This window comes from Candidatus Moraniibacteriota bacterium (genome assembly GCA_035390125.1).
Taxonomy (GTDB): Bacteria; Patescibacteriota; Minisyncoccia; order Moranbacterales; family GWC2-37-73; genus DAOOTD01.
Genome location: DAOOTD010000001.1, coordinates 171,488 through 345,744, shown reverse-complemented (window position 1 = coordinate 345,744; position 174,257 = coordinate 171,488). Strand labels below are relative to the sequence as shown.

Sequence of the window (174,257 nt, the reverse complement as noted above, 5' to 3'; positions counted from 1 at the left end):
CTACAGCAAGACGAAAAGACCCCGTGGAGCTTTACTACAACTTGGTATTGGATTGGAATTTTGGTTGCCTAGAATAGGTGGGAGACTTTGATATCCTGATTTCGGTCAGGATGGAGTCGACAGTGTAATACCACTCTATCAAAGTTTTAATTCTAACCCTGCTCCGTTATGAGTTTCAAACCGCAATCTATAAATTTCAGCATTGCTTGTGTTTGAATCTCATATCCGGAGCGGGAACAGTGCCTGGTGGGTAGTTTGACTGGGGCGGTCGCCTCCTAAATGGCAACGGAGGCGTTTACAAAGGTTGGTTAGGTCCGGATGGAAATCGGACTGATAGCGCAAAAGTACAAACCAGCTTTACTGCAAGACACATAAGTCAATCAGTCACGAAAGTGGAATTTAGTGAACCGACTGTCGCATGTAGATGCGCAGAAGATCATCAGATAAAAGTTACCCCGGGGATAACAGGCTGATCCTTCCCAAGAGTCCATATCGACGGAAGGGTTTGGCACCTCGATGTCGGCTCATCGCATCCTGGGGCTGGAGAAGGTCCCAAGGGTTTGGCTGTTCGCCAATTAAAGCGGTACGCGAGCTGGGTTCAAACCGTCGTGAGACAGGTTGGTCCCTATCTGCTGTAGGCGTGAATATTTGAGGGAACTCTTTCCTAGTACGAGAGGACCGGAAAGAACAAACCTCTGGTGTATCGGCTGGACCGCCAGGTCCACTGCCGAGTAGCTATGTTTGGACGAGATAACCGCTGAAAGCATCTAAGCGGGAAGCTCATCCCAAGATTAGATATTACGTATAATTTATTATACGAGGATCTCCTAGAAGAAGACTAGGTTGATAGGCTTTAGGTGTAAGCTTCGTAAGGAGTTGAGCCAAGAAGTACTAATAGATTCATTAATCTTTCTTATTTTTATGGTTAGTGGTTAAGAGTTACTTATTGAAAATTTGGAAACCAAAATTCTCGGTGCTTCTAGCGAAGTGGTAACACCTCTTCCCATCCCGAACAGAGCAGTTAAGCACTTCAGCGCCGATGGTACCTCCATGAGGGAGAGTAGGTCAGTGCCGAGAATTTTGGTTTCCATTTGAGGTAAACTTCCCGCTTAAGCGGGATTTTTTGTTTGGTAAAAAATTATTTTAATTCTTAATTTTAAATAGCAGGTCTTGTTTTTTTATGGCAATAAAATATACTTATAATAATAACTAACCAAAAAAAATAATATGGAAAACTCAGAAATAATAAAAAAAAGGATTAAAATTATAGCGGGTTATTTGGTTGTTTTTGTTGTGATTGTCTTTATTTCTTATCTATTATTTTCTCCAGCAGCGACCTGTTCTGATAAAATACAAAATCAAGGAGAAAAAGGAATTGATTGTGGCGGACCATGTTCTCCATGCAAGGATGTTGCTCAAATAGAAGATTTGATTATTGATGAAGTTGCCTTCGCTTATGGAGGCAATGATGTCTATGATGTTGTTGCAAAAATATATAATCCAAATGAATCTATGGGAGCGAAATCATTCAGATACATCTTTACTTTAAAAGATAAATCTGGATTAACCATAAAAACTCAAGAAGGATACAGTTTTATCCTTCCGTCAGATACCAGATATTTAGCAGTGTTAAATTTAAAAACAGAGAATGATGAAATTCCTAAAGATGTGAGTGTTGAGATAAGTGACACCCAGTGGGAAAAGTTATCAAAAATTGGTAAGCCTCAAATTGGAGTATATAGTAAAAAATTTGGTGCTGCCCCAACCCCTAATAGCAGTCAAGTTGAGGGATTAATCAGAAACGAAAGTGGGTATGATTTTAAAAAAATAGACGCCACAATAGTTATTCGTGATGAAAATGGTAATATAATTGGCATAAATACAACTCAAAGAGATTCTGTACGTGCAAAGGAAGAGCAAAAATTTAGCGTAAGCTGGCCCTATTTATTGCAAGGAAATATACAAAATATAGAGGTTGATCCTCAAATAAATGTTTTTGATTCTGAGAATTTTTCTGTTTCCCGATAATTATATAAATGCTTTAAAATAAATAACCCATAATTATTTTTTTCTGTATTTTAAATGTAGAATATTGCCTATGATAAATAAATTGCTGAAAATAGATCCAATACTTATATTTTCAACATTCCTTTTGCTGGCGATAGGCTTAGTTGTACTTTATAGTATCTCTATGTTTATCCCCAGTGGAGGAAGTCTGAATATTTTTTGGCGGCAAATAATGTTTGTTTTTATAGGAATCACATGCATGTTTTTTTTCGCTTTTTTTGATTATCAAATTCTAAAATCAAAAAGCACGCTGATTTATTTTTTTACGCTAATTATATTAGTGGCAGTCTTAATTTTTGGAATTACAGTAAGGGGCACAGCAGGATGGATAGGCATAGGATCTTTTCATGTTCAGCCGGTAGAAATTGCAAAAATTTCACTTATTATTTTTCTAGCCAGTTTTATTTCGCAGAAGAAAATGGAACTAGGTGAAACAGGAAGGCTTATTGCATCATTAATTCTTTGCGGGATAATGTTTATCTTAGTAATAAAACAACCAGATTTCGGAAGCGCCATGGTTCTTGTTGCTATATGGATCAGCATGACTGCTGTTTCCGGTATAAGTGCAAGGAAAATCCTTATTATAATATTATTTGGAATAATATTATCAGTTTTAGGGTGGTTTCAATTGCAAACATATCAAAAAGATAGGATTTATGGTTTAGTAAAATCGGGCGTAGTAGATCCACGAGGAAGCGGATATAACGTTATTCAATCAATGATTTCAGTCGGATCTGGCGGTTTAATAGGCAAAGGAATAGGTCACGGATCACAATCGCAGTTAAATTTTTTACCTGAGAAGCATACTGATTTTATCTTTGCTTCTATTGCTGAAGAGCTGGGACTTTTGGGGTCATTTTTTATTTTAGGTTTGTATTTTATAATTTTTTCAAGAATGAGAACTATTGCACTAAATGCGCCTGATAATTTCAGTTTCCTGATAGTTGTTGGCATCATGTCTATGTTTTTTGTACAAATTTTTGAAAATATAGGCATGAATATAGGTATTATGCCGGTTACTGGCATCCCATTGCCCCTTTTGAGTTATGGCGGAAGCTCAATGATAACTCTTTTAATCAGTATTGGTATTTTAATTAATATAAATTCAAAAAAAGAAACATCTACTTATCCTAATATTTAAAAATATTCCTAATCTTGCTAATAGGAAAAATGTGTGTTATTATGGTTCAAGATTTGTAATAATTTATTATATAAAAAAATGTCTGTACCAAAACAAAGGCACACAAAACAGAGACGGGATGCCAAAAGAGATCGTTTTAAAACTAAAATAGTAAAAACAATAACTTGTCCAAAGTGTAATAAAGCAAAGCTTCCTCACAAGGCCTGCAGTTTCTGCGGATTTTATAAGGGTAAAGAAGTTGTCAATACTCTTAAAAAAGTTAATAAAAAGAAATAATTTTAAAATAAAAATGGCAAATCGGCACCTTCAACGTTCAATTGCGATGCAATCTCTTTTTGAGTGGGATTTTCAGGGAGGAAATAATGATAATATTGACGATATTATAGACCGTAATGTTAAAGAATTTGCTCCTGGTATAGATCAATACGATTTTGTCACTTCTCTGGTAAAGGGAACCATGCAAAATTTGTCTGATATAGATGCTATCATAGAAAAATGTGCTCCCGAATGGCCATTAGATCAAGTTGCTATAATAGATCGCAATGTTTTACGTTTGGGTATTTATGAACTTATGCATGGCAATTATGAAGAAGTGCCTCCTAAGGTTGCTATAAATGAGGCTATAGAACTTGCAAAAAATTTTGGTGGTGAAAATAGCGCACGATTTGTGAATGGTGTTTTAGGAACAATCTATCGAGAGATGGGAGAGCCTATGAAAGATGATACTTCTAAAAATCACAAAAAGAGTGACATTGAAAAAGAAGAAAAATAGATTTTTATTATAATAATTAATGATTAAAATCCGAAATTCTAAATTCGAAATGTTAAATATTAAGATTTATTATTTCGTGCGTTGAATTTCGAGTTTTACACTTTTTATGATAGAAAGTTTAGCTAAGAAAATCGCAATTAAATTCAATAATATTGAATTGCTTAAGCAGGCAACAACTCATCGTTCTTATTTGAATGAAAACAGGAATTACGAACTCGATCATAATGAACGGCTGGAGTTTTTGGGTGATGCTGTTTTAGAACTTATCATAACTGAGTATCTTTATAAAAATTACTCAAATCCGGAAGGCGAACTTACAAGCTGGAGAAGTGCTTTAGTCAATGGTGAAATGCTGGCGCAGATAGCTAAAGAACTTGAAGTAGAAAAATATTTATTAATGAGTCGGGGAGAAGCCAAGGATACTGGACGTGCTAGACAATATTTGCTAGCCAATGCACTGGAAGCAATTATTGGTGCTATCTATCTTGACCAGGGTTATGAAAGTGTTAGAAAGTTTGTTTTAAATAATGTCGCTAAAAAACTCCAAGGAATACTGGATAAAAAACTCTATCTTGATCCAAAAAGTTATTTTCAGGAAAAGGCACAGGAAAATAATAAAATAACGCCAATTTATAAGGTTATCAAGGATTGGGGTCCTGATCATGACAAGCATTTTGTTGTGGGAGTTTTTCTTGGTGATAAACTTATAGCAGAAGGCAGTGGTAATTCAAAGCAAGAAGCTCAGCGTGAAGCTGCCAGGGAAGGGCTAAAAATTAAAGGATGGTTATAGAATACACAGCAATAAATTCCTGCTTGGAGCGGGAATTTTTTTATTTTCAATAAGACATTGATTGTTTGCTAATTGGCTTTAAAAAATGTTATAATTAAAGCAAGTTTTGTAAAAAATACAATATAAAAAATAAAATTATGTACGATATAATAATAAAAAATGGAACTATTATAGATGGAAGCGGCAAGCCAATGTACCGAGCTGATATAGGCATACAAGAAGGCGTAATAACTTACATCGGCGATCTAAAAAATGAATGTACTGAGATAGAAATTGATGCTACTAAAAGATATGTTACGCCGGGTTTTATTGATATCAATAACCATTCTGATACTTATTGGAGAATTTTTTCTGATCCAGCACTAGAAAGTCTTATTTATCAAGGAATAACGACTATTGTTGGTGGGAATTGTGGATCATCTATAGCTCCGCTTGTTGATCACCATGTTATGAAATCTATCCAAAAATGGGCGGATATAAAAAAGATCAGTTTTAATTGGGTTAGCATGAAAGATTTTCTGGAGGAAGTAAGCAAAAAAAATATATCTTTAAATTTCGGTAGTTTAGTTGGCCATGAAACGCTTCGTAGAGGATTGGTAGGTGATGAAGTTCGCGACATTAACTCTGTTGAAATGGAAACTATGAAAAAAATGCTTGAGCAGGCGATGAAAGAAGGAGCTCTAGGCTTGTCTACTGGTCTGGTTTATACGCACGCAAAACTGGCGTCTTCGCTTGAAATTGAAGAATTAGCAGAAGTTGTAAAGAAATATGATGGAGTTTACGCTACACACATTAGGGGAGAGGGTCATGAACTTCTTAATTCAATAGAAGAAGCTATAGGTGTCGCTAGAGTTACAGGGGTACGTCTGCAAATTTCTCACTTAAAAGCTGTGGGCATGAGAAATTGGAATATTATGGGAAAAGCTCTGAATGTTATTGAAAAAGCCCGTAAAGAAGGAATAGATGTTAATTTTGATGTTTATCCTTATACTGTGACTGGCAATGTTCTTTATATATTGCTTCCTGACTGGGCAACAGAAGGCGGTCGCAATATGATGATTTCCAGGCTAAAAGACCCAAATAATAGGGAAAGTATTATAAAAGAAATGAAAGAAAGCGAATTTGATTATTCAAAAATAATAATTTCCGTTTCTAATATAGATAAAACGCTCAACCATAAAAAAATCTCAGAGATTGCAAAAGCTCAAGAAAAAAGCGTAGAGGAAGTTATTATCGATTTGCTTATTGCAAGTGAAGGGCGTGTAATAACAATGATTGAACTTCTAAGCGAAGAAAATATTGATAAATGCATCATGAATCCTTTTTCAATAATTTCATCCAATGGTTCTGGATATAAAATTGAACATAGTAAAACAGGTGAGCTTGTGCACCCTAGAAGTTTTGGTACTTTTCCAAGGATATTTGCAAACTACGTAAGAAAAAAAGAAATTATTAGCTGGGAAGAAGCTGTTTATAAAATGAGTGGTCTGCCTGCCGAAAAGTTTAAAATAAAAAAACGAGGCATAATTAAAGAAAAAAATTATGCTGATATAGTCGTTTTTGATCCAAACTTAATCCGCGATATGGCAACAATTGAAAATCCTTATAAATATTCACAAGGCATAGACTGGGTTATTATTAATGGAAAACCTATTATTAAAAATGGAATTATGACTAGCATGAGGTCAGGCGAAGTTATTAAAAGAAAATCATCTTTTTTTGAATTCTAAAAATACAGACTATGGATGCTTCTTTTTTCAAAGATAAAAAAATTACTGTCATGGGAATCGGATTGCATGGCGGAAGTGTTGGTATGATAAAATTTTTGTCAGATCATGGAGCAAAAGTAATTGCGACTGATATAAAAACCAAGGAGCATCTGGAATCTTCACTGGAAAAATTAAAAGGCGTGAAAAATGTTCACTTTATTCTTGGGCATCACAGAAATGAAGATTTTACAAAAGTTGATATGGTGATTAAAAATCCTGCTGTTCCTTGGAATGAAAAACATATCAAAATAGCTCTTGAAAACAATATTCCTGTTGAAATGGATTCAGGTCTGTTTTTTAAGTTATGCAAAAATAAGATAATTGGAGTGACAGGAAGCAAAGGCAAAACAACAACTTCAAAAATTATATACGACATTCTTAAGTCGGCTGGAAAGAATCCTATAAAAGTGGGGATTGGTCAGATTTCTGTTATGGACAGGCTTGAAAAGTTAGAAAAAGATTCTATCCCTGTTTTTGAACTTTCAAGCTGGAGACTTTCTGCTCTTGGCAGAGAAAAAGTAAGTCCGCATATTGCAGTAATCACAAACATTTTTATCGATCATCTCAATTATTACAAAACAATGGAAAAGTATATTGAAGATAAGCAATATATTTTTTCCAATCAAAATACAAAAGACTGGCTGATTATAAATGGCGATGACCAGCAGATTCATGAAATGGTCAAAGAAAATAAAAGTCAAATTATAAGTTTCTCATATTCACCAATAAAATATAGCCCCTCTGTTTTTATTGAAGATAATATTATTTTTTTGAACGATGGAGTAGATATAAAAAGAATTATTTCTACAGAAAAAATCAATATTTTAGGCAAGCATAATCTTAGTAATGTAATGGCGGCCATAGGAGCTGTTTATGCATACGGAATTTCTGTGCCAGAAATCAAAAAAGCATTGCCTAAACTTAAAGGAACCGAACATCGTTTAGAATTTGTTTTAGAGTCAAACGGAATAAAATATTACAATGATACTGCGGCTACTATTCCTGATGCTGCAATATTGGCGTTGGAATCTTTTAGTCAGCCAGTCATTCTTATCGCAGGAGGAACAGACAAAAATCTTGATTTTAAAAAATTTGCAAAGAAAATTATTGAAAAAACAAAATATCTGGTTTTACTAAAAGGAAACGCAACAGAAAAAATTATAAATGAAATCAATGATATTTCAGAAAAGGGTCTAGTTGATTTATTTGAAGTTGTTAATTCAATGGAAGAAGCAGTTTCAATTGCTCGAAAAAAAGCACAAAAAAACGATATTGTTCTTCTTTCTCCTGGTGCTGCAAGTTTTGGTCTTTTTGCCAATGAATTTGATCGTGGCGATAAGTTTAAAGAAGCTGTAAAAAAATAACGAATTAATAAAAGAATGCTGCATATAACAGAAAAAAGTAAAAATACCCTTAGTAAGGCACTTGTTGCAGAGATTTTTATAAGTCTTGCAATGTTTGTAGTTTTTTTTGCGCCCTTAGTTAAAGCAAGTGATATTACAGCAGATATTATTATAAAGCTTGTAAATAATGCAAGAAAATCTAGCAATGTAGCTGTTTTAAAAAAGAATGATATTTTGCAAAAAGCTGCAGAGCAAAAAGCTCAGGATATGATTGAAAACAATTATTTTGCACACATATCGCCACAAGGAAAGTCGCCATGGGACTGGATAAATGAAAATAAATATGGATATAGATATGCTGGAGAAAATTTAGCTATAAATTTTACAAGTGCTGAAGATCAGCAGAAAGCTTGGATGAATAGTCCAACGCATCGAAAAAATATATTAAATGAAAATTATGATGAAACGGGGATTGCTGTTAAACAGGGCATAATTGATGGACAAAGGGCGGTTGTTGTTGTGCAAATGTTTGGAAAACAGATGCAACAAAACATATCTAGTGGCAATATGCCAATAAGCACAGTATCTGATATAAATACCCAAGAAAAAAAGCCAAGCAAGGTGGCAGGAATTTCTGATAAAACAAGTTTAGATGTTCTTTTTAAAAATAATCAATCAGCAATCATAGGTTGGTCTTTGGCTTTCGGATTTGCAATCTTCCTTATTTTAATTGATATTGCTGCAGTCATACACAAAAAACATGATCCTCTGTTTATTCTGCAGAAAAACAAGAATACAAAATTCTATGATGTTTATTGAAAAGTATTTTTTAATTATTTTATAAGACATATTTTTTAACGCTTGGTAAATTATCAAGGTCATTATTAGAAAAAAGTAAGCATAAAATAGGCTTACTTTTTTGTTATTTAAAGTACTTTGCTTGTATAAATAAAAATAACCCTTCTGAGGTTGAAAAAAAATATTACTCATGTATACTAAATCTATGGACTATTTTGAAATAAAAGGTGGAAAAAGGCTTTCTGGAAGCATAGATGTAAGGGGTTCGAAAAACGCGACTACGCCTATTTTAGCTGCTACATTGCTTACAAATGAGCCTTGTACTATTTCCAACGTTCCTCTAATTGAGGATGTTTTTCGCATGGTTGAGATATTAAAAGGAATAGGAGCCTCTATTGATTGGGTAGAGGAAAGAACTCTTAAAATTTGTTCCAAAGATATTGATCCAGCCCATTTAGACGATTCTCTGGTAAAAAAACTCCGGTCTTCAATTTTGCTGCTGGGTTCATTAAGTGCCAGATTTGATTTTTTTTCATTCCATCATCCAGGAGGATGTGTGATAGGCAAGCGTCCAGTCGGGACTCACTTTGATGTCTTAGAAAAAATGGGCGTACATATAACAAATATTAATGAAAAAACATACAAAATAGATGCTAGGAACAGAAAAAGTGCCAACATTGTACTGAAAGAATTTTCAGTAACAGCGACAGAAAATGCCATGATGCTGGCAGCATCTCTACCTGGGAAAACAATTATAAAAATTGCTGCTCAGGAGCCGCATGTCGAAGATCTTGGGAAATTCTTGGTTTCTATGGGTGCTGAAATTAAAGGATTAGGAACGCATACATTAGAAATTATAGGCAGTAAAAAACTTCATGGCGCTGATCATAAAATTATTCCAGATGCAAATGAAGCGGCGACATTCATTATTATGGGTGTAGCAACAAAAAGTCCTATAAAAGTAAAAAATGCTAAGGAAGAGAACTTGGATTTGGTTTTGGAAAAACTCAGGGAATTCGGAGCAGATTTTAAAATAGAAAATAATTCAATAGAAGTTATACCATCAGATAAATTGAAAGCAATTGAAAAAATAGATGCTCGCATATATCCTGGTATACCAAGTGATATACAAGCTCCAATAGGTGTTTTGGCTTCACAAGCAGACGGAGAGACTATGATTTTTGATACTTTATTTGAAGGACGTTTTAATTATTTGACGGAATTGGAAAAAATGGGAGCACGGTCTAGAATACTTAATCCCCATCAAGCTGTTATTTATGGTCCAGCTCATTTGCGGGGAAGTGCTATAAAAAGTTTTGATTTGAGAGCCGGAGCTTCATTAATTATAGCCGCGCTCTGTGCTGAAGGTACAACTACAATAGAAGAAATATACCAAGTAGATAGAGGATATGAGAGGATTGAAGAAAGGTTACAAAAATTAGGTGCAGATATAAAAAGGGTGCGAAAATAAATTATATGAAGATAGGAATAATTGGTTCGATGCAATTTACTGATAAGATGTTGGAAGTAAAAGATGAGCTTAATATAATGGGGCATGATGCTTTTCTTACGGATCTGCATAAATCAATGATAGGCAAGAATAACTCCGAAATTGAAAAAATTAAATTGCATCAAAAATTCAACATGGACGCTATTCGCGAATTTTGGAGAGCAATGCAGGGAGCAGACGCAGTTTTAGTTCTGAATTTTGACAAAAATGGAATTGAAAATTATATCGGGGGAAATACTTTGATGGAAATAGGATTTGCTCACGTTCTTAATCAGAAAATATTTTTGTTCAATCCAATCCCGGAAATGCCATATTGCAAAACTGAAATAGAAGCGGTTAAGCCAATTATAATAAATGGAGATTTGAATCTAATAAAATAATTATGTTTATACGAAAAATTGGAATAGATTTAGGGACAGCTAATACTTTAGTTTTTATACCCGGAAAAGGAATCGTAGTTAATGAGCCTTCCGTGGTAGCGGTTTCTCCTACAGAGAATGTTGTTTTGGCCGTAGGTAATCAAGCTAAAGAAATGTTAGGACGCACGCCCGACAATATTGTTGCTAGCCGTCCCATGAAAGACGGAGTTATTGCAGATTACAGAGTAACTGAAGCAATGCTTAAGTATTTTATTAATAAAGTTACTGGAAGGATCCGTTTTTTCCGTCCAGAAATTATGATTTCTATTCCAGCGGGGGTAACTTCAACGGAAAGAAGGGCAGTTATTGATGCAGCTGTAAAAGCTGGGGCAAAGTCAGCTTATGTAGTTAAAGAGCCTTTACTAGCAGCTATTGGAGCCGGAATACCCATCCATAATGCCCAGGGCAATATGATTATTAATATAGGTGGTGGAACATCAGAAATAGCTGTAATCTCGCTAGGGGGGGTTGTAGCGGCTCACAGTGCGCGTGTAGGAGGCAACAAATTTGATCAGGCTATTTCTGACTATATCAAACGTAAATATGGTTTAGCAATAGGGGATAGAACAGCTGAAGACATAAAGAAAGAAATTGGAAGTGCAATTGCACAAGTTAAAGAAGAACATATAGAAATTCGAGGACGTGATCTTATGGGAGGCTTGCCAAAAACGATAAAAATTTCTTCAAATGAAATTACTGAAGCACTCCAGGATGAACTCCGTGAAGTGGTTAATGCGATTAAAAAAGTTTTTCAGGAAACCCCTCCGGAATTAGCAGCTGATATTATGGATAAAGGTATGGTTCTTTCCGGTGGTGGTGCGCTTCTAAGAAATTTAGATCAGCTTATAACCAAAATAATTGGAGTTCCGTGCTATGTGGCTGATGATCCTATTTTGTGTGTCATAAAGGGAATCGGAATCGCTTTAGATAATCTGGAAGTTTACAAACGTACGATAATGCTATCAAAATAAAAATGTTAATAGGCATAGATAGTTCTCGTGCTTTTTTAAAAGATAGGACGGGAATCGAAGAATATTCTTATCAAGTCATAAAAAATCTCGCTGATAAATTAAAAGAGCACGAGATTATTTTATATATCCGTAAAAATCAAAAGGTAGATTTTGAATTGCCGAAAAATTGGAAAATAAAAAAAATAAATTTTTATTATCTTTGGACTCAAGTCGGTTTATCCCTAGAGATGTTTTTTCATCCAGTGGATGTTTTATTTATTCCTGCGCATACTGTCCCCGTTATCCATCCTAAAAATACTATAGTTACTATCCATGGTCTGGAATATGAATTTTGTCCCAATGCTTATTCTTTTTGGGAAAAAATTTATATGCGATGCAGCATAAGAAAATCATGTCAGTGGGGGAAAAAAATAATTGCCGTATCAGAAAATACAAAAAAGGATTTGATAAATTTATATAAAATCAAGGAAGAAAAAATTTCTGTTATATATAATGGTTACGCTAATGAATTTTCCGTTTCAGGTTCTGAATACAAAATGCCAGATATTAAATACTTGTTATTCATTGGTCGTCTGGAAGAACGAAAAAACGTAATTGGTATTATAAAAACTTTCGAAGTTTTAAAAGAACAGTATAAAATTCCGCACAAATTGTTTCTGGCAGGCAAGCCGGGATTTGGCTATGGGAAAATAAAAAATGAAATAGCCAAGGTTAATTGCCGGAAAGATATTATCGAACTTGGATTTATAGATAAAAATAAAAAAGCAGAACTTCTCAAAAAATCCGATGTCTTTCTTTTTCCGAGTTTTTATGAGGGCTTTGGTTTGCCTATTCTTGAAGCGCAATCAGCTGGTGTGCCAGTAGTAACTTCTAATGTTTCTTCAATTCCAGAAGTGGCCAATGGCAGTGCAATTCTGGTTGATCCTAATAATTCTGAGGATATTGCGGATGCTGTCTATAAGCTTATTTCTGATGAAAATATTAGGCAGGAAATAATAAAAAAGGGACAGGAAAATGTCCAAAGATTCAGCTGGGAAAAATGCGCCGAAGAAATTGCTCAAATATTGATGAAATAAAAAAAGGATAGACCAAAATATTTATTGACCCATCCTATTTTTATAATTGCATTTTATTTTGGAGTATCCATTGATTTGATGGATCTTAAAGTTTTTGTGTTACCAACAACAGTAAAACTTATCAGTATGAAACCCAAATCTTTGCAATGTGGTTTATGCTGTCTCCAAAGGATTGTTTTAGTTTTTTTTCTAAATTACTTTTCACGATATTCCTTTGTATTCTCTCTAGTTCTATGAGGCTTATTTTGCTTATTCTCATTTTACGCAATCTTTCTTTACTTATGCTTAGCTTTTGAATTCTGAATTTCTTTCTTTCAGATTCTGAAATTTTTTCAATTGGACCTGAAATCATCAAAAACCTCCTTTTTTAAATAACTTATTTTTTTAATTATTTTCAGCATACTAGCAAAATAAATAATAAAAGTCAAGAATGTGTTAATGTATATAATGTCTTATCTTTCAAGATTTTTAAGGGTGTGTTAAACTTTATTTATGGAGAAAAAAGACTTAAAAATAGCCTTGGTTCATGATTTTCTGCTTTATCCGGGTGGGGCGGAAAAAGTTTTAAAAGTGCTTTCGGAAATGTACCCCAAAGCGCCGATTTATACTTTGCTTTATGATGGAGAAAAAATGTCAAAAGAGTGGGGAAGCAAAGATGTACGTCCATCATATCTGCAGAAATTTCCTAAATTTTTAAAAAAACATTACCAATGGTTATTGCCATTCTTCCCGGTTATTCCGGAAACCTTTGAGCTTAGAGAATATGATTTGGTAATTTCTTCATCTGGAGCCTGGTCAAAGGGAATTGTTACAAAACTCGATACTATTCATATTGCATATCTTCATTCGCCGATGCGTTTTGTCTGGGACTATAATGAAAAATATTTAAAAGAAAGAAACAATAAGCCCTCAATTTTTACCCGTTTATTTTTCAGTTATTTGCGTGTCTGGGATCGTATGGCAGCTGATCGTCCTGACTATTTGATTGTAAACTCAAAATATACTCAAAGTCGTGTAAAAAAATATTACAGACATGAAAGCGCTATTATTTACCCACCCGTATCGCTATGTGAGCAAGCTCACTTGCGAAACTTTAAGGACAGACCCGCCAATTTAAATGACAAAGGTTATTTCTTAATTATTTCCAGGCTTTCTCCATACAAAAAAGTTGATATTGCGGTCGAAGCTTTTAATAAACTTGGGTTGCCTTTGGTTGTAATAGGGCAGGGGAAGCAGGAAAATTATTTGCGTAAAATTGCCCAGTCTAATGTAAAAATTCTAGGCTGGCAAAGCAGAGAAGAAATTAAAAATTATTATAAAAATACCAGAGCCTTTATTTTTCCCTGCGAAGATGATTTTGGAATTGCGCCGGTTGAAGCTATGCAAGAGGGAATACCGGTGATAGCTTATCGCAAAGGCGGGGCATTGGAAACTGTCGTCGAAGGTAAATCTGGGGAATTTTTTGACGTGCAAACGCCGGAAGTTTTGGCTGATGGTGTCAGGCGCTTTATGATTAATGAAGATAAATACGATAAAGAATTTATAAAAAAACATGCTGAAAATTTTTCAGAAGAAAGATTTAAAAGAGAATTTAAGGAATACATAAATAAAATAATGCAAAGTTAAGTATGGATTTTATTGGAAATCGGAAATCATTTTCAATTCTTCAAAAATCGCTAAGAAGCAATTCATTGAGTCATGCTTATATTTTTTCCGGCCCGCAGCGGGTAGGAAAATTCACTCTAGCTAAATTATTCGCACTGCATGCGATTTCGGGAACAGAAATGAATTCAGACATAAATGATTTTAGTAAAGATGCTCTGCTCGATTTGATCATAGTTTTTCCTGAAATTTTAGAAAAAAAAGGTATCTCTAAACAGCGAGAAATATCCATTGAATCTATAAGAGAGGCTAAAAAAGCGCTAAGTCTATTCCCTTACCATGGAAAATATAAGGTTATGATCATTGATGATTCTCATAAACTCAATATCTCGGCTCAAAATGCATTACTTAAAATTCTTGAAGAGCCAAATCCGACTACTATAATAATTTTAGTTACACATGAAATAGACAGAATTCTGCCTACAATCCAATCACGTTTGCAGATAATAAAATTTTCTTTAATTAATGATGAAGAAATGAAAATTAATTTTCCGAAAGATATTGTTTATCTTTCAGCCGGAAGGCCGGGATTGGCAAAAATCATAAATGAAAATGAAGAAGAAAAATCTTTCCGTTCAGAAGCTATTAATGGGTTTAATAAAATTATTAAGGGCTCGATTAATGATAAACTTATGCTAGCTGAAGAACTTTCTAAAGATATAACAAAAACCATAGAAAAATTGGATATTTGGCTATGGGAAATGAGAAAAAAGGCTATGTTATCAAATGAAGCTGAATGTAAAAAAATCTATACTGATATGGAAAAAATTCGAAAAAATGAAGAAATATTGAAAAACACAAATGCAAATCCTAGGCTTGTTTTAGAAACATTGTTTATGGATATATAAAAAAATGGCGAAAATGTATATAAAAAATTGCACTGGAAATGAAAACGCGAAAAAAATGCCCGGCAGGTCGTCGATATTTTTGAACATGATATCAAGATTTATATTCTATATGCTGCTGATTAGTTTTTTCGGGGTGTCCTTCTATATGTTTTTTTTCTCGGGATATTTAAAGATGAGTAATATAAAAATAACTGGTAATAATGAGATTAACAGTTTCGATATTCAGAATTCTTTGAGTGGATATTTGCAGGTAAATTTTTTGAAAATTATTCCAAAAGATAATTTTCTTTTTATTTCAGAGAAAAAAGTTTCCGAATTGCTTAAAAATAATTTTAAAAAAATACGTGCCGTAACTGTTTCTAAAGAATTTCCTGATTCTATTTCAATAAATATTGACGAAAGAAAGGCAGTATTAGTTTGGTGTTCCGGAGAAAAATGTTTTTTGATTGATGAAAATGGCACTGCATATAGCGTTGCTGATTTTAATTCTTCGGAAATATCCCAAAATCACCTGATTAGAATAAATGATATGAGTGAAAGGGACATTGCGATAGGCCAAAAGATTACAGATTATGATTTTGAACAGTATGTTATCGGAATAAAAAACGCTTTAAAAGGAATAGATTTAAAGATTAATAGTGGTGATGACGCATATTCAACGCCTTCAAACGTAGCCAATGAAATAGATGTGAAAGTTGAAAGTGATGTGAAGATCTACTTTTCTACCCAATTTTCCCTAATGAGCGCTATCGATTCTCTTGATATAATTTTTAAAAAAGAAATTACTAGGGATAAATTAGAAAGCATAGAATATATTGATCTCCGCAGTGAGGGTAAAGTTTTCTATAAATTTAAAGAGAACAATACTGAAAATAACAAAGAACAAAGTCAATAAAATACAAAAACATCCCAGATATTTCGGGATGTTTTTTACTTTTTTTATTGGTTTACTGGAGGCTGTTCTATATGATAAATAAGAATTGATTTGCCAATCATGGTTACAGGTTTATAATCCAATGTCCACCGATAGCTGTCTCCGACAGTTTTTTTAGTATCATAAATACTTCCTTGCAGAAAGTTGGTTGAAATTGCGTACCAGCCCGTTTCAACTGGTCTTTTACTGTCCCACCACATTACATATTTATCACCGATATAGTATTTGATGTCTCCGCCACCGAAATAGTCAACTCTTAATTTATCTATTTCAGGGTGTTGTTTCACATATGTTCTCAAGCGCTTCAAATCCTGTCCCCAGTCCGTATTGGAATCCGTAACATAATTATATCCATTTTTTGAACCACCTATGCTTTCATTAAAATAAGAAGTATAGCTCGGATAATTAAAAATAGGTATGGAAAAAATCCAAATCAATATAAGCAAAAATATCTGAGAGAAAGATCTCCGTGATGTAACATGGCTGTCTTTTATAAATTCAGATATCTTTTTGGATATAAGAAGATAGGCAAAAGGCAGAATAGGGAAAAGATGTCTGAAACCTATGTTTAACCCTCCACTGATACTGACATACGCATATAAAATTATAAAAATTAAAAATGAAAATTCAACAACTGATTTACTGAGAAAATCAGTAATCCGTTTTTTAATTTCTGGAAAAGAAAAATTAAAGTATACCTGTTTGATAGTATAAAAAATAGAAAGAATGGCCAGAAAAAGAAAAGGCAAGGTTTCCTTAATAAAGAAAACCACTGGGAAATACCAAGTGAATCCATTGCCAACCTGCTCAAGAAAATAAGCGCCATTCCCGCCTGATACCCGCTTGAATGTCCAAGCTGGACCAAATAGATATGTCCCTAGGGGGCGGGTGATGTCGCTTTGGTTTAAGGCGTGGAGAGTTTTGTTTGTGATTGTTGCCTTAAGGTTAGCATCATCTGCAGAAAAGAAAAAATCAATGGTTTTTGCAAAAGTCTCTTTGGGCATGTTGAAAATGTTTATTTCATATATCGTCCAGATTACAATAATCGCAACTAAAATAGCTACTGATCCCTTGAAAACATATTCACCCAGATTTGAAATCTTCATTTTCCAGTTATGCTTGCCATCATTCTTTTTTATTAATGGATACAGGATCATAATGAGTCCAAAAACCGGGATTGCTAAAATTGATGAAAATTTAGTGACCAAAAGAAGGCCCAGAAAAAATCCTCCCAGCAGTACGTTTTTCCAGGAAGGATTTTTGATGAATTTAAGAAAATAATAAAAAGAGAAAGTCAGAAAAGCTGCTATGCCGATGTCAGTGGTGACAAAGTGGTTGTGTCCTAATATATTCGGGTCGCAGGCGTATAGAATCAGCGCAAAAAGTCCAGCCGATGTTCCTGCCAATTCTTTGCCCCACTTAAAGAGAAATAAGCCTAGAAGAATAGAGATTAATATTATAGGAATTCTTGACCAAAATATAATTTTATCGGGATTATTTCCTGCTTCATAAAGCAAGTGTCTTCCGGCGGCCCATTGTCCTTCATCCCACATGTTTTTCAAGTCTCCAGTCCAGAATTTTTGTGAAGTATCAAAATTAAGATGCATAAACAGAAGAGGAAGACCAGACAAATCTTTTATAAGCGGAGGATGCTCAGGGTTAAGCCTGGTGTCATGCTGGGTGACGTAAGTATAAGCGGCTGGTATGTGTGCGACTTCGTCATAAGTTGCCGAATCGTTTTTAGCGTTCAAAACCGAAACAACAGTGAAAAAAGACATGACTAAGACTATAATATGCTTGTAGTATTTTTTTATGAATTTTTCCATAGACATTATTTGTTATTATTTTAATACGTAAAATATGTCACCAAAATTGTTTCTATGTTCTTCAAATGAAGTATTGGGGAATTTGTCACGAATCAGATTTATAATATTTGGTTCATAACTTGTAAAGATTACAGAAAAATCAGTTTTGTTATTGTCAGGTATGACATTTGCTTCTCCAGGATAAAAATAATATGTATTTGGCAGAGTAGGGTTAAGATATTTGATTGTCAGTCTTTGCATGCTTCCTGTGACTATATATTTTTGGGAAGATTCGGGAAGTGTCCTTATGTAATTTGAAACTTCCTTAAGATTTGCTTCAAAAGCCTGATGTTGTTTTGGATTATTGGCGAAAAAGAAAAAATATTTTATCGAATCCGCAATGCCTATGAAAGCGAAAGAAAAAATAAGACTTGAAATTACAAAAATTCTAAAGGAATTCCCATAGGAATGATATTTATTTATTATCCACATAAAAGGGATGACGGCAATAATCATTACGACTGGCAATGTGCCGATTGCTCTCAGTGCATGCGGGTTTCCTTCAGCAGCCAGGAATTCAGGAATAAGCAAAGTGAAAAACCATATCAAAAGAAAAGTATATATCTCAAGTCTGCGGTCTCGAACCTTGTTTTTAAATCTTATATAAATTAAACGGAAAAATTGAATCAATATGTAAACTAATCCTACAAGAAATGAAACTCCCACTAGCGGATTAAGCAATGGATAGGGAGGATAGTTGTGCCGCATATTCAAATCTCCCATGGCAAAATATTTTTGGATGCTTAGTCCGATTGTTTTTGAAAGCATTGTGGAAAGATGCCCTTTGTTTACTTCTGGGTTCAAAATAGAGATGTGCGAGGTTCTGGACGCATAATGTTCGGGATGAGAAACAAAAAAATCAAAAAGCATCGGACCTGAAGCGACAAACATGGCGACAGCAAACACAAAAACATGCTTCCAATATGCAGCTAGAAATTTTTTGCGGGTGATTATCAGGGAAATCAGAAGCACAATAAGAACCAAAGGTGAAACTCGGAAGGCAATATATGTGTGAAGGCCAAGGCCGTAAATAAAACCGGCAATGATAAAATCGTGCAATTTTTTCGTCCGAAGTCCTCTGAAAATGAAATAAAAAGCGAATGACAGGATAAAAGGAACCATTATCGCCCGGAAGCCTATGCGGGAAAAATTTATTGCCCAGTAGGAAAAAGCAATCAAATAGGCGCCAATAAGTCCGGCTATATAATTTTGAAAAAGTTCATAGATTAAAAGAAAAACACCAAGCACAGTTAAAGTTCCGAAAATCATAGAAGGTAATTTTAGAGCGAAAACTGTGCTGCCTAGGTATTTTATTGAAAGAGCTTGGATATTTATGAAAAGTCCCTCGCGTCCTTGGTTGTTTTCGTAAAAAAGTTTATATTCTCTGGTTGCATTAGCTTCCTGTGCATCAATGCCATTTTGTGCTTCATCAGGATATATGCCAGAAGGTATATTTTCTATATTTATTGAACGCAAACCAAAAGCTGCAATAATTATTGCAAACAATAAACAGAAAACTATTTGTTTTTGTTTCATTTTTTTGTTTATATCCGCTATTATGCTTTTTATTATACCACTAATTTTATTTTTTGGAACAGTATCCATTTTTGCCTAAAAACAGGGATAATTTTAGCATGTGTTCCTGCTCTTGACTTTTTTGTTGTTTTATGATAGAATAATATGTTATGGGATAGTCCCATAATAAGGTTTTCTGAAACCTTTAAAATGTTATTTTAAAAAATGAATATAATAAAAATAAAATATAGGAGGGATGTATTATGGCAGCAGGAAATAAGGAGGGTCTTCAGTGGATAATGACTCTTATGAATACTTTGTACAGTGTTTTTGATACACTGGGCAAAGTTAGCGAGAAGGTCCCAGATCAATGGAAGCAAAGACTTCCTGGATTCATGGGTTGGTCTCTCGAAGACGAGAGAATATTTGACGGAATCCTCGGGCAGTTAAAAAACGAGGAGCAGGTAATAATCTCGAACTTTCTTTTCAATCAATGTAAGGAATTTGAGAGAAATAGGTTTATAAATGTTGTTGCGGGAATGGAAGTTGTTCCCGCAAAACCAGAGGAAAAGGAGACGCGCTGGAGCGAGAAAACCGGGGGTGTTGTTTTTGAGAAAACCAAAGCCGGGTCTCCCGGAGTTGATTGTCGGAAGATTTTTTTGGAAAAATTTGCTTCCCTGATCAAAAATGATTTTGGAGGAGACTTGCAGAAAGCTTATGACTTCTGCATCAGCGGTCGGATTATAATTCCCGATCCGATGCATCAGAAAGCCAAGAGGTCTTTCAATGATTTGACTCAAAAAGTCAAAAATGCGTCAACCGATTTTTCTAACGACTGCAGGTCGTTCAGGGAAAGAGCTCGTATTCACAGACAAAATAAAAGGAGGTAAAGAACATGCCTATCGCTATTGAGGTGTTAGTTCTATTAGTTGTAGCGGCAGTTTTCAGAAATGAAATTGCTGATTTGGTTGGTGGCGTATGTGATTATGCAATCGCCGATGTTTTTCCAATAATCATCAGAGCCTTGATCGTTATAGCTGTTGTTTGGTTTTTAATAACAGCTACAATAATCTTTACAGGTATATATGCCAATTCAAAAGGGTGTGCTGTTGTAATAAGCATACTGCTTCCGCTCTGGTTTGCTGCAACAGTTTTTTCATTCGCGGATAAGTATAAAGTATTTGGGCCGGTGGTGAAAATGTTAAGAAGCAAATTTATAGCTGGCACAATTATTGTTGCAACTGCAGGATTGTTGTTTGGCGTTTGGTCGCCGGATGCTAAAGCCAGTTTTAATAACTGGCAATCGGCCAAGCAGAAAACAATTACCATGGCGATGGAAAGGTCTGCCGAACTGGGTTCGATAGGGAAGCTGAATAGTATATCAGTTGCCTACAACAGCGGTGGCGTTATACTTGATCGTGAAGGCAAAGAACCTATGAGGTTCAAACCCGGAACACGAGTAAAGTTCCTAGAAAGGAAGGCCCCACAAGGAATGATTTGGGTACAGTTGGAAAACCAATTCGGGGACTTTGTAACCGGCAACAATGAGGTCATGTTCCCAATTGACAAAGTAGATTTATAAATTGATAACTTCTTATAAAAGGAGGTGATATAAAGCCTAGAGAAATTTTTCTCTAGGCTTTTAAAATTTCCAGAATTATCCACAGCTATGGGATTAAATTGTATTTTGTGGTATAATTTATTTAAACAAACATTAAAGTTTATATTAATGTGTTTGAATCGTATTTAATTATGATCCAAACATGCTGATTTTCTATGGAAAAACCAAATATCGATAATCACGATGAAGATGAGGAAATCCCGTTTGGATTCAATCCTAAAAACATGTATCCGGATTTAGTTGAGATGAATGAAGAAAAAGAGGGAGAAGATGAAGCAGAAAAAAAGGCGTGGGAAAATTATGAAAGATTTCCTGATCAAGAAGAAGCAGCTGAAAACAAAAAAGAAGAAGTCAAATCAACAGAAGCTGAACCGGAAAACAAAGATAAAAACATAGAAACAAGAGAACAAAAAATAGAAAGATTAAGAAAAGAAGTCGATGAAGCACGCAAGGAATATCTGGAAGTTGATTACAAAAAAAACACAGCGCTTACCCGTATCAGAAAATTTTTTATAAGTGTCAGAAAAGACAATGAAGGAAGGCAATTTGAAAAAGACACGGAAGTCGCTTTCTTAAGGGCACATTATGACAATAAACTTTTTGATTTGCAAAAAGAATTAAGTGCAGGAGCAAAGGAAAAAGGAGCTACGAATGAAGAATTAGAAAAGATATACATAGAGTTTATAACAGAACAGAGGATAACAATGGCTGATGAAACTTCCAATGTGAGAGCTGAACAGATGTTCAAATCTAAATGGGGACAGATAGGTGATAAATTAGCCAGTGTTATAAAAGATTATAGAAGCTTGCCTTTAAAAAGAAAATTGCAAATAAGCGCTGTTTTTATGGGTATGACTGCTTTGACAGTTGGAACAGGAGCAGCAGCTATTGTTGGCGGAGCAGTGGTTGCCAGAAGAGTTTTTATGGGCATGGTAGCTGGCTATGGTGCGAAAAAAGGGCTTGAAGCTTGGGGAAAAAAGAAGGAAAAGAAACAAGTTGAAAAAGAAAAGCAAGATTTTTCAGAATATCTGAAAAATCTGGAAAAAATGAGTGATGAAGAAAAAAGAAATGAATTGCTGAAGTATAGTAAATACAAAATAAAAGAAAATGCTTCCAAGGAAGAAAAGGAAAAGCAAGAAGAAAAGATTAACCATGCTATTCAAAAAGAAAACTTCAGATTTGCGATATTGGAAGCAAAAACGGAAGAAATAGCCATTAAAGACAAAGAAAATTATATTAATAAGATAAAAAATAGGGACATCAAACAAACTGCGACAGGAGTGGCAGTGGGATCCGTGATTGCTTTCGGTGGTCAGATATATAGATTTTTTAGTGATCATTTTGGGCCGGAACAGGCTGAGCAAATTAGTCATGGTTCTACTGATAAGCTTAATTATGATAAAATTAATAAAAGCAGTTTAATGGGAGGTAATCCTAACGTAGAAGAAACAATTAATGATAAAGGAGCTATCTCAGTTAAAGGCATTCATGAAGGATTGCCAGATTCTGCACATGTTGAAAATTTAACGATAAAAGAAGGTAGCAGTATTGAAAAAACGTTAATTGAATACATGAAAACTTCCCACCCTGAAATCAAAAATCCCGGAGCTGCCGCACATCGTATCTGGCTGGATTATATGCATGACAACAAAGAAAATATCATAAAATCTGTCGGTGCCGACGGATATGAAAGTATGCTGAAAGATGGAATGGTAAATGTAAAAGCCGGCACAGGTTTGAATGTAGTTTTTGATAAAAACGGATTAAGCCTGCACAATATAGCCGGAAACATAAGCCATATTGAACATGCCGATTTCAGTCCTGATGATTTTAAGTCTCCTTCGCTTGAAGATATCTCAGCTCCCGAAGAGCCTGCAGTTGAAGATAATATCACTCCGGAACCTGAAGAATTTTCTGATCAAGCTACAATAGATGAAATGAAAGAGTCTAGCGCTGATTTGCAGTCAGATATAGATAAATTAGAGAAATATGAAAAATATGTATCCCATCACGCAGGCCCACAGGCAGCTATGGAGCGTAATTTTGCCAATGCGGAACTGCACAAACTTTTGATGGAAAAGAGCATCTTAGATCTGCCAGACACCAGGGGCAGTGCCATTGAAATTAAAAATAATATTTTCGGTAAATCTGTAAAAATTTTTTCAGAACTTAAAAATCAAAATTTAGCTGAAATTATGAAATCAGAAGAGGCTAAAGCAGCTTTTCTGGAAAAAATTCCAAAGAAAGGAGCAATGTTTTTCAATAAACTTATAGAACAAGTGCCACCTAAACCGGGAGACACTACGATCAGATGGATTGCCAGGGTTGTAATTGAGGCTAAGAAATAAAAGATGGATAAAAAAAATAAAACTAAAATAAAAATATGGCAACAAAGATAGATGAAAATATAAATCCTCAGTCAGCAGCTCTGGCCGGGCTGATAAAAGATCTTGGAATCAACACCCTCTCTAAAAATAAACAGGATGAACTTTTGATTAAAATGACGGAAGTTTTGCTAAAACGCATTTTCTTGGAAACAATGGAAAAACTTGGTGAACAGGGCAGGGAAAGGTATGAAAAAATAATAGAAGGTGAGGTTACTCCGGAACAGATGGAAGAATTTTTTATGGATAATATAAAGGATTATGATAAAATGGTTGAGAGAGTTATTGAGGAATTTAAAAATGAAATGGTAACTGGTAATTAATAAGTATAAAAAATATGGATCCAGTAAAGTATAATTTAGAACCGATAGATGAAAGTGATTTGAATTTTAACAAGGAAGAGCCGATAAAAAAGGAAAACAATCCTGAAAATGCTCCTCTTTCAAAAGTTGAACGCGAATCTTACCAGGAAATAAGTGCTGTCGAGAAGGATGATGCTTATAGTAAAATTTTATCAAAAATAAAAACCCAGACCGATGACAATGCAAGCCAGAGTGACATTGTAAGTGATGCTAAAACAGGAATGCAGATAATGGATGCAGAAACACAAATCCAGCATCTTATAGACCTTGCCCAGCAGAAAGGTGTTATTCATGCGGTTAAAGTCGCTAGGCATATGGAGAATAACTACGTTTTAGACACTTTTCATGATAGAATGCTGGCTGATGAACTGCATGACGCATTAGTTAAAAGGGGAATGATAAAAGAAATATAGGTTATAAATTTAAGTTTTGGTATTGAAATATAAATAAAAATAAAAATGAATAATTTTGATTTGAATGTTATTTTTGTTCCATTGGCTATACTTCTTTCGGTAATCGCTTTTTTAAGCGGTTTTTTCTGGATTTTCCGTAGCTTTTTAAACTATCGCGCACAAATCAGCCGAAGCATGAATATGGATCTTGAAATAGTGCGTGTAACGAAAATCATAAAAGAAAAGAAAGAAACTTCAGCGGATAGTGAAGCTTGGAAAGAAGAAATTGGAGCCATGGAACAACTCCTAGCTTCTCTTTCCAACATTCGGGAGAAAAAATCTTTTTTAGCTCAGTTTTTATATGATGAACCTTATATAGCTCTTGAAATAGCTAATCCTTCTAACAGCGAGGAAATATTTTTTTATTTAGCAGTACCTAAAAAATTTCGTGAAAGTATAGAAAAACAAATTCATAGTTATTTTCCAAATTCTTCAATTGAAAAAGTTACAGATTATACTATTTTTTCTCCAAAGAGTTTTACCGCAGCAGCGATGTTGGGACTTAAAAAAAGTCATGCTTTGCCTGTCCTTACTTATGAAAGTATGAATGTCGATCCCTTGAATGAGATATCTAATGCACTCAGCAAGCTTAAATCAGAAGAAGAGGGAGCCGCTATCCAGATCATTTTGCGCAATGCAGGAAAAAAATGGCGTAATTTAGGACGCTCTATTGCACATAATATGCAACAGGGGAAACAGCTCAAAGATGCTCATCCAGGCTCGATAGCTATAGAGCTTGGGAAAGGCATGGTTCAAGTTGTCCAAAATAAGCCAGCAGAAAAAATTCTCAACAAAAATGCTGTTCAATTAACCCCCGAAGAGCAAGAGTTGGTCAAAAAAATTGAAACAAAATCAAATAAAGCTGGCTTTAAGGTAAATATACGTATGCTTGCTTCTGCCGACTCTCAGCAACGTGCCGATGAAATATTAGCCCAGATGGAAAATGCGTTCGGACAATTTGAAAACCATGAAGTCAATCACTATGTAATTAAAAAAAGAATAAAAGAGAAAAAAATATCATTTGATTATATCTTTAGAAATTTTGATGAAGATAATTCTATGATTTTGTCCACAGAAGAAATTGCCAGTATCTTTCATTTCCCAATTTCCACCACTGAAACTCCAAAAATAAAATGGCTCAAAGCTGGAGCTGCTCCGCCACCTACAAATATTCCAAAGGAAGGCATATTGTTAGGGTTTAATGATTATAGGGGACTAGAAACTCCAATTCGTATTACTGACAATGACAGAAGAAGGCATCTTTATGTTATAGGTCAAACCGGCGTTGGTAAATCGGTTTTTCTTCAAGAAATGGCTAAACAAGACGCGAGGAATGGAAAAGGTTTCTGTTTTATTGATCCGCATGGAGATGCTATTGAAGATATTTTAACTTCCATACCTAAGGAAAGAGCAGAAGATGTCATTATTTTTGATCCGTCTGATGTTGAACGCCCATTTGGTCTTAATATGCTTGAATATGACCCTTCACATCCAGAACAGAAAACTTTTATTATAAATGAAATGATAGGCATCTTTGATCAATTGTATGATCTTAAAGCAACTGGTGGTCCTATGTTTGAACAATATGTCAGAAATGCAATGCTTCTTATTATGGAAGATCCTGAGTCTGGCTCTACTCTTATGGAAATTTCCAAAGTTTTAGCGGATGAAAATTTTAGAAAAATGAAGCTTTCTAAATGTAAGAATCCGGTAGTTTCAGATTTTTGGCTGAAAGAAGCTGAGAAAGCCGGAGGTGAAGCGGCTTTAGCAAATATGGTTCCTTATATTACTTCAAAACTTACAACTTTCGTTTCTAATGATATGATGCGTCCAATTATTGCCCAGCAAAAAAGCACTCTCAATTTCAGGGAGACAATGGATAATGGCAAAATATTGCTTGTTAATTTATCAAAAGGAAAAATAGGAGAAATTAATGCCAGGCTCTTGGGTATGGTAATAGTAGGAAAGGTATTAATGGCAGCTCTTTCAAGGGTTGATACGCCGGAACAAGATAGAAAAGATTTCTACCTATATATGGATGAGTTTCAGAATGTAACTACCAATTCAATAGCACAGATCTTATCAGAAGCCAGAAAATATCGTTTGTGTTTAATTATAGCTCATCAGTTTATTGCCCAATTAAAAGAAGAAATCTCAAAAGCTGTTTTTGGTAATGTCGGATCACTAGCAGCTTTTCGTGTAGGAGCTGAAGATGCGGATTTCTTGGAAAAACAGTTTTTACCAATTTTTACCGCTAATGATTTGGTAAATGTAGACAATAGAAACTGTTTTACTAAAGTTTTAATCAATAATGAACTTTCAAAGCCTTTTAATATGAAAACATATTCTCCAACCAAGGGTGATCAGGTTACAGCGAATTATCTGAAAGAGCTTTCCAGATTGAAATATGGAAGAGATGGCAATATTGTAAATAGGGAAATTATGGAAAGAGCAAAATTCTCAGTATAAGAAACAAAGCAATTTTTAATTAAATAAAAATTCAATATTAAAACGGCTCAAATGCCGTTTTAAATTTTACTTATTGTATTGAAATTGAAATCAATTCCGAAGAAGTTGTTATGTAGGCAAGTTTATTGATTTCGTCGACTGAAAGTGAAGTCCCATTAGCTAAGGATTCATTAAAGTATTGTTTGATAATAGTGCCGTCGGTTTTATTATACTGAATTATCCTTGATTTTTTGGCATCTAAAGCGTAAAGCGATGAAGAATTTATGTTTGTAAAAATCTTATCAAAATTGACTGGCGTATTGGAATTTTCCAGGGAGAAATCTTGTTTTTTGCCTTTAAATAATTTCAAAACGGAATTATTCTGGACGCAATAAATATTTTCATCAATCGTCATATCTGAAATTCCGCTCAAAGAAAGGTCTTCTTTGAGCCAGCTTGTTTTGTTTCCAAATCCGCCGGTTACCCTTGGATAACGGTAAATTTGATTGGTTTGTGGGTCAAGCATATAAATGTAGGTCAGGTATGTACCTATAAAGTAGCTAGAAATATTCTCTGAAAGGTTTATGTTTTCTGAAATGAATTTTGAAGAAACTGGGCTGAATGAAACAATTTTATTCTTATCGGTAACAATAAATATTAGTGACAGATCTTTCATGAAAGTTGCTTTTGAAGATACGCCTGAATTTTCAGGCAGAGTGTATTCTTTTTGTTCTCCGTTGTTTATAATAATAACACTGTTTTTTGTAATGCCAGCTATACCATTATTTGTAACCATTGCGTTTATCAGATCGTTGCGAGACAAGATAATTTGCTTCTGTGTTGAAAGGTTAATATTTTTTTCGCTGGACAAAATTTCCGAAAGAGTTGGCTGAGCATTTTCCAGCTCGTTTATTGTGGGAATTTTTGTCCTATTCATCCACTTAACAATAAAAATAGGCCCAATGAATATAATTATAAGAGCCAAGAGAGTATATATTTTCTGGCTATAAGAAAAAGAAGAAAACAGTCTTTTTATTTTTGAAAAATGGGGGATAAATCCATATACCTTTTTGGCATCGCTAACATTTATTTGTTTTATTTTCTCATATGCTTTGATCGCTAAATTACGTACATATGCGGATATTTTACCTAGAACATTAATAATTTTATTTGCTATTTTCTTAAGAGCAGAAACAAAAATAGCTATCCTTGATTCTTTTTCTTCATTTTCTACTACATTTGTGGGCTTATTGTTTTCTTCAATAGTGATTTTTCGTTCTTGCTCTACTGCAATTTCAAGTTTTTCCTTAAAAGTTAGTTCTTGAGGTTTGCCTGATATTGTTATTTCTTCAATTTTAACAATTTCTTCGATTTTTGGGGCATTATCAGGGGTTGCTGCTTCTTTCTCGTTCCGAGAAATCATTTCTTCATTTTCTTTTACTTCAAGCTCGAGTCTTACATCATTCATGGCTTTTTCTGCTTGTTCTTTTTTTATTTTTTCTTTCAAAACTTGCAGTTTTTTCTCCTTCTCTATCCTTAGAAGTTGTCGTTTTTTTGCCAATTGTTTTTTATATAGTGAAAATCTCCTTTTTATATCATTTTTTGCAGAATACCATCCTTGAGCGATTTTTTCTTTAGTCATATCCCAATAAAGGTTTATTCTTTTATTTTCATCGGATTCGTCATCTTCTCCCTGAACATAAATATGCCCAGTTTTTTTGTCGGTGTATTCATCCTCAGCTTTTTCTTTATTGCTACCCTCATTAAATTGGCTCTCATTAATTTCTGATTGATTTTGTGATTTTATAAATGTCTTTTCGCTGAAAACGTTTCCTATAGGAGATATTTTTTTTCTGGAACTGAAATTTTTGATTTCATTGGTAAGATTCGTGTCTGATATCTGGACAACCAAGGTTGCGATCAGTTCCAGTTGATTTGACAGAGCAGTTTTTAAAAGTTGAACGAATTTTTCTCCCTTGAAACGCTGAAAATTCTTTCTAAGTTCCGTAACGGAAAGAATATGAAAGATATCTTCTGATGTTATAAGTATCTGATCAAATTTTTCAAGTCTTCCGCTTGAGACATTAATAAAAGTTTTAAGAGGATGAGGTTCTGGAAAGTCTGATGCAAGCCCTTCACTTAAATCAGTAAGCACAGTGTTTCTGTATAAGAAAATTTTTGCTTTACCTGAAACACTGAAGTGTGCATTATTCTTTTCCAAAACAAATATCGCAGCATCTAGTTTGCCTAGCCATTCAATGTTGCCTTTATTAGCTATTTCTGAAAGCGCTAAATTAACTTTGTGAAGTGCGCTATCTAAGCTTTCGGCGACCGAACGTTTTGGATTATTGTAGTATTCTTTTTTTAAGGTTAAAGTCAGAAAGTTTACAATATATGCCGAATCTTTACTGTAATCTTTAATTTCAAAAAAACCTATAAGCGATCCAAGCGGTTGTTGGTATATGTTTTCTGGATAATATTCAAAAACCTCAACATAAGGCTTGAGTGAGGGATTATTTATAACTAAAACAGGTGAAATTGTTTTTTCCAGCTCCTTAAACACTTCTTTTTTATTGTTATGATTTCTTGAGGACATAATAGCCTTGTTTATAATAGGATTATACAAACATAGCACCTCAAGTTTACCTCCACGCCAATTGGCGATTGCTTAGTTAAATTTTGCAAAACAAGCTAAAATTGCCCTTATATTCTCTCCGATTAGCGTGGAGGTATATCTGCATACATAATATAGTAATTTAATACTCTTTGCAACAAAAATATATAATACATAGGCATTTTACTTTTTATATAGATGATATATAATGTCCTTAATGATAATAATGGCCTAGCCAAGCTTTTTATGCGTTTGCAGGCTCATATTTAGGCCTTAATTTTAATTAATTTTAATCTACACAAGGAATATGTCTGAAATTTTAGAAAAACTTTTTGGTTCAAAAACCAGAACAAGGGTTTTGAGATTTTTTCTTCTTAATCCGGATAAGGAATTCAGAGCTACGGAGGTTTCCAAAAAAAATATGCTTTCTTCTGTGTCTGTAAGGAAAGAAATAAAAGAATTGAAAAAAATAAAATTTTTAGTTGAGCACAGAAAAAGAGGTGTAAAATTTTATGCTCTTGATAAAACTTTTTATCTTTATTTTGAATTAAAAAATTTATTTGCAAAATCTGCTTCTTCACCCCAATGCAAAAGCTTGGCTAAATTAAAAAATATAGGAGATGTAAAGTTGGCGCTTGCCAGTGGCATATTTCTGAATTATCCGAAAAGTAAGGTAGATATGATAATTGTGGCTAACAATGTCAGTCGTGGAAAATTAAAAAGCGTAATGAGCAGCCTAGAAGCTGAGGTTGGGAAAGAAGTAAGTTTTGTAATAATGAACAGTGATGAATTTAAGTATCGCATCGATATGCTTGATCGCTTTTTGATTGATTTTATTGAAGGCTCGCACATAGAATTGATAGACAAAATTCCAGGTTTTAAAAGATTTCTGCTTGGCCATAAAAAATATTGAAAAATAATAAATATTAAATATGCCTACACTTATAGTCGCAGTTTTGTCTGTTTTGCTTTTAGCCGCTTTATTGTGGCTTGTTTTTGATTTGAAAAAAAAGATAGAAAGTAAAAATAGTGACAGGGAAGCTGCTATTATCCAGGAAAAATTATCAATGCTTTTGGATGAAAATCGCAGGCTTAGGGATAAAATGGATGAAAAACTCTCTGAAACTCATAGAGCTACTCAAGAGCAAATAAACCATACTATGCAAACTGTACAGGGTATAACAGGACAATCTGCAAAACAGATTGCTGATATGGTTTCCAGTGTTACCAAGCTTGAAGAAACTAACAAGCAAGTTGTAAATTTTTCAGCTCAACTGCAAAATCTTCAGGATATATTAAGAAACACAAAGCAGCGGGGGATACTGGGAGAATATTTCTTGGAAACAACTTTAAAAAATGTTTTGCCTCCGGATAACTATAAAATGCAATATAAATTCAAAGACGGGGAAATAGTGGATGCGGTAGTTTTTGTGGGCAAAAGTATTGTACCCATAGACTCAAAGTTTTCTTTAGAAAATTATGAAAAGATAGTAAATGCTGTCAATGAAGTTGAAAGGGAAAAATATGAGAAACTTTTTAAACAAGACCTCAAAAACAGAATTGATGAAACATCTAAATATATACGTCCTGATGAAGGAACTATGGAATTTGCTTTTATGTTTATACCCAGTGAAACGATATACTATGATTTGCTTATGAGATCATCCCAGGTAAATTCTGCCGATCTTATAGAATATGCCTTTAATCAGAAGCATGTAATTATTGTTTCTCCAACAAACTTTTTAGCTTATTTGCAAACAGTTCTCCAGGGCTTAAGAGCTTTCCAAATTGAGGAAAATGCCAAGGAAATACGTACAAATGTTGAAAAATTAGGAAAGCACATCATAGCCTATGAAGAGTATTTCAAAAAAGTAGGTAATAATCTAGGAACAACGGTCAATAGTTACAACGCAGCATATAAAGAGTTGGGTAAAATCGACAAGGATGTTTCTAAAATAACTGAGAAAGAAAAAAAAATCGAACCTTTAGTATTGGAAAAACCTCATGAAATTATATAGCTTAATAATAAAAAAATTTTTTTTAAATGAATTTTTTACAAGCGGAATAGTACATTGGGTATTCATAGGTTCGCTTGTTGTTAATCTTGCAAATTGGGGCTTAATTATTTTTTTTATAAGGCCGGTTGATTTTTTATTAATACTGCACTATAATGTGTATTTTGGAGTAGACATTATTGGGCCATGGTGGCAATTATATTTTCTGCCTCTAATAGGAATAATAATTCTTAGCATAAATACAATTCTTAGCTATCTTTTTTATCAAAAAAAAGAAAGAATTATTGCCCATTTATTAATGCTGGCAGCTTTTATATCACAGGTAGGAATCACCATTGCTTCAGTAAGCATATTAATGATGAATTACTAAGATCATATGTCTATTTTTTATTTTCCTGACCCTAAAACAACTGATTTACGTGATCATCGCATACAAAGAATATTAGAGATTATTCCGGGTTCTTTAACATGGGCCACTCTTATCGGGATGTTTCTGCTTTCATTTATAAAGCCGGTTTGGATGGCTGTTTTTATAATAATGTTTGATATTTATTGGATACTAAGGACTATTTTTATAACTTATTATTCAATAGCTGCCTATAATAAATTTAAAAATGGTAAAAGCACTGATTGGTGGGAAAGATGCCAAAACATTGGTAATGCCGAAGAGTATCTTAAAAGTATTTCAGGAAAAATAAAATTATATAAAGACAGTTTGAGTGAAATTTATTCTTTCTTTGAACGACGCAAGGTTAAAAAAGAGATTGAAAGATTAAAAAAATACAAAAAAGAAGTTGAACTAATTAATAAATCCGGAAATGAAATAATAGATTGGAGAAAAATTATTCATGTAGTGCTTTTTCCCACTGCCAATGAAGGAGCAGAAATAATAGAACCAGCAATTCAGTCTGTTGCAGAAGGAAATTTTCCTAATCAGCAGATAATCATTTTACTTGCTACGGAGGAAAGGGAAAATGAAAAAGATAGGCTTAAAAAAGTAAATTACCTAAAAGATAAGTTCAAGGGAGTTTTTCGTGACTTTATAGTCACAACCCATGAAGTTGTCGAAGGTGAAATGAAATGTAAAGCATCTAATGCAACATATGCGGCCAAAAAATTAAAAATCTATCTAGATGAGCGGGGCATAGATTATAAGCGTGTTATTTTTTCTAATTTTGACTGTGATAGCGTTAGTCATCCGCAGTATTTTGCTGCTTTGACTTATGAATATATAACTAGTCCAGATCGACTCCAGATGGCTTATCAGCCTTTGCCCATGTATCATAATAATCTGTGGGATACCAATGCTTTTGTTAGAGTGATTGTTACTAGTTCTTCTTTTTGGCATATGTTCCAAAGCACACGTTCTGAAATGGTAACATTTGCTTCTCACAGCGAAGCTTTTGATACACTTGTAAAAGTAAACTTCTGGCCAGTAAACATCATAAATGAGGATTCAATTATTTTCTGGAAATGCTTCTCTTATTTTCATGGAAATTACAGAGTAAAGCCTATTTATTTACCTGTTTCTTTAGATGCTGTTTTAGCGGAAACTTATTGGAAGACAATAAAAAATCAGTATAAACAAAAAAGGCGATGGGCATATGGAATTGAACACTTTCCTACTTTGATGCGGGCAATTTGGCCTGACAAAAAAATAAAATTATCGAAAAAAATTAGAGCAGGATTTGAAATGATTGAAGGTCACTGGTCTTGGGCAACTTCAGCTTTTATTTTAGCAATCCTTGGATGGCTGCCAGTAATAATAGGAGGATCTGAATTTAATCAAAGTGTAATTGCTCATAACCTGCCTTTTATTACTAGGTATCTTATGACTCTCGCTGCCACTGGTCTGGTTATCTCAATGTTTTTAAGCTTTTCTCTTTTGCCGCCACGTCCTGCAAAATATTCAAAGAAAAGGTATGTGTATATGTTTTTACAGTGGTTTTTAGCTCCTATTATTGCACCGACTCTCGGGGCAGTTCCAGCCGTAGAATCTCAGACACGCATGATGATAAAAAAATATTTTGGTGAATTTTGGGTTACAGAAAAAATTAAAAAGTAAAAGTATCAGTACATTATGCAATTTTTTTTAATTCCATTCATCATTTCATTTATAATATCAGCATCTTTTTTGGTGTTATTCGTTTTATTAAATAAAAAGAAGAACTTTAATGATGTGCGAACATCCGATCGGCATATACATAACCACGACATTTCTCGTTTTGGGGGAGTCGCACTTATTATTTCCTTTATAGCAACTCTTATTTTAAATAATGCTCTAGTTATAACTACTCCATTGAAGGGGATACTTTTTGCTTCAGTATTTATATTAATTTTTGGAATTATAGACGACATGATAGAAATATCTTGGAAAATACAGCTTTTTTTCCAGGTAGCCATAATATTCTTTGTATATTTTATGGGTGTGCGCCTTCAATACATAACTAATCCCTTCGGGGGTATTTTTTTATTTGATGGACAGCTTAAATATTTTATTGGTTTTTTTATAATACTTGCCTGGATGTTGATTATAATAAATTCAATGAACTGGATTGATGGAATAGATGGAGCAAGCTCAGGAATAACATTGATAGGCGGAGCCGCGGTATTTATTTTGAGTCTTAGGCCTGAAGTAAACCAGCCTCCCATAGGCATAATTACAGCATCTTTAGTTGGAGGTGTATTAGCCCTGATGTTTTTTAATTTTTATCCTGCTAAAATTTTAGCCGGTACGAGCGGATCATTATTTATGGGTTTTATGCTGGCTGTTTTAGCTGTTTTTGCTGGCGCAAAAATAGCAACCACTCTACTGATTATGGCAGTTCCCGTAATAGATGCTTTTTGGGTAATAATCGAGCGTATTAGATCAAAAAGTTCCATATTTTCAGCCGATAAACGTCATTTACATTTCAGGCTCATAGAACTTGGATGGTCACAAAGAAAAATTTGTTTTTTTTATTATGCAATTACTGTTTTTATTGCAATTCTTGCTCTTAATACAAGAACAGTGGGAAAGACAGCAACGTTTATTTTATTCGTAATTGCTATGTTGAGTATGATAATATTAATCAAAAATAAAACTTCAAATAAAATATAAAAATTTTCTAAGTCAACATAAAACCCCGCAGTTGCGGGGTTTTATTATTGAAAGAGAAATTTGATTTCCTTTTCTGGAAAGAACGGCTGTGTTTTGCAATAGCACGCGTTATGCTAAATATCATGAGAGCGAAGATACGCGGGCGGAATATTTCTGTAGATTCTGAAGCTGTTTTTCGTTTAAGTTCTTAGACTGTGAGATAGCTTTTTGGATAAGATCTTTTGAGAACTCAACAGAAGTTCCCACCTTAACTCCTCCGCTATGTCCCACATTTTTCCTTAAATAATCTTCTATATAGATCTTATGCTCATTGGTTAAAGCTGAATCCGGATTTTTTTCAAGATAATTTGCGGCAGCCCTTCTGGCAAGAATAGTCAATCCGTCTCCTTTAACTGCAGTTTCAATAAAGGCATCCTCTGTTTCCTTGCTCATATTTTCAGGAGAAACTGTTGTTTTGGCCTCGGTCACCTTTGTTGTTTGTGACTGATCACCGCTTAAGGTAGCTGATGAATTTTGTTCAATATCAATGTTTTTTGTAGACTCATCGTTGTTTGCTATATTAGACACTTCTCTTTTTGAATAAGAATAAATTCCTCCAGCAATAAGCATAACAATAATAATACTTATAATAATGCGCAGGTTATCCTGAAACCATCTTTTAATGTCTTCAGATTGTAACTCTGATGGTTGTTCCGGCGTGTTTTCTTTCATAAAGTCACCTTCCTTTCTAGTTTATCCCCACGCCAATAATGCTTGTATCTTTTTTTATTAATATTTAATAAAAAAATAAAATTCATATACCTAGCCTAAGTATTTTTACAGGCACCATTGGTGTGGGGATTATTAGATAATTAATTGTCAAAGGACGCTTTCGTTGAAGCTTCATCCCGCCAAGGCGGGAAAAATCCTTCCCCTAGTCTTTTTATTGTATAGTAGCGTTATATCAGCGTCAACTGGACAAAAATAACTATTTAGGGGCTAATATAAAGGCAAAAATAGATAAAAATTATAAAAATTTTTTACATAAATTTATTTAAACTTAAGGAGATGATCTATAAAAAAATAAAAAATTTTATAATAATAAAAAGATGTCAAAACATTAAATTATTTTTTTAATTTTTTTTATTATTTAATAACCCGATTTGTAATTAATTATTTAAATGTGTATTTTAAGAATAAAAAAATTCAAAAAGTATAGATTTATTTTTTAATAATTTTTTTATTTCAAAATTTATTACCTGTGGATAACTTTTTTGCATTGCTTTTTAAAAAATATGCGTTATAATTATAGATAAGAAAAAAATATATTATATATTTTTTTGAAGTCGATAATAAAAATAAAATTTGTTTTATAAAAACAAAAATTGCTAGAAGGAGGTGACTTACTCATGGCTAAGAAAAAAGCAGCAAAAAAGAAAGTTGTTAAAAAAGCAAAAAAGAAAGTTGCTAAAAAGAAAGTTGCAAAAAAGAAGAAAAAATAACTCTTTAGATTAAGTTTTTATTCTTTAGCTTCATCGTAAGTTAAGGATATAAACGAACTAAAACCCCGATGTATCGGGGTTTTAGTTTTGCCTGATATTTACAGATAAATTTTGCATATTCTCCATCTTCCTGAAAAATCTTTTGTGAAAATTATTTTTGCTTCAGGAAAGGCATTTTTTGCTAATTTTTCAAGTTTTTCTTTCTGTTCTGGGCTGAATTCAAGCAGACAATTAAGGCTTATTGGTTTATGTTTCTCGCGAATTTCAATTATCTGTTTTATTATTTTTTTATAATGGCTTAATCCATTCTCGCGACTATACAATGCAGATTTAGGCTCATATTTTTTTATGTCATTGCTTACAGAGGAATATATTTTTTTTGAAAGATAGGGCAGATTGGCTATTATAATTAATTCCTTATTTTTAAATTTATTCAATAGCGGTTCTAATAAATTTCCTTGAAAGAATTTTATTTTTTTTTCTACCTTAATTCTCTTTGCATTAAGTCGGGCGATCACTAAAGCCTTTTTTGAAATATCTATTCCAATATAATTATTTTTGTTTTTTATTTTTTTTGCCAGAGTTATTATAATATTTCCGCTTCCAGTTCCTACATCAACTATAGTTTTATTTTTCGGATTATTTTTCATGATTTCCTCAACTAACAATTCAGTTTCTGGACGCGGTATTAAGGTATTTTTATTTACAATAAAATCCAAACCATAAAATTCCTTATGTTTCACTATGTATGCAATTGGTTCATGTGCAATCCTCCTTTTAATTAACTTCATAATTAATGAGTTCTTATTTTTTGTTATAAAAAATTCTGGATATGTTAAAACAAATTCCCTCGTTTTTTTGAGGGAATAGGAGAGGATCAATTCTATATCCAAAAAATCCAGTTGTTTTCTATATAATTTTATTATATCTTTAATAGTCATTTTAATTGAAAATCTTTAGATTTTTGCAGACATTTTAAGTTTCATATCTTCTTCCTGTAGGGCGCTTATTATGGGCTCTAAATCACCGCTTAAAATTCCTTCAATATTGCTCCATGACTGTTTAATACGATGGTCTGTTATACGATCCTGCGGATAATTGTAAGTCCTTATTTTTTCACTGCGGTCACCAGTTCCGATCTGATTTTTACGAGCTTCTCCAAGCTCTTTGGCCTGTTTTTCTTCCTCTGCCTGAAGCAAACGGGAACGCAGGACTTTCATGGCCTTATCCTTGTTTTTTAATTGCGATTTTTCGTCCTGGCAAGAAACAATCAATCCGGTCGGAATATGTGTAATGCGCACGGCACTTTTAGTTGTATTAACAGACTGTCCTCCGGGCCCGGAAGAACAAAAAGTATCAATTCGCAAATCTTTTTCTTCAATTTTTAATTCAACTTCTTCCGCTTCGGCCAAAACGGCAACAGTTGCGGTTGAAGTATGTATGCGTCCCATTTTTTCCGTTTCTGGCACGCGTTGAACGCGATGAACTCCAGATTCAAATTTCATTTTGCTATAGACTCCATTTCCATTTATTTCAAAAACTATTTCTTTAAATCCTCCTAGCTCAGTCTGATTAGAGTTAAGCACGGAAACTGACCAGGATTTTTTTTCAGCATATTTTGAATACATTCGGAAAAGGCTGGCGGCAAAAAGTGCTGATTCATCTCCGCCGGCGCCACCGCGGATTTCTACGATAACATTTTTTTCATCGTTTGGGTCTTTCGGAAGCAGTATCATTTCAAGTTCTTTTTCAATCTTGTCTTTTTGTTTAACTAATTCCATATTTTCTTCCATAGCCATTTGTTTCATTTCTGCATCTTCTTCCGTGTTCATAATTTCTGCATTATTTTTCATATCATTTTGAATTTTTTCAAACTGTTCTATGAGATTCATGATTCCATGAAGTTCTGACTGTCTTTTCCCGAGTTTAGCCATTTTTTGCGGATCAGAAAGAATCTCAGGAGAGCTGAGTTCGGCGGTAATAGCTTCATATTCATTTTTTATCGATTCTAATTGATTTTTCATAAATCTACGAAATTATAAATCTATTACGAATATACAAAAATACAAAAATGTTCATTTTTATTGTATTTATGGATATATTCAATATATAAGTTTAATTTAAATAAAGCAACAGTAATTTAAATAACTATTTATTTAAAAACAAGTAGCATTTTATGGCAATAGCAACAGGAATTGCAAGGGTTACCGCATGGAGAAATGATAAATACCCGTTTATAAATTGTCGGGGCATGGTTATTCCTCTGCCAAATTTCAGAAGGGAAATTTTAATAAAAAGAAGAGTTAAAAAATCTAAAAAATAGGTAAAATTTTGCTAAACAGCAAAAATAAAAAGGGATGCCCAAGGCCTCCCTTTTTTGCTATAAAATTTATTTTTTCTTTGCTTTCTTTGCCTCATCTTTCTTAGTTTTAGACTTCTTTGTTTTTGAAGCAGCTTTTTTGGTAGCTGATTTTTCGGCTAATTTCTTAAAGCGGTCAACGCGTCCGGTAGCATCTACCACCTTCTTTTTACCGGTATAAAAAGGATGACAAGCACTGCAGATTTCCACATGCATTTCTTTCTGGGTAGAACCGGTATGAAGTACTGCTCCGCATGAACAGATTATTTTGGCATTATCATGATATTCTGGATGAATATTTTTTTTCATATAATTTTAAAATGGCCCAAAAATTAAGAATTTTTATACCCTCCTAAATATTAGATAGGTAAAAGAGTACCTAAATACCTTAGCATATAAAGATGAAATTGACAAGGGTCGTGTTTCTGCTATACTGAATAGCGTGTTTATCCTCATGCCAATCAGGCTATGTTAAACTATAAACATATGCTTAAAATAAGCTAAATAGGTTACAATAAATATAATTCAGCTATCATGAGGATTAATTATTAATAAAAAACATACTTTTTCGGGGCAGGTCCTGCTTGTTTGCATTTTTGCGGACACGTTTTCTGTCTAATTTTAAAGAAAAAGTAGATGGTCGCGCAATATCAGCCATTCGGTTTGTATTATGTGCGATAAAAAGGAAAAAATATGGAAAATGACGAAAAACAAGCTGTGACTACAACAGCCAATGAAAATGTATTTGTAGAAAATTATTTTTCAAAACTAGATTTATCAAAAATCGAAGTCAGTCTCGAAGAAATGATGAAAAATGGTGTTCATTTTGGACATCAAAAAGCGCGAAGGAATCCAAAAATGGATGAATATATATTTACGACTAGAAAAGGTATAAACATAATAGATCTAGAGAAAACACAAGAAAAAATCAAACAAGCTTTAGAATTCATACAAAGCATTAAAAAAAGCGGAAAAAAAATTCTTTTTGTAGGGACAAAAATTCAATCTAAAAATTTAGTGCGTGAAGTTGCTGAAGCTTCGGGCATGCCTTTTGTTAGTGAGCGCTGGCTTGGAGGTACTTTTACAAATTTTAAAGTTATCCGCACAAGAGCAAGATATTTAGTTGACAATGAAGCTATGCTTGCCAAGGGAGAGTTCAAGAAATATACAAAATTCGAACAGATGAAAAAAATTGAAGAACTAGAAAAAATGGAAAAAAGAATGGGTGGAATAAAAAACATGTCTGAACTTCCCGGGGCTATATTTGCGGCAAGCGTTAAGGAAGATAGTTTAGCGATTGCTGAAGCTAAAAAGATGGGAATTCCTGTTATTGCTATTGCGGATACAAACGTAAACCCAGAAAACATAGATTATCCCATTCCTGCAAATGATGATGCTATATCATCACTGCGCCTGATTCTTGCTTATGCATATAAAGCAATATTGGAAGCTTAAAAATAAGAATTAAGAATTAGAAATGAAACAAAAATATGTTGGATCTTATCAAAAAAATCAGAGAGCGTACTGGAGCAGGCGTGGTTGCAATAAAAAAAGCTATTGATGAGGTTGGTATGGATGAGGAAAAGGTTATAGAACTGCTTCGCAAATCAGGAGAAAGTAAAGCTGCTAAAAAAGCTAGCAGGGAGGCTAAAGAAGGTGTTGTTGCGTCTTATGTTCATTCAAATAATCGTGTAGCTTCATTAGTAAAGCTTCTTTGTGAAACAGATTTTGTTGCCCGTAATGAAGAATTTAAACAGCTGGCCAAAGATATTGCAATGCATGTTACTGCTATGAATCCGAAATTTATTAAACCAGAAGATGTTTCTGATGAAATCATAAATAAGGAAAAAGAAATATGGAAAGCCCAATTAATAACGGAAGGCAAAAACCCTGAAATGATTGAAAAAATAATGGTAGGCAAGGAGAAAAAATTTCGTGAAGAATCAGCTCTTTTGACACAGTCTTTCGTCAAAAATCCCGATATTACGATAGGAGAATTGATTATTGAAAAAGTAGGGAAGATAGGAGAGAATATACAGGTTGGAGAAATAATCCGTTTTGAATTGTAATCTTTTTAATAAAGTTTCGAGGCCAATATAAGATTGAAAAGTTATGTATACATATTCAGTTCGTGTGTATAGTTGGGAACCTGCCCGCCAATGCAATAGCGATTTAGAGCTACAAGACGGAGATTTGGTAGTAGTTAAAGAGGAATCATGTAATGAAATCGGTCTCATTGAACCAGAAGAAGGTAATATTTTAGAAGAAAAAAGAACAACAATATTAAGAAAAGCAACAGAACGGGATCTTAGCACATACGCAAAAAATAAGGAAAAGAAAGATGAAATTGCAAATTTAAGCAAGAGTGAAATAAAACGTCTGGGTCTGAATATGAAGCTAGTAGACGTTCATATAAGTTTAGATGGAAGCAACGCAATTGTACTTTTTACAGCTGATGAAAGGATAGATTTTCGTGAATTGGTTAAAAATCTCTCTAAAATATTCCATCGCAGTGTACGCTTACATCAAGTTGGATCAAGGGATGAAGCTAGAAAATTAGGCGGATGCGGAGTTTGCGGACGTGATTTATGTTGCTTAAGATTTTCCGGTAATTTACCAAGCATATCAATAGATATGGCCAGAATTCAACAGGTAGCCCATCGTGGAAGTGAAAGAATATCGGGAGTTTGTGGAAGATTAATGTGCTGTCTTTCTTATGAAGCTGCTCAATACCAACAAATGCTTGAAGGTTTTCCTGAGATACATAGCAAAATATCAGTTAAAGAGGGCAAAGGTGAAGTTATGGAATTTAATGTACTAACAGGAGATATTAAGATAAAAATGGAAGATGGTGGAATTTCAGTTGTTAAAAAGGATGGATTAAAGTGAGAAATATTTTTGAATGAATAAATTGAATCTTAATTTTTAATTAATATGTTGAATTATATAATACCACCAATTGTAATTATTATAAGTCTTTCAGTGCTTGTAATATTTTTTTCCCGTAAAGCCCAACAGATTCCAGCTCAAGAAAATTCCAAAGAGGAAGGAGAAAAAAAACCAAAGAGAAAAATTTCTATGGTTATTTCTGCAGTTGGACAATTTATGCTGAAAATTTTAGAAAGACTTATGCATAAATTCAAGTTATTATCGTTAAAATTCCATAATATAAGTAACAGCTGGTTTCATTCCATACACGAGAAAAGGCAACGCAAAATTATTGAACAGCAGGAAACAGAAAAATCACAAGATATAAAAGAAAATGACAAAAGTAAGGAGAATATTATTCAAGAAAAACTTCCCAAAAATATTCAAGACGAGAAGCCTATTCGTCCCTTAATTCGTGAAGCTGTAACTAATCCGCAGATGGAAAATAAGGAGAAAAGCAAATTAGAAGAAGCTCTTATAAAAAGGATTGCAATAAATCCTCGTGATATTGAAGCATATGAAAGATTGGGTGATTATTATTTGGAAAGTAAGAATTTTCGCGATTCGCATGAATGTTTCAAACAAGTTCTGATGCTGAGCCCGTCTCATTATAAAGCAAAAATTAGAATCCGTAAGATTGAAAAAATGATAATAATGTAATAATTGCCGACTTAGCTCAATGGTAGAGCAACTGTTTTGTAAACAGTAGGTTATGGGTTCGAATCCCTTAGTCGGCTCATAAAGATAGAAAAATCTTTATATAAAAAGGGTAGTTGGCGGAGTGGTCAATCGCAGCTGACTGTAAATCAGCCGGTCTTGTACCTTCGGGGGTTCGAATCCCTCACTGCCCACCATCAAAATGAAAAATAAAAAGCCATGGACGCCCAGATAGTTCAGTGGCGGAACGCATCCATGGTAAGGATGATGTCGGGAGTTCGATTCTCCCTCTGGGCTCAGAAATTTATAATTTTTTAATTTTTTTTATATATATAAAAATTTTATGGCAACAAAAACTAAGGAAAATTTGGTAAAGATGAAATGCAGCGAATGCAAAAGAATTACATATTATACTTCACGCAACAAGAAGAAGATCAAAGAGAAGTTAGAAATGAATAAGTATTGTAAATTTTGTAAAAAACATACACTGCACAAGGAAATGAAATAACCTGTCATGTAAAAGTGACAATGCGGGATTCGTATAGTGGTAGTACGGCGGTCTCCAAAACCGTTGGCAGAGGTTCGATTCCTCTATCCCGTGCCAAAAAACGCTCAGTGAAGTGTTTTTTTATTTACGAAAAAATCATTTATAGCCAATTTATTATTTATATTGTATAATGAAAATGTATAATTTATTTAAAAATAAGCTTATGAAAAAGATATTATTAGCGGTCATTTTTTTTGCTGGTTTAGCGTCGTTTTCAATAGCGCATGCAGTTACTTTAAATCCACTAGGAATTTCTCAAAATTTAGGTAGTCAGATTTCGAACTCCACGCTTACACAGGCCAGATGTGATAAAATCACTAAAGCAATAGAAAATAGAATCAATACATTCGAAGAAAGAAGAAATTTTCATATACCTGCCTATGAAAACATAAAGTCGCGTTTAGATAAAATGATAACTAAATTAGAAGCTCTTGGATATGATTTAACTGATATTAAATCTGATGTTTCAACACTTAACAATAAAATCAGCAAGCTCAAAAGTGATTATACGGCTTTTTTGAATAAGTTGAATGAAATAAAAAATTATGCCTGTGATCATACTAATTCTGAAGTAAAAGTAAAATTAGTAGAGGCCAGGACGCTTTTAAAAAATATCAAAAGTGGCGATGACGAAATTCGCAATTATATAAAAAATGTCATCAAGCAGGATATACTGGAAATAAAGAATCAAAAGCAATCAAATTAATTAATTGAAAAATAAAATTTTATGGACATAAGACCAATAAATCAAAATTTTCCTAAAACATCAAAGCAAAAATGGCCATTTGTTGTTATCAGCATACTAGTCACTATAGTTGTGATTTTGATTGCAATAGTTTCTTATTTTATGGGAGAAAAAAATGCTAAAGTTCAGAATGTTGTGACAGAAGAGAAAATAACACAGTCCGAAAACAATACTTCAAAATCTTTGCCGGAGGCGCCAACAACAAACCAAAATGTGCAGGCAGAAACAGAAAAACCCGTTTCAATATCTCAGCTTCCTGTTGATTTTGACTATGAATTAGAGCAGTTAGATAATCAAATTGGTTCGATGAGTTCTACTGATTTCAGTGAAACAGAGATGTCTGACACGAAAGCCGGGCTTTAAAATTTTTGGAAAAAATATTATTATTTTAAAAAAGATAAGCATGCCTTGGTTTTTATAAGGTGTGCTTTTTTATTTTGCATTTTATATTTAATTGTGAGAAAATTCAGTTGAAAATTGTATAATTAATATATATAGATTTTTATGAAAAAATCAAAAATAAAAGCGGAAAAAAGGGATAAAAAGAAAAAACCAAAGATGAAAGTTTCAGGCAAAAGCGTGTTTATCATAAAGGACATAATTCTCAATAAATCCAAAGCATATAAATAAAAAATATGTCTGACGGGATGAAAAAAATATTTTTGTCATCTTTACTAGTGGTTGTTGTTTTTACAGCCGTTATTTTTTTCTTTGTGCGTGAAAATAAAATAAAAAAAGAAGCGGAAGAAGCGGCGGCTAGAATTGTTGCGGAAGAAAAAGCTGCTGAAGAAGAAACAGCCAGAAAATCTAAAATAATCGAAAATCCTATAGTTATCCATCGTCCAAAGCCCAAGCCGGTAGATATGGAACGTCTGAAAAAACAAGGATGTGTGGCGGATGGGCTTCTTTCGGAATATAATCCTGAGAACGAAAAATTTATTGAACTTATAAACCGTTCCAATTGTTATTATCTGCACAGAGCTATTGAAACCTGGCTGACGCCACCGGATTTTACTACTGTTGATTATGTTATGAGCCAGATTACAAAAAAGGATGTGGTTTACGGAATGTTTATTGCAGAAGCTATTGATTATCGTGATGAATATTTTAAAAATGAAATAGGCAGGGAATTTGATTTTAAAGCGATGTGCAGGGATGGTAGTGAAAATACCTGGGGTGAACATACCTGCAAGCCTAATTTTGCCAGTAAAGAATATCGTGATTATATTGAATATATAACACATAAAGCTATAGATCTGGGCGTGCAAAGCTTTACTTTCGGACAGATATATATGCAGGAAAGTGGAGACAAGGATTATGCCCCTAAAATAATAAAAGATATTCGTGATTATGCTAAGAAAAAGGGGGTTAATGTTGTTATCGGAGCACAAACTGGAAGCATAACTGATCCTAATTATCTTAAACTCTTCGATTATATCGAGGGTGGCGTAGGAATTGATTCTGACGGCAATATTGAAGACGGTCCATGTCTTTCTAGAAGAGGGAGTTGCTGGGCGCTTTTGTGGCATGAAAATTTTGCCAGTAAAGCTAAAAATGTTTTATTGCATCTTGATTGGTCTGGAATAATTTCGGATGATTTGGATATTTTTGCCAGAATGACCAAGGAAAAAAGAGCCGAAACTTTGCAAAATTTATATAATAAGTTTAATTCACAAAATATGGGTTTTTTAATGCCATTTTTTGGTGTGTTAGATAAAACTAATGGTGGTTGCTATGGACCAAAAAAAAGGTTTTATTCTCCGGATAATGCCTATAAGTGCAAAGATGAGGATGCCATTAATAAAATTTTATCTGCAAAGAAATAAATATGCGGAAAAAACTCTTTCTGATATTGCATGACATACGCAGTGCTTATAATGTAGGCGCTATTTTTCGTACTGCTGATGGGGCAGGGGTCAGCCAGATTTATTTGACTGGCTATACACCTTGTCCGCCGGATAAAAATAAATTGCATAAAACACAAGCGGATAAAATGATCGAAAAAACAGCTTTGGGTGCAGAAAAAACTATTGCTTGGAAAAAATATGAAAATCTGAAGAATCTCATGGAAGAATTGAAAAAGAAAAAAATAAAAATCGTTGCTTTGGAAAGAACTAAAAATAGTCAAGATATAAAAAAAATTAAACTGTTTTTCCCGGCGACACTTATTCTGGGCAACGAGGTGGAAGGTATACCAAAATCGGTTCTGAAAAAATGTGATGCTGTGGTTTCCATTCCTATGCGTGGGAAAAAAGAGTCTCTTAATGTTTCCGTGGCAGCCGGGATAGCTATGTATGAATTGTTAAAATAAGAAACATAATCTCAGCTTGTTTTTTATCAGAAAAAATAGTATAAATACATTATAAATAAAGCTAAGATAATATAAATATGTCGGATAATTCAATGGATAAAATAGTTTCACTTTGTAAAAGAAGGGGATTTGTATTTCCATCTTCTGAAATTTATGGTGGTTTTGCGGCAGTATATGATTATGGCCATTATGGAACACTTCTCAAAAATAATATTCGCGATGCTTGGTGGAAGCATATGGTTCAGCTTCAGGATGATGTCGTAGGATTGGATAGCGCCATATTTATGCACCCGATGACCTGGAAAGCTTCAGGGCATGTGGACAGTTTTGATGATCCACAAATCGACTGTAAGAAATGCAAAAACCGCATGCGTGCCGATCAGATTTTGGAAAGCTTCGGAATAAATGCTGACAAAGAATCTTTGGAATTTATTAATGCAGAACTTAATAAACTCAGAGAGCAGAAAAAATTAAAATGCCAAAATTGCAGCTCAACTGAAATTACTGAAGCTAAAAGGTTTTCATTGATGGTGAAATCAAATTTAGGCTCGCCGACGGAAGCTCTTAGTGAAGAAAATGTAGTTTATCTCAGACCGGAAACTTGTGGAGGAATATACTTGAATTATAAAAATATTTTGGATTCAACACGTGCTAAGATTCCTTTTGGAATAGCGCAAATTGGCAAAGCCTTCAGGAATGAAATTGTTGCTCGCCAGTTCATTTTCCGCACTCGTGAATTTGAGCAGATGGAAATGCAATATTTTCTGCACCCAAATGATATGAAAGAAAAATATGAAATGTGGAAAAAATTGCGTTGGGATTGGTATTTAGAATACGGAATGAAAAAGGAAGATATTAAATGGCATAAACATGAAAAATTAGCACACTATGCATCAGAAGCATATGACATTGAGTATAATTTCAAGTCACTTGGAGGTTTCAAGGAAGTTGAAGGAATTCATGCTCGTGGTAATTGGGATCTTTCTCAGCATTCAAAATTTTCAGGAGTTGATCTGAGTTATCTTGATGAAAAAACAAAAGAAAAATATATTCCTCACATTATGGAGACGTCAGCAGGGCTTAACAGAATTTTTTTGATGTTTGTAGATAAGGCTTACACGGAGGAAGAAGTTAATGGTGAGCAGAGAGTTGTTTTGAAATTAGACAAGAGGCTTGCTCCGATCAAAATTGCAATTTTCCCGCTAATGAAGAATAAACCTGAATTAGTTGAGAAAGCCAAAAATATTTATAATGAATTAAGAAAAGAATTCATGTGCGAATTTGATGATAATGGAAATGTGGGAAAGAGGTATAGAAGGCAGGATGAAATCGGAACTCCGTATTGTGTGACTGTTGATTTTGAATCACTGGAAGATGAGGCAGTGACAGTCCGCGATCGCGACACTATGAAACAGGAAAGGATTAAAATTTCAGAACTGCAGGATTATTTCCAAAAAAACTTATAATAAACAGCTGAAAAATTTATTTTTAGAAAAAGTGGATAACTCATCTGCTTTTTTATTTGCAAATCTGCATTTCTTGTTATAATTAACTAGTTTTAAAATAAAAAATTAAAAAATTGGGAGGTGACAAAGTGGTTCCTAAGAAAGTTTTTTTTACCAGAGGGGTGGGAGAGCATAAGCATGAGCTCTCTTCTTTTGAACTGGCGCTTAGAAAGGCTGGCATTGAGAAATGCAATTTAGTCCAAGTGTCGAGCATTTTACCTCCTTCTTGCAAAATCATAACAAAAAAAGAAGGTTTGAAATTGCTGAGGCCTGGACAAATAACCTATTGCGTTATGGCAAGAAATGCTACTAGTGAAACAAGCCGCTTAGTAGGTTCGGCTGTAGGGCTGGCTATTCCAGCAGATAAGAAAAAAATGTATGGATATTTGTCAGAGCATCATTGCTTCGGCAAAAATGAGAAAGAAATTTCTGATATTGCTGAAGACTTAGCTGCAACAATGCTCGCAAGTACCTTGGGGATAGAATTTGATCCAGAACAGGCTTGGAGCGAAAGAGAGGAGGTGTATAAGGCTTCTGGTAAGATTTTCAAGAGCCGGTCAATTGCGCAAACGGCGCAAGGAAATAAAAAAGAAGAATACACAACTGTAATTGCGGCAGCAGTTTTTATTCTTTAATACCCTTGCAAAAATACATAAAAAGAGGTTGAATTTAAATATAAATCCAATCTCTTTTAATAATATTTACTTTTAAGAGTGTTAAATTAGTTTAAAATATTTTATAAAAATTAAAAGAAAAAATCTATGAAAGACTGTGTTTTTTGCAAAATTATTAAAGACGAAATACCCAGTCATAAAATCTGGGAAGATGAAAGGCATATAGCTTTTCTTACAATTTTTCCGAACACGGAAGGTTTCACTGTTGTTATACCAAAAGAACATTATTCAAGTTATGCTTTTGATGCACCGGAAGATGTTTTAAAGGAATTAGTCATAGCTGCTAAAAAAGTTGGAAAAATTCTGGATGAAAAACTTGAAGATGTAGGCAGGACGGGAATGATTTTTGAAGGTTTCGGAGTTGACCATTTACATGCCAAACTTTTTCCCATGCATGGAACAAAGATTGAAAAATGGGAACCTGTCCATTCTAACGTGGATAAATATTTTGAAAAATATGAAGGTTACATTTCTTCACATGATTATAAACGTGCCGATGATAAACAATTAACTGAATTAGCGCAAAAAATAAGAGGTTAAAATAAAAGAAAAAAGGCATTAACTTGTATTATACTACGTATTTTATTATTAAGATTAATTGTATGATAGTATTCGCAGCTATAATGCCTCATCCGCCGGAGAGTGTGCCTGGTATAGGAAAAAAAGGAAATTCAAGGACTATAAAGAAAACTCTCCAGGCTTTTGATCAACTAAGGACAGGATTGGAAAAAGCGGATCCTGATGTTGTTGTTATAATTTCCCCGCATGCTCATCTGGAACAATATTTCTTTGTTATAAATTATGCCAGAAAATTAGCTGGCGATTTTGAGCAGTTTGGAATTAAAAAATCATTCACTTTTAACAATGACTTGCAAATTGCTGACGAGCTTTTCTCGGCTTGCTTTATAAGAGAGTTTCCTGCGGAACTTAGGAAAAATCCACTGGATTATGGCGCTTTGATTCCGCTTTACCATCTTTTGAAAAAAATAAAACCTAAAATCGTTCATTTATCCTTCTCTTTTATGGACTATGATTTTCATTATCGTTACGGGCAGATATTGCAGAAAATAATAGATGAGAATACTGAGAAGCGCGTTGCCATTATTGCCAGTGGCGATTTATCGCACAAACTTTCACCAAAATCTCCTGTTGGTTTTTCGCCAAAAGCCAAAGAATTTGATCGGTTAATGCTTCGTTATCTGAAAGAAAATAACATTAAAGGTATTATGGACTTAAAAAATCCGCTTGTGTCCGAAGTAGCTGAATGCGGAATAAGATCTTTTATGATACTTTTCGGAGCTTTGCACGGCAAAGAATATAAAATAAAGCTTTTGAGCTATGAAAGCCCCATGGGGATAGGATATCTGACCGCCAGATTGATATAAATTAAGTCTAGAAGCTAATTGCGAATTTATCCATAAAATGTTAACATTTAGGAAGGAATTTCTAATATGCGATTTTTATTATGGAACAGAAGATAGTAATGTATACCGACGGCGGATCAAGAAATAACCCCGGACCAGCGGCCATCGGCGTTTACATTGAAACCCTGCATAAGCAATACGGGCATTATATTGGGGAAAAAACCAACAATGAAGCCGAATATGAAGCGGTAATTTTTGGTTTGAAAAAAATCAAGCAACTGATCGGCAAGAATAAGGCCAAGGATTATTTAGTTGAATGCTATCTGGATAGTGAATTTGTTACTAAGCAGTTGAAACATGAATATAAAGTTAAAGAAAAAAATATTCAGGAATTGTTTCTGGAAGTTTGGAATCTAATATTAGATTTTAAAAGTGTGAATTTTAACCATATTTACAGGGAGAAAAACAAAATTGCCGATGCATTGGTAAATGAAGCACTAGACGCTCAAAGTAGGCAGAACACTTTATTATAAATATAAAAAACAAAAAATCTTATGGCTAAGGCACGTAAATGGGTAGTTTGGATTATTATTATAGCTGCAATTGTTGGCAGTGTTTTTTTGTATATCAAAAGCCGCCAGCCTAAAACAACCTATACCACAGCCGATGTTGAAAAAGGGACATTGTCACAGACAGTTTCTGTGACAGGCAAGGTAAATCCGAATGAACAAATTGACCTAACTTTCAAGACCACTGGTATTTTAAAAAGCATAAGTGTAGATGTTGGCGATACTGTTAAAAAAGGTCAGATTTTAGCAATTATTGATACAGGCAGTTTACTTTCGCAGCTTCGCCAGGCAGAAGCGCAAGTTAAATATCAGGAAGAAATTTTGGATGATATTAGAGATAAGGATGATGAAAATGATGATGCCTATTCTTCTGAGCAGAAGAGAGCCCAAAAGGCGCAAGTAACTCAAGCTCAGGAAGGCGTCAATGCTATCAGAGATCAGCTTAGGGATGTCAGAATGATTTCTCCAATTGACGGAATCGTAATCAGAAGAACAGCTGATCCGGGAGAAACTGTAGTTTTAAGTCTTAATAGTCCGGTTATAACTATAGCTCAAAAAGAAGACTTGCTAATACAGGCTAATGTCCCCGAATCTGATATAATCAAAATCCAAATTGGGCAGAAGGCCGAAGTCACATTTGACGCTTTCTCTTCAGAAGAAATTTTCAATGCTACAATTAGCCAAATTGATCCAGCTTCAACAGTTATTCAAGATGTTGTTTATTACAGGATAAAACTTAAATTGGATAATCTCGATTCGCGTCTTAAGGCTGGCATGAGCGCCAATATTGATGTGCATACAAACCAAAAAGATAACGTGCTTATGGTTCCACAGCGTGCTATCAAGACAGAAGGAAATAAAAAATATGTAGATGTTTTGCAAGAAATTGACAATACGACCAAAAAAGTTTTTGTCGAAACAGGTTTAGAAGGTGATGAAGGGATAGTGGAGATAACCTCAGGACTTAAAGGTGGAGAAAAAGTCGTGACATTTGTGACGACAAAATAAAAGCCCGCAATATTTTTAATATCGGGGCTTCATTGCTGTTAATTTGTAAGATTTATTATATCTTAAAAACTTCTTCATCTTCAGGAATCCTAGCAGGCGATCCGCTTCTTATAAATTTAGCTGTGAATGGTTGCTCTTTCCCTTTTGAAGATTTTTTTTCAGAGATATATAATTTTGTAAGAAATACATTTGAATCTTCTGATAAAATAAATTTATCTCCGGGTCTTAACTTTCCGAATAGCATAGCTTTCATAATTTCTATCCTCCTCTGGCTTCATTGAGCCGTTAAATTATTTTTTTAAAGTATTTATGCTAATGCTTAATTGTGCTACAAAATAATCAAAATGTCAACATCCCTAATCAAAGTTGAAAACCTTTGCAAAACATACGAAAACGAAGGCGTGAAAACCAAAGCTATGTGTGGGATGACTTTTAGCATTGAAAAAGGCGAATTCGTTTCCATTATGGGTCCTTCAGGATCAGGGAAATCTACATTGATGCAGATTCTCGGGATGCTTGATCGCGCAACTGACGGAACTTATCTTTTTGAAGGTAAAAATATCAATGATTATACAGACGATGAATTAGCGAAATTGCGCAATAAAAAAATCGGATTTGTATTTCAATCTTTTAATCTTTTGCCGAGGACGACAGTCTATGAAAATACTGAACTGCCGCTTCTTTATGATGAAGAGCATATTGAAACACATAACAGAGGAAAAGTAGAAAAAGCCCTTAAATCTGTGGGCATGGAACATAGGATAAAATATTTATCCAATCAACTTTCTGGTGGAGAAAAACAACGTGTTGCCATTGCCAGGGCTTTAGTTAATGATCCGGAAATTATTTTTGCCGATGAGCCGACTGGAAATTTGGATTCAAAATCAGGAATAGCGGTTATGAAAATTTTGCAGGATTTAAATAATTCCGGGCATACTATTATTTTAGTTACCCACGAAACTTATACTGCCAAACACGCCAAACGCATTATCTATGTAAAAGATGGCCAGATTATAGCTGATGATCCGGTAAAAGACAGATTAATTGCAGATGGAGAAGGAGCATTATTGAAATAATATGAAATTTTCTGCGCCTATAAAAATTTCATATAAAAACCTTATGGCGGCGAAATTCCGCTCGTTTTTAACAATTCTTGGAATAATTATCGGAATTGCATCGGTAATTATTGTCATGGCTATAGGTGCCAGTGCCCAACAGCTTATTGTTGATCAGGTTAATGGAATGGGGACAAATCTGGTCGGCATACTTCCCGGAGCTTCTGATGAAAAAGGTCCGCCGGCATCTGCGCTTGGCATAGTGACAACAACGCTCAAAACCTCAGATCTTGAAGCAATAATGCTCAAAAAAAATGTTCCTAATGTAATTGCAATTTCTGGATATGTTAGCGGAGTTGCAACAGCTGAATATAAAAGCAATTCTACTCAGAGCAATTTTCAAGGAGTTTCTGCCGGGTTTATTGATGTTGAGAATAATAAATTGCAAGCCGGAAGATTTTTTACTAATGAAGAGGATAATGGACTGGCTCGAGTGGCGGTTATCGGATCCAAAAAATCCGAAGATCTTTTTGAAAATGAAGATCCAATTGGAAAAGTTTTTTCTTTGAAGGGTACGAATTTTACCGTGATTGGAATTTTTGAGAAAAAAGGATCTTCCGGATTTTCCAATGTTGATGAAATGATTTATGTTCCCCTGCAGACAGCGCAGAAAATAATACTGGGAATAAATTATCTAAATTTTGCCCGCGTAAAAATAGATTCTTTTGAGAATATGGATCGGGCAGTTGCTGATGTGAAATATACAATCAGAATGAAGCATAATATCAAAAATCCTACGGATGACGATTTCTCTGTAAGGAACACAGCGCAAGCTCTGGAAATGATAAACAAAATTACTAATGTTTTGAAATATTTTCTGGCTGGTATTGCTGGAATTTCACTGCTGGTTGGGGGGATTGGGATTATGAATATTATGCTTATTTCAGTAAATCAAAGAATTCGCGAAGTCGGACTTCGAAAAGCAGTCGGTGCGAGAACCAGGCATATAATAACGCAATTTTTGTCTGAATCGGTTTTTATTACACTTGTTGGAGGAACAATAGGCATAATAATTGGAATTCTGATCTCATTTTTAGCTTCACTTGTAATTAATGCTCTGGGTTATTCTTGGCAATTCATAATATCGCTAAGCTCGATAATTGTAGGAACATTCATTTCGGTTTTGATCGGAATCATTTTTGGTATTTATCCTGCCCGCAAAGCTTCGCAAATTTCGCCTATGGAAGCATTAAGATACGAATAATATGTTTAAACGATTTATATTATCAATAAAACTTGCCTTGCGAAATCTCCGGAATAATAAGGGCCGAACTGTTTTAACGTTAATTGGAGTGGTGATCGGAATTATGTCGGTTATTGTGGTTAATTCCAGTGGTGAAGGCGTAAAAAAATACATAATGGGACAATTTGATAGCTATGGCAATGATATAATCCAGATTGAAACAAAAGTTCCATCAACATCAGCGACATCTTCTGAAAACGCTATGGGTCAGGCTATGGGAGTTCAAATTACGACACTAAAAACTTCAGATGGAGAAGAAATAAAAAAACTTCCCAACGTAGATAGTTATGCCGCTGGAACAATGGGACAAGAAATAGTTTCTTACAAAGGTGAAAATAAAAGATCAATGCTTTTTGGCAGTGGCGCAAACTATCCCTTAATTGATGCTGGAGCAAAGGTTTCCGAAGGCATGTTTTATACTGAAAGTGAAGACAATAGTTTGGCGCAGGTTATTGTGATAGGACAGGATATAAAAGAGGCGCTCTTTAAAAATGAAAGTCCTATTGGAAAAGATGTAAAAATAAAAGGCCTAAATTTTAAGGTGATTGGTGTTTTAGGAAAAAGAGGAACAGTAACATTCTTTAATTATGACGAATTAATCTATATTCCAGTACAGACTCTTGAAAAGAAAATTCTCGGAATTGATTATGTGAGATATATAACGGTGAAAGTAAAGGACGTCAGTAAAATCGATGTGACTGCTTCTGATATTACAGATCTTTTAAAAAGATTACATAGAACTCCAAAGCCGGAGCAGGAAGATTTTTCAGTCATGACGATGCAGGAAGCAAAGAAAATTATTGACGACGTTTTTAATGTTATTACGATTTTGCTTTTAGCGCTTACCTCAATCTCTCTTATAGTCGGCGGGGTTGGAATCATGAATATTATGTATGTTGCGGTAGTTGAAAGGACTTTTGAAATAGGGCTGCGCAAAGCAGTCGGCGCAAAATCGAAAGATATTCTTAGGCAATTTCTCTTTGAAGCTATTATCCTTACATCTCTTGGCGGTATTGTTGGAATAATTCTTGGTTTTTTGATAAATCTTGCTTTTTCATACATTTTTTCTCTACTTGGTTTTTCTTTGCAACTTTCATTGACGCTCAACTCTATTTTACTTGGAGTAGGCTTTTCAATGGCAACAGGCATAATCTTTGGTTATTACCCGGCTTGGAAGGCATCAAAGTTATCACCCATGGATGCTTTGCGTAAAGAATAAAATTATGCAATATTTAGAAAAACCCGCAAGTTGTGGGTTTTTTTTCTATATGTTAGTTTTAAATCAAATATTAATGCTAAAAAATAAATATGAAAAAGGAAATAGAAGATATTGAAGTGAATGAGTCTAAATCAGAATCATCCATAATTTACGAAGATTCAGGCAAAAAATTGAAACGCGGAGCTATTTTTGAGATGTTGCTTTTTTTCATCCTTGGAATTTTAATAGGAATTACTATAAAAACTGAAGCAGTAAAAAAGATAACGATAGGTTTTAGTGATTACAAAATTGCATCAGGTAAAAGTTCATATGATATAGAATCAATGAAAAGAAATTTAGAACAGCAACAGGCGGAAGCAATTCAGGCGGCCCAACAGACTCAGCAGGAACAAATTGATAATCAGGCAGAAAGTGAGCAATTGCAACAATAAATAATTAATAAATACACATAATTATGGAAGAAGAAAAAAAGGACTCAAAATCATTATCTGAAAAAGAAGAGCAAGAAAGGATAGAGTCATTAACTTTGGCAGAAAAGCCAGAAGAGGAAGATGATTTATTGCAGTCTAAAGAAAAGAAAATTAAAAATCTTATTTCAGCTTTGATATTGTTGGGCGGTTTGTTTGTTGGAAGTTTGTTTGTCGATGTAGTCCAGCTGTTACGTGGAGGCGGATTTTCTCAACGTGCACTGGACAATACTGATGTTTTTTCTTCAAACGGAAAGTCATGGGTTGCGTACAATGAGCCAGTTATAACAGTTCAGGTTCTCAATGATGATACCTGCGGTGATGCATGCAAGCCCGATGAAATTCTCGTGGCGCTTAAGCAAGTTATTCCAACTATACTTACTAAAAAAATTGATGTTGCTTCTGAGCAGGGGAAGAAACTCGTTAATCAATTCTCAATAAAAACAATTCCAGCTTTTATTTTTTCAAAAGAAATTGAACAAACAAGTTTATTTTCTCAGGCGCAGGCATTTTTCGATAAAAAAGAGGATTCATATGCAATCAAAAGCGCAGAAGCTGGATTTCCGATAGGAAAATATCTTATTGCTCCTGCAATCAATGAAAATGATATAAAAATTGGTCCAAATGATGCTAAAGTAAAAATTATTGAATTTTCTGATTTTGCAAATCCAATTGATGCTAAATTCTTTAAAGATGTTGTTTCTAAATTGATAAAAGATTATGGGGATAAAATTCAATTTTCTTTTAAGAATTATTTTATGCCAACATCTACACAATCACTGAGTGCTGCCTTAGCTGTTGAATGTGCTAATGAACAGGGAAAATTTATGGTTTATGCTGAAAAGCTTTATTCATCACAGGCGAGCTGGAGTAAACTTAAAGATGCGACTGTAATAATGAAATCATTTGCATCACAACTGGGTCTAAATACAAGTGATTTTAACCAATGTCTAAACGATAAAAAATATCAAGAAAAATTAGTCCAGTCATCCAATGATGGTCAAAGCTTTGGAATCAATGAAACCCCATCTATTTTCTTAGGAACTGATATTGAAACTTCGTTGGCAAGTTATGATGATATCAAGAAAATTGTTGATGAGCAGCTGAGTAAATAGATAGATTTAAAAATAAATTAAAAACAGGGGCTACCCCCTGTTTTTTTGTTTAAAAATATGATATTCTTATAAATATGAAATTCAATAAGGATACATTTGAAGTCATTTTTTTTGCACGTGGAGGGCAGGGAGCTAAAACAGCTTCTGAGCTTATTGCGCATTCGGCTATTTTGGAAGGAAAATATGTCAAAGCGTTCCCATTTTTTGGTCCGGAAAGATCAGGTGCCCCAACTAGAATGTTTTTAAGAATTTCAGAAAAAGAAATCAGGACCCAGGAGCCAGTTATTGATCCGGATGTTGTGGTTGTTTTAGATGAAACAGTCATAGATTGCCAGGATGTTGTGAAAAACTTGGATAAAGATGAAATATTGGTCGTTAACTCAAAAAAAAATCCTGAAGAAATCCGTAAAAAAGTTCCTAATTTTGAAGGTAAAATCCGCACTATAGATGCAACAGGAATTGCACTGAAAATTACTAGCAATCCAAATCCCAACATGGTGCTCATGGGTTATTTTATAAAAATTTCAGAAATTATAACCCTAGAAAATGCTATGCAGATTTTCAGGAAAGTTTTTACTCCTAAAATCGGAAAAGAACTTACAGAAAAAACAATACAAGCCATGCAAGTTGGTTATGATGAAATATAAACAAAATTATGGAAAAAGGAGCTATTATAAAGCATAGTATTAAAAATTCTTCCAAAACAGGAGATTGGCGTTATATGAAGCCAGAAATTGATATATCAAAATGTATTGGATGTGGCATTTGTGTTTCATATTGCCCGGAAGCAGCTATTGAATTGAAGAATAAAAAATCAAAAAATAAAAACAAGAAAGTTGCAGAAATCGATTATGATTATTGCAAAGGCTGTGGAGTCTGCGCATCAGTCTGCCCTGTAAAAGCTATTATTATGAAAAAATAAATGGATAAAAATAATAAAAAAATTGAAGCAATGACTGGTGGTGCAGCGATGGCTGAGGCTTTACGTCAAATTAATCCTGACGTAATGGCTGTTTATCCTATTACTCCACAGACTCCGATTATAGAAACATATGCCAAAATGAAAGCTGATGGAAAAGTCAAAACAGAAATAGTTCAGGTTGAATCAGAACATAGTGCCATGAGTGCCACAATTGGAGCCTCAGCAGCGAGTGCAAGAGCAATAACAGCAACCAGTTCGCAGGGACTTTTATATATGGCAGAAATGTTGCCGATTGCCAGTGGGCTAAGGCTTCCAATTTTAATGTGCGTTAGTTCTCGCGCTCTAAGTGCTCCGCTTAATATCCATGGTGAGCATGGTGATGTCATGGCTGTGCGCGAAGCTGGCTGGGTCCAAATTTTCTCCGAAAATGTGCAGGAGGCTTATGACAATACAATAATAGCTTTGAAGCTATCCGAATCAATTGATTTGCCTGTAATGTCGATTATGGACGGTTTCCATACTTCGCATACGACAGAAAGGCTCGAAATTTGTGACGATAAATCAATAAAAAATTTTTTGGGTGACAGAAAAGCTGAAAAATCATTGCTTGATTTTAATAGTCCCGTGACATTCGGAGCTTTGGCTCTGCAAAACTCATATTTTGATTTCAAGCTGGACCAGGAAGAAGCAATAGAAAAAGCAAAAACGGAATATAAGAAATTGTGTGCAGAGTATATGAATATATCCGGAAGAAAACATGGGATTTTTGAAACATATAAATTAGAGGATGCAGATTATGTAATAGTTATGATGGGTGCAACCGCAGGAACCGCTAAGGATGTTATAGATAGTTTACGCAAAAAAGAAAAAAAAGTCGGACTTTTGAATATTAAACTATACAGGCCTTTCCCATATAGGGAAATTGGACGCGAAATAGCGCATGTAAGAAAAATTGCTGTTTTAGACAGGGCTATTTCCATAGGAGCCTATCCGCCATTATATCAGGATATTGTAAATAGTTTGCATCACGCCGGCAGTCACAAAAATGAAATTGCCAGCTATATTTATGGTCTTGGTGGGCGTGACACATTACAAAAAGATATTGAAAAAGTTTTTAAGGATCTAGAAGAAGGGGAAATAAGCAATAAAATAAAATATCTGAAATAAAAAGCATGAATAAAGATTTAACTAAAAAATTAGCTCCGGGTCATGCGACTTGCGCAGGATGCGGGATACCGGCTATTGTACGGACAGTACTTGGTGCAACAAATGAGCCTGTGATTGTTTCCAATGCAACAGGATGTTTGGAAGTAACTACAACTATATATCCGAATACTTCCTGGAAAGTTCCCTATATCCATAGCGCTTTTGGCAATGCAGCGGCAACGGCATCTGGAATAGATGCTGCCCAAAAGGCATTAATGAAAAACAAGAAACTAAAAAAGCCTGCTAAAATTGTTGCCTTTGGTGGCGATGGGGGAACATATGATATCGGTCTCCAGGCTCTTTCTGGAGCGTTGGAACGTGGACACGATTTTCTGTATGTTTGTTATGACAATGAAGGATACATGAATACGGGCGGACAAAGATCTGGCGGAACACCTTTTGGTGCTAACACGGAAACGGAACCAGCTGGCAGTGATTCTTTCGGAAAATCAAAGCAAAGAAAAGATTTAATGGAAATTGTGAAAGCGCATAATATTTCTTATTTGGCACAGGCTAATGTTGCATATCTTTCTGATCTAAAAAAGAAAGCCAAAAAAGCCTTAAAAACTCCGGGACCATCATTTTTGTTAGTGCTTCAGCCATGCACGAATCTTTGGAAATTCCCAACGTCTCAGTATGTCAATATTGGAAAATTAGCCACTGAAACAAATTTCTGGCCACTTTATGAAATAGAAAATGGAAATTACGTAATTAATTACACACCTAAAAATCCAAAGCCAGTCGAAGAATTTTTAAAAACCCAAGGACGTTTTAAACATCTATTTGTTCCAAAAAATAAATCAGTAATTGCAGATATTCAAAAGACGGTTAATGAAAATTTTAAAACACTTGTAAAAAAGGCTCAGATAAGCTAAAATATGAGCTATGCCGATGTAGCTCAGCTGGTAGAGCAATGCACTCGTAACGCATAGGTCGCCGGTTCAATCCCGGCCATCGGCTCATAATAAATAAAGTGTCATCAGCCTGTCCCGTAGCGAAAAGAAGTTTCTGCTACTGGGGTTCGATTCTAATAGGTGGATTATCTTATAAAATAAATTTATTTATAATAAATGCAAGTCTGGATATATACCTTAATAAGCGTTTTGATTGTAAGCCTTATTTCCCTCATAGGTATTTTTGTTTTTTCTTGGAAATCAAAAAAATTTCATGAGATTTTAATTTTTTTAGTCAGCTTTGCTGCTGGCACGCTTTTGGGTGATGCTTTTTTGCATTTGATTCCTGAGGCTATGGAAAAAGAAGGCATACATGTATCTTTTTTGGTTTTAGTTGGTTTTATAATCTTTTTCATATTGGAAAAATTTTTGCATTGGCGGCACTGCCACGATGAACACTGTGAGAAACATGAAAAAGTATTGCCTTATGTAATTTTTTTCGGAGATGCTATCCACAATTTTATTGATGGAGTAATCATAGCCGTCAGTTATTTGGTTAGTATTCCAGTTGGTATTGCTACTACTTTGGCAGTAATTATGCACGAAATACCACAGGAAATAGGAGATTTTGGAGTTCTTTTATATGCCGGCTTTACAAAAAAAAAGGCACTGCTTTATAATTTTATATCGGCAATTTCTGCAATAGTTGGTGCAATAGTGACTTTATTAATAAGCTTAAATATAGAAATCATAGCAAATGCTTTAGTGCCAGTTGCTGCCGGAGGATTTATATATATAGCCAGTGCGGATATGATTCCGGAATTGCACAAGAATAATGGAGAGAAAATAAGTCATTCAATCTGGCAATTAGTGTTTATGGGTGTTGGCGTTGCTATGATGTCTACGCTTTTGCTACTTGAATAAAATTTATGAAAGAAATTTTAGAAAAACTTGAAAATATAAAATCTAAGCTCCCGCTTTTGCGGGACTATCTTTGACGTTGAACAAAAAAAACAAAAAATATTAGAATTGGAGGAAAAAATGTCTGCTAAGTATTTTTGGAGTGATACGCAAAAAGCTGCCCAGATTTCTAAAGAGCTTGAGCTTTTGAAAAATGAATTGGAAAATTTTGAAAATATAGAAAAAAAAGCAAAAGAGTTATTAGAACTTGTAAATCTGTTTGAATCCGGCACAGACGAAGAATTAAAAGAAATTAAAAAACAAGTCGATAAATTACAAAAAGATTTTGATGATCTGGAATTTAAATCATTACTTAGTGGAAAATACGATCAAAATGATGTCATTTTGGCTATCCGTAGTGGAGCTGGGGGGGTAGATGCTCAAGATTGGGCAGAAATGATTCTCAGGATGTATTTAAGATGGGCTGAAAAAAATGGGTTCAAAACCAAGATAGTAGAAGAATCGAAAGGAACAGAAGCTGGGATAAAAAGCGCAACAATTGAAATTTCAGGTGCTTATACTTATGGATATCTGCAAGGCGAAGCAGGTGTGCATCGTTTGGTAAGGCTTTCCCCATTCAATGCTGATAATTTGCGCCAAACATCATTTGCATTAGTAGAGGTTTTGCCGATTATTGAAGAAATTTCTGAAGTAGTGATTCAGCCACAAGACTTAATTATTGATACTTACAGATCTTCAGGGGCTGGCGGACAGCATGTGAACACTACAGACAGTGCTGTACGGATTACACATATCCCAACCGGAACAGTTTCAATGTGCCAAAGCGAACGATCTCAACTGCAGAATAAGGAACAAGCCATGCGTGTTTTAAAGGCCCGGATACATAAATTATATTTAGAAAAACAGCAGGAAGAAAAACAAAAACTCAGGGGTGAATATAAAAGTGCGGAATGGGGGAATCAGATCCGTTCTTATGTTCTGCATCCTTATAAAATGGTTAAAGACCATCGTACAAAATATGAAACCAGTGATGCGGAAAAAGTCTTGAGCGGTGATCTTCATGAATTAATAGAGGACTATCTACGCTTTGCGGCTCAGAAAAAATAGTATATAATTAAAACATAGCAAAATTATTAAAAAATATAAAAATGATCAGGTTCGATAATGTTTCTAAAATATACCCAGGTGATTTTGTAGCCCTAGAGAACGTTAATCTTTTTATAAAAAAAGGAGAATTCGTTTCTATTATTGGACATAGCGGATCAGGTAAATCAACTTTGCTTAAGTTGATATATGCAGAAGAACAGCCAACAGGAGGACGTGTATATTTTAATGATCGTCCTTTAGATGAAATAAACAAGAAACTTCTTCCATTTTATCGCCGTAATATAGGCACAGTCTTCCAAGATTCTAAACTGCTTCCTAAAAAAACAGTTTATGAAAATGTTGCTTATGCTCTTGAAGTTTCAGATAGCTCAGAAGAAGAAATTAAAGAACTTGTTCCTCAAATCTTAGATATTGTCGGTATGGGAGATAAAATGGAAAAATATCCAAATCAGATATCAGGTGGTGAAAAACAAAAAGTTTGTATAGCCAGGGCGCTTGTGTGCAAACCTTTGGTTATAATTGCAGATGAGCCTACAGGAAATCTTGACCCTACATCAACTTGGGAAATCGTACAATTACTTTTAAAAATAAACAGCATGGGAACTACTGTTTTATTAGCTTCACACAATAAGGGTATTGTAGATAAACTAAATCGTCGTGTGCTGGAATTAGAAAAGGGAAAACTAGTAAGAGATAATGAAAAAGGAAAATATGAGGATAACTCAAAAGAAAAAAATATTACCGAAGAAAAAAAGAAACAAGTTCTATGATTTTTGCTAGATTTATAAGATTTAAAAACAAAAAATTAAAAAGAAGACAGAATTATGAAATTAATAAAATTAAAACGCACATTTTTTGAAGGACTTGATAATTTTCGTCGTAACGGATGGCTAAGTTTTGCAACCGTTAGTGTTTTGGCAATATCCCTATATGTGATAAGTGTTACTTTTATTTTAGGCGTGACTACAAATATCATTTTAAAAAACATACAGGATGATTTAAGCGTCAGTGTGTATTTCAATTCAGATATTGAGGAAAATACAATATTGGATATAAAAAATAAGCTGGTTGTATATGATGAAATAAAATCAATAGATTATGTTACTAAGGAACAAGCATTAGAAAATTTCAAGAAAATCACAAACAATAGTGATTCCATTTCGCGTGCACTTGAGTTGATAGGAGACAATCCATTGCTATCTTCTTTAGTTATAAAAGCTAAAAACCCTGAACAGTACGGTATAATTACACAAGCAATCAGTAAGTCTAGTTTTGCAGATAGTATAAGTAATATCGACTTTGAAGAACATAAAGAAGCTGTTCAGCGGCTTAACTCAATTGTTAAACTTGTAGAAAAAATCGGCTTTACTCTCGGTTTAGTCTTTATTTTTATCGGTATAATGATAACATTTAATGCTATCAGACTTACTATGTATGCACACAAAAGTGAGTTTGAAGTTATGCGTCTTGTCGGAGCTTCAAATGTTTATATTCGTATGCCTTTTGTTTTTGAAGGTATTTTCTATGGAGTAGCATCTGCATTTTTAGTTATGATTTTTCTTGGTATAACTTCAAAATTTTTGGCGCCGATTACCCAGAACAGCATTTCTGGAGAGAACATTTTCTCGTTTTATTTAGATAATTTCTTTATTATCTTTATTTCACTTATCTTTTCAGGCATAGCTCTCGGAACCATCAGCGGACTTATTGCGATTAAAAGATATTTGAAAGTATAGAGATTTCAGAACGATATAATTAAAAAATCCCTTTACCATTATGGCTTGGGGATTTTATTTTTCGTTTATTAATAATATTTTTCTTATGTTTTTTCTTCTAATTCTCTGGCTTCTTCACACCATGGTTCTGGAGCGTTGACCGCTAAATAATGCAAATTAATCTCATCGTTTTCTATATTTCGTTTTTTTAATTCTCGCCATGCTTTCTCTTTATATTCATCTGTAAATTCTAGCCAAGAATATTTAGCTGCGATTAAGGTGCTTAGCGTAGTGCTACTTGCCATAGGCATGAGCTGTTCCCATGCTCTTTGACGTTGTTTCTCAGTTGAATTTAAGCCTCCTATTATGTCACAGAGGCTACGGATTTTAGCATATTTTTTTTCTTCATCATTCGTCATAGTCCTGCCTCCATAATTTAATTTTATAAAGTACTTTATTGCTTTTGTTCCGAGGTAGAGATTCGAACTCCAATAAACAGGACCAGAACCTGTTGTCCTACCATTAGACGACCTCGGAAAATATCTTGAAAAATGCATGTATCAAACAAAATAAAGTATATCAGAAATATTGAGAAAATCAAGATTTTCTTGTTAAATCATTTAAAATAGGATAAGCTTTATAAATGAATAATACAAAACAAATAAATAAAATAGACTATCCAATACGCATTAACCGCTATTTGGCACTCCATAATTATTGTAGTCGCAGGGAAGCGGATGGATTTATTACGAAAGGAATAGTTGAAATAAACGGCAAAAAAGCCAGGATAGGTGATAAAGTCTATGAAAATGACAAAGTCAAAGTAGATTTAAAAGTTTATAGAAAGGTTAAAGAATATGTTTATTTAGCTTATAATAAGCCTAAGGGAGAATTAACCAATCAAGACAATCAGACCGGTAAAAAGATAAAAGATGGTGGTAAATTTCCAGAGGACATTTTTCCCATCGGACGCCTAGATAAAATTTCTCATGGTCTTATTATCCTTTCTAATGATGGACGCATTACTGATAAACTTTTAAATCCAAACAGAAATCATGAAAAAGAATATGTAATTAAGGTAAATAAGCCTATTAAAAATATCTTTTTGAAAATTATGAGTGTCGGAGTTCAGCTGGAAGATTTTAAAACCAAGCCGTGCATTATCAATAAAAAAGATGATTTTACTTTCAATATAATTCTGACAGAAGGCAAGAAACATCAAATCAGGAGGATGTGCGATAATCTCGGGTGGGGAATAACTGATTTAAGAAGAATCAGAATAATGAATATCAAATTAGGCAATTTAGGTTTAGGACATTATAGAAAAATACAAGGAAAAGAGCTAGAAGAATTTTTAAAGAAATTAGAAATAAAATAAATTTATGAAGATTGCAATTCATGCGGCAGATTTGGATCATAACAGGATAGATGGCACCAGAGTTTATCTTTTTAATATGCTCAAAAATTTCGGTAATCTTGATAAAACCGATAAATTTTTTATTTATCACAGAGATTTTTTCAATCATCACCTAACTCCTCCAGATTTTAATAATTATTCAATAAGAAAAATTCCTTTTCCATTTTTATGGACGCAGACTCGTTTTGCTTTTGAAGTTTTTATAGATAGACCTGATATCCTTTGGATGCCAGTACATAATATACCTTTACTCCGAAATAAGAATACAAAGGTCATAGTTACTATTCACGATTTAGCCTTTAAAATATTTCCGAAATATTTCACTAATAAAGATCTTTTTAAGCTTAATAAATTAAGTAATATGGCTATTAAAAATGCTGATCATATTATCGCTGTTTCACATTCGACTAAAAATGATATTTTAAAATTTTATCCTGAAATTAAAAATGATAAAATTTCCGTTGTTTATCATGGATTTGACAGTGAATTATTCCAAAAGGATATTTCTCAAGAAAACTCAGAAATAATACTGAAAAAGTATTGTCTAAAAGCTAAATCTTATTTATTATACGTCGGCGCAATTCAGCCAAGAAAAAATCTTGGAGTTCTTATTGAGGCTTTTGAAAAAATAAAAGAAGGCAATATTGATTTAAAGCTAGTTATTGCTGGTTCTCCTGCTTGGAAAAGCGATAATATAATTAAAAGAATAAATAACAGCAGATTCAAAAAAGACATAATTATCACTGGAAATCTTGAATTCGAAAAATTATCCGCAATTTATCGGAATGCAAAATTATTTATTTTTCCGTCACTTTATGAAGGTTTCGGGATACCTATATTGGAATCTATGGCTTCTGGTGTTCCTGTAATTTGTGCTAAAAATTCAAGTTTAACTGAAGTCGGTGGAGATGCGGTGCTTTATTTTCAAACAGAAAATAGCAAGGATTTAGCTGATTGTATAGATAAAGTTATGCAAGAAAAATCACTTGAAGATAAATTGATACAAAAAGGGACTGAACATGTAAAAAGCTTTTCGTGGGGAAAATGTGCCAAAGAAACGCTCGATATTTTAATTTCAGCCTAATCTTTAGGCTCGAAAATTATTTGGTATAAAAGTAAAAACAAAAATAAAGTAGAAATTACAATAATTATATTTTCCCAAAAGGCAAATTTCAAAAGGGAATTTCCTAATAATAGAAAAGTTAGCAGAATTAGAACAGGCAATAACCTGTTTTTTTTGATTGCAGGAGAGGTATAAGTCAGGTCAAACTTTTTTCCTATGAGAATTATAAATATAAAAATTAATAATATAGGAAGAATGACGAGTATAAAGCTTATATGAGAAGAAACAACTCCAGGCAATGCCCCTTCAGCTATTAACATAAAAATAAAAAACATAAGCAAAAGGAATAAAGCATCATGTAGAAGTTTATATACTATAAGCACGTAATTCTTATTTAGTACTGGTAATTTTGGAATATACATTATGGCTATTTAGTATAATTAATTATTAGACTCGTTTTTGTTCCCGAGAGAAAAGCCATGAAATTATCAAAATTCTTTGCTGTAAAGAAGGTTATGCTGGCATTATTTATTTTTGCATTATTTGCAAATTTTAAATCAATCTGAAAATCAATACCAATAAAATTATTCATAGAATTAAGCATAGCATCACATTCGTATGTGTTTTTTGGAAAAAATACTTTTTTCAATTGGCATGAAACAATAGTTTCGCTTTCTTCGGAATCTACTATTACTGGTTTCTGTTTTGAATATGTTTTGGCAACAGCTAAACTTTCTATGGGACGCTTTTGTTTATCCTTAATGATGAAATATGTATTTGTCTTCCTATCCAAAAATAAAGTTCCATCCGGATGTGGCTGGTTATAAGTGAATTGTTTTTGTTTTTTATAAATACTGAGTTCCTCCGAATTAATCTGAATAACATCGTCCCAATTGAACCCCTTTTTGACAAAAGTTTCTGCATTTGATATAGGATAGCTTTTTTCTTCGCTCAGGAAAAAAACCGATGGAGCCAAAGATGCTAATGTGCCATCCGTGAATCCAAGGTATGTTTCTGATATCTTATATCGGTTTAAAAAATCATCATTTTTTATAATTGCTTGTCCGGATTCGAATTTTGACAAAAAGGCCCCGGCACTTACGAAAGGGAAAAGCTGGCGGTTTTTTAGTTGATAGTAAGTGTCGCCAATATTAAAAAAAGTGTCATCTGGGTAAATATTTGCATCAGTTATATCAGCTCCATTTTTGTTGTATTTTAAATCATCTAAAGAAACATTCAGAAAAGAGTCTTTTGAATAACCAAGCTGTTCGACTATATTATTATTTGAAAATTTTCTGAGAGCATCACCGGAAATTATATAATAAGAACCGTTTGCAAAAAGAAGAGTTCCATTTCTGAAACCAACCGGATCACCAGTTGGATAGAAAAAAGCTTCATAAGATCTGCGTATCTTTATGGAAGTTCCTTCGATATTTTCAGAATCCTTGCTTGTCTTTAATTTAATAGTGGAATAAGAGAAGTTTCCTAAGGGACTTGCAGTAAAGATCATATCCTCATTATTTTTGACAAAGCCTTTTTTTATTGCTTCAGCTTGGGACATTGTACTGGATAAGTCCAGCGTATTTTTAGGAGAGTTTATATTGTCAAAAGATAAAGAAAATGATATGAGAGGAAAAATAATTCGGTTCAATATAAAAAGTGTGCCTATCAGAAAAAACAAATATAAGAAAAACTTAGCAATCAAATATTTTTTGCGCAAATAATTTTCAAGTTTTATTTCTTCAGTTAAATCAAACATAATATTTAATTGTTTTTAATTTTAAATATTTTACCGCTTGCCGAAATCTCTTCTTTTTCTGGCCATTTGACGCCATCATTCTGATTTGCTTTTAATTTTAAAAAAGTAAAATTATATTCATTTTCTGGTACAAGCCTATTGGCTATTGAACTATTTAAATAATAAGGCACCTGTTTATTTGGAGCAACAAGATATGTGTTACTGAATTTTTTTAGGTCTAATTTTGCCAGATCATTTATATTGAAAAAATATACTGCATTTTTCCCATAAATTGAACTAAGGGGTCCGCTAATCATATTTAAACCATCAGTAGTTGTTTCACGGTCCATAAGGATGAGATCATGAGAGGAAAAATTTTTTGCGAATGTTGCTGTCTGCTTATCAAGTCCTTGATTCTCTGAAAAAGTTAGATATTTTAAAAATGGTGGAAAATTGTTGACAATAAGCAATATAGAAATAATGCCTGAAAAAATAAAGATTTTTTTACTTTTCATATTTTCCAAGCCTCGTCCCAAAATTAGTCCAGAATAGAAAATTCCGATAGGCAAAAGAGAGAACATAAATCGCCTGAGCATCCAAGGGTTATCATTAGTTATATGAGAATCAAAGAAATATATAAAAGTAGGCAGGGCTATAAAAAGAGGGATAAGCTTATAATACTCTTTTTTCCAAATGAAAAAAAATATGCCAATAGCTCCGACTATAAAAAAACCTATTAATCCGTATATTAAGAACAACTTTTCAATATAAAAAGCTGGCAAAACGATATCTTTAAGTACGTCGGCATATCTGTCTTGAGAGTAAATAAAAGGGGATAAAAATACTTTTGCAACCTCGTGATAAAAACTGAAATCCCTGAAAATATTTGCTATAAAAATTATGGTAAAAAATATTACTGGCAGAAAGAACCTCAGGAAAATTTTTTCTTTTATGAATTTTCTGACAGCACTATTGTATAGGATTATGATTGCAGAAACAATCATAATAGCGATTCCTTCAATGCGTGTGAAAAAAAGAAGTGTTGAAGACATAAGGAATACGTAAAAATAAAATCTTCTAAAGTTTTTCAGAAAAAGCATCAATGACAATATGGATAGCCATAAAAGAGACAATGCCATGTTTTCACTGAGCGTAAATTTTGAGAACCACATGAAAGAAAAAGAAGTTAAGGTAAAAGTTAGTGTTAATAAAGCATAGGGAAATCTTAAGAATAGCCTGGCAAGTAAATAAAAAGAAAGAATAAAAATAAAAAACAAAATAGCATTAGCCACTATGAATCCGATGGTTCCAAAAAGAGAATAAAAAAGTGCTAGCCAGACTATGTAAACCAAGGGGAATTGAGTTGTCAGGTTACCTTCATTGGAATAATAAAAACCAGGAAAATTGAGTGCTCGGCCTGGTCCATAAATTTTAAAAAATTCCGTGCTAGCAGGAGTTGAAAATTCAAAAGTATGATTCTGAACTAATCTTATAGCAGCTTCGCTAATAGATCCCTGATCCCTGCCTGAAAAAATAGTGGGAGTTGAAAAATAAGAAAATAAGATTACCGTAAGAATTGATATCATGCTTATTGCCAGCATTTCACGGGAAATAATTACAGAATATCCATTTTTTAATATAAAATAATAAAACAGAAAGATTCCTAGAATAACAATCAAAATCCATAAATAAGGCGCATAAAAAAAACCTCCTAATGCGGCTATGAAACCAATCCAGGCTGCGCCTAACCAAAACAGGGCCTTAAAAAGAAAAAATTGGTAATCTTTTGATGACAATTTTAAATCTTTCATTGTTTCGATTATACCCGTTATTTTCATATTTGCAAAGCGATTTTTTATGATGTAAAATTAAGTAAATCAAAACAAAAACTAGCAATGAAAAAGCCTAATTTTTTTTATTGGTATTACAGTCAAGGCGTTTGGGAGCTATTGGAAATTTGGAAAAACTTTCTGTTTTTTGTTTTTAGGAATTTCTCCATATTCCGACTTTTAAAAACGTTGGTTTATCCTTGGCATCGGGACGTTTCTATACAAAGCTGGCGCGGATTGCATCCCTTTAGGACACTTGAGATTATAATTGAGAATATAATTTCTCGCTTCATTGGCATAATAGTCCGCTTGGTAATAATTTGTTTTGGAATAGCATTATTTATTGCAGTTATATTTTTTGGAATAGTAATTAACTTTATCTGGATCAGCGCCCCGTTATTCTTCTTGTTTTTATTTGCATTCTCAATAAAGGGACTTATTAACCCGTTTTTTTCAGGCGGTTTTGTTTTAGGTTGGATAATTTTTTCAATTTATTGCTATCTTAATGACACAAAAATTGTAGCAACGGAAATGGGGCCTGATGAATTTTTAAAGCACAAATCATTTGAAAGGATATGCGGAAGGCTTGGCATAGTTGGCAAAAGATTTCCAAAAGAAATAATGAGTGATGAAAAATTATTGGATGATTTTCTTAGAGCCAGAGGGCTTACGCAAAAAGATTATCAATATTTAATAAGGCATGAGTTTTTAGATGAAGAGAAAAAAAACAATTCAGGAAGATTTTGGCGTTTAGAAAATTTAAAAAAAATAAGGCCAATTGGAATGCATTGGCATTATGGTTATACCGTTAACTTAGACAAATATTGTAAGGATTTATCAGAAAGCGATTGGACTGATTACGGCAAGACAGAACTTATTGGACGGAATGAAGAATATGAAATTCTTAAAATGATTATTCAGCGGCCGGATCAGAATTGCGTATTAATAGTCGGTAATTCTGGAGTTGGCAAGAAAACTCTCATTCATTCATTGGCACGAAATATACGAATAGATGAAGAAAAAGAAATAGAGGATATTAGGATACTTCTGCTGGATTTAGGCCGGGCTATTTCTGATGCTATAAACAAGGGAGAAGATGTAGAGAATTTTATGCGTTTGCTTTTTCATGAAGCTAGTTATGCAGGTAATGTTGTTTTGGTTATTGAAAATATGGAAAATTTTATAGGCAAGGAAGTTAATACTTTTCATCCAGACATTTCAGCGGTTATTAGTGAGTTTCTCGAGGTTCCAACTTTTCAAATAATTGCCACATCAACCACTAAAGAATACCATCACTTAATTGAGAAACATGATCAGATTATAAAATATTTTGAGGTTATTGAAATGCGTGAGCCATCTGAAGATGAAACAGCGGCAATTTTGCTTTTTCAAATGCAAAGATATGAAAATAAAAGGATAATATTTACCTATAAATCTATAAAGGAAATCATAACTAACAGTAGTAGATATAATTGGGAATTTCCATTGCCTGAACGTGCATTGGATTTGGCAATGAATGTTCTTATGTTTTGGGAAAAAAAGTCTGATGAACAATTTATTACTGAAAAAACAGTCAATGATTATCTGACGTTAAAAACCGGAGTGAAGCACGGACAGGTTGAGGGCGAAGAAAGAAAAAAACTATTAAACCTTGAAGATACGCTTCATCGACAGGTTATTGGCCAAGAAGAAGCTATAAACCATGTAGCTGAAGCTTTTCGAAGATCTCGTAGTGGAATAGGAAATTCAAAAAAACCTATAGGAAGCTTTCTTTTTCTCGGACCGACTGGAGTCGGTAAAACAGAAACTGCTAAAGCTCTGGCAAAAGCTTATTTCGGGGATGAATCAAGAATAGTTCGCTTAGATATGAGCGAATTTCAAATGCCCAATTCAATCGATCGTTTATTGGGATCGAATCAGCTTAATCAGCCGGGGAGGTTAGTTACGCAAATAAAAGACAATCCTTATTCTTTATTGCTTTTAGATGAAATAGAAAAAGCTTATCCTGAAATTTTAGACATATTTCTTCAAATTCTTGACGAAGGATTTGTTACAGATGCCTTCGGAGAAAAAATAAATTTTACTAATACCATGATTATTGCAACATCTAATGCGGGTGCATCATTGATTAAAAAAATGGTTGAAGAAAATATTCCAGCAGAGGAAATAAAAGAGGCAATCATAGATTACGTAATTGAGAATAACATATTTCGCACCGAATTTTTGAATCGCTTTGATGGCGTTATATTTTTCCGTCCACTCAATGGCCGGGAATTAGTAAGCGTTGTACGTCTTCAATTAGATAAATTTGCACGTCGTGTAGCTAAAGAAAAAAATATAGAAATAACTTTTAGTGAAAATGTTATTAATGACATAATCCAAAAAGGGTATAATCCAATTTTCGGAGCGCGTTCAGTAAACAGATATATTGAAGATACAGTTGAAGGAATTATTGCTAAAAAAATAATTTCCGGAGAAGCGGTTAATGGTGAAAAAGTAGAAATAAGCCTATAGCTTAAAATTTAAAATGGAAATATGAAAAAAATTGCAATATTTGATATAGATGGAACAATTTTCAGGTCTAGTCTTTTAATAGAAATAACTGAAGCATTGATTGAGGCTGGGCTGTTTAAATCATCTGCTAAAAAATATTATTCTAAACAGCACAAAAACTGGCTTAACAGGAAAGATTCATATGAAAAATATATAGATAGAGTGGTTAGGGCGTTTGAGCTTAACATAAAAGGAGTTAAATATAATGATTTTATAAAAATTTCTAAAAAAGTCATAGCTGCTAAAAGAAGCCAGACTTATCAATATACCAGAGATTTAATCCAAGAGCTTAAGAAAAAAGATTATTTTCTGTTGGCTATTTCTAATTCTCCTAAAATAATAGTGGATGAATTTTGTAAACGTATGGGTTTTAATAAAGCATATGGAAGGATGTATGAAGTGAACGAAAAAGGAATATTTACTGGCGCGATAATGCATAGAGAGATGATAAGCAATAAAGCTAAAGTTCTGCAAAGAGTTATAGAAAAAGAAAAATTAACTATCAAAAATTCCATAGCTGTTGGAGATACCGAGTCTGATATTCCGATGTTCAAAGTAGTCAGCAAGCCCATATGTTTTAATCCCAATAAAAAACTCTATCGTGTGGCTAAAAAGAACCAGTGGAAAGTTATTATTGAAAGAAAGGATGTGTTTTATGAAGTGATATGATAAAATAAATATTATTGTAGGAAATGCAGAAAAAATAAAATAATAAATTAAATAATTAAAAAATATGAATAAAAAGATTGAAGAAATTTTTGATTTTAAAAGCAAATCAGTGATTGTTACGGGTGGATCCTTGGGTATAGGCTATGGAATAGTGCGCCGGTTTGCTGAAGCAGGAGCAGATGTTGTTATAGCAGATATAAACGAGAAAGCTGGCAATCAAAAAGCCAGTCTTGTTTCCAAAGAATTTGGAGTTAAGGTTATTTTTGTTAAAACTGATGTTAGTCTTGAAGAAGATGTAAAAAACCTGATAAATGAAACTGAAAAAAACTTTGGAAAAATTGACATCATGATTAACAATGCCGGAATTTTCCCTTTTGCTAATGCTATGGATATGAGCGTGGAAGAATGGGATAAAGTTCAGATGGTTAATCTTCGCGGTGTTTTTATGTGCTCGAGAGAAGCTGCTAAAATAATGATAAAAAATGGTGGAGGAAATATAATTAATATAGCTTCAATAGATGCCTTGCATCCAAGTATGGTTGGTTTGGCAGCTTATGATGCTTCAAAGCATGGAGTATGGGGGTTTACTAAAAACTTAGCGCTGGAATTAGTTGATAAGGGAATAAGAGTTAATGCTATTGCTCCAGGCGGAGTGCAAACAGAAGGAACCAGCCAAGTTGATCCCAGTGATTTTGCCAAGTCTATACCGATGAAAAGAATGGGCGAACCTGATGAAATGGCAACAATAGCTTTATTTTTGGCAAGCGAAGCATCTTCATATATGACAGGATCGATTATAGTTGCTGATGGGGGAGTGCTCCTTAAATAATTTTAGGACACAAAAATAATATGGATATAATTTCCCACGGTCTTTACGGGGGCATAGCTTTTGGCAGAAAAAATGCCAAAGATTATATAAAAGCTTTTTTAATTGGAATAAGTCCTGATATTTTTTCTTTTGGAATTTTTATGGCTGCTAGGATACTGGGATTTGCTCAAGAAATAGATTTTTCCAAAGGGCATATGGATCAAAGCCTTATCCCAGGGTATGTGCATATTCTCTATGGCATTACCCATAGCCTGATTATTTTTTTTGCGACATTTTTTGCTGTTTGGCTTATACGCAAAAAACCATACTGGATTTTGGGCGCCTGGGGGCTTCACATTTTAATAGATATTCCCAGCCATTCTTTTGATTTTTTTCCGACCCCGTTTCTCTGGCCAATATCTGATTTTATGATTGATGGAATCGGCTGGGGCAATCCAATTATATTTTTTCCGAATGTAGCCATATTAGTCATTGTTTATGCTATTTTTTTATACAAGAGGCAGAAAAATAAAATTAGACAAACCCAGTAAGATAAGCTAAAATAGAATAAATTAAATATTAAATTATAAAAATATGGAACAAGAAAATGTATCCAATATCAATAATGAATCAGGCAAAGCGCCTAATTCAAAGAAAATTTTAATATTTATAATAATTATTTTATCTGCAGCAGTTATTATATTAGCCACTCTTTTTGTTAATAGCTTGATTAAAAATTCCCAAAAGGAAAATGAAACTGTTAAAAATAACACACCTGCAAATGAAGAAGTTGCAAAGGAAATTACTCCAAATGTAAATCCTCCGGCTAATGGAACAGCCACGGCAGTACCTGTAGAGGTTAAAAAGGCTGATCTCTACGTGAAAAATATGTTTTTAGTGAAGAACCAAAAATGGGATCTGAATTTGTTGTTATAGTGGAAATTGCCAATAAAGGGCAAGCTGCGTCAGGAGAATTTTATTGGGAATGGTGGGCAACTGCTTCTGAACAGATATGCAAGAAGAAAGTATCAGCCATTCAGGCTGGCGGCAGCAACACTGTCCAATGCAATTATACTTATTCAAGCTGGTCAGATTATGCGACAAAAGCTATTGTTGATTCCCAGAATGATGTAGATGAAAGCGATGAAAATAATAATGTTGCCAAAAAACAAGTTGTTCCTATTCATGGAAAAGCTGATTTGTCTGTCAGTGAATATGATTTTAATCATGACCCGGTAATGGGGGAAGAATTCAAAGTTAAAATTACCATTAAAAATAAGGGCCAAACAAACGCTGGTTCCTTTAAATGGGAATGGTGGTCAAATGCCTATTCGGCTTCTTGTGATGGCAAAATTGATGAATTGAAAGCTGGAGAAAGCAAGGATGTTTCTTGCGAGTATACTTATGGTGGATGGTCAACTTATGCGACCAAAGTTGTTGTTGATACTGATGATGATGTTAATGAAAGCAACGAGGGAAATAATGTTTCCACTAAAACCGTAATTCCTATTCATTAACTCAAGATAAAAAAGACTTGCTAATAAAAAGGATGGGATTTGCCATCCTTTTTGATTTTAAAAAATTTTTAAGGTAAAATTGAATCATTCCAAAAGTTTAAAGGTAGCCTTGAAATTGCAAGGCGATTCCTGTAATTTATAAAGGAATAAATCTTATGCTTAAAAGGTATTTAGGAAAAATAAGAGCCATTTTCGGGCAAGAAGGGTTTTTTTATGGGCTGAAAAAGATTATAAAGGTTTTCTTTTCAATGTTGCATCCTGCTGGATCAGGCGACGTATTGTTCATTTCCAGCGGAATAGTGGGGGATAGCTCACGTTATCGCGTGCTTAATGTAGCAGAGGAATTGAGTCTACATGGGCTTAAATGCTCTTCTGTTGTCCAGGAACATCCAATGCTGATGTCCTGTGCGGACAAGTTCAACATTTTTGTTTTTCACAAGGTTTCCTATATTCCGCAAATCCAAAAATTTATAAAGAAGCTTAAGAAAGAAAATAAGGAAATTATTTTTGAAACTGATGATCTGCTTTTTGATCCCGGATATATCAAACAGCAGGACTTTTTCAAAAATGCCAATGAATTTGAAAAGAAATTTTTTGAAAATGGAATAGGCGGAGAAATACTTAGAGATCCTTATGTTAAAGTTTGTACAACCTCAACTGTTTTTCTGGCGGAAAAAATAAAAGAATATGGCAAAAAAGTTTTTGTTGTTTCCAATAAGCTTTCTGAAAAAGATATTGAAATAGCTGCTGGAATCCTTGAAGCTAAAAAGCTAACTAAGCTAAAGGCTAACGAAGCTGTTAGGATAGGTTATTTCAGCGGAACATCCAGCCATAATAAAGATTTCGCAACTATCACTGGGCCATTGATACAGATCATGGAAAAATATGAAAATGTCGAATTATTTTTAGCAGGGCCGCTGGATATAGAGAATGGGCTTAATAAATTTTCCAGTAGGACAATAAGGCTGTCTTTTGTTCCTAGAGAAAAACATTTTGCCAATATTGCCAATGTGGATATTAATTTAGCGCCACTGGAAATCGGGAATCCGTTTTGCGAAGCTCGTTCAGAACTGAAATTTTTTGAAGCTGGAATAATGAAAATTCCAACTATAGCAGCAGCAACTCAGACTTTCAGAGAAGCAATTAAGGATGGAATTGATGGCTTTGTTGCGAGTGGAGAAAAAGAATGGTTTGAAAAAATAGAGAGGCTTGTTATTGATGAAAATTTAAGGAAAGAAATTGGCGAAAGAGCTTGTAAAAAAGCGATTGAAAAATATTCAATAAAAAACAGCAATAACGAAGAATATTATTCATATCTGAAAAATAAAAATAAATCGTACAAATAATTTTTTAAAAAATAATATTATGGCAGTCGAAAAAATAGGCGAAATATATCGCTGCGAAATTTGCGGAAATGAAGTTGAAGTTATCACTGTTGGTGGCGGTGTTTTGGTCTGCTGTGGTAAAGAAATGAAAGAAATAGAAGAATAGATTTTTTATAGAAAAAAACTGTGGATAACTTTTTAAAAATGGCTTATTAAAGCCATTTTTTTATTGTTAAAAAAGTGTTGACGTATGTAGATTGGTGGAGTAAAATTACATCATAATGTAGTAAAGTGGAATAAAGTGGTGAATACGATGTAATACATGTTGCGATTAAAAACTACAAATACGCAAACAAATATTGTATCTGTAGAAATCGCATCCCCATATTATTACAATAAAAAAATAATTGCTATAAAGGGGTAGTTATGATTTTGTGCTCCCAAAAATAAATCGGTATTTTGAATAACAATATGTTTATCGGAGAGTATCAACACAGCATAGATCCAAAAAAGCGCTTAGCGCTTCCTTCAAAATTCAGAAAAGAATTGGGAGGCAAGGTTGTAATCACTCGCGGTTTAGACAAATGCCTATTTGTGTATCCAGCTAAAGTATGGAAAGATTTAGCGGAAAAATTAGGGACATTGCCAATGGGCGAATCAACTACCAGAAGTTTTGTGCGTTTAATGCTGGCTGGCGCAATTGAAAGTGACATAGACAGCCAAGGCAGAGTATTACTGCCGGAATATCTTAAAGAATATGCAGGGCTTGGACGCTCAGTTACGATTGCGGGACTTTTCAATAGATTGGAAATTTGGGATGAAAAGAAGTGGAAGATATATAAAACAGGCGCCGAAAAAAATACCGATGAAATCGCAGAACAGCTTGGCAAACTGGGAATCTACTAAATATGCCTATTCATAAGACAGTTTTATTGAAAGAAGCAATAGAAGCCCTCAATTTAAAACCAGGAATGATTGTAGTTGACGCAACATTAGGAGGAGGAGGACATAGTTTTAAAATTATTGAGAAAATAGGAGATAGCGGAATATTGATTGCAATAGATCAGGATATCCAGGCGATAAAAAGGTTTGCCGAAATAAAAGAATCGAAAAATATATACCTGGTAAATGACAATTTTGCGAATTTAAAAAATATTTTAGCTAATTTAAAAATAGAAAAAGTCGATGCAATTCTGGCAGATTTGGGAATTTCATCTGATCAACTGGAAGATGCGAAGCGCGGAATAAGTTTCCGAAACGATTCAGCCCTCGATATGCGTATGGATATGACTAAGGGAATTACAGCAGCCGAAATTCTGAATACTTACACAGAAAAAGAACTGGAAAAAATACTCAAGTATTTAGCCGATGAAAAATATGCCCGTTCAATTGCCAGAAATATTGTTATTAGGCGCAGAGAAAAACCGCTAAACTGGACATCAGAACTTGTCGAAATAATAGGGCATTCGGTTCCTGATATATATAAACGGAAGAAAATACATTATGCAACAAAAACATTTCAAGCGCTAAGGATAGAAGTGAATCGTGAGTTGGAATCTCTTGATTCGTTTCTTTCCCAGGCAATAGAAGTGCTAAAGCCACAAGGAAGGCTTGCAATAATCACCTTTCACTCTGGTGAGGATTCATTGGTAAAATATGCTTTCAGGGAAAATGCTAGGGGATGCATTTGCCCGCCGGAATTTCCGGTATGCCAATGCCATATCAATCCAATTGCCAGGTTAGTCAATCATAGGCCTATTGCACCAAGCTATAGCGAGATTAAAATCAATAATCGCGCTCGCAGTGCAAAACTAAGAGTGATAGAAAAAATTTAATCCATTTATTTCTCTGGGGGGATCCATGAGAAATGATCAATAGAACTGTTGTCATAAGGAAAAAACCCTTAAATTGGCAACCAAAAATAAAAAGAAAAATACAAACAAATTGGCAGCCTATTGAGGCGCTAAAATCACACACAGCGGGATTTATAAACCCAGTGTTTATTGTTTTTGCATGTGCTGTATTTTCAGGATTATTCTATGTTTATTCTATAAATCAGACGGCTGTCAAAGGCATTGAAATACGCAAAGTGGAAAAAGAAATTGCTGAGCAGGAGAAAATTAAAGAATCTCTAAGAATAAAAGAGGCCGAATTGAAATCATTGTATCGTATCGAAGAAGAATCCAAGAGTGCTGGCATGATTAATGTCTCGAGTGTAAAATATCTCGAAGAAAATTCTTCAGTTGCCTATGGCAATGATTCAAAGGGCAGTAAAAATTGAGAAGCTTAGATTATTTTTGGACTCGATGGCTATGAATAAGACAAAAACAATAAAACAAAAAATGCCGTATGCTGATTGTGGAGAAAATAATTGGAGAATATATTGTTTAATTTTTTTTATCTTTTTTACAGCTTTTTGCATTTTAGCAAAATTGTTTGTTCTTCAGGTGAATAGGCATTCTACCTATTTAGAATTGGCTGAAAACCAGCATAAAAGTACTACTAAACTTTTAGCTAAGCGCGGAGAGGTTTTTTTACAAGATGAGAATCAGCTTTATCCAATAGCTGTAAATCAAGAGCTTCAAATGGCTTATGCAGTTCCTAAAGAAATTGAAAATGTGAATGAAGCAAGTGAAAAATTATCTGATATTTTAGGATTAGATAAAGATTTTATAAAAGATAAATTAAGCAGTGATCCTAATGATATGTTTGAAATACTCAAACATAAACTTTCTGATGATGAAGTTAGAAAAATACAAGAGGCGAAGATAGCCGGGGTATATTTTTTGGGAGAGAGCTTTAGATATTATCCGGCTAAAGAACTGGCTGCCCAAGTTATTGGGTTTGTCGGATCAGATGGTGAACAGCAACGCGGAATGTATGGGCTTGAAGCTTATTGGGAAAAGAAACTTTGCGGAGAGTCAGGCTCACTTTCGCAGGAAAGCGATTCACGTGGAAGGTGGATACCTATGAGTGAACGAAAACTGCAGGAGAAAAAAGATGGTCCTGATCTTATTTTAACCATAAATCATACCGTTCAATTTGAAGTGGAAAAAATATTAAAGGAAGCAGTTGAAGGTTTTAGGGCAGATAGCGGGACTATTATAGTTATGGATCCTAAAACTGGAAAGATATTGGCTATGGCAAACCAACCAAGTTTTAATCCCAATGAATTCTCAAAGACAGAAGATATTTCCAGATTCGTCAACTCTGCTGTCAGTCAACCATATGAATCAGGCTCAGTTTTCAAAGCCTTTACTGTAGCAACAGGAATAGATAGCGGAAAAATTAATCCAGATACTACTTATACAGATACAGGAGTTGTTAAAGAAGCAGGGTATAGTATACATAATTCTGACATGAAAGCTAATGGAGTGCAGACAATGACTCAAGTTTTAGAAAAATCACTGAATACAGGAGTAATATATATTGAAAAATTAGTTGGCAATAAGAAATTTGCTGATTATATACAAAGGTTTGGATTTGGGGAAAAAAGTGGCATAGAATTGCCTGGAGAAGTTCCTGGAAATATAAAAAATCTAAATAATCCAAAAATAACCATTAACTTTTTTACTGCATCTTTCGGGCAGGGTATTTCTGTAACTCCTTTGCAACTAATTTCCGGGTACGCCGTATTTGCCAATAAGGGTGTTCTAATGAAACCGCAGATTGTTGATAGGTTACGCTATAGCGACGGGCATGAAGAAGAAATTAAGCCTGAAGAGGTAAGGCAAGTTATTTCAGAAAGTACGGCTGAGCAGATATCAAAAATGCTCAGAAGCGTTGTGGTTGAAGGCCACGGAAAACGTGCCGATGTTCCAGGTTATCTTGTGGGAGGGAAGACGGGAACAGCCCAGATTGCAAAATCTGGTTCAAAAGGATATGAAGAAGGTATGAACATAGGTTCTTTTGCTGGATATGCACCTATAGATGATCCTAAATTTGTTGTTTTAGTAAAAATTGTAAATCCCAGAGATGTACAATGGGCAGAATCTTCAGCTGCACCAGCATTTGGACAGGTTATGAAGTTTTTGCTTAAATATTACAAAGTATCGCCTACAGAAAATCCAGAATCAAGTCCACTAGCAAAAATGGCGCCAATACAATGGCCACCAAATCAGGTAGTTTCACAGCCAGTAAACCAGGCAACTGAAAAAAATGACAAGAAAGAATCAAGAGAAAAAGTTATTACATCAAGCGATTAAATTTTATTATGAAGTCAAAGAAGCTAATATTTTTAGAAAAAATACTGCGTCTCATGGCTATTGCCGTTCTTAAGCGTCATAAGCCTAAAATTGTGGCTATTACTGGATCAGTTGGAAAAACTTCTTCTAGAGAAGCTATTTTTACGGTGCTTTCCTATAGATATAATGTACGTGAAAATCAGAAAAATTATAATAATGAAATTGGAATTCCATTAACAATTATTGGAGCCGAAAGCGGCAATAAAAATATTTTCAAATGGATATGGGTATTTTTTAAATGGATTTTCATATTGGTGTTTCCATTTTATCCGGAAATTTTAGTGTTTGAACTCGGAGTCGATCGCCCAGATGACATGAAATATTTCATGTCATTCATACATCCTATGGTAGGAGTTGTTACAAACGTTTCTTTGAGCCATATTGAGTTTTTTAATACAGTTGAAAACATTGCTAAAGAAAAAAGAATACTTATTGAATCATTAAACCCTGATGGATATGCAATTTTAAATACCGATGAAGAACTTGTTATGGAAATGGCCAATCGAACCAAGGCACATGTTCTAACGTATGGTTTAAATGAAAACGCCACTGTCAATGGATCTAATCTGATTTATAATTATGAAAACGAGAGTCCTGAAGGCATAAGCTTCAAGCTCAATTATGACGGTAAAAACATTCCTATCCGCCTTAAAAATCTTTTAGCATCACATTATGTATATCCGGCTTTAGCAGCAGTGAGTGTCGGAATAATATTTAAAATGAATTTAGTTGATATTGCACAGGCTATAGAATCTTTTCGTGCTCCTTTAGGTAGGCTCAATCTTCTTCCAGGCATAAAAGGCAGCTACATAATTGATGATACGTATAACGCTTCACCCATTTCTACAATTGCGGCGCTGGGAGTTCTTGGCCAGCTTAGAGCCAAAAGAAAAATAGCTGTTCTTGGGGATATGTTAGAACTTGGTGATCAAACAGAATCAGGCCATAAGGAAGTTGGCAAAAAAATATTTTCAGAAAACATAGATGCTTTTATAGCTGTTGGTAATAGAATGCAGCACACAGTCGGCCAATTGATTACGCTAGGATTTCCTGAGCAAAATATTTTGCGGTTTGATGATCCGGAAAAAGCTGCCGAAAAAATATCCCAGTTTATAAAAGAAGGAGACTTTGTCCTAGTTAAAGGTTCGCAAGGGATGAGGATGGAGAAAATAGTTGAAAAGATAATAGCTGATCCTACTCAAGCCAAAAAACTTCTTTGTAGACAGAACAAGGAATGGAAAAAGAAACCATTTGTAAGGCTGTAGAAATTTTTATAAATTATTTTACATTCTCAGAAGCCAGAGAATAGCTTGTTTCTGTTGCTTAATTTGAAAAGATTGGTATTATAAAATTCATGCAAATGCCACCATCGTCTAGCGGCTAGGACGCCAGGTTCTCATCCTGGTAACCGGGGTTCGATTCCCCGTGGTGGTACGCGATAAAAATAAGGCTTGCTTGAGCCTTATTTTTTTATACCTTAGGGGAGTAGTTGGAACCAATTTATATTTTTTATAATCTTGCGCGTTTGTTGTTAGGTGTTAGAATAAAGATATAAATATTAAATAATCAAAAAATATGTCTGAAATGTTTAAACCGAAGCAATTTGATTCTTTCGAAAAAGTTCCCGACGATCAAAAGAAGAATTTCAAAAAAGAAGAAGACGGCAGTTTTGTTTATAAAGAAGCGGCCAAATCATTCTCCGCCGCGAAAGCTGCAACCAAAATAATAAACATATTTGCTAAACAAAAAATTACTCCAGCGGAGGCTCTTCATGTGAGAGCAAATAAAATGAATGCAGAGAGGGAAAAAGACAAATCTTCCACAAGGCAAGGCTAACCCCTTGCCTTATTTATTTCTCTAGCCTTTAATAAATCTTCAATAATAAAAGGGTTGATACCTTTCTTAAGTTTATCCCATTTAACCAATTCTCTCATGATTTGGTTCCAACCAGTGAGTGCGAAGTGTACGCGATAAAAATAAGGCTTGCTTGAGCCTTATTTTTTATTGCAAAGAAAATGATAATAAAATACTTTCACCACTTGACAAAATTATATTTATCTGCTATACAAGAAGGTTGCAATAATTTTTGCAATAGCGTTGTTTTACAATTAAATTTTTACAAACAAAATACAACGAATAAAGAGAAAAAGAAAGGAGGGTTTTTTATGTTGATTTTTGTTGCAATTGCGTTGTCAGGATTATTACTTACCATTGGATCCCACATTTTCGGTGACCATGATATGGATCATGATCATGACGTAAGTCATGATGCCGGCGGAAGTGGCGAATCAACGGTCAGTATTTTTTCCATGAAGGTGATATCGACATTCATAATGACCTTTGGTGCCGCAGGTGCGGTAGCTCGTTACTATGATTTGTCGTATCCAAATGCATCTTTTGTCGGCGCAAGCTCAGGAGTTTTTTTTGCTATCGTAATGTGGCTTGTTTATAAAGCAATTTACAAACAGCAAGGCTCATCGGTAGTTAATACTTCTGACGCGGTAGGATTAACAGCTACGGTTGTTACGCCTATTGATCAAGGCGCCATCGGAGAAGTAGGAATGACCATGAATGGACGTTACTGTACGTTTATGGCCTGTTCCAATGACGGTAAACCGATAGATAAAGACAAAACAGTTATCGTTGAAAAGGTTGTTGGCGGAAAACTTACAGTGAAAACTGTATAATAAGTAGCATAAACCCAAATTATAAAATCAAACGAAAGAGAGGAAAGAATTCATGGAAATTTTATCAAGTATTGTAAGTAAGGCGTTTGTTCCGGGCATGATTTTGTTGGTTGTTGTGGGTATCATACTTGCTCTTAAGTACATCGCAAGCAGATACAAAAAAATTCCGCCAAATGCAGTCGGTGTTTTTTATGGAAGACAATATACATATACCGGTCCCGCTCCTGAAAACAAAAAATATTCACTCGGATTTAAGGTAGTATGTGGCGGCGGCAAGGTACAAATCCCATTCGTAGAAAATTACCAGGAAATGTCGACATCCGCCTTTCAGGTGGAAATAAACGAATCATCTATTCCCAATAAAGATAACGTAAAAGTTGAAGTCAGAGGTGTGGCAACCTGCAAGTTATCGACTGAGTTCGAAGACTTGGTCAATGCTGCACAAGCATTTCTGGGAAAATCTGAAGAAGAAATCAACAAATTTATCCAAAACATCCTGAAAGGTCATTTGCGGTCAATTATCGGTAAACTGGATATCCAGGAATTACTGAGACGGCGTGACGAATTCAATAAGAAAGTTCTGGAAGAATCCGGCGCCGAATTAAAGCTTCTTGGCGTGCGCATCATCACTTTGGTTATCCAGGATATCAATGACCAGTACGGATACATTGATTCGCTGGGCAAACAGACAGTGGCCGAAGCTAAACGTGATGCAGACATTAAAGTTGCTGAGGCGCAAAGAGAATCAACAATTAAAGTCTCTGATGCCGAACGTGATGCGTCGATAGTTACTGCTGAAAATGCAGCCAAGGTCGCGGAAGCAAATAAGAACCGCGATGTAAAAATTGCCGATATGAAAGTCATTACTGAAACTGCAAATGCCAAAGCAGAGATGGCAAAAAATATTGAATTGGCTGATCAGTCAAAAGTTCTCAAAGTCAAGGAAGCTGAACGTGATGCGGCAGAAAAAGAAGCCCAGACGCATGTGCAGGAAAAAGAAGTTATAAGGGTAGGGAAAGAACTCGAAGCCACCGTTGTTATGCCGGCCGAAGCAGCCAAGAAGAAAAAACTTATTGACGCTGATGCAAATAAGCAAGCCACAATTACGGAAGCGGAAGGCGAGTCCAAAAAAGTTCAAATCAAAGCTGAAGCTGATAAGGTTTCACAAACAATGGAAGGCGAAGGTGAAGCCAATAAGATCAGAGCTACTTTGATGGCATCGGCGGAAGGCGAAGCGGCCAAGGTGGAAAAGAAACTTACCGCTGAAGCTACTGGTACCAAGGCCATGGCTGAAGCATTGGCTCAAATGAATGATGCCTCGCGTCTGATTATTATCCTCGACCGCTTGCCGGCCCTGGTAGACAAAGGTGGAGAAGCACTGGCCAAAGTCGGAGAATCGATTTTCAAGAGCGTGGCCTTACCTTTTGGCAGCATCGACAACATCAAAATCGTTGATATGGGCGGAAAAGGTGAAGGTCTTCAGACCATGGGAAGCATAGTTCCTCAGACAGTAGCCAATGTTGTCAGAATTTTGAAAACCCAAGGTATTGACCTGGAAGATCTGTTCAAAAAAGCCGGCGTAAACATTGGTGAAGCATTATCAATGGTTGCCGACAAAAATGCAGGATCTGAAGAAAAAAAGTGAAAAATCATAACGCTCGATAGGGCGTGATGATGAAATTTGTGCACGGGGGCGAATCTGTTCCCGTGCACTTTACTATCAAGAAATAGGAGGGTTAAATGGATAAAAATCAAAAAGGGAAAAGTGGTATCTCATTAGAAAAAAAGCCAATACCTTTCCCCGATAGGAAAGAAAATAACCGGCAACAGGCAAACAATAAAGCATTAGAAAGCGGAATCAATGGTGATTCAAATTTGTCCGGTAAGGGTAGGAATGAAGAACAAATGCAGTCAGTGGTCAAGGAATATGACTTAAACATAAGTCATCCGGAAGCAATCGTAATTCATTGTAATGATCCGCGTTTCCAAAACGCCTTTGATCAATTTATCCACAATGAATTGGGATTGGCATCAGGACAATATATTCCGGTAGTCATACCTGGTGCGGCCGCTTCATTTTCCGAACGCGAAACTTTCCCCAAAGAGTTTAAGGTAGTAAGTGATATAATCAGTCTGTTTTTAAGTAAACATGACTCGATTAAGCTTATTGTCCTTATAAACCATGAGGATTGCAAAAAGTACGAGAGCATGAAAGATATTATAGGAAATCAATTCCTGCGCGTAGCCGGAAATATGGTAAATCGGCACAAGATTGATTTGGGTAAGGTGGCGAAAACCTTACTCAGTCTGACCAAAGGCACCGTGAATGTTCGTCTTTTTTATGCTAAATTCGCTAACGCTGAACACACCAAGGCAGTGTTTGAAGAAGTGTCGGCATAGGGAATTCAAGTAAACTAAAAATTATTAGGCAGGGTCTTGTAGAAAACTACAGGACCCTTTTTCTTTATTTAGATACGTTATATATGAACAATTTATGGACAATTGACAAATAAATAATAATTTGATACAGTAAATTGTTCAAAAGTTATTTTACAAGCTAAAAAATAAACCATTTAAAGGAGGCAGGATATAGATATGTTAAAAGCATTAATAAGATTATTGGAGCGGCTGGACAACTGGTGGGAGAATCTTTTTGTTGATGAACCAATCTCAAAAACGATTACAAAAAATCCGATTTCATCATCCAAATCAAATGAGCCAATATCAGAATATGGGTTCAAGGATATTCTGGCTAACATTCAGGATCTTGAAGAACTTAGTCGGCAAAACGATAAATGTCCCCAGCAATTTAAGTTTCTTATCGGTGTTCGCCTAAAAGAACTTCTTTCAGTTATCAATGATATTGAACAGGTGAAAGAGGCCAACAGCATGAATTTTGATAATTTTCAGGATATCATTATTGCTCGATATGAAGACCTTTTCCCCCGATTTCTACAAGAAGCCTCTCTGGAAGAGCTGGAAGACGAGTTTGGAAATGGTCTTAATCCAGGTAGATTTAATGAACTTATTAAAGAATTTTATGGACGACTTTTGAAAGAAGTTTCTTTGGAAGAACTGGAAGATAGATATGAAAATTGTCCTGAAGAATTTGACGAAGCCATTACTTCTAGGTATAAGGAACTTTTTCCGCAATTTCTGAAAGAAGCTTCTCTTGAAGAGCTGGAAGAGAAATACGGAAATTGTCTTGGCCAGGATCAATTCGATGAACTTATCAAGCAGCGCTACGGAGAACTTTTGGATGCTATCACTTCGTTTGAAGAACTTGAAGAACGACGTGGAAATTGTCCTGATGCTTTCAATGATCTTTTCCAGGGGCCGTATCAGAAATTATTATATACGGTTGAATCAATTGAAGATCTCGAAAGACATTTCAATGACTGTCCGGAAGAATTCGAAGATTTCTATTTTGATCCATACGACAAATTGTTGAGTAAAATCGAGTCCTTTGAACAGCTGGATAATCTTCATGAAGAATGTGAAGAACATTTTGTGCCATTGTATGCTCATTATGCTCTCCAGTTGATCAAAAAAGAAACATCACTGAAAAAACTTCAAGATTTATTTGACAATTGTGACGAAACATTCAATGGGCTTATCGGAAACCAATACAGTAATGTTTTAAAGACGATTATATCCATTGATGAGTTAAGTGATCGTTTTAATGATTGTCCGGAAGATTTCAAAGGCATGGTGCTGGCTCATTGCCGTGAAATAATGCCATCAATCATGAAAAATATTCCTCCTGAAATAATTAAAAAATTCCACAAAGATCTGAATAGCGAATTCAGAATGATAGCATTAGTCTGCTACAAAAATATAAATGTACAACAGTAATAAGCCGCAAATGTACAAAAGAAAACTTTCTGTAAATCAGAACATGAGCCCTATTGAGCAATCAATAGGGCTTTATCTTATTAAAATAATTTATTGCCAAATATGTATTATAATGTATATTTTAGGAGAATATAAAAATAATCATATCTATTACAATATATGCGAAATGGTATTTTCAGATATTCTTTGATTACTTCATGTGTTTTTGCAGGATTTTTAGTGTCTGATGTTTCATTCGCTGAGGAAAATTTTATTGAAGGCGTCAAAACAGTGACGACATTAAATCAGGCCGAGAAATATTTTCAGGAGGTTATTATTGGAGAAAAAACAGTAAAAAATGAAACAGTAAATATGTATTCTGTTCCTTATATAACATATGGCAATAATCCAAAGAAGTATAATATTATACATAAAAGTGATGATAAGATACTGTTTAATAAAAAACCGGATAGAATCATAGAATTAAGAGAGGCTATTGAAAAAGAAAATTCTGCAAGAAAATTATCCCAAAATGCCAATCATCAATCAATAAATTCTGCTCCCAAAAATAATAGGTCAGATTATATTAAAAAAGGTACCCATTGTCCCGCTGAAAAAGACAAGCCGGGATGGAGCTCAAGAAAAAATAAGAATCACATGGACGAAGACTGCTGTGCTGATTATGATGAATGGCCAAAACCAGGGTGTGCTTATACTTCAGCAGATTTTAAAATTATGCTTGATGGGCCGACTAAGGGACACATAAAAAATAAGCACTAAATTTTTTATTTGACTATATAAAGAAAATTATAATAATACTAGTCGGTGGTTGACTTTTTTTGTGTTTTATGTATAATCAGAAGATTGGGTTAAAAACCTAAATATACAAGATATAAAGGAGGTGTACTTTGAAAGGAGATAATAAAAAAGGAATAATAGCTAAGGCTTTAGAAGGAAATTTTCTCTTAGAAGTTTTTAAAATACTTAAAAGTGGAGATTTCGTAGATGTTAAATTTCATCCAGAAGAGGGGGATGTCCAGCTTGGAATATTAAGTGATTATGAAAAGGCTTTATTAACTTACATGACAAAAATTTCAGATGAAGCGGAGAAAATTTTAAAATCTCTTGAAAATTATCAAGGAGATTCATGGAGGTTAAAAGCAAGGATAAAAGAAATAGAAACAAAGATGGAGACGGTTATTTTGGTAAAGTCAATTCTCTGGAATTCATTCAGGACAAGAACCGGATTCTGGGAAAAAGGGACTAAAATTATTCTCAGAAGTGGTTTCAGAATTTTCAAGATGGCAGAAAATGGGGGCGCAGAATGCGATTGTGCTAAATGCCAGATAGAGAAAGCCTTGTCGGGTGGATCATTTGCAATTATTGAAATAGTTGGGTCGGAAGGAGAAAGGTCTGAGGAAATGGCTCACATTTCATCAGAAACGCCCAGTAAATACAAGCATTAAAAAATGCATTATACCATGAAAAAGAGCAGGGTTATCTGAATAGATTTAATTCCTGCTTTTTTATTTATTATTGACTTGCTTTTCGATAATTGGGATAATAGGAAAGTGAAAATAAAAAAGTTTTATGAACTTTAAAGAAACTTTAATAAAACTGAAAAAAGAAATAGACGATGAATTAAAACTTCAATTTAATGGTCTTATTAAAAATGTGCGGAAAGAGGATGTGCTTATCGCTGAAGCCCTAGAACAAATTAAAAAAATAACTTTAGCCGGAGGAAAGAGAATCCGCGGAGCGCTTTTGTGCCAGGCTTATTTTGGGGCAGGCGGTAAAAATAAGAAAAGAATAATAAAAACTGCTGCAGCTGCAGAATTATTGCACATGTTTTTTCTTGTCCATGACGATATCATGGATAAGGGACTATTGCGGCACGGAGAAAAAACTTTGCAAACTTTCTTTGCTGGCAAAAAGCAAAAAAATATGCCCGCAGAAGAAGCACAGCATTTTGGAAATTCAATCGCCATTATTGCCGGTGACATGCTTTATGCAATGGCCAACAAAATAATTTTAGAAGCTGGATTTGACATTAAGACAACATTACAATCTTTGATAAAAATGCAGAAAATAGTAGAAACTACAATAGTTGGGCAATCACAGGATGTTAAAATTGCACAGGGGAAAAAAGCTACCGAAAAAGAAGTTTTAGCTATGTATGCCAATAAAACAGCTCGCTATACTTTTGAAAATCCCTTATGTATGGGTGTAATATTAGCTGGCAAAAATAATAAGAAATTAATGCAGTGTTTGAGTCGATATGCCATTAATGTAGGAATTGCTTTTCAGATTCAGGATGACATTCTGGGAGTTTTTGGAAATAAGAAAAAAACAGGTAAATTATCCGTATCAGATATAGAAGAAGGAAAAAAATCTATCATGGTTATCAGGGCTTATAAGTGGTTAAATATCAGGCAAAAAAAGCAGTTGGACTTTATTTTAGGCAAAAAGGGTATAACCAGTAAAGAAGTTATGGTTTTTCAGGACATCTTGAAAAATACAGGGGCGCTTGAATATGCTCAAGAAATGTCAGCAGGCTATTTGGCAAAAGGAAAAAGGGAAATAAAAAAGATGGCTTTTTTTCCTGAAGCTAAAAATTTTCTGACAGGATTAGTGGAATATTTAGAAAATAGGGAAGCTTAATCAAATATTATAATCATGGTATAATTTAAAAGTTGATGAAACTTTTTTAATTTAACCAAAAAAGTAATTTTTTATAGTATCGCAATGCTAAATAATGGAAAAAATAGTTTACCAAATCATGTTGTTATTATTCCTGATGGAAACCGCCGTTGGGCGAAAGAACACGGCCTTAAACCTTGGAAAGGGCATGAAGCTGGAGCAGAAAATACTGAAAAACTTTTGCGCAAGGCCCTTGATCTTGGGATAAAATGTTTTTCTGTTTGGGGTTCATCTCTGGAAAACCTCAAAAAGCGTCCAATAGAAGAAAGCCGGGAATTATTGCGCATTTATGAAGAGCATTTTACTAAGTTGCTCAAAAGTGAAGATATTCATAAACATCAGGTAAAAATAAATTTTATTGGCCATTGGGAAGAACAGTTTCCGGATTCTTTGAAAAAAGTTTTATATGATTGCCTTGAAGCGACTAAAAACTATTCCCAGAATGTTCTTAATTTTTTTCTGGCTTACAGTGGTGATGATGAAATGGCTAGTGCTATAAAACAGATTATTAATAAGGAGATTCCAGCAGAAGCTATCTCTGCAGATACGATAAAGGAAAATCTTATGACCAAATCTTTGCCGGCTGTTGATTTTATGATTCGTACTGGCGGTGAGCCTCATTTAAGTGCCGGTTTTATGATGTGGGACACCGCTAATGCTCAGCTTTATTTTTCAGAAAAATATTATCCTGATTTTGGAATAGAAGAGTTCGAAATAGCTATCAATGATTTCCTGAGTCGCGGCAGAAGGTTGGGTAAATAAATAAAGATAATTTTTTATTAATGCTAATAATTGTTAGTTATTTATAAAAGGACATTAATATAATAATTAATAAAAATAAGCAGGGTGATCTTTTTCATGAAGGTTATCAAGGCTTATCATTTAAGTTATATGGCTATAGAATTTACTGATGAAAATTTTGAACAGGAGGTTATAAAAAACGACAAGGTGACTTTAGTTGACTTTTGGGCGTCCTGGTGCGGACCTTGTCAGATAATGGGACCAATTATAGATGAACTAGCCAAGGAGATGGAAGGAAAAATTAGAATAGGCAAATGTAATGTGGATGAAAACGGAGAAGCTGCTTCAAAGTTTGAAGTTATGTCTATTCCTTCTCTTAAAATATTCAAAAACGGAAAAATTATAAAAGAATTTTCGGGCGTGCAAAATAAAGAAATACTCAAGAAAGAGCTGGAAAGTTTAATGTAAAAGAGGAAAATTTTTAAAAATAGCCTTGGATTTTTCCGAGGCTTTTTAAAATTTTGTTTAAAAACATATTTATACTATAATTACTAAACAATGATAAATATTAAAAAAGGCAATATAAAATTATGTACGATCTTATTATTATCGGCGCAGGTCCAGCAGGGCTAGGAGCTTCTATCTATGCATCTCGTTATAAAATTAAACATCTTGTTATAGGAGCTGAAATCGGAGGACAGATTACAAAAGCTTGGCAGATAGAAAATTATCCTGGTTTTGAATCAATTTCAGGACAGGAATTAACAGAACGCTTTAAAAAACAAGCAACAGCTCTGGGAGGAGAAATAATATCTGCGACAGTGGAAAACATTGATAATGTTCCTGGCGGGTTTGCTGTTTTTATTGGCGAAGACAAAAAATATGAATGCAAATCCATTATATTTGCGCTTGGTATGAATCCAAGAAAGCTTGATATTGAAAATGAAGAAAAATTTATTGGCAGAGGTATTTCCTATTGTGCAATCTGTGATGCAATGTTTTTCAAAAATAAAGATGTGGCTGTCATAGGTGGAGGCGACAGCGCAGCCACGGCCTCGCTTCATCTGGCTGAATTTGCGAATTCCGTACATCTTTTATACAAAGAAGGGACAAAATGTTTTGAACCAGCTTGGGAAGAAAAAATAAAGAGTAACGAAAAAATAAAAGAAGAATCTTTCAGCGAGATTGAAAAGATATTGGGAGATGAAAAAGTTTCTGGACTATCATATACAACAAAAAATGGAGAAAAAAAAGAAATCGAGACGCAGGGTATTTTTATAGAAATAGGTTCTGCGCCTGGGGTTGTAGTTGCTAAGGAATTAGGGGTTAAAACTGATGAACATGATTATATAATTGTAAAATCTGATCAGAGCACAAATCTTGAACATGTTTATGCAGCAGGAGATGTCACAACAGGTTCAAATAAATTTCGCCAAATTGCTACAGCAGTAGCTGAAGGTGCAGTTGCAGCTGGAAGTGTTTATAAAAAAATGAAACTTACTGAAAATAAAAGTTAATCACATTTGTATAAAACAATAATTGTAGTAAAATAAAAATGAAATATACGACAAAAATAAGTAATTTTTTAAATTAATATAAAAAAATTTATGGAAAAAATATACAAACAAAAAATTGATCTGGAAAGCAAAAGCCAAGTAGAATTTTTTGATTTAACTGAACAAATTCAAAAAATTATCGATGATTCAAGAGTCCGAGAGGGATGTGCGATTGTTTTTGCTCCGCATACTACTATGGGCATTGTTATTAATCATAACGAACCTATGCTTATGCAGGATTTCATGAAGGTATTATATAAACTTGCTCCAGTTGATGACCAATATTCGCATGATTTATTTGAGTTGCGTAAGGCTTCGCATTCAGACGGCAGGAGTAATGGACACTCGCATTGCAAATCATTTTTAACAGGAGTTAGTCAGACAATTCCTATCGAAAGAGGCAAACTTACAATTGGTAAAAATCAAAGTATTTTTGCGGTTGAATTCGATGGTTCTAGAAAGCGCGATGTTATAGTGCAAGTAATAGGAATATAGTTAAATACATATTTTAAAATCTCATAATTTTAAAAAATTATTAGAAATTTCTATGAGTCGCCTTGTTAATGATTTAATAAAAAACGGATACTTGCGCAATGATGATATTATTGATGCCTTTTCTAATGTGCACAGGATTGAGTTTGTTCCAGAAGACCTTTCTTCTCAGTCGGATGCAAACATACCTTTGCCCATAGGATGCGGACAGACAATATCTCAGCCACTGACAGTTGCTTTCATGCTTGAACTTTTAGATCCGAAACGCGGACAAAACATATTGGATGTTGGAAGTGGTTCAGGCTGGACAACAGGACTTTTAGCCCATATTGTGGGAGAAAAAGGGAGGGTGACGGCAATGGAAAAAATAAAAGATTTATGCGAAATTGGGAAGAAGAATATTAATAAATTTGGTTTCATTAAAAAAGGAATAGCGGAGGTTTACTGTGAATCGGCAAAAAATGGATTTGAAAAAAATGCTCCTTATGACAGGATTCTGGTTAGTGCTTCAGTTGATGAAATTCCCCCAGTATTTGAAAAACAATTATCCATAGGAGGTAAGATGGTTATTCCAGTAAGGAATTCAGTTTGGTATGTTGAAAAGAGGGGGGAAGATGATATTTATATAGAAAAATATCCGGGTTTTTCTTTTGTACCATTTATTTATGACGAAAATAATTAATAAACAAACTAAATGAGATTAGGAAAAAAAATAATCATAATATTTATCATTGCTGTAGCCATTATAGGAACTTTTTTTTATATTTATAATCAAATATATTTTTCTCATGGAACAAGAAATTCAAATAAAATATTTAATATAGAAAAAGGGGAAGGTAATACTGCTATAGCAAAAAATCTTAAATCAGAAGGAATTATTTCCAATAAAATATATTTCTGGCTCTATCTTAAGTCGCATAATCTAATGAACAAAATTTATCCAGGAGCATATTTATTAAGTGGAAATCTTACAATTCCAGAAGTTGCTACTTTAATAACTAATCCGCAGAAGGCCTTCGTGAGCGTAACCTTTCCTGAGGGTTGGACAGCAAAACAAATGGCCAATCGCTTGGACGAAAAAGGTTTTAATGGAAAAGCTTTTTTAAACTTAGTAAATGATCCTCCTAAAGATATCATTTCCCAGTTTTCTATTTTTTCAGATAAACCTGAAAGCGCTTCGCTGGAAGGATATCTTTTTCCTGACACTTATAATTTTTCAAAAGATGCTACTCCAGAAGGTATTTTAAAAAAGATTTTAAATAATACCGAATTAAAAATGAATGATGATATAAAAAATGAAATCGCTATTCAAAAAAAATCTATCTTTCAAATATTGACCATGGCAAGTATAATAGAAAAAGAAGTCAGCACAATTGAAGATTTCAAAATAGTTTCAGGCATATTTTGGAAAAGAATTGCCGATGGTCGTAATCTTCAGTCTTGTGCCACTCTAGCCTATATTTTAGGTGTAAATAAGGCTCAATATACATATGAAGATACACAAGTTGAATCGCCATACAATACCTATAAATACAAGGGTTTGCCTCCAGGTCCTATATCTAATCCTGGCATAAATACTATACATGCAACTCTTAATCCCGAAAAGACAAATTATAATTATTTCTTAACTGATCCAAAAAATCCAAAAAATACAGTTTATTCAGCCACTTTTGAACAGCATGTTGCTAATAAACTTAAATTTGGTTTATAGCTTCATTTTTTGACATTAAGGTTAGCTTGCCTTATTATAAAATAAGGTAAAAACAAAAAACACAATAAGTTTAAAAGCAAATATTTCCTTTAGGAAAGCCTTTTTGTGTTATTTAAATAAATATATTATGGGGGAAAAAGTAAAAAACATATTTCAACGTATTTTTGGGAATTTTTTCAATAACATATCTCGTGATATAGGTATTGATTTAGGAACCGCCAACACACTTGTTTATCTTAAGGGCAAGGGAATTGTAATTAATGAACCATCAGTAGTTGCAATCAATAAGCGTACCGGGCAGGTTCTTGCAATTGGAAGAGAAGCTAAACGTATGGTTGGAAAAACGCCAGGTCATATTGTTGCAACAAGGCCACTTGTAGATGGAGTTGTTAGCGATTTTGAAGTAACAACACAGATGCTTAAATATTTTGTTGAAAAGATAAACAAAGATTCTTTTTCTTTTTCACCGCGCCCGCGAATATTAATTGGTATTCCTTCATGCATTACGGAAGTTGAAAAAAAAGCTGTAGTCGATGCTGCTTTAAATGCGGGAGCCCGTGAAGCATTTCTTATAGAAGAGCCAATGGCTGCTGCAATAGGAGCTCGTCTTCCAGTTACAGATGCAAGAGGAAATATGGTTGTTGATATTGGTGGTGGAACATCAGAAATTGCCGTAATTTCCCTAGGCGGAGTGGTAAGTGCTAGAAGCCTAAGAGTAGCAGGTGATGAAATGAATGAAGATATTATACGTTATTGCCGCGATGAATTTAATTTACTAATAGGTGAAAAAACAGCTGAAGATATAAAGATTGCCGTTGGAAGTGCCTATCCACCTAAAGAGTCTTTAAAAATTTCAGTGCGTGGACGTGATTTAGTCAGTGGATTGCCTAAAGAAGCTATTATTAATGATGAACAAATCAGAGAAGCAATTTCACGTTCAATAAGAATCATAATTAATAATATTAAAACAGTTATTGAAGAAACACCTCCAGAATTGCTTTCTGATATAATGCAGAGAGGAATTATTTTAGCTGGCGGTGGAAGCTTGATACGTGGCTTGGATAAATTGGTTGCAAATCAGACTGAAATGCCAGTAAGAATGATGGAGGATCCCCTAACTGCAGTTGTTCGTGGTGTCGGCATAGTTCTTGAAGATATAGAAACACTTAAAGATGTTCTGGTGGAGGATCAAAGAGAAAAATCGTTCAAATAAAAATTATAAAATAAATGCAGAAATTTATTCATACTAAATTTTTCAAAATTATTATAATTGCAGCATTATTTTTGCTGCTTATTTTTTTAAATCCTTCTGATATTTTTAAACCTGTTCGCTCTGGTTTTTTAGCCTCACTAAAACCTTTTCAAAAGTTTTTCTATTCATTTTCTGTTGGAATTAATAACATTAAGGAATTTATCATATCAATAGATCAACTTAAAAGCGAAAATGAACAACTTATCAGGGATAATCAAGTACTTTTATTTGAAAATGCATCAATTAGTGATATAAAAAATGAAAATACAACACTTCGCGAACAATTAAATCTGATTCCACGTGACAAATATGATTTATCCGCTGCTTTTATAGTTAGCTATGATCCAAGTGGCACCGGCAATTGGCTGGAGATTGATAAAGGAAGCGAAGATGGAATTTTTCCAGGGATGCCAGTAATTGTTTCTAAAGGAATTATAATAGGGCGTATATATGAAGTTAATAGAAAAAGTTCACAGGTAATGCTCCTGACTAATCCTAAAAGCACTGTAAATATAATAGACGTTGAAAGCGGTGCCAAAGGGGTTGCAAAAGGAGAATACGGACTTGGAATTATATTCGATATGGTGCTTCAAACAGATTCTATTAGTATAGGTGATAGTGTAATTACGTCTGGCATTGGCGGCGAAATTCCACGCGGACTTTATGTCGGGACTATTCAAGAAATACATCAATCCGAAGACCATCTTTTTCAACAAGCTGTGCTAACAGCTCCGCTTCAAATTTCAAATATACGCATGGTTTTTGTTATTAAAAACAATAAATAATAATGAAAAAAAAGCTTATTTATTTGTTAATTTTTTTTATAGCAATAGTAATTCAAACCAGTATATTGCCGGTTATTTTAGGGTCAAATTTTAATGGAGATATAGTATTAATGTTAGTGCTGGTGCTATCTGTAATTGATGGATTTTTTGCATTCCTAGGCTGGTCTATAATTCTCGGTATATTATATGATTTAGCTTCTTATTCAGTAATAGGAGAACACGCTTTAATATTCTCATTAGTTGTTTATTTTGTGAGTTTTTTTTCCAGACGCTTGTCCCTGGAGGTTAAAGGAATAGGGTGGGTATTGCTGTTCATGTTTGTTATCATTGCCACTCTTCTTTCTAAAAGTATAATAGCTTTAATAACAGTCTGGAATTTTCAAGATCTTCATTTATATTGGAAAATATTCGGCAGTCTGAAACATATAGCTTTTCAGATTATGTCTAATTCGATATTGTTTTTGTTTTTATTTTTTCTGATTAAAAAAATCAAAGAATTCTTTAAATTAGAAAAATAATTATGCCAAAACGTAAACGTAGTATTATAAAGTTTTTTTCCGGGATGGAGATTGAAGATTATGTGCTTACGGCTACAGAAAAAGAAGCTGCCAGAATGGAAAAACCTTTTGAGAAAAAATGGTTTACTGTTTTTTGGTGGATTATTTTAATTGCTTTCGGAGCTCTTTTTTGCAGGATATTTTTTTTGACAGTAATAAGAGGAGCTTATTACAAAGATGTTTCTAAAGGCAATAGCATTCGATCAGTTGTTATACAAGCATCAAGGGGAAGAATTTTTGACAGAAGTGGCAATGCTTTAGTTAGTAATATCCCAAGTATCGATGCTGTTATTATACCAGCCGACATTCCAAAAGATAAACAAAAAATAAAAGAAATAGCGAATATTGTTTCAGATGTTTTAAAAATGGACGAAAATGAAATTCGAACAAAATTAGAAAATAGTGTTTCAAATTCTCTCAATGCTGTTTTACTTAAAGAACACATTTCTCAAGATGAATCTCTTGTTTTGCTTGAAAAAAATAATTCTATTCCAGGTGTCAGTATTGAAAAAACAGCGATTCGTTCATATATGGATGGTTCAATATTTTCTCATATCTTGGGATATGAAGGAAAAATTGAAAAAAAAGAACTCGAAAAAGAACAAGGATATTCACTTACTGATTATATTGGTAAACATGGCATAGAGAAGTCGTACGAACAATTTTTAAGGGGTACTCGTGGCGCTAATCAAATGGAGGTTGATTCAATGGGAAATATAAAGCGGGAATTAGGAATAATAAATCCAAATCCTGGGAGTGATTTAGTATTAAGCATTGATGCTAATTTGCAAAAAAAAATATATGACAGTCTTAATGATATCTTGGAAAAAACAAAAACAAAAACTGCTGCAGCAGTTGCGATAAATCCACAAAATGGAGAAGTGTTAGCTATGATAAGTATACCAAGTTATGACAATAATTTATTTGCTCAAAAAATATCAGAAACCGATTATTCAAAATTAATAAATAATTCAAATAAGCCACTTTTTAATCGTGCAATATCCGGTGAATATCCTCCTGGTTCTACAATAAAACCTGTAATTGCTACAGCTGCTTTATCTGAAGGCATTATAACCCCCTCAACAATTATAAGTGGTTTAGGTGGAGTGCTCAAAATAGGCAATTATTCCTTTGGTGATTGGAAGGCGCATGCTCCAAGCGATGTACGCAAAGCTATTGCTGAAAGTAATGATATATTTTTTTATACTATCGGAGGTGGTTATGGTAAAATTGAAGGGCTTGGCATGAACAGAATGAAAAAATGGTATAACTTATATGGATTTGGCCAATTATCGGGCATAGATATAGGGGGAGAATCTAGTGGGCTTATTCCAGATGAACAATGGAAACAGAATAAAATTGGGGAAAAATGGTCTATTGGTAATAGCTATCATGCTGCTATAGGTCAGGGATATATAACAGCAACTCCTCTTCAGCTTGCTAATTATACATCAACCATAGCGAATGGTGGTACGCTTTTTAAACCTCATATAGTTTCTCAAATAAAAAAAGGTGATGAAATATTGACTTTAATACAGCCACAAGTTATTCGTTCGAATTTTGTTTCTCCTGATATAATAAATGTTATTAGAGAAGGTATGCGCCAGGTTGTGACAGAAGGAACAGCACAGTCGCTCAAGGATCTTCCAGTTGATATTGCGGGAAAAACTGGTACAGCACAATTTGGGTCAAATAATCAAACGCATGGTTGGTTTATATCATTTGCACCATATAATAATCCTCAGATTGCAATGGTAGTACTTGTTGAAGGGGGCGGAGAAGGACATTCTAGCGCTTTACCAGTTACTAAAGAGGTTTATGAATGGTATTTTAAGGAAAAATATTAATTAAAAATGAAAATATTGCTTTAAATAAGCCATAATATAGCATTAGAAGTGATCAATGAAACTTGACAAAATAGTATTTTTTATATAAAGTTGATTAGTCACATTATGCTATAATATATAGAGTTCTTTGAGATTATAATTTATCAAGGCATTGAGATAATCGCTCTAATTTTTTATTAGAGAGGAAAGTCCGGACATTCACCTGTCACTTATAAATGACAGGTAGCGGGGTAGCGGGTAACTCCCGTCGAAAGTAATTTTAGAGGTGCGAGCAGAGACGATTTAATTCGAAAGAATTAAATTATCCTATTGAAAAAATAGGGTAAGTTCTTATAGTAATATAAGAGGTGAAACGGCTAAAACCTTACCCGGATGCAAGACCGTATCTAGCACTCCCCTAGGAAGTACTGGAAGTGTCGCTTAATTTCCAATAGCAATATCGGAAATAGATAAATGATTATCCTTGACAGAATCCGGCTTATGAGATGCCTTGATAAATTTTAAACTTAAAGAATAAAAATGAAAAAACGCAGTGAATTGTTTTTCAGTGCAATACAGGTTCCAATGGATATAGCCATGATAATATTGGCAGCGCTTAGTGCTTTTGCCATTCGTGATATTCCCCAAATCATTGCGCTTCAGCCAAAACTTTATAATTTTCCATTTAGGAGCTACATTATTGTTGTGATTATGATAGTTCCTTTTTTTATTTTAATTTATGCTCTTGAGGGGTTATATGACTTGAAAGTGACTCGTAAATTTGGAAGAGAATCCTTAAAGGTTTTTTCTGCTACATCTATAGGTCTAGTCGCTATCATTGTGAGTATATTTTTAAAAAGAGAGTGGTTTTCTTCTCGTTTTATAATTTTAGCGGGATGGGTTTTGGCAACGGTATATGTGATAATTGGAAGGTCAATGTTGCGTGAAATACAAAAATTGTTCTTTAGATACAAAGGTATAGGTGTTCACAGACTTCTTCTTATAGGCAATAACGACAAGATTGAACTTATTAAAAAAGCCATAAGAAACAATCTATATTCAGGTTATAAAATTGTTTCCAATATAGATTCAGCCAGTATTCACAGAATTAAAGAGATAAGGAACAAGTTAGGAGTTGATGAAATAATAACGTGTGATGCATCTATAACTGATTCAGAACAGGAAAAGCTTATAGACTATTGTGCAATAAATAATATCGCCTATAAGTTTATGCCAACAACCCTACAAACGGCGAAATTTGAAGCCAGTATTTTTAATGGAGAACCAATTATAGAAGTTAAGCATACTCCGTTAGATGGCTGGGGCAAAATATTAAAACGCACTTTTGATATTATCGGATCGATTTTGCTTATTATTCTTTTTTCTCCAATTATGCTAGTTGTTGCTGCTGCTGTTTGGATGGAAACTGGACGGCCGATAATTTATAAAAATGAACGTGTCGGCAATGATGGCAGAAAATTTTTTGCCTATAAATTCCGTTATATGAAGTGGGAATATTGTGTCACTAAAGAAAATAAAAAAATCGAAGAGGCTTTAAGATATGAAAAGGAATTAATAGAAAAACATAGTTTACGTCATGGTCCTTTGTATAAAATAAAAAATGATCCTCGCAAAACCAGGGTGGGTAATTTTATAGAAAAATATTCAATAGATGAATTACCTCAATTCTTCAATGTTTTAAAAGGGGAAATGAGTATTGTTGGTCCAAGACCACACCAGAAAAGAGAAGTTGAAAAGTATAATGAATATCACAGGCGCTTACTTACTATAAAACCGGGAGTTACGGGTATGGCGCAGATATCAGGACGTAGCGATTTGCAATTTGAAGATGAGTATAAGTTAGATGTTTATTATATAGAAAATTGGTCACTATGGCTTGATATACAAATATGCTTAAAAACGGTAACAGTTTTATTTAAAAGAAGGAAAAATTAGTTCAAACTATCTTTACTTATTTGTTTTATTTTTAGCGTGATTGACAAAAACAAAAAATCAGATTATAATTTTAGCTAGAAAGATAGAATAGAAATGGTTTGGTCAACTATTTCATGAATCTTTCTTATTATTAATCAGTAATTAAAGAAAGCATAATTATGACAGACAAAAGAGCTACTGATCAGGAGTTTTTGGAGTTTGCTGTAAAAGCACTCGTTGATAATCCTGATGATGTAAAGGTTGAAAGAAAAATTGATGAAATGGGCGTCCTGATATCACTGGATGTAAATCCCGCTGATATGGGAATGGTAATTGGCCGCGAAGGCCAGACAGCCAAGGCTCTCCGCACAATTTTGAGAGTTATCGGAGCAAGGAACAATGCACGCGTAAATCTTAAGATTAATGAACCGGAAGGTTCAAATCGCGGTGAAAGACCAGCTAAAACATCAGATGAACCCAAGAAAAGCATCGATGATGTTTTAGGAAATATGTAATTTGTTCAAAAATTCTTTATATAATAAAAACCCCAGTTTTTTGCTGGGGTTTTTGCTATTTTTAATTTTATTGAATTTTAGTGTTTCTGAGCAGCTCCTGATATTAAACCATCCATCAAATATTTATCAGCTTCTTTGGGTTCCCGTTCAGATAATACTAGTTTAAAATTCATATTCCTTAAAGAGTTCATGTAAAAAGTATTATCTTCGAACTTTTTTTTCATATTTTTTAATTCCCCAAGTACAACATCAATGTTGTTTCTTGGTATCAAATGATATTTTTCTGTTATTCCTTTTAATTCCTCTGGACTGTAGTCTGGATCAAAGTTACTAAGAAGTCTAATAGCTTGTTCAATTTCTTCTAGTAATTGTGTTCTCATTGAATCACACACATGAAATTCTTTTGTTAAAGGTTCTTGTTCTTTTCCATTTTTATCACCATGAAGATTTAACGGTTCCTCTGGTAATCGAGACCCTTTTTCTAAGGATGAAAATATGTTTCCTGTCATATAATTTATTTTTTTAATAATTAATTATCTGAAATAAGGATAATATAAAAAAAAATATTTAGCAACTGTAACTGGGGTTTTTGTTTTCCCAAAAATATGATAAAATGGCCATAGTTAAGCTAAAAAGGAAATCATATGCAATTTGATATTATCACAATTTTCCCTAGGATTTTTGATTCGTATTTCAATGAGTCAATCCTCAAGCGTGCGCGGAAAAATGGCTTAATAGATATTAACATTCATAATTTACGTGACTATACGACTGACAAACGCAAAACTGTGGATGATACGCCTTATGGCGGAGGAGCCGGAATGGTGCTTAAGATTGAATCAATATATAAATGTGTTCAATCTTTAAAATCAAAAATCAGGAGTCGAAAGTTAAAAGTAAGGATTGTTTTATTTTCCGCTAAGGGTAAAAAATATACACAAAAAGATGCTAAAAGGCTTTCAAAATACGATCAACTTATTTTTATTTGTGGAAGATATGAAGGAGTTGATGAAAGGGTAGCTAAATATATTGCCGATGAAGAAATTTCTATAGGAGATTACGTTCTGACTGGCGGCGAAATCCCAGCTATGATTGTAGCAGATTCCGTTTCTAGGATAATTCCTGGGGTTCTAGGCAACAACGAAAGCACAAAAATAGAATCACATTCAAAAGAAGGCTATCTTGAATTTCCACAATATACAAAACCAGAAATTTTTAATAAGTGGAAAGTGCCAAAAATTTTATTATCCGGAAATCACAAGGAAATAGAAAAATGGAGAAAGAAAAATTCAAAACAAAAATTATGTATGAAAAGTCAGTAGATAAAACATTGCTTACCGTTGTGCTCATCCTGCTGGCTTTCGGGCTGGTTATGATTGCCAGTGCAGGAGTTATTTATTCCGAAACGCGTTTTGCTGACGAATATTATTTTTTTAAACACCAGTTATTTTTTGGTGTTATTCCTGGAATTATAGCCCTATATACTTTTTCTAAGATAGATTATCATTTTTGGAAAAAAGTTTCCGTGCCTTTATTTTTTATTTCATTAGTATTTCTTATTTTGGTTTTTGTTCCTGGGATTGGAACAAAAATATATGGTGCCAGTCGCTGGATTCAGCTTGGTTCATTTTCATTTCAACCTTCAGAAATGGCAAAACTTTCCATAATAATCTACTTAGCTGCCTGGCTTGAAAGCAGAGGAGTTCACAGAATAAAAGATTTTCTTGAAGGATTTCTGCCTTTTTTAGGAATTATGGCATTTATAGGATTTTTAATTATAAAGCAGCCAGATATAGGAACTTTAGGTGTAATTTTACTTACCTCTATTTCAATTTTTTTTATATCTGGAGCTAGCCTGAAGCATATTTTTTCAATGGGCATACTAGGATTTTTTTTGCTTTGGATACTTGTTAAAATTGAACCTTATCGTTTCAATCGTATAGCAACTTTTCTTGACAGAGGTTTTGATCCGCAAGGAATTGGATATCAAATCAATCAAGCTTTATTAGCTATAGGATCGGGAGGTCTTTTGGGAGTCGGCTTAGGCCATAGCCGGCAAAAATTTAACTATTTACCAGAACCAGTAGGTGATTCAATTTTTGCCATAATAGGAGAAGAATTAGGAATTATCGGAGCCGTAACCCTTGTTGTTTTGATAGTTTTGCTAGCTTTACGTGGCATAAAAATCGCAAAGAATTCGCCAGACATGTTTGGAAGATTATTGGCAACAGGCGTAATAATGTGGATAGCTTTTCAGGCTTTCATTAACATAAGTGCTAATATAGCGTTGGTTCCACTCACAGGCGTTCCTCTTCCATTTGTAAGTTATGGCGGAACATCACTTATTTTTTTAATGTCAGCCGTAGGAATTTTGCTTAACATTTCAAAACATTTGAATATTAACTGCAAGTAAACTAATTAAAGAAGTAGATTTTTTAGCATCATATTGCTATAATATAATTAATAACGATGCTTTTTATAAGCAAAGTCTAAAAATATAAAAAATAAATGATTTATAAAAATTTATGCGTGTATTATTAACAGGAGGTGGAACGGGTGGTCATCTTACGCCTCTAATTGCAGTAATAGATGAGCTTAGAAAAAAGATTGGTCCTGATCTTGAAATTTTATATGTAGGATCAGGTGCTCAAATGGAGAAGGAAATAATGTCGGAAAAAAATATTCCGGCAAAATTTGTTTTAAGCGGAAAAATGCGTCGCTATTTTTCATTAAAAAATATTTTAGACTTTTTTAAGCTGCCCATAGGATTTTTCCAGTCATTATGGATTTTACTGTGGTTTACTCCTGATGTTATTTTTTCCAAAGGAGGATATGTAGCAGTACCTATAGTGATAGCTGCTTGGATATACCGGATACCAATAATGATTCATGAATCAGACAGTATTCCTGGAATAGCAAATCAATTTCTGTCTAAGTTTGCTGATCGTATAGCAGTAGCTTATCCTTCTGCTGAAGAATATTTTCCAAAAGAAAAAACTGCATTAATTGGAAATCCAATACGTTTTGAAGTTACCGAAGGCGATCCTTTAATATTAAGAAAAAAACTTGGATTTACTGAGTCAAAAAAAACAATATTAGTATTAGGAGGAAGTCAGGGTTCTCAAACTATTAATAATTTTATAATAAAAATTCTTCCGAAAATTTTACCTTATTATCAGGTTATTCATCAAACTGGCCAAGAACATTTTAATGAGGTTATTGAAGAGGCTGCATACCTGGGAATAAAGTCTGGACGTGAAGGATATTATGCTGTTCCTTTCATGAATGCAAACCAGCTCAGAGATGCTTTTGCTGCAAGCGATTTGATTATAAGCAGAGCTGGGGCCACATCTATTACTGAAATTGCTGCAAATGCAAAACCTGCAATTCTTGTTCCAATTACTCATAGTGCCAACGATCATCAAAGAATGAATGCTTATGCATTAGCTGGTATAGGTGCTGCATTAGTACTTGAAGAGGCAAATCTTGGCGAGCATATATTAATTGAGAAAATAGACACTATTATGAATGATGAAAATCTCAAGAGAAAAATGATTGAAAGATTGAAAACATTTTATCATCCAAATGCTACAGAGGTTATCGCGAACAGTATAATAGAAGTAGCTAATTCTTAGATATTAAAAAATGGTACTTTCTAAAATATGGAGATAAAAGATATTTCAAAAGCATATCTCATAGGAATTAAGGGAGCTGGCATGGTAAGTGTGGCTCAGATTTTACAAAGCCGCAATATTGAAGTGTCAGGATCCGATACTGGAGAAATTTTTTATACCGATGCCATACTTAAGCGCTGTAAAATTCCGTTTTTTGAGCAATTTGCTCCAGAGCACATTCCGCAGGATGCAGATTTGGTGATTTATTCAACGGCATACAACAAGGAAAATAATGTGGAAATAGCTGAAGCAGAAAAAATGGGGATAACACTCATTAGTTACCCTGAATTTTTAGGTATGCTTTTAGGAGAAAAATTAGGTATTGCTGTTTCAGGAACCCACGGAAAAACAACCACGTCAGCTATGCTTGCGGAAGTTTTAAAATATGCGGAACTGAATCCAAGCGCAATTATTGGCAGCCAGGTTATTTCTTGGCAGGGCAGCGCGTTGGCAGGCAAAGGAGATTATTTTATAGCTGAAGCGGATGAATACCAAAATAAGTTGCAGTACTATAATCCATGGTCTGTTATTCTTACGAGCGTTGATTGGGATCATCCGGATTTTTTTCATAGCTTTTCAGAATACAAAAAAGTGTTTGAAGATTTTGTCCAAAAAATTCCAAAAACAGGATTTTTAATTGTGTGGGGAGACAGTTCTAGCGCATTAGAGGTTGCTGAAAAAGCTAATTGTAGCAAGGTAACTTATGGGTATTCAGAAGATTGCGATTATAAAATTGTAAAGCAGGATGGCTTACAAAAATTTGAAGTTTTTTATAAAGAAGAAAATTTGGGACTTTTTGAAATAGCTCTTATTGGAAAACATAATGTTCTTAATGCAACAGCGGTGATTGCATTGTGTCATCAAATGGGAGTTAATATGGAAAAAGTCAGAGAATCATTGAAAAATTTCAAGGGAACATCCCGTCGATTTGAAAAAATAGGAATGTTTGGAAAGATTATTCTGATTGACGATTATGCCCATCACCCAGATGAAATAAAAGCGACATTGGAGGGAGCGCGCGAATATTTTAAAGAAAAAACAATCTGGACGGTTTTTCATCCGCATACTTTTTCAAGAACTAAAGCTTTGCTTTCGGAATTTGCGCAAAGTTTTGATGACACTGAAAAGGTAATAATTATCGATATATATGGAAGCGCCCGCGAGAAACAGGGCGGAGTTTCTTCAAATGATTTGGTAAATCTTATCAATAAATATCAGCCTGGTAAAGCTGAATATGTTCCGCATGTTGATGAAGTAATCGAATATTTAAAGGAAAAATCAGGACAATATGATGTACTCATAACAATGGGCGCGGGAGATGTCTGGAAAATAGGGGAAAAATTAAAAAATTTATGAAAATAATAGCGAATATTTTCCAAAAAATTAAATTTTGTGCAATATTTTTTTGGGTGGCACTCCTTATTTTTCCGGGCGTTGCTTTTGCGCGGGAAAATGTCTATGACTGGTATATTAAAGATTTTAATTCTGAAATTATTGTTAACAAAGATTCGACATTAAATATTACCGAAACAATAGTTGCTGATTGTGGCAAAGCTACTGGCAAGCATGGAATATTCAGGATTTTGCCGACTAATATAAAAATAACTGACGGGGCAACTATAAAAACACCAGTGACTCTTTTAAGCATTACTGATGCAAATGGAAAGCCTTATAATTATCAGGAAACAAAAAATTCTTCCGACGATACCATTACTTGGAAAATAGGTGATGCAGATAAAACAGTTTCAGGAGTCAATGTTTATAAGATTCGCTATTTAGTCAAGAATGTTATACGTTTCAGCAATAGCCAATTTGATGAGCTATATTGGAATCTGAATGGAAACTTTTGGGATATTGAAACGGACAAATTTCATGCTAAATTTATTTTTCCCGAAGAAATAAACAGAGAAAACAGCGCCGTCGATTATTATACAGGAGCACTTGGTTCAAAAAGCAAAGGCTTAGCGAATTTTTATTGGAGTAGCCCGAATATTTTAGAATTTACCTCTGAGAGAACATTATTAGTTAGAGAGGGAATTACCGCTTCTATAACTTTTCCTAAAAATATTTTAACACCATATCAGTTCAGCTTCTGGGAATTGTATGGCAAATATATTTTTATAATTATTCCGATTATAACATTTATCATCTGTTTTTATTTATGGTGGAAATTTGGCAAGGATCCGAAAGTGGATAAAGCCATAATTCCAGAATATGATGCACCAGGAAATTTAAGCCCAATTGAACTCGGGATGCTGATGAAAAACGGGATGTTTAACAATAATTTAATCACGGCTGAAATAATTTATTTCGCAACGCGAGGAATCATAAATATCAAGGAAATTTCGGAAAAAATATTGTTTTTTGAAAGTAAGGATTATGAGTTGGAGAAAAAGGAAGGTGCAGAAGCTGAAAAAAATCTAAATATAGCTCAAAAAGAAATTCTAAATTTTATTTTCGAGGATAAAAAAAATAAAAAAATATCAGGTTTAAAGAACTCTTTCTATAAAAATATTGAGGAAATCAAGTTAGCAACCCAGCAAATTTTAGGAGATAAGAAGCTAATTGATCCCAAAGGCTTACGCATACAAAGATATCTGACTGGAATTATTGTTATCATTTTTGTATTTATAGGGGTTATCTTGGGGAATATTTTTAATCTCAGTTCTATATATTTTTATTGCTGTGCGTTATCTGTTTTGGAAATTTTCATTTTTGCTATTTTTATGCCCAAGCGGACCATAGCAGGAGCCAACCTTAACTGGGAAATAAAAGGATTTAAATTATTCATGGAGACAGTAGATAAGGATCGGGCAAAATTTTATGAAAAAGAAAACATTTTTGAAAAATTTCTGCCGTATGCGATTGTTTTCGGAATAACCGAAGAATGGATAAAAAGGATGGAAGAAATCTACGGAAAGGATTTTTACAACACTTATGCCCCAGCTTGGTATGCAGGAAGCCTTTCTTCTTTTAATACTGATAGTTTTGTTAGTGCTATGGATAATTTATCTTCAGATATTTCTTCTAACACCTCTGCGCCTTCAGGCTCGGGCGGTAGTGGCGGTTCTGGCGGCGGAGGCGGCGGAGGCGGCGGAGGCGGATGGTAAAGTTATTTACTATAGGATTTAATGGTTGTGTGAGCTGTATTACAAAAATCCAAGGATAGTAGGAGAATTTATTGAAGACGAGTTGGAAGAAATAAAAAAATCACGAAATAAATCCTGGAATATAATGCACTAAAAATAATTCATAAAAATGAAAAATATGGATCCACAATTTAAATTTGAGAATCCGAAAAGGAGGAATGATTTTGAGAGAAATCCAGAAGAAGGATTTGAAAAACTATTTTCAGCTTTAGCGGATAAAATTAATCATGAATATTGTGAGCCAGGCGAAAAAAATCTGGTTTTAAATGACGGACGTATTAATATGGAGGTTTTTGATAGTTATGATCAGGAAAAAGATGAAAAATTTATAAAAGATATAAAATATGAAAATTTTGGCATTAATAATGAATCTATAAAAAATTTTTATGTTTCAGAAATTAGGGAGAAAAGCAATTCATCAGAAGGTTTAGAGGTTTCAGATGAGCAGATTATTAAATATCGCGAAAGAGAACAAGAAAGTCAGTTAAGTTTTAGGTGGGAAAAAGCATCAACAGTTTTATTATCCAGAGTTTTGGGGAATGATTTTATCGTACTTAGATCATCAGAATTAGATGATTATACAAACAAAACAGACACTGTGATTGTCGACAAAGAAAGCGGTGCAGTTATTTGTGCCATTGATTTGGTTAATGACAGAGCTGGAGGAGATAGGTATGAAAAAAAGTTACAGCAACTTAAAAAAGATGCGCGAGGAGGTCAGGGAGGGGAATTACGTTTTGGCATAACAGTGGAAAAAGATAAAAAAACAGGAGAAAAAAAATTGGTAAAAAAAGAACTTAAAAATATTCCCAGATTTTTTTTGCCAGCAGAAGAAAATGATTTAAGAAGACTTTTAAAAGAAATGTCCAAAGACTTTAACGCACCGCTAATTGAAATAGAAAAGATAATATTTGGAAAGTTATTAAATTCACTTGAAGAACAAAAGGGAATCTATGCACAAAACATCAAGCAATCAAATATCTCAGAAATTTTCAGGTTAAATTTTAAAAAATTTGAATCTTCTTTGGAAAAAATGAAAGAAGCAAAAAACAAATTTTAAAAAATAGTTTATGTATATTGAAATAAGATAATTAATATTGAATTTTAAATATGAATGAGAGCAATATTTTTAATCCACAACCTACTGTAAAAAGCATAGAGAAAGTTGATCAGGAAGAAATTGAAAAAGTTACGGAAAAATTAGAAGCAGAAAAAAATAGAGAAAATATAATTGAGAAAGCCGGAAATCTTAATATTCCTATTTTGAATGAAGAAAATATAGATGAAATTTTAGGCGACGAGCCATATTTCAGTCACGCTATCATAAGTGATCCTGCAAAACTTGTAAAAATATTAGAAGCTGGCGAATTGCAAAGTTCTAAAAAATCAGGTATTTCTGCTATGACATATGAAATTGATAAATTAATTGGTATGGATGAAAATGTTTTTTTTGCCTTAGGAAAGGGTTATATGAGAAAAGACACCTGTGGGTTTGTTTTTAGTGCTGAAAAATTAGCTAAAATGTCAGACGCCAGTTTTGTAAAGGAAGACTTGATGAATATGGAAGGAGAAATAGTTGAAGAATTTCTTGAAAAACACAAGGAAGAAATGATGGAAGTCATAAATCAAAAAAGAGATTTATTGAAAAATATTTTTAAAAAAAGAGTTGCACATGCCTTTAAAGGGGGGTATGGCATATATGAAAAATATTTTGGTGATCATAGTCAGGACAGGATCCAGGATTTTTTTAATGCTATAAAAGCCAAAGGATTTAATGGAATTAGCGCGGCAAAAGAAGTTATCGATCAATTTACGATAGAAAGGGATGCAATATTAGGTGAGGAAATTATGCCAGTAGACCTGAGAATAAAACTGATAAAATTATTGAAAGAAAAAGTTGTTGAGCCGCACACTATTACAGGAAAAGAAAATATAAAAAAGGCTATTTCTCAATTTTGGGAAAAAGATAAGGATTTATATAGACAATTTTTGCCCGGGCATAAAAATGTCCCAGAGAAGGTAACAGAACTCAGAGTTGCCAATGAGGTAGATTTAAAAGAAGCTATTATTGGTGTTTATGTTCCAATGATTTAAAAATAAAAAAATAGTTCAAATTATTAAGCATATAAATTTAAAATGGAAAAACAAATATACAATTTAAATGCTGATGAAATCTTAGAAAAATTTTCTGCGACTAAAAAAGGACTGTCTTCACAGGAGGCTAATTTGAGGCTGAAAAAAAACGGGCCAAATATGGTTCGCAAAAAACAGGCTTGGAGTTGGTTTTCATTACTGTTTCGACAGTTTAATGATGCCTTGGTCTGGATTTTGCTGGTGGCTGCTTTTTTGGCTTTATTATTCGAAGAATATCGCGATACTACAATTATACTTTTGATTGTTTTTATTAATGCTATAATTGGTTTTTTTCAGGAATTCAGAGCAGAAAAAACATTGGAAAATATACGCAAACTCACAACCGACAAAGCTATAGTTATGCGCGATGGTAAAAAAATAGAAATTGATTCACGCTTTTTGGTTGCTGGAGATGTTATTTGTCTTTCTTCCGGCGATACTGTTCCAGCAGATGCCTATTTACTGGAAGGATATGATCTTTATGCAAATGAATTTATTTTTACTGGAGAATCAAAACCCAAGAAAAAACAAATTAGTTCAATTTCGGGAGAAAATTTAAGTGTTGCCGATATTTCCAACATGATTTTTATGGGCAGCACTTTAACGCGTGGCGAAGCTGTTGCAGTTGTTTCTCAAACAGGTATGGACACGGCACTTGGAAAAATAGCCCATTTGGTTAGTAATGTTAAAGAAGATGAAACTCCACTTCAAAAACAAATGAGAGTTCTTGGTCGTGATGTTACCATTTTAGCAGTAAGTGTAGGCATTCTTGTTTTAATTGCCGGGTATTATTATGAAAAATCATGGTATGATAATTTTCTTTTCGCTTTAGCCTTGGCTGTTTCAGTTGTACCCGAAGGATTGCCAGCAGCTGTATCTGTAACTCTTTCTTTAGGAATGAAAAAATTACTGAAGCATAATGTATTAGCAAAAAAACTCAATGCGGTTGAAACTTTAGCTTCAGTTAATATAATATGTACCGATAAAACGGGAACCATAACTCGTAATGAACTTATGGTTACTAATATTATTGCTGGTGGCGAAGATGAATTTATTGTTGATGGTCAGGGATATGAACCGAAAGGAAATTTTTATCAGTTTGGCAGAATTGTTGATCATAAAAAAATCCCTGTTCTAGAAAAAATCATGCGTATTGCTAGTCTTTGCAATAGTTCTGAACTTATAAAAGATGGTGAAAAATTTGAGATAACAGGAGATCCAACCGAAGGAGCCCTAATTGTAGCTGCCAGAAAATATAATGAAAATTTTCAAAAGATATTAAAAGACGAGAAAAAAATAAATGAGATTCCTTTTTCTTCAGAAAAAATGAGAATGAGTGTTGTTTATAAGAACGAAAAAAATGAAAGCATAAGTTCATATGTAAAAGGTTCTCCAGATGTGCTATTGGATCTCTGCAATCAAATACAAATTAATGGAAATGTGATTCCTCTTTCCGATGGAGAGAAACAAAAAGTCAGGGACAGCTATAATTTAATGTCCAAGCAAGCCTTGAGAGTTTTGGCTTTTGCAGAGAGAAATATGAATAATGTTGCAGAAAATAATTTTACAAATGAAGCAGATAAAAATTTGACTTGGATTGGCATGATGGGAATGATAGATCCTCCACGGTTGGATGTGCATAAGGCTATTGAAGATTGCATTAACTCAGGCATAAAAGTAATTATGATTACTGGAGATTATGAGCTTACAGCCGAAGCTATTGCCAGAAAAATAGGACTTTTAAAATCTAAAAATTCAGAAATTATAAATGGAAAAACACTGAATCAGATGACGGATGAAGAGTTATTTGAGAAAATTTCCCAAAAAGAAGTTGTTTTTGCCAGAATTGCGCCTGAGCAGAAATTGCGCATTGCTACGATTCTTAAAAATAATGATGCAGTCATTGCTATGACAGGAGACGGCGTTAATGATGCGCCAGCTCTTAAAAAAGCTGATATTGGTGTAGCTATGGGAGTAATAGGAACCGATGTTTCCAAGGAGGCATCTGATATGATTCTATTGGATGATAATTTTGCATCAATTGTAAGAGTTGTGAAAGAGGGTCGTACTATTTATCAGAATCTTAAGAAATTTGTCTATTATGTTTTTACTTCCAATGTGAGTGAATTTTTCACAGTGATTATCGGCGTTTTACTGCAAATCCCACCACCAATAGCTGCTGTGCAGATTTTAGCTGTAGACTTAGGCACCGATATTTTTCCTTCTTTTTCTTTAGGATTGGAACCTTCAGAGCCGGGAGTTATGAAGAGAAAACCCTTTAATATAAAGGAAAAAATAATAAATAAACAAGGAATATGGCGACTTATAAAGGTTGGTCTTATAATGGCAATTGGAGCAGTAATAACCTTTATTCTTTCCATGAAAAGAGGAGGCTGGGATTTTGGAGATAAAGTAGACGCTAATAGCGTATTATATATCAGATCGACAACTGCTGCTTATGCTGTAATTGCAATGACACAAATGGCAAACCTATTGCAGGCAAGGAGTGAAACACTTTCAGTTTTTAAAATAGGTTTTTTTAGAAATAAATTTGCTATAATATCAATACTTGTTTCTATCGGAATACTATTGTCTTTTATGTATATTCCTTTTTGCCAAAAATATCTGCACATGTTGCCGATAGCTTGGCAGGATTGGGTGGCGGTTATTATATCTGTAATAGTGGTGTTTATTTTTGAAGAAGGTAGGAAAGCGGAAATTAAAGATTAAAATTATAAGATTATGTTGAATATCCAAAAAAACATAAAAATGGCTATCCATACAAGCTTTAACATTGGCGGAGAGGCCCGATATTTTGTAGAAGTTGTGAATGAAAATGAACTCGAAGAAGCTTTAAAGTACGCTTTAGAAAATAAAATTGATTTTTTTGTTCTGGGTAGTGGAAGTAATATATTAATAAGCGATAATGGATTTGATGGAATAATCATAAAATTAAAAACAGAAGATTTAAAGTTAAAAGTTAATGAAAATAATTCAATAGAATGTTTTGCGGGCGAAAGTTTGGCAAAAATAGTAAATTTTGCCAGAGATAACTCTTTATCAGGTCTGGAGTGGGCCGTTGGAATTCCTGGAACAGTTGGGGGAGCTGTTAGGGGAAATGCCGGAGCTTTTGGTGGAGACATGCAAAATATAGTTGATAGAGTCGAATGCATTTATACTGATGATAATTTAAAAAAGAAAATTTTTTCAGCTAAAGAATGTCAATTTGCGTACAGGAATAGTTTATTTAAAAAAAATCCAGATTTAATAATTGCTTCCGTGATCTTTAAACTAAAAGAAGGCAATAGAGAAGAAATTAATAATAAAATGAGGAATATTATACTGCAAAGGAAAGAAAAAAATCCAAGGGAATCAAAAAATGCAGGATCTTTTTTTGTAAATCCAGTCATAAACAATAAAAAATTATTGGAAGAATTCGAAAAAGACAGTGGAAAAAAAAATATAAATAATATAATCCCAGCTGGCTGGCTGATTCAGGAAGCCGGATTATCAGGAAAACAAATTGGAGGAGCGGCCGTCAGCGAAAAACATGCCAATTTTATTGTTAATATAGGAAATGCTACAGCCGAAGATGTTATAATGTTAGCAAGTATTATAAAGCAAAAAGTCAGGACTAAATTTGGGGTACAACTGGTTGAAGAGGTAAAGCTTTTAGGATTTTAAAAATTAATTTTTTAACATAAAAAATATGATCACAGAAAAAAACATGAAGTTTTTTTACAAGGGAGTTGAAATTGATGAACGCACTAAAAAATATGTAGAGAAAAGACTAAGCACTCTAGATAAGTTCATTGATAATATTTTAAAAACCGAGGTGGAAATAGATTTAGATAAAAAAGGAAAATTTAGAGTAGAGGTAATGATACACACCTCGCGTAATTTGTTCAGGGCTGATAATACAACAGACAGCATTGAAGCTTCAACTGATATGGTTGTGGACGAACTCCAGGATCAGATGACTCACATGAAAGACAAGCTCAGAACGCTCAAAAAACGCGGTGCTAGGTCACTGAAAAAGAAGATGGTGGTTGATAATGGTGCCAGATTTTAAATATGATTAACAATAAAAGAAGATTGAAGCCGGAAATAAGAATTGCAAAAATGTCAGCCAAAGATATCAATGCTTTACTGGAAATGGGCAAGGCTCACTGGAAGGATGAAAGTTGGCTTACAAAAAATTATATAAAATCCTCCTTTGTCCAGCCGGGCACAAGTTATGTGGCAAAATCTGAAAACAAAGTAATTGGAGGAATTATTTTTGTCTATGAAGATATTGTGAAAAACTGGATAAGGTATTTGATTGTTGAAAAAAAATACAGAAGACAGGGTGTGGGCAAATCATTGTTGCAAAAAATATTCGGCAAAACCAAGAAAGGCGAAAGCATTTTTCTTGATACTGGCACTCAAGACAGGGGAACAATTGCTTTTTATCAAAAGCTTGGTTTTAAAAAATGCGGAATGGTCAGGAGTCTTTATGGCAATAAGTCTGCATATTTTTTGAAAAAGACAATCAAATAAAAATTAAAATAAAGAAATGCTTAATAAAAAAATCGCCAGTGAAGTTTCAATTGGGATAATTTCGCTTTTAGCTATAGTGGTCGGAGGAATATTTTATTGGCAGAACCAGAAGATATCAGAAGTTGATAATAAACAGCCAGAACAAAAAGCTTGTACCATGGAAGCCAAACTTTGCGATGACGGATCTTATGTCGGACGGACTGGACCGAATTGTGAATTTGCACCGTGCCCAGTGGCCAGTAAACAGGATATAGCAGACAGTAAACAGCAAATGGCAAATCCTGCTTCGGTTTATTGCGAACAGAATGGCGGCAAATTAGAAATCAGAACCGCGTTTGATGGAGGTCAAACCGGATACTGTAAATTTAGCGATGGGTCAGAATGCGAAGAATGGGCGTATTTTAGGAAAGAATGCGAGACTGAAAAATTGGATGCGAATCAGATAAAATCACAAAGCATTAATCAGTGGCAGCAATGCAAAAGTAAAACCATAACTGCAGATACAATTTTGTCTTGGAATATTAAAATTTCTGATACCAATTCTTTTGGAGGATATTACGCGAAAGGTTTTTTAAATAGCAATCCTGTCTATCCTGTGCATGTTATAGTAAAACTTGATGTTCAAAATTTGGATCAAATAAAACAAAGAATTATTCCTGGAGAAATAGTAGCTTTAAAGGGACAATGCACAGGTATTGAAACAGATGGTTCGATTATTTTTGAAGTATTTTAGTAACTTTGAAAAATATTAAGGATGATGATTATAAAAAAAGAAATTTATTAAAAACGTAAAATCCCTTTGACCAAGGGGTTTTTTTGATGTAAAATAAACAAAGAAATTGATGTTTTAAAATAACCCTAAAATAGGGTTATGTTGTGTTTATTTTATGGAATTTTTAACTAAAATCTTTGGATCAAATGAAAGGGAAATAAGAAAACTGCAACCCATTGTAGATTCTATTAACGCGCTTGAGAAAACAATTAGCGCTCTTTCAGATGAAGAATTAAAAAATAAAAGAAAAGAACTTAAAGAAAAGCTTGATAAAGGTAAAACTCTGGATGATATTCTTCCGGAAGCTTTTGCTGTTGTGCGGGAAGTTGCAAAGAGAATTATCGGTGAACGCCACTATGATGTGCAACTCATGGGCGGAATTGCTTTGCATAGAGGGACAATAACAGAAATGAAAACTGGCGAAGGAAAAACTTTAACTTCAACATTGGCAATATACCTTAATGCGCTGGAAGGCAAAGGAGTGCATGTAGTTACAGTTAATGATTATCTGGCGAAACGCGACTGTAATTGGATGGGTAGCGTATACTATGCTCTTGGACTTTCAACAGCTTGCATAATGCATGATGTCTCCTATTTATATGAACCAAAAGTTGTTGATAAAGAGGAAGTTAGTGTAGAAATGGAAAATCTCAAAGAAATTACCCGGCGTGAAGCTTATGCAGCTGATATAACTTATGGAACCAACAATGAATTTGGATTTGACTATCTGCGCGACAATATGGTGCAGAGTTTTGAACAAATGGCACAAAGACCGGACTCAAATGGGGGACTAAATTATGCCATTGTTGACGAAGTTGACTCAATTTTGATTGATGAAGCCAGAACTCCTTTAATTATTTCTGCACCCGACAGTGAATCAACAAAATTATACCAGCGTTTTGCCCAAATTGTTCCAAGACTCAAGGAAAGAGAGGATTATGAAGTGGATGAAAAAATGAAAGCAGCTACACTGACAGAAGCTGGCATTTCCAAGGTGGAAAAAGAACTAGGAGTCGGAAATATTTATGAGCTGGGGAAAATAAATTATGTCCATCATTTAGAGCAATCTCTTAAAGCTGAAGTTATTTTTAAGCGCGATCGCGATTACGTTGTAAAAGAAGGACAAGTAATAATTGTTGATGATTTTACCGGACGCTTAATGGAGGGCAGGAGATATAGCGATGGTCTCCATCAAGCTATTGAAGCTAAAGAAAGAGTGGAAGTCCAAAAAGAATCAAGAACGCTGGCAACGATCACATTTCAGAATTATTTTAGGATGTATAAAAAATTAGCCGGCATGACAGGAACAGCTTCCACCAGCGCGGAGGAATTTTCAAAAGTATATAAGTTAGATGTACTGGAGATTCCAACCAACAAGCAAATGATTCGTCAGGATCTTCCGGACGTGGTGTATAAAACTGAAAAAGGAAAATTCGATGCGATTACTCAGTTTATTAAAGAACTTAATAAAAAAGGCCAACCGATTTTGGTTGGTACTATTGCCATTGAAAAATCTGAGTATCTTAGCGCGCTCCTTGATCGAGAAGGTATTAAACATGAAGTTTTAAATGCTAAGCATCATGAAAAAGAAGCTCTAATTGTGGCAAATGCTGGACAAAAGGGAGCTGTAACTATTGCCACAAATATGGCAGGACGAGGAACTGACATAAAACTTGGTGAAGGCGTTAGGGAGGTAGGCGGGCTTTGTATAATCGGTACAGAACGTCATGAAGCCAGACGTATTGATAATCAGCTCCGGGGACGCGCAGGACGACAAGGTGACCCTGGAACCAGCCAATTCTATGTTTCGCTTGAAGATGAGCTTATGCGCAGATTTGGTGGCGATAAATTGAAAAATATGATGGATACGCTTGGGCTTCCGGAAGATCAGCCGATTCAGAATTCAATTATTTCAAAGACTATTGAGAGCGCACAATCAAAAATTGAAGGTTATAATTTTGATATTCGAAAACACGTTTTGGATTATGACGATGTGATGAATAAACAAAGAGAAGTTGTTTATAAAAAACGCAAGGAAATTTTAGCAGCCGAAGAAGTTAGAAATGAAATGATGAGTTATATTAACGAAGAAATCGAAAGAAATATTTCCATGCACTCTTTGGGGGAAGAATATGAATGGAATACAGAAATTATTTCAGCTGAAATCCAGAATATCTTTCCTTTTTCAGACCAAGATAAAAAGAAAATCGAACAAATACGCGATGATAAATCCAAAAATGTAGCGGAAAAAATTTCACTAATGACTGAATATGTCATGGGCAAAGCTAAAGAAGCTTATATTCAGAAAGAAAAAGAAATAGGAGCAGAAAATTTTAAACAAGTTGAAAAGGCTATAATACTGCAAACAATCGATACTCTATGGATGAATCATCTGGATGAAATTGATTATTTACGCCAGGGGATAGGTCTTAGAGGATACGGACAGCGCGATCCATTGGTTGAATATAAACGTGAGGCTTTCCATTTATTTTCTCATCTTATGGAAAATGTGCGTTCCACGGCTGTTAGGACTATTTTCAGGATTTCTTTAGTCCCAAATCAAATGCAAGCACAAGCTCAACCGAAAAATATACAGTATAAAGGAGCAGAAGAAAACCAGGAACAATTTGGTGCAGCCAGAGAAAATGACGCTAACGAAGCTCCTGCTCAGCAAAAACCAATCATAAATGAAAATAAAGTTGGACGAAACGATCCTTGTCCATGCGGATCAGGTAAGAAGTATAAAAAATGCTGCGGAAAATAATATGAAAAATAAAAAATTTAAACCAAAAAAGGGGCAGATTGATTATACTAATGCAAGATGGACACCAGTGATAAATTGTGTGCTTAAATATGGCAATAGAATTTTATTAGTTCAAAGAAATAAAAATCTTAATTTTTATCCTGGTTATTGGAATGGAATTTCAGGTTTTTTAGATGATAAAAGAAGCCTAAAGGAAAAAGTTTGCGATGAAATAGGGGAAGAGCTGGGAATTTCCAAAAACAAAATAAAAAGCATAAAAATTGGAGAAATTTTCGATCAGGAAGAGAGAAAATATAAAAAAACTTGGATAGTCCACCCTGTTTTAGTTGAAGTGAAAACCAATGAAATAAAGCTTGACTGGGAAGCAGAAAATTTCAAATGGATTTATATGAAAAATATAAAAAAACTAAGGTTATTACCAGGGTTTAGTAATGTTATAAAAAGTTTATCAAAGTATATTTAGAAACTAAGTTTATTGTTTAACCTTGCAGTTTTTATTTTACTGAAATATAATATAAAACATGAATATAAAACAGAAATTACAACTTAAATTTGCCGGAATCGTGATTTTGTTTGTGGTTTGTGCAGTTATGGCATATCCTCAGGCGGTAAAAAATATACCGTCTGTTTATGATAAAATTAATAAATTAAACATGAAGCTAGGTCTTGATTTACAGGGAGGAATTCACCTGGAATATAAAGCCGATGTTTCCAAAATAGATTCTTCCAAAATTTCTGATGCTATGCAGGCTGCACAAGATGTAATTGAGCGTCGAGTAAATGCTTTCGGCGTCGGAGAACCTTTAGTCCAGACTACAAAAAAAGGGGATGATAATCGGGTCATTATAGAGCTTCCTGGGGTTACTGATATTGAGGAAGCAAAAAAGAAAATAAAAGATGCACCATTGCTTGAATTCAAGGAAGAAGGAGAACCTGATTCTCAGATCACACAAATGTTCGAGCAAATGAATGCACAGTCAAAAAAGAAAGCCGAGGAAATACTTACTCAGGCTAAGGAAAAAGAAATAAGTTTCGAACAATTAGCCAAGGATAACAGTCAGGATCCAGGATCAAAAGAAAAAGGAGGGGATTTAGGTTTTGTAAAAAAATCCACATTTGTTCCAGAATTCGACAAAGTCATTTTTGAAGGCAATATGCAACCCGGAGAAATATATTCAAGTTTAGTTGAAACTCAGTTTGGATGGCATATCATAAAATTCATTGAATCCAGAGGCGAAGGTGATGAAAAGGAAGTTCATGTCCAGCATATACTTTTTGGCAAACAGAATGCAGCGCAGTATGAAGAATTCAAATATAAAGACACAGGTCTTACCGGGAAAAACTTGAAAAATGCCACAGCTCAATATTCACAAGGCCAAGGTTTGGGAGAACCAGAAGTAGCTTTACAATTTGATGATGAGGGGACAAAATTATTTGCAGAACTGACAAAGAAAAATCTTGGCAAAAAAATAGCTATTTTCCTGGATGGGCAATTGCAAATAGCTCCAACTGTTCAGGCTGAAATTACAAATGGGCAAGCTGTAATTACAGGAAATTATACATTTAAAGAAGCTAAGGATATAGCCGATAGATTGAACCAAGGAGCACTTCCTGTACCGCTGACATTAGTTGGACAGCAAAGCGTGGAAGCAACACTCGGAGCAGATTCATTGAAAAGTATTTTAATTGCCGGTGCAATTGGAATGGCTGCAGTAATTATTTTCATGTTAGTGTTTTATAGATTTTTAGGATTTGTAGCTTCATTGTCTTTGCTTATTTATACCGTTTTAATGATAACAATATTTAAACTAACAGGGATAACATTAACATTATCTGGAATTGCCGGTTTTGTACTTTCTATTGGTATGGCAGTGGATGCTAATATTCTTATTTTTGAACGCACTAAAGAAGAAATAAGGAGTGGCAGAAATATTCCTAATTCACTGGACGAGGGATTTAAACGAGCTTGGACATCAATTCGTGACGGTAATATTTCTTCGCTCCTGACTGCCGGCATACTTTATTTTATGGGAACAGGATTTGTTAAGGGATTTGCCGCTTCATTATTTATAGGAGTTGCAATTTCTATGTTTACAGCTATCACAATTACGCGGACAATGCTGAAATTTATCATTGGTGAATGGATACATGAAAGAGTCTGGATGGTTGGAGTAAATAAAAAAAGCATTAAAGAATAAAAGTTTATGTATAACATTATTGATAAAATGAAATATGCTTATGCATTCTCGATAATACTTACAATATTAAGTGTTGTGAGTTTATTTGTGTGGGGACTTAAATATGATATAGATTTCACTGGGGGTACGCGTATGGGCGTAAAATTTACCAATCAAATTCCGGAAAAAAATGAAATTGCAGATATACTCAAGGATTTAAATTTGGGAAGCTTGACTATGCAGAACTCAGAAAACAATACCATGTTTATCCGTTATGCAGTTGAAGATGACCAAATAAATGAAAATGTTTGGAAAAATATAAAAGAAAAATACCCGGAAGCTACACAAGTAAGTGTTGATTTTACTAATTCTTCTGTTTCTAAAGAATTAAAATCTAAATCTCTTCAGGCAATTGCATTTGCTATAGTTATGATTATGGCTTATATAGCCTGGGCATTCCGCAAGGTTTCTCGCCCGGTTGAATCCTGGAAATACGGATTAGGGGCCGTGATTGCTCTGGCTCATGATATTATAATTACAACCGGAATATTTTCCGGGCTGGGACATTTTTATGGCGTTGAAGTTGGAATACCATTTATTGCAGCTTTGCTAACGATTCTAGGTTTTTCAGTGCATGATACAATTGTGGTTTATGATAGAACCAGGGAAAATCTTTTAAAAAGCTCCAATAAAGAACTTTTTCCAGATATAGTTAATAAGAGCTTAAATGAAACATTGGTTCGTTCAATCAATACTTCTTTGACAGTTATAATTACCCTGTTAGCCATTTATATTTTTGGTGGAGCATCTATAAAATTTTTCGCGCTCGCATTGCTAGTTGGCATAACTTTTGGAACATATTCATCTATATTTATAGCTTCTTCACTTTTGGTAACATTTTACAATTTAACCTTAAAAAATAAATAAAGTTATGGGAATCTTAGATGTATTCAAAAAAAAGAAAAAAACCAGCAATCCGATGGATCCTGAAAATATGGGTTTCATGCAGCGCATGGCCATGAAAAAACTGGAAAAAATGAGTCCAGAAGAAAGGGAAAAACTTATTAAGAAAGTTGTAACTCCTGAGAATATACAGAAGAATAAAAAGGATATTCTGAAAACACTTGAACAGATGGAAAAATCGGGGCAAATGAATTCACATCAGGTTTTTGAAGCTAAAAAGAGGATGGGTTTATTGTAAAAAAATATATATAAAAAAGACTGCATGTTTTGTGCAGTCTTTTTTTATCCGAATAATTTTATTAAAACTAAACCTATAACAACTAAAATAGCCCCACTGAGTCTATCTTTAAATTCGCTCTCTTCTTTGAATATTTGTTTTCCCCAAAAAACAGAAAAAAGTGCGCTAGTTCTTTTTATTGAAATTACATAAGGTACAATTGCAAGTTCAAAAGCAGCAAATTGGAAGCCAACTTCACTTGTCATGAAAACAGATAAGGCAGCTAGCCCTTTAAAATTTTTCTTAATTGATGTAAAAAAATCTTTTTTAATTAAAGCAAAAGGTAAAAAACAGGCAAAGATAAAAAAATTAACAACTAGAATAAAAAAGAATGGAGAAGAATTTATTGTGCCAACGGAATCATAGTTAGCAGAAATGCTCCATAAAAAAGCCACTATTAGGGCTGATTTAACTCCCTTACTTCTCCAAATAGCTTTTATCGGTTCTATCCAACCAAGCTTTTTTTCTTTTATTTTCATTTGATAAATTCCGCCCATACTAAAAAGAATTCCAACTGTTCCTAAAATTGTAGGGAATTGGTTGTTAATTAGAGGGGAAGTTATGAGAAGAAAAACAGGACTTAAGACAAGAATTGGTGATACTAAAGACAATTCACCTTCCTTTAGAGCTTTCAAGCTGAGAAAAGTTGTGAAAACATTTATTAATCCACTTACAATGACTGCTTTTATAAATGCGGGACCGATATTAGGAATACCCTGAAAGGCAACAATTAAAAAGGCTATGAAAGCAACCAAGCCTCTAGCCACACAGCCAACTGAAATGACATCCATTGTCTGCATGACTTTTTTACTAGCTACATCAGAAAAAGATTTACTTAATGCTGAACACAGCGATAATATAAACCAATACATCTTATTTTATATAGGAGATAAAATTCCTTTTTCTTGCTGTCTTTTTGTCAGAACTATTTCAGGATTACCCTCAGTATTTATACGTGAAAAAAATAAATGCTTATCCACTAAGTCATCCAAGATTGTGTTTATTTTTTCTTCTGTTAATTTATCTTCATTGCCTAAATCAATTTTTCCACGTTTTCCAGCCTGTCGTATGGCTCTTTCTGCATAAATTTTATATACAGCTACTCTTCTTAAATATTTAGCATCAACGCCCATAACTTCACCTTGGCGTTCATCTATGATGTTAGGTTCTATCAATAATATACAATCTTTGTCGTGGTACAACATCTGATTTAATCCATATAGGAAATCTTCATTTCCGCCAATAGGCTCTTGTTTTCCGTTTATTTCTAATTTTCCAGCAAGGGCGTTATCTGTGATACCTGAAAATTTTACGTTTTTTCCCGCTAAAGAAAGGGTATTATTGTGTAAAACACGGCTCAAATTATTTATATCTATATCATCTTCTCCCTTAATTATTTTATTTATTAATTCTATGTCGTGTACACCCTTAACAGCAGACCCCATTATGGCTAGTTTTTCTGGACGAGATGCCTCAAAAAAATCTTTAGTTTTTTTCATAGCTAAAATTTGTATCAGCAACTCCTTGGGTTTATTTGCTAAATCAGAACTTGCAAAAATAAAATCAGAAAAATCTTCATCCTTGATGGGTTTGTTAAGCATATCAGCATAACTAAAATCGCCTTTAGCTGAACTTCTATCTCCAACTATTTTTTTGCCCAGATCCGACCTTCTTTTTGCTTTGGATTGCTCAGTGTACAAAATATTTAATCCGGAAAAATCAAGTTCTTTTTTGCCTGCCTCCTCCAAGTCAGAATTCGTTATAATTGTTGTTTGAGGAGCTTTTTCTGCTAATTTATTAGAAATAAGTTGATTAAAATTGCTTATTGATGAGACTTGTTTTCGAAATTGTTCTAAAGATTTTTCGTCAAATTTTCCAATTTTAAATACCCGGAAACAGAGCGCTGAATTTGATAAATCCGGTTCATTTTCAAAAAGTTTTTGTTCCATGATATCCCGCTTGTCTTTTGGCGGTTTCAATGCACTTTCTTCTTTAAAGGGGGCTTGAGATTCAAACATTTTTTCCATAAAATTAAATTATGTTCCTTAATATAGGCTAAAATTACCATATTTAATACAATAGAACAAGTATTGCATTGGGTTAATTTAATTGGTATTATAAGCTCATATGGATAAAAATATTGAAAAACAAATAGATGAGATTTTGACGCGGGGAGTTGAAAATATTTATCCCAGCAAAGAAGCACTCAAAGAGGTCTTGATGTCTGGGAAAAAGATAAAACTTTATTGCGGTTATGATCCTACAGCCAAATCTCTTCATATTGGAAATGCAATTTCCATAAACAAGCTTGGCCAATTTCAAAAATTGGGACACGAAGTCATTTTTCTTGTGGGTGATTTTACGGGAATGATAGGCGATCCAACTGATAAAAGTGCAGTGCGAAAAAAATTAACCAGAGAAGAAGCACTAAAAAATAGCGAAAACTACAAAAAACAAGCTTCAGGATATTTAAAATTTGATGGAGAAAATCCAGTTAAAATTCTATATAATAGTGAATGGAATGATAAACTCACATTTAAAGACTTAATAGAAATATCTTCGAATTTTACCGCTCAGCAAATGTTTCAAAGAGACATGTTTCAGGAAAGGATAAAAAACGAGAAGCCTATATACCTACATGAATTTTTGTATCCATTGGCTCAAGCTTACGACAGTATTGAGTTGAATGTAGACCTAGAAATTGGCGGTAATGACCAAATGTTTAACATGATGTGCGGCAGGGATTTAATGAAAGCCGTGAAAAATAAGGAAAAATTCGTTTTAACAATGAAACTTTTGGCTGATGAGACAGGTAAAAAGATGGGTAAAACCGAAGGCAATGTAGTAAATTTAGACGAAACTGCTGAAAATATGTTCGGACAAGTAATGGCTTGGTCAGATGGACTTATAATTCCGGGGTTTGAACTTTGCACAAACATTCCAGCAGAAGAATTAAAAGAAATTGATACGAAAAAAAATCCACGCGATGCTAAGCTGAAATTAGCCTATGAAATAACTAAAATTAATTATGGTGAAAAAAAAGCCAAAGCAGCACAGGATTATTTTATAAATACTTTTTCAAAAAAGGAAATTCCAAGTGATATTGCGGAATTTAAGATAAATGAAGAATCAAAAAAATTGGCAGAAATTTTGGTTGAATCAGGCAATGCGAAAAGTCTGAGCGATGCTCGCCGAAAAATTGAACAAGGCGGTGTTTCTATTGATGATGAAAAAATAACAGACATTCAGACTATAATTACGCAAAAAGAAAATAAAAAAGTTTTAAAAATAGGAAAATTGGGATTTATAAAAATAATATTCTAAAAATTAATGCCGTAAAAATATTTTTATGGAATTTTTATATAATTGGCTCAAAAAATTATTCAATACAGGAAAATCAGCTGAAGAAGCTTTAAAAAGTCATATAACGCGCTCTTTCGAAAATATTGTAGTGGGGAAAATTTTGGAAATAAATAAGCATCCTAACGCGGACAGGTTAAGATTGGTGAGGGTTGATATAGGCAGCAAGAAATTAGAGGTTGTCTGCGGGGCGCCAAATATTGAAACAGGACAAAAAGTGCCAGTTGCACTTTTGGGTGCAAAATTGCCAAATGGAATTGAAATAAAAGAAGCTGAAATCCGTGGTGTAAAATCTTGTGGAATGCTTTGTGCCAAGGACGAACTGGGTTTAGGCGATGATCATACGGGAATTATGATTTTAGATGAAAATGCCGAAATTGGAATGGAATTTGCAAAATATCCTAACTTGAATAAATAAATTCACAATAAAATAAGCATATGCAAAAAATTGTCATTGAGAACAAAGAAGAAAAAATTTTAATAGAGGAACTAAACAAAAGAAGCGATATAAAGGCAGAGCGCATAAAAAAACTTTTAGCATTGCCGGATCTTACCAAAAAAGAAAACTCGCCAGTTAAAATTTTAGTTGATGCTATATTGGAATTACCAAGATTTAAAGATTTTTATGTGGTTGATTTTCCGAAAATTGTTACAGTTGAAGAAAACTTCGATGTTTTAAACACTCCCCAGGATCATCCTTCCAGAAGGGAATCGGATACATATTATTTGGATAAAAAAAATATTCTTCGCACTCAGACTACAACCATGTGGCCCTATTGTTTACGCGACGAAAGAATTATTGAAATTTTAGAAAAAGAAGGAAAAATTGGAATTATGGGACCGGGTATCGTTTTCAGAAAAGATGAAATTGACCGAAGTCATTATCCAGCATTTAATCAGATAGATGGTCTTTATATTTGTAAAAAATCGGACCATGAAATAACCCGTAAAGAGCTAGAGGATATTCAAGCTGATGCAGCCAAAGCGGTCTTTGGCGAAGATTGTGAATACCGTTTTTTAGATGATACTTTTCCTTTTACCGATCCTTCAACTCAGATTGAAGTTAAATTCGGCGATAAATGGATGGAATTGTCCGGCTCTGGATTGGTGCACAAAGAATGTTTGAAAAATTTCGGATTGGATCCGGAAATTTATAACGGTTGGGCGTTTGGTTTTGGAATAGATAGATGGGCAATGGTAAAAATGAATATACAGGACATCAGAGTGTTGTGGTCAGATGATCCCAGAATCACTAGTCAATTCAAGGATATAAACAGCAAGTTTAAAGAAGTCAGTAAGTTTCCGGAAACAGTAAGAGATATTTCTTTCATCATTGACAAGAATATTAATCTTAATAATTATTACGAAATTGTCCGCGATTTTGCTGATGATTTGATTGAAGAAGTAAAACTTTTGGATGAATATGAAAATGAAGAAAAATTCGGCAAGGACAAGAAGAGCTATACTTTCCGCATCACATATCGCTCCATGGAAAGAACACTCACTAATGAAGAAATAAATAAAATTCAGGAAGAAATCCGCAAGAAAACCGAACAGGATCTCAAAGCCGTACTGCGATAAATTTATTAAGGGTGAAGGTGAAAAAATAAAAAATAACCACAATACAAAATCAGGAATTTTCAAAACATTGCCTGATTTTTTTATGGATATTGACTTAAAATTAAGTTTATGCTTTTATTACATACCATTTTCTGTAATTAAAAAGGGATGTTGACAAAAAATTAATTATGTGGTAATATAGCTTGAATTCTAAAATTGCCAATAAAGCAATTTAAATTCGCCCTATTAGTTTATTTTGCTTAATAAATAAAAGATTTGGTGCATTTTTAAAGCAAGATTATAATCGGAAGTTAATTTTTCATTATAATAAGTTGGTTTGTTTTTTTATTTAAAATTCAAATCTTATTTAAAAATATAAATATGGAAAAATCACTTAAACAAGCCGGAAAATACACAGCAGACGAAAATCTGTTTTTTTCTGATTCCTTAAGAGAGCTAATTTTTGACCTTCCCGAAAGATCTCAAGAGATTATTTTGAATAGGTATGGGGTATTTTTACCTAATAAAATGACTCTTGAAGAAATTGGCAAGAAACACCGCATCACCCGCGAACGTGTACGTCAGATTATACGTGAAGTTTTAAAAAAAATAAGAGACAAGAAAGAACACCCTGTTTTTATACAAATTCAGGAAAAAATAACCTTGGCTTTGCAATCAAATAGTGGTATAATGGAAGAAAGTCACATTATATCTGTCTTAGGAAAAGGCAACACAAATGAAGAAGCTGCTGCACGTTTTTTCTTGGAATGTTTAGAAGATGTTTTAGGTAATGAAGTTAAAAATGAGCTTAAATTCTCTTATGCTCTTAAAGATTTTAAATTTGATCACTGGAAAAATGTAAAAAATGCAGCTATAGAAACCTTAAAGAATCATAAAAAGCCCTTGCCATTTGATATATTATTTGAACATATAAATAAAACTAAAAATTTAGACATACCAAAAGAAACGTTAAAGCATTTTTTGCAAGTTTCTGGTGAATTAAGTAAAAATGCTTTTGATAAATGGGGTATTGTAGATTGGAAAGAAATTTCTCCGAAAGGAACACGTGAAAAAGCTTATCTTGTCATAAAAGAGTTCGGAAAACCGCTTCATTTTAGAGAAATTGCCAAGAAAATAGATCAAAATCGTTTAAACAAGAAAAAAACCCATCCACAGACAGTGCATAATGAACTTATAAAAGACAGTAATTTTGTTCTAGTTGGTAGAGGAATTTATGCATTAGTTGAATGGGGGTACAAAAGAGGCACAGTCAAGGATGTTATTGAAGAAATTATAAAAAATAGCGCAAAACCGCTAAAAAAGGAAGAAATTATTGAAAAAGTTCTTGCTGTAAGGCAGGTTAAAGAATCAACTATAGTTATTAATTTGAATAATTATTTCTCTAAATCAAAAGAGGGTACTTACTCAATTAAATGATGGCACATAAAAGCCATTTAGTTTCTATAAAAAACAAAAAATACCATGAATATTCTTCTTGAATCATTTCAACAATTAGGGGATTCTTTGAAAACGGCATCAGAGGCGATGAGTTATGTATGGTTCATTGTTTTGCCGCCCCTTTTTTATTTCCTTTTCAAATTAATCTGGATGAAGCACATTCAGGATAAATTTGCAGCTATGCCGGACTGGGTTGTTCTTGAGATTATTCCTCCAAAAAATATCGAAAAAAGCCCAAAGCCTATGGAAGCTTTATATAATGGTTTTTGCGGGGTGCAAAAATCACTTAACCCAGTGGAAATTTATATAGACGGCGCTTTTACTGATTACATGAGTTTGGAAATAGTAGGTGATTCTGGCAGTGTGCATTTTTATATCAGGGTCATGCAAAAGTATCGCCATTTGGTGGAAGCTCATCTTTACGCACAATATCCTGATGTAGAAATTATTGAAGTTCCTGATTATGTAAACGATGTTCCTAAAATTATTCCAAACAGTCAGTGGGATTTATGGGGTTCAGATCTTGGATTTACAAAAAATAATGCTTACCCTATTAAAACTTATCCAAAATTTGAAGAATCTATAACCGGTAAAATGATAGATCCCTTGTCTGGTCTTATAGAAACAATGGGCAAACTCGGACTAAATCAAAAATTATGGTTGCAATGGATAATTCAGCCAACAGATACAAGCTGGTCTTCAAAGGAGGGCAAGCCAACGCTAGATAAGTTAAAGGGCAGGGAAACAGAAAGAAAAAGCATATTTGAAGAAATATGGAAGGACATATTTGAAATTTTAAGCAGTATTCCAAAAGCTTTTAGTAATCCAGTAGAATTTGCTGAAAGTGCCAAAAAGGAAGAAAAGGAACCATTGGAGTTCCGCTTATCTCCAGTTGAAAAAGATGTCCTAAAAGCCGTAGAAGATAATCTTGGAAAACCACAGTTTTATGTAAGACCTCGTTATCTTTACATAGGTCGTCGCGAAAACTATGATAAAGCAGTTGGAATTAATTCTTTTTTTGGTGCCATAAGGCAATTTTCTGATGATAATCTGAATTCACTTAAACCTAATACTACAAAGACCACTGCGTATCATATTTTTATAGAAACTCGTTTACGTTATTTACAACGCAAATTGTTACGCAGATACAGAGGTAGAAGCATGGATGGAGAAGGAGGCAAGCTTGTTATGAGCACTGAAGAACTTGCGACAGTATTTCATTTGCCAGACATGAATGTACTAGCGCCTTCATTGGCAAGAGTAGAATCAAAACATGGCGGGGCACCTTCTAATTTGCCTGTAGAATAGAAGAATAAATTAAGGAAGCATATATAAAAAATTAACTACAACGATAGTTATTATGGATAATGAAATCAACTTCTTTGCTAAAACTAATTTTCGCAATCAGGAACGGGCTTTTGGCATAAAAACAGACGACAGAAGACGCCATATGTATGTCATTGGTAAGACTGGTATGGGCAAGACCAATCTTCTGGAAAATATGGCTGTTCAGGACATACGCAGTGGCAAGGGCGTATGTTTCATTGATCCTCATGGGGATACTGCAGAAAAACTGATAAAAGCAATGCCTTCTAGTAGAATTAATGATGTTATATATCTTAATCCGGCAGATCAGAATTTTCCACTAGCTTTCAACGTTATGGAAGCTGTTGACCCAGAATACAGACATCTTGTGGCATCAGGCTTAATTGGAGTATTCAAAAAAATATGGGCAGATTCATGGGGACCACGCCTTGAATATATTCTTCGTAATGCAATATTAGCGCTTCTTGAATATCCAGGAAGCACACTTCTTGGCGTTACTAGAATACTTGTTGATAAAAGATATAGAGAAAAAGTTGTTGATAATGTATCCGATCCAGTAGTTAAGCAATTTTGGATTGAAGAATTTAGCAAATGGAATGAAAGGGTTTTACAGGAAGTTATTTCTCCTATTCAAAATAAAGTCGGACAATTTCTATCCAGCTCTCTTATTAGAAATATAGTTGGACAAACAAAATCTTCTTTTAATATACGTGAAGTTATGGATTCCCAGAAGATTTTAATATTAAATCTTTCTAAGGGTCGCATAGGTGAAGACAATAGTGCATTGCTTGGAGCTATGATGATTACCAAGATACAATTAGCCGCCATGGAAAGAGTTGATATTCCTGAAGAAACCCGTAAGGATTTTTATCTATATGTTGATGAATTCCAAAATTTTGCTACTGAATCATTTGCTAATATTCTTTCTGAAGCCAGAAAATATCGATTAAATCTTATTTTAGCCAATCAATATATAGCCCAAATAGACGAAAAAGTTCGTGATGCTATTTTTGGAAATACCGGAACTATCGTTTCATTCCGTGTGGGTGCAACAGATGCTGAGTTTCTAGAAAAAGAATTTTCTCCAGTTTTTATGCAGAATGACCTTGTGAATATTCCTAAATATCAGATTTATTTAAAACTGATGATAGATGGAATCGCTGGTGATGCTTTTTCAGCAACAGTTCTTCCTCCTATTTATATTAAAGATACCCTGGAAAATGAAGAAAAAATAATAACTGTTTCGCGTGAACGTTATGCCTCAAGTAAAATTGAAGTTGAGGAAAAAATAGCCAAATGGGCTGGTATAATGCCGACTGATGGCTTTAAAACAGTCAATAAGGCTCCTGAACAAGTTCATCAAGATGTTTCTTTTTTACAGTCTCAAGAAGCACGCCCTGCTCAAGAAAATCAGACAAAAAAAACTGAAACAGATTTTTTAAAGAACAAGCAAGATTCACAAAAAGACACAGAGAATAAAAGACCCATGTTCGGTGCTGTATGTGATATGTGTGCCAGTGAAATCCAGGTACCTTTTCAGCCTGATGGTAAAAGGCCTACTTTCTGCAAAGAATGTCTTAAAGATTACCAGCGTATGACAGCTAAGGAGAAGATTGCCCAAGAAAGAAAAAAACAAAGAGAAACTGAAGAAATACAAGAAAATAAATATTTTAATAATAATGAACATACCAAGACAATCAAAAATCAATATTTTAAAAAAAGCATATCTCTTGAAGATGAAGTAAAAAGAGAAAAAGAAAACCCAAAAGAAAATAAATTTGAGCATAAAGCATATATTCCAAATGAGAAACCAATGGCTCTTTCCCAGATGCAATATATAGCCCCAAAAAAATTCAAACCACAACGCCATAAGCCAAATATTAATTTAAATGAAGTGAGAAATCTTATAATTAAAAATGCTCAAAATAAAAGTAAGATTACTCAAACTCAGGATGATGAGGATTATGATTTAGACAAAAGGGAAATAGGCAGATAATTATGAGTATAATCAGTGAAGACAAAAAAAGAGTAATTTTGGGCATGTCTGCTGGAGTTGATTCTTCTTCTGCGGCCGTTTTGCTTAAAAAACAAGGTTATGATGTTATAGGCGTTTTTATGCACTTCTGGAAAGAACCTAGTCAAGATGTGTTTCGTGAAAATAAATGCTGCTCTATTGAATCCCAGCAGGATGCTCGAAAAATTGCGCGAATTTTAGGTATTCCTCTTTATACAATAAATGTTGCCAGAGAATTTAAAAAAGAAGTGGTAAATTATTTTATTAGAGAAACTAAAGATGGGAAAACTCCTAACCCTTGTGTTGTTTGTAATGAAAAAATTAAATTTAATTTTCTTTTAAAAAAAATGATTGAGATGAGAGCGGATTATGTGGCTACAGGCCATTATGCGGAAATAAAGAAAATAAAAGGAAAATATCATCTGTATATTCCATCGGATAAAGAAAAAGACCAAACATATTTTCTTTATTCATTAACGCAGAAACAATTAAAACACATTTTATTTCCTGTTGGAAAATATAAGAAATCTAAAATAAGAAAAATTGCTGAAAAAGCAGGTTTGCCTGTTTTCAATAAAGATGATTCTCAGGGTATTTGTTTTATTTCTGAAAAATCACCGTCGGATTTTATAAAAAGAAATATTTCTTTGTCTCCGGGAGATATTGTTTTAACAAATGGAAAGAAAATCGGAAAACATGAGGGGCTAGAACTTTACACTATCGGTCAGCGTAAAGGAATAAAAATAGGTGGAACGGGCCCCTATTATGTTATTGGCAGAAATTTTCTGAAAAAACAGCTTATTGTTACTGATAAAAAAAGTGATCTTGGTATAAATAATAAGTCAATGATGGTTGAAATAAAAAACTGGATTATTCCACAGACTAAATTCCCCTTGAAAATAAGTGTAAAAATTCGCTATCGACATCCATTAGTGCATGGTATAATAAAGAAAGTCAAGAATAATCTTTATGAAATACAATTTAAACAACCGCAGAAAGCTATAACACCAGGACAATCTGCTGTGTTTTATGCTAAAAACAAAGAGGTTATTGGAGGAGGAATTATAATTTAATTTATAATAATCATATGCAAAATCAAGATCCGCAAGTAGCTGCTGAAAGAAAAAAAATGCAATTAGAGATTATTCTCAAAGAGTCTGACTTAAAGAAAAACATGCGAAGCAAAATAGATGTAGAAACAACTCTTCATGATCTCAAGCGAAAAAGTGTTTCAATCCAGATGGAAATCAATTCAAAAGAAAATGAATTAAAGAAATTTGAAGCTGAATTTATTCAACTGCAAAACGAGCTTATAAAACTGAAGCACAAAATGAGTGCTTTATCACATGATTAATTTTTTAAAATATAAAAATATGGCCATACATTCAAACATAGGAGAAGTTTTAGAAAATAATATAAAAGATGAAAAATTATTGAACAGCGTAAAAGGCAAATTCCATACTGTAGAAGTGGAGGTAGATAGTATTTTAAATGAAGAAAATACAAATGAAAATAAAGCTTTGAAAAGAGCCAAAGAATTAATAGGATACATATTCGGTTATAATTGGATAAATGAAAATTGGAGAAAAATCGAACATGATATTAAAAAAGAAATAGAGGCATCAAAAAGATAATTTTATGACAACGCAGGAATTAAGGGAAAAATATTTGAAATTTTTTGAGTCGAAAGGGCATAATATCATTCCTTCGGCTTCTTTGATTCCGCACGAAACCGACACTTCTACGCTTTTTACAACAGCTGGAATGCATCCCTTAGTCCCATACCTTTTAGGAGATGATCATCCAGGAGGCAAAAGAGTTGTAAACGTCCAAAAATGCGTCAGGACGGGAGATATTAATGAAGTTGGAGATAATAGACACCTTACTTTTTTTGAGATGATGGGGAATTGGAGTTTTGGGGACTACTTTAAAAAAGAAGCGATTGTTTGGAGTTTTGAATTTTTAACCGACAAAAAATGGCTCGGATTAGATAAAAATAGGCTATATGTCACAGTTTTCGAGGGTGACGGTAATATTCCGCGTGATGAAAGGTCTATTTTTATTTGGCAGGATGTTTTTAAAAGAACAAATTTAAAGGCGGAGATAGCAAAAAACAAAAATATAGAAGAAGACATAAGGATAATTCCCTTAGGAGTGGAAGATAATTTTTGGATTGCTGGCTCAACAGGTCCTTGTGGTCCAGACACAGAAATATTTTATGACACGAGACCAGAAGAAGGGAAAATAAAGGGAAATTTTTCTGATTTGGTTGATTCAGGACGGTTGATTGAAATATGGAATAATGTTTTTATGGAATTTAATAAAAAAGAAAATGGAACTTTTGAAAAACTGAAGCAGCAAAATGTTGATACTGGTATGGGAGTCGAAAGAACACTAGCAGTTCTGAATGGCAAAGAAAATGTTTTTGAAACAGAATTGTTCCAGCTGATATTTGAAAAAATAGAAAAATTGTCTGGAAAAAAATATGAAAATTATAAAAAAGAATTCAGGATTATTGCCGACCACATAAAAGCAGCAACTTTCATCATTACTGAAGGCGTAGAACCTTTAAATATTGGCAGGGGATATGTGTTGCGCCGACTTATCCGTCGCGCGATAAGATATGGAAAATTATTAGGTGGAGAAAATAATTTTACAAAAGAAATTGCCGAAGTTGTCATTGAAATGTATAAAAATTTTTACAAAGAATTAGAAAACAATAAAGAAAAAATATTTGAAGAATTAGAAAAAGAAGAAAATAAATTCAGAAAAACTTTAGAACAAGGATTGAAAGAATTCAATAAATTACCTTTTATTTCTGGAGCGGATGCATTTAATTTATACCAGACCTATGGATTTCCTTTGGAAATAACAGAAGAATTAGCCAAAGAAAAGGGCGTAGAAGTCAACAAGAAAGAGTTCGAAGATGAATTCGAAAAACATCAAAAACTTTCCCAGACTGCTTCTGCCGGAATATTCAAAGGTGGATTGGCAGACACATCAGAAGAAACTGTAAGGTATCACACCACAGCTCATTTGATGCTGGCAGCGATTAGGAAAATTTTAGGCGAGGATATTATACAAAAAGGTGCCAATATTACGGCGGAACGTTTGCGATTTGATTTTAATTATCCGCAAAAACTTACGCCGGAACAAATAAAAAAAATTGAAGATTTGGTAAATGAAAAAATACAGGAAAATATTCCAGTTGAAATGACAGAAATGCCTAAAGAAGAAGCTTTGAAAATTGCTAAAACATCCTTTGATGCTTCCAAATATGGCGATATTGTTAAAGTTTATAAAATAGGTGATTTCAGCATTGAAGTCTGCGGCGGTCCACATGTTAAAAATACTGGAGAATTGGGCCATTTTAAGATTAATAAAGAAGAATCGTCTTCAGCTGGAGTAAGGCGCATAAAAGCGATTCTTGAGTAAATTTTGGTTTAAGTTAGTGTGGGATTGACACTTAAACTATATTAAAGTAAACTGAAGTACGTGCATTTAATTTTCTTAATATAACTTAAAGACATGTTGGCAATTATTAAAACAGGCGGAAAGCAATATAAGGTGGCAGAGGGCGATAAAATTAAGGTTGAAAAAATTGAAGGAGAGGTTGGTGCAAAAATCGCATTTGATGAAATCCTTTTTATTGGAGATGAAAAAGATGTAAAAATTGGAGAACCCTTGGTAAAAGGCGCCAAAGTTGAAGCTAAAATCGTAAGACAGGGAAGACATAAAAAAGTATGGGGAATCAAGCATAAGCCTAAGAAAAGATATAAAGTTAAGTTTGGACACAAACAGCTTTTTACGGAGGTAGAAATTACAAAAATAGCATAAATAAAAAATCCCGAGCAATCGGGATTTTATTTTATTTGTTTTTTATAATTCTTTCCTATTTGTTAATGCCTCAGAAAGAGTAATTTCGTCGGCGTATTCAAGATCGGCGCCGGTTGAAAGTCCGCGGCCAAGACGCGTAACCTTGATATGTAATGGTTCTATTTTATGTTTAAGATAAAGTGCAGTAGCATCGCCTTCAGTTGTTGGGTTCATAGCTAGAATAATTTCATTTATTTTGTCTTTTTTGATCCTGTCTAAGAGCTGAGGAATTTTTAGTTCACTTCCAGTATTGTCTCCCACCTGCAAAACTCCTCCTAAAACGTGATACAAGCCATGATAAGCTCCAGTGCGTTCCAGTGAAATAATATCCAATGGTTCCTCAACTACACAGATTAAATGCTGATCACGTTTTGAGTCTTTGCAATATTCGCACAGTTCACTCTCAGCTATATTAAAACACTTGTGGCAAATTTTCATACTTTTTATTTCTAGAAGATTTTCGGCAAAATCCTTTATTTTTTCAGTATCTTGTTTAAATAAATACAAAACCAGCCGTTCAGCCATTTTTGGTCCGACAGATGGAAGGGAAGCTAGATTTTTTATTAGTTTTTGGAAAGCCTTAGGATACATATTTTATTGTTGCGTTCTTGCTTTTTCAAGTGATCTGAAGGAAGCACAATTTTCCTGGAAGTAAGTGTTAATTTCGCCAACCGGTCCGTTTCTGTGTTTGGCTATGATAACTTTTACAACACCCTTATTCGGAGTATCAGGTTTTTCGCGATCCTCACGATACAAGAATAATACCACATCAGCATCTTGTTCGATAGATCCGGATTCGCGGAGATCTGAAAGTTTTGGAATTTGCGGAGAACGGGACTCAACAGCACGGGATAACTGCGATAAAGCTAAAATAGGTATATTAAGTTCGCGCGCCAGATTTTTAAGTCCGCGAGATATTTCAGAAATTTCCTGGACGCGATTGTCTCCTCCGCGTCCTTCCATGAGTTGCAGATAATCTATAATAATCAATCCTAGCTTATGCTCTGCCTGAAGCCTACGTGCCATAGTTCTCATTTCCATTATATTTGCGCTGGCAGTGTCATCAATAAATAATTTAGCTTCAGAAAGCACTCCCATAGCATCTCCGATTCTTTGAAAATCATTATTTTCTCCATCGCTTTTTAATCTTCCGGTTCTAAGCCGCCACAAATCAACATTAGCTTCAGCTGCTAACATACGATCAACTAATTGATCGGAGGACATTTCCAAAGAAAACATGCCAACCGAAACATTCTCTCTGACTGCCACGTGGCGGGCAATATCCAGGGCTAAAGATGTTTTTCCAATAGAAGGGCGTGCTGCTAGGATAACAAGATCTGATTTTTGAAGTCCAGCCATAATATTGTCCAAATCTGCAAAACCTGTCGGAATGCCCCGAAATTTACTGCCATCACGGTGAAGTTCATCAATTCTATTGAAAGCTGCTTCCAGAACTGATCTGATTGGTACAAAATCCTGCTTGATATATTTCTGCGAAACACCAAAAAGTTTTTGTTCGGCTTCATCAAGAACTTTTTCAATATCTTCACCCTCATTGTATCCAGCTTCCAAAATTTCAGTGGCAGCATCAATGAGGCGTCTCAGCAGTGCTTTTTTCTGAACAACTTTTGCATAGTGCACAATATGCGCTGCTGAAGGCACAGTTGCAACAAGAGAAGCTAAATAAGAACTGCCGCCGATTTTTTCCAGTTGCTTTTTTTCATCAAGTTTATTGGAAATACTCAAAACATCCAGAGGTTCACGCTGTTCATATAATTCCAGCATCGCTTCATAAATGGTGTTGTGTATATCCTTATAGAAATCTCCAACTTTCAAAAGATCTGCGATTTTTATGACAGCATCTCTTTCCAGCATCAAAGAACCCAAAACCGATTGTTCAGCTTCAATATTATGCGGAGGAATACGGAGATCATTTTTATTGGTATTTTTAGCTATAGCTGCCATAAATTTTAATAAGCTTTAAAAGCTAGTTTATTATACCAATCCTGCTTATCTCTGCAACTATAAAAATTTCATTTTTATACACTATTTAATAACACATTGACAAGTGCTGAAAAAAATTATATAAAACATTGAAAAGTAACTTAAAAATATAAGAGCATTGAATAGTTTAAAATTGGTAGGTAAATAAGTTAAGATATTTTAACAGAAAAAGGAGGTTATCTATATGTCTTCGAGTAAAAAAACAGCGGTGATTATAGTAACATTGCTTCTTGGTGCCTTTATCATCTCTTTTATTATGGTGATAAAACTGATGTAAAAAGTATGAAAAAAATAAATTGTTTTTAAAAAGGCGAGATAAAGTTTTTATCCTCGCCTTTTATTTTTGTAAAAAAGATAGTTATTTTTGCTTTATCGATGTTCCATCCTTAGTATCTTCCAAAATATAGCCTTTCTTTTCAATCAACTCTCTGAGGTCGTCTGATTTTTTGAAATCTTTTCCTTTGCGGGCATCTTCTCTTTTCTGAACTAAATCCTTTATTTCCTGAGGGATTTCTGCCTGACCGGAAAGCACTAAACCAAAAACGGAATTTATTTTTTTCCAGAAAGCCAGAATTTTTTTGGCATCATCGGAAGAGAGAGAATTAGTAGCGCTTAATTTATTTATTTCACTTATCATTTCATATAAAACACTCAAAGCCAAAGGCGTGTTCAGGTCATCATTCATGGCAGCTTCAAATTTTTCCTGAAAAGATTTTAAGTTGAAACTTTCAGAAGCTAATATGTTTCCAGCAACAACAACTTCCATGTTTAAAACAAAATCATTTATTCTTTGCAGGTTTTTGCGGGATTGCTCCATGACATCCCAAGTAAAATTGACCTGTGATCGATAATGGGCAGAAAGGAGCAGCAGGCGCAGATCCATAGGCGAAAAACCTTTCTCTTTGATATCATCCAGCTTATAAAAATTACCTTTTGATTTTGACATTTTTTGTCCGTCAACCATGAGGTGACGAAGATGTAGCCAATAATTTACGAATTTTTGCCCGGTATAGCATTCAGTTTGTGCGATTTCAGCTTCATGGTGGGGAAAAATATTGTCTTCACCTCCAGTATGGATATCTAAAGTATTTCCTAAATACTCTGTACTCATAGCAGTGCATTCAATGTGCCAGCCTGGATAACCAACTCCCCAAGGAGATTCCCATTTGAGCAGGTGTTCTTTGGGGGCCTTAAGCCAAAGGGCGAAATCCCAGGGATTTTTCTTGTCCGGATGTTCCTCGAGACGTGCACCAACTTTTAGGTTTTCTAAAGTATTTCCAGAAAGCTTTCCATAATCAGGAAATTTTGTTACATCAAAAAAAACATTACCATTTTTTTCATAAGCAAACCCTTTTTCCAAAAGGCCTTTAATGATTTTAATCATTTGGGGAATATGGGCAGTAGCCTTGGGAAAATACTGGGCCGGCAGAATGTTCATTTCTTTTTCAACTTGGCGAAAATAATCTTCGTAAAATTTAGCTATATCCTCAGGCTTCTTCTTTTCTTTATCAGCAGCTTTCATCATTTTATCTTCTCCGGAATCTCCTTGTGAGATATCATCTTCAGTTAAATGGCCGACATCTGTAATATTTTTAATTAATCGCACCTCATATCCATTGTATTCCAGATAGCGCCGGATAGTGTCAGAAAGCAAATAAGCTCTTATGTTGCCGATATGGATAAAATCATAAACAGTCGGTCCGCAAGTATACATCCCGATTTTGCCGGGATTTATTGATTTAAATTCTTCTTTAGTTTTTGATAAAGTATTGTAGAATTTCATAACTATAGCCATTTCTTAATCTTAAAAAGAATAATAGTAAAAAGAGAAATTAAAAGCATTATAGAAACGTGTATTGCGAAAGCGTGTGGACTATTGCCGAAAGGTATGTTGGCGCTCATTGCAAGAATATTAGAATATACAGTCATAGGCATCATTATAGCTGAAAAAACAGTAAGAACTTTCATTGTGAAATTCAATTTATTGGAAAGCAGTGAATTATTTGTTTCTTCGAGAGATTCAATTGTTTCCTTATTGCTTTCTAGTGCATTCCAAAGGCGGATGTTTGTACCGACAAGATCTTGAAAATAGGGTATAAGTTCTTTATCAATAAATTCGGATTTCATCTGAGTAATAGATTCTATGATATGCCTTTGTGGTTTGAGAGTTCTACGAAAATTAAGAATATCACGCTTAACAACAGAAATTTCAAAGACCATTTCTTTTTCTTTTCCACTGAAAACTTTTTCTTCAATATCTAATAGTTTTTCATGAATATGGTCAAGGTTTGGGAAAAAAGAGTCAAGAAGAGTGTCGATAATGTTATATAACAGGTGAGCTGGAGTTTTGCTCATATATAATCTGCGTTTGCCTTCACTTTCCTGCAATAAATTGAAAAAACTATCTAATCTATAAATATTTTTCGTATGACCAGTAATGATGTGATCTTTAGTAATCACTATGTCGAGTTCTCCTGGATAAGTTGTTCTTGACTTTGTGTCAAAGAGAGGTATGTGAATAGTGAGAAACAGGCAATTATCATAGTGTGTGGCTTTTGGACGAAAGGTCGGGGTGATAAATTCTTCGATTGCAGTTGGATGTATATTGAAGTTTTCCTGCATGTAAACAACATCATCTGCGCTAGGATCTTCAAAATCTATCCAAGTTACATTTTTAAATGAAATAGTCCTCATTAATCAAAATGAAATCTTACGAGCTATGCCCGAAAGAAACCCTTTATTTTATTTATTTTATTTTTTGTTAATTTATTGGTTTGCTTAAATTATACACTATTTTTTCTTATTGACAAAGCATAGTTATTAAAATATAATCATGTCTATGAAAAAGAGCATATTGTTTGTTATAAGGGTTTATCAAAAAGTATTTTCTTTTGATCATGGCATTTTATCTAAAGTTTCGAATAGAAGATATTGTAGATTTTATCCAACTTGCAGTCAATATGCTTATGAAGCAATTGAAAAATTTGGAATTTTAAAAGGAACTTGGCTAGCAATTAAAAGAATTGCCAGGTGTCATCCTTGGAATGAAGGCGGATTTGATCCAGTTGAAAGCAAAGAAATTTAATTTAATATAATACAAAAAAATAAAGGAAGGAGTTTTACGAATGAAGAAAGAAAGATCGGAAAATGAAACTGTGGTACAAGTTGGTCAGGGCAAGTGTGGGAAATATTTGATAATTCCATCAGGCCAAGAAGCCTGTAAGAAGTATCAGGCAGAACATCCCCAAGATCAGATTTGCGAAGGATGCATGGGAAAAAAGGCAAAATAAAAATATTATTGGTTCTTTTAAATTTTTTAATTAAGGGATAGGTAAGGAGGCTATCCAAAAAAGATTTTTATCTATTAGTATTAAAAAAATAAAAGGAGGTATAAAATATGCCAGTTAAGGGGAAGTGTGGCAAGTCAGTTAAAAAAGCTGATTGTCAAATCCCAAAAAAAGCTTGCCTTGGCTGTTTGTTACGGCCAGACATGAGTTATTTAAAGGCAAAGCAAATTTTAAAAATTCAATCTCCGGCGTTAACCGTAAATTAGGAGATTTGAAATAAATTGATATTGAAATAATTTAAAAAAGCCATCGTATGCAAAAATGCTGCGATGGCTTGTTTTATTTTAAAAAAATAAAAGTTAGCACTCAGACTTGACGACTGCTAATGTATCCTATATAATTAAATTATTATGAATATCAGGCAACAAAAAATATTATCAGCCGTAATAGAAGAATATACGAAAACTGCTGTGCCGGCCGGTTCGCAAATTTTGGCAAGCAAATATCGTTTTAATGTCAGTCCGGCAACACTCAGAAATGATATGATGTCTTTAGAAAAAGAAGGTTATCTTTATCAGCCGCATATCAGCGCGGGCAGAATCCCGACTGACAAAGGCTATCGTTTTTTTGTCGAGGAAATAATGAAGGATAAAGAACTTTCTAAAGAAGAACAGCACAAATTACAGCGTGAATTTTTAAAACTGAAAGCTCAAAATACTAGACTGACAAAAACATCGGCCAAACTGCTTTCTCATCTCAGTGGCAATCTGGCTATTAGTGGATTAATTGATAATGATGAATTTGCCGATTTTGGAATGAGAGAATTAATGGAAGAGCCCGAATTTCAGGATTTAGATGATATGTGCCGTTTAGTTGAAACCTTGGACTATGTGGACGAAAAATTTGATAAATTGATGAAAAACATAAAATACGGAGAAACTAAGATTTTTATCGGAAAGGAAAATCCGATCGAAGGAATTAATAATTGTTCTATGATGGTTTCGCCATATAAATTAAAAACTGGAGAAAAAGGAATCTTGGCGCTGATTGGACCAAAAAGAATGAAATATGCCAAAAACAAATCAATGATGGAATATATGAAAAAGTTATTAGGAGCCTCAATGGTTGTAGTAATTTTTGTAAATATAATATAAAAATATGACAGATAAAAAACAAAAAAGCAATGAAAAAAAATATCCCGAAGCTATTGTTGGCGCATTGATAATAAACAGTAAAGAAGAAATACTTTTAGGAGAAAGTAAGAAATGGAAAGGAAAATGGACTGTTTTTGGCGGACATGTGGAATTAGGAGAAAAAACGGAAGAAGCAATAGCAAGGGAGATAAAAGAAGAAACAGGGTTGGATGTAAAAGTTGAAGCCCAGCTGGATTTTTCAGAAAGTATTTTTGATAAGGATTTTCATGAAGAAAAACATTTTATTTTCCTTGACTATGTATGTAGATATGAAGGAGATGAAAAGGTTAAAGTTAATGGAGAATTTAAAAAAGATGGATACAAATGGCTAACCATTGAAGAAGCAAAAAAAATGAATTTAGCAGTGGGAACTGAGCAAGCAATTGAAAAATATTCAAAATATAAAGAACAAAAAAGTTTTTTAGACGGCTGGAAGCGTTGTCAGGCAGATTTTGAGAATTACAAGAAAATGCAGGCAGAATCGCAGAAAGAATTTATGAAATATGTCGGACAGAATATTGTTATGCAGATTATTCCAGTATTGGACAATTTTCATATGTCTACCGATCATATTCCGGAAGATCAGAAAGATAACGCCTGGGTAGTTGGCATAATGCATATTCAGAAACAACTGGAAAATGTTCTGATAGAAAACGGGGTTGAAGAAATTCTGACCAAAGAAGGAGATAAATTTGATCCAGCAATACATGAAGCAATACAAGACAGCAGTCAGGAAAAAGGGGAGAGAAAACAAGAAGAAATTAAGGGAATAATTAAAAAAATCACATTTAAAGGATATAAATTAAACGGGAAAGTTTTGAGGGCAGTAAAAGTAATAGTTGAATAATAAATAAGTAATAAATTAATTTAAACTGCTGGTTATTATTTTATTTAATAATCAAGCGGCAAAACAAAACATATGAGTAAGATATTGGGAATCGATTTAGGCACAACCAACAGCGCCATGGCTGTCGTCATGGGCGGCAAGCCGGAAATTATTGAAAACAAGGAGGGTAACAGAACAACTCCTTCCATGGTTGCAATTTCTAAGGCTAATGAAAGATTGGTCGGGCTTTTGGCTAAACGCCAAGGCGTAACCAATCCGGGAAACACTTTGTTTTCAATTAAAAGGCTCATTGGGCGTTCATATAATGACGCTGAGGTTCAGCGCGATGTGAAGCTCATGCCATATAAAATTGTGCATGCGGGAGAAACTGTGAAAATTACCATGGGAGATAAAGACTATACTCCTCAGGAAATTTCTGCCATGATTCTGCAGAAACTTAAACAGGATGCAGAAGAAAAACTGGGCGAGAAAATTACTGACGCGGTCATCACAGTTCCTGCCTATTTTGACGACTCACAAAGAAAAGCCACCAAAGAAGCTGGAGAAATCGCAGGCTTCAATGTGCGCCGAATTATCAATGAACCGACAGCGGCAGCTTTGGCTTATGGTTTTGACAAAAAAGCTGACGAAAAAATTGCTGTTTATGATCTTGGAGGCGGGACTTTTGATATTTCAGTTCTGGAAGTAGGCGGCGACACAGTGGAAGTGAAATCAACCAACGGCGACACCCATCTTGGGGGAGACGATTTTGATCAGAGAATAATTGAATGGATTATAAATGAATTCAAAAAACAGGAAGGCATTGATCTTTCCAAGGATCCTTTAGCTCTTCAAAGAATCAAGGAAGCCGGAGAAAAAGCCAAGATTGAACTTTCAACTTCCATGGAAACCGAAATCAATCAGCCTTTCATTACATCCGATTCATCCGGTCCGAAACATTTGGTTATGAAAATGACCAGAGCGAAACTGGAAGAATTGGTTGGGGATTTAGTTGAAAAAACCTTAGGTCCGGTCAAGAAAGCCTTGGAAGATGCAAAACTTTCCGCCAAGGATATCAATGAAGTTGTTTTGGTCGGAGGAATGACCAGGATGCCATTAGTTCTTCAGACTGTAGAAAAATTCTTTGGCAAGAAACCAAACATAACAGTGAACCCTGATGAAGTTGTGGCGCTCGGTGCTGCGATACAGGGAGGCGTTTTGGAAGGTTCAGTCAAAGATGTGCTACTCCTTGATGTGACGCCTCTGACGCTTGGAATTGAGACTATGGGAGGCATTTCAACTCCGCTTATAGACCGCAACACAACCGTCCCAACAGCCAAATCACAAGTATTTTCAACTGCCGCTGACAATCAGCCAAGTGTTGAAATCCATGTCTTGCAAGGCGAACGCGAAGTAGCTTCTGGCAACAAAACTCTGGGCAGATTTATTCTGGATGGTATTCCACCAGCTCCAAGAGGCATTCCGCAGATTGAAGTGACATTTGATATTGATGCCAATGGAATTTTGAATGTAACCGCCAAAGACAAGGCTACTGGCAAATCACAATCAATCAAAATTGAAGCTTCAAGTGGACTTTCCAAAGATGAAATTGAAAAAATGAAGAAAGATGCCGAGATGCATGCGGAAGAAGACAAGAAGAAAAAAGAATTGGTTGAAGCCCGCAATCTGGCCGACACACTTGTTTATACAACCAAAAAAGCTTTGGCTGATGCCGGCGACAAAATCACAGCCGATGAAAAGAAGCCGGTTGAAGATGCTATTGCAGAATTGGATAAAGTAAAGAACGGCGATGATCTGGATGCCATTAAGGCCAAAACCGAAGCGCTTTCCCAAACCGCACAGAAGATTGGGGAGAAATTATACAAAGCCGCGCAAGAGGCGCAGGCTGCCCAGGGTGGACAGGCAAGTCCAGAAGGCGAAAAGAAAGATGATAATGTAAAAGACGCCGAAGTGGAGTCTGATAAAAAAGATGAGACAGAGAAAAAATAAGCCTTTTTAAGATAAAAAAGCAAGGTGTAAAAACCTTGCTTTTTTGTTGTATAAAAGGGTTTTTGAAAGTGTATCCAAGAAATATTTAGGGAAATATAAAAGGACTTGGAGAAAAAGTTGTGCTCTAGGGTTTAAGAACCCCTGGATATAAATCCAGCCTTTTAAGATAGCGCTTACGCCTACCGATTGGGTCGTAAATCCATCGATAACAAACGTCCACTTTTTCTCCTAGTCCTGGTTAAAATTAAACATATATAAAAAATAAAATCAAGTCGTGTGTTATAATTAAATATAGATTAATAATAAAAAATAAAACAAGTCTATGCACAATATCAGGGCAATCTTATTTGATCTAGATGGAGTAATTATAGACAGCGAACCGCTGCATTTTGAGGCGCATAAAAAAGTTTTAGAAAAGTATAAAATCAAATTATCTCTGGAAGATTATATGCGTTTTGGTGTCGCAAAGGGAGACAATATTCTCTATGAAAAAATGTCTGAAAAATTCGGCATGCCAATAAATAAAAGTGAAATATCACAGAGAAAAAAACAAGCCTACTGGGAAATATTAGATAAAAAAGGAGAGTTGATGCCAGAGATTTTGGAGATATTGCAAAATTTTTCTAAAAAATACGACCTGGCAATAGTTTCTTCGGGCGTTAAGGCGTCAGTCGAACATGTGCTTGATAAGTTTAATGTAAGGAAATATTTTGAAGTTGTTATTACAGGAGAAGATGTTGAAAAAATAAAACCTTTTCCGGATGTTTATTCGAAAGCTTTGGAAAAATTAGAGCGCTCCAAGGAAGAATGCATAGCCATTGAAGACTCGCAAACAGGCATTGAAGCAGCTAAAAATGCCGGGTTAAAGTGCATAGCTATCCCAAATGAATTCACAAAAAACCATGATTTTTCACAGGCAGATATAATTTTATCCAGCGCGAAAGAATTAGTTGACATTGTAAATCGGTGATGCTTAAATGGCTTTAGCAATAGTTATTTTAAAAAGTTCAAAAAATTACCGGAAAGGAGTTTTATTATGATAGAAAAGATTAAAGATTTTGGCTTTGCACTATCTATCTGTATTTTAATATTGTTATTATTTATCTCAGTTGCCCTTAGGGGTCTTCAATGTGAAATTGAAGACAGAATAAGATAGTCAATAATTTAAAAAATCATTAGTTTTAAAGGCGTTATAAAAGATAGCGCCTTTATTTTATGATTTGACTTTTTTCTTTTTTTTGCTTAATTTTTAAGCAGTTATCTTAACAATATCATTAAATTAAAAGAAAGGAGGCGAGATCTATGGGTTTTAGGAGTATGTCTTTATTCAGTAAAGAAATAATAGAAAAGATAGAAAGGTATTGTTTGTTTCACAAACTCGATCTAGCCACTTTCAGACAACTTTGCGCAGCCAGTTTTGACGATGAAGCAAGGGAATGTTCTGAAAAATTGGCTTTAATGGCAGAGTCATTAGCTTTAAGGGCAGGATCCAAAACAGAAGCAAGAATTTCTTTTTTTGCAGGACTTCTTTTAAATAGTACAGGATTAGGCATAATTCCGTATAAAATTTTCAATGGTAGAGAGGAAAACAAGGAGAAATGTGAGCAAATTAAAGCCTGCATTTTTGCGCTCCTTTGTAAATGCAGCGAGGGTGGCATTTTTATAGCTCATTGCATAGCTTTACAGCACGAATTGCAAAGTGTGGGATATGGAATATCGGAAAAAGATTTTCCTGTGAATTTTCCCGCACGAGCAAGAGAAAAATGCCTGAAATATATTGAAGAAGTCGGAAAGATAATCAATTTTTGCAATAAAGAGATTCAAAGAGAATTTGAAAAAGAAGTTTTAAGAAAGGGGGTGCCGGAAATTTGAAAAATTCTCTCAAGGAAACATGGCAGAAGATATGGGATAGGATAATAGTCCCTTGTTTAATAGCTATTTTAATACTTGCTGTAGGAATTTATTATTTTTATCCCAGTCTATTGCATAAAATGATGAGGTGAACCATGGGCGCAGCTATATGGTGTGAGCCTAAAAAAGGCCAGCCAATTAAAGGAAATCTCTTTCTTTTTAGAAAAATGAGAAAAAAGAAAAAGCCTAAAAAAAAATTAAAAGCGTTGTTTCAATTTGGAAGCAACGCTTTTAAAATTTTTCTGACAATTTTTAAAAAGTGTTGTATAATTAAATTGTTAATAATTAATAAAAAACAAATATGAAAAAAATGCTTTTAAGTGTTTTTGTTGTTGTAGCAGTGATTTTTCTTTCTGGTTGTGCCAAGCCAGGTGCTGTTGATCAAAGTACAGCACAGAATCAACAGGATAATTCATCAAAGAGTTCTGCGATTACTTCAATCAAGGAAGCTATGGGTTTGGGTAAAAAAATGGAATGTACTTACACGACTAAAATTAACGGCAAGGAGATAAAAGCTGTTATGCAGACAGATGGAAAGAATTTTAAATCTACATCAGAAATTGATGGAAGAAAAATGTATTCCGTGATGAAAGATGAAGTGTCTTATACTTGGGGCGAAGGGATGCCAATGTCCAGCAAATTAGCAATGAGCTGTATAAAAGATTTGCCAAAAATGGAAGGACAAGAATCAGCTCCTTCATTTCAAGAACCAGAAAAAGCTTTTGACGCTGCTACTAATGTTGTTTGTGCTCCTATAGCTTCAGTTGATATTAGCATACCAGACAATATTCAGTTTCAAGATATGTGTGAAATGATGAAAGGGATGATGAATATGGCTAAAGATATAAAAATTCCATCTGGAGCAAATAGTCCAAATATTCCAAACGTTCCTGTGCGATAGTTAAAACTTTCTTTGAGTAGGTGCTTTTAATGTTGACAGTTGGAGCTAAAAGTGATTAAATTAATAATCATAGGTTTTGTAAAACATTTTACAAAAAAGGGGGTTTTAATGGAAGATAAGCCGCTGGAAGAAAAAAGGGAAGAAAAATTTTCAAAGGGAAAAAATCCCTACGATCCTCTTAGGGAAATTATTCTTATCGATGCCCGTCCTTATTATAAAAATAAGGAAGAAGAAGAAAATGAAATAATAATAGTAGTAAAATAAAGGCAGGTCTTAAATAAGGCCTGCCCTTTTTTGGTTGTTTTGTTTAATTTTCTATAATGGAAGCAAATAACTTCAAGAGTTTAAAATTCGATATGGGACTTTTATGCAAAATTATTTTAGCATAACCAGTGCGGGTCCTGGTTCCCAACTTTATTGTTGCAATCAATAAAGATAATGATATTACTGTAGCAAAGAAAAAATTTATTGGCTGTAAAAAATCAAGTGAGGTAACGTTTGAGTTGATCATGTAAATTAATAAAAAAACTGTCAGAAAAGAAGCTATGCTCAATGCACATACTTCAATAAGTGGCCTGCCTAATTTGTAATAGTTTTCTTCTTTGCTTATTTTATAAACCCTCTTTAGTATGAACCACATAATAAAGGAGGCTATTATTTTCAATAAATAAGCTCTTATAAACATCATGAGAATTTCCATTTTTAAAGTACCTCCTTTATTAGTATTTTTCATTATTATACTCTAAAATTAAAAAAGCTACAATTTTTATTTTTTATGATATACTTTAATAAATAAAAAAATATGAAAAAAAATATATTAAAGTATGCTTTGCTAAGCTTGATCATTGTCTTTGGATTTTTTTCTTGGTTTTTAATTTTTTATTTATCTAAAATGCCTAACCTGAACGCTTGGTTTCTTTTGATTTTGTTTTTTTCTTTACTTATTATTTTCATGTGCTTAACAACTATTTTAATTAGCCAAAGAATTATCGTAGAAATTATAGTTGTAATATCTTTTATTTTTAGCCTTATTTTCAGTCCTTTTTTGTGGTATTTGCCAATTCTTTTATTAGCTATTCTTTTAGTAATTTCAGGTTTGAGAGAAATAAGAAAAGATCTGGATCTCAATATTAAAATAGATATATGGAAATCTCTTTATATGGGAAAATTCAAAATAGTGTTGGCTTTATCCTTGCTTATCTCAAGTCAGTATTTTTTCATAACAAATAATCCAAACGGGCAAAAAGTTATTCCAAAATTAGATTTCAGTTTAATCACCTCAAAAGTTGTTGAGCCTGTTTTATCTTTTGTTAATCCAAGTTTTAAATCAATACCAAAAGGAGAGTTGACTGTTGATGAATTTATAATACACTCGCAACAAAACATCGATAAAACTAACTCATCTGAAGAAATAAATAGCTCTCGAATCCAGTTTTTGCAAAAAAATAATGAAATGATAGTCCAAGAAGGACGAAGACAACTTTCTCAGATGGTCGGCCGTGTTGTAGGAGGGAATGAAAAAATGTCTGATATATTTGCCGAACTTATTAATAAAAAAATAAATGATTTTTTCCAGCCAAAAATAAATGATGATTCAAGTTTTTCTTTTTATTCTTATGCTGTTGCAATTATTTTATTCATTACAATTTGGCCATTAAGTTCAATCCTGACTATTTTATGGTTCCTGATAATTATTTTTATATTTAAAATATTTGTTTATTTTAGCTTAGTAGAAATAAAAAAAGTTACCGTGCAGAAAGAAATAATAATATAAAAATTTTATGAATTAGCACTCTTAATATGGGATTGCTAATTTTTTTATTTAGGTGTAAAATATACTAGTAAAAATATTATCAATATGGCTAACTATTATGAAATTCTAGGTGTCAACAAGAGTGCTTCTGATGATGAAATAAAGAAAGCATATCGAAGGCTGGCTCATAAATATCATCCTGACAAACAGGGTGGTGATGCTGATAAATTTAAAGAGGTAAACGAGGCCTATCAGGTACTTTCCGACAAAACTAAACGCCAGCAATATGATCAATTTGGTCAAACTTTTGATCAAAGTAGGCGTGCAGGGCAGGGAGGATTCAGTGGCTTCGAAGGCTTTGATTTTTCTGGATTTCAGCAAGGATTTAACGGACAAGGCTTTGAATTTAATGGGGGGTTCGAAGATATATTTTCTGATATTTTTGGCGATAATTTTAGCAGGAGTCGTAGACAATCTTCTCATAAGACGGGCAGGGATATCCAGATTGATGTGGAAATAAAATTTGAAGAAATTGTAACCGGAGCAAAAAGGGAAGTTTCTTTGCTGAGAAATGTGGTTTGCGACGTTTGTCGCGGCACTGGAGGTGAACCAGGAATAAAAGAAGAAACCTGCCCGACATGCAAAGGCAGCGGGCAAGTCAAGAAAGTTACTCGTAGTTTTTTTGGATCATTCCAGCAAGTTTCCACCTGTCCTACTTGTGAAGGAGCAGGCAAGATATATTCAAAGAAATGTCATAAATGTGGTGGCGACGGAAGAGTCCGAGAAAAACAGAATATTAGCATAGAAATTCCAGCCGGAATTGCCGATGGGCAAACAATCTCATTACAAGGATATGGTGAGGCTGGAGAAAGAGGTGCTAGAAGTGGAGATCTTTATGTAACTGTTCATGTAAAACCACATGATGAATTTCAACGCAAAGGTAGTAATATATTTTCAACTGAGCATATATTATTTTCACAGGCAGTTCTTGGAGATAAGATAAACGTTAAAACTATTAAAGGCCCGGTTACTATTAAAATACCAAGTGGAACCCAATCAGGTGAAATTTTCCGCATAAAAGGACAAGGAGTGCCTCAATTAGGTCGTGACTACATTAAAGGTGATCATATGGTTACCATTATTGTAGACATTCCAAAAGCTACCACAAAAGAGCAGAAAAGGGCTATTGAAGATTTGAAAAAATACGGAATTTAAGGTAATTAATATAATGTATTAAAATAAAAAACGAGTTGTTTTTACTACTCGCTTTTTTATTTAAAAGCTATTATAATGGGTATATATGAAAAAAATAAAAAAATACAAATCGTTGTTCAGCCCTAAATCTATAGCAATTGTAGGCGCTTCAAATAAGAAAGGTAAGATAGGAAATATTATAACTGAAAATATTTTAAAATTAGGATATGAGGGGAAAACATATTTTGTTAATCCTGCATATAAAATTTTAAAAATGAGACGTTGCTATGCTTCTTTAGGAGAGATTAAAGATAAAATTGATCTGGCTATAGTATGCGTACCAGCAAAGTTCGTATTAGATGTAGTAAATAATGGATCAAAAAATGTTAGAAATTTTGTTATTATTTCTGCTGGTTTTTCAGAAAGTGGTCCAGAAGGAGTAAAAAGAGAAAAAGATCTCTTAGTCTTAGCAAAAAAATATAAAATAAACATTTTAGGCCCAAATTGCCTTGGTTTTATTGTACCTAAATTAAAAATCAATGCTTCTTTTGCCAGTGGAATGCCTAAAAATGGAAACATATCCTTTGTTTCGCAGTCTGGAGCATTAGCAGTTGCTCTTATGGATAAATCTTCAGAAGAAAATCTAGGATTTTCAAACATAATTTCAGTGGGAAATCAAATGCAAATCAATGAGATAGAGCTGTTAGAATATTTAGCTGAGGACAGGGAAACGAAAGTTATTGGAATGTATTTAGAGGGCATAAAAGATGGAATAAAATTTTTGGAAAAAGCCAGAGAAGTTTCAGTTAAGAAACCTATTGTTATATTAAAAGCAGGGAAAACAGAAAAGTCACAGCAAGCAATTTCTTCACATACTGGAGCGTTAGCGGGCAGTGATGATGTAGTTAACGCTGTATTTGAAAGCGCAGGCATAATAAGAGCATATGATTTAAATAATTTTTTTGATTTATTAAAGCTCATTTCATTCACAAATGCACCAAGAAATAATACTGCCACAGTAGTCACTAATGCAGGAGGAGCTGGTGTTCTTACAACAGACGCTTTTAAAGGCAAAGATATATTTTTAGCAGAATTAAATGAAAAAATAAAGACTGAAATAAGAAAAAATCTTCCAGAAGAATCAGCCATACAAAATCCTATAGATCTCTTGGGTGATGCAAAAGAAGATAGATATGAAAATGTTATTAATCTTATAAAAGGAAGCGACACGGGTTCTATACTTTGTTTACTTACTCCACAAGAACAAACACCGGTTGAAAATATAAGTAAAATAATTATTAAATCAAAAAAATCAATAAAATTGCCAATAGTAGCTGTTTTTATAGGTGGAAAAAGAGTAAAAAAAGCTATTTCATATCTTGAAGAAAAAAATATTCCTAATTTTTCCAATCCTGAAGATGCGGTGCGGGCATTGGATCAATATTACAAATGGGACTTTTTTAGGAAAAACAAATTATCAAGAAAAAGAATAAAAAAATTAGCAGAAAGAAGAAATCAAGTCGCTGAAATAATAGCACAAGCTTATAAACAAAAAAGGGGTTCTCTTTTTTTCAGTGAATCAGCAAATGTTATGAAAAGATATGGCATAAAATGCTCAGAATTTTATGAAATTTCAAATTATAATGATTTTCCTAAAAATATCAACTATCCAATAGCTTTAAAAGTTGATAGTGATAAAATATTACATAAATCAGACAAGCAAGCGCTGATATTGAATATAGGAAACAGGGACAGTTTAAATTTATCCATTAAAAAATTACAGGACAATTTTCCAGGTGAAAGGCTTATCATCCAACCCATGAAAGAAAAACAAATAGAAATTATATTAGGTATCAAAAAAGATCTAATCTTTGGCCCAATTATTATATATGGTTTAGGTGGAATATACACAGAAATTTTTAAAATGGTTGATTTCCTTGTGCCACCTATGGATAAAAATAAAATAAAAGAAAAGCTTCTACAAGGAAAGATAAGCTTTTTATTCAAAGGTGCTCGCGGAAAAGCTGTTTATAATATTGATGAATTTTCTGAAATTGTAAAATCCCTTATGGATTTCTCATTAGAAAACAAACAGATTAAAGAGTTCGACATAAACCCGTTATTAATTTATAATGACGGGCGCAAAGCTTTTGCGGTTGATGTAAAAATAATTATTTAAAAAATGTTTTATTGTTTAAAGAATTAGATATAAAAAAGTATTATGACAAAATGGCTGATAAATAAACCGCAGGAGATACCTTCTTCTTTTTCTTTTCCGTTGCATCCATTGATAGTGCAGCTTTTGTTTTCTCGTGGTATCGCGACAGAAAAAGAAGTAAGGGAATTTGTCGATCCTAATTATGAAACTGATCTAAATGACCCTTTTCTCTTTAAAGATATGGAAAAGGTTATTCAGAGACTGAAACAAGCTTGCGATAAAAATGAAAAAGTCGTAATTTATGGAGATTATGACGCAGATGGAATTACTGCTTCTATAATAATGAAAGAAGCATTTGATAAACTGGGAATTGATTCTTATGTATATATTCCCGATAAGCACATAGAAGGTTATGGCATTAATGTTACTGCTGTAGATACATTCAAAGAAAAAAAAGTATCTTTAATTGTAACTGTTGATTGTGGTATTACAAACATTACAGAAATTAAAAAAGCAAACTCATTAGGTATAGATGTAATTATCACTGATCATCATCATGTTCCTAAAAATGTACCACCAGCTTATGCTATTATCAACCCTCATTCTAGTGACTCAAAATATCCATTTAGAGATTTAGCTGGGGTTGGTGTAGCTTTTAAAGTTGTACAGGCCATTTATCAAAAATTAATAAAAGAAAAAACAGAACAAACTAAATGGATGCTTGATTTAGTAGCTATTGGTACTATTGCCGATTGCGTTCCTCTTACAGGAGAAAACCGTCTTTTTACAAAATTTGGACTTTTAGTTTTGACAAAAACCAGAAGAGTAGGACTTAAGGAACTTTTTAAGGTCGGGCGCATAATAATTAATGAAAATGTTTTGCCAGATACTAGAAAAGTTTCATTTTATGTAGCACCGCGAATAAATGCAGCTGGAAGAATAAAGCATGCTAATTTGGCATTTGATCTTGTTTTCGAAAAAAATATTGCTAAGGCACGGGAATTAGCCTTAGAAATTGAAGACCAAAACAGTCAAAGACAAAAAATGACTGATAAAATAACTGATGAAATTAAACTATTAGCACAAAGCTTATATAAAGATAAAAAATTTATTTTCGCAATAGGCGAACACTTTCCAGTAGGAATTCTTGGATTAGTGGCTGGAAAAATTGCCCAAAAATTCAATAAACCTACGGCTATTTTTCAAGAAAGCGAAGATATTTGCATGGGATCTTTCCGTAGTATTCCTAAATTGAATATTATAGAAACAATCGAAGAATGCAAAGATTTGCTGGTTAAATTTGGCGGCCACGCTCAAGCAGCCGGGGTTAGTGTTAAAAAAGAAAATGTTGAAAAATTCTACACAAAAATAGACAGAATTATAAATAAAAAATTGAAAGATATAGACCTTTCAAAAGAAATAGAAATTGACGGAGAAGCTTTAGCGGAAAATATAAATTATGACTTAGTAGAAGATCTTGAAAAACTTAAGCCTTTTGGAGAAGGAAACAGAGAACCTGTGTTTCTTATAAAAAATTTAAATATTAAAGAAAAGAAAATAGTCGGTAATGGTAATAAACATATAAAGCTATTTTTAACAACTAACGGATCTTCGAATATTTTTGAGTCTATTTGCTTCAATGGTTATGAAAAGTTTATAGATATAAACGAAGGAAGTAATGTTGATATTCTTTGCAATATACAGAAAGATGAGTGGAATGGGAATAAAAAAATTCAACTATCCCTCGTAGACATGAAGATTATAAAATAAAAAACAATGAAAATAGCCATTGTTCATGATTATTTAGTGCAATACGGAGGAGCAGAACGTGTTTTAGAGTGTCTTTGTGAACTTTATCCATATGCACCAATTTATACCATTATATATAATAAGGAAGCCATGCATGGAGTTTTTGAAGATAAGCGCATATATACTTCCTATCTGCAAAATTTTCCTTTTGCACGCAAACGTCATAGGATTTTCCCGTTGCTTATGCCACCAGCGATAGAACAGTTTGATTTTTCAATGTATGATATCGTTATTTCGGATTCCTCGAGTTATGCTAAAGGCATAATTACCGGACCAGATACATTGCATATATGTTATATGCATACTCCAATGAGGTATGCTTGGGATGACTGTCAAAAATATACGCGCGACTTTTATTTTCCAAAAATAATAAAGAAACTTATTCCTTTTGCAATGAATTACATACGCTTATGGGATAAAACAAGTGCAGATAGAGTTGATATTTTCATTGCTAACTCTAATTTTGTTGCTCGAAGAATAAAAAAATATTACCACAAAGATTCCATAGTCATAAATCCACCCGTAGATACAAAAAAATTCTCAATTACTGATAACTTGACTAAAGAAAAAACTGAAAAATACTTCTTGATGGTAGGAAGACTGATCACCTATAAAAGACATGATATAGCCATTGAAGCTTTCAATAAGCTTGGATTAAAACTAAAAATAATCGGCAGGGGACCAGAAATGGAACGCTTGAAAAAAATATCTAAATCAAACATTGAATTCTTAAGCAGAGTTAATGATGAAGATTTAAAAAAATATTATTCTGATTGCCAAGCTTTTATTTTTCCTCAAGAGGAAGACTTTGGTATTGTCGCTATCGAAGCCTTAGCTTCGGGAAAACCTCTGATCGCTTATCGTGGCGGAGATATTCCGGAACATATGGAAGAAGAAAAAATGGGAGTATTTTTTGAAGAGCAAAATCCTGAAGCAATTATAGAAGCTGTAAAAAAATTCGATAATATGTCCTTTGATCAGAAATATATAAGATCAAGGGTTTTAAAATTCGATCGGGAAATTTTTAAGGAGAAAATAAAAGAAATCATTCAAAGAGAAGTAGGAAAACATAAGCAGAGAAAATAAAAAAGAATCACTTGTAATTTTACGAAAATGATTCTTTTTTTGGATAGCTTTACTATCTTTTTTATTTGAGGTCGTGATCTTCATGATCCTCAAATTCTTCCACTGTTTCGTCAGGATGCAGTGGTGAGTTGTCACTGCTAAATTCCTCCCTTGCATTTCTTATTTCTTCTCTACATTCCATGCACGTTTTTTCACTTACTTGCCATTCTTTGTCGCTCTCAGAAATTTCATCTTTTTCCATTTTAATCAAATCATCAATTTCTATCAGTTTATTGCAATAATCACAGTAAAACATTGTCCAATCCTCCTTCTTTTAAAATACTACTCAAGTACTAATACTTGGGAAATCTAATAATAAATTAAACCATTATTTTTGTCCAGAAGCTTTAAAAGTTATACTTAAAAGTATTTAAAAAGTCAATATTTGATAATTTCTGATATTAAGTTATTATGAAATGACGTTAAAATCGTTTATCTAATAGACAAAAATGGCAAAAATAGGAATTGACATTAGGTGCCTTTCTGACGGCAGAAATACTGGAGTTGAAGAGTATACGATGAATATTCTTGAACAGCTTTTTGAGCTTGATAAACAAAATGAATATATACTCTTTTTAAATTCTTTCCGCAATTATAACTTTGATTTATCGGTGTTTTCTAGGTTTAAAAATGTAAAGATAAAAAAATTTAATTATCCTAATAAGCTGCTTAACTTATGCTTTTGGTATTTACGTTGGCCATACGTTGATAAGATGCTTGGCGGAGTTGATATTTTTTTCATGCCCAACATCGGTTTTATTGCTCTTTCAAAAAATACGAAACTTATTTTAACTATACACGACTTATCATACGAAATTTTTCAAGAAACTTTTTCCATTAAACGTCAACTTTGGCATCAAATAATAAATCCACGCAAGCTTTGCCAACTTGCTAGTAAAATAATTGCCGTATCTGAATCTACAAAAAATGACCTTATTTCGAGGTGGAAAATATCGGAAAAAAGGGTGAAAGTTATTTACAACGGCATACCGGCTAATTTCGAACAATTAGATCGTAATAGCCCAGAAATTATAGAAATTAAAGAAAGATATAAATTGCCTTTTAATTTTATTTTTTATCTGGGAACCGTTGAGCCAAGAAAAAATATTCCAGCTGTCATAAAAGCTTATGATCGTTTGCGTGAAATCAAAGATTTTAGATTAGACAAATATAAATTAGTAATAGCTGGAAGCAAGGGTTGGAAGACAAAAAATATTATTTCTATTATGCAGAACTCTAAATTTACTGATGATATAATTTTTATAAACAATATTATTAACAAAGATAAAACTGCTGTTTATACAATGGCTTCGCTTTTTGTTTATCCGTCATTTTTTGAAGGATTTGGCATCCCTGTTTTAGAAGCCATGCGCTGTGGTGTGCCTGTGATTACCTCTAATACTTCTTCTTTGCCAGAAGTTTCTGACAGCGGAGCTATTATGGTTGATCCAGACAAGCCGGATGAACTTTATCTTGCTATGAAAGAGGTTCTGCTAAATCGTGATTTTCATGCAACTATGCATCAAAAGGCCCTGAAACAGGCAATTAGATTCAATTGGAAAGCTTCAGCCAGGGAATTGCTAAAGTTTTTCGAATAAAAATTAAATCTTAAGAAGTATTTTTTAAATGCTTTTTTAAACACTTGAAAAATGCTAAAATTGAGCCATATGAAAATTGGAATTGATGCGCGGTTTTTTGGCTCAATCGGCAAAGGACTAGGGCGTTATACCCAAAAACTTATTGAAAATTTGGAAAAGATTGATCAGGAAAATCAATATATTGTTTTTTTGCGTAAAGAAAATTTTGATGAATATCAGCCTAAAAATGAAAACTTCCGGAAAATTTTGGCGGATTATCAGTGGTATACCTTTACTGAGCAGATAAAAATGCCACTACTTCTCAACAAATTCAATCTTGATTTGGTGCATTTTCCTCATTTTAATGTGCCATTTTTATATAGAAAAAAATTTGTTGTAACAATACATGACTTAATCCTGCTTCAATTTCCAACCTTCAGAGGCACGGCTCTTAACCCTATTTTTTATAAAATAAAATTCTGGTGTTATAAATTTGTTATATGGTCAGCTATTAAAAAAGCTAAAAAAGTTATAACAGTTTCCAATTTCACCAAAAAAGAATTGCTAAAATATTATAAAAAAGATCTTAGAGAGGAGAAAATAATCGTAACTTACGAAGCAGGAAATGATTTAGAAAAAAAAGACAAAAATAAACAAGTTTCGGATGTAGAAATATTGAAAAAATATGGTATAATTAAACCGTACATGCTTTATGTGGGGAACGCCTATCCGCACAAGAATTTAGAACGGATGGTTTTGGCTTTTTCAAGCATGAATAAAGCTCAAAAATACCAACTAGCACTAGTTGGGAAAATGGATTATTTTTATAAACGTTTAAAGAAGCTGATTGAAAAAAAGAATATTAAAAATGTGCTTTTTTTGGGGCAAGTTTCAGATGAAATTTTAGATGTTATTTATAAACAATCCAGAGCATATGTTTTCCCTTCTCTTTATGAAGGTTTTGGCATCCCACCGCTTGAAGCAATGTCTTGGAATATTCCCGTTATTTCTTCGGATCATCCATGCATGAAAGAAATATTAGGAGATAGCGCTTATTTCTTCAACGGACAAGAAAAAAGAGAAATTATCCAAGCAATGGAAAAAATAACAACGGATGAGGTATTGATAAATAGCTTGATAAAAAAAGGTTTAAATCAAATAGGAAAATACAGTTGGGAAAAAATGGCGACTGAAACTTTAAAAATTTACAATGGTGAAAAATAAAAACAAAATTATCCCACAAATGTTCGATGTAAAACCGGTTAATCAGACTGGGGATTTGGATTGGAAAAAGATTAGGTCAGTTTCAAATCGGGATTTTAATGTAGAAAAAAATACCAGATTAAAAAAAATATGCTTGAAAAAACCTGTAAAAGCTTACATTTTGGGCGTTGGCATTGAAAATGAAAAAGCTCCTATTTTTCATGATCCAGAATTTAATTTAGATGAAATTTTAAAATATGAAGCAATAAAAGATACAGCAAAATATTTTTCAGAAGTCGATAATAAAAATTCTACAAATGAATCTAAATTAATCCTAGAAAAAATCAAAAACAGCAACAAGGAAAAGGAAGCCGAAGTAATTGCAAAAAAAACAGAGAAACAAATTCAATATGAAAAAATATTGCCTATAAAATCTTATAGACAACAAGAAAATATAAAAAAAATAAATGAATATAATCACAAGTTAGAGAATGAAAGAGAAGCAACTATAATAAAGCAAAAAAAGGAACTTGAAAAACAAAAAGCTTTATGGATAGAAGAAGAACTAAAAAATAATACGGAATTCATCGAAAGAGAAGAAGTATTTCCATCAATAAGCAAGCCTATTTTTAATAATAAAGACGAAACTTACCCACAGAATTTTTCTTGGAGTAAATTTTTTTTACCATCGCAATTTTTATTCCAGTTTGATATAAGAAAATCCCTTACTGTATTTGCAGCAGTTGCTTTAACAATGCTGCTTACTATAGGTGGCGGATCATATGCCAGTAGAGGTTTTGGCATAAAAGAGCGTGTTCTCGGTATTAGCCAAGATGGATTTAATAATTTATCTTCGGCAATAGAGGAAATGAAAGCTCGAAATTTTGAAGGTTCAGCGAAACAATTTTCTAAAGCTTATACTAATTTTTCCAAGGCTTCTGAGGATATCAATGCTATGGGCGGGGTAATTATAGAAACTGCGCGTTTTATTCCCTTTGCTTCCGAGGTTTCTTCTGGAAAAAATGCTGTTGAAGCTGGTAAGCATTTTTCAGCTGCAGGACAAGCGCTTAATAATTTAGCAAAAATATTAACTGAGCTAAAAAATCCTATTGATAATTCAAGTCAGAACGAGCTTTCATTGCTGGATATTTTTAAATCAGTCGAAGAGAATGTTAATTATGCAAAAAAAGAACTTGACGCTTCACAAAAAAATATAGATAAAATATCTGCAGATGATTTTCCTGAAGATAAGCGGGATAAATTCATATTACTTAAACAAAAATTGCCTGAAATACGTAAATCAATAGACTCCTTCTTGAACAACAGTCATATTTTTGTTGATTTATTAGGTGGTAATGGGCCAAGAAAATATTTGTTCTTATTTCAAAATAATTCAGAAATAAGGGCTACGGGAGGATTTATAGGCAGTTATGGTCTTTTGGATATCTCGAATGGCAATATAAAGAAATTTTTTATTGACGGAATCTTCAATCCTGATGGGCAATTGAAAGAAAAGGTTGTGCCTCCTATGCCAATCCAAAAAATCAGTGCTGCTTGGAGTTTACATGATAGTAATTGGTTTCCAGATTTTCCAACCTCGGCCAGAAAAGCGATTTATTTTTATGAGAAAACGGGTGGACCCACTGCTGACGGCATAATTACATTTACACCAATAATTATGCAAAAACTACTCGAAATAACAGGACCTATAGAAATGCCTGAATATGATGTTACTCTTGATTCTGAAAATTTTACGGAAGTCACTCAATATGAAGTAGAAGCTGATTACGATAAAGAAGAAAATAAACCAAAGAAAATTCTGTCAGATTTAGCTCCGATCGTATTTGAAAAACTTTCATCTAGCAAAAATATAGAAACGGCATCAAAAGTTATCAATGTTTTTATTAATGGATTAAAAGAAAAACAGATATTGCTTTATTTTCAGGACAATAATTTGCAGAATATAATATCCGAACAAGGCTGGTCTGGAGAAATTATATCAACAAAAAGTGATTATTTGAGTGTTGTAAATACCAATATAAACGGATTTAAAACAGATGCTGTTATAAATGAAAGTATCCAACATGATGCAGAAATAAAAGAAGATGGCTCAATTATTGATACGGTTACTATTACACGAAAACATAATGGTGGCAATTATAAACATGACTGGTTGAATAAAGTTAATGCTGATTATATGAGAGTTTATGTTCCGGAAGGATCTAAACTGTTAGAGACTAGCGGACAAACTCGTGAAATTAATAAGGAACCGTTGGATTATCAGGCTCTTGGATTTAAACGTGATATCGACGTACAAAATGAGGAAAATAATACAGAAATTGACCCTATTTCAGGTACTCGTATATATAAAGACCGCGATAAAACAGTTTTTGCAAATTGGGTATACGTAAGTCCCCAAGAAACAGTTACCATCACTTATAAATATTTATTGCCATTCTCACTTTTCAAAGTTGCCGTGAAAGATTCTCAGCACATAGATTCTTACTCATTAGTTGCGCAGAAACAATCAGGCAGTATAGGAAGCTCTTTTTTGTCAAATATTTCCTATCCTGAAAATTATAAAGTCAAATGGAGTTTTCCCGATTATAATAAGGACTATGGCAATAATTTAAAAAATGAAACAAATTTAACAATTGATCGTTTTGAAGCAATTGTGTTTGAAAAAAATGAATAAAAATACAATTAGTTTAAATTTCGAAATATTCTTGTGATAAAAAAGCTTATAAAAAACAATTTTTTAAACGAAAAACCGACCGAATCTATTGCAGCTGCGGCTTTTATTATATCTCTAGCTGGTGTTGCTAGCCGTATTTTAGGTTTATTCAGAGACCGCATTTTAGCCAGTCAATTTGGAGCAGGAGATACACTTGATGCTTATTATGCTGCTTTCCGTATTCCTGATCTTATTTATAATTTAATAATAGTAGGCGCACTCAGTGCTGCTTTTATTCCTATTTTTACCCAATTCATTGAAGAAAAAAAAGAGGAAGATGCCTGGAAACTTTCTTCAGGAATAATGAGTTTACAGATTTATATAACTGGAGCTATCCTGCTTTTATTGGTTATTTTTGCTCCTCAATTTATGCATTTAGTTGCACCCGGATACGCTGGAGATAAAATGGATTTAACGGTCAATCTTACCCGCGTAATGTTGTTCAGTCCTTTTTTATTAGGAATAAGTGGCATATTCGGAGGAATACTTATGTCTTTTAAAAAATTTTTAATATATTCCCTGGCTCCTGTTTTTTACAATATAGGTATTATTATTGGCGCTGTTTATTTTGTGAAATGGGCAGGGCCCATGGGATTGGCGTGGGGGGTTGTGTTGGGAGCAACACTTCATATGTTAATTCAATATCCTTCTGTAAAATTTTCTGGCTTTCATTTTCGACCAATGTTTATAGATGTTTTTAATAATCCCGGTATACGAAGAGTTTTAAAACTTATGTTACCTAGAACAATGACAATTGCAGTCAGTCAGATAAACTTTATGATCATAACTATCTTTGCTTCAACGCTTACGGCTGGAAGTTTGGCAGTTTTTAATTTCGCTAATAATATACAGAGTGCGCCTCTTGGACTCTTTGGAATTTCATTTGCAATTGCTGTTTTTCCAACATTAAGTTCATATGCTGCCAATAAGAAAAAGGAAGAGTTTATAAGCGCTTTTTCCCACACTTTTAGACAAATATTATTTTTCATTATTCCAGCCAGTATTTTTATTTATGTCCTGCGTGCACAGACAGTGCGTTTAGCGTTAGGTTCTGGAAAATTTGACTGGAATGACACCATTGCAACATTTCAGGTTTTAGGTTTATTATCGATAAGTTTGCTTGCTCAGGCTCTATTGCCACTTTTAACAAGGGCTTTCTATGCCTTACAAAATACTAAAACTCCCCTTTATATAGCTTTTATAAGTGAAGCAGTTAATTTGTTTATGGTGGCCTTGCTTATTAAAAAATACAGCATTTTCGGATTGGCAATCGCATTCTCATTTTCTAGTTTTGTAAATATGTTTCTTTTAATGTTCTTTTTGCGTAAAAAACTCTCTAGTATTGATGGAAAAAATATTTTAGATTCTACCCTGAGGATTTTAGCAGCTTCATTAATCGGAGGCGGAGTTGCACAGGTTATGAAATATGTCGTAGGAACACAGGGAGAACTGGACACTTTTTTTGCCGTCTTTAGGCAATTTTTTATTGCCGGTATATTTGGTTTAGGCGCATTTTTATTTGCCAGTTATTATTTAAAAATAAAAGAATTTTTCCAATTTAAAGATTCGATAACCAGGAAAATTTTCGGAGTTAAAAAGGTTATCGAAGAAGATACAGGGGAAGTAACAGGAATTTAATTAGCTGCTTTATATATAAATGAAGGACGGGCATATATTTTTTTGTCCGTTTTTCTTGATTTTAAGGTTTTTTTAATATAAAATAAACTTTATATGAACCAAAATAAAGTTCGAAATTTTTGTATAATTGCTCATATTGATCACGGAAAGTCAACTCTAGCTGACCGCATTTTGGAATTTACTGGAACTATCGAAAAAAGAAAAATGAAAGAGCAATTACTTGATCAAATGGATCTTGAACGCGAACGCGGAATAACAATAAAACTTCAGCCTGTAAGAATGAATTATTCCTATGATAATCAGGAATATGTTTTGAATCTTATAGATACTCCGGGACATGTTGATTTCGGTTATGAAGTTTCTCGTTCATTAGCTGCTGTGGAAGGTGCTTTGCTTTTAGTTGATGCGACAAAAGGCGTGCAAGCACAGACACTTTCTAATTTATATTTAGCAATTGAACAAGGTTTGGAAATCATTCCAGTCATAAATAAAATTGATCTTCCAAACGCGAATACTGAAAAGACAAAAAAAGAAATCATACACATCTTAGGATGCAAGGAAGAAGAAATTTTACAAGCTTCAGGTAAGACAGGACAGGGAATTGATAAAATTTTGCACGCAATTGTGGAAAAAGTCCCTGAGCCTAAAGGAGATACTGAAAAACCTCTACGTGCTCTTATTTTTGACTCAAAATACGACACGTATAAAGGAGTGCTGGCTTACGTAAGAATTGTCGATGGGCATGTAAAACGTGATAATGAAATTCGCATGATGGAAAATCACAAGGAAAGTGGTGTGGTGGAAGTTGGCTATTTCAAACCAGGATTAGTCGCAACAGAAATTTTAACAGCCGGAGACATCGGATATATCGCCACAGGACTTAAAAGCGTTGATCATTGTCGTGTAGGTGATACGATCACTGTTGAAGATGACAGGGTCTTAGTTAAAAGCCTACCAGGCTACAAGGAGGTTAAGCCAATGGTATATGCCGGACTGTATCCACTTGAAGGAGATGCTTATAATTTTATGCGTGATGCTCTGGAAAAATTAAAACTAAATGATGCGGCGTTTGTTTTTGAACCTGAAAGCAATGCAGCATTAGGTAAGGGTTTTCGTTGCGGATTCCTGGGATTATTGCATTTAGAAATTATTAAAGAAAGACTGGAAAGGGAATTTAATTTTTCACCAACTATTACTACGCCCAGCGTAGTTTATGAAATAAAATTAAAAGGTGAACAGGAAAATAAAAAAATATATTCAGCTTCACAAATGCCTGATCCCTCAATGATTGAAGAAATTTCAGAGCCCTATGTGAAAATTGATATCATAACACCCGCCAAATATTTAGGTGCTATCATGGATTTAATGAGTTCTTTAAGATCAATTTATTTAAATACGGAATATATTGATACGGAAAGAATAGTTCTCAGTTTTGAAGTCCCATTGACTGATATTATTGTTAATTTTCATGATGATCTAAAAAGTGTGTCATCGGGCTATGCTTCTATGAGTTATGATCTCATTGGTTATCGACATTCAAATCTTGTAAAACTTGATGTTCTTTTAGCCGGTGATACGGTTGAATCACTTTCTAGGATAGTTCCCAAGGAAAATGCTCATAGAGAAGGGAAGAGAATAGTTGAAAAACTTAAAGACGCCATCCCGCGTCAAAATTTTGCAATTCCAGTTCAGGCAGCAATTGGAGGAAAAATTATTGCCAGGGAAACAATCAGACCGTTCCGCAAAGATGTTATTGCTAAGCTTTATGGAGGAGATGTAACACGTAAAAATAAACTTTTAGAAAAACAGAAAAAGGGTAAAAAGAAAATGAAAAACATTGGCAAGGTCCAAATTCCGTCCGAAGCCTATTTGGCTGTATTGAAAAGATAAAAATACATGAAATAATTTTCCGTTTTGTGTTAGAACTATCAAACTTGTAATAAGGTTTTATATTTGTTAAAATACTACTGTTATGAGCCATAAAAAAAGAAACAAAAGAATGCGGATAATCTGGATTATCATTACGATATTGGGAATAATATCAATGATTGGATTTTCCTTATCCTCGCTCTTTATAGGTTATTAAAATTCATGAAAAGAAAATTTTCCTCCGCAATATTTTTATTTATTATTGGAATTATTATAGCCCTGACTGTTTCTACAATTGCAATAAAAGAGGCTTATCGTGGCAGAAAAATAGAAAAAGAGATTAGTGATTTAAAACAACAAGCTGAACGCATACAAAATGATAATCGCACTTTTCAAAATCAGATTGATTATTACAATACACCTGAATTTATTGAAAAAGTGTCAAAAGATAAAATAAACTTACAGAAAGCTGACGAGCAAGTAGTGATAATAAATCAAAATAAAACAGAGATGATTCAGGCCGAGAATCAACAAAATCAAGAAACTGAAGAAAGCAACAACGAGAGTAATTATAAAAAATGGTGGTATTTTTTCTTTAAATATAATAAATAAAAAAATTTAAATATTATGAACGATGAAAAAAGAGTAAAACTTTCAACATTGATATATGCTATTTTAATTATCATTGTAATATTTATAGGAGTCATAAGTATTTTGGCTTATGGGACACAAACTGAAATCGGTAAGAGAATATCGGTAACGGTTTCCAGTATAATACCTTTTCCTGCTGCCATTATTAATTATACTCACCTGGTTTACATAAAGGATGTTGAGAAAGATCTGGCTTCTATAGAAAGATTTTATAAATCATATAATTTTTCTGATGAAGGACTGAGAATTGATTTTACAACGTCTGACGGGAAAAAGAGATTGCAGATTAAAAAACGCGAAATTTTAGATAAACTCATAGAAGACAAGATAATTGAAGTTCTTGCCAACAAAAAAGGAATAAGACTGTCTCAGGCAGATGTTGATAACGTTATTAATCAAACACTTAATGAATATGGGACTGCAAATGATATAAAAAGTGATTTATTAAATTCATATGGATGGAGTATGGAAGATTTTAAAAAATTTGTTGTAATGCCAAATGCATATAAAGCAGCACTGTCTTCGTATGTATCAAATAATGAACTAGATGTTTCTATAGCTAAAACAAAAATTGAAGAAGCCCAAAAACAGCTCATAAAAGGAACTGATTTTGCCCAGGTAGTGAAGGAATATTCAGTTGGGGCATCTAAAGAAAATGGTGGTGAACTGGGTTGGGTTAAGAAAAGCCAGCTTTTACCAGAATTACAGGATATATTATTTGGTTCAAAAAACATTGAAAAGAATAGCATCTTAGAAACTTCCATTGGTTTTCATATTATCGAAATAAAAGACAAAAAAAAGGATAATGGGGAAGATATGATTGAAATCAGGCAAATATTTGTTGCAAAAGACACTTTTGCAGATTGGCTTGAAAATCAAAAAAAGAATTTACACATATTTATCCCTCTAAGTGGTTTTGCCTGGGATAGCTCTGCCGGTTCAGTCGATTTTAAAAGTGAGGAAATGAGAAATTTTGAGAAAAATGAACGTTCAAAAACAGCGGGTGATTTATCAATAATGTTTTAAAAAATTAAAATAATTATAAAAAATTTATGTCAAAACCAGTTGTAAATGAAGAGTTATGTATTGGATGTGGAGCATGTGAAGCTCTTTGTCCTAATGTTTTTAAAGTAGAAAACGGAAAGTCCTGTGTTATAAACGATAATTGTGTTGATTGTAATTGCCAAGAAGTAGCCGACAGCTGTCCAGTTAATGCAATTTCTTTAGAATAAAAAGGTTTTCTTTTCATATAAATATTAAATTCTAAAATTAGCTGCATTCTCGTGGTTAGTTTTAGGCACTTTATCGACATGGATATAAATAAATTTACTATGAAAAGCCAGGAGGCTTTACGAAAATCACAAGAATTTGCTCTTTCTGTTGGACAGCAACAGATTGATTTTTTTCACTTGCTTTATGCATTAATCACACAAGCGGGCTCAATAGTTCCGATAATACTTAGTAAAATCGGGGCAGATATAGACGAATTGAAAAAAGAAGCATTAGAAGAAGCTAAAAAATATCCAAAATCATCTAGTGGTATTTTAGGACAAATATTTATAACCCCGACATTATTGCAGATTCTTGATCAAGCCGAGAGAGAAATGGAACATTTAGGAGATGACTTTGTATCCACGGAACATCTGCTTCTTTCTTTGCTTTCTGTTAATTCTCCAGTGAAAAAAAATTTCGAATCTAAAAACATAACCTATGACTTAGTGTTGCAAATACTTTCTGAAATCAGAGGATCGCAGAAGGTAGATTCACCTGAACCAGAAGGTAAATTTCAGGTCATTGAAAAATATACAATTAACCTAACCGGTCTAGCTCGCCAGGACAAACTTGATCCTGTTATAGGTCGCGACGAGGAAATACGTCGTGTTATGCAGGTTTTAAGCCGACGCACAAAAAATAATCCGGTTTTGATAGGCGAGGCTGGAACAGGAAAAACGGCTATCGTTGAAGGCTTAGCGCAAAGGATTGCGTCCGGAGATATTCCGGAAACATTAAAGGATAAGGAATTAATTTCTCTTGACCTTGGATCACTGCTTGCAGGAGCTAAATTTAGGGGGGAATTTGAAGATAGATTAAAAGCCATTTTAAAAGAGACAGAGAAATCTTCTGGAAAATATATTTTATTTATAGATGAATTGCACACCTTGGTAGGAGCCGGGGCCACAGAAGGATCTCTAGATGCATCAAATATGCTAAAGCCGGCTTTAGCACGAGGAAATCTAAGAACAATCGGAGCAACAACCACAAAAGAATATCAGAAGTATATAGAAAAAGATGCTGCACTAGAAAGAAGATTTCAGCCAATAATAGTAACTGAACCTTCTATTCAGGATTCGATAGCAATTCTGCGCGGCATAAAGGAAAAATATGAATTGCATCATGGCGTAAAAATCACTGATGACGCTCTTCAATCTGCAGTAAATTTATCTTCACGATATATAACCGATAGATTTCTTCCGGACAAGGCAGTTGATCTTATTGATGAAGCCGCTTCAGCACTGCGCATCCAGATAGATTCGATGCCGATCGAAATAGATCAGATGGAGAGAAAAATACGGCAGCTTGAAATTGAAAAAAAAGCTATTCAGAAAGATAAGGCCAGAGATTCCCGCAAAAAAATATTACAGATAAACAAGAATCTTGCTGAACTTAAAGAAAAATCCAACAGCTTAACATTACAGTGGAAAACAGAAAAAGATCTTATTGTTGCAAGCAGACAACACAAAAAAGATATCGACAAATTGAAGTCAGAGGCTGAGTTTGCTGAGCGTAAAGGAGAACTAGACAAGGTAGCTGAAATCCGCTATGGAAAAATTCCTATTTTGGAAAAAAAGATAAAAGAAGAAGAAAAAAAGCTTAACAAAATACAAAAAGAAGGCTCTATATTAAAAGAAGAAATAACTGAAGAAGACATTGCAAGAGTAGTTTCTCGCTGGACAGGCATACCTATTTCAAAAATGTTACAAAGTGAGATAGAAAAACTTGCCTATATGGAAAAAGAATTGGCTAAAAAAGTCATAGGACAAGATGAAGCTATTAAATCTATTTCAAATGCTATACGCAGATCTCGTGCAGGAATTTCTGAAGAAAATCGTCCGATAGGCTCATTTATTTTCTTGGGACCTACGGGGGTTGGAAAAACAGAACTCGCTAAAACATTGACTGAATTTTTATTCAACGATCCAAAGTCATTAGTAAGATTGGATATGAGTGAATATATGGAAGCACATTCGACAGCAAAAATGATAGGTTCGCCTCCCGGATATGTTGGCTATGAAGAGGGTGGCCAACTTACTGAAATTATCCGTCGCAGACCATATAGTGTAATTTTATTTGATGAAATTGAAAAGGCTCATCCGCAAGTATTTAATATTCTATTGCAGATACTTGAGGATGGACGGCTTACTGATGCTAAAGGCAGAGTAGTTAACTTTAAAAATTCAGTCATCGTAATGACTTCCAATGTTGGTAGCGATATTATTTATAAAATGCAATCCTTTGGTTTTCAAAGTGAACGCAAGGAGTGTATTGATGGGGAAGATGAGATGCGAAACAAAATTCAAGCCAGTCTAAAAGAACAATTTAAACCAGAATTTCTGAACAGGATTGATGAAATAATTATTTTTCACCCACTTAATAAAAAAATATTGCAACAGATTGTTGATTTGCAGATAAATATAGTCCAAAAGCGTCTTGGTGAAAAAAATATAAAATTAAAAATATCCAACGAAGCTAAAATGTACTTGACACAAAAAGGATATGACCCTATTTATGGCGCACGTCCACTTAAAAGAATAATTCAAAATGAGATCCTGGACGAATTAGCTTTGCAAATAATTGAAAAGAAGATAGCAGAAGGAGATACAGTAAATGTAAAGCTGGAAAATGGAAAAATTGCTTTTAAATAATTTCATTCTATCTGTTTTTTCAACAAACAAGATTATTCTTTTATTTTTTGACATCTCTCTTATAACATGGGAAAATTACACTTAGTAAGGTTTTTTTAATTTGTCTAAAAACACATGTTTTTCCATATAAAAATATTTCTATACAGTATTATCTTTTTTCTTTTAGCTCAATTTATATCTTCCGATTATTTTAGTAGTACCATTTTGTCTTTTTCAAAAACTGGGATATGGGCTTTAATTTTATTAATTATCATCCTTCTCACATACTTCTATCAAATTGTCAGACGCGTATCACAAAGACGCAGTATGACTCCAATGCCCTTATTATTCACTCTTTCAACTTGGGGCCTTTTGTATTTTGTCCAATCAAGAAACCAGCAATATGCACTTATTATTCTTTCATCAATCGTGTACTACCTTGTTCATATTTCACTCTATAGATTGCATGTTTATTATAAAGATGAAACTGCCCGTGGCATTATTGCAGCAGGAAGTATTGCAACCTTTTTTACTTTCTACTCAATGTCGTATGGCATATATTTAAATTTTGATATTCCACTCTGGATATTCATACTTTTATTAACAATAGCTACCATATTTATAAGTTTTCAATACTTTTGGCTTATAAATGAAAACAAGAAGGATGCCATGAAGTATAGCCTTATTCTGGGGCTCATAATGTCGGAGATTGCATGGACCTTAAACTTTTGGCCATTCGGATACTTGACAACCAGCGTTATTAGTCTTATTTTCTACTATGTCTTTTGGGACCTAATAAAATCTCATTTTCTTAATGAATTGTCAAAAAGACGCGTTGTTGCTAATATGATTTTTTTCGGATTTTTAGTTACCTTAATACTCCTAAGCACAAAATGGCTACCCGTAGTATAATCTAATATAATTTGAAATAAATATAATATGATCAATTATTTGAAAAATCCAAGAAAAATTGCTAAGGGAATATCTATACTATTCCTGGTTTTTTTTATTGGCGGAATTGGCGGGGTATATTTTGACCAGCATATTCTTCCTTTTATCAGGACAAATAAGTATCTTTCCCGTATAAATTTTTTGAATCGAGCAGCTGAAAATGTGACGATTATAAACAATACTCAACAAGTTACCATAAAGGAGGATGATTCTATTAATGAGGTGGCATCTTTAGCATCAAACGCAGTTGTAAATATTGTTTCAATAGTAAATCAGAAGGATATTATCACAAGAGAGAATAAGATAGAGAATCGGAGCGGAACAGGTGTAATAGTAACAAGCGACGGATTAATCGTCACTTATCGCACATCAATAATTGAAAAAGATGCAAATTACAAAGTTTTTCTTTTTAATGGCAGCCATTATGATGCAAAATTTATAGGCATCGATGAGTTTACAGACTTAGCCTTCCTTAAAATTGATGCCAATAATTTAACCACAGTTTCATTGGCCGATTCATCCAGCTTACGTCCAGGTAAAAAATTGATAGCTATAGGAAATTCATTCGGTGAATACCAAAACCGATATGAGGCAGGACTTTTAAGCCATATTAATAAAAACTTTAATTTAGGAGGCAAGGCAGTTGCAGTTTCTGAAAAATTAGAAGGCGTATTTGAAGATGATTTGAAAAATCAAAAAGAATATATAGGAGGGCCAGTTGTTGGATACAGCAGAGATATGATAGGAATTATCGGCATGATTAATATAAATGGCCAGGATAAATATTTTCAAATCCCTTCCAATGCTGTCAGAAATTCAATAAGCCTGGCTGTAAATAATGAATTGAATTATCGTCCATTTTTTGGGGCATATTATATATCCATAACCAAAGAATTTTCCATAACAAACAAATTAAATCGTGATCGAGGGGCTTTGATTTATTCACCCTCTGGCAAACAAGGATTGGCAATAATTTCAGGATCACCGGCTGAATTGGCGGGAATTAAAATAAATGACATCATTATTTCAGTCAATGGAGAAGAAGTTAATCTGGATAATCCTCTTTCAAATTTAATCAATAAAAACAAAAAGGGCAGCCGGGTTGAATTTGTTATTGATAGAAACGGACAAGAGATCAATATAACTGCTCAATTATAATTTAGGCATACTAAAAACAAAAAAAATTCTGTGTTGTATTAATAGTATGACGCAAAGGTTTTTGTTATATTAAGAACCTTTTAAACTAAGAATGCTTGACAAAAACAGGCCTTTATGATAGCCTATTCAATCCTAATAAGGTAACTAAATTCATTTATTAAACATATGAAAAATAAGAAAAATGTAATTTATATCGCATGTATAGCTTTTTTAGCCGTTGCCTTGTTTTGCACTGCAGATATTGTATTTGCAGATACGCATATACATATAGACAATGAAAATGAATCAGAATCAACAGGGGGAAGCGCCAGTGCAACAGGGGGAAGCGCCAGTGCTTCTATTGGCAATATTACCAACAGCAATAGTAACAGTGTAAGTAACTCCAGTTCAATCACAAACAGGAATGTTAATATCAATTCCAACACTAATTATAATTCCAATACAAATTATAACTCCAATAATAATTCCAATGATGACTCAGATAACAGCAACAGCACATGTTCTAATTGCAGCAGAAGCACCTCATATAGCAATAGTACTAGCATAAATTCTTCAAGTTCAAGTGTAAATTCTAGTTCTTCAACTTCGAGCTCAAGCACAAGCCAGGTTTCCGGTGTTTCAAGCACTTCTACAGGCGGAACCTCAACTACAACAGGCGGAACTTCCTATACTGATCAAGATTCAGATGTCCACATAGACATAGATAGTGATGGACGTGAGCATCATTATACTATTGACAGGGACGGGCACAGACACTATTTCACATTTGATAGGGACGGGCACAGACACTATTGGAAAGTGCCTGCAACTGGAAGCAATGCTTTTGCTTTATCAGTAATTTCAATCATGTCTCTGTTGACTATTATAACCGGAATAAAAAAATATTTACCCATTAGTTGCTAAATATTTTTTAAGCCCATGGTGATATGGAAACTCAAAATAATGTCATAATAATGTTGTTCATTGCACTCATCTTGACGGTATTTCCTATAATCCACTCTATTTATGTGAGTGGAAAAGAAAAGGGAATAAGAGATGAGCATGAAAGGGCAATTTTGGCAGTAAATAATCTTTTGGAGGTTATGGAGGAGGCTCAAAAAAATGCAGGGGTTTCTGAAAGGAAAATAGAAAAAATTAAAAGGTATTTGGCAGACCGAACAATGGAAAAGTTATATTCCGCAACCAATGCAAGCAAGAAAATACTAAACTAAAATAAAATTCAGCGAAGACCCAATTTCCATAAGGATATTGGGTCTTTTTGCTTCTAATAAAAACCGTATTCTTTTATTTTGGCTTTAAATAAAGCCAAAATGGCTAAATACTTGACAAAATATTGATTTTCTGCTAGACTATGCAGTTATCATTTAATATCCAATAATCTAAAAACAATGTCTGAAAAAATTAAAAAATATTTAAAAAAGTTTCTATTGTCAGTGATTCTTTTTCTGGTTATTTTTATTGTTCTGTTTTATATCCTAAACCTTGATTTTAGCCCGAATAAAAATTCAATCGTAACTGATGGTGAAAAAGAAGCTACCAGTGTGGCCAAAAATAATGACATAAGCACCCGCTTGGGCAGTACAACTTTTTCGATTGAAACATACAGTGAATGGAAAAACCGCAATGGACTAAACGATTCTAATAGCGGACTGGATGATGATCCTGACAAAGACAAACTTCCAAACTACTTGGAATACGTCCACGGTACAAATCCTCTTAACTCTGATACTGATGGAGATGCATATTCTGATAAGCAGGAAATAATAAACGGATATGATCCGGATGCGCCGGGAGAAGCAAAACCATTTGTTGAAATAAAAATTTCTAAGATAAATATTGCTGCTCCAGTAGTCTGGTCAAAAAGCGATAAGGAAGATGACATGTTGAAAGACCTTGAAAACGGAATAAACCATTATCCGAAAACTGCTTCTTTCGGACAAAATGGAAATTCAGTTGTCTCCGGCCATTCAAGTAATTATTTATGGGCAAAAGGCGACTACAATCATATCTTTAAAAATTTAAATGATTTGGAAATAGGGGATATTATAGTTGCTAAAACCATCCAGGCAAATGGAAGAGTTATTATCTACCAATACAGAGTGTCTGATAAATTTATCACTTCTCCAGATGATGAAAGAATATTTGCTCCGGCAAATGGTCCGGTCCTAACCTTGTCGACCTGCTGGCCGATTGGAACAACCTATAATAGGCTGATTATCAAGACAGAATTGGTGAAATAATAGATTTGACAAAATTAATATATTATGATAATATCTAATGTTTTAGAATTTAATAATTAATTTATTTTTAATTTAAGGCGCAAAATAGGAATAATCCTTGCCTTGCGTGGCTCTAAAAGGCCAAATATATGACAAAGAAGAATATAATTTTTATCGTAGTATCAGCGGTTATATCTGCAGTCGTTTTCTATGCTGCCAACAATATGGCGTTTGCAGACATTAAAATAAACATAGATAACGAAAATGAATCGGAATCAACTGGCGGAAGTGCCACTGCCACTGGCGGAAGTGCCACTGCATCTGTTGGTGATATCACTAACAGCAATAGCAACACTGTAAACAATTCCAATTCAATCAGTAATAGAAACACTAACATAAGTTCAAACACGAATTACAATTCAAACACGAACAGTAATTCAAACACGAACAACAATGATAGTGATTCCTCAGCTTATTGCCACCGTTCAGGCGAGGGTTGCCATGATCATGATAATTATGACAACCATGGATCCGATCATAGCTATGACAATAGTGGAAACTCTAGCTATAGTGACAGCACTTCATACAGCGACAATTTCAGCATGAATTCTTCAACTTCAACTGTAAATTCTGCTTCTACGATTTCAAGCACAAGCACAACCAGTGTTTCCGGAGTTACAAGCACTGCCACAGGTGGAACTTCAACCACAACAGGTGGAACTTCAACCACTGGAACTGATACTGAGATTGATGTAGACATAGATGATCCGGGTCATGATGGCCATGATGGGGAGGACGGCGAAGATGGTCACGACGGACATGATGGAACAGACGGTCATGACGGACATGATGGAACAGATGGCCGCGATGGTCATGATGGAAAAATAACATATGTATATAAATACAAATATATATATGATGAGAATCACAATGTAATCGGAAAAACAAGGGTTATCGTTGGTGAAAAAAAAGCACCTAACACGGGAACTGGTACCAATGTTTTAGCCGGACTTGCAGTTATATCTCTAGCAGCCACTTCATTTGGTGTAAAAAAATATTTAATTAATTTCATTTAATTAAGATATTTGAAAGTTAATGGAGGCTCAATCTCATTGAAAGAGCATTGAGTCTCCTCCTTTATAGGGATTTAGCCATAATAGCCAAATATAAGCCATTTATAGCCACCCCCTTGACAAAAGCCTAATTATATGATAGACTATAATGTTCTAAATTAGTACCTAGAAAACAAGTTTATATTTAAATCAGGACTTCACAAATCATAAAAAAGTAATAATAAAGATTTGGAGTCTTGTAAAAATATAAATAATGGTATATGTAAGATATGCTCCGGCATAAATTACATAAGATCTTTCACAACTTAATAGCATATTTAAAGGCCCGAAAGGCCAAGGAGGAATCATGAAGAAAAAAGCTCTGGCCATTTTGGCCGCGGTGATTATGGTACTGTCTGCGAACTTCGCGTTCGCAGATGACATCGAAATTGAACTCGAGAATGACAATCGCGCCACCGCTACCGGCGGTGATGCCAGTGCTACTGGCGGCGACGCCAGTGCGAATGTGGGGGATATTAGCAATAACAACGCTAATAACCTCAATAACCAAAATAATATCAACAACAGGAACGACAACCTGAACATGAACAGGAACGACAACCTGAACATGAACAGGAACGACAACCTGAACATGAACAGGAACGACAGCAGAGCTAACAGTAGCTCTATGTTGATTAATAACGAGGCGCCGAATCACATAGTTGCCCCGTTACTGAGTGCCTTCGTGGGCGCTCCGACGTCCGAAGTGCCCAAGGGTTGGAAAGGCGT

Annotated in this window: 169 protein-coding genes, 7 tRNA genes, 2 rRNA genes and 1 other RNA gene (1 of these 179 cut by a window edge); 157 read left to right on the top strand and 22 right to left on the bottom strand. The window is 33.8% G+C overall.

The genetic code is table 11. From position 1 onward, the window contains the following. The 14 genes from PLR68_01780 to PLR68_01715 all read left to right on the top strand — a co-directional run. Positions 1-917, top strand: a 23S ribosomal RNA gene (locus PLR68_01780); the annotation flags it as partial. Between the two features lie 52 nt (positions 918-969). Further along, a 5S ribosomal RNA gene (gene rrf / locus PLR68_01775) occupies positions 970-1,077 on the top strand. Positions 1,078-1,227: 150 nt separating this feature from the next. Next, positions 1,228-2,028 carry an FxLYD domain-containing protein gene (locus tag PLR68_01770; protein ID HOW60467.1) on the top strand — a complete coding sequence of 267 codons (801 nt, stop codon included), beginning with the start codon at positions 1,228-1,230 and terminating at the stop codon, positions 2,026-2,028. Positions 2,029-2,098: 70 nt separating this feature from the next. Next, a complete protein-coding gene (rodA, locus tag PLR68_01765) occupies positions 2,099-3,208 on the top strand; it encodes a rod shape-determining protein RodA (GenBank protein HOW60466.1) in 1,110 nt (369 codons plus the stop codon). Between the two features lie 78 nt (positions 3,209-3,286). Continuing rightward, positions 3,287-3,484 (top strand): 50S ribosomal protein L32, encoded by a 198-nt coding sequence (rpmF, locus tag PLR68_01760; protein HOW60465.1) that lies wholly within the window; start codon positions 3,287-3,289, stop codon positions 3,482-3,484. Positions 3,485-3,497: 13 nt separating this feature from the next. Then, positions 3,498-3,980 carry a transcription antitermination factor NusB gene (nusB, locus tag PLR68_01755; protein ID HOW60464.1) on the top strand — a complete coding sequence of 161 codons (483 nt, stop codon included), beginning with the start codon at positions 3,498-3,500 and terminating at the stop codon, positions 3,978-3,980. A 106-nt stretch (positions 3,981-4,086) separates the two neighbouring features. Then, complete coding sequence (rnc, locus tag PLR68_01750; GenBank protein ID HOW60463.1) at positions 4,087-4,770, top strand: ribonuclease III; 684 nt, start codon at positions 4,087-4,089, stop codon at positions 4,768-4,770. 134 nt (positions 4,771-4,904) lie between these two features. Continuing rightward, positions 4,905-6,500, top strand: a complete 1,596-nt coding sequence (locus PLR68_01745) for a D-aminoacylase (protein ID HOW60462.1) — start codon at positions 4,905-4,907, stop codon at positions 6,498-6,500. 11 nt (positions 6,501-6,511) lie between these two features. Then, positions 6,512-7,903, top strand: a complete 1,392-nt coding sequence (murD, locus tag PLR68_01740) for a UDP-N-acetylmuramoyl-L-alanine--D-glutamate ligase (protein ID HOW60461.1) — start codon at positions 6,512-6,514, stop codon at positions 7,901-7,903. A 15-nt stretch (positions 7,904-7,918) separates the two neighbouring features. Next, positions 7,919-8,701 carry a CAP domain-containing protein gene (locus tag PLR68_01735; protein HOW60460.1) on the top strand — a complete coding sequence of 261 codons (783 nt, stop codon included), beginning with the start codon at positions 7,919-7,921 and terminating at the stop codon, positions 8,699-8,701. Positions 8,702-8,870: 169 nt separating this feature from the next. Next, the gene (gene murA, locus PLR68_01730; GenBank protein ID HOW60459.1) at positions 8,871-10,151 is read left to right on the top strand and encodes a UDP-N-acetylglucosamine 1-carboxyvinyltransferase; all 1,281 of its coding nucleotides are present in this window, start codon (positions 8,871-8,873) and stop codon (positions 10,149-10,151) included. 5 nt (positions 10,152-10,156) lie between these two features. Continuing rightward, a complete protein-coding gene (locus PLR68_01725) occupies positions 10,157-10,570 on the top strand; it encodes a hypothetical protein (GenBank protein ID HOW60458.1) in 414 nt (137 codons plus the stop codon). 2 nt (positions 10,571-10,572) lie between these two features. Then, a complete protein-coding gene (locus PLR68_01720) occupies positions 10,573-11,580 on the top strand; it encodes a rod shape-determining protein (protein HOW60457.1) in 1,008 nt (335 codons plus the stop codon). A gap of 2 nt (positions 11,581-11,582) precedes the next feature. Then, positions 11,583-12,656: a glycosyltransferase family 1 protein gene (locus PLR68_01715; GenBank protein HOW60456.1), complete on the top strand. Its 1,074-nt coding sequence runs from the start codon at positions 11,583-11,585 to the stop codon at positions 12,654-12,656. A 121-nt stretch (positions 12,657-12,777) separates the two neighbouring features. Here the strand turns inward: PLR68_01715 and PLR68_01710 are convergent, their stop codons facing one another. Then, the gene (locus tag PLR68_01710; GenBank protein ID HOW60455.1) at positions 12,778-13,008 is read right to left on the bottom strand and encodes a hypothetical protein; all 231 of its coding nucleotides are present in this window, start codon (positions 13,006-13,008) and stop codon (positions 12,778-12,780) included. 140 nt (positions 13,009-13,148) lie between these two features. Between PLR68_01710 and PLR68_01705 the strand changes: the two genes are divergently transcribed. The 3 genes from PLR68_01705 to PLR68_01695 all read left to right on the top strand — a co-directional run bounded on the left by PLR68_01705 (position 13,149) and on the right by PLR68_01695 (position 16,061). Continuing rightward, positions 13,149-14,282, top strand: a complete 1,134-nt coding sequence (locus PLR68_01705; protein ID HOW60454.1) for a glycosyltransferase — start codon at positions 13,149-13,151, stop codon at positions 14,280-14,282. A gap of 2 nt (positions 14,283-14,284) precedes the next feature. Next, positions 14,285-15,166, top strand: a complete 882-nt coding sequence (locus PLR68_01700; protein ID HOW60453.1) for an AAA family ATPase — start codon at positions 14,285-14,287, stop codon at positions 15,164-15,166. Between the two features lie 172 nt (positions 15,167-15,338). Then, positions 15,339-16,061 (top strand): FtsQ-type POTRA domain-containing protein, encoded by a 723-nt coding sequence (locus PLR68_01695; protein HOW60452.1) that lies wholly within the window; start codon positions 15,339-15,341, stop codon positions 16,059-16,061. Positions 16,062-16,105: 44 nt separating this feature from the next. Here PLR68_01695 and PLR68_01690 read toward each other — a convergent pair whose 3' ends face one another. Both PLR68_01690 and PLR68_01685 read right to left on the bottom strand, forming a co-directional pair. Then, a complete protein-coding gene (locus PLR68_01690; protein ID HOW60451.1) occupies positions 16,106-17,926 on the bottom strand; it encodes a glycosyltransferase family 39 protein in 1,821 nt (606 codons plus the stop codon). 15 nt (positions 17,927-17,941) lie between these two features. Beyond that, on the bottom strand, positions 17,942-19,501 hold the full coding sequence (locus PLR68_01685) for a glycosyltransferase family 39 protein (protein HOW60450.1): 1,560 nt from the start codon (positions 19,499-19,501) through the stop codon (positions 17,942-17,944). A gap of 242 nt (positions 19,502-19,743) precedes the next feature. Here PLR68_01685 and PLR68_01680 point away from each other — a divergent pair, with 242 nt between their 5' ends. The 6 genes from PLR68_01680 to PLR68_01655 all read left to right on the top strand — a co-directional run bounded on the left by PLR68_01680 (position 19,744) and on the right by PLR68_01655 (position 26,768). Then, positions 19,744-20,370: a hypothetical protein gene (locus PLR68_01680; GenBank protein HOW60449.1), complete on the top strand. Its 627-nt coding sequence runs from the start codon at positions 19,744-19,746 to the stop codon at positions 20,368-20,370. A 5-nt stretch (positions 20,371-20,375) separates the two neighbouring features. After that, positions 20,376-21,062 (top strand): hypothetical protein, encoded by a 687-nt coding sequence (locus PLR68_01675; protein ID HOW60448.1) that lies wholly within the window; start codon positions 20,376-20,378, stop codon positions 21,060-21,062. A gap of 194 nt (positions 21,063-21,256) precedes the next feature. Further along, positions 21,257-23,449 carry a hypothetical protein gene (locus tag PLR68_01670; protein HOW60447.1) on the top strand — a complete coding sequence of 731 codons (2,193 nt, stop codon included), beginning with the start codon at positions 21,257-21,259 and terminating at the stop codon, positions 23,447-23,449. A 35-nt stretch (positions 23,450-23,484) separates the two neighbouring features. Then, the gene (locus PLR68_01665) at positions 23,485-23,808 is read left to right on the top strand and encodes a hypothetical protein (protein ID HOW60446.1); all 324 of its coding nucleotides are present in this window, start codon (positions 23,485-23,487) and stop codon (positions 23,806-23,808) included. Positions 23,809-23,822: 14 nt separating this feature from the next. Beyond that, positions 23,823-24,260 carry a hypothetical protein gene (locus PLR68_01660; protein HOW60445.1) on the top strand — a complete coding sequence of 146 codons (438 nt, stop codon included), beginning with the start codon at positions 23,823-23,825 and terminating at the stop codon, positions 24,258-24,260. A gap of 45 nt (positions 24,261-24,305) precedes the next feature. Next, positions 24,306-26,768 carry a type IV secretion system DNA-binding domain-containing protein gene (locus PLR68_01655; protein ID HOW60444.1) on the top strand — a complete coding sequence of 821 codons (2,463 nt, stop codon included), beginning with the start codon at positions 24,306-24,308 and terminating at the stop codon, positions 26,766-26,768. Between the two features lie 70 nt (positions 26,769-26,838). Here the strand turns inward: PLR68_01655 and PLR68_01650 are convergent, their stop codons facing one another. After that, positions 26,839-29,343, bottom strand: coding sequence for a hypothetical protein (locus PLR68_01650; protein HOW60443.1), 2,505 nt, complete (start codon positions 29,341-29,343; stop codon positions 26,839-26,841). 325 nt (positions 29,344-29,668) lie between these two features. Between PLR68_01650 and PLR68_01645 the strand changes: the two genes are divergently transcribed. The 5 genes from PLR68_01645 to PLR68_01625 are packed head-to-tail and all read left to right on the top strand — an operon-like array spanning position 29,669 to position 34,476. Further along, positions 29,669-30,274 (top strand): hypothetical protein, encoded by a 606-nt coding sequence (locus PLR68_01645; protein HOW60442.1) that lies wholly within the window; start codon positions 29,669-29,671, stop codon positions 30,272-30,274. Between the two features lie 19 nt (positions 30,275-30,293). Further along, positions 30,294-31,379, top strand: a complete 1,086-nt coding sequence (locus tag PLR68_01640) for a DNA recombination protein RmuC (protein HOW60441.1) — start codon at positions 30,294-30,296, stop codon at positions 31,377-31,379. Then, on the top strand, positions 31,366-31,746 hold the full coding sequence (locus tag PLR68_01635) for a hypothetical protein (GenBank protein HOW60440.1): 381 nt from the start codon (positions 31,366-31,368) through the stop codon (positions 31,744-31,746). The genes PLR68_01640 and PLR68_01635 overlap by 14 nt, the downstream gene beginning before the upstream one ends. Positions 31,747-31,752: 6 nt before the next feature. Next, complete coding sequence (locus PLR68_01630) at positions 31,753-33,441, top strand: glycosyltransferase family 2 protein (protein ID HOW60439.1); 1,689 nt, start codon at positions 31,753-31,755, stop codon at positions 33,439-33,441. Between the two features lie 15 nt (positions 33,442-33,456). Then, entirely contained in the window at positions 33,457-34,476 is a 1,020-nt protein-coding gene (locus tag PLR68_01625; protein ID HOW60438.1) for an MraY family glycosyltransferase, read from the top strand. Positions 34,477-34,596: 120 nt separating this feature from the next. Here the strand turns inward: PLR68_01625 and PLR68_01620 are convergent, their stop codons facing one another. The 3 genes from PLR68_01620 to prfA form a co-directional block, all read right to left on the bottom strand. After that, positions 34,597-35,187, bottom strand: coding sequence for a hypothetical protein (locus PLR68_01620; protein ID HOW60437.1), 591 nt, complete (start codon positions 35,185-35,187; stop codon positions 34,597-34,599). 868 nt (positions 35,188-36,055) lie between these two features. Then, positions 36,056-36,898 (bottom strand): peptide chain release factor N(5)-glutamine methyltransferase, encoded by an 843-nt coding sequence (gene prmC / locus PLR68_01615; protein ID HOW60436.1) that lies wholly within the window; start codon positions 36,896-36,898, stop codon positions 36,056-36,058. A 15-nt stretch (positions 36,899-36,913) separates the two neighbouring features. Further along, the gene (gene prfA, locus PLR68_01610) at positions 36,914-37,981 is read right to left on the bottom strand and encodes a peptide chain release factor 1 (GenBank protein ID HOW60435.1); all 1,068 of its coding nucleotides are present in this window, start codon (positions 37,979-37,981) and stop codon (positions 36,914-36,916) included. Positions 37,982-38,133: 152 nt separating this feature from the next. Here prfA and PLR68_01605 point away from each other — a divergent pair, with 152 nt between their 5' ends. Continuing rightward, on the top strand, positions 38,134-38,280 hold the full coding sequence (locus tag PLR68_01605; protein HOW60434.1) for a hypothetical protein: 147 nt from the start codon (positions 38,134-38,136) through the stop codon (positions 38,278-38,280). 66 nt (positions 38,281-38,346) lie between these two features. On the opposite strand, the gene rpmE is transcribed toward PLR68_01605, so the two are convergent. After that, the gene (rpmE, locus tag PLR68_01600; GenBank protein HOW60433.1) at positions 38,347-38,625 is read right to left on the bottom strand and encodes a 50S ribosomal protein L31; all 279 of its coding nucleotides are present in this window, start codon (positions 38,623-38,625) and stop codon (positions 38,347-38,349) included. A gap of 384 nt (positions 38,626-39,009) precedes the next feature. Between rpmE and rpsB the strand changes: the two genes are divergently transcribed. The 19 genes from rpsB to PLR68_01505 all read left to right on the top strand — a co-directional run bounded on the left by rpsB (position 39,010) and on the right by PLR68_01505 (position 50,624). Then, positions 39,010-39,771, top strand: coding sequence for a 30S ribosomal protein S2 (rpsB, locus tag PLR68_01595; protein ID HOW60432.1), 762 nt, complete (start codon positions 39,010-39,012; stop codon positions 39,769-39,771). Positions 39,772-39,806: 35 nt separating this feature from the next. Continuing rightward, entirely contained in the window at positions 39,807-40,385 is a 579-nt protein-coding gene (gene tsf / locus PLR68_01590) for an elongation factor Ts (protein ID HOW60431.1), read from the top strand. A gap of 43 nt (positions 40,386-40,428) precedes the next feature. Next, positions 40,429-41,205 (top strand): regulatory iron-sulfur-containing complex subunit RicT, encoded by a 777-nt coding sequence (ricT, locus tag PLR68_01585; protein HOW60430.1) that lies wholly within the window; start codon positions 40,429-40,431, stop codon positions 41,203-41,205. A gap of 45 nt (positions 41,206-41,250) precedes the next feature. Continuing rightward, on the top strand, positions 41,251-41,904 hold the full coding sequence (locus tag PLR68_01580) for a tetratricopeptide repeat protein (GenBank protein ID HOW60429.1): 654 nt from the start codon (positions 41,251-41,253) through the stop codon (positions 41,902-41,904). Between the two features lie 5 nt (positions 41,905-41,909). After that, positions 41,910-41,981, top strand: a tRNA-Thr gene (locus PLR68_01575). A 30-nt stretch (positions 41,982-42,011) separates the two neighbouring features. Then, a tRNA-Tyr gene (locus PLR68_01570) sits at positions 42,012-42,098 on the top strand. 28 nt (positions 42,099-42,126) lie between these two features. Then, positions 42,127-42,198 (top strand) — tRNA-Thr (locus PLR68_01565). 46 nt (positions 42,199-42,244) lie between these two features. Continuing rightward, positions 42,245-42,409 (top strand): 50S ribosomal protein L33, encoded by a 165-nt coding sequence (rpmG, locus tag PLR68_01560; protein ID HOW60428.1) that lies wholly within the window; start codon positions 42,245-42,247, stop codon positions 42,407-42,409. A gap of 22 nt (positions 42,410-42,431) precedes the next feature. Continuing rightward, positions 42,432-42,505 (top strand) — tRNA-Trp (locus PLR68_01555). A gap of 106 nt (positions 42,506-42,611) precedes the next feature. Next, a complete protein-coding gene (locus PLR68_01550; protein ID HOW60427.1) occupies positions 42,612-43,154 on the top strand; it encodes a hypothetical protein in 543 nt (180 codons plus the stop codon). Positions 43,155-43,175: 21 nt separating this feature from the next. Next, positions 43,176-43,556, top strand: a complete 381-nt coding sequence (locus tag PLR68_01545; protein HOW60426.1) for a hypothetical protein — start codon at positions 43,176-43,178, stop codon at positions 43,554-43,556. Between the two features lie 284 nt (positions 43,557-43,840). Continuing rightward, on the top strand, positions 43,841-45,019 hold the full coding sequence (locus PLR68_01540; GenBank protein HOW60425.1) for a hypothetical protein: 1,179 nt from the start codon (positions 43,841-43,843) through the stop codon (positions 45,017-45,019). 2 nt (positions 45,020-45,021) lie between these two features. Next, positions 45,022-45,504: a TrmH family RNA methyltransferase gene (locus PLR68_01535; GenBank protein ID HOW60424.1), complete on the top strand. Its 483-nt coding sequence runs from the start codon at positions 45,022-45,024 to the stop codon at positions 45,502-45,504. Positions 45,505-45,581: 77 nt separating this feature from the next. Then, on the top strand, positions 45,582-46,970 hold the full coding sequence (locus PLR68_01530; GenBank protein ID HOW60423.1) for a glycine--tRNA ligase: 1,389 nt from the start codon (positions 45,582-45,584) through the stop codon (positions 46,968-46,970). Between the two features lie 128 nt (positions 46,971-47,098). Beyond that, entirely contained in the window at positions 47,099-47,644 is a 546-nt protein-coding gene (locus PLR68_01525; GenBank protein ID HOW60422.1) for an arginine decarboxylase, pyruvoyl-dependent, read from the top strand. Between the two features lie 126 nt (positions 47,645-47,770). Further along, positions 47,771-48,223 carry an HIT domain-containing protein gene (locus PLR68_01520; protein ID HOW60421.1) on the top strand — a complete coding sequence of 151 codons (453 nt, stop codon included), beginning with the start codon at positions 47,771-47,773 and terminating at the stop codon, positions 48,221-48,223. Positions 48,224-48,285: 62 nt separating this feature from the next. After that, the gene (gene amrB / locus PLR68_01515; protein HOW60420.1) at positions 48,286-49,068 is read left to right on the top strand and encodes an AmmeMemoRadiSam system protein B; all 783 of its coding nucleotides are present in this window, start codon (positions 48,286-48,288) and stop codon (positions 49,066-49,068) included. An 80-nt stretch (positions 49,069-49,148) separates the two neighbouring features. Beyond that, complete coding sequence (locus tag PLR68_01510; protein ID HOW60419.1) at positions 49,149-49,580, top strand: ribonuclease HI family protein; 432 nt, start codon at positions 49,149-49,151, stop codon at positions 49,578-49,580. Between the two features lie 21 nt (positions 49,581-49,601). Then, positions 49,602-50,624: an efflux RND transporter periplasmic adaptor subunit gene (locus PLR68_01505; GenBank protein ID HOW60418.1), complete on the top strand. Its 1,023-nt coding sequence runs from the start codon at positions 49,602-49,604 to the stop codon at positions 50,622-50,624. A 55-nt stretch (positions 50,625-50,679) separates the two neighbouring features. Here the strand turns inward: PLR68_01505 and PLR68_01500 are convergent, their stop codons facing one another. Next, positions 50,680-50,877: a hypothetical protein gene (locus tag PLR68_01500; protein ID HOW60417.1), complete on the bottom strand. Its 198-nt coding sequence runs from the start codon at positions 50,875-50,877 to the stop codon at positions 50,680-50,682. A 91-nt stretch (positions 50,878-50,968) separates the two neighbouring features. Here PLR68_01500 and PLR68_01495 point away from each other — a divergent pair, with 91 nt between their 5' ends. The 14 genes from PLR68_01495 (at position 50,969) to PLR68_01430 (ending at position 62,568) form a co-directional block, all read left to right on the top strand. After that, complete coding sequence (locus tag PLR68_01495) at positions 50,969-51,700, top strand: ABC transporter ATP-binding protein (GenBank protein HOW60416.1); 732 nt, start codon at positions 50,969-50,971, stop codon at positions 51,698-51,700. A gap of 1 nt (position 51,701) precedes the next feature. Then, a complete protein-coding gene (locus PLR68_01490) occupies positions 51,702-52,943 on the top strand; it encodes an ABC transporter permease (GenBank protein HOW60415.1) in 1,242 nt (413 codons plus the stop codon). A gap of 1 nt (position 52,944) precedes the next feature. Beyond that, positions 52,945-54,201, top strand: a complete 1,257-nt coding sequence (locus tag PLR68_01485; protein HOW60414.1) for an ABC transporter permease — start codon at positions 52,945-52,947, stop codon at positions 54,199-54,201. An 89-nt stretch (positions 54,202-54,290) separates the two neighbouring features. After that, entirely contained in the window at positions 54,291-54,632 is a 342-nt protein-coding gene (locus PLR68_01480) for a hypothetical protein (GenBank protein HOW60413.1), read from the top strand. Between the two features lie 23 nt (positions 54,633-54,655). Next, positions 54,656-55,783, top strand: coding sequence for a thioredoxin domain-containing protein (locus PLR68_01475; protein HOW60412.1), 1,128 nt, complete (start codon positions 54,656-54,658; stop codon positions 55,781-55,783). 74 nt (positions 55,784-55,857) lie between these two features. Continuing rightward, positions 55,858-56,430 carry a 2-oxoacid:acceptor oxidoreductase family protein gene (locus PLR68_01470; protein ID HOW60411.1) on the top strand — a complete coding sequence of 191 codons (573 nt, stop codon included), beginning with the start codon at positions 55,858-55,860 and terminating at the stop codon, positions 56,428-56,430. A gap of 8 nt (positions 56,431-56,438) precedes the next feature. After that, complete coding sequence (locus PLR68_01465; protein HOW60410.1) at positions 56,439-56,705, top strand: 4Fe-4S binding protein; 267 nt, start codon at positions 56,439-56,441, stop codon at positions 56,703-56,705. Further along, a complete protein-coding gene (gene porA, locus PLR68_01460) occupies positions 56,706-57,872 on the top strand; it encodes a pyruvate ferredoxin oxidoreductase (GenBank protein ID HOW60409.1) in 1,167 nt (388 codons plus the stop codon). Positions 57,873-57,877: 5 nt separating this feature from the next. Further along, positions 57,878-58,786: a thiamine pyrophosphate-dependent enzyme gene (locus PLR68_01455; GenBank protein HOW60408.1), complete on the top strand. Its 909-nt coding sequence runs from the start codon at positions 57,878-57,880 to the stop codon at positions 58,784-58,786. Positions 58,787-58,798: 12 nt separating this feature from the next. Then, a tRNA-Thr gene (locus tag PLR68_01450) sits at positions 58,799-58,871 on the top strand. A gap of 110 nt (positions 58,872-58,981) precedes the next feature. Then, positions 58,982-59,728 (top strand): ZIP family metal transporter, encoded by a 747-nt coding sequence (locus PLR68_01445; GenBank protein ID HOW60407.1) that lies wholly within the window; start codon positions 58,982-58,984, stop codon positions 59,726-59,728. Positions 59,729-59,733: 5 nt separating this feature from the next. Further along, positions 59,734-60,832 (top strand): peptide chain release factor 2 gene (gene prfB, locus PLR68_01440; GenBank protein HOW60406.1). Its coding sequence is split into 2 segments (ribosomal slippage): positions 59,734-59,799 and positions 59,801-60,832, totalling 1,098 coding nucleotides; the frame shifts between segments, so codons are not numbered across the junction. A 41-nt stretch (positions 60,833-60,873) separates the two neighbouring features. Continuing rightward, positions 60,874-61,602, top strand: a complete 729-nt coding sequence (locus PLR68_01435; protein ID HOW60405.1) for a cell division ATP-binding protein FtsE — start codon at positions 60,874-60,876, stop codon at positions 61,600-61,602. Between the two features lie 54 nt (positions 61,603-61,656). Then, positions 61,657-62,568, top strand: a complete 912-nt coding sequence (locus PLR68_01430; GenBank protein ID HOW60404.1) for a permease-like cell division protein FtsX — start codon at positions 61,657-61,659, stop codon at positions 62,566-62,568. An 83-nt stretch (positions 62,569-62,651) separates the two neighbouring features. On the opposite strand, the gene PLR68_01425 is transcribed toward PLR68_01430, so the two are convergent. After that, positions 62,652-62,966, bottom strand: coding sequence for a hypothetical protein (locus tag PLR68_01425; protein ID HOW60403.1), 315 nt, complete (start codon positions 62,964-62,966; stop codon positions 62,652-62,654). A 47-nt stretch (positions 62,967-63,013) separates the two neighbouring features. Next, a tRNA-Gln gene (locus tag PLR68_01420) sits at positions 63,014-63,084 on the bottom strand. Positions 63,085-63,190: 106 nt separating this feature from the next. Between PLR68_01420 and PLR68_01415 the strand changes: the two genes are divergently transcribed. Both PLR68_01415 and PLR68_01410 read left to right on the top strand, forming a co-directional pair. Continuing rightward, positions 63,191-63,925, top strand: a complete 735-nt coding sequence (locus tag PLR68_01415) for a pseudouridine synthase (GenBank protein ID HOW60402.1) — start codon at positions 63,191-63,193, stop codon at positions 63,923-63,925. A 4-nt stretch (positions 63,926-63,929) separates the two neighbouring features. Next, positions 63,930-65,048: a glycosyltransferase family 1 protein gene (locus PLR68_01410; GenBank protein HOW60401.1), complete on the top strand. Its 1,119-nt coding sequence runs from the start codon at positions 63,930-63,932 to the stop codon at positions 65,046-65,048. Between the two features lie 406 nt (positions 65,049-65,454). Here the strand turns inward: PLR68_01410 and PLR68_01405 are convergent, their stop codons facing one another. Beyond that, the gene (locus PLR68_01405; GenBank protein HOW60400.1) at positions 65,455-66,786 is read right to left on the bottom strand and encodes a hypothetical protein; all 1,332 of its coding nucleotides are present in this window, start codon (positions 66,784-66,786) and stop codon (positions 65,455-65,457) included. A 5-nt stretch (positions 66,787-66,791) separates the two neighbouring features. Continuing rightward, positions 66,792-68,603, bottom strand: a complete 1,812-nt coding sequence (locus PLR68_01400) for a hypothetical protein (GenBank protein ID HOW60399.1) — start codon at positions 68,601-68,603, stop codon at positions 66,792-66,794. 57 nt (positions 68,604-68,660) lie between these two features. Between PLR68_01400 and PLR68_01395 the strand changes: the two genes are divergently transcribed. The 35 genes from PLR68_01395 to PLR68_01225 all read left to right on the top strand — a co-directional run bounded on the left by PLR68_01395 (position 68,661) and on the right by PLR68_01225 (position 100,301). Continuing rightward, positions 68,661-71,108 (top strand): AAA family ATPase, encoded by a 2,448-nt coding sequence (locus PLR68_01395; GenBank protein HOW60398.1) that lies wholly within the window; start codon positions 68,661-68,663, stop codon positions 71,106-71,108. Positions 71,109-71,129: 21 nt separating this feature from the next. Then, on the top strand, positions 71,130-71,816 hold the full coding sequence (locus tag PLR68_01390) for an HAD family phosphatase (GenBank protein ID HOW60397.1): 687 nt from the start codon (positions 71,130-71,132) through the stop codon (positions 71,814-71,816). A gap of 64 nt (positions 71,817-71,880) precedes the next feature. Then, a complete protein-coding gene (locus tag PLR68_01385) occupies positions 71,881-72,645 on the top strand; it encodes a glucose 1-dehydrogenase (protein HOW60396.1) in 765 nt (254 codons plus the stop codon). Between the two features lie 20 nt (positions 72,646-72,665). Continuing rightward, positions 72,666-73,175, top strand: coding sequence for a hypothetical protein (locus tag PLR68_01380; GenBank protein HOW60395.1), 510 nt, complete (start codon positions 72,666-72,668; stop codon positions 73,173-73,175). A 43-nt stretch (positions 73,176-73,218) separates the two neighbouring features. Continuing rightward, positions 73,219-73,560, top strand: a complete 342-nt coding sequence (locus PLR68_01375) for a hypothetical protein (GenBank protein HOW60394.1) — start codon at positions 73,219-73,221, stop codon at positions 73,558-73,560. Next, positions 73,536-74,141: a CARDB domain-containing protein gene (locus tag PLR68_01370; GenBank protein ID HOW60393.1), complete on the top strand. Its 606-nt coding sequence runs from the start codon at positions 73,536-73,538 to the stop codon at positions 74,139-74,141. Before PLR68_01375 ends, PLR68_01370 begins: the two co-directional genes overlap by 25 nt. A gap of 155 nt (positions 74,142-74,296) precedes the next feature. Beyond that, the gene (locus PLR68_01365; GenBank protein HOW60392.1) at positions 74,297-75,487 is read left to right on the top strand and encodes a glycosyltransferase; all 1,191 of its coding nucleotides are present in this window, start codon (positions 74,297-74,299) and stop codon (positions 75,485-75,487) included. 19 nt (positions 75,488-75,506) lie between these two features. Continuing rightward, positions 75,507-75,632 carry a desulfoferrodoxin FeS4 iron-binding domain-containing protein gene (locus PLR68_01360; protein ID HOW60391.1) on the top strand — a complete coding sequence of 42 codons (126 nt, stop codon included), beginning with the start codon at positions 75,507-75,509 and terminating at the stop codon, positions 75,630-75,632. A gap of 305 nt (positions 75,633-75,937) precedes the next feature. After that, the gene (gene mraZ / locus PLR68_01355) at positions 75,938-76,372 is read left to right on the top strand and encodes a division/cell wall cluster transcriptional repressor MraZ (protein HOW60390.1); all 435 of its coding nucleotides are present in this window, start codon (positions 75,938-75,940) and stop codon (positions 76,370-76,372) included. Positions 76,373-76,374: 2 nt separating this feature from the next. Beyond that, complete coding sequence (gene rsmH, locus PLR68_01350) at positions 76,375-77,301, top strand: 16S rRNA (cytosine(1402)-N(4))-methyltransferase RsmH (protein HOW60389.1); 927 nt, start codon at positions 76,375-76,377, stop codon at positions 77,299-77,301. Positions 77,302-77,333: 32 nt separating this feature from the next. Next, the gene (locus tag PLR68_01345; protein HOW60388.1) at positions 77,334-77,747 is read left to right on the top strand and encodes a hypothetical protein; all 414 of its coding nucleotides are present in this window, start codon (positions 77,334-77,336) and stop codon (positions 77,745-77,747) included. Next, complete coding sequence (locus PLR68_01340) at positions 77,716-79,671, top strand: penicillin-binding protein 2 (GenBank protein HOW60387.1); 1,956 nt, start codon at positions 77,716-77,718, stop codon at positions 79,669-79,671. The genes PLR68_01345 and PLR68_01340 overlap by 32 nt, the downstream gene beginning before the upstream one ends. Positions 79,672-79,679: 8 nt before the next feature. Further along, on the top strand, positions 79,680-80,975 hold the full coding sequence (murF, locus tag PLR68_01335; GenBank protein ID HOW60386.1) for a UDP-N-acetylmuramoyl-tripeptide--D-alanyl-D-alanine ligase: 1,296 nt from the start codon (positions 79,680-79,682) through the stop codon (positions 80,973-80,975). 97 nt (positions 80,976-81,072) lie between these two features. Continuing rightward, a tRNA-Glu gene (locus tag PLR68_01330) sits at positions 81,073-81,144 on the top strand. 141 nt (positions 81,145-81,285) lie between these two features. Then, positions 81,286-81,546 carry a hypothetical protein gene (locus PLR68_01325; GenBank protein HOW60385.1) on the top strand — a complete coding sequence of 87 codons (261 nt, stop codon included), beginning with the start codon at positions 81,286-81,288 and terminating at the stop codon, positions 81,544-81,546. A 179-nt stretch (positions 81,547-81,725) separates the two neighbouring features. Beyond that, on the top strand, positions 81,726-82,397 hold the full coding sequence (locus PLR68_01320; protein HOW60384.1) for an NfeD family protein: 672 nt from the start codon (positions 81,726-81,728) through the stop codon (positions 82,395-82,397). A 52-nt stretch (positions 82,398-82,449) separates the two neighbouring features. Beyond that, positions 82,450-84,042: an SPFH domain-containing protein gene (locus tag PLR68_01315; protein HOW60383.1), complete on the top strand. Its 1,593-nt coding sequence runs from the start codon at positions 82,450-82,452 to the stop codon at positions 84,040-84,042. 95 nt (positions 84,043-84,137) lie between these two features. Next, entirely contained in the window at positions 84,138-84,797 is a 660-nt protein-coding gene (locus tag PLR68_01310; GenBank protein HOW60382.1) for a hypothetical protein, read from the top strand. Positions 84,798-84,992: 195 nt separating this feature from the next. Beyond that, positions 84,993-86,252 (top strand): hypothetical protein, encoded by a 1,260-nt coding sequence (locus PLR68_01305; protein ID HOW60381.1) that lies wholly within the window; start codon positions 84,993-84,995, stop codon positions 86,250-86,252. Between the two features lie 159 nt (positions 86,253-86,411). Next, entirely contained in the window at positions 86,412-87,011 is a 600-nt protein-coding gene (locus PLR68_01300) for a hypothetical protein (GenBank protein ID HOW60380.1), read from the top strand. Positions 87,012-87,139: 128 nt separating this feature from the next. Next, complete coding sequence (locus tag PLR68_01295; protein ID HOW60379.1) at positions 87,140-87,697, top strand: hypothetical protein; 558 nt, start codon at positions 87,140-87,142, stop codon at positions 87,695-87,697. Between the two features lie 124 nt (positions 87,698-87,821). Continuing rightward, entirely contained in the window at positions 87,822-88,892 is a 1,071-nt protein-coding gene (locus PLR68_01290) for a polyprenyl synthetase family protein (protein HOW60378.1), read from the top strand. A gap of 84 nt (positions 88,893-88,976) precedes the next feature. Beyond that, complete coding sequence (gene uppS, locus PLR68_01285; GenBank protein HOW60377.1) at positions 88,977-89,693, top strand: polyprenyl diphosphate synthase; 717 nt, start codon at positions 88,977-88,979, stop codon at positions 89,691-89,693. A gap of 129 nt (positions 89,694-89,822) precedes the next feature. Beyond that, positions 89,823-90,140, top strand: coding sequence for a thioredoxin (trxA, locus tag PLR68_01280; protein HOW60376.1), 318 nt, complete (start codon positions 89,823-89,825; stop codon positions 90,138-90,140). Between the two features lie 122 nt (positions 90,141-90,262). Further along, positions 90,263-91,189: an FAD-dependent oxidoreductase gene (locus PLR68_01275; GenBank protein ID HOW60375.1), complete on the top strand. Its 927-nt coding sequence runs from the start codon at positions 90,263-90,265 to the stop codon at positions 91,187-91,189. Positions 91,190-91,279: 90 nt separating this feature from the next. Beyond that, on the top strand, positions 91,280-91,723 hold the full coding sequence (locus tag PLR68_01270) for a secondary thiamine-phosphate synthase enzyme YjbQ (GenBank protein ID HOW60374.1): 444 nt from the start codon (positions 91,280-91,282) through the stop codon (positions 91,721-91,723). 52 nt (positions 91,724-91,775) lie between these two features. Further along, complete coding sequence (gene pcm, locus PLR68_01265; GenBank protein HOW60373.1) at positions 91,776-92,402, top strand: protein-L-isoaspartate O-methyltransferase; 627 nt, start codon at positions 91,776-91,778, stop codon at positions 92,400-92,402. A gap of 12 nt (positions 92,403-92,414) precedes the next feature. Continuing rightward, complete coding sequence (gene mltG / locus PLR68_01260) at positions 92,415-93,431, top strand: endolytic transglycosylase MltG (protein HOW60372.1); 1,017 nt, start codon at positions 92,415-92,417, stop codon at positions 93,429-93,431. Positions 93,432-93,558: 127 nt separating this feature from the next. After that, a complete protein-coding gene (locus PLR68_01255; GenBank protein ID HOW60371.1) occupies positions 93,559-94,644 on the top strand; it encodes a rod shape-determining protein in 1,086 nt (361 codons plus the stop codon). Between the two features lie 14 nt (positions 94,645-94,658). Beyond that, positions 94,659-95,468 (top strand): rod shape-determining protein MreC, encoded by an 810-nt coding sequence (gene mreC, locus PLR68_01250; GenBank protein ID HOW60370.1) that lies wholly within the window; start codon positions 94,659-94,661, stop codon positions 95,466-95,468. A 2-nt stretch (positions 95,469-95,470) separates the two neighbouring features. After that, positions 95,471-95,986, top strand: coding sequence for a rod shape-determining protein MreD (mreD, locus tag PLR68_01245; GenBank protein ID HOW60369.1), 516 nt, complete (start codon positions 95,471-95,473; stop codon positions 95,984-95,986). A gap of 2 nt (positions 95,987-95,988) precedes the next feature. Next, a complete protein-coding gene (gene mrdA / locus PLR68_01240) occupies positions 95,989-97,872 on the top strand; it encodes a penicillin-binding protein 2 (GenBank protein HOW60368.1) in 1,884 nt (627 codons plus the stop codon). A 144-nt stretch (positions 97,873-98,016) separates the two neighbouring features. Continuing rightward, positions 98,017-98,369, top strand: an RNA gene (gene rnpB / locus PLR68_01235) — RNase P RNA component class A. Positions 98,370-98,391: 22 nt separating this feature from the next. Further along, the gene (locus PLR68_01230; protein HOW60367.1) at positions 98,392-99,807 is read left to right on the top strand and encodes a sugar transferase; all 1,416 of its coding nucleotides are present in this window, start codon (positions 98,392-98,394) and stop codon (positions 99,805-99,807) included. A 158-nt stretch (positions 99,808-99,965) separates the two neighbouring features. Beyond that, positions 99,966-100,301: a KH domain-containing protein gene (locus PLR68_01225; GenBank protein ID HOW60366.1), complete on the top strand. Its 336-nt coding sequence runs from the start codon at positions 99,966-99,968 to the stop codon at positions 100,299-100,301. A gap of 77 nt (positions 100,302-100,378) precedes the next feature. On the opposite strand, the gene PLR68_01220 is transcribed toward PLR68_01225, so the two are convergent. Continuing rightward, positions 100,379-100,810 carry a hypothetical protein gene (locus tag PLR68_01220; GenBank protein ID HOW60365.1) on the bottom strand — a complete coding sequence of 144 codons (432 nt, stop codon included), beginning with the start codon at positions 100,808-100,810 and terminating at the stop codon, positions 100,379-100,381. Between the two features lie 135 nt (positions 100,811-100,945). Between PLR68_01220 and trmD the strand changes: the two genes are divergently transcribed. From trmD to PLR68_01135, 17 genes are all read left to right on the top strand, one after another. Continuing rightward, positions 100,946-101,623: a tRNA (guanosine(37)-N1)-methyltransferase TrmD gene (trmD, locus tag PLR68_01215; GenBank protein ID HOW60364.1), complete on the top strand. Its 678-nt coding sequence runs from the start codon at positions 100,946-100,948 to the stop codon at positions 101,621-101,623. Further along, positions 101,575-102,714 (top strand): putative lipid II flippase FtsW, encoded by a 1,140-nt coding sequence (gene ftsW / locus PLR68_01210; GenBank protein HOW60363.1) that lies wholly within the window; start codon positions 101,575-101,577, stop codon positions 102,712-102,714. The genes trmD and ftsW overlap by 49 nt, the downstream gene beginning before the upstream one ends. A gap of 112 nt (positions 102,715-102,826) precedes the next feature. Continuing rightward, positions 102,827-103,936: an undecaprenyldiphospho-muramoylpentapeptide beta-N-acetylglucosaminyltransferase gene (gene murG / locus PLR68_01205; protein HOW60362.1), complete on the top strand. Its 1,110-nt coding sequence runs from the start codon at positions 102,827-102,829 to the stop codon at positions 103,934-103,936. Positions 103,937-103,963: 27 nt separating this feature from the next. After that, the gene (gene murC, locus PLR68_01200) at positions 103,964-105,331 is read left to right on the top strand and encodes a UDP-N-acetylmuramate--L-alanine ligase (GenBank protein HOW60361.1); all 1,368 of its coding nucleotides are present in this window, start codon (positions 103,964-103,966) and stop codon (positions 105,329-105,331) included. Continuing rightward, the gene (locus PLR68_01195; GenBank protein ID HOW60360.1) at positions 105,328-107,085 is read left to right on the top strand and encodes a DUF2207 domain-containing protein; all 1,758 of its coding nucleotides are present in this window, start codon (positions 105,328-105,330) and stop codon (positions 107,083-107,085) included. Before murC ends, PLR68_01195 begins: the two co-directional genes overlap by 4 nt. Before the next feature lie 157 nt (positions 107,086-107,242). Further along, positions 107,243-108,184, top strand: coding sequence for a hypothetical protein (locus tag PLR68_01190; GenBank protein HOW60359.1), 942 nt, complete (start codon positions 107,243-107,245; stop codon positions 108,182-108,184). Between the two features lie 50 nt (positions 108,185-108,234). Continuing rightward, positions 108,235-109,218, top strand: coding sequence for a hypothetical protein (locus PLR68_01185; GenBank protein ID HOW60358.1), 984 nt, complete (start codon positions 108,235-108,237; stop codon positions 109,216-109,218). Between the two features lie 42 nt (positions 109,219-109,260). Next, a complete protein-coding gene (locus tag PLR68_01180) occupies positions 109,261-111,987 on the top strand; it encodes a cation-transporting P-type ATPase (GenBank protein ID HOW60357.1) in 2,727 nt (908 codons plus the stop codon). Positions 111,988-111,999: 12 nt separating this feature from the next. Then, positions 112,000-112,941, top strand: a complete 942-nt coding sequence (murB, locus tag PLR68_01175) for a UDP-N-acetylmuramate dehydrogenase (GenBank protein HOW60356.1) — start codon at positions 112,000-112,002, stop codon at positions 112,939-112,941. Between the two features lie 25 nt (positions 112,942-112,966). After that, positions 112,967-113,329, top strand: coding sequence for a ribosome-associated translation inhibitor RaiA (gene raiA, locus PLR68_01170; protein HOW60355.1), 363 nt, complete (start codon positions 112,967-112,969; stop codon positions 113,327-113,329). Between the two features lie 2 nt (positions 113,330-113,331). Beyond that, entirely contained in the window at positions 113,332-113,796 is a 465-nt protein-coding gene (locus PLR68_01165) for a GNAT family N-acetyltransferase (GenBank protein HOW60354.1), read from the top strand. 16 nt (positions 113,797-113,812) lie between these two features. Next, positions 113,813-114,529: a DUF333 domain-containing protein gene (locus PLR68_01160; protein HOW60353.1), complete on the top strand. Its 717-nt coding sequence runs from the start codon at positions 113,813-113,815 to the stop codon at positions 114,527-114,529. Between the two features lie 154 nt (positions 114,530-114,683). Then, positions 114,684-117,332 (top strand): preprotein translocase subunit SecA, encoded by a 2,649-nt coding sequence (gene secA, locus PLR68_01155; GenBank protein HOW60352.1) that lies wholly within the window; start codon positions 114,684-114,686, stop codon positions 117,330-117,332. 1 nt (position 117,333) lies between these two features. Then, on the top strand, positions 117,334-117,795 hold the full coding sequence (locus PLR68_01150) for an NUDIX domain-containing protein (protein HOW60351.1): 462 nt from the start codon (positions 117,334-117,336) through the stop codon (positions 117,793-117,795). 58 nt (positions 117,796-117,853) lie between these two features. Continuing rightward, a complete protein-coding gene (gene secD, locus PLR68_01145) occupies positions 117,854-119,530 on the top strand; it encodes a protein translocase subunit SecD (protein ID HOW60350.1) in 1,677 nt (558 codons plus the stop codon). Between the two features lie 6 nt (positions 119,531-119,536). After that, on the top strand, positions 119,537-120,436 hold the full coding sequence (gene secF, locus PLR68_01140) for a protein translocase subunit SecF (GenBank protein HOW60349.1): 900 nt from the start codon (positions 119,537-119,539) through the stop codon (positions 120,434-120,436). 4 nt (positions 120,437-120,440) lie between these two features. Further along, positions 120,441-120,710, top strand: a complete 270-nt coding sequence (locus tag PLR68_01135; protein HOW60348.1) for a hypothetical protein — start codon at positions 120,441-120,443, stop codon at positions 120,708-120,710. 44 nt (positions 120,711-120,754) lie between these two features. Here the strand turns inward: PLR68_01135 and PLR68_01130 are convergent, their stop codons facing one another. Together PLR68_01130 and PLR68_01125 are read right to left on the bottom strand one after the other, a co-directional pair. After that, on the bottom strand, positions 120,755-121,621 hold the full coding sequence (locus PLR68_01130) for a DMT family transporter (GenBank protein HOW60347.1): 867 nt from the start codon (positions 121,619-121,621) through the stop codon (positions 120,755-120,757). 6 nt (positions 121,622-121,627) lie between these two features. Further along, complete coding sequence (locus PLR68_01125; GenBank protein HOW60346.1) at positions 121,628-122,767, bottom strand: hypothetical protein; 1,140 nt, start codon at positions 122,765-122,767, stop codon at positions 121,628-121,630. Between the two features lie 109 nt (positions 122,768-122,876). Here PLR68_01125 and tyrS point away from each other — a divergent pair, with 109 nt between their 5' ends. The 11 genes from tyrS (at position 122,877) to rplU (ending at position 134,304) form a co-directional block, all read left to right on the top strand. Further along, on the top strand, positions 122,877-124,073 hold the full coding sequence (tyrS, locus tag PLR68_01120) for a tyrosine--tRNA ligase (protein ID HOW60345.1): 1,197 nt from the start codon (positions 122,877-122,879) through the stop codon (positions 124,071-124,073). A gap of 25 nt (positions 124,074-124,098) precedes the next feature. Beyond that, a complete protein-coding gene (locus PLR68_01115) occupies positions 124,099-124,527 on the top strand; it encodes a hypothetical protein (protein ID HOW60344.1) in 429 nt (142 codons plus the stop codon). Positions 124,528-124,547: 20 nt separating this feature from the next. Continuing rightward, positions 124,548-125,690, top strand: coding sequence for a hypothetical protein (locus tag PLR68_01110; GenBank protein ID HOW60343.1), 1,143 nt, complete (start codon positions 124,548-124,550; stop codon positions 125,688-125,690). Between the two features lie 360 nt (positions 125,691-126,050). Continuing rightward, positions 126,051-127,106: an HTH domain-containing protein gene (locus tag PLR68_01105; protein ID HOW60342.1), complete on the top strand. Its 1,056-nt coding sequence runs from the start codon at positions 126,051-126,053 to the stop codon at positions 127,104-127,106. Positions 127,107-127,151: 45 nt separating this feature from the next. After that, on the top strand, positions 127,152-128,435 hold the full coding sequence (locus PLR68_01100; protein ID HOW60341.1) for a hypothetical protein: 1,284 nt from the start codon (positions 127,152-127,154) through the stop codon (positions 128,433-128,435). Between the two features lie 52 nt (positions 128,436-128,487). Further along, the gene (locus PLR68_01095; protein ID HOW60340.1) at positions 128,488-130,449 is read left to right on the top strand and encodes a type IV secretion system DNA-binding domain-containing protein; all 1,962 of its coding nucleotides are present in this window, start codon (positions 128,488-128,490) and stop codon (positions 130,447-130,449) included. A 2-nt stretch (positions 130,450-130,451) separates the two neighbouring features. Next, positions 130,452-131,540: a tRNA 2-thiouridine(34) synthase MnmA gene (gene mnmA, locus PLR68_01090; GenBank protein ID HOW60339.1), complete on the top strand. Its 1,089-nt coding sequence runs from the start codon at positions 130,452-130,454 to the stop codon at positions 131,538-131,540. 14 nt (positions 131,541-131,554) lie between these two features. Beyond that, entirely contained in the window at positions 131,555-131,821 is a 267-nt protein-coding gene (locus PLR68_01085; protein HOW60338.1) for a hypothetical protein, read from the top strand. A 19-nt stretch (positions 131,822-131,840) separates the two neighbouring features. Further along, the gene (locus PLR68_01080) at positions 131,841-132,101 is read left to right on the top strand and encodes a hypothetical protein (GenBank protein ID HOW60337.1); all 261 of its coding nucleotides are present in this window, start codon (positions 131,841-131,843) and stop codon (positions 132,099-132,101) included. A gap of 4 nt (positions 132,102-132,105) precedes the next feature. Beyond that, positions 132,106-133,902, top strand: a complete 1,797-nt coding sequence (locus PLR68_01075) for an alanine--tRNA ligase (GenBank protein ID HOW60336.1) — start codon at positions 132,106-132,108, stop codon at positions 133,900-133,902. Positions 133,903-133,995: 93 nt separating this feature from the next. Then, positions 133,996-134,304 carry a 50S ribosomal protein L21 gene (gene rplU, locus PLR68_01070; GenBank protein HOW60335.1) on the top strand — a complete coding sequence of 103 codons (309 nt, stop codon included), beginning with the start codon at positions 133,996-133,998 and terminating at the stop codon, positions 134,302-134,304. A 42-nt stretch (positions 134,305-134,346) separates the two neighbouring features. Here the strand turns inward: rplU and recR are convergent, their stop codons facing one another. The 4 genes from recR to PLR68_01050 form a co-directional block, all read right to left on the bottom strand. Further along, positions 134,347-134,934: a recombination mediator RecR gene (gene recR, locus PLR68_01065; GenBank protein HOW60334.1), complete on the bottom strand. Its 588-nt coding sequence runs from the start codon at positions 134,932-134,934 to the stop codon at positions 134,347-134,349. A 3-nt stretch (positions 134,935-134,937) separates the two neighbouring features. Next, the gene (gene dnaB / locus PLR68_01060) at positions 134,938-136,308 is read right to left on the bottom strand and encodes a replicative DNA helicase (protein HOW60333.1); all 1,371 of its coding nucleotides are present in this window, start codon (positions 136,306-136,308) and stop codon (positions 134,938-134,940) included. A 397-nt stretch (positions 136,309-136,705) separates the two neighbouring features. Beyond that, positions 136,706-138,142 carry a cysteine--tRNA ligase gene (gene cysS / locus PLR68_01055; GenBank protein HOW60332.1) on the bottom strand — a complete coding sequence of 479 codons (1,437 nt, stop codon included), beginning with the start codon at positions 138,140-138,142 and terminating at the stop codon, positions 136,706-136,708. Next, complete coding sequence (locus tag PLR68_01050) at positions 138,133-139,041, bottom strand: magnesium transporter CorA family protein (protein HOW60331.1); 909 nt, start codon at positions 139,039-139,041, stop codon at positions 138,133-138,135. The genes cysS and PLR68_01050 overlap by 10 nt, the downstream gene beginning before the upstream one ends. 145 nt (positions 139,042-139,186) lie before the next feature. Here PLR68_01050 and yidD point away from each other — a divergent pair, with 145 nt between their 5' ends. From yidD to PLR68_01005, 9 genes are all read left to right on the top strand, one after another. After that, positions 139,187-139,432: a membrane protein insertion efficiency factor YidD gene (gene yidD, locus PLR68_01045; GenBank protein HOW60330.1), complete on the top strand. Its 246-nt coding sequence runs from the start codon at positions 139,187-139,189 to the stop codon at positions 139,430-139,432. Between the two features lie 40 nt (positions 139,433-139,472). Further along, positions 139,473-139,637, top strand: a complete 165-nt coding sequence (locus PLR68_01040) for a hypothetical protein (protein HOW60329.1) — start codon at positions 139,473-139,475, stop codon at positions 139,635-139,637. Between the two features lie 407 nt (positions 139,638-140,044). Beyond that, positions 140,045-140,788 carry a hypothetical protein gene (locus PLR68_01035; GenBank protein ID HOW60328.1) on the top strand — a complete coding sequence of 248 codons (744 nt, stop codon included), beginning with the start codon at positions 140,045-140,047 and terminating at the stop codon, positions 140,786-140,788. Between the two features lie 4 nt (positions 140,789-140,792). Then, complete coding sequence (grpE, locus tag PLR68_01030; protein ID HOW60327.1) at positions 140,793-141,674, top strand: nucleotide exchange factor GrpE; 882 nt, start codon at positions 140,793-140,795, stop codon at positions 141,672-141,674. Positions 141,675-141,746: 72 nt separating this feature from the next. Next, positions 141,747-143,663, top strand: a complete 1,917-nt coding sequence (gene dnaK / locus PLR68_01025) for a molecular chaperone DnaK (GenBank protein ID HOW60326.1) — start codon at positions 141,747-141,749, stop codon at positions 143,661-143,663. A gap of 322 nt (positions 143,664-143,985) precedes the next feature. Continuing rightward, a complete protein-coding gene (locus tag PLR68_01020) occupies positions 143,986-144,633 on the top strand; it encodes an HAD family phosphatase (protein ID HOW60325.1) in 648 nt (215 codons plus the stop codon). 347 nt (positions 144,634-144,980) lie between these two features. Next, positions 144,981-145,535 (top strand): hypothetical protein, encoded by a 555-nt coding sequence (locus tag PLR68_01015; protein HOW60324.1) that lies wholly within the window; start codon positions 144,981-144,983, stop codon positions 145,533-145,535. A gap of 340 nt (positions 145,536-145,875) precedes the next feature. Then, positions 145,876-146,475, top strand: coding sequence for a hypothetical protein (locus PLR68_01010; protein HOW60323.1), 600 nt, complete (start codon positions 145,876-145,878; stop codon positions 146,473-146,475). Between the two features lie 51 nt (positions 146,476-146,526). Further along, positions 146,527-146,739 (top strand): hypothetical protein, encoded by a 213-nt coding sequence (locus tag PLR68_01005; GenBank protein HOW60322.1) that lies wholly within the window; start codon positions 146,527-146,529, stop codon positions 146,737-146,739. A 43-nt stretch (positions 146,740-146,782) separates the two neighbouring features. Here the strand turns inward: PLR68_01005 and PLR68_01000 are convergent, their stop codons facing one another. Then, positions 146,783-147,208: a hypothetical protein gene (locus tag PLR68_01000; GenBank protein ID HOW60321.1), complete on the bottom strand. Its 426-nt coding sequence runs from the start codon at positions 147,206-147,208 to the stop codon at positions 146,783-146,785. Positions 147,209-147,277: 69 nt separating this feature from the next. Between PLR68_01000 and PLR68_00995 the strand changes: the two genes are divergently transcribed. The 5 genes from PLR68_00995 (at position 147,278) to PLR68_00975 (ending at position 154,475) form a co-directional block, all read left to right on the top strand. Continuing rightward, entirely contained in the window at positions 147,278-148,249 is a 972-nt protein-coding gene (locus tag PLR68_00995) for a hypothetical protein (GenBank protein HOW60320.1), read from the top strand. A gap of 84 nt (positions 148,250-148,333) precedes the next feature. Continuing rightward, positions 148,334-149,443 (top strand): molecular chaperone DnaJ, encoded by a 1,110-nt coding sequence (gene dnaJ, locus PLR68_00990; GenBank protein ID HOW60319.1) that lies wholly within the window; start codon positions 148,334-148,336, stop codon positions 149,441-149,443. An 85-nt stretch (positions 149,444-149,528) separates the two neighbouring features. Further along, positions 149,529-151,601, top strand: coding sequence for an acetate--CoA ligase family protein (locus tag PLR68_00985; GenBank protein ID HOW60318.1), 2,073 nt, complete (start codon positions 149,529-149,531; stop codon positions 151,599-151,601). Positions 151,602-151,643: 42 nt separating this feature from the next. Next, positions 151,644-153,350, top strand: coding sequence for a single-stranded-DNA-specific exonuclease RecJ (gene recJ, locus PLR68_00980; protein ID HOW60317.1), 1,707 nt, complete (start codon positions 151,644-151,646; stop codon positions 153,348-153,350). Positions 153,351-153,356: 6 nt separating this feature from the next. Next, a complete protein-coding gene (locus PLR68_00975; GenBank protein ID HOW60316.1) occupies positions 153,357-154,475 on the top strand; it encodes a glycosyltransferase in 1,119 nt (372 codons plus the stop codon). A gap of 61 nt (positions 154,476-154,536) precedes the next feature. Here the strand turns inward: PLR68_00975 and PLR68_00970 are convergent, their stop codons facing one another. Next, entirely contained in the window at positions 154,537-154,770 is a 234-nt protein-coding gene (locus tag PLR68_00970) for a hypothetical protein (protein HOW60315.1), read from the bottom strand. Positions 154,771-154,963: 193 nt separating this feature from the next. Here PLR68_00970 and PLR68_00965 point away from each other — a divergent pair, with 193 nt between their 5' ends. The 16 genes from PLR68_00965 to PLR68_00890 all read left to right on the top strand — a co-directional run. Then, the gene (locus PLR68_00965; protein ID HOW60314.1) at positions 154,964-156,112 is read left to right on the top strand and encodes a glycosyltransferase family 1 protein; all 1,149 of its coding nucleotides are present in this window, start codon (positions 154,964-154,966) and stop codon (positions 156,110-156,112) included. A gap of 69 nt (positions 156,113-156,181) precedes the next feature. Next, positions 156,182-157,315, top strand: a complete 1,134-nt coding sequence (locus PLR68_00960) for a glycosyltransferase family 1 protein (GenBank protein ID HOW60313.1) — start codon at positions 156,182-156,184, stop codon at positions 157,313-157,315. Beyond that, positions 157,302-159,989, top strand: coding sequence for a DUF4012 domain-containing protein (locus PLR68_00955; GenBank protein ID HOW60312.1), 2,688 nt, complete (start codon positions 157,302-157,304; stop codon positions 159,987-159,989). Before PLR68_00960 ends, PLR68_00955 begins: the two co-directional genes overlap by 14 nt. A 33-nt stretch (positions 159,990-160,022) precedes the next feature. Continuing rightward, a complete protein-coding gene (gene murJ, locus PLR68_00950; protein ID HOW60311.1) occupies positions 160,023-161,666 on the top strand; it encodes a murein biosynthesis integral membrane protein MurJ in 1,644 nt (547 codons plus the stop codon). A 93-nt stretch (positions 161,667-161,759) separates the two neighbouring features. Then, a complete protein-coding gene (gene lepA, locus PLR68_00945) occupies positions 161,760-163,556 on the top strand; it encodes a translation elongation factor 4 (protein ID HOW60310.1) in 1,797 nt (598 codons plus the stop codon). A 201-nt stretch (positions 163,557-163,757) separates the two neighbouring features. After that, the gene (locus PLR68_00940; protein ID HOW60309.1) at positions 163,758-164,147 is read left to right on the top strand and encodes a hypothetical protein; all 390 of its coding nucleotides are present in this window, start codon (positions 163,758-163,760) and stop codon (positions 164,145-164,147) included. A 15-nt stretch (positions 164,148-164,162) separates the two neighbouring features. Continuing rightward, positions 164,163-165,212 carry a peptidylprolyl isomerase gene (locus tag PLR68_00935; GenBank protein ID HOW60308.1) on the top strand — a complete coding sequence of 350 codons (1,050 nt, stop codon included), beginning with the start codon at positions 164,163-164,165 and terminating at the stop codon, positions 165,210-165,212. Positions 165,213-165,238: 26 nt separating this feature from the next. After that, a complete protein-coding gene (locus PLR68_00930) occupies positions 165,239-165,418 on the top strand; it encodes a ferredoxin (GenBank protein HOW60307.1) in 180 nt (59 codons plus the stop codon). 99 nt (positions 165,419-165,517) lie between these two features. After that, positions 165,518-168,109, top strand: coding sequence for an ATP-dependent chaperone ClpB (gene clpB, locus PLR68_00925; protein HOW60306.1), 2,592 nt, complete (start codon positions 165,518-165,520; stop codon positions 168,107-168,109). A 306-nt stretch (positions 168,110-168,415) separates the two neighbouring features. Continuing rightward, a complete protein-coding gene (locus tag PLR68_00920; GenBank protein HOW60305.1) occupies positions 168,416-169,000 on the top strand; it encodes a hypothetical protein in 585 nt (194 codons plus the stop codon). Positions 169,001-169,027: 27 nt separating this feature from the next. Further along, the gene (locus PLR68_00915) at positions 169,028-170,197 is read left to right on the top strand and encodes a S1C family serine protease (protein ID HOW60304.1); all 1,170 of its coding nucleotides are present in this window, start codon (positions 169,028-169,030) and stop codon (positions 170,195-170,197) included. 165 nt (positions 170,198-170,362) lie between these two features. Beyond that, positions 170,363-171,100, top strand: a complete 738-nt coding sequence (locus PLR68_00910; GenBank protein HOW60303.1) for a hypothetical protein — start codon at positions 170,363-170,365, stop codon at positions 171,098-171,100. 23 nt (positions 171,101-171,123) lie between these two features. Next, positions 171,124-171,408, top strand: a complete 285-nt coding sequence (locus tag PLR68_00905; GenBank protein ID HOW60302.1) for a hypothetical protein — start codon at positions 171,124-171,126, stop codon at positions 171,406-171,408. Positions 171,409-171,585: 177 nt separating this feature from the next. Then, on the top strand, positions 171,586-172,437 hold the full coding sequence (locus PLR68_00900; GenBank protein HOW60301.1) for a sortase: 852 nt from the start codon (positions 171,586-171,588) through the stop codon (positions 172,435-172,437). Between the two features lie 128 nt (positions 172,438-172,565). Next, on the top strand, positions 172,566-173,492 hold the full coding sequence (locus PLR68_00895; GenBank protein ID HOW60300.1) for a hypothetical protein: 927 nt from the start codon (positions 172,566-172,568) through the stop codon (positions 173,490-173,492). Positions 173,493-173,835: 343 nt separating this feature from the next. After that, positions 173,836-174,257 carry the start of a hypothetical protein gene (locus tag PLR68_00890; GenBank protein HOW60299.1) on the top strand. The gene runs 952 nt beyond the window's last position, so the window shows 422 of its 1,374 coding nt (coding positions 1-422); the start codon lies at positions 173,836-173,838; its stop codon lies off the right edge, out of view.

Bases quoted from the DNA above. Each gene is read 5' to 3' on its own strand.
- PLR68_01770 (HOW60467.1), top strand. From the start codon at position 1,228: ATGGAAAACTCAGAAATAATAAAAAAAAGGATTAAAATTATAGCGGGT.
- rodA (HOW60466.1), top strand. From the start codon at position 2,099: ATGATAAATAAATTGCTGAAAATAGATCCAATACTTATATTTTCAACA.
- rpmF (HOW60465.1), top strand. From the start codon at position 3,287: ATGTCTGTACCAAAACAAAGGCACACAAAACAGAGACGGGATGCCAAA.
- nusB (HOW60464.1), top strand. From the start codon at position 3,498: ATGGCAAATCGGCACCTTCAACGTTCAATTGCGATGCAATCTCTTTTT.
- rnc (HOW60463.1), top strand. From the start codon at position 4,087: ATGATAGAAAGTTTAGCTAAGAAAATCGCAATTAAATTCAATAATATT.
- murD (HOW60461.1), top strand. From the start codon at position 6,512: ATGGATGCTTCTTTTTTCAAAGATAAAAAAATTACTGTCATGGGAATC.
- PLR68_01735 (HOW60460.1), top strand. From the start codon at position 7,919: ATGCTGCATATAACAGAAAAAAGTAAAAATACCCTTAGTAAGGCACTT.
- murA (HOW60459.1), top strand. From the start codon at position 8,871: ATGTATACTAAATCTATGGACTATTTTGAAATAAAAGGTGGAAAAAGG.
- PLR68_01725 (HOW60458.1), top strand. From the start codon at position 10,157: ATGAAGATAGGAATAATTGGTTCGATGCAATTTACTGATAAGATGTTG.
- PLR68_01720 (HOW60457.1), top strand. From the start codon at position 10,573: ATGTTTATACGAAAAATTGGAATAGATTTAGGGACAGCTAATACTTTA.
- PLR68_01715 (HOW60456.1), top strand. From the start codon at position 11,583: ATGTTAATAGGCATAGATAGTTCTCGTGCTTTTTTAAAAGATAGGACG.
- PLR68_01710 (HOW60455.1), bottom strand. From the start codon at position 13,008: ATGATTTCAGGTCCAATTGAAAAAATTTCAGAATCTGAAAGAAAGAAA.
- PLR68_01705 (HOW60454.1), top strand. From the start codon at position 13,149: ATGGAGAAAAAAGACTTAAAAATAGCCTTGGTTCATGATTTTCTGCTT.
- PLR68_01700 (HOW60453.1), top strand. From the start codon at position 14,285: ATGGATTTTATTGGAAATCGGAAATCATTTTCAATTCTTCAAAAATCG.
- PLR68_01695 (HOW60452.1), top strand. From the start codon at position 15,339: ATGAGTAATATAAAAATAACTGGTAATAATGAGATTAACAGTTTCGAT.
- PLR68_01690 (HOW60451.1), bottom strand. From the start codon at position 17,926: ATGGAAAAATTCATAAAAAAATACTACAAGCATATTATAGTCTTAGTC.
- PLR68_01685 (HOW60450.1), bottom strand. From the start codon at position 19,501: ATGAAACAAAAACAAATAGTTTTCTGTTTATTGTTTGCAATAATTATT.
- PLR68_01680 (HOW60449.1), top strand. From the start codon at position 19,744: ATGGCAGCAGGAAATAAGGAGGGTCTTCAGTGGATAATGACTCTTATG.
- PLR68_01675 (HOW60448.1), top strand. From the start codon at position 20,376: ATGCCTATCGCTATTGAGGTGTTAGTTCTATTAGTTGTAGCGGCAGTT.
- PLR68_01670 (HOW60447.1), top strand. From the start codon at position 21,257: ATGGAAAAACCAAATATCGATAATCACGATGAAGATGAGGAAATCCCG.
- PLR68_01665 (HOW60446.1), top strand. From the start codon at position 23,485: ATGGCAACAAAGATAGATGAAAATATAAATCCTCAGTCAGCAGCTCTG.
- PLR68_01660 (HOW60445.1), top strand. From the start codon at position 23,823: ATGGATCCAGTAAAGTATAATTTAGAACCGATAGATGAAAGTGATTTG.
- PLR68_01655 (HOW60444.1), top strand. From the start codon at position 24,306: ATGAATAATTTTGATTTGAATGTTATTTTTGTTCCATTGGCTATACTT.
- PLR68_01650 (HOW60443.1), bottom strand. From the start codon at position 29,343: ATGTCCTCAAGAAATCATAACAATAAAAAAGAAGTGTTTAAGGAGCTG.
- PLR68_01645 (HOW60442.1), top strand. From the start codon at position 29,669: ATGTCTGAAATTTTAGAAAAACTTTTTGGTTCAAAAACCAGAACAAGG.
- PLR68_01640 (HOW60441.1), top strand. From the start codon at position 30,294: ATGCCTACACTTATAGTCGCAGTTTTGTCTGTTTTGCTTTTAGCCGCT.
- PLR68_01635 (HOW60440.1), top strand. From the start codon at position 31,366: ATGAAATTATATAGCTTAATAATAAAAAAATTTTTTTTAAATGAATTT.
- PLR68_01630 (HOW60439.1), top strand. From the start codon at position 31,753: ATGTCTATTTTTTATTTTCCTGACCCTAAAACAACTGATTTACGTGAT.
- PLR68_01625 (HOW60438.1), top strand. From the start codon at position 33,457: ATGCAATTTTTTTTAATTCCATTCATCATTTCATTTATAATATCAGCA.
- PLR68_01620 (HOW60437.1), bottom strand. From the start codon at position 35,187: ATGAAAGAAAACACGCCGGAACAACCATCAGAGTTACAATCTGAAGAC.
- prmC (HOW60436.1), bottom strand. From the start codon at position 36,898: ATGACTATTAAAGATATAATAAAATTATATAGAAAACAACTGGATTTT.
- prfA (HOW60435.1), bottom strand. From the start codon at position 37,981: ATGAAAAATCAATTAGAATCGATAAAAAATGAATATGAAGCTATTACC.
- PLR68_01605 (HOW60434.1), top strand. From the start codon at position 38,134: ATGGCAATAGCAACAGGAATTGCAAGGGTTACCGCATGGAGAAATGAT.
- rpmE (HOW60433.1), bottom strand. From the start codon at position 38,625: ATGAAAAAAAATATTCATCCAGAATATCATGATAATGCCAAAATAATC.
- rpsB (HOW60432.1), top strand. From the start codon at position 39,010: ATGGAAAATGACGAAAAACAAGCTGTGACTACAACAGCCAATGAAAAT.
- tsf (HOW60431.1), top strand. From the start codon at position 39,807: ATGTTGGATCTTATCAAAAAAATCAGAGAGCGTACTGGAGCAGGCGTG.
- ricT (HOW60430.1), top strand. From the start codon at position 40,429: ATGTATACATATTCAGTTCGTGTGTATAGTTGGGAACCTGCCCGCCAA.
- PLR68_01580 (HOW60429.1), top strand. From the start codon at position 41,251: ATGTTGAATTATATAATACCACCAATTGTAATTATTATAAGTCTTTCA.
- rpmG (HOW60428.1), top strand. From the start codon at position 42,245: ATGGCAACAAAAACTAAGGAAAATTTGGTAAAGATGAAATGCAGCGAA.
- PLR68_01550 (HOW60427.1), top strand. From the start codon at position 42,612: ATGAAAAAGATATTATTAGCGGTCATTTTTTTTGCTGGTTTAGCGTCG.
- PLR68_01545 (HOW60426.1), top strand. From the start codon at position 43,176: ATGGACATAAGACCAATAAATCAAAATTTTCCTAAAACATCAAAGCAA.
- PLR68_01540 (HOW60425.1), top strand. From the start codon at position 43,841: ATGAAAAAAATATTTTTGTCATCTTTACTAGTGGTTGTTGTTTTTACA.
- PLR68_01535 (HOW60424.1), top strand. From the start codon at position 45,022: ATGCGGAAAAAACTCTTTCTGATATTGCATGACATACGCAGTGCTTAT.
- PLR68_01530 (HOW60423.1), top strand. From the start codon at position 45,582: ATGTCGGATAATTCAATGGATAAAATAGTTTCACTTTGTAAAAGAAGG.
- PLR68_01520 (HOW60421.1), top strand. From the start codon at position 47,771: ATGAAAGACTGTGTTTTTTGCAAAATTATTAAAGACGAAATACCCAGT.
- amrB (HOW60420.1), top strand. From the start codon at position 48,286: ATGATAGTATTCGCAGCTATAATGCCTCATCCGCCGGAGAGTGTGCCT.
- PLR68_01510 (HOW60419.1), top strand. From the start codon at position 49,149: ATGGAACAGAAGATAGTAATGTATACCGACGGCGGATCAAGAAATAAC.
- PLR68_01505 (HOW60418.1), top strand. From the start codon at position 49,602: ATGGCTAAGGCACGTAAATGGGTAGTTTGGATTATTATTATAGCTGCA.
- PLR68_01500 (HOW60417.1), bottom strand. From the start codon at position 50,877: ATGAAAGCTATGCTATTCGGAAAGTTAAGACCCGGAGATAAATTTATT.
- PLR68_01495 (HOW60416.1), top strand. From the start codon at position 50,969: ATGTCAACATCCCTAATCAAAGTTGAAAACCTTTGCAAAACATACGAA.
- PLR68_01490 (HOW60415.1), top strand. From the start codon at position 51,702: ATGAAATTTTCTGCGCCTATAAAAATTTCATATAAAAACCTTATGGCG.
- PLR68_01485 (HOW60414.1), top strand. From the start codon at position 52,945: ATGTTTAAACGATTTATATTATCAATAAAACTTGCCTTGCGAAATCTC.
- PLR68_01480 (HOW60413.1), top strand. From the start codon at position 54,291: ATGAAAAAGGAAATAGAAGATATTGAAGTGAATGAGTCTAAATCAGAA.
- PLR68_01475 (HOW60412.1), top strand. From the start codon at position 54,656: ATGGAAGAAGAAAAAAAGGACTCAAAATCATTATCTGAAAAAGAAGAG.
- PLR68_01470 (HOW60411.1), top strand. From the start codon at position 55,858: ATGAAATTCAATAAGGATACATTTGAAGTCATTTTTTTTGCACGTGGA.
- PLR68_01465 (HOW60410.1), top strand. From the start codon at position 56,439: ATGGAAAAAGGAGCTATTATAAAGCATAGTATTAAAAATTCTTCCAAA.
- porA (HOW60409.1), top strand. From the start codon at position 56,706: ATGGATAAAAATAATAAAAAAATTGAAGCAATGACTGGTGGTGCAGCG.
- PLR68_01455 (HOW60408.1), top strand. From the start codon at position 57,878: ATGAATAAAGATTTAACTAAAAAATTAGCTCCGGGTCATGCGACTTGC.
- PLR68_01445 (HOW60407.1), top strand. From the start codon at position 58,982: ATGCAAGTCTGGATATATACCTTAATAAGCGTTTTGATTGTAAGCCTT.
- PLR68_01435 (HOW60405.1), top strand. From the start codon at position 60,874: ATGATCAGGTTCGATAATGTTTCTAAAATATACCCAGGTGATTTTGTA.
- PLR68_01430 (HOW60404.1), top strand. From the start codon at position 61,657: ATGAAATTAATAAAATTAAAACGCACATTTTTTGAAGGACTTGATAAT.
- PLR68_01425 (HOW60403.1), bottom strand. From the start codon at position 62,966: ATGACGAATGATGAAGAAAAAAAATATGCTAAAATCCGTAGCCTCTGT.
- PLR68_01415 (HOW60402.1), top strand. From the start codon at position 63,191: ATGAATAATACAAAACAAATAAATAAAATAGACTATCCAATACGCATT.
- PLR68_01410 (HOW60401.1), top strand. From the start codon at position 63,930: ATGAAGATTGCAATTCATGCGGCAGATTTGGATCATAACAGGATAGAT.
- PLR68_01405 (HOW60400.1), bottom strand. From the start codon at position 66,786: ATGTTTGATTTAACTGAAGAAATAAAACTTGAAAATTATTTGCGCAAA.
- PLR68_01400 (HOW60399.1), bottom strand. From the start codon at position 68,603: ATGAAAATAACGGGTATAATCGAAACAATGAAAGATTTAAAATTGTCA.
- PLR68_01395 (HOW60398.1), top strand. From the start codon at position 68,661: ATGAAAAAGCCTAATTTTTTTTATTGGTATTACAGTCAAGGCGTTTGG.
- PLR68_01390 (HOW60397.1), top strand. From the start codon at position 71,130: ATGAAAAAAATTGCAATATTTGATATAGATGGAACAATTTTCAGGTCT.
- PLR68_01385 (HOW60396.1), top strand. From the start codon at position 71,881: ATGAATAAAAAGATTGAAGAAATTTTTGATTTTAAAAGCAAATCAGTG.
- PLR68_01380 (HOW60395.1), top strand. From the start codon at position 72,666: ATGGATATAATTTCCCACGGTCTTTACGGGGGCATAGCTTTTGGCAGA.
- PLR68_01375 (HOW60394.1), top strand. From the start codon at position 73,219: ATGGAACAAGAAAATGTATCCAATATCAATAATGAATCAGGCAAAGCG.
- PLR68_01370 (HOW60393.1), top strand. From the start codon at position 73,536: ATGGGATCTGAATTTGTTGTTATAGTGGAAATTGCCAATAAAGGGCAA.
- PLR68_01365 (HOW60392.1), top strand. From the start codon at position 74,297: ATGCTTAAAAGGTATTTAGGAAAAATAAGAGCCATTTTCGGGCAAGAA.
- PLR68_01360 (HOW60391.1), top strand. From the start codon at position 75,507: ATGGCAGTCGAAAAAATAGGCGAAATATATCGCTGCGAAATTTGCGGA.
- mraZ (HOW60390.1), top strand. From the start codon at position 75,938: ATGTTTATCGGAGAGTATCAACACAGCATAGATCCAAAAAAGCGCTTA.
- rsmH (HOW60389.1), top strand. From the start codon at position 76,375: ATGCCTATTCATAAGACAGTTTTATTGAAAGAAGCAATAGAAGCCCTC.
- PLR68_01345 (HOW60388.1), top strand. From the start codon at position 77,334: ATGATCAATAGAACTGTTGTCATAAGGAAAAAACCCTTAAATTGGCAA.
- PLR68_01340 (HOW60387.1), top strand. From the start codon at position 77,716: ATGGCAATGATTCAAAGGGCAGTAAAAATTGAGAAGCTTAGATTATTT.
- murF (HOW60386.1), top strand. From the start codon at position 79,680: ATGAAGTCAAAGAAGCTAATATTTTTAGAAAAAATACTGCGTCTCATG.
- PLR68_01325 (HOW60385.1), top strand. From the start codon at position 81,286: ATGTCTGAAATGTTTAAACCGAAGCAATTTGATTCTTTCGAAAAAGTT.
- PLR68_01320 (HOW60384.1), top strand. From the start codon at position 81,726: ATGATAATAAAATACTTTCACCACTTGACAAAATTATATTTATCTGCT.
- PLR68_01315 (HOW60383.1), top strand. From the start codon at position 82,450: ATGGAAATTTTATCAAGTATTGTAAGTAAGGCGTTTGTTCCGGGCATG.
- PLR68_01310 (HOW60382.1), top strand. From the start codon at position 84,138: ATGGATAAAAATCAAAAAGGGAAAAGTGGTATCTCATTAGAAAAAAAG.
- PLR68_01305 (HOW60381.1), top strand. From the start codon at position 84,993: ATGTTAAAAGCATTAATAAGATTATTGGAGCGGCTGGACAACTGGTGG.
- PLR68_01300 (HOW60380.1), top strand. From the start codon at position 86,412: ATGCGAAATGGTATTTTCAGATATTCTTTGATTACTTCATGTGTTTTT.
- PLR68_01290 (HOW60378.1), top strand. From the start codon at position 87,822: ATGAACTTTAAAGAAACTTTAATAAAACTGAAAAAAGAAATAGACGAT.
- uppS (HOW60377.1), top strand. From the start codon at position 88,977: ATGCTAAATAATGGAAAAAATAGTTTACCAAATCATGTTGTTATTATT.
- trxA (HOW60376.1), top strand. From the start codon at position 89,823: ATGGCTATAGAATTTACTGATGAAAATTTTGAACAGGAGGTTATAAAA.
- PLR68_01275 (HOW60375.1), top strand. From the start codon at position 90,263: ATGTACGATCTTATTATTATCGGCGCAGGTCCAGCAGGGCTAGGAGCT.
- PLR68_01270 (HOW60374.1), top strand. From the start codon at position 91,280: ATGGAAAAAATATACAAACAAAAAATTGATCTGGAAAGCAAAAGCCAA.
- pcm (HOW60373.1), top strand. From the start codon at position 91,776: ATGAGTCGCCTTGTTAATGATTTAATAAAAAACGGATACTTGCGCAAT.
- mltG (HOW60372.1), top strand. From the start codon at position 92,415: ATGAGATTAGGAAAAAAAATAATCATAATATTTATCATTGCTGTAGCC.
- PLR68_01255 (HOW60371.1), top strand. From the start codon at position 93,559: ATGGGGGAAAAAGTAAAAAACATATTTCAACGTATTTTTGGGAATTTT.
- mreC (HOW60370.1), top strand. From the start codon at position 94,659: ATGCAGAAATTTATTCATACTAAATTTTTCAAAATTATTATAATTGCA.
- mreD (HOW60369.1), top strand. From the start codon at position 95,471: ATGAAAAAAAAGCTTATTTATTTGTTAATTTTTTTTATAGCAATAGTA.
- mrdA (HOW60368.1), top strand. From the start codon at position 95,989: ATGCCAAAACGTAAACGTAGTATTATAAAGTTTTTTTCCGGGATGGAG.
- PLR68_01230 (HOW60367.1), top strand. From the start codon at position 98,392: ATGAAAAAACGCAGTGAATTGTTTTTCAGTGCAATACAGGTTCCAATG.
- PLR68_01225 (HOW60366.1), top strand. From the start codon at position 99,966: ATGACAGACAAAAGAGCTACTGATCAGGAGTTTTTGGAGTTTGCTGTA.
- PLR68_01220 (HOW60365.1), bottom strand. From the start codon at position 100,810: ATGACAGGAAACATATTTTCATCCTTAGAAAAAGGGTCTCGATTACCA.
- trmD (HOW60364.1), top strand. From the start codon at position 100,946: ATGCAATTTGATATTATCACAATTTTCCCTAGGATTTTTGATTCGTAT.
- ftsW (HOW60363.1), top strand. From the start codon at position 101,575: ATGGAGAAAGAAAAATTCAAAACAAAAATTATGTATGAAAAGTCAGTA.
- murG (HOW60362.1), top strand. From the start codon at position 102,827: ATGCGTGTATTATTAACAGGAGGTGGAACGGGTGGTCATCTTACGCCT.
- murC (HOW60361.1), top strand. From the start codon at position 103,964: ATGGAGATAAAAGATATTTCAAAAGCATATCTCATAGGAATTAAGGGA.
- PLR68_01195 (HOW60360.1), top strand. From the start codon at position 105,328: ATGAAAATAATAGCGAATATTTTCCAAAAAATTAAATTTTGTGCAATA.
- PLR68_01190 (HOW60359.1), top strand. From the start codon at position 107,243: ATGGATCCACAATTTAAATTTGAGAATCCGAAAAGGAGGAATGATTTT.
- PLR68_01185 (HOW60358.1), top strand. From the start codon at position 108,235: ATGAATGAGAGCAATATTTTTAATCCACAACCTACTGTAAAAAGCATA.
- PLR68_01180 (HOW60357.1), top strand. From the start codon at position 109,261: ATGGAAAAACAAATATACAATTTAAATGCTGATGAAATCTTAGAAAAA.
- murB (HOW60356.1), top strand. From the start codon at position 112,000: ATGTTGAATATCCAAAAAAACATAAAAATGGCTATCCATACAAGCTTT.
- raiA (HOW60355.1), top strand. From the start codon at position 112,967: ATGATCACAGAAAAAAACATGAAGTTTTTTTACAAGGGAGTTGAAATT.
- PLR68_01165 (HOW60354.1), top strand. From the start codon at position 113,332: ATGATTAACAATAAAAGAAGATTGAAGCCGGAAATAAGAATTGCAAAA.
- PLR68_01160 (HOW60353.1), top strand. From the start codon at position 113,813: ATGCTTAATAAAAAAATCGCCAGTGAAGTTTCAATTGGGATAATTTCG.
- secA (HOW60352.1), top strand. From the start codon at position 114,684: ATGGAATTTTTAACTAAAATCTTTGGATCAAATGAAAGGGAAATAAGA.
- PLR68_01150 (HOW60351.1), top strand. From the start codon at position 117,334: ATGAAAAATAAAAAATTTAAACCAAAAAAGGGGCAGATTGATTATACT.
- secD (HOW60350.1), top strand. From the start codon at position 117,854: ATGAATATAAAACAGAAATTACAACTTAAATTTGCCGGAATCGTGATT.
- secF (HOW60349.1), top strand. From the start codon at position 119,537: ATGTATAACATTATTGATAAAATGAAATATGCTTATGCATTCTCGATA.
- PLR68_01135 (HOW60348.1), top strand. From the start codon at position 120,441: ATGGGAATCTTAGATGTATTCAAAAAAAAGAAAAAAACCAGCAATCCG.
- PLR68_01130 (HOW60347.1), bottom strand. From the start codon at position 121,621: ATGTATTGGTTTATATTATCGCTGTGTTCAGCATTAAGTAAATCTTTT.
- PLR68_01125 (HOW60346.1), bottom strand. From the start codon at position 122,767: ATGTTTGAATCTCAAGCCCCCTTTAAAGAAGAAAGTGCATTGAAACCG.
- tyrS (HOW60345.1), top strand. From the start codon at position 122,877: ATGGATAAAAATATTGAAAAACAAATAGATGAGATTTTGACGCGGGGA.
- PLR68_01115 (HOW60344.1), top strand. From the start codon at position 124,099: ATGGAATTTTTATATAATTGGCTCAAAAAATTATTCAATACAGGAAAA.
- PLR68_01110 (HOW60343.1), top strand. From the start codon at position 124,548: ATGCAAAAAATTGTCATTGAGAACAAAGAAGAAAAAATTTTAATAGAG.
- PLR68_01105 (HOW60342.1), top strand. From the start codon at position 126,051: ATGGAAAAATCACTTAAACAAGCCGGAAAATACACAGCAGACGAAAAT.
- PLR68_01100 (HOW60341.1), top strand. From the start codon at position 127,152: ATGAATATTCTTCTTGAATCATTTCAACAATTAGGGGATTCTTTGAAA.
- PLR68_01095 (HOW60340.1), top strand. From the start codon at position 128,488: ATGGATAATGAAATCAACTTCTTTGCTAAAACTAATTTTCGCAATCAG.
- mnmA (HOW60339.1), top strand. From the start codon at position 130,452: ATGAGTATAATCAGTGAAGACAAAAAAAGAGTAATTTTGGGCATGTCT.
- PLR68_01085 (HOW60338.1), top strand. From the start codon at position 131,555: ATGCAAAATCAAGATCCGCAAGTAGCTGCTGAAAGAAAAAAAATGCAA.
- PLR68_01080 (HOW60337.1), top strand. From the start codon at position 131,841: ATGGCCATACATTCAAACATAGGAGAAGTTTTAGAAAATAATATAAAA.
- PLR68_01075 (HOW60336.1), top strand. From the start codon at position 132,106: ATGACAACGCAGGAATTAAGGGAAAAATATTTGAAATTTTTTGAGTCG.
- rplU (HOW60335.1), top strand. From the start codon at position 133,996: ATGTTGGCAATTATTAAAACAGGCGGAAAGCAATATAAGGTGGCAGAG.
- recR (HOW60334.1), bottom strand. From the start codon at position 134,934: ATGTATCCTAAGGCTTTCCAAAAACTAATAAAAAATCTAGCTTCCCTT.
- dnaB (HOW60333.1), bottom strand. From the start codon at position 136,308: ATGGCAGCTATAGCTAAAAATACCAATAAAAATGATCTCCGTATTCCT.
- cysS (HOW60332.1), bottom strand. From the start codon at position 138,142: ATGGCTATAGTTATGAAATTCTACAATACTTTATCAAAAACTAAAGAA.
- PLR68_01050 (HOW60331.1), bottom strand. From the start codon at position 139,041: ATGAGGACTATTTCATTTAAAAATGTAACTTGGATAGATTTTGAAGAT.
- yidD (HOW60330.1), top strand. From the start codon at position 139,187: ATGAAAAAGAGCATATTGTTTGTTATAAGGGTTTATCAAAAAGTATTT.
- PLR68_01040 (HOW60329.1), top strand. From the start codon at position 139,473: ATGAAGAAAGAAAGATCGGAAAATGAAACTGTGGTACAAGTTGGTCAG.
- PLR68_01035 (HOW60328.1), top strand. From the start codon at position 140,045: ATGAATATCAGGCAACAAAAAATATTATCAGCCGTAATAGAAGAATAT.
- grpE (HOW60327.1), top strand. From the start codon at position 140,793: ATGACAGATAAAAAACAAAAAAGCAATGAAAAAAAATATCCCGAAGCT.
- dnaK (HOW60326.1), top strand. From the start codon at position 141,747: ATGAGTAAGATATTGGGAATCGATTTAGGCACAACCAACAGCGCCATG.
- PLR68_01020 (HOW60325.1), top strand. From the start codon at position 143,986: ATGCACAATATCAGGGCAATCTTATTTGATCTAGATGGAGTAATTATA.
- PLR68_01015 (HOW60324.1), top strand. From the start codon at position 144,981: ATGTCTTTATTCAGTAAAGAAATAATAGAAAAGATAGAAAGGTATTGT.
- PLR68_01010 (HOW60323.1), top strand. From the start codon at position 145,876: ATGAAAAAAATGCTTTTAAGTGTTTTTGTTGTTGTAGCAGTGATTTTT.
- PLR68_01000 (HOW60321.1), bottom strand. From the start codon at position 147,208: ATGAAAAATACTAATAAAGGAGGTACTTTAAAAATGGAAATTCTCATG.
- PLR68_00995 (HOW60320.1), top strand. From the start codon at position 147,278: ATGAAAAAAAATATATTAAAGTATGCTTTGCTAAGCTTGATCATTGTC.
- dnaJ (HOW60319.1), top strand. From the start codon at position 148,334: ATGGCTAACTATTATGAAATTCTAGGTGTCAACAAGAGTGCTTCTGAT.
- PLR68_00985 (HOW60318.1), top strand. From the start codon at position 149,529: ATGAAAAAAATAAAAAAATACAAATCGTTGTTCAGCCCTAAATCTATA.
- recJ (HOW60317.1), top strand. From the start codon at position 151,644: ATGACAAAATGGCTGATAAATAAACCGCAGGAGATACCTTCTTCTTTT.
- PLR68_00975 (HOW60316.1), top strand. From the start codon at position 153,357: ATGAAAATAGCCATTGTTCATGATTATTTAGTGCAATACGGAGGAGCA.
- PLR68_00970 (HOW60315.1), bottom strand. From the start codon at position 154,770: ATGTTTTACTGTGATTATTGCAATAAACTGATAGAAATTGATGATTTG.
- PLR68_00965 (HOW60314.1), top strand. From the start codon at position 154,964: ATGGCAAAAATAGGAATTGACATTAGGTGCCTTTCTGACGGCAGAAAT.
- PLR68_00960 (HOW60313.1), top strand. From the start codon at position 156,182: ATGAAAATTGGAATTGATGCGCGGTTTTTTGGCTCAATCGGCAAAGGA.
- PLR68_00955 (HOW60312.1), top strand. From the start codon at position 157,302: ATGGTGAAAAATAAAAACAAAATTATCCCACAAATGTTCGATGTAAAA.
- lepA (HOW60310.1), top strand. From the start codon at position 161,760: ATGAACCAAAATAAAGTTCGAAATTTTTGTATAATTGCTCATATTGAT.
- PLR68_00940 (HOW60309.1), top strand. From the start codon at position 163,758: ATGAAAAGAAAATTTTCCTCCGCAATATTTTTATTTATTATTGGAATT.
- PLR68_00935 (HOW60308.1), top strand. From the start codon at position 164,163: ATGAACGATGAAAAAAGAGTAAAACTTTCAACATTGATATATGCTATT.
- PLR68_00930 (HOW60307.1), top strand. From the start codon at position 165,239: ATGTCAAAACCAGTTGTAAATGAAGAGTTATGTATTGGATGTGGAGCA.
- clpB (HOW60306.1), top strand. From the start codon at position 165,518: ATGAAAAGCCAGGAGGCTTTACGAAAATCACAAGAATTTGCTCTTTCT.
- PLR68_00920 (HOW60305.1), top strand. From the start codon at position 168,416: ATGACTCCAATGCCCTTATTATTCACTCTTTCAACTTGGGGCCTTTTG.
- PLR68_00915 (HOW60304.1), top strand. From the start codon at position 169,028: ATGATCAATTATTTGAAAAATCCAAGAAAAATTGCTAAGGGAATATCT.
- PLR68_00910 (HOW60303.1), top strand. From the start codon at position 170,363: ATGAAAAATAAGAAAAATGTAATTTATATCGCATGTATAGCTTTTTTA.
- PLR68_00905 (HOW60302.1), top strand. From the start codon at position 171,124: ATGGAAACTCAAAATAATGTCATAATAATGTTGTTCATTGCACTCATC.
- PLR68_00900 (HOW60301.1), top strand. From the start codon at position 171,586: ATGTCTGAAAAAATTAAAAAATATTTAAAAAAGTTTCTATTGTCAGTG.
- PLR68_00895 (HOW60300.1), top strand. From the start codon at position 172,566: ATGACAAAGAAGAATATAATTTTTATCGTAGTATCAGCGGTTATATCT.